This window comes from Ochrobactrum sp. BTU2, from assembly GCF_024539785.1.
Taxonomy (GTDB): Bacteria; Pseudomonadota; Alphaproteobacteria; order Rhizobiales; family Rhizobiaceae; genus Brucella; species Brucella anthropi.
On sequence record NZ_JAHWRG010000005.1, the window covers coordinates 229,343 to 460,028 of the forward strand.

Sequence of the window (230,686 nt, forward strand, 5' to 3'; positions counted from 1 at the left end):
ACTGCCGAAGAATACCGGCTCGATATGGCCAATGGTCGCCTTGATGCCGTCAACGACGACAGTGTAACGCTGAGCGAATGGCTGAAGACGCCGGATGGTGCCTGCTGCAAGATGGTCGGCACTTATCCGTCCGACGACAACATCCATGGTGTTGGCGTCGGCGTTGCCTTGAAGAAGGGCCGCCCTGAACTGGTCGAAAAGTTCAACAATGCCATCAAGGCGATCCGCGCGAACGGCAAGTACAAGGAAGTCAACGACAAGTACTTTGATTTCGACGCTTACGGCGCTGAAAACTGATCGCGCAGAACCAATGGGTCGTTCGGCATACTGAATTTTGCAACACCGCCCAATTTGGGCGGTGTTGCTGTGTCAGAAGGGCTACTCGCGCACGCGCAATAGCTAATCCATATAATTACGAGGCATTTGTTGGCGTTGAGAAATTCTCCGCCAGCAAGGACAATGTTGATCTTCCGGCGCAAGGGAGGTCAAAATGTATCAAATATTGTGCCTGACGATTTCAGGCTTCGTACTTGTTGCAATTTATTCATTTTACGACCGGGAAAAGCCCGGACTATCCTATTCCGCGTCAAACGGTTGTATCTGCGATAAGAAGCGCGAACCGGTCTCAGCATGTCTGGATGTTTGCCAGCCTGCGAACTGAAGATTGCCAGAACACTGAAATCAGGAGTCCAAATGCGACCTGAAAATCTCGTCATTCGCGCAGTAGAAGCTACGGATGCTGAAGGTCTCACCCGCCTGCAGAACATGCCGGGATTTCGGTTCGGCACTTTACGCACGCCGTTCCAGCGCCTTGAGACCACGAAGAAATGGCTGGATTCGCTCGGACCGGAATCGACGGTGATTGTTGCGACGATCAATGAGGAGATCGTCGCAAACGCTGGCTTGCTGCGGCGCACCGGAAGACGGAGCCATACCGCAGGCATTATAATGGGAATAGACGACCAGTATGTCGGCAAGGGGATAGGCACGGCACTTATGACCGAGCTGATCGAGATCGCCGATAACTGGCTCGGTCTGAAGCGGCTTGAACTGACCGTTTATGTCGACAATGTCGCCGCGATCCATCTCTATGAGAAGTTCGGTTTCGTCCCGGAGGGCATTCACGTGAAGGATGCTTTCCGAGCCGGAGAGTTTGTCGATTCACTTGCAATGGCCAGGCTCAATTTCTGATGCATTGCGCCAAAAATTGAGCGCCGAATGTTGTCTCCATTGGGTTGACTGACGAGTATCCGCATGGCCGCTGAACGAGAGTTACCCTTCGTCAACAACTGAGTGCGAAACAAACGTTGCATTTTCGCCACAATGCGTTGCATAGATGCAACGCTATTGGGTAACATGGTTAACATGAGCACGGCGAATCTGACGACGGACATGAACGGCGAGAAACAATCATCGCAAGGCGGCGAGGGGCGCAGGCTTCTGGCGCTGCCGGGTATCATCACTGTTGTTTCAGCGCTGATTACGGCATCGATATCCTTCGCCATTCTGATTGGCATCACCCCGATCACGCCTGACCGGACGGTAACGCTGGCATTGGTCATCATCAATGTCGCGTTGATTCTGTTCCTCATTCTGCTGATTTGCCGCGAAGTCTATCGCATCGTCATGGCCCGCCGGCTTGGAAAGGCCGCTTCGCGCCTGCATGTCCGCATCGTCGCGCTGTTTTCGTTGATTGCGGCGGTTCCTGCCATCGTGGTGGCCATCGTTGCTTCCGTAACGCTCAATCTGGGTCTTGATCGCTGGTTCGATACCAATACCCGCGACATTGTCAGTTCATCGCAGAGCCTGACCACCGCCTATATCCGCGAAACTGCGCTTAACCTGCAAAGCACGTCCTATTCGATGCTGCAGGATCTCGATGCGCAGCGCACCATCTACAGTCTTGATCGTGGTGGCTTCGTCCAGTTGATGACGTTGCAGACGCGCGGTCGCGGTCTGCTCGGTGCGTTCCTGGTGCGTGAAAATGGTGAAGTGGTCGTCAAAAGCGATACCGGCGTCGAAGATCGCTTGCCGCCGCCGACTGAAGATGCACTGAAGACGGCACCGGACGGCAAGCCGGTTATCATCCCGCCGGGAAACAGTAATTTCGTCGGCGCAATTATCAAGATGCGCGAAATACCGGACGTCTATCTCTATACGGTTCGCGCCGTGGATTCGCAGATTCTCGACGCCATGCGCCTGATGGAAGCCAACACCCAGCGCTATCAGGAAATGGATGCGAACCGCATTCCAACGCAGATCGCGTTCGCGCTGCTCTATTTCGGTCTGACGCTGATCGTTCTGCTTTCGGCGATCTGGACCGGTATTGCTGTTGCTGACCGGCTGGTGCGCCCGATCCGTCTGCTGATCGGTGCGTCGGACGACGTGGCGGCTGGTAACCTCGATATCTCGGTTCCGGTGCGCGCTTCGGACGGTGATGTCGGCGCATTGTCCGGCACTTTCAACAACATGGTCGCGGAACTTAAGAGCCAGCGTAACGAGTTGATTTCCGCCAAGGACCAGATCGATGAGCGCCGTCGCTTCTCTGAAGCCGTGCTTTCCGGTGTGACGGCAGGCGTCATCGGCATCGAAACAGATGGCTGTATCTCCATTCTGAACCGTTCCGCAGAGCATATGTTCGGTGTCACATCGGATGATGCTGTTGGCAAAAGCCTTACCAGCATTGCGCCAGAGATTGGGCAGGCTTTCGAAGTCGCCCGTTCAACGGGACGTGCCGTACACCGCGAGCAGGTCAGCATGACCCGCGGCGGCGTGGCGCGCACGTTCAACGTGCAGGTGACCGTCGAGGATACGGAGTCCGAAGATCATTCTTATGTCGTGACCGTGGACGACATCACCGATCTGGTGCAGGCACAGCGTTCGTCGGCCTGGGCGGATGTCGCCCGCCGCATTGCGCATGAGATCAAGAATCCGCTCACGCCAATCCAGCTGTCCGCCGAACGCATTCGCCGCCGATACGGCAAGGTGATCACCGAAGATCGCGAGGTTTTCGACCAGTGCACGGATACGATCATCCGTCAGGTGGGCGATATCGGGCGCATGGTCGATGAATTCTCCGCCTTTGCCCGCATGCCGAAGCCGGAAATGCGGCTTATGGACATGCGCGAGGCATTGCGCGAAGCCTCCTTCCTGATCGAAGTCAGCCGCAGCGATATTCGTTTCCAGAACGATTTCGGGGCGGAAAAACTGGTCGGTTCCTTCGACAGCCGCCTGATCGGGCAGGCGTTCGGCAATGTCATCAAGAATGCCAGCGAAGCTATTGACGGACTTCCAAAGGAAGATCGCGCCAAGGAAGGCGAAGGCGGGCATATCCTCATCCGTTCCTATCAGGCGGACGGGCAACTGGTTGTCGATGTCATCGACAATGGCAAAGGCTTGCCAGGCGACGATCGCCAGAAACTGCTCGAACCTTATATGACGACGCGCGAGAAGGGCACCGGCCTTGGTCTCGCGATTGTCCGCAAGATCGTCGAGGATCATGGCGGGCATCTGGAATTGCATGACGCGCCTTCGGATTTCCACGGAGGCCGAGGCGCGATGATACGCATGGTCTTCCCGCAAGCGCCTGCCAGCGAGGCTGGCGTGAATGCGGGACCTGCCGGCGAGGCTGGCACCAATGCGGAAAATGACCAAAAGAACATAGCTGGACAGGTGATTTGATATGGCTGCCGATATTCTTGTAGTTGATGACGAAGCGGATATCCGGGAACTTGTTGCAGGCATCCTGAGCGATGAAGGCCATGAAACCCGCACGGCTTTCGATGCGGACAGCGCGCTCGCAGCGATCAACGATCGCGTTCCCCGGCTGGTTTTCCTGGATATCTGGCTGCAGGGCAGCCGTCTGGATGGTCTGGCGCTGCTCGATGAAATCAAGAAGCAGCACCCCGAACTGCCGGTGGTGATGATTTCCGGTCACGGCAACATCGAAACGGCGGTGTCTGCCATCCGGCGCGGCGCTTACGATTTCATCGAAAAGCCGTTCAAGGCTGATCGTCTGATCCTCGTTGCGGAACGGGCGCTTGAAACCTCGAAGCTGAAGCGCGAAGTCTCGAACTTGCGCAAACGTACCGGCGACCATCTGGAATTGATCGGTGCATCACTGGCGTTGAACCAGCTGCGCCAGACCATTGAACGCGTGGCGCCAACCAACAGCCGCATCATGATCACTGGCCCGTCGGGTGCGGGCAAGGAACTTGCCGCGCGTGCCATCCATGCGCAGTCGAGCCGCGCCAGCGGTCCGTTCGTGACCGTTAATGCCGCGACCATCACGCCAGAGCGGATGGAGATCGAGCTTTTCGGTACTGAGATGGACGGCGGCGAACGCAAGGTCGGCGCTCTGGAAGAAGCCCATGGCGGTATTCTCTATCTCGATGAAGTTGCGGATATGCCGCGCGAGACGCAAAACAAGATACTGCGTGTGCTTGTCGACCAGCAGTTTGAGCGCGTTGGCGGCACCAAGCGTGTGAAGGTGGATGTGCGCATCATCTCCTCGACGGCACAGAACCTCGAAGGCATGATTGCGGAAGGCACGTTCCGCGAAGACCTGTTCCACCGTCTGTCGGTTGTCCCTGTGCAGGTGCCGCCGCTTGCATCCCGGCGCGAGGATATTCCGTCTCTGGTCGATTACTTCATGAAGCAGATTGCCGAACAGGCTGGCATCAAGCCGCGCAAGATCGGGCCGGACGCGATGGCGGTTCTGCAGGCGCATAGCTGGCCGGGCAATCTTCGCCAACTGCGCAACAATGTCGAACGCCTGATGATTCTGGCACGTGGCGACGATCCAGAAGAGCCAGTGACAGCCGATCTTTTGCCGGCTGAAATCGGCGACACCCTGCCACGCGCACCAACGGAATCCGACCAGCACATCATGGCGCTTCCGTTGCGCGAGGCGCGCGAGCGTTTCGAGAAGGAATATCTGATCGCCCAGATCAACCGGTTCGGCGGCAATATTTCGCGCACGGCGGAGTTCGTTGGCATGGAGCGTTCGGCGCTGCATCGCAAACTGAAGTCTCTGGGCGTATAAGCATTTAGAGCGCTCCAGCCAAAGAGGAGAGGCTGGAGCCGCTCTAGATATCTGTTTTGTTGCATTATCCTACGCAAAACCGCTTCGCACTTTTGCTGGAAATGCTCTCATTGTCTCGGACGGAGCAGTCATGCGGGTAATCGTTTGCGGAGCAGGGCAAGTCGGATACGGCATCGCCGAGCGGCTTGCCGCCGAAGAGAACGATGTCTCTGTCATCGATACATCCGCACGCCATGTCGAGATCGTGCGCGACACACTTGATGTGCGGGGATTTGTCGGTCACGGATCGCAGCCCGATGTGCTTGCAGCTGCTGGCGCCGACGAAGCGGATATGATCATTGCCGTCACATTGTCCGACGAGGTCAATATGGTGGCCTGTCAGGTGGCGCACTCGGTCTTCAACGTGCCGACCAAGATTGCCCGCATCCGTGCGCAGTCCTATCTCAAGGCCGAGTATCAGGACCTGTTCCTGCGCGAAAACCTGCCAATCGATGTTATCATTTCGCCTGAACTGGAAGTGGGCGAGGTGGTTCTGCGACGCATCGCGTTGCAGGGCGCGACAGACGTGTTGCGCTTCGCGGACGACAAGATCATCGGTCTCGCGATCGAATGTCTTGATGAATGTCCGGTCATCAATACGCCGCTGAAACAGCTGACTGATCTGTTTCCCGATCTTGCAGCGACTGTCGTTGGCGTGGTGCGCAATGATAGCTTGTTTATCCCGCGCTCATCCGACGAGCTGAATGCGGGCGATCTGGCCTATGTCGTGACAACGCGCGAGCAGGTTCGCCGCACGCTTGCCTTGTTCGGGCACGAGAAACCGGAAGCCAGCCGCATCGTTATTGCAGGCGGCGGCAATATTGGTCTCTACGTGGCCAAGGCCATCGAGGACCGCAAGTGGAATACGCGCGTCAAGATGATCGAGAGCGAGCATGATCGTGCGTTCGCGATTGCCGATCAGCTGAAGCGCACCATGGTTCTGCATGGCAGCGCGCTGGACCAGAATCTCCTGCAGGAAGCCGATATTCAGGATGCCGACCTGATGGTGGCACTGACCAATCAGGATCAAGTCAATATTCTGTCGAGCATCATGGCCAAACGTCTGGGCTGCAAGTCCAACATGGCCCTGCTTAATACGGTCGCCTATCAGGATTTTACCCACATGGTGGGGATCGATGCCTACATCAATCCGAAGGCGGTCACGATCTCGAAAATCCTGCAGCATGTGCGCCGGGGCCGTATTCGCGCGGTCTATAGTGTTTATCGCGACATGGCCGAACTGATCGAAGCCGAGGCGCTGGAAACGTCATCGCTCGTCGGTGCGCCGCTGCGCGATCTCGACTTACCGGAAGGCTTGCGAATCGGGGCAATCTATCGCGACGGGCAGGTGATCCGCCCCAATGGCGATGTGCGGATCAAGCCCAAGGATCGTGTCGTCATTTTCGCAACCTCTGACGCCGTAAAGCATGTGGAGCAGATGTTCCGCGTAAGTCTGGAGTTCTTCTGACGCATTGGGGCATCAAACTCCTGTCGGGTTGGAACGCTCGTTTCGCTCCGGCCCGGAAGTTTTTGGATCGCACGATAGATTTCACGCAGCCACTGCTTGAATCTCTATAAAATGAAGAGCTTGTCGTGGCCGATTGAGATAACGAAACCATCTCGCCTGACGGAATTTGCCGGGCGACTAATGAAATTGACGGTTGCGCAAAGATTCCCATCCTGTTAACCGAAGCTAAATAGCGAAGCAGTTGTCTTTCCACAGCAATTGCAGTCGAGCCCCGGTTTTGCACGCTCCGGTGCTTGATTTATGTGCATGCGCGTGTTCGTTTAACACATCGCGAGCTGGCTGCTGATCGATTAAAGGAATAAAAACAATGGCTGAACGATCGCAAAATCTACAAGACCTTTTTCTGAATTCTGTACGTAAGCAGAAAATTTCCCTGACGATTTTTCTTATCAATGGCGTGAAACTGACCGGCATTGTAACGTCGTTTGATAATTTCTGCGTGCTTTTGCGCCGTGACGGTCATTCGCAGCTTGTCTACAAGCATGCGATTTCGACGATCATGCCAAGCCAGCCTGTGCAGATGTTCGAAGGCGAAGAAGCCTGACGCTTTGCGAATTCCACTGGAGCGCGATGACTTAGAGCTTTTCCTGTTTTGATTGAATCATTGGAAATGCTCTATAATTTTTTTACGCATGTCTTTGTCCCGAAACCGGTTCCCACTTTCGGGAGACATGCTCCAAGTCGTTTCGTTCCAGTTTTGTTTCTGCTGATGATAACCGGACACGCTCTGCCTGTCCGGTTCGTCATGTTTAAACAATCCGGGGCGTCTTTCATTTGAAACAGCTTTAGCGGCGACTTATCTGCATTGGCAGATAGTGCATTAACCTGATTTTCTCAGCCAAATGCATCCACAATAGGTTCCGCGTCCCGGAGTGAATATATTTGTCCAAGTTCAAGGATAAAAAGCCGACATCTGCCGATGCAGACAAGGCTTTCGAGCTTTCAGAACCTGAGCCCACAAGGGCAGCCGTCATCGTTCCCGTCCTGCCGGAGCGATATAATACGGGCACGTCGGCGGAAGATGGGGCTCGCCCCGAATTTCAGCGCTCGAACGAGGCGCGCCTGGAGGAAGCCGTCGGGCTTGCCAGGGCAATCAATCTCGACATCGAACATGCCGAAATTGCGATTGTCGCCAATCCACGGCCTGCGACCTTGCTTGGCGCGGGAAAGGTGGAATCCATCGCCGAAACCGTCAAGGAAAAGGCTATCGGGCTGGTCATCGTCGATCACGCACTGACACCGGTACAGCAGCGCAATCTCGAAAAGGAATGGAACGTCAAGGTCATCGACCGCACCGGGCTCATTCTCGAAATTTTCGGTGAACGCGCACGCACCAAGGAAGGTGCCTTGCAGGTCGAGCTGGCGCATCTGAATTATCAGAAGGGCCGTCTGGTCAGAAGCTGGACCCACCTTGAGCGTCAGCGCGGTGGTGGCGGCTTCCTCGGTGGTCCGGGTGAAACCCAGATCGAAGCCGACCGTCGTTTGCTGCAGGACAAGATTCTGAAGATCAAGCGCGAGCTTGAAACGGTGGTGCGCACCCGCACACTGCATCGTCAGAAGCGGCGCAAGGTGCCGCATCCGATCGTGGCACTTGTCGGTTATACCAACGCCGGAAAATCTACGCTTTTCAACCGCATGACGGGTGCGGAAGTGTTGGCCGAAGACATGCTCTTCGCCACGCTCGATCCGACATTGCGACGCATTCGCCTTCCGCATGGTGAAACGGTTATCCTGTCGGATACGGTCGGGTTCATTTCGAACCTGCCGCACCATCTCGTCGCTGCCTTCCGCGCCACCCTTGAAGAAGTGGTGGAGGCGGATCTGATCCTGCATGTCCGCGACATTTCCGATCCGGACAATGCCGCGCAGGCGGAAGACGTGGAAAGCATTCTTTCTGGGCTGGGCATCGAGCCGCAGGACCGCAAGCGTGTCGTCGAAATCTGGAACAAGATCGACAACCTTGACGAAAGCGGGCGCGAAGCCGCCCTGCGTCTGGCCGCCGCCGGTAGTGAGGAGGGGCGCCCGATCCCTCTTTCAGCCATTACCGGTGAAGGTGTTGACAGGTTGCTTTCACTTATCGAAACCCGGATAGCGGGCTCGCTCGGCCCGGTCGATGTTGTGCTGTCACCATTCGAGCTCCATCTTCTCGACTGGATTTACCAGCATGGCAGCAGCGTCGAACGCGAGAATCTGGAAGATGGCTCCGTTCGCATCAAGGCGCGACTGACCGAAGTGGCCCGCAAAACGCTGGACGAGAAGCGCGGCATTCGCCCCGAAAAGCCGGAGTCGGATTGGGAGTGAGGCAGGTAGTGCTACGCCACTTGCGGAACAGGGGCGCAACGCCCTATGTATGGAACACTTACGATTCAGAACCATTCACTTCGCCATAAATATATCCAGAGGCCCATAATGAGAGATCCGATCGAAACCGTCATGAACCTCGTCCCGATGGTGGTTGAGCAGACCAACCGTGGCGAACGGGCCTATGATATTTTCTCGCGCCTTCTCAAGGAGCGCATCATCTTCGTGAACGGACCGGTTGAAGACGGAATGTCGATGCTGGTTTGCGCACAGCTTCTCTTTCTCGAGGCAGAAAACCCGAAGAAAGAGATCAACATGTACATCAATTCGCCCGGCGGTGTCGTAACCTCCGGCATGGCGATCTATGACACGATGCAGTTCATCCGTCCGCCGGTTTCCACGCTTTGCATGGGCCAGGCTGCTTCGATGGGCTCGCTGCTCCTGACCGCCGGTGCGACCGGCCAGCGTTATGCGCTGCCGAATGCCCGTATCATGGTTCACCAGCCATCGGGCGGTTTCCAGGGACAGGCCTCGGACATCGAACGTCATGCGCAGGACATCATCAAGATGAAGCGCCGCCTGAACGAGATCTACGTCAAGCACACGGGCCGCGATTACGAGACGATCGAACGCACGCTCGACCGCGACCATTTCATGACCGCGCAGGAAGCGCTCGAATTCGGCCTTATCGACAAGGTGGTTGAATCGCGCGACGTGGGCGCGGACGAATCGAAGTAAGAGCCGGAATCTCCGGCTCGCACCCGTTTTTAGCGCCCTTTGCCACAAAAGGGGCCCAATTCTTGCAACTACGTGATGGTTAACGCGCCACGTTAAGCATCTGTTGGGGTTCGGGGCGCTAAACTTGGTCAGATTATGCCGAATCTTTGCCGGGAACTTATTTTTCATTTGTTCGACGGTGCAGCTTCTGCAAAAGTCGCCAAATGGCTCCTTCGGTCGGGGAGCCATACGGTGACAGGAATCCTGAGACTACAGGCCCTACATGACAGGCAGCGCGTATCTGCTGCCGTTGTGACCGGCGGGAGGCGCGTTTCTCCTCCAGCACTGGGTCCGAACCGGAAGAAACGATCGATATGAACGCCCAAGGTTCATTTCGGTCAATTGAAAGGAAACTGCGATGAGCAAAGTCAGCAACAGCGGCGGCGATTCCAAGAATACGCTTTATTGCTCGTTCTGCGGCAAAAGCCAGCATGAAGTGCGCAAGCTGATTGCAGGCCCGACCGTTTTCATCTGCGACGAGTGCGTCGAACTCTGCATGGACATCATCCGCGAGGAAAACAAATCCTCGATGGTGAAGTCGCGCGAGGGCGTGCCTACGCCGCAGGAAATCATGGCCGTCCTTGACGATTACGTCATCGGCCAGAAGGATGCCAAGCGCGTTCTGTCGGTTGCGGTACACAATCATTACAAGCGTCTCGCCCATCAGTCCAAGAGCAGCGATATCGAGCTTGCGAAGTCGAACATTCTTCTCGTCGGTCCGACGGGTTGCGGCAAGACCTATCTTGCCCAGACGCTCGCACGCATCATCGATGTGCCATTCACCATGGCCGATGCGACGACACTGACGGAAGCAGGTTATGTCGGTGAAGATGTCGAGAACATCATCCTGAAGCTGCTTCAGGCCGCCGATTACAACGTAGAACGCGCACAGCGCGGCATCGTCTATATCGACGAAGTCGACAAGATCAGCCGCAAGTCGGATAACCCGTCCATCACGCGCGACGTGTCGGGCGAGGGCGTCCAGCAGGCGCTTCTGAAGATCATGGAAGGCACCGTCGCTTCCGTGCCACCGCAGGGTGGCCGCAAGCATCCGCAGCAGGAATTCCTGCAGGTGGACACGACGAACATCCTCTTCATCTGCGGCGGCGCATTTGCCGGTCTCGACAAGATCATCTCCGCACGCGGCGAGAAGACGTCCATCGGCTTCGGCGCCACCGTTCGTTCGGTCGATGAGCGCCGCATCGGTGATGTCTTCAGGGAGCTGGAGCCGGAAGATCTTCTGAAGTTCGGCCTCATTCCGGAATTCGTCGGTCGTCTGCCGGTGATCGCGACGCTCGAAGACCTCGATGTCGATGCTCTGGTGCAGATCCTGACCGAGCCGAAGAATGCGCTCGTGAAGCAGTATCAGCGCCTGTTCGACATGGAAAGTGTCGAGCTGAGCTTCCACGACGACGCCCTGCGAGCCATTGCCAACAAGGCGGTCGAGCGCAAGACGGGTGCACGCGGTCTGCGTTCGATCATGGAAAAGATCCTGCTCGACACGATGTTCGAGCTTCCGACGCTGGAAGGCGTGCAGGAAGTGGTCATTTCCGGCGATGTGGTGGATGGCAGCGCCCGTCCGCTCTATATCTATGCCGAGCGCCAGGATGAAAAGGGTAATGTTTCCGCTTAAGCGGGGGCACCTAATCCACAAAAAGGCCGCGCAAGCGGCCTTTTTCATGTGCAAACTTGCGCCGGGCTGATCCTGTCACTATTGCAGGCGCAGCAATCGGGGTACAGCCTAAGCTAGATATTGTACTTAATGACGGTACAGCGCAGGATAGATGACGATTCTATGAAAGCCGTCCCGATCGAGGCTATTGAATTGCCGGGTTCGGCTCTCCAAGTATGGAACGAAGCACATTCGTGACCTGCCTCATGATGAAAGGGGGCGCGGACGTGGCAGTCAGGTTGAAAGACCTGAGAAAGGACTTGAGTTATGACGGGTACTGAACAGAAGACCCCATTGGGTGGTTCTGAAGCGGGCGGTTCGGACGGGCTCTATGCCGTTTTGCCGTTGCGTGACATCGTCGTTTTCCCGCATATGATCGTTCCGCTTTTTGTCGGCCGCGAAAAGTCCATTCGCGCGCTGGAGGAAGTGATGGGCGTGGACAAGCAGATTCTGCTTGCCACCCAGAAAAACGCTGCCGATGACGATCCGGCACCGGACGCGATTTATGAAGTCGGCACGATTGCCAACGTATTGCAGCTCCTGAAGCTGCCGGACGGCACCGTCAAGGTGCTGGTCGAAGGCACGGCGCGCGCCAAGGTTTCCAAGTTTACCGACCGCGAAGATTATCACGAGGCCTATGCTGCGGCTTTGCCGGAGCCTGAAGAAGATGCCGTCGAGATCGAGGCGCTTGCCCGCTCGGTGGTTTCCGATTTCGAAAATTACGTCAAGCTGAACAAGAAGATTTCGCCGGAAGTGGTTGGCGCTGCCAGCCAGATCGACGACTATTCGAAGCTTGCCGATACGGTTGCCTCGCATCTCGCGATCAAGATTCCCGAGAAGCAGGAAATGCTGTCGATCCTCTCGGTGCGCGAGCGCCTTGAGAAGGCACTTTCCTTCATGGAAGCCGAAATTTCGGTTCTCCAGGTTGAGAAGCGTATCCGCAGCCGCGTCAAGCGCCAGATGGAGAAGACGCAGCGCGAATACTATCTCAACGAGCAGATGAAGGCGATCCAGAAGGAGCTTGGCGATGGCGAGGACGGTCGCGATGAAGCGGCTGAACTCGAAGAGCGCATCAACAAGACCAAGCTCTCCAAGGAAGCCCGCGAAAAGGCCCAGGCTGAGCTGAAGAAGCTGCGCAGCATGAGCCCGATGTCTGCCGAAGCAACGGTCGTCCGCAACTATCTCGACTGGCTGCTGTCCATTCCGTGGGGCAAGAAGTCGAAGATCAAGCAGGACCTGAACTTTGCCGAAGGCGTACTTGGCGACGATCACTTTGGTCTTGAAAAGGTCAAGGAGCGCATTGTCGAGTATCTCGCGGTGCAGGCTCGCTCGACCAAGATCAAGGGCCCGATCCTCTGCCTCGTCGGACCTCCCGGCGTCGGCAAGACCTCGCTTGCACGTTCGATTGCCAAGGCTACCGGCCGTGAATATGTCCGTATGTCGCTCGGCGGCGTGCGTGACGAGGCTGAAATCCGCGGTCACCGCCGTACCTATATCGGTTCGATGCCCGGCAAGGTCATCCAGTCGATGAAGAAAGCGAAGAAGTCCAACCCGCTCTTCCTGCTCGATGAAATCGACAAGATGGGCCAGGATTTCCGCGGCGATCCGTCATCGGCCATGCTTGAGGTGCTGGATCCGGAACAGAACTCGACCTTCATGGATCACTACCTTGAGGTGGAATATGATCTGTCGAACGTCATGTTCGTGACGACGGCAAATACGCTGAACATCCCCGGTCCATTGCTGGATCGTATGGAAGTCATCCGTATCGCCGGCTACACCGAGGATGAAAAGCTCGAGATCGCCAAGCGGCACCTGTTGCCGAAGGCAATCAAGGATCATGCCCTGCAGCCGAAGGAGTTTTCGGTCACGGACGATGCGCTGCGCAATGTTATCCGCCTCTACACGCGGGAAGCAGGTGTGCGTAGCCTCGAACGCGAATTGATGACTCTGGCACGTAAGGCCGTGACCGAAATCCTGAAGTCGAAGAAGAAGTCGGTGAAAGTCACCGAAAAGAACCTCTCCGACTATCTGGGTGTCGAGCGGTTCCGCTTCGGTCAGATCGACGGCGAAGATCAGGTTGGCGTTGTGACAGGTCTTGCCTGGACGGAAGTTGGCGGTGAATTGCTGACCATCGAAGGTGTCATGATGCCCGGTAAGGGCCGCATGACCGTCACGGGTAACCTCCGCGACGTGATGAAGGAATCGATCTCCGCAGCGGCTTCCTATGTCCGCTCGCGTGCCATCGATTTCGGCATCGAACCTCCGTTGTTCGACAAGCGCGACATCCACGTGCACGTGCCGGAGGGTGCTACGCCGAAGGACGGTCCGTCCGCCGGTATCGCCATGGTCACGGCGATCGTATCCGTGCTGACCGGCATTCCGGTTCGCAAGGACATCGCAATGACGGGTGAGGTCACCCTGCGCGGTCGTGTCCTGCCAATCGGCGGCCTGAAGGAAAAGCTCCTCGCAGCTCTGCGCGGCGGCATCAAGAAGGTTCTGATCCCGGAAGAAAACGCCAAGGATCTGGCGGATATTCCGGACAATGTGAAGAACAGTCTTGAGATCGTTCCGGTGTCTCGCGTGGGTGAAGTCCTCAAGCATGCTCTGGTTCGCGAACCTGAGCCGATTGAATGGACCGAGCCGGCAACCCCGGCGACCGTGCCTTCGGTCGAGGAAGAAGCAGGGGCCACGACCGCTCATTAAGGCATTTCCGGCAAACGTGCGAAGCGGTTTGCTTACAGGTAATGCACCGAAATGAACGTCCAGCGGGCGATTCTGTTTCAGTCAGATTGCCCTGCTGGAAGGCGTCTATCAGGACCAACAATTGAAATGCCGGGCAATTTGCCCGGCATTTCTGTGTTTAACCCCGGTTTTCCGGGGTTTTTTCACGTTGACAGGCTTGGTTTGTGAAACGATTTGAATAAACTCCGACCAATCCGGTCACGTTATCCGTTCCGGTAGATAAAGAAAGGAAATGCCAATGAACAAGAACGAATTGGTTGCCGCAGTTGCGGAAAAGGGCGGTTTGACGAAGGCTGATGCCGGTACTGCAGTTGACGCCGTACTCGCCGCTGTTACCGGCGCCCTGAAGGCTGGTGAAGAAGTCCGTCTGCCTGGCTTCGGCGTTTTCTCCGTTTCGCATCGCGCTGCCTCGACCGGCCGTAACCCATCGACCGGCAAGGAAGTTGCTATTCCGGCTCGCAATGTGCCGAAGTTCTCGGCTGGCAAGGGCCTGAAGGACGCCGTAAACGGCTAATCATGATCTGGAGAGTGAAAGCTCTTCGAACGGATCGTGACGTTAAATTTCCAGCCATTGCGGCATGATCGCGAATGGCTGTCGAGAAGGCCCGGCATTGCCGGGCTTTTTTCGTAAATGTAGTAAGCGTGAATGAGTGCTTGCAACCGGATGTGGGCTTCTAAGAACCAAAAATATCCGTCAGGATTCTGGCCAGTGCGAAAACGGCTGCCAATGGTAGCAGCCAGTCGAAAAATATATCCGGGTTTTTCATGAGTAAAAGAATGCTCGGCTGATGTTACGAGATTGTACCGCCAAATGACACCATTTGGCGGCTCAATGGACTAGCGGACGATCTTCAGCAGGGAAGTGCGCTTCCCGAAGATCATATCGGTGCACAATGCCCCTTTACGGGAAAGTCTGTAGGTAGCAGCAGGTCGCGTATCGCAAATGGACTTCACAAAACGCAGTGCTGATACGCGATCTGTGAAAAGTCCCCCGACAAGTCCCAGCCGGTCATAGACGACCCAGCGCCGTGCGGCTTCCTTGTCGACGATGAAGCGCGGCATTGGAACGGCGGCGTTTCTCTGGTTTTTTGTGGTCATAGTGAGTGCTCCATCCAGAGACGCAACCGCATTCACTGTGTAAGTTGCATGATGAGGAACGTCACCAGAACGCCGGCTCCAATCACTGTCATCAAGCGGAGCAGTATGCTGATGTCCTGGCGCAATTCTTGCTCGGTAATGGCTGAACTGATGTTCCGGGACCCTGCATGCGTACGCTTTGCTTTGCTCAGGTGTAAAAACAGGCCCAATTTTCCGTACATGATTGAAACCTCACTCCTGATGGTTGCACGAATGTTTCAATTGCTGGGGCGCTGGGCTGGCGGTGTTTCAGCGCGCCGCCAGTGTGATGGAAAGTACCGCTTGCTGATGCTGCGCTATGAGCGCCGAGGGTGTTTCTTCCACATGGTCAATGGCCGCACAGGCCCGGCGAATGGCGCTGGCGGTTTCTTCGCTGACGCCAACCAACGGCAGCCGTACATCCGGCGAGAGACCACGCCGATGGTGCAAGGCGTACTTCACCGGAACGGGATTGGTATCCTGTTCCATAGCAGTCAGAAGAGGCTTCAATTTGAAGCCGAGCGTTCTGGCAGCGCAGGCATCGGCTCGCTTACAGGCTTCGTAAAGTTCGACAGTGGTTGCTGGAAGCACATTCGATATGACTGAAATCATTCCGTCTCCCCCCTCAAGATTGAAGGAAACGGCGGTCGCGTCATGTCCTGATAGTTGTATCAGCCGATCGTCTATACGACGAACGATGCGTTTGGGCCGGTCGAGTTCACCAGTCGCGTCCTTGATACCAATGACGGTCGGGAGTTCACTCAGCCGTTCGATAGTTTCCAGAGAAAGATCAACGCCGGTTCGCTTCGGGACATTATAAAGGATGATTGGTATCTGGACATTGCGAGCCACGGCTTCGAAGTGGCGATACAAGCCTTCCTGAGACGGGCAGTTATAGTATGGCGTCACAATCAGGGCGGCGTCAGCACCGCAGGCAGCTGCAGCGCTCGTCAATGCAATTGTCGATAGAGTATCGTTGGTGCCTGTTCCTGCAACAACGGGTACACGCCCTGCAGAGACGTCAACACAGGCTTTGATGAGGCTGATCTTTTCCGCCGTATTGAGAGTTGGGGCCTCTCCGGTCGTGCCACAGGGAGAAAGAGCATGGATGCCTTCTCCAATCTGCCACTCCACCAACTCTGCGAAAGCCTTGTGCGCCACTTCTCCGTTTTCAAATGGGGTAACAAGAGCGGTTGTTACTCCGCGCAATCTGGTTCTGAGTTCGTCATAAGCCATTGTTCTGGATCTCCGTTACCCGAACCTTCGACCGCAAACGAACCTCGCATATGTCGCAGAAGCCATTCAGAACGCAGTCTTGCCGGGCGTGAACAAGCTATGAGTCCCGGCGTATAAATTCGAGATCGGGAACAGACCCGGAGTATTAGAAAGTCGTATATTACCTCAGAACATGATGTGACCGCGCTGGCCGTTATAAAGCGACTAACGCTTTTATTCTCAGGTCCTTGCCCGCTCAGACAGAGGAGTATCCGCAAAAAAGCCGGGCACTGGGCCCGGCTTCCGATAACTCTCTTTGCCTGCCGCTTATTCGGCAGCCTCTGAACTGCGCTTGGGGCGGCGTTCCAGCAGTTCCTTGAGGAAGTGGCCGGTGTAGGAGCGTTTCTCCTGCACGATGTCTTCCGGACGGCCCACGGCAACAATCTCGCCGCCGCCATCGCCACCTTCCGGTCCAAGGTCGATGACCCAGTCGGCAGTCTTGATGACTTCGAGATTATGCTCGATCACAACGACTGTGTTGCCCTGTTCCACCAGCTCGTGCAGCACTTCAAGCAGCTTGGCCACATCGTGGAAGTGCAGGCCGGTTGTCGGTTCGTCCAGAATATAGAGCGTGCGGCCCGTCGCGCGGCGCGACAGTTCCTTGGCAAGCTTTACGCGCTGCGCTTCACCACCCGAAAGCGTCGTCGCCTGCTGGCCGACCTTAATATAGCCGAGACCCACCTTGACGAGCGTTTCCATCTTGTCGCGAACGGCAGGCACGGCGGAGAAAAACTCCGCACCTTCCTCGACTGTCATATCCAGCACATCGGCGATGGACTTGCCCTTGAACAGGACTTCCAGCGTTTCGCGGTTGTAGCGTTTGCCGTGACAGACATCACAAGTCACATAGACATCCGGCAGGAAGTGCATCTCGATCTTGATGACGCCGTCGCCCTGACAGGCCTCGCAGCGTCCGCCCTTCACATTGAACGAGAAGCGCCCCGCCTGATAACCGCGCGCCTTGGCTTCCGGCAGACCCGCAAACCAGTCGCGGATCGGCGTGAAGGCGCCGGTATAGGTTGCCGGGTTGGAACGAGGCGTACGACCAATCGGCGACTGGTCGATATCGATCACCTTGTCGAGGAATTCCAGCCCCTCGATGCGGTCATGCTCCGCCGGATGCTCACGTGAACCCATGATGCGGCGCGAAGCGGCCTTGAACAGGGTTTCAATCAGGAAGGTGGATTTGCCGCCGCCTGAAACGCCAGTGACGGCGGTGAAGGTTCCAAGCGGAATATCCGCCGAGACATTTTTCAGATTGTTGCCACGCGCGCCGACGACCTTGATGCGCTTGGACTTTGAAATCTTGCGGCGTTCCGCCGGAACGGCAACTTCCATCGCGCCTGACAGATATTTGCCGGTCAGCGAGTTCGCATTGGACATCACGTCCTGCGGCGACCCTTGAGCGATGATCTTGCCGCCATGGACACCTGCCGCAGGGCCGATATCGACCACATAGTCGGCGGTCAGGATCGCATCTTCGTCATGTTCGACCACGATGACCGTGTTGCCGAGATCGCGCAGATGGCGCAGCGTGTCGAGGAGACGCGCATTATCACGCTGATGCAGGCCGATGGATGGTTCATCCAGCACGTAAAGCACGCCGGTCAGGCCGGAACCGATCTGCGAGGCAAGACGGATACGCTGGCTTTCACCGCCCGACAGCGTGCCGGAATTGCGCGCCAGCGTCAGATAGTCGAGGCCGACATCATTGAGGAACTGCAGGCGCTCCCGGATTTCCTTGAGGATGCGGGCGGCAATCTCGCGCTGCTTGTCGTTAAAGCTGCTATCAATGTCGCGGAACCAGGCGTCGGCCTTGCGGATCGACATTTCCGTGATCTCGCCAACATGCTTCATGCCAACCTTGACCGCAAGCGCTTCCGGCTTCAGGCGGTAGCCGTTACAGGAAGGGCAGGGGGTCGAGGCCATGAAGCGCTCGATATCTTCGCGCGACCAGGCGGAATCGGTCTCTTTCCAACGGCGTTCCAGATTGGGGATCACGCCCTCAAAAGGCTTCGTCGTCTGGTAGGAACGCAGGCCGTCATCATACTGGAAGGTGATTTCCTTGCCCTTGGTGCCATAGAGAATGGCCTGCTGGGCTTCTTCCGAAAGATCAACCCAGCGCGCACCGATCTTGAAGCCATAGGCTTTGCCAAGCGCTTCCAGCGTCTGATTGTAATAGGGCGACGAAGACCGCGCCCATGGGGCAATCGCGCCGTCCTTCAACACTGCCGTTTCGTCGGGAACGATCAGGTTCGGATCAATGGCCTGCTGCGTGCCGAGACCATCACAGGTCGGGCAGGCGCCGAACGGGTTGTTGAATGAGAACAGGCGCGGTTCGATTTCTGGGATGGTGAAACCGGAAACCGGGCAGGCAAACTTTTCCGAAAACAGAATGCGCTCATGCGTTTCGTTGGCCGACTTGTTGGCAGCACCACCTTCAGCCGTTTCTTCAGGCGGCAGCGGCTTGTCAGCAAACTCGGCGACGGCCAGACCTTCAGCAAGCTTGAGGCATGTTTCAAGACTGTCGGCGAGGCGGGTCGACAGGTCAGGGCGCACCACGACACGGTCCACCACAACATCGATGTCGTGCTTGTATTTCTTGTCCAGCGCCGGAACGTCGGCGATTTCATAGAAGGTGCCGTCCACCTTGACGCGCTGAAAGCCCTTCTTCTGAAGCTCTGCCAGCTCCTTCTTGTACTCGCCCTTGCGGCCACGAACGATGGGCGCGAGGATATAAAGGCGCGTGCCTTCTTCCAGCGCCATGACCCGATCAACCATCTGGCTAACGGTCTGGCTCTCAATGGGAAGGCCGGTCGCAGGCGAATAGGGCACACCCACGCGCGCAAAGAGCAGGCGCATATAGTCGTAGATTTCGGTGACGGTGCCGACCGTCGAACGCGGATTGCGGCTCGTCGTCTTCTGCTCGATGGAAATGGCAGGAGAGAGGCCGTCGATCTGGTCGACATCCGGCTTTTGCATCATTTCGAGGAACTGGCGCGCATAGGCCGAAAGACTTTCGACATAACGGCGCTGGCCTTCCGCATAGATCGTATCAAAGGCAAGCGAGGATTTGCCCGAGCCGGAAAGCCCCGTCATCACGATCAGCTTGTCGCGAGGCAGATCGAGATCGACATTTTTCAGATTGTGTTCGCGCGCGCCACGTATGGAAATGAATTTCTGATCGCTCATTCCGCGTCCTGCCTGCTCATGATGCCATGGATAACGGGCGCCGAATGGTAAAACACGTCGCGCCGGTGTCTAATATGGGGTGAAACCCTCCAATAAGAAGGGGGCTCCGGTCATTCATCGGTGCACTCTTATCATTAGAACAAATATCGAACAACCAGCCTTCTGATAGGCGATACGAAATGTGAACGCAAGAGCGTTGACTGTCACTCCTGACAGGAGCAGACTACCCTTACTCGCTGATAGCGGAGAGGTGCCGCGGTGGGATGACACGGCATCGGCAAGAGGTCCGCAGGAGGCGGGGAGACCCAGTAGGGAGGTTAAGGAGCATGAGTCCACCTGACTACAGTGCCTAGCTTTCACAGAGATGAAAGCACAATCCGTTTCGGTTGCGGCAGCATCTTTTCGCAAGGAATGATGCCTCGTTGATCGAAAGTGTGATTGCCGACAATTTGAATTTGCGCGGAATGCAAATGGCCGTGCGCCTTTGTGATCCGAAAAGACCTGCCGACGAATTAATGTCGACACATGAGCATTGCTCAAACCCCAAGCCCTGCGCGCCAAAGATACAGTGAGCGGCAGGGCTTTTCCTTGGAAGCTGATCCCGTTTGCCAAGCGCAGGCAGCTATTGCTTTATGAAGGTTGTCGGCAAGGCTGTTTTGAAATTAAGGCAGATGCAGTTTCAGCCCCTGAAATGAGGCAAACTGCATTATCAGCGCGATAAACGGTGCAAAAACCCACTGAAATTTATGGCGAACGCAAGGCTTTTTAATGTCGGAAGGTTGCATTTTGAACAAAACAAGAACATAAACTCTGTGGACATTGAAGAATTCACCGGCCCGGATTGAGCACGCTTTGAGCCAGTCCTGTAAGGTGAACATATGAGTTTCTGGTGATGGCGCATTGTTGCGCCTGATCTTTCATTTGAAAAGTGCCTCTTGTCCGCGCGAAGCAGTGCGGAAAGAGTGTGCATGCAAGACCCGGAGTAATTTTCGATGGCTGGTAGCGTCAATAAAGTCATTCTGGTCGGCAATCTTGGTGCCGATCCGGAAATTCGTCGTCTGAATTCCGGCGACGTGGTTGCCAATCTGCGCATTGCAACGTCGGAAAGCTGGCGCGATCGCCAGAGCGGCGAACGCAAGGACCGCACCGAATGGCACAGCGTTGTCATCTTCAATGAGAACCTCGCCAAGGTTGCGGAACAATATCTGAAGAAGGGTGCCAAGGTTTACATCGAAGGCGCGCTCCAGACCCGCAAGTGGCAGGATCAGAACGGCAATGACCGTTATTCGACGGAAGTCGTGCTGCAGAAGTTCCGTGGTGAACTGCAGATGCTCGATAGCCGTGGTGAAGGCGGCGGTGAAGGCCGTTCGTTCGGCGGCGGTGGCGGCAACCGTAACCAGATGTCTGACTATTCCGGTGGCGGCGGTGATTTCGGCTCGTCCGGCCCATCCAATCAGGGTGGCGGCAGCGGTGGCTTCTCGCGCGATCTGGACGACGAAATTCCGTTCTGAGAACGGATATAATCCAGTTTATAAGTTAAATTTGATAAGGCGCTGTTTTACAGCGCCTTTTCTATTGGATCATACTTCCAATTCTCTAGGAAGCATGATGTCTGATTGCAAGTTCGTCAGCGCGACTTGCCCTCAGATGTAATCTGCTCACCGTCCTCTTTGGTGAATGATGCGACGGGGTTTTCCAGAAGCGGCAGAACCAGCTCAGAGGGACGGCAAAGCCTGGTGCCGCGCGGCGTTTCGACGATGGGCCGGTTGATCAGAATCGGATGAGCCATCATGAAATCGATCAGCTCGTCATCAGTCCATTTCGGATCGGACAGCCCGAGTTCGGCATAGGGTGTACCTTTCTCGCGCAATAGTTCGCGTGGTGTCATGTTCATTGCCGCCAGCAGACCGAGCAGACGTTCCCGCGTGGGTGGATTCTGCACATATTCGATGATGACGGGCTCTTTGCCACTGGCACGGATCATTGCCAGTGTATTACGCGAGGTGCCGCATTTTGGATTATGAAAAATGGTCACGGTCATTGGAAATTTCCTGTCTGGATTGAGCGCGTTCATAACAGCTTCGAGAGCAGTTCAGTGCCAGCACGATTCAGTTCATGTCATTCATCTGCGGGTCACCGGGATACGTGTCGATAGAAAACTCCATATTATCCGCTGAAAACCGTGTCAGCGAATACTGGATCGGCACTCCATCGGTATTCACATTGATCGCCTTGGCCGTCAGTACAATGGCGCCGGGCGAAAGCTTCAAATGTTTCAGATCATCCGAATCCGCATGGCGGGCGGATATGATTGTCGATTTACGGAAGTAGTCGGCAACTCCTGCTTTTCGGAAAGCCACGGTGACGGAACCGCTTTCCGCATAATCCTCGGCAATTTCCGGAAATTGTTCGGCACTGATCCAGAGTGTTGCGCGCGACACGGGGCGTCCGTCGGCGCTGTGCAAGGTTTCCAGCCGCAGGACAGGTGAACCAGGCTCGATCTCAAGAGCTTCGGCTATATCCGGGGAGGCAGGCGCTGTGCCGGAAGCGAGCAGCGCGCCTTTCATGTCCCGCACTTGCGAAGCCAGTGATTGCGAAATGCGGGTGCGACGTCCGATCTGATAGGTGAGGCGCTTTGCATTGGCAACGAAGGTGCCGCGCCCTTGCTCGGCACGCAGCACGCCTTCCTGCGTCAGCGCGGCAATGGCGCTGCGCACCGTATGGCGATTGACTCCAAACCTGTCGGCAAGTTCCATCTCGGCGGGCATACGCGCACCCGACTGAAGCCTTCCGGCTCTGATCTCGCCGCGTATCTCGTCGGCAATCTGCCGCCAGATGGCCACGCCGCTGTTTCTCTCAATTCGTCTGGTCTTTGTCATCAACTGTCATCGTCCTGTCATTGGCAGGGTGTATTCATTCTGGTATTGTATAGTTGTCTATATAACTAGACAATTTGAGAGATCAAGTCAACGGGAGTGCATCCCGAAAAACATGAAACGGTTTTCGGACAAGATGCGCCTCAAAACAAACTCCAGAGCATTGATCTGATGCAATCAGGTCAAAGCGCGCTCTGGAACTAACAGGGCAGGGAAGCTCATGTACGGTACGGAGCAAAGTGCGAAGGGAGGCGGAGCCGGTTCCGCCACTGAAAGCGGAACAGTGCCGGATGCAGTGCCAGATTCAGTTCAAGCCGCACGGCAGGCAAGCATGGCAGTTCTTGCGCGTGCAAGCGGCGAAGAGCTGCATGCCTTCTGGCAGGCATGGTCCAACAAGCCGGAATTTGAAGTTCTGCGCGGACCGGAAACCGGTCTCGTAATGCTGCGTGGCCGCATTGGTGGCGGCGGTGCATCCTTCAATGTCGGCGAGGCAACGGTGACGCGCGCTACGGTGCGGCTCTCCGACGGTTCTGTCGGTCACTCTTATGCGCTCGGTCGCGATCAGGAAAAGGCGCGGCTTGCCGCTGTCTTCGATGCATTGTGGCTCGATGAAGGCCATCGCGATGCCGTGGAGGCACAAGTGCTGAATGTCTTGCGCAAACGGTTGAACGATGCCGATGCCAAGCTGCGCGGCGAAGCCGCCGCTACCAAGGTCGATTTCTTCACAATGGTCCGGGGAGACAATTGATGCTTCCTTTTTCTCTCGAAAACAGCACTTCCTCCGCGTTTGAGGGTGGCTTTGCCGATCCGGTGACGGATGCGCAGTCAGCTTTTCATGCCGTCATGCACGCCATGGCTAATCCCGGTCGCATTTATCCATTGGCTCGCACAGCCACACCACCGCAGCCGCTGACGCCTGAACTGGGCGTTATTGCAGCAACCTTGCTCGATCACGATGCAACTGTCTGGTGCGATGCAGCGATAGCAGCTGATGAAAGCGCAACCGCCTGGCTTACTTTCCACACGGGTGCGCCGCGTGTCGAAAGTGCGGATGCCGCGCAATTCGCTCTAGCCAGCAATGTTTCGCTGCTGCCGTCTCTGGCAGGGTTTTCGCAGGGCGACGCCGAATTTCCCGACTGTTCGACAACCGTCGTTCTCGCTGTTGCGTCACTGACAAGCGGACAGGGCTTTGTGCTGAAAGGCCCCGGTATCGATGGCGAACGTGCACTTCATGTCGAAGGTCTGCCGCAGGATTTCATCCAGCAATGGCGTGAGAACGGCGCACAATACCCGCTCGGCGTTGATCTTGTTCTGGTCAGCGACGGCGCTGTTGCAGCGCTTCCCCGCACAACTCGCGTTTCCGCTCTGGAGGGCTGAAAATGTATGTTGCCGTAAAGGGTGGCGAAACGGCCATCCATAATGCACACCGTCTTCTCGATGATCGTCGTCGCGGCGACCGTTCGGTTCCGGCACTGCGTCTCGATCAGATTGCCGAACAGCTGGCGCTGGCGGTTGATCGCGTCATGGCCGAAGGTTCGCTCTATGATCGCGAACTGGCGGCACTTGCTGTGCGCCAGTCGCGCGGCGATCTGATCGAAGCGATCTTTCTGGTCCGCGCCTACCGCACCACCTTGCCGCGCTTTGGCTATTCGCGGCCGATGGAAACCGCTGAAATGCTGATCGAACGCCGCATTTCTGCGACCTACAAGGATTTACCGGGTGGTCAGTTGCTCGGACCGACCTTTGATTACACGCATCGTCTGCTCGACCCAGATCTGGCCGGTGATGTTGCCGTTCCGGAACCCGAAATGCGGGAAGCCGTGAAGGAAGAGACGCCGCGTGTAACCGATATTCTTGGCGCGGTCGGCATGATTGAGGATGATGGTTCCCTGCCGGAAGGTCACGAACCGGGCGACCTGACCCGCGAACCGTGGACATTCCCGATGGAGCGCGATCTGCGCCTTCAGGCATTGGCACGCGGTGATGAAGGTTTCCTGCTGGCGCTCGGCTATTCCACCCAGCGCGGCTATGGCAATAACCATCCTTTCGTCGGCGAAATCCGCATTGGCGAAGTGGATGTCGAGTTCGACGTGCCCGAACTTGGTTTTGCCGTCTCGCTCGGTCGCGTGCAGCTGACCGAATGCCAGATGGTCAATCAGTTCAAGGGATCGGCCAAGCAGCCGCCGCAATTCACGCGCGGTTACGGTCTGGTGTTCGGCCAGAGCGAACGCAAGGCCATGTCCATGTCGCTCTGCGACCGTGCACTGCGCGTGCGGGAATTCGATGCGGATGTGACGGCACCTGCCGAGGACGAGGAATTCGTCATCTCGCATTCCGACAATGTGCAGGCGACGGGTTTCGTCGAGCATCTGAAACTGCCGCATTACGTGGATTTCCAGGCAGAACTCGACCTCATTCGCCGCATGCGTGCGGAATATGACCAAGCGCACAATGAGACTGAAGGCGTAACGAAGGAGGCCGCAGAATGAGCGATCTGGCCAATTATAACTTCGCCTATCTGGACGAACAGACCAAGCGGATGATCCGCCGCGCCATCCTGAAGGCCATCGCAATACCGGGCTATCAGGTGCCTTTTGCCAGCCGTGAAATGCCGATGCCTTATGGCTGGGGCACCGGCGGCGTGCAGGTGACGGCTGCAATTCTGGGGCCGGATGATGTGCTGAAGGTCATCGATCAGGGTGCCGATGACACGACCAATGCCGTTTCCATCCGCGCCTTCTTCCAGAAGACTGCCGATGTCGCTGTAACAACCCATACGGGCGAGGCGACCATCATCCAGACCCGGCACCGTATCCCGGAATATCCGCTGACCGAGGGGCAGGTGATTGTCTATCAGGTGCCGATCCCGGAACCGCTGCGTTTTCTGGAGCCACGCGAAACCGAAACCCGCAAGATGCACGCGCTCGCCGAATATGGCCTCATGCATGTGAAGCTTTACGAGGACATTGCGCGTCACGGTCATATCGCCAAGACCTACGATTATCCGGTAATGATCGAAGGCCGCTATGTGATGGCACCTTCGCCGACGCCGAAATTCGACAATCCGAAAATGCATATGTCTCCGGCATTGCAGCTGTTCGGCGCAGGTCGCGAAAAGCGCATTTATGCCGTCCCGCCCTATACGCAGGTGGTCAGCCTCGATTTCGAGGATCATCCGTTCGAAGTGCAGAAGTTCAAGGAACCCTGTGCGCTGTGCGGCGCGAAGGGCGTCTATCTGGATGAGGTCGTGCTCGATGATCGCGGCGGCTCGATGTTCGTCTGCTCCGACACTGATTTTTGCGAAGACCGTCAGGCCAACGGCCATTTCGGTCATCTGGCTGCAAACAAGGAGGCTGCGGCCAAGGAGACCGTAAAATGAACAGCGAACCCCTGCTGAGAGTAAACAGCCTGTCGAAGTTTTACGGCAATCGCCGTGGCTGTGCAGACATTTCCTTCAATCTGTGGCCAGGCGAAGTGCTGGCCATCGTCGGCGAATCCGGTTCGGGCAAGACGACGCTCCTGAACAGTCTGGCAACCCGCCTCGAGCCGACTTCCGGCACCGTCGAATACCGGATGCGTGACGGTGAATTCCGCGATCTCTACAAGATTGGCGAGGCGGAACGCCGTTTCCTGATGCGGACCGACTGGGGTTTTGTGCACCAGAACCCTGCAGACGGATTGCGCATGACGGTTTCAGCTGGCGCCAATGTGGGCGAACGCCTGATGGCAGTCGGAGAACGCCATTACGGTAATATCCGCTCGACGGCCACCGAATGGCTGGGACGTGTCGAAATAGCCTCCGACCGTATCGACGATCAGCCGCGCGCCTTCTCTGGCGGCATGCGCCAGCGCTTGCAGATTGCCCGCAATCTGGTGACCGCTCCGCGACTTGTTTTCATGGATGAACCGACCGGCGGTCTCGACGTGTCCGTGCAGGCACGTCTTCTCGACCTGTTGCGCGGCCTCGTCAGCGATCTTGGTCTGTCGGTGATCATCGTTACTCACGATCTTGCCGTAGCCCGGCTTCTGTCCCATCGCATCATGGTCATGAAAGACGGCCATATTGTCGAACAGGGCCTGACCGACCGCGTTCTGGATGACCCGCAAGCGCCTTATACGCAGCTGCTCGTGTCGTCTATTCTACAGGTTTAGTAAATTAAAACAGATGTTTGCAGCGTGTTGTTCGTAAATTAGCGAAACTTCATGCGTGAGGTGAGAAATGACACAAGTTAGAACATCCTCTCCGCTGGCGGTGTCGGGTCTGGCGAAGACGTTCACGATGCACTTGCAAGGTGGCATTCAGTTGCCAGTCGTAAGTAACGTGGACTTCAATCTGGAAGCAGGCGAATGCGCCGTGCTTGGCGGACCTTCCGGTGCCGGTAAAAGCTCCATTCTCAAGATGGTCTATGGCAATTACGCTGTGAATGCAGGTTCGATCCTCATTCGTCACGAAGACCGTATGGTGGATCTGGCAACAGCCGATCCGCGCGAAGTGCTGGCGGTGCGGCGCGATACGATTGGCTATGTCAGCCAGTTTCTGCGCACACTGCCGCGCGTCGCGGCAATCGATGTGGTTGCCGAGCCTCTGGTTGCGCGTGGCGTCGATCGCGAAGTTGCGCTGAACCGCGCTCGCGAGCTTCTGTCACAGCTCAACCTGCCAGAAAGGCTTTGGGCCTTGCCGCCTGCAACCTTCTCCGGCGGCGAACAGCAGCGCGTGAACATCGCGCGCGGTTTCATCACGGATCATCCGGTACTGCTGCTCGATGAGCCGACCGCCTCGCTTGATGCCAAGAACCGTGCGGTCGTGGTTGATCTCATTAAGACCAAGAAGGAGCAGGGCGTCGCCATGCTAGGCATCTTCCACGATGAAGATGTGCGTACGGAGGTTGCGGACCGGATTATCGACGTGACAGCTTTCTCTCCGAGGGCCGCCGCATGACCAAGCTATCGGTAGAACCGCTGGTGCATAAAACCGCCATCGTCAGCGGTTGCACACTCGGTCGCTACACAGAGATAGGCGAGCGCAGCCGCGTTTCGGAAACTATGCTCGATGACTATTCCTATCTCGGCGTCGATTGCGAAATATGGTGCGCGGAAATTGGCAAGTTTTCCAATATCGCCAGCCATGTGCGTATCAACGCCACCAACCATCCGACATGGCGCCCGACGCTGCATCATTTCACCTACCGTGCCGGTGATTACTGGCCGGAGGAAAAGGATGAGACGGAGTTTTTCGAGTGGCGTCGTGGCAATGCGGTGAAAATCGGTCACGACACATGGCTCGGCCATGGCTCCACCATCTTGCCGGGTGTGACGGTTGGCAATGGTGCGGTTGTTGGGGCCGGAGCAGTGGTGAGCAAGGACGTGGCACCCTATACGATCGTGGGTGGTGTGCCTGCGCGTCTCATTCGCGAACGTTTCGATGCTGCGACCGGCAATCGTCTGGATCGGCTGGCCTGGTGGGACTGGAGCCATGATCGTCTGCGTGAAGCGCTCGATGATTTCCGCGCGCTCGATATCGAAGCTTTCCTCTCAAAATATGAAACGGCCGCCAACACAAATGCGGTCATGAAAGAGCTATCCAATGGCTAATGAAATCGTTCTGAAAAATGCGCAGATCGTGCTCGCTGACGAGATTGTTTCCGGTTCTATCCTGATCCGTGACGGCAAAATTGCAGCCATCAATCAGGGCTATGCCAATGGCGGCGATGACATGGATGGCGATTATGTCATTCCGGGCCTCATCGAATTGCACACCGACCAGCTGGAAAGCCATTACGCGCCGCGTCCGAAAGTGCGCTGGAATGTCGACGCTGCGGTTCAGGCCCATGATGCGCAGGTAGCAGCATCGGGCATCACGACGGTTTTCGATGCGATGCGTGTCGGCTCCGACTATGACCGCGACTTCGTTGGTAAGGATATGCGGATGCTTGCGGATGCCATTGAAAGCGGTGTTCGCGAAAATCGCCTGCGTGCAGACCACTTTTTGCATCTGCGCTGCGAAGTATCTTCGGCAGATTGTCTCGAAACGTTCGAGCTTTTTGCGGGCGATGACCGCGTCAAACTCGCTTCGCTGATGGATCATGCGCCGGGACAGCGTCAATTCGTTGATCTTGAGACCTATCGCACTTATTACATGCGCAAGATGAAGCTCACGGATGAGGAGTTCCGGGTGCATTGTGAGAAGCGTATGGCGGATTCGGACGCCTATTCGGCCAATCATCGCCGCGCCATTGCCGAAATGGCTGCGACACGTGGCATCGTTCTGGCCAGCCATGACGATGCGACCAGTGCGCATGTCGATGAATCGCTCGACCATGGCGTGCGGATTGCCGAGTTTCCGACCACGATGGAAGCGGCCAATGCTTCGAAAGGTGCGGGCCTCTCGATCCTGATGGGCGCGCCGAACATCGTTCGCGGTGGCTCGCATTCCGGCAATATCGCCGCGCGTGATCTCGTGGACAATGGCAGCCTCGACATCCTGTCTTCGGACTATATTCCGTTCAGCCTCATTCAGTCGGCTTTCGGCCTTGCTTCGGGTGAACGTCCGATTGCGCTGCCACAGGCTGTCCGCCTCGTGACCAAGAATCCTGCCGACGCCATGGCCATGGATGATCGCGGCGAAATCGCCATCGGCAAGCGCGCCGATCTCGTTCGCGTGCGCCCGAAAGGTGCAATCCCGGTTGTCCGTACGGTCTGGCGCGAAGGCGAACGGGTGCTTTGATGCAGATGCAATCCGATATGCCGAAAGGCTGTTTCGTCGCCGTCGTCGGCCCCAGCGGGGCCGGCAAGGATACGATCATGGATGCAGCGCGTGTGGCTCTTGCGGGCGACACGCGTTTTCATTTTGTGCGCCGCATCATCACCCGCCCGCAAATGCCGGGCACGGAAGATCATGACAGTCTGGATGAAGCATCTTTTGCAACAGCTGCAGGCGAGGGAGCCTTCGCTCTGCACTGGCAGGCGCATGGCCTGAGCTATGGATTGCCAAAATCACTGGAGGATGAAATCGCCGACGGTACGGTGGTGATCGCCAACGTTTCACGGCGAGTGCTTGGCGATATTCGCAGGCTCTACAAATCACGTTCTGTGGTCGTGATAACAGCCCGACCGGACGTTCTGGCAGAACGGCTTGCGTCGCGTGGTCGTGAAAGCCGGGAAGAAATCACCGCGCGACTTGCGCGTGAAGTGAGCTTCGATGACGATGCCGGAGATGTTGTCACAATAGACAATTCAGGTGATGTCAATGCATCCACAGAGACCTTCCTTCATCATTTGAAGGAAATAACTGTTAAAACAATTGCTTAGGTGAAATCTCTATAGCGGCGTGTAAATTTACACAAACGTCATTATGCTTTCATTGCAGTGTCATGGAAGCAATTCAAAGTGAGCATGAATGGAGACGAATTCATGCTTCAACTGAACAACATAACGCGCCGCTATAATGACAAGGTGGCGGTTTCGGGCGTGGACCTCGAAATCGAGCCGGGCACGTTTGTGGGAATTATCGGGCGCTCGGGCGCGGGAAAGTCGACGCTTCTGCGTATGATCAATCGCCTTGTCGAGCCGTCCGAGGGAACAATTCACTGGGATGGTCGTGATGTTACGGGCCTTAAAGGCTCGGGATTGCGTGACTGGCGCGCGCAATGTGCGATGATTTTCCAGCATTTCAATCTGGTTGATCGTCTGGATGTTCTGACCAATGTTCTGATGGGGCGTCTCAATTATGTTTCGACGCCCAAGTCGCTCCTGCGTATCTGGAGCGACGAAGAACGCCTGATCGCGCTTTCCGCTCTGCAGCAGTTCGATATTGCGCATCTTGCGGCGCACCGCGCCGATGAACTTTCGGGTGGCCAGCAGCAGCGCGTGGCGATTGCCCGCGCGCTCGTGCAGCAGCCACGCATTATTCTTGCCGATGAGCCTATTGCGTCGCTCGATCCGCGCAATACCCGCAGCGTCATGGACGCCCTGCGCCGCATCAATCGCGAATATGGCATTACGGTCCTCTGCAATCTGCACTCGCTCGATATTGCGCGCAGCTATTGCGACCGCCTCGTCGGCATGTCTGCTGGCAAGATCGTATTCCGTGGCACACCGTCGATGCTGACAGATATGGCATCACGTGACCTTTACGGCATGGAAGCCGCTGACGTCATCGACGCCGATGAACAGGCTGAAACAATGCCAATGCCAGTTCCGCAGTCGGCTGAAGCCGTTCTGCGCCAGCTTTCCGCCTGAGCGCATAAAGCTCCGGAAAAAACACGCTCCAAACTCAGGATTAACAGGAGATACCTATGCTTAACCGTAGAAACTTTCTGGCGGCGGCTGCGCTTACCGCAACGCTGACCATGCCAATGATGGCCTCCACCGCTCAGGCTGCTGACTGGAGCAAGGATTATCCGGAAATCGTTCTGGGCGTTATCCCGGCTGAAAACGCCTCGACCACTTCCGACCGTTATGCACCTCTGGCTGCATATCTCGGCAAGGAACTTGGCACCAAGGTCACGCTGCGCGTCGCCAACGACTACGCCGCCGTCATCGAAGGCCAGCGCGCCGGTAACATCCAGATCGCATTCTATGGCCCGGCTTCTTATGCCCGCGCCGTCATGACCGGCGTTGAAACCACTCCGCTCGTCAACCAGCGTCATGACACCGGCGTCAACGGCTACTACTCTGTCGTTTATGTTCGCGCCGACAGCCCCTACCAGAAAATGGATGACCTGAAGGGCAAGACCATTGCTCTCGTTGATCCGAACTCCACGTCGGGCAACAATGCTCCGCGCTTCTTCCTCAACCGCGAAGGCTATAGCGTCGATACGTTCTTCGGTAAGAACTTCTTTGCTGGCAGCCATGAAAATGCAGTTCTTGCTCTTGCGCAGGGCACCGCTGACGCCGCTGCCAACTCCTGGAACTCGGAAAACGATTCCAACCTGACCCGTATGGTCAGCCGCGGCGTTCTGAAAGACGCCAACGGCAAGGCAATGACGAAGGACGATTTCCGCGTCATCTTCAAGTCGGACTTCCTTCCAGAAGGCCCGTTCGCCGTTCTCAGCACGCTGCCAGACCAGTTGAAGGCAGACATCAAGCAGGCTTTCCTCGACATGCCAACCAAGGACAAGGCTGGCTTTGACGCCCTTTCCGACGGCAAGGATCAGGAATTCGTAGCCACCGAAGCTAAGGATTTCGAACCAATCATCGAGATGCTCAAGTTCAACGACAAGGCTCGCAAGTCTTAATCCGCAGAACAATTGAAGTGCCCGGAACCTAACCCGTTCCGGGCATTTTTTAGAGCATGATCCCGAAAAGTGGGAACCGGTTTTCGGACAAGATCATGCTTGATTAAAGGAATCTCGCATGACGGTATCCTCACTCGACGGCAACGGTGCAAAAGGCCTGCTTGCCGATTATCGCAGAGAAGTCGGCAAACGGCGTCTCTACGGTATCGCGCTGCTCCTCGCGCTTGTCGTTGTCGCCATTGCTGCCTCCGTCGTTGCCGATGTTCGGCCGGGCACACTGGTCGAAAATCTCTTTCGCTTTACAAGCTATCTCGGTCGCATTCTGCCGGATCTGACCATCGCCAATTTCTGGGGCGACCTCGCTGCCTGGTACTGGAACCTCGGCGGCTGGCTCAAGATGCTGTTTGAGACGCTGTTGATCGCCTATCTGGCGACATTGATCGGTGCAGTCGTCGCTTTCGCCGCTTCCTTCGCAGCATCATCCAACATGGCTCCCAATTCGACGGTTCGCTTCATCGTTCGTCGCGGGCTGGAATTGTTGCGTACGGTTCCAGAAATCGTCTTCGCGCTGCTGTTCGTTATCGCCTTCGGTCTTGGGCCGATGGCCGGTGTGCTGGCACTGATGCTTCATACGACAGGAGCACTGGGCAAGCTGTTCTCCGAAGTCGTCGAGAATATCGATATGCGCCCGGTAGAAGGTATTCGCGCATCGGGCGGCTCCGGCTTGCAGGTCATTCGCTTTGCCGTGCTGCCGCAAGTGGCCGCAAATTTTGCTTCCTATGGCCTGCTGCGCTTTGAAATCAACGTGCGCGGCGCTTCCGTCATGGGTTTTGTGGGGGCAGGCGGCATCGGGCAGGAACTGCTTACCTCGATCCGCCAGTTCTATTACAGCGATGTCAGCGCCATTCTGCTTCTGATCATCGTGACGATCGTCGTGATCGATCTTGTCACCCAGCGCGTGCGTCACGCACTGCTTGGCCGTATTGGTTGAGGAGAGAATTATGACCGACATTGCACAAAGTCTCTCCCGCGAAGCGCATGCGCACGAAAAGGAACTCAGAGCCGAATATGCCGATCTGTTCGGCAATGGGCGCACATGGCGCAATCTGGCGATTTTAACCGTAGCGCTTATCGCTTCGGTCTGGTTCGCCTTCTACTGGCTCGATTTTTCGCTGCTGCGCATTCTAAACGGCCTCGGTCGCCTCGGCGATTTCGCCTTGATGATGATGCCGCCATCATCCGGCGGTCGTTTCAGCCTTTATCTCTGGTCGATGATGGAAACGCTGGCAATCGCCTATCTCGGCACATTGCTGGCAGCGATCCTCGCTTTTCCATTCGGTTTTCTGGCGGCGAAGAACATCATTCCGAATGTCTTCCTGCATTTCGGCATCCGCCGCTTCCTCGATACCATTCGCGGCGTCGATACGCTGATCTGGGCGCTGATCTGGGTGTCGGTTGTGGGGCTTGGGCCGTTTGCCGGTATCCTCGCCATCGCCTGCTCGGATTTCGGCGCATTCGGCAAGCTGTTCTCGGAAGCCATTGAAGGGGCCGACAAGAAGCCGGTCGAAGGCGTGGTCTCGTCGGGTGGCGGCAAGCTGCACGGTTATCGCTTCGGCGTGCTGCCACAGGTTTTGCCACTGATCGGCAGTCAGGTGCTTTACTTCTTCGAGTCAAACACCCGTTCGGCAACGATCATCGGTATTGTTGGGGCAGGTGGCATCGGCGCGCATCTGGCGGAACAGATCAAGGTTCTGAACCTTCAGGACGTTTCCTTCCTGATCATCATGATCCTGATCGCTGTTGCCGTGATCGACTGGTTCTCGTCCAAGCTGCGTCACGCCATGATTGGCAAGAAGGCACAGAAATCGGCTTAACCGGTGATGAGTGTCTTGATGCCATCTGCAACGAACTGAACGGCAAGCGCTGCCAGAATGACGCCGAGAAGGCGGGTCAGGATGGAACGACCGGTTTCGCCCAGAAACCGGTCGACGCGCTCGGCCAGCAGCAGCACGAGATAGGTAATCAGCAGGCAGACGAAGATGACGCCAAGAAGGGCCAAACGCGGCCCGACGCCATGGAATGAGTCCGAGGTCAGCACGATTGCCGAAATTGCGCCCGGACCGGCAATCAGCGGAATGGCAAGCGGGAAAGCGGCAATATTGCGGATATGGTCCTTGGTGATGGCAACCTCGGCGCTCTTTTCCTTGCGCTCTGTCCGCTTCTCGAAAATCATCTCAAATGCGATCCAGAACAGCAACAGGCCACCGGCAACGCGGAACGCACCGATGGTAATGCCGAACATGCCGAGTATCTGCGCGCCCGCAATGGCAAAGAGCGCCATCACGATAAAACCGATGATGGAGGCGCGAAGCGCCACCTGTCCGCGGTGGTGCCGCTCCATGCCCGGCGTGAGCGCCAGAAACAATGGCGCCAGTCCGGGCGGATCGATTGTAACAAGCAGGGTGACGAACGCGCTGAAAACCGTATCGTAGAACCCCATACTGCACGCGCCCTTCTTGTTGGTATGTTATGCTCAATCGGATACATGGATTGTAGACGATCGACGGCACATGGTCGACGCAAAGCGCCCGTCCGGGCAACATCGTTGCTCAATCTTTATGTGAATATCTTTTAAGTCATTGAATTGACAGACGGAAATAGCCCGCCGAAACGGTCGTGAAATTGGCGTTTTTTGCTGGTTTCCGTTATAAAGTGACTTTATCGATTCTGTTGAGAAAGAAATCTGAATAGTGTCAGATCAAACGCCTCCACCCGGTTCCGACGATATGAATGGTGGCCCAAACGGCGGCCCTAGCGGTATCGAACCGATTTCCATTATCGAGGAGATGCAGCGCTCCTATCTCGATTACGCGATGAGCGTTATCGTGAGCCGTGCGCTGCCCGATGTGCGCGACGGCCTGAAGCCCGTGCATCGCCGCATTCTCCACGCCATGAACGAGATGAACCTCGCCTATAACCGCCCGTACCGTAAGTCGGCGGGTGTGGTCGGTGAGGTCATGGGTAAGTATCACCCGCATGGCGACGCTTCTATTTATGACGCTCTCGTGCGTATGGCGCAGGATTTCTCCATGCGCGATCCGCTTGTCGACGGGCAGGGCAATTTCGGCTCCATCGACGGCGATCCGCCGGCAGCGATGCGTTACACCGAATGCCGTCTGGAAAAGCTTACCGAATCCATCCTGTCGGACATCGACAAGGACACGGTCGACTTCCAGGACAATTATGACGGCCGCGAGCAGGAACCTGTGGTTATGCCTGCACGCTTCCCGAACCTGCTCGTCAACGGTTCGGGCGGTATCGCTGTCGGCATGGCGACCAACATTCCGCCACACAATCTCGGTGAAGTCATTGATGGCTGCGTAGCGCTCATCGAGAATCCGGCCATTCAGTTGGAAGAAATGATTGAGATCATCCCTGGTCCGGATTTCCCGACCGGTGGCATCATCCTCGGACGCGCAGGCATCAATTCCGCCTACACGACCGGGCGCGGTTCTGTGATCATGCGCGGGCGGGCCACCATTGAGCCGATGCGCGGTGACCGCGAAGCCATTATCATCACCGAGATCCCGTATCAGGTGAACAAGGCTTCGATGATCGAGAAAATGGCCGAACTGGTGCGCGACAAGCGCATCGAAGGCATTTCCGATCTGCGTGACGAATCCGACCGCGAAGGCTATCGCGTTGTGGTCGAACTCAAGCGCGACGCCGTTGCCGATGTCGTTCTGAACCAGCTCTATCGCTACACGCCGCTGCAAACCTCGTTCGGTTGCAACATGGTGGCGCTGAACGGCGGCAAGCCGGAACAGCTCAATCTGCTCGACATGCTGCGCGCTTTTGTTGCCTTCCGCGAGGAAGTCGTGACGCGCCGCACCAAGTTCCTGCTCAACAAGGCGCGCGACCGCGCGCATGTGTTGGTCGGCCTTGCAATTGCGGTCGCCAATATCGATGAGGTGATTGCACTCATCCGTCGTGCGCCCGATCCAACGACGGCCCGCGAGCAGTTGATGGAACGTCGCTGGCCTGCAGTCGATGTGGCTCCGCTGATCCGTCTCATCGACGATCCGCGCCATCGTATCAATGAAGACGACACCTATAACCTCTCCGAAGAACAGGCTCGTGCCATTCTCGACCTGCGTTTGCAGCGCCTGACCGCGCTCGGTCGCGACGAAGTGGCAGACGAACTGAACAAGATCGGCGAGGAAATCCGCGATTATCTCGACATTCTCTCGTCGCGCCTGCGCGTGATGACGATCGTCAAGGATGAGATGATTGCGGTTCGTGACGAGTTCGCCACGCCACGCCGCACCGAAATCGGTTTCGGTGGCGCCGAAATGGATGACGAAGACCTGATCGCCCGTGAGGATATGGTCGTCACCGTCAGCCATGCAGGCTATATCAAGCGCGTTCCGCTAACGACCTATCGTGCGCAGCGCCGCGGCGGCAAGGGCCGTTCCGGCATGGCGACTAAGGATGAGGATTTCGTAACACGTCTGTTTGTTGCCAATACGCATACGCCGGTTCTGTTCTTCTCCTCGCGTGGCATTGTCTACAAGGAGAAGGTCTGGCGTCTGCCTGTCGGTACACCGCAGTCGCGCGGCAAGGCGCTCATCAACATGCTGCCATTGCAGCAGGGCGAGCGCATCACCACAATCATGCCGTTGCCGGAGGATGAAGAATCCTGGGCAAATCTCGACGTCATGTTCTCGACCACGCGCGGTACGGTTCGCCGTAACAAGTTGTCCGACTTCGTTCAGGTCAACCGCAACGGCAAGATCGCGATGAAGTTGGAAGACGAGGGCGATGAAATCCTCTCCGTCGATACCTGTACGGAATTCGACGATGTGCTTCTGACCTGTGCCGGTGGCCAGTGCATTCGATTCCCGGTTACCGATGTGCGCGTCTTTGCAGGCCGCAACTCGATCGGCGTGCGCGGCATCAATCTGGCCGATGGCGACAAGGTCATCTCCATGGCGATCCTGCATCACGTCGATGCCGATGCATCAACCCGTTCCGCCTATCTCAAGCGTTCGATTGCCGAGCGCCGGGCGCAGGGTGCGGACGACGCAGACGACATCGTGGTTGTCGGCGAGGACGTCGGAACCGATGCGGAACTGACCGAAGAGCTCTATCAGGAGCTGAAGGCCCGCGAAGAAACCGTGCTGACTGTCAGCGAATACGGTTACGGCAAACGTTCCTCGTCCTACGAGTTCCGCGTTTCAGGCCGTGGCGGCAAGGGCATCCGCGCTACCGACACGTCGAAGACCGACGAAATCGGCAAGCTCGTTGCCCTGTTCCCGGTCGAGGCGAGCGACCAGATTCTGCTTGTTTCCGATGGCGGACAGCTCATTCGCGTACCGGTTGACGGTATCCGTATTGCCGGACGTTCCACCAAGGGCGTCACGATCTTCAACACGGCGGATGGCGAAAAGGTCGTCTCGGTCGAACGCATATCCGAAGCGGATAGCGATGAAGAAAACGGCAGTGAGGGCGAGGCAGCCTCTGAAGGCGAAGCACCAATCGCGGACACCGAAGAATAATAGAGAAGCCCGGGGTAGAGCATTTTCGAGCCAAAAGTGTGAAACAGTTTTGCATCGGATAATGCGACAAACCAACGGACCCGGGCTTTTTATATAGATCAATGAAAAAGGCCGATGGCGGGAACCATCGGCCTTTTTCAGATGCCAAGACTGGAGGAATTGGCGATCACAGAAACTCTTTCACAGCAAGCTCCAACGCTATTGCGTGAACTCGGCTGCTAATACTCAGCGCGAACGCATGTTGCGCAAGCTATTGATGTCAAATGTCACCTGACGCACGCGCTGACGCTTGGACTCGTTCTCTTCGAGAAGCAGTATGATTGCCGATGCAGCCATCGCGACCATCATGGATAATGCCAGAAGAAAGATCATCATCGTGTTATCCTTTCGACATACATACGCTTCAGAAGCGAAAAGGTTGCACCAAACTTGCACCTATCTTGGTAAATCGGTTGTGAACTTGTCGTGAAATTGCTGTTCATATCGCATTCATCTGGTTTCTTGGTTTCTGTTTTCTTATCGCAGTGGTTCTTGTTGAAAATCCCGTCAGAAAAGGCTAGCTGGAAGAAATGACGATCGCGATTTATGCGGGCTCCTTCGACCCGGTGACAAACGGCCATATGGATGTCCTCAAAGGTGCCTTGCGCCTTGCCGACGAGGTTATTGTCGCGATCGGCGTTCATCCCGGCAAAAAACCTCTCTTCACCTTCGAGGAACGCGTGGCGCTCATCGGTGAAAGCTCCAAGGCCATATTGGGCAAGGATGCAGGCCGGGTATCGGTCATTTCCTTCGACGGGCTGGTTATCGATGCAGCGCGCAAACATGCCGCACAATTGATGGTGCGTGGTTTGCGCGATGGCACCGATCTCGACTATGAAATGCAGATGGCGGGCATGAACGGCACTATGGCGCCGGAATTGCAGACCGTATTCCTGCCGGCAGACCCGGCAGTACGCACAATTACCGCCACATTGGTCCGCCAGATTGCCTCCATGGGCGGCGATATAAAGCCCTTCGTTCCTGCGGCTGTTGCTGCCGCCTTGAACACCAAATTCAAATCCTGACTGCAGGGAGTTTTTCGATCATGTCTTTCATCCGTTCGGCGCTTGCCGCTGTTGCCTTTATCGCGCTGTCGCAAGGGGCGGTCCAGACGGCTTCCGCCGCCAATGCCGAAAACACCGTCGTTCTCAAGCTGAAGGACGGCGACGTTGCCATCCAGCTTCGTCCCGACCTCGCGCCGAAGCATGTCGCCCAGATTGAAAAGCTGGTCGGGGAAGGCGCTTATAACGGCGTTGCCTTCCACCGCGTCATTCCGGGCTTCATGGCCCAGACCGGCGATGTAAAGTTCGGTAACGTGGACAAGGGTTTCGATGCTTCGCGCGTCGGCACCGGCGGTTCCGACTATCCCGATATTCCGGCAGAGTTCTCAAAAGAACCCTTCGTGCGCGGCACGGTCGGCATGGCCCGCAGCCAGAACCCGAATTCGGCCAATTCGCAATTCTTCATCATGTTTGCGGACGGCGCATTCCTCAACGGCCAGTACACTGTGGTCGGCAAGGTTGTCAGCGGCATGGATATCGTCGACAAGATAAAGAAGGGTAGCGAAGCCGATAATGGCGCCGTGGAAAACCCCGATAAGATCATCAAGGCCACGCTTCAGGCCGATAAAAAGTAAAATACGATAAGAAGTAAATACAAGGAGAGGCCCAATGGCTTACAAAGACCCTGAAAACACGCTCGTTCTGGAAACCACCAAGGGCAACGTCGTTCTTGAACTCTATCCAGACCTCGCGCCGGATCATGTTGCGCGCGTCAAGGAACTGGCTCGCGAAGGCGCTTATGACGGCGTTGTGTTCCACCGCGTAATCGACGGATTCATGGCACAGACCGGCGACGTGAAGTTCGGCAAGACCGGCGGCGCGCATTTCAATGGCTCGCGTGCGGGCATGGGCGGTTCGGACAAGCCAGACCTGAAGGCTGAATTCTCCAACACGCCGCACAAGCGTGGCACTGCTTCGATGGCCCGTTCGGCCAACCCGAATTCGGCCAATTCGCAGTTCTTCATCTGCTTTGCCGACGCTCCGTGGCTCGACCGCCAGTACAGCGTCTGGGGCCAGGTCATTGAAGGCATGGACAATGTCGACAAGATCAAGCGCGGTGAGCCTGTTGCCGATCCGGACACGATCGTGACGGCGCGCATCGCTGCCGACATCTGATCCTGCCGATTTCATTGAGAAATTACGGCTCCGGTTCATACCGGGGCCGTAATTTGTTTACCGCATTTCCGAACGCAAAACCGCTTCGCACTTTTGCTGGAAATGCTTTAGAGGTTCATAATGCGTGTTGATCTTTTCGATTTCGATTTGCCGGAAGAGAGCATTGCTCTGCGTCCAGCCGAACCACGTGACCACGCCAGACTGTTGCGTGTCCGTCCCGGCCAGCCATTCGAAGATCGACAGGTGTTCGAGCTGCCCGATCTATTGCAACCCGGCGATGCGCTTGTTTTCAATGATACCAAGGTGATACCCGCGCAGCTTGAAGGCATGCGCGAGCGCGATGGCAATATTTCGCAGGTCAGCGCCACGTTGCATATGCGCACCGGTCCGGATCGCTGGAAAGCGTTTCTGCGTCCGGGCAAGCGCGTAAAGGAGGGCGACCGCATCCGTTTCGGCCATTCCGGTTCAAGCTGCTTCCTTGGTACACTTGATGCCACCGTGGCGGAAAAGGGCGATGCGGGCGAAGCGCTTCTCGTGTTCGACCTTTCCGGCGCCATGCTGGATGAGGCCATCGCATCGGTCGGGCATATTCCACTGCCACCCTATATCGCGTCGAAGCGCGCCGAAGACGAGCGCGACCGCAAGGACTATCAGACGGTCTATGCCCGCGAAGAGGGCGCTGTTGCCGCTCCCACTGCCGGATTGCATTTCACGCCCGATCTTCTGGAAAAGATCAAGGCCAAAGGCGTTGAAGAACATTTCGTAACGCTGCATGTGGGGGCGGGAACGTTCTTGCCGGTCAAGGCCGACGATACGACCGACCACAAGATGCATTCTGAAATCGGTTATGTGTCGCAGCGGACCGCCGATGCGCTCAATGCTGTGCACGAGCGGGGCGGCAAGATCATCTGCGTTGGTACGACGTCGCTGCGCCTGATCGAAAGTGCTGCGGGCGAAGATGGCATCATCCGTCCGTGGGCCGGTGCGACCGATATCTTCATCACGCCGGGCTACAAGTTCCGTGCAGTCGATCTGCTGATGACCAACTTCCATCTGCCGCGCTCGACGCTGTTCATGCTGGTATCGGCCTTCAGCGGCTTTGAGACGATGCACGCCGCCTATGAACACGCCATCAGCAATGGCTATCGCTTTTATTCCTATGGTGACGCCAGCTTGCTTGAGCGGGCCGACAAAGCTAAAGACACCGCATGACTCTGGAAAATCTAAAGACAAGCGAAAACTTCGAATTCAAAGTGCTGGCAACCGACGGCGCTGCTCGTCAGGGCGAGATTTCCATGCCGCGCGGCGTGGTGCGCACGCCTGCCTTCATGCCGGTCGGTACGGCTGGCACGGTCAAGGCCATGTATATGGACCAGGTGAAAGAACTTGGCGCCGATATCATCCTTGGCAATACCTATCACCTGATGCTGCGGCCGGGTGCCGAGCGCGTGGCGCGGTTGGGTGGCCTGCATGAGTTCGGCGGCTGGAAAGGCCCGATCCTGACCGATTCCGGTGGTTTTCAGGTCATGTCGCTCGCGCAATTGCGCAAGCTCGACGAGAAAGGCGTGACATTCCGCTCGCATATCGATGGCAAGCCTTATGAAATGACGCCGGAGCGATCCATCGAGATTCAGGGGCTGCTGGATAGCGATATCCAGATGCAGCTCGATGAATGCGTGGCGCTGCCTTCACCGGAAAAGAACACCGAGCGCGCAATGGAATTGTCGCTGCGCTGGGCCGAACGCTGCAAGGTCGCTTTCGGCATTCAGCCGGGCAAAGCGATGTTCGGCATCGTGCAGGGCGGCGATGTAGCGCGTCTGCGTGAGAAATCGGCGGAAGCGCTGAAGGCCATGGATCTCAAGGGCTATTCGGTCGGTGGACTTGCGGTCGGCGAGCCGCAGCAGGTCATGCTCGACATGCTGGAAGTGGTCTGCCCGATCCTGCCATCGGAAAAGCCCCGCTACCTGATGGGTGTCGGCACGCCGGACGATATTCTGAAGTCGGTGGCGCGCGGGATCGACATGTTCGATTGCGTGATGCCGACGCGCGCAGGCCGTCACGGCCTCGCATTTACGCGCTTTGGCAAAGTGAACCTGCGTAATGCGCGCCATGCAGACGATCATCGCCCGCTCGATCCGGAATCAGATTGTCCGGCATCGCGCGACTATAGCCGCGCCTATCTGCACCATCTGGTAAAATCCGGTGAAGCGCTCGGCGCCATGCTCCTGACCTGGAATAACCTGGCCTATTATCAGTATCTGATGAAGGGCATCCGCGCATCGATTGCCGACGGGCGTTTTGGCGATTTTTCCGCCGAAACTTCGGAAGGATGGGCGAGGGGTGATATTCCCGCGCTCTGATTCGAAACTTGCTAAAATTAAGGGCGCCCGGCGCCCTTTTTCTTTATAGCTGTCAGTTTTCTGTCAGCATGTTTTCCAAACGGACGAGAACGGCGCGCTGTTCCTCATCGTTCAGAATTTCACATTCCATCAGTTTGGAGCATTCGAGACCCGCGACGGCCAGGTAGACAATCAGCGCGGTATCGGAATCGGTCGTGTCCTTGATCATGCGGTCGAGAAATGCCCTGTGATATCGGCGAACCGGCACCATGAAACCGGGATCTTCGGCAAGCGCGGCAAGGACACCACAAGCCGGTGGCTCATCATCGGCCTGAACCCGGTAAACATCGAGAAAAGCCCGTGCCACGCGGTTTTTATCGCCTTTCTGGAGTGTTTCCTGAACCTCCATGGCGTGTTCGTGCTCTTTCATATATTCTTCGACCACCGCTTCGAGCAGTTTGGCCTTTGTCGGAAAAGAATAAAGTAATCCGCCTTTTGAAAGGCCCGCACGGGCTGCTACAGCATCGAGAGACAGGTGAGCGGGTCCGATCTCACGGGCAAGCTCAGTAGCAGCGCGCAAAATACGCTCGCGCGACGAGACCTTCTTTTTTGTTAGCAATTTACTGGTGTCTCCTGACAGTTCGTATGTTGACAATACCGTCCAGACGGTACAGTTATTCGCCACTTTCATTCAAGTAAAATACGCGCGACCTTTGCGTGACTGCGAAAGAAGGCGCCGCGGCCAATCCCCCAACCCTGATCGATCAGGGAGCCATCTGGAGTGCATCCGCAATGATCAAGCGCCTTATTCTGGCAATAATATTCCTCGTGATCGTCGTTGGAGGCCTCGTTGGCTTTAACCTGTTCCGATCACAGGCCATCAAAGACTTTTTCGCCAACATGCAGCAGCCCGCCCAGACGGTTTCGACCGTGACAGTGGAGCCGGGCGTATGGAAGCCTGGTGTGGAAGCCATCGGCACGGCCAATGCGCTCAATGGCGTCGATCTGACCGTACAGCTTGACGGCCTCGTGCAGAAGATCAACTTCAAGGCCAATCAGGAAGTCAAGGAAGGCGACCTGCTGCTTCAGCTGGAAGACAGCATTCAGAAGGCGGACCTCGCAGCCGCCGAAGCTGAAGCCGTTCTTGCACAGCAGAACCTGAAACGCGCCGATACGCTGCGCACGCGCGGTGTCGGTGCTGTATCAAATGTCGATACGACTGCATCGGTCGCCAATGCCGCCGGTGCGGTGGTGGAAAAGATGCGTGCAACGCTGGCGCAGAAGTCGGTCAAGGCCCCGTTCTCAGGCGTTATCGGCATTTCCAAGGTCGATCTCGGCCAGTATCTGACGCCCGGCACGGTCATTGCCACGCTGCAGAACACCGACGTGATGCGCATCGACTTCACTGTCCCGGAACAGTCGCTTGCCTCCATCAAGCTTGGACAAACCGTCAAGGTCGGTTCGACTGCGGAAGCACTCAACTTCACCGGCACTATTATCGGTATCGATCCGAAGATCGACCCGACGACCCGTCTCGTTTCGGTGCGCGCGGAAGTACAGAATCCGGATCATGAACTGACACCGGGTCAGTTTGTGCAGGTTCGCGTCGAGTTGCCGGAAGAAGACAATGTCATTGCCCTGCCACAGACCACGATCATCTCCAGCCTGTACGGCGACTATGTCTATGCGGTTCGTCCGGAACAGAAGCAGGAAGGCGCGAAGGCTGCCGAAGGCGACAACACCGCCAAGGCTCCTGCTGCCGATGCCAAGCCGGAAGATGGCGAGAAGCAGGTCGCACAGCAGGTCTTCATCAAGCTTGGACGCCGCTATTCCGGCATTGTCGAAGTGACGAGCGGCCTCAAGGCTGGAGACATCATCATCACGGCAGGCCAGAACCGGCTCTCGCCCGGCGTACCGGTGAACATCGACAACACCGTCAATCCGATTCCGGCCGGCCAGCCGGCTGACAAGCAATAGGCGATCCCGATGAGCTTTTCCGATATTTTCATCCGGCGACCCGTGCTTGCCACGGTAGTTGCCCTCATGATCATTCTGTTGGGCCTTCAGGGTATCGCGCAGCTGACGGTGCGCGAATATCCGAAGGTCGATGAAACCGTTATCACGGTCACAACAAACTATGCCGGCGCGAGTGCCGATCTCATTCAGGGTTTCATCACCGCGCCGATCGCCGAAGCGGTCGCTACGACTGAAAACATCGACTATGTGACGTCTTCGAGCCGTCCGTCGTCGAGCACGGTGACCGTGCAGATGAAGCTCGGTGCAAACCCGGATGCGGCGCTGACGGAAGTAATCGCCAAGGTCAATCAGGTTCGCGGCGACCTGCCGGACGAATCCGACGATCCCGTCATCGTCAAAGGAACGGGTCAGAACTTCGCTACCATGTATCTGGCAGCGCAGAACCCGAATATGACGAGCGAACAGATCACGGAATATCTGGAACGCGTTATCCAGCCGCGCATGTCCACCATTCAGGGTGTTGCAAAGGCTGAAATTCTGGGCGGTCAGGTCTATTCGATGCGTGTCTGGCTCGACCCGATCCAGCTTGCGGCACGTCAGATCACGGCACCGGAAGTTCTGGCGGCAATCAACGCTTCCAACTTCCTGTCGGCACCCGGCACGACCAAGAACGAATATGTGTCGTCATCGATCACATTGAAGTCGACCTTGCAGACACCGGAAGCCTTTGGCGCCATGCCGATCAAGGCTTCGGGTGACGACGTCGTTCGTCTGCGTGATGTTGCGCGGGTCGAACTGGCTGCGAAAAGTACGGACACCATCGTTTCGTTCAACGGCTCGGCTGGTACCTTCCTCGGCGTCTTCCCGACACCGGCGGCAAACCCCATCGACATGGCCGCTGCCGTCCGCAAGGAACTGCCATCTATCCAGGCGTCGCTGCCGGAAGGCATGTCGCTTGTTCTCGTCTATGACGCGACCGAGCAGATCAGCTCTTCGATCAAGGAAGTCTTCACGACCATCGGCGAAGCCGTGGCCATCGTCATTCTGGTCATCATTGTCTTCCTCGGGTCGTTCCGCTCGGTGCTGATTCCGATTGTCACGATCCCAATCTCGTTGATCGGCGTGTGCTTTTTCCTTTATGCGCTCGGCTTCTCGATCAACCTGTTGTCACTGCTCGCGATGGTTCTCGCCATCGGCCTTGTGGTCGACGATGCCATCGTGGTTCTGGAGAACATACACCGGCATATCGAAGAGGGCCTCCGGCCCATGGACGCTGCCTTCAAGGGCATGAAGGAAATCACCGGCTCGATCATCGCCATGACGATCACGCTGGCGGCGGTGTTCGCACCACTCGGCTTCACGGGCGGTCTGACGGGTGCCCTGTTCCGCGAATTCGCCTTCACGCTGGCTGGCGCCGTTATCATTTCGGGCGTTGCCGCCTTGACGGTTTCGCCAATGATGTGCGCGCGTATGCTCAAGCATGGCGACCAGACCCGGTTCCAGAAGTTCATCGACCGGACCTTCTCGCGTTTCGAAAAATGGTATCACCGTCGTGTCTCCAACTCGCTCAACTATCGCGGCATTACGCTCGCAATTGTCGTAGCGCTGATGGGATTGACGGGATTCCTTTTCATGAACACGTCGAGCGAACTGGCACCGGAAGAAGATTCCGGCGCGCTGTTCTCGATGTTCCAGGCTCCGCAATATGCAACCTCGGCCTATACCAATCTCTATGCCGAACAGATCGACGAACTGACCAAGGATCTTCCCGAACTGAAGACCCGCTTCCAGATCGTCGGCATGGACGGTGGCACGACATCCGGTATCGCGCTGTGGGTTTTGAAGGACTGGAACGAGCGTACCCGTTCGCAGAAGCAGATTCAGGAAGACCTGACCGCACGTATTTCCAAGGTCGCAGGTGTTGAAGCTTTCATCTTCGCGCCTCCGTCCCTGCCGGGAACGGGTGGCGGCCTGCCGATCTCGATTGCTATCCAATCGACTGGCCCAGCCGATCAGGTTTTCGCACTGGCTGAGGAAATCAAGAACGAAGCACAGGCTTCCGGCCAGTATATCATCGTGCAGAACTCGCTTTCCTTCAACGCACCGCAGGTCACGATCACCATCGATCGCGACCGCGCAGCAACGCTGGGTGTGCAGATCAGCGATATCGGTTCGACACTGGGTCTCCTGACCGGTGGCGCATCGGTGGCGAAGTTCGACCGCGATTCGAACAGCTATGACATCATCACGCAGGTGCCCGATGCATACCGTTCGAACCCGGAAAAGCTCGGCGACTTCTATGTGCGCAGTGTTTCCGGCTCGATGATTCCGCTGTCGTCGGTCATCACGATCAGCCAGAACGCATCGCCTGCAGCAATCGAGCAGTTCAACCAGCTGAATTCGGCCACGATTTCAGCTCTGCCGCTGCCTGGCGTTACAACCGGGCAGGGCCTGCAAACTCTGGTCGATCTGGCCAAATCCAAGATGCCGGAAGGCTTCTTCCTGGATTATTCCGGTCAGTCGCGTCTGGAAGTGGAGCAGGGCAACACGATCCTGATCGCCTTCGGCCTCGCCGTCATCGTGATCTATCTCGTGCTTGCGGCGCAGTTCGAAAGCTTCCGCGATCCGTTCATCATCATGATGTCGGTTCCGCTGTCGATCTTCGGTGCCATCGTGCCGCTGAACATCGGTCTCGGCACTCTCAACATCTACACGCAGGTCGGTCTCATCACCCTTGTCGGGCTGATTACCAAGCACGGTATTCTGATGGTGGAATTCGCCAACCAGCAACGCCGTCTGCATGGTCTTTCACGCCGGGATGCGATCATCGTCGCGGCTGAAACCCGCCTGCGTCCGATCCTGATGACCACTGCCGCCATGGCGCTTGGCGTTGTACCGCTCATCATCGCGACCGGTGCCGGTGCAGCCGCACGTTACTCGATGGGTCTGGTGATCTTCACTGGTATCGTGATCGGCACGATCTTCACGTTGTTCGTGGTGCCGATGTTCTACACCTTCATCGCCAAGAAGGATGTTGAAGGCGAATATGTTGCGTCATCGGATGAAGGCGGCGAACCGGCTCCAGCGCAACATCACTGAAACTTGCGTTGAACCAATGACAAAGGGCGGCCTAGAAATAGGTCGCCCTTTTGATTTTTGCTAACGTTGCAAACGCTGCGTTCCAACCCATATGAGCCAGTATGATACCCTTATCCGTTCTCGATCTTTCGCCCGTTCCCGAAGGTAGCGATGCAGCACAATCGCTGCATAATACGCTGGAGCTTGCGCAACATGCCGAACGGCTCGGCTTTCACCGTTACTGGCTTGCCGAACACCACAATATGCCGGGCATCGCCAGTGCCGCCACATCTGTGGTCATCGGTTACGTCGCCAACGGCACCTCAACCATTCGCGTCGGTGCTGGCGGCGTCATGCTGCCCAACCACGCACCTCTGGTGATTGCAGAACAGTTCGGCACGCTGGCTTCCCTGTTTCCCGGGCGTATCGATCTCGGTCTTGGGCGCGCTCCGGGCACTGACCAGATCACCGCTCATGCGCTTCGTCGTAATCTCGACAGTGACGCCAATGCGTTTCCGCAGGATGTGGTCGAGTTGCTCAACTATTTCAAACCTGCCGAACCGGGTCAGCGCGTGCGCGCAGTGCCGGGCGAGGGGTTGAATGTGCCTGTCTGGATTCTCGGTTCCAGCCTGTTCGGCGCGCAGCTTGCTGCGATGCTGGGGCTGCCTTACGCATTTGCCTCGCACTTCGCGCCTGCCGAAATGGAGCGCGCCATCGCTCTATATCGCGAGCGGTTCGAGCCATCGGAATATATGCAGAAGCCTTATGTGATGCTGGGCCTAAACGTGATCGCAGCCGACACGGACGAAGAGGCGAACCATCTTTTCACGTCGCAACTGCAGGCTTTCGTCAACCTGCGCAGCGGTCGCCCCGGCAAGCTTCCTGCACCGGTCGAAGGCTATGCGGAGCGGCTTGATCCGGCAGCGCAGGCGCTTGTTCGCCAGATGCTGTCATGCCGTGTAGTCGGTGGACCGGACACGGTAGCGAAAGGCATCAAGGCCTTTGCAGAAAGCACCGGTGCCGATGAACTGATGTTGACCGGCATGATACATGATCACAAGAAGCGTCTGCATTCATACGAGATCGCCAGCCGTTCAATCGGCCAATCAATCGCCTGAGCGGCTGTTTTCGCTTTTGACTTCCGCCAACAGCCAATCCCGGAAAGCCGACACCGCCGGAGTGCTCGAACGAGCCTTCGGCGTCACAAAATAATAGCTGCTCGGGCTTTTGACCGTATGCGGACAGGCAACCACAAGCTGGCCACTATCGATTTCGGCGCGAATGAGGAACAGCGGCATCAGCGCAACGCCAAGGCCTGCAATGCAAGCCTGCGAGACGTTCGAAAACTGTTCAAAGCGCATTCCCGGTGAAACCGGAGCCGCGATATCGAGGCTCTTGAACCAGTGGTCCCATGCACCGGGGCGTGAAGCCATATTGAACAGGGGAAGCGGCAACAGATCGGCAGGCGCATGAACCGGATTCTGCTGTAGAAATGCAGGGCTGCACACAGGCGCAACCGTTTCATCCATCAGGAAGACACTATCGGCGTTGGGCCAGTCCGGCTGGCCAATATGGATCGCTGCATCCAATCCTTCGCGATCAAAATCGAACTGCCCGATACGCGTCGCAAAATTGAGGATGATATCGGGATACTTTGCCACGAAACGCGGTATGCGCGGGATCAGCCAGCGTGTGCCGAATGTCGGCAGAAAAGCGAGATTGAGCGTGGTGCCACGCATATGCGACATGACTTGCAGCGAAGCGGCACGGATGGATGCCAGCGCTGGCCCCACCGCCTTCAGATAGACGCGCCCGGCATCGGATAGAACCACATTGCGGCTGGTGCGGTCGAAAAGCGCTGTTCCAAGCTGCTCTTCGAGTGTTGCAATCTGTCGGCTCACCGCGCCTTGCGTCAGCGACAGTTCCTCGGCTGCAGCCGAAAAGCTTTCATGCCGCGCAACCGCATCAAAGGCGGCAAGCGCACTGGTGGAGGGGAGCAAGCGGCGTGATATCGAAGTCATGATCCATTACTAAATGGAATAGATCGATGAGTAAACGTCGATTGCACCAGACCTCGGCACAGTTCATATTTCCTGTAAATTTTCATTGAGGAGAATACACTGATGTCACGTGCGGCTTTTAGCTGGGAAGACCCGTTTCTGCTGGATGACCAGCTGACCGAAGACGAGCGCATGATCCGCGACTCGGCCAAGGCTTTTGCGACGGACGTTCTGCTGCCCCGCGTTGAAAACGCCTATCTGGATGAGACGACCGATCCGGAACTGTTCCGTCTGATGGGGCAGGCTGGTCTTCTGGGCGTGACGCTTCCTGAAGAATATGGCGCAGCCAATGCAGGCTATGTTGCCTACGGCCTGGTGGCGCGTGAAGTCGAGCGTGTCGATTCCGGTTATCGTTCGATGATGAGCGTGCAGTCGTCGCTCGTGATGTATCCGATCTATGCCTATGGCTCGGACAAACAGCGCAAGAAATATCTTCCGGGCCTCGTCTCCGGCGAACTGATCGGCTGCTTCGGCCTGACCGAGCCCGATGCAGGTTCCGATCCGGCAGGCATGAAAACCCGCGCCGAGAAGATCGATGGCGGTTATCGCCTGAGCGGCTCCAAGATGTGGATTTCGAACTCACCGATTGCCGATGTGTTCGTCGTCTGGGCGAAATCGGCTGCACATGACAACGCCATTCGAGGCTTCATCCTCGAAAAGGGTATGAAGGGCCTTTCCGCACCGAAGATCGGCGGCAAGCTTTCGCTGCGCGCATCGATCACCGGTGAAATCGTCATGGATGGCGTCGAAGTTTCGGAAGATGCGCTTCTGCCGAATGTCTCCGGTCTGAAGGGCCCGTTCGGCTGCCTCAATCGCGCCCGCTACGGTATTTCCTGGGGTGTGCTGGGGGCTGCAGAAGATTGCTGGTTCCGTGCCCGTCAGTATGGCCTCGATCGCAAGCAGTTCGACAAGCCGCTCGCCGGCACGCAGCTTTACCAGAAGAAACTGGCCGATATGCAGACCGAAATTGCTCTTGGCCTTCAGGCAAGCTTGCGCGTCGGTCGTCTGTTCGACGACGGCAGGATGGCCCCGGAAATGATCTCCATCGTGAAGCGCAACAATTGCGGCAAGGCGCTCGATATTGCCCGTCAGGCCCGCGATATGCACGGCGGTAATGGTATCCAGATCGAATACCACGTCATGCGCCATGCGCAGAATCTGGAAACAGTGAACACCTATGAAGGCACGCATGACGTTCATGCGCTGATCCTGGGCCGCGCCCAGACCGGCATTCAGGCATTCTTCTGATCGCTGTATTGCCAAGCCTTTCATTCGGGCCCGTTCGCAGTTCGCGGGCGGGCCTCTTTATTTTTGTACGGGATTGCTGAAAATGCAGAACACGCCGCTTGACGGTCTCAAGGTGGTAGAACTGGCGCGCATTCTTGCCGGACCATGGGTAGGGCAGACGCTCTCCGATCTCGGTGCCGATGTCATCAAGGTGGAAAGCCCTGAAGGTGACGATACGCGCAAATGGGGGCCGCCATTCATCGATGTGGAAGGCGAAAGGTCCGCCGCCTATTTCCATGCTTGCAATCGCGGCAAGCGTTCGATCACTGCAGATTTCCGCACTGATGAAGGTAGGGAACTGGTACGCCAGCTCGTGGCTGACGCCGATGTTGTCATCGAGAACTTCAAGCTGGGTGGATTGGATAAGTACAGCCTCGACTATGAGAGCCTTAAAGCCATCAATCCACGCCTGATCTATTGCTCGATCACCGGTTTCGGCCATACCGGCCCATACGCCGAGCGTGCAGGCTATGATTTCATGATCCAGGGCATGGGCGGCATCATGGATCTGACTGGCGAACCTGACGGTGAGCCGCAGAAAATTGGCGTGGCTTTCGCCGACATTTTCACCGGGCTTTACAGCGTGATTGCGATCCAGTCCGCACTCATTATGCGCGAGCGCACCGGCATCGGCCAGCATATCGATATGGCGCTATTCGACTGTATGTCAGCGGTTTTGGCCAATCAGGCGATGAATTTTCTGGCGTCCGGTGTTTCACCAAAGCGCATGGGCAATGCCCATCCGAATATTGCGCCCTATCAGACGCTGCCTGTTTCCGACGGCTATTTCATCATCGCCTGCGGCAATGACGGACAGTTCGGAAAACTGACCTCATTGCTTGGCATCGGTGACATCGCAGCCGACGAGCGTTTCGTCAGCAATTCGGCGCGTGTGGCCAACCGGGCGGCTCTCACGGCACTTCTGGAAGACAAGACTCGGGCATGGAAGCGCGACGATCTTCTGGCTGAGCTTGCCAGAATTGGCGTGCCTGCCGGTCCGATCAACACGGTTGCCGATGTATTCGCAGACCCGCAATTCGAGGCGAGGGCGATGAAGATCGACCCGCAAGGCGTTCCCGGTCTGCGGACGCCTATTCGCTTCTCCGATGCCGAATTAAAGCTCGACAAGCGTTCGCCGAAGCTGGGAGAACACAGCAACATCATTCTTTCGGAAACCGGCAAAAGCTGAACGAGAATAGTGTCATCAACCAGACGCGCTCTTCATCGAAGGGCGCGTTTTTGTTTGTAATGCATCGATGAAAAGTGAAAGTCTCTAATCAAGAAACAACTTTAACCCCTTGCGGGGAAGGCATTTTAAATTGTTCTTGAGAGAAGATGGTGCGGTCGAGAAGACTTTAAAAGTCGCTTCACCGCCTGCAAATGGTGGGTTTAAGTGTCCCACGGAAAACATGGCCGGGATGCGATAGATTTTCCTTGCACCCGGCGTGTTTTCCACGCTTATTTGCGCCTGTGGATAACGCCTCGCAGTTAGGTCGCCTTCTTTTCTTCGCTCGACCGCCTATGGGAGCCAACCGATGATTATGCCTGGCAATTCTCGACAAGTTATCGTGGATGCTTGTTGCTATTTTCGCCTGCACCGCACATTGCCGCGAGCAAGGTGGTTAATGACCTAGACGATGCCGGATACCGCATCGTCGAACACCACGAGATAGATGGGATAATCCGCAGGCTGATCGAACTGGTGGAAGAAGACGACAAGCTCATACCCGGGGGGACGCATCCTGCCGTCATCAAGGCTAAGGCCATCCTTGAAATTCTTAATACGTAAGAAGGAAAGTGGATGGAGTAGGCCTAAAATCGCAAAAATGCCCGGCCACCTTTCGGCAGTGGGGCACCTCTTCGGTAGGAATAATCGTTATCAGATTTTCATACGGGCAGGGCGCCGCAATGCCGCAAGGCAGGCGCAGATTAGATGAGCCGGATTACAAGCACTGTATATAAATACCGGTGCACATACAGTGAATATTGTTATTTAAGTTCGATATACGTTTGGTTGATTTTCACGTGTTTATAATTCAATCCGTCGCGATGCCTGCGCGATTGTCGACAGGCGGTGTGCAACCAGTATTCTGCTGATGTGGAGCGATGATACGGCTACATTGATACGTCGTTCGTTGGCTTCGTCCAAAGCGCTCGTCGCCTCATCCAGAAACAGGATCGATGGCCGTCGATAAAGCGCGCGCGCCAGAAACAAACGCTGTTTCTGTCCGCCTGACAGTGAACTGCCCATATCACCAATAAGGGAATCGTATCGCATCGGCATGGCCATGATTTCGTCCCTCATTGCGACCAACCGGGCGCATTCTTCGATCCATGCTTGATCCGCGTGCGGATCAAAACACGAGATGTTTTCGGCGATTGTACCAGCGAACAGTTGATCGTCCTGCAACACGGTTGCGATCTGCCGACGATAATCCACCAAGCCCATCTGGCTGATATCCGTGTCGCCGAACAGAACCTTGCCTTCGCCAGGCTCGATCAGGCCCGCCATGATTTTCAATAATGTGGTTTTTCCGCAGCCAGATGGACCCGTTATGGCAAGACATTCACCCGGTTCGATCGTCAGGCTGATGCCATTGAGAACCTTCGGCAGCCCTTCGCCATAGCTGTAATGCACGTTTTCAACCCGCACAGGCAACGAGTGCTCTGTCTGTATCGGCATCGGCAGCACCATTGCCTGCATAGGTGCGGCTTCTTGCGAGGTCAGCGCAATATCGGCGATGCGCTCGGTATGAAGCGTGAGCATCTTTAGACTGATTGCCAGATCAATCAGAGCGCCGACACGACCAACAAGCTGGTCCTTGTAGGCAAGGAAGGCGATCAGCATACCCACTGTCATCGCACCGTCCATCACCGAGCGAGTACCAAGAATGAGCATGATGATGCCATCGGCAGCCGCCAGAAACGTGCCCAGAACACCAAACAGCATCTCGAGCTTTTTGATCCGGAGATCCGAATTGATTGCATTGACCAGCAAAGTGAGCCATGCACCCCGGCGGCGGTCGTGCAAATCCATGGTTTTGATGCTCGCGATACCCCGGATCGTTTCGATGAAATGGCTATCTTCTTTCGCACCCTGAATGATCGCAGCCTCATTCGCAGCGCGATATGGATGATAGGCAGCAACACGAAGAGCCAAGTGGAGCAAAAGGGCGATGAGTGCGACCGCTGTCAGCCAGCCGCCGTAAAGTACCATCATGATGAAAGCTCCGATGGTCATGATCCCATCGAGTACGGCGCTCACCAGATCGGTGGTCAATGCCGACTGGATGCGTCCGAGCGAGCCGAACCGCGAAACCACGTCGCCGACATGGCGCTTCTCAAAATACGAAAGCGGAAGGCGCAGCAGGTGGTCAAACAGCGCCGTCGTCCATTGCGGGTTCAGGTTTGTTCCCATGATCAGCACGGCCCACGAACGGGCCAGCCCAAAAACCAGCTGCAGGACAACCAGAACCCCAAGGCCAATTGCAACAAGCGTCAGAAGATCGCGATCTGATGCCACGATGACTTCGTCGAAGATAATCTGCGAACCAATTGGCGAGAGAAGCGCTATCGCTTCCAGGCACAATGACAAGGCAAATATCTGAAACAGCGCGCGCTTCAATCCGGTGATGCGCCGGAACAGATCAGTCAGCCGTATCCGCTCTTTTTCCGTCTTGCGCTCAAACCCTTCGGCTGGCCACAGTTCAAGTGCCACGCCTGTAAAGCAATCGGATAGTTCTTTGAGAGAAATAAGACGCCGACCACGGGCTGGATCATGAATGTACACTCCCTTCGCGGTGACCTTTTCCAGCACCACATAATGGCGTAGTTCCCAGTGCAGGATGCATGGGACTTGAAGCCTGGGAAGATCATCAATCTCTACGCGGACGGGCCGGGAAGCAATGAAAAGGCTGCTGGCGATACGGGAAATATCGAGAAGCGACAGTCCTTTTAATGATACAGAAAACCGCCGCCGCAATGTGCCGAGGTCTATAGCATGGCCATAGTAACCTGCCACCATCGCAAGACACGCAAGCCCGCATTCTGCAACCTCGGTTTGCAGGATGACCGGTAATTGTCGCTTCAGCGACAGGGAATAATTCAGACCGTTCTTCATTTGGGATTTTTGACAGCCTGATCAATGGCCCGTCCCCGCAGACTGTAAAGCGGTTCGAGCAGCCATTGATAAAGCGGACGGGTGTCGAGCAGGAGATCGGCCTCGACACCCATACCCGCCCTCAAAGGCTCGGCTTTTCCATAGGCCATAACGTTCGGTTGGTCGGGCTGGACTGTGATGCGGTACTGTGCCTGTGTTGGTTGGGGTTGCGCCGCCAGCGCGTCCGCATTCGTTTCGGTTGGCTGGAGGGTTACGCGAGAAACTTTCGTGATCGAGCCACCATATTGACCGAACTTTTGATAAGGAAAGGCCGTATAACGCAACAGAACCCGCGCTCCTTCACGGATGAAACCGATGGCCTTGCTGTCAGCGAGCAGATGCACTTCCATTGCCTCACCGGTAGGCAGGATTGACACGAGAGGTAAACCAGCCGCAACCAATTGGCCAGAATGAACAAGCACGGCTGCGATGGTACCATTGGCAGGAGCCGCGATAACAATCGCCCGGCGTGCTTCTGCCTGCGCCAGTTGTTCTCTCAGCGTAGCAATCCGCTGACGCATTTCACCGAGGGCGATAGCCGCCGACGCATCGTACCCCTCCAATCGTGAGCCTAAATCTACAGCCGTACCTTCAAGTTGAACCCGTTGCCTACGCAGTGCTTCCAGCTCCTGTCTGTTCTGCATATAGTTTTGCTCGGCGCTCTCAAAGCTGCGCTCCAAGGTGATGCCGCTGTCAACGAGCCTGCGATATTTGTCGGCACGGGGCTGAAGCACAGCGATATATTCCTCGGTCTGTTTTATCTGCGCGTCGACACGCTCGATCTCGAGTTTCACCGCACCCCTGCGTTCAGCCAATGCCCGCTTTTCAATTTCATCCAATCGTACCCGTTGCCTGATCGCCTCAGCGATCTCATCAATGCGGCTCTGCAGCTGGTCCTTGACTACGCTTTCCGTCTCGCCAAGATTGGTCGTTGTGTCGGTTCCCAAGAGAAATAGCGGATCACCAGCCTCAACGGTTGCAGCATCAGTGGCTTGGGCCTGCAGCAAGCGTCCCGCCTGCGGCGCAAAAACATGAAGAACGCCCGCACTTGGGACGACAGCGCCATGAACCCGGACCCGGCGGGTGTATTCGCCGAGTACCAGAACAGCCACGATAAGCGATATGATTGTTAACCCGATCACGGTAGCAAGCTGAACTGAAATCGGCTGGATCAATCGTGGGTTACCGAGCCATGCATCACGCTGCGCAACAACGGCTTGTTTGCGAAACAGAGGGATCGCGGTTTGATTCATTAAATATAGACTTTTGCAATAAGATTTCAGACGTCAACCGTCGCTAAAAGTGAAAATTTCTCAGCACTTCACAATCATCAATACATTCATTTTTGATGTAACAGGCTATAATCCGCCGCCAACAAAATCAGTTGCATTGCGGTACACTGCTTAGATTCGGCGATAGCCTAATAAATGTCCTCGCCGACATGCTAAAAAACCACATACACTACAATTATTTCTTTCTGCGCAATACAAAAAGTATATTTACCCATATAAAATCAAATAATAACAATATGCTGACGAAAACAATAGCCGCCGCCGCCCAATTTAGTTCTAAGATAAAATCGACTACAATGGTTGCTATGGCGAAGCCTATGAAAAACCTTAAATATTCCTTCCAGTCATTATTAAAGTTATTTTTATAATCCAGCATAAAATCAATGTAGTTTTTAAAAGCGGAGAGCATAATTATTATGTCCTTGTTTGACTATCAATGAACCCGCTGGCGTCATTCACCACATTGTACAGTTCTATCTGCCGTGCGATATTCAACCGAGCTAAAGTGTGCATCATGACCTAAAGCACCCAATTGGACTTCAGGTCATGAGACTTAGTTAATTATGGCCACCCCACCGTCCCCTAGCTGCAGCCCGTCCTCGGGCGTTTTGAGCATCATGCAGCGCCTTATCTATAGCAGCATTAGCTCCGGCTACATATCCCTTCTCGACGGAGTTTCCAATCACATAGCCCGCGAACTTTCCCACACCACCGGCCACTGTCTTCGCTACAGCAACGCCCGGAGCAAGTGCGCCTCCAGCTAGGGAGCCTACTAGCCCTCCAACTAAACCACCCACTCGAGCGCCCCATCCGCTATTTTGGGCATGGCCGTCCGAAGTGCGATTACTGCCGCCTGACTTGCCACTTGAAGAGCCAGATCGACCACTTGAGCCATCATGATCTGCGGAATCCAAACGTCCACCGCCCGATACTGCAGCCATCTCTTCTACAGTCAGAATACGCATTAAATATCCTACTAATTTAACACGAGGTACGGTAGCAAAGTCATTATTAGCTAGTAATTACAATTTATAGCTAGCTACCATTTTCCAGAATGGCCATCGAACGCATTCATATGCCGTAACGCTTGGCACAACTGCGCCGTGAACACGGACCCGACGGGTGTATTCGCCGAATGCCAGAACAATCCCAATAAGTGCCACGACCGTTACCCCAATCACAGTGGCAAGCTGAACCGAGATCGGCTGGATTAAACGCGGACTACCGAGCCATGCATCGCGCCGCGCGACAACCGCTTCGTTGCGAAACAGAGGGGTGGTGCTTTGATCCATAAAGTAAGGACTTTTGCAATAAGATTTCAGAAATCAACGTTTTTTCTAATCTGATTAATATAGTAATATGTGCTTCCAATGAATATATACACAGAAATAAATACTAAAAAAATCAATATAATATCGTAAACACTGATAATCGGAGACCATGAAAATATAGCAAACCAGCACGACAAAAACACAGAGTCTATAAATACGCGCCATATATATATGATATTTATCATCGATAATAAAAAAAATATTTCTTGTTTCCGTCCTATTCGTATAGATTCCCCAAAAAAGAACACTTGCCGCCAATTTCAATAAGATTATCTGGGTCGATTCATCCTGATTAAGGAGTATAGTTACGCAAATGAGAGCCAAAATATATAAAACATCTTTATTTAACATGACTCTCATCGCGCTACCTGTGCTTTATAATGCATTTTATAGAAATTGGTTAATCCGAACTATTACTCTATTCGGGATTATTGACCTCCGCCGCGACTGCCTCCGTCGGCGCGGCTATCACGACCACCACCACTGCGTCCCCCTTTGTTGCTAGGACTTGGAGAAGTCCACCCTCCTTGCAACCCACCCGTAACTGCGCGCCCCCAGCGCACCCAGTCCAACCCCAAGCACCCCTCCGGCCGCCCCACCGATTGCACCGCCAACTGCTCCTGATACAACACTACCACTCACACCGACCGAATTCGCGCCATAAACATCTTTTCCGAGATAGGAATCCATGGCGGCGTTCCGGCCATCGTTGCGTCTACCGCCGCGGGTTTGTGGGCCGCGTGACGGTCCGAAGTCAGTATTTCTGCCGTAACCGGCATCACTTTTACCGGGAGAATCAAGTCCGCCGCCGCCGCCCGATACTGCTGCCATCTCTTCTAAATTCAGAATACGCATTAAATATCCTCCTAATTTAACAAGAGGTACGGTAGCAAAGTCATTATTAGCCCGTAATGACAATATATAGCTAGTTACCATTGTCCAGAATGCCAACTGCGCCAGTTGTTCTTTCAGCATAGCAACCTTGTATCGCGTTGCGCGACTACGGCTGCGGCATTCCATTTCAACATTTTTTCTTAAACAAATCTTGATATCGAGGATCGCTCTGTATTCGCAGTGCCGATAGCACCAAATAATCATAATGTGCATGGATGTAACTGAGATAAGTACCTAGTCTACCATCGATAATAGCTGGATCGTTGGCGTAAATGGTCTTCAAAAGCATGATGTCATAAAGACACATATTTGGCACGTTGAGTTCGAAACGGGCGGCCATTTGCTCGGCAGTTAGGATGGTATTTGTTCCAGCCAGTTCAGGCAACTCGCGTTCTTCTATGATAGAGACGGGTCCAGTTGTGACGAACCTATCAGGAGCTACGAGAACTACTTGTAAAAGCTCTTGCTGGATAACATTTCGAGCGATGCTGTCATCTACGGACTTTGTTTCAACATCTAATGCCTCATTGACGGCGACATACGCACGCGGTTCCTTGCCCTTTTCATAAAAGACATGCCCGAAGCCAAAATTATCGTATATGAAATGAAATTCTGGCAGACCGCTTCGTTTCAAGATAAACGAAACATCCCCAACGATAGTCGATAGCGTATTCTTGTCAGACTGATGATAGAAAACGTAAAGGAGCGTATCGCGCGCGCAATCTATAGTGCGCTTGACGTAATGAAGTCTCGGATTGATCCAAGTCTCCTCAGACAATAATTCAAAGAAAAGTGTGGTCCATTTCTCGGTCCTCTCCATCCGATCTCCATATACGCAAACCGGAAACTTGGATGGCATTCTGTTAAGCGGGTAATCATTCCCTTTTCCGGGGGCGAGTGTTTCTTTAAAGAATTCCACAAATCGGCTTTCGTCTCGTTCAACACCGAATACTGCCGCGATGCATATTGCAAAAGCCAAAGCGACCGCCGAAGCGGTCACCAGTTTCAGTTGTAGATTTATTGATCTAAGATTCATTTCGTGACCAGATCACTATCTATTAGGACTTAATGTCCGCCACCTCGGCTTCCACCATCTGCCCGACTGTCACGGCCAGAGTATCCTCCGCTATTACCTCCGCGACCACCATACGGATCATGACAAGAGCCACAGTTCAATTTACCACTGACATTAATGCCACTCGTACCAATATTGACACCAATTTCCGATGAAATTTGACCTGCAATATGACCAAAGGTGCTTGCCCAGCTATCCTTCGTACCATCGCGATTACGCTTATCTGCCCTGTTAACTCTGTCTCCATCTGACCCAGGACCATTAGTGGAGTTTCCACGCGAACTACCGGTCGCCCCACTACGACCGCCATAACCGGCATCACTTTTACCCGGTGAATCTAAGCCGCCACCGCCCGATACTGCAGCCATCTCTTCCAATGTCAGAATACGCATAATTTCCTCCTAATACCTTCAATTACGCGCAAACGTTAGCAAGCATACATTTATTGCAAAACAGCAATTAACTGCCTGCCTTTTCGAGGGTTTGCATCGCTGGGTTTAAACGCAAAAAAGACCCCACAGCCGGAGCTGCGGGGCGCACTACAAGAAAATGCTCAGGCATCGAAACTTCGCTACGGAGGAGCGTGGGAAGCACGGCAGGCATATGCGGCCGTATCGGTCATCGCCCTGGGCACGAGTTGAATTACAAGTTCCTCGCGGGTCATGCTTACGTCCTCGATCAATCGAAACACAGGACGGTGCACGAGGAATGCGAGGAAAGCGATGAGCACTATCCATCCAAAGACCTTGTCGCCAATGCGTGAAGATTCCGCAGGTGTGGTCATTTTCCACCTCTTAATGCGCGAACGAAATCAAGCAGCGTGTTGCCGTCGATGTTCGCAGTGAAACGCGTGAGGGCATAACTCATCATCGCGAAAAGACCGGCCACACCATTTCGGTATGTTCCCGGTTCGAGCTGCATGAAATCGATAAACGGATCGGCCAGAACAGTTGCGCAGAACAGACCGGCCGCAACGCGGGTCATTGCAACAACGAATGAGTGGCGCTCAGACGACAAGACTGAGACGATCAATCCCCCGGCAGTTGCCAAGATGAAACCCATTTGCTCTTTAAAAAATTCGCCTATTATTCCCGCGCCTTTCGCACACCTTCGTCAAGCCGTTCCCATTCTGTTGCCAGCACATCGAGCCCCGTGGAAGGCGCGGCCTTATCGAGATAATCGAGGATTGCCTTTTGCCGGGCGGTCGGCGTCGGGGCAGGGCATACCAGCCCCATCGCCAATTCAGTTTGCGGTCCCGATACGGTCACGCAGCCTGCGAGCGACATCAGAAGCACCGCCCCTATCGACCATGTCGTTCTCATGTTGCTCATCAGCCTTATCCTGCAGCTGCTTTGAAATTTCGCCAATGGCTTCAGCGCGGCCGAGATCCTTCAGACTGCGCTCATAGCGCCAATCTTTGATCAGGTCTCGGATCAACGAGACCAACATCACAGCCAACGCCGATAGAAGTGTTTCAAGCACTCCCGCCTCCAGCCTTTGGAGCCTCTTCGTACGGCGCTTACTCGCCGACGACGGGGTAAACGGTCAACCGAAGCCGATGCAGAAAGCATCTGAGGTTGCCAAACCGAAATCGATCAGCTGGTTGGTGTCCAGCTACCTTGAATATCTCGAAGCGCGTGTCGTTGCTGGAACTTCTAGCGGCAAGACTTTGAAAAAGAAACGCAACTTGCTCAATCGCCTGATTGAAAACCCCGATCGCGTTATGCTCATCCCGCAGGAAAAGCTAATCGAGATGCAGGATAAGATGGGCTCGACGCCAGCCCAAGCCGACGCCTTTATCGAAGCCGTCGGCGTTATGTATGATTGGGCGAAGAAGCGGAATCTCGTAAGCAGCAATCCCGCCAAGGGCATCGATAAGGTTTACATCAAGGGAGATGGCGCCATACCGTGGAAGGCCGACGACGTCAAAAAGTTCTTCGCCAAGCATAAGCCCGGGAGCAAAGCGCACGTTGCCATGTCCGTCCTGCTATGGACTGGATGCCGTATTGAAGATCTCGCCGTGCTCGGCCGAAAGAATGAATGCGTCATAGAGGGCATTGAGGCAGTTCGCTGGCAGCCGAGCAAGAAGGGATCGTCTGAGGTTTCCGTCCCACTTCTACCCGCCCTGAAGACGGCAACCTGCACGCCGACGGTTCAGGGCGGCACATACGTTCTCGGTCGCGGGGGCAAACCATTCGCAAGCGGGGATAGTATGTCCGCGATGTTTAAGCGATGGTGCAAGGATGCTGATCTACCGCTTCTGTCGGCTCATGGTGTTCGCAAGGGACTGGCGGAATTGTTGGCTGAACAGGGTTGCAGCCAATACGAGATCATGGCGATTCTTGGCCATTCCGAAGCAAAAACTTCAGAGGTTTATACCCGGAGAGTCGAGCGCTGGAAGCTGGCTCTTGGCGCCGTGGAACGAGTAAATGTGTCCCACGCATGGTCTTAATGTAGGACACCTCAAAAACTAAGGCACTGATATTCTTGGAGAAAAACACTGCTAAACAGTGGTAAATGGTGCGGTCGAGAAGACTCGAACTTCCACGGGTTGCCCCACAGCGACCTCAACGCTGCGCGTCTACCAATTCCGCCACGACCGCCCGTGGTAGGAGCCGAACTCCGTCGGCGAGTGGGCATTTAGCAAATCACTTTGGGGTGCACAAGCCCCATCTGCATCTTCCGGCAATCTTTTTGAAAAAGAATGTGAAAAAGCCGGCGCCCAATCATTGAAAACATCATTGAAACCCTGAATTTCCGGGCTTTTTCAAAGGCTTCCACAAACTTAAAAAAAATCCGAAAAACGTCACCGAACGAGAGTGTAGCGGTGGAACAAAGGGCTGCTAGGGGCAACAAGAGCGAATCCGACGAATCCGATTCATTCGGATTCGCCTCAATCGCCAAAAAATTACCCGGCGATGCCCTGCAAGCGCTTGATATCCTCAAGACGCTTCAGCGTTTCCGTATATCCGGCGTCGATTGCCTCGGATGCGCGATGGAAATCGGCAAGCCCGATCTGTCCCACAATCGGCATAAGCGTGACATCCGGTGGATCGCCCGCCATGCGGGCTCGCGAGATGCGGTCCTGAATAATGTTGAAAGCTTCCATCATCACGCCCGTAATGCCAAGGCGCGCTTCCTTCTCACCATGAATTGCCTCAGCCAGACCTTCCTGGCGTGATTGCGCATGTTTGATGACTGCAGCGCGACCATACTGGTCGTAATGCAAGTTGACTGCCAGAACGAGGCGCTGCTCGTAAGCGCGGCACACGGATACGGGAACTGGATTGACCAATGCGCCATCGACCAGAACACGCTCCTGCCAGCGTACGGGCTCGAAAACACCGGGCAGGGCATAGGAAGCACGCATAGCATCAATAAGCGGGCCAGATGACAGCCAGATTTCGTGACCGGTGCGTAATTCGGTGCAGATCGCGACGAAGGGACGGTCCAGTTCCTCGATGCGCAGCCCGTCCAGATGCTCGCGCAGGCGACCATCGAGTTTCATTCCGCCGAACAGCCCGCTGCCGCGAAAGGTGATGTCGAGAAGATTGAACATGCGTCGCCGTGTGAGGCTGCGGGCGAAATCTTCCAGTTCATCGAGCTTTCCGGCCAGATAACAGCCACCGACAAGCGCGCCGATGGAAGTTCCGGCAATCATCTCGATATCGATATTGGCTTCGTCCAGCGCGCGCAGAACGCCGATATGCGCCCAGCCACGTGCAGCTCCGCCGCCCAGCGCCAAGGCTATCCGGCGCGGCTCACGCTTGATTTCAGGTTTTTCAACGATTTCTTCTGTCGGCGGTGCAAGGTCGTTATTCGCAGCCTTCCGCCTCTGCCCCCATGCAAGCATCACGATGGATACCTCTTCGTCTCGATTTGGAGCATTTCCGACAAAAGACTCAAGCGGTTTGCGTCAGGAAATGCCCAGACAAATGGCTAAAACGATTCCGACAACTCCGTTTGAATGGAACCGCTTCAGATTAGCGAAACATAGTATCCAAAGAATAAATGCTGCGAATTGATGGCGCGACTCATATTCGCGCCATCACATCCTTTTGACCAAGATTAATGCTCGTGATCGCAAGCGCCTTCAATAGCCAGCGATATATCGCCGTTCTCGGCAACAACCTGCCGATAGAAGCAGGAGCGGCGGCCTGTATGGCAGGTCGGCCCGTCACCGGCGACGCGCACTTTCAGCCAAAGCGCATCCTGGTCGCAATCCGTGCGCAACTCGACAACGCTTTGCAGATTGCCCGACGTCTCGCCCTTCTTCCAGAGCTTGCCGCGCGAACGAGACCAGTAATGCGCAATTCCCGTTTCGAGGGTGAGACGCAGCGCTTCCTCATTCATATGGGCGACCATCAGTAACTCGCCGTCACGCGCATCGGTTACAACGGCTGTGATGAGACCCGATGCATCGAAGCGCGGCATGAATGCCGCACCTTCCTCGATGGCCTTCTTGTCAGAAGGCTGGACAGGAAAGAAGCTCATAGTCTGCGCTTATCTGCGGGTCAGGGTCATGAAGCGAACCTGTTCCTCCGCATTCACCTGCATTTCGCCGGTAAAAGTGGTGGTGATGGTCGTCGAACCCTGCTTGCGGATGCCGCGCATGGCCATGCACATGTGCTCGGCCTCGATCATGACGGCGACGCCACGCGGCTTCAAAATGCGCTGGATGCTATCGGCGATTTGTGCGGTGATGCTTTCCTGTGTCTGCAGGCGGCGCGCGAAAATATCCACGACGCGGGCAATCTTGGAAAGGCCAACCACCTTGTGATCAGGCAGATAGGCGACGTGCGCCTTGCCAATGATCGGCACCATATGGTGCTCGCAATGCGAATGGAACGAAATGTCCTTCACGAGGACAAGATCGTTATAGCCACCGACTTCCTCGAACACCGTGCCGAGAACTTCTTCCGGGCTTTCCGTATAGCCTGCGAACAATTCCTTATAGGCCTTGGCAACGCGCTTCGGCGTTTCCAGAAGACCTTCACGCTCCGGGTCGTCTCCGGCCCAAAGCAAAAGCGTGCGTACGGCTGCTTCTGCATCGGCCTGCGTCGGCTTGCCATGCAAAAGAGTTACATCTGCCTGCTTGTTCGGCAGGCCGGATTCGTCATCTTCTTTGAGGATGCGAGCGTCCATCAGTATTCTCCAGTAGTCTCCTTCAAGGAGGAGACGAGTTAAACGGACAATACAACGATGCGCTTTGCGAGCGGGCGATGTATTGATCCGGCGCTTGAGGCCACCGGACAGGTTTTCGTGCGACTGCCCCCGGGTCTGTGCTAATGTTACCCATAGCGCAGACGCTACCTGCCTATTATATAGACATTAAATTGCAACTTCAAACCGCAGTCGGACGACAAAATTATGTTTTTCTCCGGCACTGCGGAAGGTTCGCCTCCATGATCGATGATATTTATAACAAACGTATTCTGGAATTCGCTGGAAACATGGAGCGTCTGGGACGCCTTCCTGAGCCCGATGCCGTTGCCAAAGTGCATTCCAAACTGTGCGGATCGACTGTTACCGTCTACCTGAAAATGGCTGACGGCATTGTGACGGATTTCGCACATGAGGTGAAAGCCTGCGCACTTGGGCAGGCTTCTTCGTCCGTGATGGCGCGCAATATCATCGGCGCTTCCGCAGAGGAACTGAAAGCCGTCCGCGATGAAATGTACAAGATGCTGAAGGAAGAAGGTCCGGCGCCGGAAGGGCGTTTTGCCGACCTGAAATATTTCGAACCTGTCCGCGAATACAGGGCTCGCCACGCCTCCACGCTGCTTACATTCGATGCGGTTGTCGATTGCATCCGGCAAATCGAGGAAAAGGCCAAAGCTGCCTGATGTGCTCTTGCGGCAAGAATCGCGCAGGCGAGGGCGCACCAAAGCGCTATAGCCGGAATTTTACAGATCCGTGGCGCAAGACACCCGGAAGAGTAATCGGCACTTCGTTCGTGCGCTTTTATCAGGTGACATTGTCGTCTCTCATCGGCAATTCCTGCCGCCATCTGCCGACCTGTTCCGAATATGCCTATGAAGCCATTGCTCGCCACGGCCTGTGGAGCGGCGGATGGATGGGGCTTTTTCGCGTCATGCGTTGCGGGCCGTTCGGAACCCACGGTTTCGATCCGGTGCCGCGTGCACTCTCCAGTGATCTCAAATGGTATCTGCCCTGGCGGTATTGGCGCTGCTCGGCATCTTAGAGCGCGATGCGCTTTATCAAAGCCGTCTCCCGGTTTCCCCGAATTACCCCCAGCTGTGAATTCTGACAGTTTTTTGTTAGCTGATTATAATTCATTAAGGATATCAACGTTTCATTGAGAATTGGAATTTAAGGCAGTGCTGTGGTCTTTTTCGGGCCGCAATTTGCCTGCATGTCCCCCCGGCGTCCCTATTCCTGTGAGCTGTTATGCTGAAATCATCGTCCCGTCTTTCACGTCTCATTGCATCCTTAGCGCTCGGTGCGAGTGTGCTTTGTACGTCTGCGGCGATGGCGAATACGTCTTGGGTTGTGTTCGACGCCGATAGCGGGCGAATCCTTGGTCAGGACGATGCGAATGTGCAGCGCGCACCAGCTTCACTGGCCAAGATGATGACGCTCTATCTCGCCTTTGAAGGTCTCAAGACCGGCAGGCTGCATTGGGACGATGCAATGCCTGTGTCGAAAAATGCGGCTGCAAAGGTTCGCATGAAGCTCTGGCTGAAGCCGGGTGAGACGATTACCGTCCGTGACGCTATCAACGGCATGATTATTGTCTCGGCCAATGATGCGGCGACGGTCATGGGCGAATATATCGCCGGATCGGAAGCGGCTTTTGGCCGGTTGATGACGCAGCGTGCGCGCCAGATCGGCATGAAGAGCACTTTCTTCGTCAATCCGTCGGGACTGACCGCGAAGTCAACCCAGCTGACCACAGCGCGTGATATGGCCGTGCTTGGCATGTCGCTCCGCCGTGACTTTCCGGAACAATATGAGCTGTTCTCGCAGCGCTCCTTCACTTTCCGCGACCGTGTTCGCAACGGCCACAACAATCTGATGTATCGCTATCAGGGCGTCGATGGCATCAAGACCGGCTATACGGATGTATCCGGCTACAACCTCGTTTCCTCAGCCGTCATCAACGACAAGCACCTTGTCGGTGTCGTACTGGGGGCAGGATCGGCGCGGCAGCGCGACGACCAGATGGCGAAACTGCTCACCCGGTTCGGCACGGAAGGCACTGAGGCCACGGGGCAGCTCGTTGCAATGGCAAAGCCGCAGCCTGTCGCCAAACAGGCAGCTCCGGCCCAGCCGAAAGCAGACGCAGTAGCAGACCTGATCGACGATTCCCGTATCGAGCAGGGCGACGGTGGCTTCCTGATCGCCTCAGCCGCTGGAGCATCGGCCTGGACGATTCAGCTCGGCGCTCCACCGACACTTTCCGGTGCCAAGGAGCTGCTGGCCAAATATCGTCCGGCGGTCGACAAAGTCGCACCGGGCCTGAAAGCTGAAATTTCGCCTGCAGAAAAGCGCCGCAAGGTCTATCGTGCGCGTTTTTCCGGTTTCAAGGACTCTGCATCCGCCGAAAAAGCATGCTCGCAGTTGAAGCAGCAGAAGATCGACTGCCTCCCGATTCGGAACTGATTTCATTTCAATTGCACAGATGAGCGCGACCTGACGCTGTCAGTCTGTCGCGCTTTACTGGCTGGGCAAAAAAGACTAGAACCCAACCTTCATTTTCATACGCATGAACCCACCCGCAATCGTTGGCGGGACTGGATAAGGATGATCAGAATGTCGAATACCGTTTCCATGCAATTTCCCGATGGCTCTGTGCGTGAATACGATGCGTCGATGACCGGCGCGGGCCTCGCGGAATCGATTTCCAAATCTCTCGCCAAAAAAGCTGTTGCCTATGCCGTCGATGGCACCGTGCGCGATCTTTCCGATCCTCTCGGCGCTTCCGGCAAGATTGAGATTCTGACCCGCGAAGACCCGCGCGCGCTCGAACTCATTCGTCACGATACGGCGCACGTACTGGCAGAAGCCGTGCAGGAGCTTTTTCCGGGCACGCAGGTTACCATTGGCCCCGTGATCGAGAACGGCTTCTACTACGACTTTGCGCGTAATGAACCGTTCACGCCCGACGATCTTCCGGTGATCGAAAAGAAGATGCGCGAGATCATTCAGCGCAACAAGCCTTTCACCAAGGAAGTCTGGTCGCGTGAAAAAGCCAAGCAGGTTTTTGCCGACAAGGGCGAGAACTACAAGGTCGAGCTGGTGGAAGCCATTCCTGCCGGACAGGACCTCAAGATTTATTATCAGGGCGACTGGTTCGACCTCTGCCGTGGCCCGCACATGGCTTCAACCGGCCAGATCGGCAATTCCTTCAAGCTCATGAAGGTTGCCGGGGCTTACTGGCGCGGTGATTCCAACAATCCGATGCTGACCCGCATCTACGGCACGGCTTTCGCCAACGACAACGATCTTCAAGCCTATCTCCATATGCTTGAAGAAGCCGAAAAGCGCGATCATCGCCGCCTTGGCCGTGAAATGGACCTGTTCCATTTCCAGGAAGAGGGACCGGGCGTTGTGTTCTGGCACGCCAAGGGCTGGAAGATGTTCCAGAATCTGGTGAGTTATATGCGTCGCCGCCTCGACAGCCATGGCTATCAGGAAGTGAACGCGCCGCAGGTGCTCGACAAGTCGCTTTGGGAAACTTCGGGCCACTGGGGCTGGTATCGCGACAACATGTTCAAGGTAACCGTTGCCGGTGACGAAACCGATGACGATCGGGTCTTTGCGCTGAAGCCGATGAACTGTCCCGGCCATGTCATGATCTTCAAGCATGGCCTCAAGTCCTATCGCGACCTGCCGATCAAGCTTGCGGAATTCGGTAATGTGCACCGCTACGAGCCGTCAGGCGCGTTGCATGGCCTGATGCGCGTGCGCGGCTTTACGCAGGACGATGCGCACATCTTCTGCACGGAAGAGCAGATGGCTGCCGAATGCCTGCGCATCAATGACCTGATCCTGTCGGTCTACAAGGATTTCGGTTTCGAAGAGATCACCATCAAGCTGTCGACCCGTCCTGAAAAGCGCGTAGGCTCGGATGAGCTCTGGGATCGTGCCGAAAGCGTGATGATGTCGGTGCTGGAAAAGATCCAGCAGCAGTCTAACAACATCAAGACCGGCATTTTGCCGGGCGAGGGTGCGTTCTACGGTCCTAAGTTCGAATATACGCTGAAGGACGCCATCGGTCGTGAATGGCAGTGCGGCACGACGCAGGTGGACTTCAACCTGCCGGAACGCTTCGGCGCCTTCTATATCGACAAGGATTCTGAAAAGCGCCAGCCGGTGATGATCCACCGCGCGATCTGCGGCTCGATGGAACGCTTCCTCGGCATCCTGATCGAGAACTTCGCCGGTCACATGCCGTTGTGGTTTGCTCCGGTGCAGGTTGTCGTCGCCACGATCACCTCGGATGCCGACGAATATGCGGCGCAGGCTGCGGCAAAGCTGAAAGCCGCCGGACTGCAGGTCTCGACCGATCTGCGCAACGAGAAGATCAACTACAAGGTTCGTGAGCATTCCTTGCAGAAGGTTCCGGTGATCCTCGTCTGCGGCAAGCGCGAAGCCGAAGAAAACACGGTCAATATGCGCCGTCTCGGTTCGCGCGATCAGGAATCCATGACGCTCGATGAAGCCATCGCACGGCTGGTGGAAGAGGCGACCCCGCCCGATCTGCTCCGCCTCAAGAATGGTGGCTAACAAAAAAAAGGCCGCGCAATGCGCGGCCTTTTGCTTTTGAAGATAGTTTGAACTCAATCCATGCTGTCTTGAACAGACTCGGATTCGCCATTGGCGACGACTTCGACTTCCTCGTTCTTGCCGGATGAAACCTTGAAGTCTCGCTGGTAGATGCGGTCCTTGTTCTTGGCGACGGCAACATAATCGCCTTCGATAAGGACCATCGACGAATAAGCGCCAGCGCTTTCGCGTACCACGTCGCCGGAAGCGTTCAGAATTGACCATGACGTATCGGCAAGCGCTTCGCCGCCGCGCTCGCGCACAAGCTTCAACGTCACTTCCGCGGCCCGATGCTGAACGGTCGCTTCCGTCAGTTTTCCGGCTTCCACGCGAATATCGGCCCGAATGGTAGCATTGGCCGTGCCATAGTTGGAAACAACATGATAAGTGCCGCTGTTGAGGCGAATGATCGCGTTCGGCTTGACGTCGGGCACGATCAGCGACCGATCATTATTGTCTTCGTCCGCATAGATCGAGAAACGCAGGAGATCGTCATTAATCTTGCCGCCATCCGGCAGAATCGCACTGAGCTTCATCCCGCCTGCATCGAGCATCATCACTTCATGACGGGTCGCGTTGCCCACCGTGATCCGCTTGGTAGCACCGGCGCGCCCATAGGCGACATGCACCAGATAGCTGCCCTCGGGCAGATTGAAAACAGCGCTGCCGCCCTTTGCACTTGCGATCAACGGCAGTTGACCATCCGCTCCGACATCCGGCGAGAACACGCGCCATACAAGCCCCGCCGGAATGTCACCGCCACCTTCACTCAACCGCGCCTTGAGATCGAGTTCACGCGTCTGGACGAGCGGATTGTTCTCCGGGCTGGATGGGGCGGCATAAGTGTTCAGTGTCGGAAGATCGAGCGCTGGCTGCGGCAAGTCTGGCAGGCCAGTCGTGGTGGTCTGCAACTGTGGAATATTTGTCTGCGGATCTAGGCTCTGAGCCAACGATGGCATTGCACTGACGGCAAACGCGAACGCCGTAAAAAACGATCCTCCGCGCAGGGCAATTTTTCTCTTTGGGTAAAACAGGTTCAAGCGATCCGACATGTTGTATTTTTGAGCCCATGCGGGTGGCGAATTCAAGGCCAAATCGCTTCCGGCACCCGCATTTTTCCAACTTCTGTTGATTAATCGTTTCCGGAATTTTGACTTTACAGTGCGGATGCAAAGGGCGAGAAGAAGCAGCCCCGAATAAGTGGAGCAATATAAGCAGCATTTTAGTGACGAGGTTATCCGTGGCCCATCCGATCTTCGATTTTCTGGCACAGCGCAGTTCCACCCCGATTTCGGCAATTTCCGGACCAGCACCCGAGGGCGAGGAACTGGCAGCATTGCTGAAAGTTGCCGCACGCGTGCCTGACCACGGACGCCTGACACCCTGGCGTTTCATCCTTTACCGTGGCGATGCACGTCTCAAGGTCGGCGAGTATCTGGCCCAACGTGCCGAAGAAATTGAAGGTCCGATGCCGGAAGGACGCAAGGAAAAAGAGCTTACGCGTTTCTCGCGTGCGCCCCTTGTTGTCGGCGTGGTGTCGTCGCCTGTCGCGCATGAGCGCATTCCGGAATGGGAGCAATTCCTTTCGGCTGGCGCTGTCGCAATGAACCTTTGCACGGCTGCGAACGCGCTTGGTTATGCCAGCAACTGGATTACAAACTGGTATTCGGACGACGCTTCCGCCCGCGCTTTTCTGGGACTGGCACCCAATGAACGTGTTGCCGGGTTTGTTCATATCGGAACGGCGGCAAACAAGATGCCGGAACGCCCGAGAGCCGACATGGACAAGATCGTTACCGAATATTCCGGCCCATGGACGCAAGCTTAGAACTGACTTCAACAAGACTTTCTAATCAGCGGATAAACATATGTTTTATGAACCGAGGGAAGGGCACCCGCTGCCCCATAATCCGTTCAAGGCAATCGTTGCACCACGCCCCATAGGCTGGATCGGAACGAAATCGAAGGGGGGCGCTGTCAACCTCGCGCCTTACTCCTTCTTCAACGCGATCTGCGACACGCCGCCTATGGTCATGTTCTCATCGAGTGGTGTGAAGGACAGCGTTTCATTCATCGAAGAAACCGGCGAGTTCACCGCAAATCTGGTGAGCGATCATTTGAGAACCCAGATGAATGCATCATCTGTCGACGCGCCTCGCGGTATCAGCGAGTTCGAATATGCCGGACTGACCCAGACGTCGAGCAGGCTTATCGCAGCCCCGCGCGTCAAGGAGGCCTATGCAGCGCTTGAATGTGTCGCGGTGGAAATCAAACGATTGCAGGACAAAGAGGGCAGGCCGACCGACAATTACATGGTGATCGGCGAGGTTGTCGGCGTGCATATCGATGAACAGGTCCTGACCAACGGTCTCATTGATATCGCGAAAGCCAGACCTGTCAGCAGGCTTGGCTATATGGATTTTGCCACGACGGAAAGCGTCTACCAGATGTTCCGTCCAAAATGGGAAGATGAGAAATAGACCGATTGCACATTCCAGCAAAAGTGTGAAACGGTTTTGCGTCCGGAAATGCGTAAAAACAAATAGTTAGAGGCCTTTTTTCTTGGCTTCGCCCCAGATTGCTTCCATTTCATCGAGAGTAGCGGCGTCAAGGTTGCTTCCGGTTTCACCGAGCGTTTTTTCGATGAAATGGAACCGCCGCTTGAACTTCTCATTGGCTGCGACGAGCGCGGTTTCCGCATCGATCTCAAGATGGCGGCCCAAATTGACCATGGCAAACAGCAGGTCACCATATTCCTCTTCGATATCCGCGCGCTCCTTCGCCGCCATAGCTTCCTTCAGCTCTGCGGTTTCCTCGGCGATCTTGTCGAGGATCGGTGCTGCCTCAGACCAGTCGAAGCCGACTTTCGCGGCTTTCTGCTGGAGTTTCAAAGCACGAAGCAGGGCAGGGAAGGCGTGTGGAATATCGTCCAAAAAGCCGCTCTTCTCGGCCGTTTCAAGTCCGAGTTTCTCACGCCGTTCGGCCCGCTCGGCTTTTTCCTCAGCCTTGATGCGATTCCATGAGCCCTTGGCCATGCCTGCATTTCTGGCTTCAGCGTCACCGAAAACATGCGGATGTCGCCTGATCATCTTGTGCGTGATAGCTTCGACAACATCGCCAAATGCAAAGCTGCCCTGTTCTTCGGCCATGCGCGAATGGAACACCACTTGCAACAACAAATCGCCAAGTTCTTCGCGCAGATCGTCCATATCATTGCGCTCTATGGCATCGAGGACTTCATAAGTTTCCTCAAGCGTGTAGGGCATGATGGATTCGAAACTCTGCTCCACATCCCACGGACAGCCGGTTTCAGGATCACGGAGCGCTGCCATGATTTCCAGAAGGCGATCGATATTGCGGGATGGTTTCATCATCGCTCCGTCAAACTTGGCTGATCTATTGCAACCATTCAAGAGAATCGCACCGGATGGCTTGAAGTCTGTTACTGATTTTGCATAGTCAGCCGGGGATCGCACATCGGGGCGGCATGTTCAACAAGCGGATACATAAACGATGACAATTCTTGTGACTGGCGGCGCTGGTTATATCGGCTCGCACACCTGTGTTCAGCTCATCGAGGCAGGCCACGATGTCGTTGTGGTCGACAATTTTGACAACAGCCACCCGGAAGCCCTGCATCGCATCGAAAAGATTACCGGGCGCACGCCGCGCCGGGAAGCAGGTGATATTCGAGATCGCGCTTTTTTGGAACAAGTGATCCGGCATCACAAATGCACTGCCGTCATTCACTTTGCCGGTCTGAAGGCCGTCGGTGAATCGAGCGAAAAGCCGATGCTCTATTATGATTGCAATGTGGTGGGCACGCTCCGCCTGTTGCAGGCCATGGAAGCAACCGGCGTCAAGACACTGGTTTTCAGCTCATCAGCCACGGTCTATGGCGATCCGCAGAAATTGCCAATCACGGAAGACCAGCCGCTATCAGCAACGAATCCCTATGGTCGGACCAAGCTCGTCATCGAAGACATGCTTCGCGATATTTATAACGGCGACAACAGCTGGAAGATCGCCATCCTGCGTTATTTCAACCCGGTTGGCGCACATGAGAGCGGCCTGATCGGCGAAGATCCAAAGGGCATTCCGAATAATCTGATGCCGATCATCGCGCAGGTCGCGACCGGTCGTCGCGAAAAACTGAATGTCTGGGGCAATGATTATTCAACGCCCGATGGCACCGGCGTTCGCGACTACATTCACGTAGTGGATCTGGCCGCCGGCCACTTGAAGGCACTCAAGAAGCTGGATGAGCCGCAGTGTTTCGAGGTGAATCTCGGCACGGGGCAGGGCTATAGCGTTCTGGACGTCGTGAAGGCCTTCGAGCATGTTTCGAACCGCGAGATCAAATACGAGATTGCACCACGTCGTCCAGGCGACGTTGCTGAATGTTACGCTGATCCAACCTTTGCCCGCGATTTCCTCGGCTGGTCCGCAGAGAAGAACCTCCGCGAAATGTGCCAGGATATGTGGCACTGGCAGTCGAAGAACCCCAACGGTTACGAATGAATCAGCTTGGATTTTAAATTGGAAGCCACATCTCAAAAGTGTGAGCTATCGCGCCATATCGGGAGGATTGAAACTCCTCCCGAGAGGTTTATGAACGAATGTGAATTTTGAATGAAGCGGGCGTCGCGCTCCGCGATGCCTGCAAGATTGGACGATATGATGCGCTTCCTGCCTGACAAATTCACCAGCATGCTGATCGTGACCATTCTGCTTGCGTCCGTGCTCCCCGTGCACGGTGATTTTGCAGACTGGTTTGCGCTGGCGACGAAATTTGCTGTCGGGCTTCTGTTCTTTCTGCATGGTGCGAGGCTCTCGCGTGAGGCCGTCGTTGCAGGCATAACGCACTGGAGGCTGCATCTGGCAGTCCTGTCATCGACGTTCATCCTGTTTCCGATCCTCGGTCTGGCGGCAGGCTGGACCATTCCCGGCTTGTCGCAATCAGCCTTCTACACAGGTATCCTCTTTCTTTGCGTTCTGCCTTCAACGGTCCAGTCGTCCATAGCCTTCACCTCAATTGCGGGCGGCAATGTTTCAGCGGCAATCGTATCAGCATCTGCGTCGAACATTTTCGGCATGTTTCTCACGCCCTTGCTGGTCGGCTTGTTGTTCGCAGTCAAAGGCGGTGGTGGAATATCGGTCGATGCGCTCGAATCCATTCTGTTGCAGTTGCTCGCACCCTTCGTGCTCGGACAAATTCTGCAGCCATGGATCGGCAGTTTCATGCGGCGGCACAGCAAAGCACTCGGCTTTGTTGACCGAGGCTCGATCCTGATGGTCGTTTATCTGGCTTTCAGCGAGGCTGTGGTTGAAGGTCTTTGGCGTACCGTTTCGTGGCACGATCTCGGCATGATGGTGGGCGTCAACATCGTTCTGCTGGTCGTTGTGCTGCTGGCCACCTGGTACGGCAGCAAGTTGCTCGGTTTCAATCGTCCCGACCGCATCACGATCATGTTCTGCGGATCAAAGAAGAGCCTCGCCAGCGGAGCTCCAATGGCAAGTGCGATTTTCGCCGGTGCGAATGTCGGCAGCATCGTTCTGCCCTTGATGCTCTTTCACCAGATCCAGCTTATGGCCTGTGCTGTGATTGCACGAAAGCTGGCGGATCATAAAGGACAAGACGAGCGCGTCACAGCAGCTGCCGAGTAGGGAACCATCTGATTGCAGCGACCCCGCTTGCGAGATTTTCCAGATAAGCGTAGGAAGCGGGAAGGGATACTCTTGCTCTACGCGCTCGAATGTCCACCAAAGTAAGAAATTGCCGATTTTACAAACACTTACATACCGCATCTAACAGATGCCAAGAACAGAAGAAGGGCCGATCTTTATGGCTGAGAATGACAACCCAGCTTTTGATCAGGAAGCGCTTGCAGAAGCCTATGAGCGGGCGCTTGCACTGGAAAAAGCTGGCGATTTCGATGCCGCTGCTAAGGCCTATGAAGATGTGCTGCGGATCGATCCTGATGACCATGGCGGCGCAGCCGTGCGGCTTGCAAGCATGGGACGCGGCGCGGTACCTCTAAAGGCTCCGGATGCCTATGTATCGACACTCTTCGATCAACATGCCGAAATGTTCGACACGATCCTTGTTGACCAGCTCGGTTATGACGTTCCGCTGCAGCTGCGGGAAATGCTCCTCGACATGAACGACGAGTTTTTCGCTGAACGCATGCTCGATCTGGGCTGCGGCACTGGCTTGTCAGCTGATGCGCTCGATGACATGGCCGGACATAAGACCGGCGTCGATATCTCGGAGAACATGATCGAAGTCGCTTACGAGAAAGGCGACTATCAGGTGCTATTCGTCGGCGAAGCCGTTCGCTTTCTCGAAACCACGAGCGAACAGGATTGGGATCTGATCGTCGCTACCGATGTTTTGCCATATATGGGCGAACTCGACAAATTCTTCACGGGCGTTGCCTCGCATCTGTCATCAGGCGGACATTTCGGCTTCTCCAGCGAGACGCTGGACGATACAAGGCTTGCCGGGCGTGCATTCATGGTCGGAGACTATCAGCGCTTTGCACACGCACAAACCTATGTGCGTGCAATGCTCGACAACCACGGAATGGATTGTGTGCGTTGCGAAGATATCGTCGTGCGCAGCGAACAAGGAGCGCCAGTTCCAGGCCATCTCTATATAGCTCGGCGTCGCTAGTACTCTGGGCTGATATTCAGGGTTCACATCTAAGTCTCGAAGGAGCTCAGATGTCGACAGCGCCGCAAGCGGTTGTCGCGATGTTTCAAGACAGATGGATATGGGTTGGTTCCATAACCTATCTTATGTGATCGATGTACGTCACTAAACACTAGCCGTTTGTATCCTGCCCTTCATGCCGATTGTACGCGCAGCAGCCTGCTTTGCATCGTTGATTTCAATCATTTCGAAGAATCGCGTGACGTGAGAAACACGACCAGTATCACAGCAATCTGTCTTGGCATCTAAGACCAAAGCATGCGTGTACTGTCGGTCCATATAGGCTATTACCCGGGCGGCGCCGTATTTCGCAGATGGTCGGTAGCAGCATCTTGCTTTCGAGACAGCGAGCGCCATTTCCGGCTCAGGTCCGGATGGGAAGGAAGGTCGATTTAAAGATGTTGGAAGCACGTATTCGAAACACTTCGCTTCGAGACAAGATCATTACCGCTGAACAGGCTGCGAGCCTTATCCAGGACGGTATGGTCGTCGGCATGAGTGGATTTACCCGCGCTGGCGACGCCAAGGCTGTACCCGTTGCCATGGCTGCCCGTGCTGCGACAGATCCCTTCAAGATCACGCTGATTACTGGCGCTTCCCTCGGCCACGACGTCGACAAGATTCTTACAGAAGCACACGTGCTTTCGCGGCGCATGCCGTTTCAGGTCGACAGAACCCTGCGTGCCGCGATCAATCGCGGCGAAGTGATGTTCATCGACCAGCATCTTTCCGAAACTGTAGAGCAATTGCGCTCAAACCAGATCGGTCCTATCGACTACGCCGTGGTCGAGGCTCTTGCCATCACCGAGAGCGGCGGAATCATTCCCACGACATCGATCGGCAATTCGGCAAGTTTTGCCATTCTGGCCGATAAGGTCATCGTTGAAGTGAACCTTAATCAGCCTATGGCGCTTGAAGGTCTGCACGACATCTATATTCCAACGAAGCGCCCTTCCCGCGACCCTATACCGGTCACGGCGTGCGACAGCCGCGTCGGCCTGCCCTATATCCCGATCCCACCGGAAAAGATCGCAGGCATCGTCATCACGCAGGAAAATGACAGCGCCTCGACCGTGGAACCGGCCGACGGTGAAACAATAGCCATTGCGGGCCATCTGATTGAATTTCTGATGCAGGAAGTCGCTGCCGGACGTCTTGATCTGACGCTCAATCCGCTTCAGGCTGGCATCGGCACCATTGCAAATGCCGTATTGAACGGTTTTGCCGATAGCCCGTTCCACAATCTGCGCATGTATAGCGAAGTGCTGCAGGACAGCACCTTCGACCTGTTCGATGCCGGAAAGCTCGACTTTGCATCAGGATCATCGATCACGCTCAGCCCCGCCTGTGGAGAGCGTGTCTTCAACAATATCGACCGTTACCGCGACAAGCTTATTCTGCGCCCGCAGGAAATCAGCAACCACCCGGAAGTCATCCGTCGTCTCGGCATTATCGGTATCAATACCGCGCTCGAATTCGACATTTATGGCAATGTGAATTCCACGCATGTCGACGGCACACATATGATGAACGGGATTGGCGGTTCAGGCGACTTTGCCCGTAACGCCTTCATCTCGATCTTCGTGACCAAATCCGAAGCCAAGAACGGCGCGATATCGTCCGTCGTTCCGATGGTCACGCATGTCGACCACACCGAGCACGACGTGGACATTCTGGTAACGGAACAGGGCCTTGCCGATCTGCGCGGCCTCGCCCCTCGTGAGCGGGCCCGTGTCATCATCGACAACTGTGCGCACCCGGATTATCGCCCACAACTCAACGATTATTTCGACCGCGCTTGCGCACGTGGCGGGCATACACCTCATCTAATTGAAGAGGCTTTCAGCTGGCATCAGCGCCGCCGCGAGACGGGCAGCATGCGTAGCTGAGTATCTGAAAAATCTTGCACTGTTCGGTGCCAGCTTGATTTAAGTTATTGCTTACAAAGCGGAACCTTCTTTTCCTTGGAACGTTAACCGGCACATCGTTTTTGGATTGGAGACGATGTGCCGCTAGCAAGAGCCCTGCTCTTTCTTTCGGTTTGAACGGGCTCAATCGGCGGCGTCGAGGAACGGTCGTCGGTTAGGCAACGCAACCCCAAGTTCCGGGAAGGATCAGACCGCCTATGTCCATCCTCATCAGCCTTCTGATAACAATTCTTGTTATCTTCCTCGTACTTTATCTCATCAACATGCTGCCTCTGGATGCCAAGGTCAAACAGATCGCTCAAGTTATCGTGATCATTATTGGCATCATTTCGCTTCTGAAATATTTGGCGGTCTTCTGATTCAAGCCATCAGCAGTCATAATGCCGGCGAAATCCCGGCCAAAATCCCGGAGTGTCAGGCCGCTCCGGGATTCGTTACAATGCCTTACCCAGTGTATTTCCTGACTTATATTAGCCACTTACGATTTATGTCTCGTTGAGACGGTTCTTTTAAACATAGTTGTGCTTAATTACATTTCCTCGTAACATATATTCGCTATGCTACCTGTGATTGTGTCAATAATGGCACTCATAGACAAAAAATTGCAAGAAGCGCATGGTGGTATCTTTCCCCTCTCCGGCGTTCCTTTTATAAGGCCCACAAAATAAATGCCCGTTCTTAATAGGGATCAGGCGCGGGTCGTAGATCATCCTCACTCAGGGTTGGGAGCGCGAGGAAATGAAGAAGACTGCTCTACTAAAAGCAGCCTTGATAACGTTGTCTGTCGTGTTGTTCTCTCTCGGGGCAACCTCGATAGTGGCGTTTACTTCTGGCGTCACGCCTGGCATCGTCGCGCTTGGCCTCAGCGCGGGCATTCCCGCAGCCACGGCCTTCCCTTCCCTTGCCTATATTTTTCATCAACATAGCAAGTTGCAAGACGCATATCTCCAGCTTGAAAAAGCGCATGTCGAACTGCAGGCACGGTCACGGATTGACCACATGACTGGTCTTCTCAATCGTGAAGCGTTGTTCGAAGCCATGAAGATTAGCCGCTCCCGCATCGAAACCGGCACCTTGCTCGTTATCGATGCCGACCATTTCAAGGCGATCAACGATACGTTTGGCCACGGCGTCGGCGACCGCGCATTGAAGCTGATCGCATTCGCGCTTCAGAATGTGACGCGAAAAGGCGATCTCGTCGGCCGTATCGGTGGGGAAGAATTCTGCGTTTTTCTGCCGGGCGCCAGTGGAGAGACCGGTATGCGGGTTGCACAGCGCATACGCGCAGAAGTAGAAAATACGCCGTTTCACACAACGGAGTATCAGGTCTATCCGTTGACGATCAGTATCGGTGTTGCCTCTGCGCCGAAAAATGAGACGAACTCGCAGGTACTCAGCCGCGCTGATCGCTGCCTCTATATTGCGAAGCAGCGCGGACGCAATTGCGTGGTTTTCGACGAAGAAAGTGGGCGCCTTGCCAGCGCATCTGTCGTTTCTATCGTAAGTGCTCGGGAAGTGGCGCGCGGATAGCGCCGCGCTTCATTCCCAGGGTTCTATTACCTCTTCGGACCAACCGACCGGCACGAATCCCATTTTCTGATAGAGTTGCAGAGCTCGTGGGCTGTCGAGCGTATTGGTATGGATCGTCACCTTTTCCGGTCCATGCGCCCAGGCTGCGGAAATGGCCTCACTCAGGAAAAACTTTCCGAGACCCCGCCCCTGAAAATCATCGATGAGACCGAAATAGACAATCTCGGCAGCCTCCGGCAAAGCGGTCAAGTCGAGTTCGACAAATCCGGCGGGACAGCCTTCTGCATAGAGAACGTGGATTTCAGTCGTATCTGCATGAATTACGGCTGCAACTTCCGCGTCCGTCTGAACACGGCGCATCATCCAGTGATGCTTACGCCCGATCTGTTCATAGAGATAGCGGTAGTAATGGACCGGCATGGCACCCGCGCGCATCATAGCGAGGCGGATACCAGACGGCACCGGCACCTGAACTGCCTGACGGGCAGACATTTCCAGGTGGGTGATGCGGGCGGTCAGTTTTCCGGTCATGCTTATTCAGCTTCACCGGTGACAACTGGTGTATCCTGCCGGCTTCCCCATTCACTCCAGGAACCGTCGTATAGACGATTATCCTTGTGACCGACCGACGCCAATGCAAGCATGATGACCGCTGCGGTCACGCCAGAGCCACAGCTCGTAACGACCGGTTGTGAGAGATCAACACCGGCCTCGTCGAAAATCTTACGCAGGCTTGCAAGGTCCTTTAGCTCACCGTTTTCAGACAAAGTGCCAACGGGAACGTTGCGTGCACCGGGCATATGGCCGGAGCGCATGCCTGCCCGTGGCTCGGCATCGCGTCCGGTGAAGCGTCCGGCTGCGCGTGCATCGGCGATCTGCGAGCGTCGCTCGTCCACAATTTCGCGCATCTGCACGAAATCGACTACAGCGGCCTCGTCGAATGATGGCGTGAACAGCGTTGGCGCAATCTTTGTGGCTTCTTCGGTCACCGGATAACCAGCCTTTTTCCAGCCGTCGAAGCCGCCATCAAGTACATAGACATTCTTCACACCCATCACGCGGAACATCCACCAGACGCGCGGTGCGGAAAACATGCCGACTCCGTCATAGACAACAACTGTCTCATCAGCCGTAATTCCCATGGCACCAACATGCTGCGCAAAAAGCTCTGGCGACGGCAGGGTGTGCGGCAGACCGGATTCCTTGTCAGCAATCTTGTCCTGATCGAAGAACACAGCGCCTGGAATATGTGCAGCGTTGTATTCTTCCTGCCCGTTGCGTCCAGCAGCCGGGAGATACCAGGAGGCATCGACAATCGCGATGCCCGGCTTGCCGAGCCGTTCTTTCAACCAGTCCCGTGAAACGACGAAGGCGCTTTTCTCTACCATGGGTAAACACTCCTCAAGCATATTTCGTAAAACCGGGAAACATGCAGAAAACAATGGGTTCAGGCTTCTGGCAAGGGGCCAAAGCGAATGCGGAACCGGCGGTTTTCCTTGCCCTTTTTCTCGATCTTGCCGATGTGGATTTCACCCACTTCCTGCGTTTCGGAAACGTGCGTACCACCGCAAGGTTGCGAATCCACCACGCCGTTTTCACCGATAAGAACAAGGCGTATGCGACCGAGCCCCACCGGAGGACGCACATTCTTCGACTTTACGATATCCGGATTTGCAAGGAATTCTTCATCGCTGATCCAGCGAATGGCAACCGCGTCATTGGCATTCACCCGCTCCATGAGCCTTTCGGTCACGAATTCCTTGGTGTAGCTCGGATCGGGAAGATCGAAATCAACGCGACTTTCATCCTCGCCCACCGCAGCGCCGGTAATCGAAAACGGGCAGACAACGGAAAGCAGGTGGCAGGCCGTATGCATCCGCATCAGCTTGTAGCGACGCGGCCAGTCAAGATGCAGGACCAGCTTTTCACCGACAGTGGGCGAAGCCTGTCCTTCTGCCGGAACATGAATGATTTCGTTCTTGTTTTCGCCCGTAACGGTTGCCGAAATCTCGATACGAGAACCATCCGCGCGCTCGAGAAAGCCGATATCCCCCGGTTGGCCGCCGGAGGTCGCATAGAAGTTTGTCTGGTCGAGAATAATCCCGCCCGTCTCGGTAATGGCGAGTACCGTGCCCTCCGCCGTTGAAAGATAGGAATCTTCGCGGAAAAGCGCTTCGGTCTCGTATGCCATGATTATCCCTCGAACGGTATGTCTATCTCGGTCTTCCTCTCCAGCCATCCCGGCACTGGCAGGTTCTTGCCACGCAGGAAAGCAGGATTGAACAGCTTGGACTGGTAACGATTACCATAGTCGCAAAGCACCGTCACAATTGTGTGGCCCGGCCCGAGATCTTTTGCAAGCCGGATTGCGCCTGCAATATTGATACCCGAAGAACCACCGAGGCAAAGTCCCTCATTTTCCACGAGATCGAAAACGATATCGAGCGCCTCCGCGTCGGAGAGGCGATAAGAGAAATCGGGGGTGAACCCCTCAAGATTGGCGGTGACACGCCCCTGCCCGATGCCTTCGGTGATCGAGTCGCCTTCGGCTTTCAGCTCGCCTGTCGTATAGAAGGAATGGAGTGCAGCTCCATATGGATCGGCAAGTGCGATCTTGATATCGGCATTGTGGTCCTTCAGACCGAATGCGGTGCCGACAAGCGTTCCACCCGATCCAACAGCGGCGACAAACCCGTCCACCTTGCCGTCAGTATCCCGCCAGATTTCCTGCGCCGTTGTTTCGATATGGGCCTGCCGGTTGATCGGATTATCGAATTGATTGGCCCAGACCGCGCCGTTCGGCTCGCTTCTGGCAAGTTGTTCGGCCAATCGTCCCGACAGACGCACATAATTGTTCGGGTTGCGATAGGGGGCAGCTGGAACTTCAATCAGTTCGGCGCCAAGCAGGCGCAGCGCGTCCTTCTTTTCCTGGCTTTGCGTTTCGGGAATAACGATAACTGTCCGATAGCCAAGCGCTTTCGCGACCATCGTGAGGCCGATGCCGGTATTGCCGGCCGTACCTTCAACGATGACACCACCGGGTTTCAGAAGCCCGCGCTTTTCGGCATCGCGAATAATATAGAGCGCTGCGCGGTCCTTCACCGACTGTCCGGGATTGAGAAACTCGGCCTTGCCATAAATTGCGCAGCCGGTCAGTTCGGAAGCCTTTTTCAAATGGATCAATGGCGTATTGCCGATTGCGTCGAGCACCGATTGGAACATGGCTTCCGTCCTTCCTGTTTTGAAGAGGAAATTATGAGGAACGGCCCTGCCCTTCAAGCAAGCATGGAATATTTTTCCAAGCCATTACGCAAATTGAAACCCATCCTACGCTCATAAATAGAAAAGCCGCCCGAAATGGGCGGCTTTTTGAAAAAATATTCAAGGCAAGCTTACGCTGCGCGCTGTCCGCCATTGCCGTTGGCATTGCGGCGCTTGCGGCGGAGCGGACGCTTCGCTTTCGGAGCGGCTTCACCTGCTGCGTGACCGCCTGTACGATGGTCGCCTGACTTCGGGGCTGCACGACGCGGCTTCTGCGCCGTTCCGCCCTTGCGATGCTGGGTCTTCTGTGGGCGTTCGCCCGGAGCCGCTGCGCGCGGTGCCGGAGCAGGTGCAAGCTCCACAGGTGCATCCTTGATCGGAAGCTTGTTACGCGTCACACGCTCAACCGCTCTCAGCTTGGATTCTTCCGCTGCCGGATCATAGAGCGTGATCGATGCGCCGCTAGCGCCATTACGGCCGGTACGGCCAATACGGTGCACATAGGTTTCCGGCTCGTCAGGCAGATCGTAGTTCACGACGTGGCTGATACCCGGCACGTCGATGCCGCGTGCAGCAATGTCGGTTGCGATCAGAATCCGCAGCGATCCATCACGGAATCCGTTCAGCGCGCGCTGACGTGCATTCTGCGACTTGTTGCCGTGGATGGCAGCGACTTCATAGCCATCGCGTTCCAGATGACGGACGACTGCATCGGCACCATGTTTCGTACGGGTGAAGACGATGACCGAACGCATAGCCTTGTCACCCAGCAGCGCGGAAAGAAGACGGCGCTTCTCCTTGGTGTGCACAGGATGCACAACCTGCGTGATTTCAGCAGCCGTCGTTCCCTGCGGAGCGACTTCCACACGAACCGGATCACGCAGCAAGCTTCCTGCCAGCGACGCGATTTCCTTCGGCATGGTGGCCGAAAACAGCGCGGTCTGACGATCGGAATGCGTCGCTTTTGCAATGCGCTTCACATCGTTGATGAAGCCCATGTCCAGCATACGGTCCGCTTCGTCGAGGACGAGCCAACGCGTCTGCGAAAGGTCTACCAGACCGTCACGCATCAGATCGGTCAAACGACCAGGCGTGGCGATCAGAACGTCGATGCCCGGTGCGATGCGCTTGATCTGGGACAGCTTGGAAACGCCGCCCAACACAAGCGCTGTCGAGATATGCGCGTGTTTGGAAACATTGCGGATCGTCTGTTCAATTTGCACGGCGAGTTCACGCGTTGGTGCCAGGATCAGCGCGCGTGCAGTTTTTGGACGGCGCTTGTCGCCAAGGCCGATGATCTTCTGCAGGATCGGCAGGCTGAAAGCTGCGGTCTTGCCGGAGCCCGTCTGCGCGATACCAAGAATATCGCGGCCTTCAAGCTGGTGTGGAATCGCCTGCAACTGGATCGGCTTCGGCTCGGTCATGCCAGCGGCTTCGACGCCCTTGAGCAAAATGCCGGTAACGCCGAGAGCGGCAAAGCCGCCCGTAATTTCTTTTGTCAATTCAATCTCTTTCGGCGGCACCATGATGTCATGGTCCGCATACAAATGCCGGTCAAGCGCAACTTGCCGAACTCTATCTGTTCAATGATAACGACGGGACGCCGAAGCTTGTAAACTCCAGGCGACTTGCGCTGCCGTGCCCGAACATTTTCTCGGGTCTCCCCGCTTCCGGACCATTCCGGGAGACAGAGGCGAGACGCAACAAGTCCAATGCCGGGAAAGCCGACGAACACGTCGGCCCATGCGCCTGACGCGGCATATGGGGTGTTTTCGTCCAAAAAGCAACTGATTTCGCTTAAGGCACCGAAATCAGATGATGAAATCAGCGAGCACCTGATTGTCCGTTATGTCCTGATAGGCCCAACCGGCTTCTGCGAATTTCTTTTCCAGAAGCTTGAAGTTCGCTGCGTTCTTCGTTTCGATGCCGATCAGAACTGAACCGAAATTACGCGCAGATTTCTTCAGATATTCGAAACGCGCAATATCATCTTCAGGTCCCAGAAGATCAAGAAACGAGCGAAGCGCGCCCGGCCTTTGCGGGAAGCGGAAGATGAAATATTTCTTCAAACCTTCGAAGCGCAGTGCACGCTCACGAACATCCGGCAGGCGTTCGAAATCGAAATTGCCGCCCGAAACAACAATGACGATGCGCTTACCTTTGAGGTCGCTCTTCTTGAAATCCTTCAGCGCATCAATGCCGAGCGCGCCCGCTGGTTCAAGCACAACGCCCTCAATATTAAGCATTTCGATGATTGTTGCGCAAAGCCGGTTTTCCGGAACAGTTATAACAGTTTTCGGATCGAACCCTTTGAGAAGTTTGAAATTTTCTTTTCCTATCTCGGCAACAGCTGCACCATCGACGAAATTGTCGACATGCGTAAGTTTGATACGCTTGCCTGCTTCAAGGCTCCCTTTCAGGCTCGCTGCGCCCTGTGGCTCGATAAAGCGGAAACTCGTCTTCCAGCCCAGATCTGAAACATATTGCGTAACGCCGCCGGACAATCCGCCGCCACCGACAGGCAGCAGAATAAAGTCGGGCTTCTTTCCCTCCGGCAACTGCCGCTCGATCTCAAGCGCTACCGTCGCCTGCCCCTCAACGATACCGGGATGATCGAAAGGCGGCACCATCACGCCTTTCTGGCTTGCGGCAAACTCCTGCGACGCGGCATAGCAAACGTCGAAAATATCGCCCACCAGCTTAATTTCAATGAATTCGCCGCCAAAAGCGCGGGTCTTGTCGATTTTCTGCTGCGGCGTCGTAACCGGCATGAAAACGACACCCTTGCGGCCAAAATGGCGGCAGACGAATGCAAAGCCCTGCGCATGATTGCCTGCGGAAGCGCAAACGAACACCGCATTCTTGTCGGTCGTTTCGACCGCCTTGGAGATGAAGTTGAAAGCGCCACGAATCTTGTAGGATCGGACCGGTGTGAGATCTTCGCGCTTGAGCCAAATTTCCGCACCGTACTTCCGTGAAAGGTAATCGTTGAGCTGCAGCGGCGTTTCAGGAAACAGCGCGCGCATTGCCTTTTCGGCCTCGGATACGGATTTGACGAAGGCGGTCATTATTCGACTTTCTGCATTTCCTGCTGGATTTCCGCCCATGGCTACATGGGTTTGACAATGCAGACAAGGTTGAAGCTCGTCAGGTCGCCAAATCAACGATTTAGAGTAAGCATATATTCGGCAATACTAACTGTTGATGTTAACAGGCTTTGTGGCTTGAATTCGTGACACAAATCATGACATAGACGTGGGTAATTGCTGCGGTCGTGGCGAAATTGGTATACGCAACGGACTTAAAATCCGTCGTCTTTTAGACTTGCGGGTTCAAGTCCCGCCGACCGCACCACCTCCTCCTTTTGCGCTCAGTTTTCCCATATCCGCTCCAGGCAACCTCGCCTTGACAATTTGCTGCCCTATCCTCCAGTTTTCCCCTACTCGAAACAGATGCAGACGGAACAATGGAAGAGCAAGCCACACAGTTGATCGCAAATACAAACGCATTCGTTCTCCAGATGTACGACCTTCTCATACGATATTCAGTCTCCACACTCGGTGCGCTGATTATCCTTTGCGTCGGCTGGATACTGGCCGGAATCCTTCAAAAATGGACCATACAGTCGCTGTCGAAAATTCGCGGCTTCGACCAGACTCTGGTCGGATTCTTCGGCGCTGTCGTCCGCTACAGCATACTCGTCATTATTCTGGTCATGGTTCTCGGGCAGTTTGGCGTCCAGACCGCGTCCATTCTCGCAGCGCTAGGCGCCATTGGCCTTGCTATCGGCCTCGCCCTTCAAGGTACGTTGCAGAACATCGCAGCAGGCATCATGATTCTGGTCCTCAGGCCATTTCGCGTTGGTGAATATATCAGTGCAGGCACCGTCGTCGGCACCGTGCAAGACGTCGGCTTGTTTGCGACGGAGCTCAAAACCATTGATGGCCTTTACGTGCTGGCACCCAATTCCTCTCTTTGGAATACGCCCGTCACCAATTACAGCCGCATGAAAACCCGCATGCACGAGTTCAAGGTGGGGATTGGCTACGAAGACAATATCGATCAGGCCTTCGCGATCATAAAGAAGATTGTCGAAGATCAGAAAGGTGTTCTCTCAACACCCGCACCGGCCTATTTCGTATCGCAACTGGGCGACAGTGCAGTCGTTCTCAGCGCCAACTACTGGATAAACAGCGCCGATTATGCGCAGGTGTCGCGCCACACAATCAAAACGGTGAAGATCGAATTTGACAAAGCCGGGATCAACATCCCTTATCCGCAAATGACTTATCATGTTATTGAAAAAGATAATAAAACAGAAACAGTTAACTGATCTTTCTAAACTATTTTTTCAGAGAAGCCGCAGATTGAATCTGCGGCTTTTCAATAGCTGCTACTCCACTCAACTGTTCAGCTTGGCGGTGATTTCGGCAACACGCTTGCCCTGAAACCGCGCCCCGTCCAGTTCCTGTTCCGAAGGCTGGCGCGAACCGTCGCCATCTGCAGTTGTCGTCATCCCATAGGGAGCACCGCCGCGCACCACATCATTTCCCATCTGCCCCTGATAGGCATAGGAAAGCGGGACGATAATCATGCCCTGATGCTGCATCTGCCACTGTGTGGAAATCAACGCCAGTTCCGCGCCACCATGCTGCGTGGCTGTGGAAACCATCACCGACCCGACCTTGTTAATGAGGGCACCCTTTGCCCAGAGACCGCCGGTCTGGTCGAGGAAATTCTTCATTTGAGCCGCCATCATGCCATAGCGGGTAGCGGTGCCGATGATGATGGCGTCGTAATCCGCGAGTTCAGCCGGCGTGGCAATCGGCGCATCCTGATCGATCTTATAGTGCGAGGCTTTCGCGACATCCGGCGGAACCAGTTCCGGCACCCGTTTGATCGTGACCTCCGCGCCGCCTTCGCGCGCACCTTCAGCCGCCGCCTTGGCCATTTTCTCCATGTGACCATAGGCCGAATAATACAGCACCAGCACTTTAACCATGTGACGTCTCCATATCCCGATTTGTGAGGTCCCAACCTCGACAGGTTCAATTAGGGGAGCCGCCTTCTTTGGAAAGGCGCAACTTCTCGCACACGAATAAAATGCTGCAATAAAGCAGTTGCAGCCTTGTCCTGCTGGCGCTTAACTGATGCCAGAAAATGGAGTCTGGATATGACCAACAATCCGCAGCAAGCCGTCAAGGCAGCCATGCTGGCAATTGGCGACGAGCTTCTCTCAGGCCGCACCAAGGACAAGAATATCGGACATCTCGCCGATGTCCTGACAGCGGCGGGCATTGATCTCAAGGAAGTACGGATTGTTCCGGACGAAGAAATCGCCATCGTCGCCGCTTTGAATGCACTGCGACCGCATTATGACTATGTTTTCACGTCCGGTGGCATTGGCCCTACCCATGACGACATCACCGCCGATGCGGTTTCTGCGGCCTTTGGCGTGCCTTGTATCTATGACGAAAAAGCCATGAAACTGCTTGGCGACAATTATGCAAAGCGCGGGCTGGAATTCACCGACTCGCGTAAGCGCATGGCACGTATGCCGCAAGGTTCTGAGCATATAGCGAACCCGATCTCCGCCGCACCCGGCTTTCATATCGGCAATGTCTATGTGATGGCAGGCGTGCCTTCCGTGTTTCAGGCAATGCTTGACAATGTACTGCCCACACTGAAGACCGGCCGCAAGCTTCTGTCCAGATCGGTGCTTTGTCCTTTTGGCGAAGGCGTGATTGGCGCGCCCCTGACGGAAATCCAGAAAGAAAACCCCGACACAATCATCGGTTCCTATCCGAAATTCGAGAATGGGCGCTTCAGCACGGAACTTGTCGTCCGCGGGAGCGATCCTCAAAAAATCGATACGGCAATTGATGCAATCGAAAAAATGATCTCGTCGCTCGAAACAAAAGGTGCCGCTTAATCCTTTGCAACCTTTTGCCCGCGCAACTCGTTGCACTATATGCTAAAATAGAAACACAGCCGGAAGGAGTTCGGTCATGTCCTACAAGACGGTGGTTGCCTATTCTCGCAGTGAATCCGAGTTGAAGCGGGTTGTGTCCGCCGTTGGACTTCTAAAGCAGAAGGTGCCCGATATTCACGTCATCGGGCTTTATTCAATCCCTTCGCCCATCGTCTATGCCGACCCGAACGGCTTCATCGATCCGGGAATGTTCGAACTGCATGACAAGCAGCACAAGGAACTTTCCGAAAGACTGAAACATCTCTTCGAGGAAGAGATGCGCCGTCAGGGCACCAACTATGAATATCGCATCACGCGATCCGAAACCGGCACCGCTGCTGATGGCGTGCTGACTGCTTGTCTTGGAGCCGAATTGCTGATCGCCGGGCAACCCGACCCCGACGATCCGGCCACCAACGACGAAACCGCCGATACGATTGTTTTCAATTCCAGCTGCCCTGTTCTGCTGGTTCCCTATGCACCGGTGCTGCAGATGGTTTCGCTCGACCGGATCGTCGTCGCCTTTAACGGCAAGCGGGAAGCGGCCCGGGCCGCTTTCGACGCCCTGCCCTTGATGAAACATGCCGACAGAACGGAAATCGTTTGGGTCGATCCACCGGAAATTGAAGGCGAGGATCAGGCTTTGGCGAGCCACGATATTGCGGAATCACTGTCCCGGCACGGGATTGATGTGACGACCACAGCACTGGCATCCAACGGACGTTATGCGCAGGATGCGTTGAGGGAACATATCATCGCTGAACGCGCTGATCTTTTCGTGATGGGCGCTTACAGTCATTCCCGGTTGCGTGAACTGGTCTTTGGCGGAGTGACGCGCTCCATGCTGAACGAGCTGCCCATTCTCACGCTTTTCTCGCGTTAGAAGACACGATTGAAGCCAGTTTGATCCGGCAATTGGCCAACAACTGGCTGACAACTAGCCTGTGATGACACGACACGCTTGCAAGAACACCATTTTTGCGGTTATCAGCATCACCCGGCGCTGACTGTGCCGGGTGGAGAGCCTTTTCCTCTCTTGCCGCCCGCCTGAAAGGGCGCAGACGAAGAAAAGCCGCAGATCCTGACAGTTACAGCGCTTGGCAATCCGTCATAGCGCATTTTTGGTTTTTAAAGGTCCGGAGAACGAGCTCCGGATCGTTCCACGGAGCGTTTCGATGTCCTTGCCAGATAAAGCCTTCCCAGTTTCATGGGATCAGTTCCACCGTGATGCCCGCGCCCTCGCCTGGCGGATTGCCGGTATGAATCGCGATTGGCACGCAATTGTTGCCATCACGCGTGGCGGTCTGGTCCCTGCAGCCATTGTCTGCCGCGAACTCGGCATTCGTCTCATCGAAACCGTCTGTATTGCCTCCTATCACGACTACACGTCGCAAGGCGACATGCAGATCCTCAAGGGTGTGAGCGAAACACTTCTGGAAAATGGCGGCGAAGGCGTCATTGTCGTAGACGACCTGACCGACACCGGCAAAACCGCAGCCATCGTGCGGGAAATGATGCCGAAGGCCCATTTTGCGACTGTTTACGCCAAGCCGAAAGGCCGTCCGCTGATCGATACCTTCGTAACGGAAGTGTCTCAGGACACCTGGATCTATTTCCCTTGGGATATGGGCTTCACCTATCAGGAACCGATCGCAGGCGACAAGCGCGGCTGAAGCCCGACAGACTTGAAGCCATAAATCCATCGAATGCACTTCCGATAAAACTGGCGGATTCACATCCGCCAGATCAAAACGCTGCGAAACGAAAACAAACGAACGCGATTGCGGTGATATTTCCGCCGCAATCGCACCTTATGGAAAGCGCATCGAAATAACGCCGATTAGAGGCAGATAGCGTTTTCAAAGCCGCCATCTCCTGCCGAAATTTTAGTAATACCTTTAAAATAAAAGCTTTTTTGAATATTTTCAAAGGTCAGCTGCCTAACTAATCAGTTGTTATTTTGGCGAATCGGATCATGCTATAGATAAAAAGGGGATTTTCGCGGTGAAGTCGCAGGCCAAACAACTGATTGCAACCGAAAAGCGTATTTTGACGCCTTCCGGTCGTTTGCAGCAGGTTGCGGCGCTTGTCTATCGTCGCGACATGGGCACCCTCAAGGTTCTCGTCATTACGAGCCGCGGTACAGGCCGCTGGATCATCCCCAAAGGCTGGCCGCAAGTTGGTCGCACTCTGGCAGATACTGCTCTTCGTGAAGCTTATGAAGAAGCAGGCATTCGTGGTGAGGTCTCACCAGTACCAATCGGTAGTTTCTGCTACTGCAAGACCGATCTGCCACCTGAACGCATAAACCAGTTCACGGCGGCGGTATTCGCGGTGCAGTTCACCGGGCAGGAGAAAGACTGGCCTGAGCGGGATCAGCGCATCTGCGAATGGGTGTCGCCGCAGGAAGCGGCCAATCGCGTCGAAGAGACCGAACTGAAGCAGTTACTGAACCATTTTGGTGATTCGGGAATTGCCGCTGCTGCGGAGTAAGCAGCCCGCAAGCCGTCTTCAATGCAACATTCCCCCGGATTACGATCCTTTTGCAGGGATTTTCTCTTTCGACAGTCGACGCTGCCGTGCTTGTTCCTCTAACTGCTAATAATAGCGGCTATCCAGGCTCCCCAAATCACATAGCCGGCTTGGTTCGCAAAAGTGTCGCTTCTCCCCGTTATCCACATTTGCCCCAAGCTGTTACGCACAATATCTAGATGCTGGAGCGTTACAACAAACCATTGCTTGACGCTCGAAGCCGAGTCGTTTTTTATGATACTATCGTTGCGTAAGTAGCGTGATCGGGCGTTGTAATCTGCCGGTCCTTTTTTCGGTCAAGTTGAGTATCGAACGAGCGTTGCGCTTTGAAAGTGCGGTTTTCGCTCGGTGCTTTCTTGCGCCCAAATTCTGGGTTCGCCCTTCTCTGGAGAAGCAGATGCAACATCAATCAGAAACAGCGTTAACACTAGATTTAGTATTTGCGCTCATGCTTCTTACAAGATAAGGTATTTTCGTTCCGCCGATTTTTGATCGCGATCACGCTAGCAAGGTTGCAATTAAGCTCCCCTGAGGCGTTTTTTCGTGGGCTTTGATGAGGTGGAAGCGGATTTCCGGGAGTTTTCTCCCCAACAAGACGCTCCTCCCCGCAGAAGAGCTGTTTTGACAGAGACGCGATACAGACAGGCCGTGGCTGAAAACCGTCACTAGAGCTACTATATATAGAACGTTTGGATGGGACAGATGAAGATCGAACGCCGTTTCACGAAAGAGAATCAGTCGGCCTATGCGGACATCGCGTTCCGGACTGCGACCAGCGAGATCAAGAATCCCGATGGATCCATCGTATTCCGTCTTGAGAACATCAATGTGCCCGCGCAGTTCAGCCAGGTCGCCGCGGACATTCTTGCACAGAAGTACTTCCGCAAGGCTGGCGTTCCCGCACAGCTGAAGAAGATCGAGGAGAACGACGTTCCCTCATGGCTGTGGCGCTCGGTCGCTGACGAGGACGCGCTTGCCAAGCTGCCTGAAAATGATCGCTACGGCTCCGAAATGGACGCCTGCCAGGTTTTCGACCGTCTCGCCGGCACTTGGACCTATTGGGGCTGGAAGGGTGGCTATTTCGCCTCTGAGGAAGATGCCCTCGCCTTCCGCGACGAGCTTGCCTATATGCTCGCGACCCAACGTGTGGCTCCAAACAGCCCGCAATGGTTCAACACCGGCCTGCATTGGGCCTATGGCATCGACGGTCCCGGCCAGGGCCATTTCTATGTCGACTGGCAGACCGGCAAACTGACCAAGTCCAAGTCGGCCTATGAACATCCGCAGCCGCATGCCTGCTTCATTCAGTCCGTTGGCGACGATCTCGTCAATGAAGGCGGCATCATGGATCTGTGGGTCCGTGAAGCACGCCTGTTCAAGTATGGCTCCGGCACGGGCTCCAACTTCAGCTATCTGCGCGGCGAAGGTGAAAAACTTTCCGGTGGTGGCAAATCCTCCGGTCTGATGAGCTTCCTGAAGATCGGCGACCGCGCCGCAGGTGCGATCAAGTCGGGCGGCACGACCCGCCGCGCCGCCAAGATGGTCGTCGTCGACATCGATCATCCGGATATCGAGGAATATATCGACTGGAAGGTCAAGGAAGAGCAGAAGGTTGCTTCGCTCGTCACCGGTTCCAAGATCGTCAAGCAGCATCTGACCGCCATCATGAAGGCTTGTGTCAACTGCGAAGCGGACAATGATGATTGCTTCGATCCGGCGAAGAACCCTGCCCTGAAGCGCGAAATCAAGGCCGCAAAGAAGAACCAGGTTCCGGAAAACTACGTCAAGCGCGTGATCCAGTTCGCGCGTCAGGGCTACACCGACATTCAGTTCAAGACCTACGATACAGACTGGGATTCGGAAGCCTATCTGACTGTTTCGGGCCAGAACTCCAACAATTCCGTTTCGCTGAAGGACGAATTCCTGCGCGCTGTCGAAAACGACGGCGACTGGAACCTGACAGCTCGTCGCGACGGTCGCGTCATGAAGACGCTGAAGGCGCGCGATTTGTGGGAAAAGATCGGTTACGCCGCCTGGGCGTCCGCTGATCCGGGCCTGCACTACAACACGACCATGAACGATTGGCACACCTGCCCGACCGCCGGTCCGATCCGCGCTTCCAATCCGTGCTCGGAATACATGTTCCTTGACGACACGGCTTGCAATCTGGCGTCGATCAACCTGCTCACCTATCGCAACAAGGATGGTTCATTCGATATTGCAGCTTACGAGCACACGGCACGCCTGTGGACCATCGTTCTCGAAATCTCGGTGATGATGGCGCAGTTCCCGTCGAAGGAAATCGCCCGTCTTTCTTATGAATACCGCACGCTCGGCCTCGGCTATGCCAATATTGGCGGCCTGCTGATGACCTCCGGCATTCCTTATGACTCGGACGAAGGCCGCGCGATCTGCGGCGCGCTGACGGCGATCATGACCGGTGTAGCCTATGCCACCTCCGCTGAAATGGCAAAGGAACTCGGGACCTTCCCAAGCTACGAGCCAAACGCCGAGCATATGTTGCGCGTCATTCGCAACCACCGCCTCGCTGCCCATGGTGAAACCGAAGGCTATGAAGGCCTTGCCGTCAACCCGGTGGCGCTGATTGCCGAGGATTGCCCGGATCAGGATATGATTACCCATGCACGTGCTGCCTGGGACAAGGCGCTGGAACTTGGCGAAAAGCATGGCTACCGCAATGCACAGTCCACCGTCATCGCGCCTACCGGCACGATCGGCCTCGTCATGGACTGCGACACGACCGGTATCGAGCCAGATTTTGCGCTGGTGAAGTTCAAGAAGCTCGCTGGTGGCGGTTACTTCAAGATCATCAACCGCGCCGTACCGGAAGCACTCCGCACGCTCGGCTATTCGGAAAGCCAGATCGCTGAAATCGAAGCCTATGCTGTCGGTCACGGCAACATCAATCAGGCTCCGGGCATCAACCCGTCTTCTTTGAAGTCCAAGGGCTTCACCGACGAGAAGATCGAAGCCCTGAATGCTGCTCTCAAAAGCGCATTCGACATCAAGTTCGCTTTCAACAAGTGGACGCTGGGCGAAGACTTCTGCAAGGACGTGCTAAAGCTCACCGATGAACAGCTCAACGATTTCTCGTTCGAGATGCTCCCGGCGCTGGGTTTCGCCAAGAAGGACATCGAAGCTGCCAACATCCATGTTTGCGGCGCAATGACCCTCGAAGGGGCGCCGTTCCTCAAGGAAGAGCACTACGCCGTGTTCGATTGCGCCAATCCTTGTGGCAAGATCGGCAAGCGTTATCTCTCGGTGGATAGCCACATTCGCATGATGGCAGCCGCACAGCCGTTCATTTCGGGTGCGATCTCCAAGACGATCAACATGCCGAATGACGCAACCGTCGAGGACTGCAAGAACGCCTATATGCTGTCCTGGAAGCTGGCGCTCAAGGCCAATGCGCTTTATCGCGACGGCTCCAAGCTTTCGCAGCCGCTCAACGCCGCCCTCATCTCGGATGATGAGGACGAAGACGATGCAGTCGAGGCACTGATCGAAGCCCCTGCTGCAGCCCGCGCCGTTCAGGTAACCGAACGTATCGTCGAAAAGGTTGTCGAAAAGATCGTGCATGAGCGCGAAAAGCTGCCGAACCGTCGTCAGGGTTATACGCAGAAGGCAGTCGTTGGCGGTCACAAGGTCTATCTGCGCACCGGCGAGTTCGGTAATGGACGCCTCGGTGAAATCTTCATCGATATGCACAAGGAAGGTGCTGCTTTCCGTGCAATGATGAACAACTTCGCCATCGCCGTATCGCTCGGCTTGCAGTACGGCGTACCGCTCGAGGAATATGTGGAAGCCTTCACTTTCACGAAATTCGAACCGGCAGGCATGGTCATCGGCAACGATGCCATCAAGACCGCAACGTCGATCATCGACTATGTCTTCCGTGAGCTGGCAGTGTCCTATCTCGGACGCAATGACCTCGCCCATGTCGACACAAGCGACTTCGGTAATACGGCGCTTGGCAAGGGTATCAAGGAAGGTAAGACCAATCTGGTCTCGACCGGTTGGACGCGTGGTTACAAGCCCACTCTGGTGACCAACTCGACTAACGAAGCCAAGGGATCGACAAATTCTGTGCCGCAGGCTTCCAACGTCACAACCTTGAAGTCGACCACGCCGACGGGCAATCGCCCCGCAACAATCGGTCTGGTGACGGATGGTGCGACCGCCTTCAAGCGGGAGTTGGAAGAGCAACCTGCTCCGGCACAGCAGCAGGAAAGCACATCGGCAACAGCAACCGAACTTTTCTCGGATAAGGCTGCAGCAGACGCTGCTTCTGCCCGCGCGGAAAGTGCGAATGCCGCCAAGAAGCTGGAAGCTGACCGCCGCATCAAGTCGATGATGCAGGGCTATACCGGCGACAGCTGCACCGAATGCCAGAACTTTACCATGGTTCGCAACGGAACGTGCCTCAAGTGCGACACTTGCGGTGCAACGAGTGGCTGCAGCTAAGTAAAATTCGTAGTATACGAAAATAAAAAAGCCCGCTTTATGCGGGCTTTTCTTTTCTTAAAGTATTTTAAAGGAACAATTATATATAATAATAGTTCTATGATGAAATACTGAAATTCAACAAATTTCGGAACGAACCGACTATTTCCACGTTCAGTCTAAGCAACCGAACGTATAAAGGAGATAGTTATGTTCAGGACTACACTTCTGACGACGACGTGTGCATTGCTGATTAGCGGCGCTGCTTATGCTCAGACAACTGCACCAACGCCAGCACCTGCCGAGCCACCGGCTGCGGCAGAGGAAATGCCGGTTTCGTCCAAGGACATGTTTGGCAATCCCACATCGGGTGAGACCGACAAGGTCGGCTTTCTGGAACCGAAAGAGGGCCAGCTTCTCGTCACCTCTTTCATCGGACAGAACGTCTATGAAAGTGATGCTGCTGACGCCCAGACTGTCGGCAAGCTGAATGATCTTATCGCCAGCCCCGAAGGTGAGATTGAAGCTGCGGTGATCGGCGTGGGTGGTTTTCTTGGAATCGGCGAGAAGGACGTAGCTGTAAGCCCGGATCAACTGCAGCTTGCAACCCGCAGTGACGGCAAAAAATGGCTGGTCATAAAGGCGACCAAACAGCAGTTGACCGATGCGCCGGCATTCGATCGCTCGAAGCTTTTTGTGGACGGTGTAGCCGATCCATCAGCAGCAAACGAGACCAACGCCCCGACGACTGATGCCCCAGCAAGCGATACAGCTCCGGCATCACCACCTCCAGCCCAATGATACGGTCTCGATGAGCAATACGACAAGTCTACCCCCCGGCCTTATGGCCGGGGTTTTGATGCAAATAACCATTACTCGCGGTTGAAATATTCATATGGCCGCCTTAATTCCTGGTAGAACATGATACAAGCATCGCAACACGGCCCCCAATTTTCACCAGGTTAATCTCAGGAAAGTCTATTGTCCGAATTTTTTATTGCTCATCCCTGGGCGGAAACCCTTGTGGCGCTTGGAGGATTATTTCTTTCAGCTTTCATTGCAAACTTTCTAATCAAGGCGATTTTGCTCAAACTACTCGAACGTCTTGTCCAGAAAACCTCTTTCGGACAAGACGAAGAGCTTAAAAGACACAGTGTCATCAGCCGTCTTGCCAATATCGTTCCGGCGTTGATTATTTCATCCGGGATCATGGCGGTGCCGGGCCTGCCCGAAGGCGTGATCACCGTTATTCGGAATGTAGCGATAGCTTTCATCATTCTGACGCTGGCTTTGGCGGTCAATTCAGTCTTTGGGCTGATCGATACGCTCTATCATCGCCGTCCCGAAGCCAGATACCGCCCCATAAAGGGCTACATTCAGGTGGCCAAACTTGCTGTCTACATCGTGGCGGCAGTCCTTGTCATTGCGACACTGCTGGACAAGTCGCCGGTTATCCTTCTTTCCGGTGTCGGTGCTATGGCCGCGGTGCTAATCCTTGTCTTTCAGGACACATTGCTTTCTCTGGTCGCCAGTATGCAGATCGCCTCGTCCAACATGGTTCGTGTCGGCGACTGGATTGAAATGAAGAATCTCGACGCCAATGGCGATGTCACGGAAATCGCGCTCTATACCGTCAAGGTCCAGAATTTCGACAAGACGATCACCACCATTCCGATCCGCAAGCTCATCACCGAGCCGATGAAGAACTATCGCGGCATGCAGGAATCCGGCGGGCGCCGCATCAAGCGCGCGCTTTATATCGATCAAAACACCATTCGTTTTCTGTCGGATGACGAGCGAGCCAGACTTGGCACAGTTGATTGGCTGGCGGATTATCTGCCCAAGAAGGCCAAGGAAATCGCCGAATGGAACCAGAAGCTTGGCGACCGCGCCAACAATCCGGTCAACAGGCGTCAGTTCACCAATGTCGGTACGTTTCGGGCCTATGTAGACAATTATCTGCGCAATCACCCCGGCATACACAAAGGCATGACATTGCTGGTGCGCCAGATGGACCCTACTCCCGAAGGACTGCCGCTGGAAATCTACTGCTTTACGAACACGACCGTCTGGGCGTCATTCGAACAGATTCAATCAGATATTTTCGATCACCTTTACGCGGTGTTGCCGGAATTCGGCCTCAGCGCCTTCCAGAATCCGAGCGGTAACGATTTTCGCAAACTGACAATCAATGCGCCTGTCGAGCAGCCTCAATCACCTTGGCGTTCAAACGTTGAACATTATAGCGTGCCCGAGACGGTGTCAGGCCAAGACGGACGACAGCAAGATGCATTGAAGGAACGATCATGACGCTTTGCCCGTCATGGCCCGACATCCAGAATGCATCTTCCGGAATGCCATCCTCACCTGCCTTCACACCGCTAATCTGCAGCCAGACCTGAGCGGAACCATAGCGCCCTTCGGACTCGGGCCTGGGTTTGCGCATAAATGAAATATAGTCCGCAGGCAGGATCGGCTTTCCGTACAGGTTTCCACCATCCGCGAGAAACGCGCCCAACCGAGCCCAATCACGGGCGGTAGCGTACATATAGGAAGAACCGGCAAAGACGCCTGACGCATCCGTCTCCAAAATGACGCTGTTCATGCCAAGCGGACCGAATAGGGCAAGCCGCGGATAAGCCAGCGCCTCCTCGCGGCTGTTAAAACTATCCATGAAAAGCTCTGACAGAATATTCGCCGTTCCACTGGAATAATTGAATTTCGTCCCTGACGCCGCCTCCAGCGGCAAAGACGCAGCAAACCCGGCCATATCCGGCTCCAGATAAAGCATGCGCGTGACATCCGTTACTGTGCCGTAGTCCTCATCGAAGCGGAGACCGCTATTCATCGCCATCAGATTTGCGAGAGAAATCTTTGCCCGCTCATCGTTCTTCCATTCCGGTAAAAGGGCTGTGCTTTCCAAACTCATGCGCCCTTCAGCAATGCGCATGCCGATCAGTGTCGCGATGACGGACTTGGTCATGGACCAGCCCAGTAAAGGCGTATCCGCATTAAAACCCGAACCGTAATTCTCGGCAATCAGCTTGCCGTCGCGGACGACCGCAATCGCGCGCATTCCCGGCCCGGCCAGAACCTGATCCTCAATCACAGCCTGCACCGCTGGATCGGTCTCAATTCGGATCGGTTCTGCGGGCACCTGCGGGCCGGTCGGAATTTCAACGCGCAAATCATCTTTCTGGATATTCGCGCATCCCAGCGCTGGGCGATAGATTGCGGTACTTGGTGCAAAGAAGCCGAAAATCCGCACCGTCACACTGTTATTATTCTTGTCGAGGGCGGCATTCAGAAACCGCAGCAGCGGGTTTCCCGGTGCCTGAACATCGTCTGCAAGGACGGCATCAGCATCCCGACCGGCAATGAAAACATTTGAACAGACAATCTTGGCAGCATAGCCGGTGCCGACACGCAACAGCTCAGGCGGTCGAACCGCCAGCCAGAGAATTGCTCCCAGCACGATGACGAGCAGAAGACGACCGACAAACTTCAGAATACGCTTCATGCTGCCCCTCGCAAATAGTCGTTACGTCAATCATACCAAGCCGAGATAACTTGCCAACTCCCGCGCGGCGACACCACCTGCCCTGTTTGCACCGATGGTCGAGGCAGATGGGCCATAACCAACAAGATGAATACGGGGATCGGCGGCCACCTGTGTTGCAAGGCGTCCAGTCATGAGAATACCGGCTTCTGCATTGCGCAATTGCAGCGGGGCAAGATGGTCAAGCGAACTGCGAAATCCTGTGCACCACAAAATAACATCAAAGGATTGTTCACTTCCATCGTCCCACCGAACACCTGTTTCCGTGATTTCGCTGAACATGGACAAACGGTTGAGCACACCGCGAGCGCGTGCCGCTTCAATGGCCGGCGTCAACGGCAGCCCCGTTACTGAAACGACCGATCCAGGTGGCAAGCCCCGGCGTACCCTTTCCTCAACCAAAGCCACGGCAGCACGGCCCAACTCCGGTGTAAACGGACCTTCCCGGAAAGCAGGTTCTTTGCGCGTGACCCATACGGTTTCCGTCACACGCGATATCTCGTCCAGAAGCTGCACAGCCGAGATACCCGCGCCGACGACAAGAACACGTTTGCCCTTGAAGGCGTCAGCTGTCTGATAATCCCGCGTGTGAAGTTGCTGGCCTTTGAAAAGCTCCGCACCCGGATAGGGTGGGATATAAGGAGACTCCCATGTGCCGGTCGCGTTGATGATCCCGCGTGCCGAATAGTTGCCCCGATCTGTCTCCACACGAAGCCGTTCGCCACGATCGCAAACGACTTTCACGGCCACAGGACGGTGCACCGGAAGATCGAAGGCTTCCTCATAGGCGCGGTAATATTGTGGGACGGCAACCGATGCACGCACCTCGCCATTGGTCGTTTCGACAATATCCTCGAACTTCATGCCTGGGAGATCGTGAATGGCGTTGGCAGTCTGGAGAGTTAGCGAAGGCCAGCGGAATTGCCAGGCTCCGCCCGGCCCTGCGGCCTTGTCCAGAACCACGAATTGCCGTTCGCCTGCGAGACCAAGCTTATTCAGATGATAGGCCGACGAGAGTCCCGCCTGCCCGGCTCCAATAACCACAATGTCGACCTTGCGGGCGACTTTCACGTGGCCATTATCGGCTGGCTGCTGATCGACGGACTGTATATCTGACATGATGCGCTATAGGCTTCCGAAATATGATTTGTGTCCGTAGATAGGGATCGAACGGCGGCGTCGAAAGCCCACCTATCCTACCATCGCAGCCGAGCGCAGTCTTTTATTGCGCCCCTCCCAAACACTCACGACCAGCATGATAACCGTCGTCAATATGCCCATTTCCAATAGATCGGCCATATAGCCGACAGGGATCGCTGCCAGTAGAGCCAAAACACCAAAGGCGTGTGACGTGGGAATAACGCCATAGACAACCTTCTTGTAGATGGCGCTGCCAATCAGATAGATCGCCGGTCCTGCGACAAGAACAAGAACGTAAGCAGTCTTCAACGGATCATGCGGATGGGCCATGACAAGATCGTTTCCAACTGCCGTTGCGATAATCCCGGCCACCAGAATGGCGTGAACATAGTGGAAATATGCGCCAATCCGTCCAGGATCAGTGGAGTGGGTGATCGTATCTGTCGCATCCTTGCTGGAGGTGCCAAAGTAGAGCCACCACATGGCAAGCGTCCCGAGAAAAGTGGCCAGCAGCGCCGACATGAGGGCCAAATTCCAGACTTCAGCATTTGCAAGGGTTGCCCCGGTAGCCAAAACCGTTTCGCCAAGTGCCACGATTACGAACAACTGGCAACGCTCCGCCAGATGTCCGCCTTCAATGGTCCAATCACTGGTGTGAGAGCGTCCGAGACCCGGTAGCGCAAAGCCGAACATCGGCGATAAATATTCGCAAAGCACAGCAATAAGCCACAACACCATACGGGCTTCATGCTCGACGAAACAACCGGCTATCCAGAAGACAGCGGAAATAGTGAGCCAACCGAGCATACGCCTGTAATTGGCGGCAAGTGGATGGTCCTGCCCCAGAACAAACACGATATAGGCTGTTTTGCCGACCTGAATCGCCACATAGGCCAGAGCAAATATCCAGCCTTTGTCAGCGAAAGCACCGGGGATGGACGATGCCATCACCAAACCGAGCAGCATGACGCAGAACAAAAGGCTGCGTATCTGCGGCGTTTCCGGGTTGAACCAGTTTGTCACCCAGCAGGTATATTGCCAGCCGAGCCATACTGCGAACCAGAGGATCAGCGTTTCGACAACACCGGTGAGCGTCAGATTATGCAGAAGTTCATGACTGAGCTGCGTAACCGCGAAAACATAGACCAGATCGAAGAACAATTCCTCGAATGTCACCCGAGCATGGTGCCCGTCTCTTTGTCTCAAAAGCGGATGTGAAGCGACGGCAGAAGCTGAATTCATGCGAATGTACCTTCCCCTCAGACGGCAAGCATTCAATGCCACTGTCCGGCAGCTTAGCCCGCAGTCGATCAGCCGTATATCCGAATGTGCTGATTTCCACTTAAAGAAGTCAGTGTCGTCTTATTTCCCGCCGAACGTGTTACCTGCTTCGAGCCATGCATCGATACCGTCCGCCGCCGCGCGGCCCATCGCGAAACAGGCAGTCAGGAGATAGCCGCCAGTTGGAGCCTCCCAGTCGATCATTTCTCCGACAACGAAAATGCCGGGTAGCTTCGGCAGCATGTAGTTCTTGTCGATTTCATGCCAACGAATACCGCCTGCCGACGAAATCGCTTCATCCAGCGGGCGCGGGCGGAGCAGTGGAATGGAAATAGCCTTGATCGTGGCGGCCAGCGCTTCCGGACTTCTGTCGCGGGTGAACTCGGTCACCAGAGCAGCTTTTACACCCGTCAGACCTGCAGCCTTGCGCAACAGATTGCCAAAGCTCAGCTTTGTATCCTGCCGGGCAATATCACTTTCCAGTCGCTCCGTAGTTCGTCCGGGAACAAGATCGAGCGTCAGAAACGCCTTCCCGTTTTCTTGCAAGCTATCGCGCAGAGCTGCGGAATGCGCATAGATGAGACTACCCTCAACCCCACCGCGTGTAATGACAAACTCGCCCTGTGTCGCGCCTGCATGGGAAGTTGCGATAACAGACTTCACCGGTTCACCGGCGAAGCGTTCAGCAAAGAAGTCGCTCCAGGCAACGTCAAAACCGCAATTTGCGGGTTGAAACGGCGCTATATCGATTGACCTTCGCTGAAACTCATTGATCCAGAGGCCGTTGGAACCGAGCTTCGGCCAGCTTCCGCCACCAAAAGCAAAGAGCGCAGCATCGCATGTAATCGTCTGAACACCGTCGGGGTTCTCGATCTTGAGACTATTGCCCTCGAAGCCAATCCAGCGATGTCGGGTGAGAATGCGAACGCCCTGATCTTCCAGACGTTTTCCCCAAGCCCGCAAAAGCGGAGACGCTTTCATCGCTTTGGGAAAGACACGACCGGATGAGCCGACAAATGTCTCGGCACCCAATTCATCCGCCCAGGCACGTAATTCGGTCGGGCCGAAAGCCGTCAAGGCTGGCAATATACGGTCAATGCTTGAGCCGAAGCGTTTCGCGAAAGTTGCAAAATCTTCCGAATGCGTAATGTTCAGCCCTGACTTTCCGGCAAGCAGGAACTTGCGGCCAACTGTCGGCATCTGCTCGTAGACCGTCACGCGATAGCCTCGCGCTGACAGTCTTTCGGCGGCCATCAGACCAGATGGCCCGCCTCCGAGAATGGCAATATTGCCTTCAGGCATCACGGTATCAGCCTCGCCGAAGTATTAATCCTGCTTCTCCAGCATTTCCTTAACTGTGGTCGCCAACTGCTTGAGTGAGAATGGCTTTGGCAGGAATCCGAACTTGGCATCAGCTGGAAGATTGCGTGCAAAGGCATCCTCCGCGTAACCCGACACGAAGATGAATTTGATATCAGGATACGTCTTGCGAAGCTCACGCAGCAGTGTCGGACCATCCATTTCCGGCATGACGACATCCGATACGACGATATCCACCTCGCCGCCAAGCTCTGCCATGACTTCAAGCGCTTCGACACCGGAAGCCGCTTCGTGGACTGTATAACCGCGTGACTGGAGTGCGCGTACGCCGCCCATACGGACCGCGTCTTCGTCTTCCACCAGGAGAACGGTCGCGGAACCGGAAAGATCGATTGCTTTCTCGACCTTCTTTTCCTTCACGACAACCGGAGCATCGTCGGCGCGTTTTTCCTCGATGAGGCGTGGCAGGAAGATCTTAAACGTCGTGCCTTTTCCAACCTCGGAATCACAATAGATGAAGCCACCGGTCTGTTTGATGATCCCGTAGACCATCGACAGCCCAAGACCCGTACCCTTGCCCACTTCCTTCGTCGTGAAGAACGGCTCGAAAATCTTTTCGAGCACATCCGCAGGAATGCCCGTCCCGGTGTCTTCCACTTCGAAGACCACATAGTCCGCTTCCGGAAGATCGCGATAATGCAGCTTTGCGACTTCCTGCGTCGACACGTTACGGGTACGCAACGTGATTTCGCCGCCGTCCGGCATGGCATCACGTGCATTGACCGCGAGATTGACGGCAACCTGTTCGAACTGTCCGAGATCGGCCTTGACCGGCCAGAGATCACGTCCATGATCGATCTTCAGCTCTATATCCTTGCCGACAAGGCGAGCCAGAAGCATACGCAGATCTGCAAGAACGTCGGTCAGGTCGAGCACTTCCGGACGAAGCGTCTGACGGCGCGAGAAGGCCAACAACTGGCGCACGAGCGAGGCCGCGCGATTGGCGTTCTGCTTGATGTTCATAATGTCCGGGAACGACGGATCGGATGCGCGATGGTTGGTCAGCAGCAGGTCCGACGACATGATGATCGCCGTCAGAACGTTGTTGAAGTCGTGCGCAATACCACCTGCAAGCTGGCCGACAGCCTGCATCTTCTGGCTCTGCGCCATCTGGTTTTCGAGGGCTTTCTGCTCGGTTGTTTCGACAGCCGAGATAATCGCCGCTTCTTCGGCACGCTCGCCGCCCAGATCAGTGACAGGGCTCATATAAAAGCGGATGTGCCGCTCTTCGTTGCCCGGCAACACCGTATCAACAGGCGAAATGCTTGCCTGTCCTGCAAAGGCTGCGGCAAGCGCTCTGTTGAAGGTCTCGCGATCGCGTTCATGCACGACGATTTCAAGCTTCGCATTGCCGTCAATCGCATCACGATCGACAACAGGAGCGAAAATATCGAGGAAGCGCGCATTGGTGCGCAGTATATGTCCGGCAGAATCAACCGCAGCGATGGCCATCGGAGCCGAGTTGAAGAAACGCGTGAAGCGCACTTCTGCGGAGCGCAGCGCCATTGATGAATCCTCGCCCTCCGCACGATCCAGAACGATGGTACGGCTCGTACCGCGCGTTCCATCACGCGCAGCCTGGACACGGTGATAGAAGCGAACGGCGAGGCTCTGTCCGTTCCGCTTGATGAGATCAAGATCGATGACGGTGTTGCGGCTTGTGCCCGGCTCGGCTTTCACCGCCTTGATGAGCGCCATTCCGCTGCCTGCCACTATATCGTTGAGTGTCAACGATCCCGGTGTGAACTGGGTCAGATCGACACCAAGCCACTCTGCAAGCGTCGCATTGAGGTAGATGATCCGGCCGGAAGGGTCGGCAGAAAAGAACCCAGCTGGCGCGTGATCGAGGTGATTGATCGCTTCCTGCAGCTCTTGAAAGAATCGCTCCTGCTCCGCACGCTCGTCAGAAATATCGGCAATCTGCCACGCGACGAACGGGCTTTTGAATTCGTGTCCGGCTTCAACGGGACGCGCCTTGATGCGATACCAGACAGGCGCCAGCGAGCCATGCCCTTCACGGGAAAGGCCGCCGGAAAGACGCACTTCCTCCTGTGCCGACAGACCATCGCGAACGGCATTCGTCAGACGGTATATGGCATCGGATGCCGCGGGTTCTGCCGTCAATACATTATCGAGCGAACGGACTCCTTCGGCATTCGCAACACCAGTCATGACGGCATAAGCCTGATTGGCATAAACGATCTGGCCGCGCGCGTCGGAAATGACAGTCCCTTCCGGCTGCGAATCCATGAAGGAATGAGCGAGGTCCTGTTCACCGTTCTTCTGGCTGAATTGAATGAGACCCGTTGCTGCGCCGAAAAGGTAGAATACGCCGACCATCGACAGAATGCCCATAAGAACGAGGGCGAATCCATCTCCAAGCTGGTCGCGGAACACAAAATAGGCGATTGCGGCGACCGTAAGCAGAATACCGACGATCAGCAGGCGAAGAGCTCCGCTGCGATTGCGCTTGGGCATTACGAGCGGTTTCGGGTAAGCGTTGTCCGTCTGTCGCGACATCAAGCCTGCTGCCCTTTCATGTTGCGTGGCCGAGCACCAACAGGCATCCGGGTGCCCCGGGTGCCATGCATTTTTTCGATCAGCCAAGACGTCATTTCAATCATCCGCATATCCGATTTTCTCGAATGCACTTTTCCGCACAGTTCAGCTCTCACGTGGGAACGCGCAGCCAATATGTCAGGGTATATCCGATTCGCAGAATGCTTTAATCGGCGAGCAGTACAAGCATTGCTGCACTGAAACGGTGCAAATTGGACTTTTTTGCACCGTTTTGCCTGGGGATCATATATTTCTCGCATTTCCAAGAAACATTCCCAAGGCTTAGAAATTCAACTACTGTACCAATCATGTGATGATGCGGAGTGCCGGGGGAAGCGCAGTCTCCATTCGTCGCAGGTTTTTCGTTTATTGTATAAGAGGGTATCCGCATGAAGGAATGGCTCAGCGGCATCGTTGGAGAGAGTGCGGCTAATATTGTTGGCTTCATCCTAATATTTGCGATCATTCTTGGCGGAATTTTCGTTGTTCTCAGTATCATTCGCCGTTTCAGCGGAGGTACTTTCGTTTCCAACGGGCGTACGCGACAGCCGCGCCTTTCGGTGATGGACGCAGCAGCAGTCGACAGCCGACGCAAGCTCGTGCTCATTCGCCGCGACGACGTGGAACATCTCCTGCTCATCGGTGGGCCAACCGATGTTGTGGTGGAACAGAATATTGTCATGGAATCGCGGGCTCATGCGCGTGTGCAAGCTTCACGCATCGAGCCTGAACATATCGAACGCTTCAAGCAGCACGAAGCAACCCTGACCAATGACAAGGCGGAGCGCCCTGCTCTCTCACTGCAAACACCGCAGGCCGAAGAGAAGGACGAAGCGATCCAGATCACCTCCGCAATCGAAGCACCGGTCTACCGCAAGCCTGAGCCAGCACGAGAAGAGCCGGTCCAGCAGGCTGCTGCACCTGTTCGCGTGCCGCCGCAGGCGCCGACAGCACCAATCCCGCCGCGACCACCTGTCGAGCAGAAATCCGCTCAACCACCCCAACCACGGCCTCAACCGCGCCCGGCGCCGAACTATCCGCCGCAGCCACGCACCGTATTGCCGCCCCGCCCCGCGCAAGCACAGCCGCAGTCAACACGTGCACATCCGGCCTATCCATTGAGCCAGGTTTCGCGCGGCGTTCTGAGTTCAACCTCGTCCGGTGCGACCGCCACTGCAGCCGGTGTTGCCGCCGCCGCATCGGTTGCTTCAGCAAATCTTGGCAGCATCGTCCCCGAGCGTGAAACAACGGTTGCGGATAAGTCTCCTTCGGTCGATGTAACCGGACCTACAGTCTCTTCGACTGCAGCTCCGGCATTCAGCGCCTCTTCGGAACCGGAGCGCGTCGAGCCGGAAATCGTGGTTGCCGAGTCAAAGCCTGTAGAAACAGAAGCCGTAGCAGTAGAAACGCCGAGCGATAACCTGGCCGATCTCGGCGGTGCGTTGCACGAAGCAATCGCTGCAGACGTCAATTCGGAGAGCGCCGCCAGCGCTGACGCCAAGGACGCGATCTCATTCGATACCGAATTCTTCGAAAATGAGCTTCTAAGCTCACTTGATATTTCCGCAACGGACGACGTTGTCGAAGACAAGGCGAAGGATGATATCGAAGATGAAATGGAAAAGCTTCTCGGTGAATTGACCAAGGATGAAATTCGCAGAAGCTGAGCTTCCGGCCAAAACTTGTCTCGATACAAAGAAAATAGGCTGCGGAAACCGCAGCCTATAAATTTTTCAAACCGTCTCGAAGCTTAGTCGTCGCGATAGACTTTCTCACGACGCTCATGGCGCTCCTGCGCTTCGATAGATAGCGTAGCGATTGGACGCGCATCAAGCCGCTTCAAGCTGATAGGTTCTCCCGTTTCCTCGCAGAAGCCGTATGTTCCTTCATCAATGCGGCTCAATGCTGCGTCGATTTTGGAGATCAATTTGCGCTGTCTGTCGCGAGCACGTAGCTCAATTGCCCGATCCGTTTCGGAGGATGCCCTGTCCGCCAGGTCCGGGTGGTTTGCATTTTCCTGCTGTAGCGCCTCAAGCGTTTCACGCGCTTCTCGCAGAATATCATTCTTCCACGCGACCAGTTTCGCGCGGAAGTAAGACTTCTGCCGCTCATTCATGAACGGCTCGTCTTCAGTGGGCCTATAGTCAAGGTCAATCAATTCACTCATTCTGAATTACCCCACATCTAGGAGACGCGAGCGGTTATATAGTTCCATAGCAACAAGGACACAACATCAAACAACCGTATCCCACTACTTTTTAGTGCATCAATTTTGTATGATTTTGCATCAAAATTATGCAATTCAAAACTGCACGCAAAAAATTGCTCTTTGGACTTTCAGAATAACTTCAATCAATTGCCAATAAAGTGGGTATATTTTCCAGTCACTGTCACCATCAACCTATGGAAGCATAATCAGCCTAATAATTAGGCATGTGGCACCTGTAAATAATGCTGACAGACATCAAAAAATCGGGAGAATGGACCACCGGAGCGCTCAATTGCGCTCGAAATATGGTCGAAAATGCTCACAAAACACAGCTTGGAACGTTACAGATGAGTCGTTTGCTTCTCCTTAGACATGCTAAAGCCGTGTGGGCGAAACCTGGAATGAAGGATTTTGACCGCCCTCTTGATCAGGAAGGCAAAGCTTCGCTCGACCGGCTTGCAAGGACGATGAAGTCAATCGATCTGTATCCTGATCGGGTGGTTCTTTCCGGTTCGTGTAGAACGCGAGAAACCGCGTTCGGCATTATTGAACGTCTGGGTATCGAGGTCGAAACCATCATCGACGATACGATCTATAGCGGCGGCGCGGCTGACTACATGCAAGCCATACGTGAACATGGCGATGTGCCGACGCTGTTGCTCGTGGGACACAATCCCAGCATAGAGGATCTGGCGCTGGCCTTATGTGGCGATGGCAACAAGGATGGCCTCTTGAAGCTCCGTGCAGGTTTTCCCACTGCCGCACTGGCAAATATTACATTTCCTGCTTCACTGGGCGAACTCGAACGTGGAGCAGGCTATCTCGAAAGCTTCATACTACCCCAGTAGATTTTCCGTAAGTGCACCAACATTCCTTGCCAAGACCGCTGACGCAACCCTATCTATACCGCTGACAGATCATTGAATTCGGCGAGGATTAATTGGCTAAGCTGACAAGTATTGGCGACGAAGCGAAGATCGCACTGGATACGCTGGCAGATCGTGCGACCGGGCTTTTGTCTCCATCATTGCGGCTCGGTGTGACTGGTTTGTCGCGTGCCGGAAAAACGGTCTTCATCACGGCTCTCGTTCACAACATGCTGCATGGCGGCAGGCTTCCGATGTTCGAGGCCTATAAATCGGGCCGCATTTCACGTGCGCTGCTCGAACCGCAGCCCGATGATGCAGTCCCCCGCTTTCAATATGAAGAGCATCTGTCGGCTTTGATCGATGAGCGTATCTGGCCGGACTCCACGCGCGCCATCTCGCAATTGCGCCTGACAATCGAATATGAATCCGCTTCTGCCTGGGGGCGCTGGCTGTCACCGGGCAAGCTTTCGGTCGATATTGTGGATTATCCCGGAGAATGGCTGCTGGATCTGCCTTTGCTGGGCAAATCCTATGCGGAGTTCAGCGCGGATTCCTTTGCTCTGGCCCATGAACCGACGCACAAGGATCTGGCTCAGGATTGGATCATCGAAGCTTCACTCGTCACCCCTTCCGAAAAGGCAGACGAACTGACTGCCCAGCGTCTGGCCAAGAGTTTTACGGCTTATTTGCGTGCAGGCAAAGCGGATGAGCGTGCATTATCGACCTTGCCGCCAGGGCGTTTCCTGATGCCGGGCGATCTCGAGGGTTCACCGGCACTGACATTTGCCCCGCTTCCCGACCTGAAACCGGACGATCTGAAGGCCGGTTCTCTGGGCGCAATGATGGAGCGGCGCTACGAAGCCTATAAAACCTATGTCATCAAGCCCTTCTTTCGCGAACATATTGCGCGGCTCGACCGGCAAATTGTGCTTATCGACGCCATGCAGGCAATGAATGCTGGTGGCGCGGTCGTTGCCGACCTCGAACGTGCACTCACCGATATCCTGTCCTGCTTCCGACCGGGACGCTCTAACCTGCTAACCGGGCTGATCCAGCGACGGATCGGCCGGATTCTCGTGGCTGCAACGAAGGCCGACCATCTGCATCATGAAAGTCATGACCGTCTGCAAGCCATCGTGCGCCGTCTCGTGGAGCGGGCTATAGAGCGCGCCGATTTTTCCGGCGCAGATATTGATGTCCTCGCAATGGCTGCCGTGCGCGCCACGCGCGAGGCAACCGTTACACAAGGTAAGGAAACTCTGCCCGTCATCGTCGGCACACCATTGAAGGGTGAAAAAATCGATGGTGAAGTGTTCGATGGTGAAACCGAAACAGCTATATTTCCCGGCGACTTACCGAAGAATCCCAATGCGATATTTGAAAAATCCTTTGCGCAGGATGACCCAGCCATTCGTTTCGTCCGTTTCCGGCCGCCCCGGCTTGAACGTACTGCCGAAGGCATCACGTTGTCCCTGCCCCACATAAGGCTGGATCGTGCCTTGCAGTTTCTGATTGGGGATCGTCTCGCATGACAGAGAAGACACCACGCAAACCAGCTTCCTTTACGGTAAGCCAGTCCTCTAACCGCCCCGAAGCAGCGGATGAAGCACCACGTCGCCCTCGTGCAGTGCGAGACCTTGATGTTGTTGTTGCCCAACCAGATGTTTTTGCATTGAGCGAAGAAGAGGCAGCAGAGCTGGAAATCCTCGATCCGTCGTTTGAAGCGCCCGAACGCAAGGGCTGGTCGCTCAGCAGAATACTTTTCGGTGCACTCGGTATCCTTGTTTCATTCGCCATCGGCATCTGGACCGAAGACCTTATCCGAGCGCTATTTTCCCGCGCGGATTGGCTGGGCTGGACGGCTCTTGGTGTTGCGATAATTGCGCTTGCCGCCTTTATCGCCATCGTCGTTCGTGAACTGGTCGCATTACGCCGCCTCGCGTCCGTGCAGCACCTTCGCAAGGACGCCGCAGATGCAGCAGAACGCGACGATATGGCCGCGGCCAGAAAGGCAGTGGACGCCTTGCGCTCAATTGCGGCGGGCTTGCCGGAGACGGCACGCGGACGACAGCTTCTGGACGGTCTGACAGACGATATCATTGACGGCCGAAACCTGATCCAGCTTGCCGAAACAGAAATCCTTCGCCCTCTCGACCGTGAAGCACGCACACTTATTCTGAATGCTTCAAAGCGGGTTTCGATTGTCACGGCAATCAGCCCGCGTGCGCTGGTCGATATCGGTTACGTCATTTTTGAATCAGCTCGGCTGATCCGCCGACTGTCACAACTTTACGGTGGTCGTCCTGGCACGCTGGGCTTTCTGAAACTTGCCCGCCGGGTCATTGCCCATCTGGCCGTGACAGGAACGCTGGCCATGGGGGACAGCGTGATCCAGCAGCTCGTCGGCCATGGTCTTGCGTCCCGGTTATCGGCCAAGCTCGGTGAAGGCGTCGTCAACGGACTCATGACGGCGCGCATCGGGATTGCCGCCATGGATGTGGTGCGTCCGTTTCCATTCAATGCGGAAAAACGCCCCGGCATCGGCGACTTTATCGGCGATCTCGTGAAGATCAACGGCGAACGACCGGATAAAAAGCATCCCGGAAAATAGCGGTTTATTTCCGAAGCATTAACCATTCGCGACGATTATGGATAGATAGAAATCTGCGCCAGAATCGAGCGACCAGGTGTATCGGCACACTCCCCTGAACCGTGCCCTTCTCTGTCAATCGGCTTATGGCAACGTCGGCAAATCCGACGGTTTGCGAGGCGCGGCCAGCTTTTGGTCGTGACATGCTGGAAAACAACGATTAGGAATGACGTCCGATCAAGGTCGTGAATCCGGGACAGAGCTGAATATGAAGAATTGCATCGCCGCCTGCCTGACGCTGCTGCCCGTGTCATTTTCCGCTGCGCCGGTTCTGGCCGCTGACAAGGACAAACAGTTCTTTCAAACGATCGAAGGCCAATGGTCAGGCCCGGGTGAAATCGTCGCCGGGAAATACAAAGGCACGAAGTTCGTGTGCAATCTCGCCGGGTCGACCCCGGATGAAGATATTGGCATGACACTCGACGGCACCTGCCGCGTCGGTGTCTTTTCGCAGCCGATGAAGGCCACCGTCACGCGTGTCGGATCCGCTTATTCCGGCAAATTCAATGATGGCGCAGCGGGCAAAGGCCTTGATGTCACGTCGGGTTCCGTCAGTGGAAACAAGGTTGTTTTCGGCCTGAACCGCAAGCAGCTCAATGGTGCGATGCTGGCACGTGTCTCCGATCCGAACACGATGAACGTGACGGTTTCGGTGCGGGTCGACAAAGAACTGGTTCCGGTCATCGGCATGAGCCTGAAGCGCGTCGATAATATCGCTGTCGGCAGTATCGCCAAGAACTGACCGGAACGCTATTCACGCCACCAGCCCGCATCCGTGCGGGCTTTTTCTATTCCGGATCGCTCTATCCCGGCATTCCAGTCCGCAACGGCCTTGCCTGCAATTTCGAGAGACGATGCAATATCGTTCAGGGGCACGAGGACGAAAGCCCGCTCGTGCATACGCGGATGCGGAAGCTCGAGAGCAGCATCCGTCATGACGACAGCCTCTCCCGCATCATCCTGCATTGCCAGTATGTCGATATCGATGATGCGCGGGCCCCATCTTTCAAGCCTGACACGCTTCAAAGAACGCTCCACATCAAGGCAGGTCGCAATCAACTCCAATGGCTGCAACGACGTTTCTATCTCTGCACAGGCATTGTGAAACCACGCCTGATCCGTCTTCCCCCATGGCGGCGTGCGATAGACTGCCGAAACCGCAACGACATCCGTGTCGGCTCGTTCGTCCAATATACGCAACGCCTTGCCCATCGAAGCGACAGGATCATCGATGTTTCCGCCAAGCCCCAGCCAGGCGCGATAATGTCTGCCTGTAGTCACTGCGGATAAACCACCGTCACTTCAACATGGTCCAATACGCCCGGAACAGGTGCATTCGGCTTGCGGACGGTAATTTCTGCGCGCTTTACCTGCGGAAACCGGGCGGTCATTGCCTTGGCCACGTCGAGAGCCAGCGTTTCGATCAGATAGCGCTGACGACCGGTGATAATGTCTTCAATAACCGCAAAAGCGATACCGTAATGCACAGTACCATCGATATCGTCGTTCTCCAGCGCATTACCCGGATCGACATCGAGAATAGCATCGACGTAAAAACGCTGACCGAGCTTGTGCTCTTCATCGAAAACGCCGTGGTGCGCGAAAAACGCGCAGTTCATCATTCGGATCGTGTACACGGCTTTACTTTCTATTTTCACTGCGTCTGGATTGCAGGATATCATCTGCAACGGCAAGTGCATCTCTATTAAAAGCGACATTGTGAACACGGAAGATGTCGGCACCTGCCAAACGCAGTGCGACAGACGTTGCCGCAGTTCCTATGTCGCGGTCGAGCGGATTGTCCCTGCCCGTCATGCCGCCGATAAAGCGTTTGCGCGACGTGCCGACGAGCAACGGAAATCCGAATTTCTGCAATTCGCCTGCTCTCGCCAGCAGCGCAATATCCTCATCCTTGTTCTTGCCGAAACCAAAACCGGGATCGAGTACGATGCGGGTTTCTTCAATGCCTGCCTTTTTCGCTATGTCCAGTGAAGCATTCAGGAACGAGAACTGGTCCTCGATGACATCAGCAAGAACGGGTCGATCCCTGCTGGTATGCATGATGACCAGCCCTGCGCCGCTCCTTTTGGCGACATGAGCGATTTCTGGTTCTCGTTGTAGTCCCCAGACATCATTGACGATATGTGCCCCGGCATTGACTGCCGCCTGCGCTGTTGCTGCGCGGTAAGTGTCGATGGAGATGATGCAATCGTATTTTTTCACCAATGCTTCGATGACCGGGACAACGCGCGCGATTTCCGTTTCGGAATCGATCGCAGCAGCTCCGGGCCGGGTCGATTCTCCGCCAACATCAATGATCGTCGCTCCATCAGCGAGCATCTGACCGGCCACTTCGACGGCCCTTTCCAGCTCATTGTGGTGGCCGCCATCGGAAAATGAGTCTGGCGTGACATTCAATATGCCCATGATCACGGACTTTTCCCCCAGACGAAGGCTTCTTCCATGAGCAACGTGCCATTCTTTCGTCATAGCGAAATGTTCCTGTGTCATTTCCTTGGGCTGTTTACTTGGGGCATTTCATTGCGGCGAGGTTGCAACCAACCTCGCCTGAAGTCATTTTGTGAAGGGCGTTATAGTTCTCTTGACGATTGCATGCCATGCTCGCGGCAATAAAAAGCGAATTTCTTACTGGTTTTAGAAAGAGGTGCCAGGACATGAATTTGAGGAAAAAGGTTCTGGCTCTCAGTGCAGTTCTTGCCATCGTAGCTCCCCAGGCGGAAGCCGCCGCGATCTTTCGCGAATTCAGCTACTATACCGTGAGCGGCAAAACGGCAGCGGACCTCGACAAGGCTCTTTCCCGCAATGGACCCTTCCTCAAGAAGACTGGTCAGCATCATCCCGGTGCCGCTGAAATCCGTTTCGATGCGAAGGTACGTTATGGTCGCGCGCCCGGGAAAGCCTGCAAGGTGCAGGACGTCTATGTAAACGTTCACGCAAAGGTCTCCCTGCCCCGCTGGAAACAGCGCCGCAAGGCCACGCCGGAACTGGCGCTGATCTGGGATACTCTGTTGCAGGATATTCGCCGCCACGAAGAGAGCCACATCGTCATTGCCCGCAGCTTTGCAAGCCAGATGGAACGGGAAATACGCGGACTGCGCACCCGCACGGATTGCTCTGTGCTTCGCGCTGACATCGACAAAGTGACTGCACGCCTTATGGAAGCGCACGATAAGGAGCAACAACGGTTTGACCGGGTTGAGACGATCAATTTCGAAAACCGCTTTGCGCGCTTGCTGACTTATCGCATGGAGCGCGCCCAGCAGGCTTCCAAATAACAGTAGTGCCGAACTATCTCAATTCGCGGCGTATAGCCTGCGTCATCAATGCTGCTTCATGGAACCCTGACAGGATGAGTTTCAGCTTGCCCGGATAGTGGCAAGCATCGCCGATAGCGTAGATCTTCGGACTTGAAGTTCTGAAGGTCTCGGGACTAACAGCCAGCATGTTGCCCGTCTTGATTAAGGAAACTTCGGCCAGAGGGTCGGGACGGATAACCTGTCCATCGAGACCGAAAGCACCAAGACCAGATGCAATCACCGCTGTCCGTGCTTCAAGCTTGTCGCCATTGCTAGTGTCAACAGCCACGCCGTCATCATCGACCGCGATTCTGACCGCGATCTTGTTGAAATGAAAAACAGGATTATATGGCGCGATCTGCTTGAGAAGCCTTTCGACAAGCTCCTCACCCATGATTTCAGGAAACCCGGGCACGTCGTAAATCGGCTTGTCGGCATAGAGTGCCGTACATTGACCGCCGGGCCGATCACTGGCATCGATGAGATGGCACCTGAAACCGAACAGCCCCAGCTGAAAAACGGAAAAGAGTGCAACAGGCCCGCAGCCGATAATGACAATATCATTCTGCGGTTCGGCGCCCATCACATCACCATCTCTTTTAAAACTTAATTCTGGCGTTCGGGCACCTGCACGACAAGGCCGTCAATATCGTCAGAAACCCGGATCTGACACGAGAGGCGTGAAGTAGGACGAACTTCATAAGCGAAGTCCAGCATGTCCTCTTCCATCGCGTCAGGCCCGCCGACAGTGTCCGTCCAGTCTTCATCAACATAGACATGGCAGGTTGCGCAGGCGCAGGCACCGCCACATTCCGCATCAATGCCCGGAATGCCATTGCGAATGGCAGCTTCCATCACGCTTGACCCGTTGTCGGCTTCGACTTCGGTCCGTGTCGCGCCATCAGCTGATACGAATACGATCTTCGTCATTTTTATTCCTTGAAACACGCAAGTTTCGCGCGATCTTCATCCTGAGCGCCCGTCACTGCCTTGGCAGGGAAACGCAAATAAACTCGGAATGGCAGATACGGCGTTCTGCAATTAGTTTCAACCTTGACCGCGCCCGCGCCTACAACTGCGCCAATATGCCGTGCATCGACGACGAGTTTCACTACCTGATAAACCCGACAGTTGCGCCCAAAATCCAAAAACTCTTCCTTGCCGTCTGCGGAAACTGCATCATATGATGTGAATTGAGGGACGGTTAGGAATGACGGACAGAATCCAGCGCTCCAGTGGATGCAATCATGAAATGAAATTCATTCATCCGGACACTCTATACGGGTATTTTTGTTAATAAACTCGTAGAGCTTTCCTGGATGAAGGATACGGTCCGGATCGATTTCCACAACTTGCTGGTAAATGCGGAAAGCCCGGAAATGTCGAATTTTCATGAATTGAGCCGATTTCCGTTAACCTTGTATTTAAAGTTTTAGGTATCGGCAGAAGAGGCCTATTTCCTTAACAAGCCCGAGCCGATACGATGCAAAATGGCGGAGAAAGTTTTGTAACGGCCTTTTTATGGTCCGGCCGTCGCAGTAATGAGTACGAGGTAGGCAAACAATGGCTTCCAAATCCAAGGCACAGAAGCTCGACCTTGAGGTTGAAAAGGCGCTGGAACAGGCACTCGATATCGATTTCGGTGATGATCTTGATATCGACATGGACTTGAGTGCGTTCGATGAAGGCTTCTCCGTCGATGATCTGGAAGAACAGATTTCGCGCGCGGCTGAAGAACTTGTTGCTGAGCAGAAGACCAAGACGGTAGAGCCCGTTGCCGTTTCCCCTGTGGAAACTGCTGCAAAAGTGGCCACCATCACCACTGCCTCGGTGATTGCAACGCCTGCAGCGCCGCCGGTCCCGCCGGTTGTGAAAGCTGCCGGACCAGTTTCGCAAGGTACGGCCAACGTTCAGCACAAGCCGGCCAACACTTCGAAGGTCGCAACGCCAGCGCCCGAACCTGTTGTCAGCAAGCCTGTTTCCGCTGCACCTGTTGCAACCGCTGCACCTGTTGCATCCCCTACCTTCACGCCGGCCAATGACGATTCCCGAAGTGAAAAAGCGATTATCGCCGCTCCACGCCGTGCGACGGAAAATTCCTCTAAGCTTTTCTGGACGACAACTGCAATCAGCGTGCTCTGGGCCGCTGGCGGCGTCGCCCTGAGCAAAGCCATCAATCCTGATGTCTTTTCGACCCTGCAAGCCACCAAGGACTTCTTCACCTCGCCCGCCGGCCTCGGCGTCGTTGCGGGTGTAGCATTGCCGGTAGCCATGTTCTGGGGCTTCGCGCAACTCGTAAAGCGCGCGCAGGAAATGCATACGGCAGCACGCAGCATGTCGGAAGCTGCAATGCGCCTGCTCCAGCCGGAAGCCGTATCCGGTGATCGCGTTTCTACCCTCGGACAGGCAGTACGCCGCGAAGTCGCCGCCATGAACGAAGGCATCGAACGCACCTTGGCTCGTGCCGTCGAGCTGGAAACGCTCGTTCAGTCCGAAGTCAATCAGCTTGAGCGTGCTTATAGCGACAATGAAGTTCGCATTCGTTCGCTCGTCAGCGATCTGGGCAACGAGCGTGAAGCTGTTGTCAGCCATGCCGAACGGGTACGTTCATCGATCTCCGGTGCGCATGAGCAGCTTAAGGAAGAACTTTCCAGCGCGTCCAACATCATCCGCGACAATGTACTGTCTGCCTCGCAGCAGCTGAGCACCCTGCTCGGCGAATCCGGTGAACGCCTGATCGGCAGCATCAATGAAAGCGGCGGCGCCATTGCCGAAGCCATTGAAACCCGCACCGGTGACATCGGTTCCCGCATCACGACTTCGGGCGAAGCTTTTGCAAACCTGCTCGATACCCGCATTGCAACGCTTGATGAACAGTCGCGCACTGTATCGGACCGCCTGACGGAAGCTCTGGACGAACGCACAACCGGTATTGCCAATCTGCTTGGCGGTGCAACGCAATCCATGGTCAGCGAATTCGACACCCGTCTTGCAAACCTCGAAAGCACCCTTTCCGAGCGTGGCCGGTCGCTTCTGTCCGAATTCGAAGCCCGTGCGCATGCTCTCGACAGCAGCACTGAGAAGCTCAATGCAGCTCTCGAAACCCGTTCGCGCCAGATCAACGAAAACCTCATCGCTCGTACTCGTGAAATCGCAGAGACCTTCTCCAGCGGTCGCACGTCTCTGAGCACGATGATCGACGAAACCAAGACAAAGATCGGCGAAGATCTGACATCTATCGGCGAAAGCGTCGGCAATATTCTTGGCGAAAAGGCCGATGCCTTTGCAGGCAAGCTTGCCGAAAGCCGTGATGTTCTGGCTGCTTCGCTGGAAGGCGAAACGGAACGCGTTTCCTCCGTCATCCGCGGTCATGCCGATACGCTTGCTGCACGCACGAGCGATATCGAGAATGCCGTTAACGTCAGCGCATCTGCCCTCAACACCGTTGCCGATAGTCATGCGGCAATTCTGGAAGAGCGGACCAACGCACTGCGCGAGACAATAGCAAGCCATTCCGCACTGCTTGATGCAAGCTTTGCAGACCACGCTCGTTCGCTGGAAGAGCGCGCCACCACGCTTCATGGTGTCATTGCGGGCAATCAAGCCATGCTTGCTCAACTGATGGATGAGCGTGCCGCCGCAATGCGCGATAACTTCAACGAAAACCGTGAGGTTCTCGCTCGCACTTTCGATGAGCGCGTAAATTCGCTACAGGCGCTCATCACTGATAATCAGAACACGCTCGCACGCATTCTCGATGAACGTGCAAGCAGCATGACTGATTCCATTGGTGCCGGTCGCGATGCATTTGTTGCCGCCTTGGGCGAACATGTTCGTCAGGTCGAAGAGCGCACGAGCGGCCTTCATAACGTCCTGAACGATCACAACAATGCCCTCTCAGGCATTCTGGACGGTCACGAGCGCACAATTGAAACGCGTGCTGCCGAAATCCGCTCGACCCTGAGTGAGAGCACGACATCGCTGAGCCAGACGCTGCAGGATCACAGCGATATCCTGGAGCAGCGCACGACCAACCTTCACAATGCAATTGCCGACAGCAGTTCGACCATCAGCCGCGCATTTGAAGGCCAGACCGGCATTATCGAAGAACGCACACAGACGATGGAAAAGGCACTCACCATCGGCGTCGACAATGTCCGCCGTGCACTCGAACAGAGCGCTGGCATCGTTGCTGGCACGCTGCGCGAGAAGATCGGTGAAGCCGCGAGCACGCTTTCGGCTGAAGCAGCCAAGGCTGGTGAAGCTCTGGATGGCTTCGGCGAAGCATTCAGCGCTCGCCTGATCGATAATCTGTCTGGCACGGAAGCACGTCTCGGCGACCGCGCCGACGCGATTGCCGGTCGTCTTGGTGAGATCGAAAGCCGCCTCACCGGCGAGCTTGGCTCAATCGAAGCCCGCATCGCCAACACGGCAAGCAGAACCAGCGAAACGCTTGCTGGTCACAGCGAAGCCTTCGCTGCAAGCGTCGCCGACAACCTTGCTGGCACCGAAACGCGCCTCAATGAACGCGCCAGCGCTATTGCCAGCGGTCTTGAAGCAATCGAAAGCCGCCTCACCGGCGAACTTAGCTCGATTGAAGCGCGGATTGCCGATACGGCTTCCAAGACGAGTGAAACGCTTGCAGGCCATAGCGAGTCCTTCTCGGCCAGCGTTGCCGACAATCTCGCTGGCACCGAAACGCGCCTCGCTGAGCGTGCTGACGCGATTGCAACCCGTCTCGGTGATATCGGCTCGCGCATCACGATGGAACTCGGTTCCGTCGAGGCTCGTATTGCACAGGTAACCGACACGACTGCGGTGACGCTGGAAGAACGTACTCGTGAGCTCAATGCCGTTCTCGCTGCCCGTTCGCAGGAAATCACCAAGATCCTCAACGATACGGCAGAACCGCTTGTACAGCGGCTTGCTGATAGCGGTCGTGGACTGGCGCAGCAGCTTGAAGAAGCAACCCATGCCGCAACAGACAGGCTTCGTTCGGAAAACGCCGCTCTGGTCAATGCGCTTGCAAGCCGCACAGCGGAAACGATTGCCGCTGTTCAGCAGGCCAAGACCGGTCTTTCCGACAATGTCAGCGAACTGATCGATCGTCTTGCAGCCTCCAACGGCGAACTGGGCAAGTTGATCGACACTGCAACGCGCAATCTCACCGATATCGATGGTCGCCTTGTCGACACGACCTCGAGCTTCGTTGAAAACACCAACCGTGCAGCGCAGATGTTCCAGGCCTCCACTGGCCTGATTGACGGCAATATCGGTACGCTGCGCGCTATCTCCGACAGCACGCTGTCGCAGATCGCAGACATCGCCGACCGCTTCGAAGAGCACGGAAAGGTTCTCTCTTCGGCTTCCGACATGATCAACACGGCGCAGAACGGCCTTGTCAGCACGCTTGAAGATCGTCATCAGGCGCTCGACAAACTGGCATCCGGTCTCGTCGAGAAGTCGGAAGGCGTGGAAAAGCTGATGCAGTCCTTCGAAGGGCTGGTGACCTCCGCATTCCAGCGCGCCGAAGGCCAGACCCGTTCGTCTGCCGAGAAGATGCGGGAAAGCGTTTCGGAAATCGTTGAACAGGCAGCACAGAAGTTCTCTGCAGCAACCGACGATATTCGCCGCACTGCAAGCGAAATTCGCAACGAGCTCAACACGACCCGTGGCGAACTGAAGCGTGGCGTTCTCGACATGCCTGCCGAGGCCAAGGAAACAACGACCGCTATGCGCAAAGCCGTGAGCGAGCAGATCAATGCGCTCAAGGAACTGGCCGAAATCGTCAATAAGTCCGGTCGTCTGGTAGATGTCGGCGAAAGCCGTGCTGATCGCCCGGTTTCGCGTCCGGCACCGGCAGCAGCTCGTCCAGCCCCTGTTCAGGCACCAGTGGTACAGGCAGATGTTGCAATTCGCCAGCGCGCCTACGAAGCGCCGAAGGCTCAGCCTGCACCGGCAGCCGCACAGGCAGAAAAGCCGCGTGGATGGGTGTCTGATCTCCTGGCCCGTGCTTCCCGCGAGGAAGAAGAAGCCGCGCAGCCGAAAGTACAGCCGGTCGCAACGCCTCGTTCACCAAGCCATGTCGTTGAATCGCTGAACTCGCTTTCGGTGGACATTGCCCGCGCTATCGACCACGAAGCTTCGGTGGAGCTTTGGGACCGTTATCGTCGCGGTGAACGAAACGTCTTTACTCGCCGTCTCTACACGCTGAAGGGTCAGCAGACTTTTGATGATATCAAGCGCAAGTATCAGACGGATGGTGAATTCCGCCGCGCCGTCGACCGCTACATGGACGACTTCCAGCGTCTGCTTGAAGATGTAGCCCGCAACGACCGTGACAACATGGTGACGCGGACTTACCTCACCTCGGACACTGGCAAGGTCTACACCATGCTTGCCCACGCAAGCGGTCGCCTTCGCTAAGACCAGAACTAAAAGGAAACGCGGCCTTCGGGCCGCGTTTTTGTTTGTCTGGCTCGGATTAAACCGGCTGGTTCCGTTCAATAAAAAAGGTCGGCGCAACACGCCGACCTTTTTTATTGTTCCACCTTGCCTCGGTTGGAGTGCATCTCGAAAAGTGTGAAACGGTTTTCAGACAATATGTGCTTTAAAAAAACGGTTAGAGCGCTGTCACTGTCCAGCTAACAATCTCACTAGCAGTCCGTTCAAAAGCCGCGTCGAGTGCCTTCACATAGGCCGCATTCGTCGCACCGCTTACCGGAATGGCCGTACGGAACACGCGGGTGGCCCGAACCTCGCCATTCTTGTCATTCATCAGTTTGACAGCCAGTTCGACCACTGCGAGCTTAGGCGATGCATAGGCCTGAATGCCGAACATGCGCAGATCGGTCAGAATCTGATAGTTGATTGCCAGCCCGTCTCCTGGGCGGCCAATCCCGCCGAACACACCTGTATTCTCATAGGCCTGCACCAGACGTGATTGCACAATGTTCGTCAGCCTGTCGCCCCATTGAGCACCCTTCAGATATTCGATGGAACCGGGCGCTGAGCTGACAACGATATTCTCGCTATCGAGCGCCTTAAGGGCTGTTGGCGTCGGAACAAGCAACTGCGTGTTCTTGCGGCTTGGCGAAGAAACACCCGGCTGCGGTGCAGACAGATTGAACGTGTCGAGCGGCGTTGTCGTCCCGCAGCCAGCAAGAAGTATGCTGAGCAGAACACATATTGAAGTTGTACGACAAAGAGTGCGACGTGATTTCATGTCAACAAGGCTAGCTTTGGAAATCAATGACGCGTCCTCCCGTCATACTGAGGTACATTCCCTTTACCGCCAAAGATAAGGCGCTGAGGGTTACGCTCGAGATCGGTAATTGCCTGTTCTATCCGCTGAATGGAGCGGCGGCTATCCACCACGACGGATTGCACATCACGCAATCCCTGTCCCGAAAAACGCTGGAGATTGTCCGCAATCGGCCCCATCCGCTTGTCGAGATTGTCGGATGTCTGGCGGATGGATTCCAGCGTTGCCTTAGCCTGTGCAACAACCCCATCCTTGTCGTCGCTCGACAGGAGCTTGTCCGTTTTCGCCAGAATGGCGTCAACACGCACAGAAGCAGCGTTCAAGCGAGCCATCATATCCTTGGCGTCAGTGACGATCTGGTTGATGTTTCCGGTGTTCTCACCAAGTTCCTGAATAATGTTGGCGTTCTGTGCCAGTGCATCGGTGAAAGTCTTCGTGTTGTTGATTGTATCCGTCAGCGGTCCACGAGCATCCTTTACGAAGCCCTCCAACTGACCAAGCACGGCATTGGCTCGTGCAGCAATATCCTGTGCGGTAGCAAGAAGATTGTTGATTGAGGACGGATCGGCATCAATACGCGCAACCGAATCTACGTTTGCAGCCTCGGTCAGAAGATTGGGCTCATCAAGACGACCGCCCTTCAGTTCAATATAAGCCTGCCCGGTCAGCCCCTGAAAACCAAGAGTTGCTGCAGTTGAGCGGGTAATAGGTGTCGTCGCGTTGACGCGGGTTTTAACGATCACCATTTCTGGATTGGTTTCATCGAGTTTAAGTGCGCGAACATCACCAACCTTGATACCGTTGAACAGAACCTGACTACCAAGCGACAACCCCGTAACAGAACCCGGGATACGAACATCGAGCTCCTGAGAATCGCGTGCTTCCCCAAAACGGGCGATCCAGAACACAAACGCGAAAGCCAACAGGCTGACGATCAGCGTAAAGACACCCACCAGAACATAATTGGCTTTAGTTTCCATATCTTATCCAGTCTGCAAGCGGCTGCCGGGCCGCCGTCTCGTTGGCGCCGATGGATCAATCTGGCGCGCGCGCTTGCCCCGAAAATAGGATTTAACCCACGGATCGTCTACCGTTAGCATGTCTTCAATGGTGCCGCTGACGAGCACCTTCTTGTTTCCAAGAACAGCGATCCGGTCGCAAATTGCAAAAAGACTATCGAGATCATGAGTGACCATATAAACGGTCAGACCCATCGTATCGCGTAGATTGGCAATCAGGTCATCGAACTCCGCAGCACCGATGGGATCCAGGCCCGATGTCGGTTCATCAAGAAACAGAATGCCCGGATCCAGAGCCAACGCACGCGCAAGCGCGGCACGCTTGATCATGCCGCCGGAAAGTTCGGACGGAAATTTTTCTGCCGTGTCAGGCTTCAAGCCGACAAGGTCGATTTTCAGTCGCGCCAGCTCGTCCATCAGCTTCGGTGACAGATCAAGATACTCGCGCATCGGAACCTGAATGTTCTCAAGAACATTCAGTGCAGAAAACAACGCACCGTGCTGGAACAAGACGCCCATACGCATGTCGATGGACATTTTTTCCATCTCATTCAGCTGATCGATGTTGCGACCGAGAATCTCGATTTCACCCGACTGTTTCTTGTTGAGACCGAGAATGGTCCGCATCAGCACTGATTTTCCCGCCCCCGAAGGACCGATGAAGCCCAGAACCTCACCCTGGTAAATCTCAAGCGACAGCTTGTCGAGCACCGTCTGACGCCCGAACGAAACCGTCACGTCGCGCACCGAGATCATCGGCGCGGTCGTCTGGCGATTGTCTTCGTCCTGCGGTTGCGACTGGTGGTCGATGCCGTTCTCCATAATCATTCTTTAACCGAGCTCGGCTTCGGACTGAACCGTTGAACACGATTGAGGGGTCAATTTTCTGTGCAACTGTGTCTCAAAGAACCCATTAAAAACAAAGAACATAAGCAGTTTCTAAAAATTAATGGCCGCATAGAACATCGCGAACAAACCATCCACGACAATAACCACAAAAATTGCCTTCACAACGGAAGCAGTAACACGACGACCAAGTGATTCTGCACTGCCTCCGACCTTCATACCTTCTACCGAGGCGAGAATCCCGATGATCATGGCCATAAACGGTGCCTTGATAAGACCGGCGAAATAAGTATTAAGCGCCACCGCATCATGCAGGCGGCTGATGAAAGCATCGGGCGAAATATTGGAGTAGAACCAAGCGACCCCGCCTGCCCCGATCAATGCAGCCAGGTCGGAAATGATGGTGAGCAATGGCAGGACTACGACCAGCGCAACGAGACGGGGAAAAACCAGAACGCCGACCGGATTGAGGCCGATAACCGTCAGAGCATCCGTCTCCTCGCGCATTTTCATGGAGCCGATTTCAGCTGTGATCGCACTGCCTGAACGACCGGCGATCATGATAGCTGTCAGAAGCACCCCGAGTTCACGCAGCACCAGAATGCCAACCAGATCTACGACAAAGATTTCTGCACCGAAATAGCGCAACTGAAATGCGCCCTGCTGGGCGATGATCGCACCAACGATCGTCGACATCAGGATGATAATGGGAATCGCACCGACGCCCATGCGGTCCATCTGCGTAATGATGGCAGCGATTGGAATACCGCTTCCTCGACCGTATTTCAGCTGGGCCCCGCGGATGGTGGCGCCCAGGATATGCATCGCCATCTTGAAGTCGTTACCCATAGAGATAACGCCACCGCCAAGCGCGGCCAGAAACGAGATAAAAAAGAACGGCTTCTTCTGACGTGGAATATCCAGAGTACGTTCGACAGCCTGCCCCACTTCCTCCATCAGAGGGAGCCAGGATTGACGCACGCCTTCAAGCTGCGCGTCGGCACTCTTTGCAACGAGCCGCTGCCGCAAGCGTTCAATCAGCCAGGCACCTGCCGTATCGAGACCGGATACGCCAGAAACATCGATTATCGTTGCTTTGTGCTCGTCCGTTTTCTCAAGACTGCGCATCTTGTCATCGACAAGATTGACGCTCTGCGAGACCCAGCGACCGCTCAACCTGATATGGCGCGCACCGTCCTGCTCCGTCAGATCAATCTTCGGCGCAGGATTATTGGTGGCTCTTGCTTTGTCGGCAGTGTCGGTCAACATGGCCTACCTCATATACGAGTCGTTGAACGACCGAAATACTGCGTCCCAGAGGGCATCTCTATGCACAATACCTTGAATATCATTGTCGAACGCTATCCCATCGCCGGAAAATTCACAATCTCCAGAGGCTCCAAGACGGAAGCCGCTGTCGTTGTGTGTGTGATTGGCAACGGTCTCAATCAAGGGCGCGGCGAATGCGTTCCTTATGCGCGTTATGGCGAAAGCATCGAGAGCGTGAGTGCCCAGATTGAAGCCACCCGTACAGCTATCGAAAGTGGTGCCACACGACAGGATATCCAGACTTTGATGCCAGCCGGCGCTGCCCGCAATGCGGTCGATTGTGCCTTATGGGATCTCGAGGCAAAGGCATCGGGCAGAAGCGTCGCCGATATGCTCGGTACGCCAATCCGACCACTTGAAACCGCAATCACCGTTTCGCTCGGCACACCCGCCGAAATGGCAGAGTCGACAGCGAAGGTCGCTCACTATCCTCTCATCAAGGTCAAAATGGGTGGTGAAAACGATATCGAGAAGATACAAGCGGTCACGAATGCGGCTCCCAACAGTCGCATCATTATCGATGCGAACGAAGGCTGGACGGCGGACAATATTGCCGAGAACATGCGTGCAGCAGCCGACGCAGGCGTCGTTCTTATCGAACAGCCCTTACCAGCGGATAACGATCATATTCTCAGTGAAATTGAACGGCCTGTCATTATCTGTGCCGATGAAAGCGTTCATACGTCGGTCGGACTTGAGGAACTGGCCAAGCGCTACGACGCGGTGAACATCAAGCTCGACAAAGCAGGTGGACTGACTGAAGGTCTCATCATGCGAGACAAGGCAATCAACTACGGTCTTCAGATCATGGTCGGCTGTATGGTCGGCACATCGCTCGGCATGGCGCCAGCTGTTCTGCTCGCCCAGAAAGCCAATGTGGTTGACCTTGATGGCCCGCTACTCCTCGCCCATGATCGTGACCCAGGCTTGCGCTATGATGGGGCTCTGGTTTACCCGCCGGAAGCCGCCGTTTGGGGCTGACTTGCACGTTGATAACTCTCGCTCGCGGTTCCGCTTATCGGAGCGAGAGCATCTTCGAAAATGTCCGCACAAGCGTCCCAGGTGAACTGCCTGAGCACCTGTGCGGGCTCAAACGGCTCCATTTGCAGGGCTGACAGACACGCCTTCCCAAGATCTTCGGAGAGAACGCCTGCCCCGGTTGCCCCCACGACATCCCGTGATCCGGGAACGGGATAGGCCGCCACCGGCAAGCCGGAGGCAATCGCTTCCAGCAAGACGAGACCAAACGTATCTGTCCGGCTTGGGAAGACAAACACGTCGGCTGCGGCATAGGTGTTTGCCAGCGTTTCACCTTCCTGCTTCCCGACAAACACAACCTCCGGGAAACGCGCACGCAGATCGTTGAGGGAAGGACCATCCCCGACGATCAACTTTGTGCCGGGAAGATCAAGCTCCAGAAACGCTGGCAGGTTCTTTTCCGTGGCGACGCGTCCCACACAAATGAACACCGGACGTGGCAAGTCCTTGACCACTTCCGGCCGAGGATAAAACAGATTGCGATCGACACCGCGCGTCCAGAGGTCCAGCCGCGTAAAACCTCGCCCCTTGAGATCATCCACAATAGATTGGGTCGGTACCAGCGTATGCTGGGCCGCATTATGGAAACGTCGCAGGAAAGCATAGGTCCATTGTGGCGGGACAGGAAAGCGTTCCGCAAGATATTCGGGAAACCGCGTGTGAAAGCTTGTCGTGAAGGACCAGCCCATTTTCAGGCAGGCGCGCCGTGCCATAAACCCGAGTGGACCCTCGGTTGCAATGTGCACATAGTCCGGTCGCATGACCTTCAGACGTCGTCTAAACGCACCTGGCGTCGTCAAGGCGAGCCGGATTTCCGGATAGGTCGGACAGGGGACCGACCGATAATCCAGCGGAGATATGACGGTGACGTCGTATCCGCGCTCAATCATCAGATCACGACATTTGGTCAGCGTGCGCACGACGCCGTTGACTTGAGGATGCCAGGCGTCGGTAACGATGACAATTTTCTTCATCAGCGGAAGGTCGCCAGTTCGCGGACGGGAAGTGGGAGCTGGATTACCCTATCCTCGTCACGCTCTTCACTGTCGGAATTGACAATACCTGTCGTCGGGCGGCGATCACGGCGTTCCGTCCATTCGATGAGCTCCATACGGCCATCGAAATGTTCAATCACGGCCGTGCAGCTTTCCACCCAATCGCCCGTATTGATGTATTCCACGCCATTCATGCTCTCGATCGTGGCGTGATGAATATGGCCGCAGATCACACCATCAACCCCGATACGCTGCGCTTCTTCCGAAACCACGCTCTCGAACTGACCAATGAAATTGACCGCCTTTTTGACGCGAAACTTCGCCCAGGCTGAAAATGACCAGTAGCGCAGACCGAAAAGCGAGCGAACCCGGCTCATAACCGTATTTATCCAGATCGCTGTGTCATATGCCCAATCGCCCAGATAGGCGATAAAGCGGGCATTGCGTACAACCACATCGAACTGATCACCATGGATTACCAGAAACTTGCGTCCGTCTGCCGTCTCATGGATCGCGCGGTTCATCACTTCGATACCGCCAAAATGCGTTCCCTGGAAATTTCGCAGGAACTCATCGTGATTACCGGCAATGTAGATGATGTTGGCACCCTTGCGACTCTTGCGGAGCAGCTTCTGGACCACATCATTGTGCTCTTGCGGCCAATGCCAATTGCGCCGCAGGCGCCACCCATCGACAATATCGCCGACAAGATAGATCGTCTCGGCTTCATGATAGCGAAGAAAATCCAGAAGCAGTTCCGCCTGTGCGGCCTTGGAACCGAGATGCACATCCGAGATAAAGAGGGTTCGGAGTTTTCTGGGCTGCGGAGCGTCGGTGCTCATATGGTTGTCCCCTTCAATGGCAACCTGATCTGAGCGCAGAAAACCCGATTCATGTCACAGACATATGACGGTCGGCTTTGAGGCGCGGAAGGTGGCGTCCGCGCCTCCTGTTCTGTCCACTTTAGGCGACAAGTCCCACAGTTGGGCCGACATATCGCGACTGCGGACGAATGAGCTTGTTTGCCGCCACCTGTTCACGACAATGCGCTATCCAGCCCATGGTTCGCCCCATAGCGAAAACGCAAGTGAAAGCCTCACGCGGAAACCCCAGCTGTTCCAACAACAAAGCAGTATAAAACTCGACATTGGTTTCGAGGGAGCGGTCCGGCTTGTGGCGCCTTAGAACTGCGATAGCGGCTTTCTCAACGGCCTCGGCCAATTCAACGCGGTGTTTTCCACGCCCTTGTTCTAGGGCTTCGATGTGCTTCAATGCACCTTTCAAGGCATCGGCGCGAGGATCGCGTACACGATAGACCCTGTGACCGAACCCCATCAGTCTGTCTCCATCCGCAACAGCGGATTCAAGCCAACGCTCCGCGTTGTCGGGTCTACCGATTGCATCCAGCATATCGAGGACCGGGCCGGGTGCACCGCCATGCAGCGGTCCTTTCAATGCGCTGATTGCGGCAAGCAGCGATGAGGTCAATCCGGCTCGTGTAGATGCCACGACACGCGCAGCAAAAGTCGATGCGTTCAATCCGTGGTCTGAAACCGTTATAAGATAAGTGTTCAGCCCAGCGACCTCTGCTTCATCCGGCATTCCCGCATTCATCATACGAAGGATGTCAGCGCTATGGGGAAGCGTCGGATCAGGATGTATGGGACGGCGCCCCTTCTGGCCCCTCAGAATGGCCGTCGTAAAGACTGCCGGTGCCGCCATCAGATGCAAGGCTGCGGTCAGATCATCGTCGTCAGGGATGCGTGCCATCAATGCGCGAAGCGCTTCGATGGGAGACATTTCCATCAATGTATCGTCAAGCGCATCCGTATGATGAAATACCTGTACGCGCGCTTCACCGAGCGCTTTCTGAAGTTCCTCCCCTTTGGGAAGATCATTGAAAAAGCCGCCCCACAGAAGTTCTATTCCATCTTCGACGCTGCTATGCGGGACCAGATCGTCCAGCGACCGACCGCGAATAACCAGCCTGCCTGCAAGCCCATCGACGTCAGACAACACGGTTTCAGCAGCAATCACATCTTCAAGTCCGCTATTCATAATTATTCTCCTTGTTTGCCTTTCGACATTGAATCCAAGTATAGTTGACGTCAATCTTGACGAAATAGATCAATGTAGGGGGCAATAATGGACTGGCTAACTGCGGAGGAAGCCCTTGCTGTTCTCCAGACAAAGCCGCAGACTCTCTATGCAAATGTGAGCCGTGGCCGCATCCGTTCCAAGCCATTGCCGGATGATCCGAGACGCAGCCTCTATCGGTCGGAGGATGTCCATCGTCTGGCTGGCAAGCGTCCCGGTCGCAAGAGAGATAGCGTGGTTGCCGCCGACACCATTCGTTGGGGCCTGCCGATCATGCGCTCGGGCATTTCGACCATCCTGGATGGCCGCTTGCTCTATCGTGGCTGCGACGCTGCTGAGCTGTCCGAAACAGCAACGCTGGAGGAAGTGGCTGCACTGCTGTGGCAGATGGATTTCGACGGTATCATCAGAAGTGACAACGAATCGACCTTGAACATTCGTCAGACCGAGACTGCGCCTCTGGAACGGCTGTTTACTGTCCTTGGTGTTCGCGCTGCGAATGATCTACCCAGTTCGGGGCGTTCAACATCAATCCTGCAGCAAGAGGCTTTTGGTCTGCTGCAACTGTTTCACAATACCGTTCTTGGCGTTTCCGCATCGAATATGCCGATGCATGAACGCATTGCTCAGGCTTGGCAAAAGCCGCAGGCAAGTGATGTGATCCGGCGCATTCTTGTGCTTCTGGCCGACCACGAACTCAATGCATCGGCATTCGCTACACGCGTTGCGGCGTCTACAGGTACACCGCTTTCCGCTGCGGTTCTCGCCGGATTATCAACATTGATTGGCCCGCGACATGGACGAGCGGCCACAGCGGCGGCGGCTATTATTACGCAAACCCGGCAAATAGGAGCAGAAGCAGCGATCAAGGGCCAGCTCAGACAAGGAACACAGTTTCACTTTTTCGGCCACCCGCTTTACCGCGAAACAGGTGATATTCGCGCCACCGCACTATTGGAACATCTGGAATTGCCTCCCCCCTATAGCGATCTGGAACAAAGTGCCGCGAACATTCTCGGAGAAAAGCCAAACGTCGACTTCGCCCTCGCCGCCGTTACAGAAATCTATGATCTGCCGCTCGACGCACCGCTATTTCTGTTTGCGCTCGCACGCATCGTGGGATGGCTCGCCCATGCACTGGAACAGGCTGATAGCGGATCGCTCATACGCCCGAGGGCAGAATTCATGCCGCCGCTTGAATAGCGCTTCACCAAATATTGTTCGCAATGAACGCATATTCTGCCGGTAAAAGGTGGACATATGCGCCCGTGAACCAGAATCCGGTTGATCGGACTGCTCGCTTGGTGGCATGTCTCTAAAACTTGAACAAGATGTGAGGATCGAGCCGTGGACTTGGGCCTGAAAGGTCGAAAAGCAATTGTGTGTGCTTCCAGCAAGGGACTCGGACGGGCATGCGCGGAGGCGCTCGCCGAAGCCGGTTGCGATCTGGTTCTCAATGGACGCAACGAAGAAACTCTCGCCACAACCGCGGAAGCAATTCGCAAAACATTTGGCGTGAAAGTCGATACTGTCGTTGCCGACGTGTCCACCGCTGAAGGGCAAGCCAAACTGCTTGCCGCCTGCCCTGCACCGGACATTCTCGTGAATAATAACGGCGGTCCAGCCTTCAAGGATTTCCGCCTGCTCGACCGCGACGCGATCCTGCAGGGTGTGACACAGAATATGGTCACCCCCATAGAATTGATCAAAGCTGTTATCGACGGAATGGTCGAGCGCCGTTTCGGCCGTATCGTCAATATCACATCGACGTCGGTTTACGCCCCCATTCCCGGGCTTGATCTCTCATCTGGCGCCCGCGCCGGTCTGACTGCATTTCTGGCTGGCGTCGCCCGCACGGTTGCAGCCTCCAATGTGACGATCAATAACATCCTTCCCGGCGCCTTTGACACGGATCGCCTTCGCAATGGCTTTGCATTCTCAGCCCAGAAGAACGGCACGACAGCGGATGCGGAAGCTGCAAAGCGAGCATCAGCAATTCCTGCCGGGAGAATCGGTCAGCCAAAGGAATTTGGTCAGGCCTGTGCCTTCCTATGTTCGGAACATTCCGGGTTCATTACCGGGCAGAATCTCGTTATCGATGGCGGCGCCTATCAGAGTGCGTTTTAACAGCATCAAATAATAGATCTGCAAAATTGGAAAAACTCATTCTCGAAAACGGGCCTACTGAGATTTGAGCCGATAGACTAAGAACAATGACGGCCCAGAGTGCGGAAGTCGTGTACGGAAACTGTATGCGGACACCGCACCCTCCACGTGCAAACGAGCTTTTGCCCTGCACGAAAGATTTTGGAAAGCGATGCGACCATGACCAAGAAAACACCTTCCACTTCCCGTTCGGATTTCGATGAAGCAGCTCTGTTCTTCCACCGTTATCCGAAGCCCGGAAAGCTGGAAATTCAGGCGACAAAGCCACTTGGCAACCAACGAGATCTGGCGTTAGCTTATTCTCCCGGCGTAGCCGCTCCCTGCCTCGCAATCCACGAAGACCCGGCAACTGCCGCCGAATACACCGCTCGCGGCAATCTCGTTGCCGTCGTGTCAAACGGCACTGCTGTTCTCGGCCTCGGTAACATTGGTGCGCTTGCTTCCAAACCGGTCATGGAAGGTAAAGCCGTCCTTTTCAAAAAATTTGCCGACATCGACGTATTCGACATTGAAATCGACGCGCACGAAATCGGTCGCATCGTTGATGTTGTTGCCGCTTTGGAGCCAACTTTCGGCGGCATCAACCTTGAAGACATCAAGGCACCGGAGTGCTTCGAAGTTGAAGAACAGCTTCGCGCGAAAATGAACATTCCGGTTTTCCACGACGACCAGCACGGCACAGCGATCATCGTTGCTTCGGCGGTGTTGAACGGTTTGGAACTTGCCGGCAAGAAAATCGGGGACGCCAAGATCGTTACATCGGGCGCTGGCGCTGCGGCCCTTGCCTGCCTCAATCTTCTCGTCAATCTCGGCGCGAAACGCGAAAACATCTGGGTCTGTGATCTCGAAGGCGTTGTCTACGAAGGCCGTAACACGCTGATGGATCGTTGGAAGGAAGTTTACGCCCAGAAGACTGACGCGCGCGTTCTGGCCGATGTCATCGGTGGTGCTGACGTCTTCCTCGGCCTGTCGGCTGCTGGCGTGCTGAAGCCTGAACTTCTGAAACAGATGGCCGAAAAGCCACTCATCATGGCCCTTGCCAATCCGAAGCCGGAAATCATGCCGGAAGAGGCTCGTGCGGCCCGCGCCGACGCCATGATCTGCACCGGACGTTCGGATTATCCAAACCAGGTCAACAACGTTCTCTGCTTCCCCTATATCTTCCGCGGCGCACTCGATGTCGGTGCGACTGCAATTAACGAAGAAATGAAGCTGGCGGCTGTCCGCGCAATTGCCGCTCTTGCCCGCGAAGAGCCTTCGGATGTCGCTGCACGCGCTTATTCCGGCGACACACCCACTTTCGGACCAGACTACATCATTCCATCGCCATTCGATCAGCGCCTGATTCTGCGTATCGCCCCGGCAGTGGCCAAAGCGGCCATGGAAACAGGCGTGGCGACACGCCCGATCGAAGACATGGAAGCCTATCTCGATCGTCTGAACCGCTTCGTCTTCCGCTCCGGCCTCATCATGAAGCCAGTCTTTGCTGCCGCCCGCGCGCAGGAAAAACCAAAGCGCGTCATTTATGCAGATGGTGAAGATGAACGCGTGCTCCGCGCTGCTCAGGTAGTCATTGAAGAGCGTATCGCAGCTCCGATTCTCGTCGGACGCCCGCAGGTTATCGAAACACGCTTGCGCCGCTACGGCCTCAAGATTCGTCCGGGAACGGATTTCGAACTCATCAATCCGGAAGACGATCCGCGCTATCGCGACTATGTAGACCTTTATCTGTCCTACACCGGCAGGCAGGGCGTCACACCGGAAGCTGCACGCACCATCGTCCGCACGAACTCGACCGCAATTGCCGCTCTCGCGGTTATGCGCGACGAAGCAGACGCCATGATCTGCGGTCTTGAAGGTCGCTTCGAACGCCACCTCCGTGTCGTACGGCAGATTATCGGCAAGGTTCCCGGTATCCGAGACTATTCCGCCTTGAGCCTGCTCATCTCGCAGCGTGGCGCCCTCTTCCTCACAGACACTTATGTCAACGTCGAACCGGGCGCGAACGAGATCGCCGAAATGGCAATTCTTGCTGCAAAGGAAATCAGCCGCTTCGGTATTGAGCCAAAGGCTGCTCTCGTATCGCATTCGAATTTCGGATCGAAAGAATCAGCCAGCGCCGAAAAGATGCGTGAAGCAGCGGCAATTCTTGCCGAGAAGGCACCTGAGCTGGAATCCGATGGCGAAATGCACGGCGACTCCGCTCTCTCGCAGGCTCTGCGCGATCGTGTGTTCCCGAATTCGCGCCTGAAGGGCGAAGCCAATCTTCTTGTTTTCCCCAACCTTGACGCTGCAAACATCACGCTGAACGTAGTCAAAATGGTTATAGATGCGCTGCACGTGGGTCCAATCCTGCTCGGCGCGGCACGTCCGGCACATATTCTGACGCCATCCGTCACCTCGCGTGGCGTCGTCAATATGACAGCACTGGCGGTCGTTGAAGCCTTGCAAAAATCAGGAGAGACTCTTCGCAAGAAGAAGTAATTTAACAATAACTAAGTTAGATAATTATAACATAAACTCAAATAACGGCGAGTATATTTAAATATACTCGCCGTTAGTATTTAATTTACTATATTTTTTAAACATGATATCGCCAGCATCGTTATCGAGGTTATCATGTTTTTTATTTCAATTAATTCTAATAGATCACTGACTTACTCAGTAGTTTTGATATTCTCGGGAATATTGGCTGGCTGTACAACTATACGCCCTCCAGAATTATGCACGCCTGCCGAGCAAATACAGCTTAAGAAGCAACTTCGCGTCACCCAGTCACTCCTTGATCGCAAGGAAGCAGAGCTTTCTCAGATGAGAAAGACCTCGGCTCAGAATCGTTGCGTCGGGAGCCTGTTTACACCTGCTGTCAAATCCGCACAGTGCACGAAATTGCTGACCAGAACAGATCATCTGGTAAGCGAAACACAGACTTTGCGCGAACGCGTCAATGAGCTGAATATGGCGCTTGCCGGACGTCCGTCTGCGTCCAAACATATCAAATCGTGCAAGGCCTCCTGGGTGGTGTCCCCTAAGAAACCTCAGTCGAAAACTGTCCACGTACCACAGCGGAAGTCCAGGGGCATCGCCAAGCCGAGCGCCGAGATGGCCAACTCAATTGCATTGCCTGCCTATGAAACTCCCGCTCCTGTCGAAACAGAGAAAGTGGATTACACGTCATCTGCAACGGTGGAGACCTCGAATACGACACCGGCCTATGTTGCACCTGTCGCAACGACACCGCCTGTGGAACGCCCCTATACGGCAAACGCAAAAGTCAGGGTCGTCGGGTCAGGGTTCTTTCCGGACCAATCAACACCAGCAAGTCAGCCAACTCCGGCCCATGCGCCTGCCCCGTAAGCGCCAGGCGCAAGGGCATGAAAAGGTTCTTGCCCTTGCGCCCAGTTGCAGCCTTCACTGCTTCGGTCCAGACTTTCCATGTCTGATGATCCCAGGGAGCTGGTGGCAGAAGGGCAAAAGCCTCTTCCAAGAAAACGCGATCCTCTTCTGACGGGTCCGGCGTTTCTGGCAGATCACCGTCAACGATGGACCACCAATGCACCGCATCCTTGAAGCGGTCGAGATTTCCTCGCACTGCCCGCCAAAAGGGCTCAGCCTTCTCGCCGCAAATGCCCATGGCAGCCAGACGTAGCTGGGCTTCTGAAAACGGCATCTCGTGCAGCAGGGCCCGATTGAGCGTGTCCAGTTCCGCAGGATCGAACTTTGCCGATGACTTCGATATGGATGCCAGATCGAAACGTTCGGCGAGACTTTCCATATTGGGTGCCGCCGAAACATTTTCCGAGGTGCCGATCAAAATCGCCAACGAGGCCACTGCCATCGGCTCGAACCCGGCGTCGCGCAGCGATCCGACAGACAGTGCGCCGGTTCGCTTTGAAAGCCCCTCGCCCGAAATTGTCGTCAGTAGATTGTGGTGCCCAAAAACCGGAGCCTTGGCCCCCAGTGCCTCGAAAATAGCAATCTGCACACCGGTGTTGGTTACGTGGTCGTCACCGCGAATGATGTGCGTGACACCGAGATCAATATCATCCACCACCGACGGCAAGGTATAAAGATAAGTGCCGTCTTCACGCACCAGCACAGGATCGGACATAGAGGCCAGATCGACGGTCTGCGGGCCCCGAACAAGGTCATCCCAATGAACCTCCGTGCGCTGCGTATCAAACGGATCAGCTTCGAAATTCGGCAGCAGGAAACGCCAGTGTGGCTTGCGTCCTTCAGCTTCAAACGCAGCTTTCTCATCGTCAGTGAGTTTTAAACCTTCGCGGCCATATACCGGCGGCAGACGACGTGCGAGGCGCAGTTTGCGGCGACGCTCCAATTCATCAGCCGTTTCATAGCAAGCATAAAGCAAACCAGCCTGTTTGAGCTTCTCTACTGCCTTGCCATAAACATCAAAACGCTTCGACTGATATTCGACGCGATCAGGTTTGACACCGAGCCAGTCAAGATCGACTGCGATTGCCTGCGCGTATTCTTCCCGGGAGCGCTCAACATCAGTGTCGTCATAGCGCAGAATGAACTTGCCGCCATTCTTCTGTGCGAAAAGCCAGTTTGAAAGCGCTGTGCGTGTATTACCAATATGGATATAGCCCGTCGGCGACGGAGCAAAACGAACAGTTACGGTCATCTTATTGTCTTTCAGCGGTCGCGGAAGCGGTTCGTTATAGGGTAGCGGCGATCGCGTCCAAAATTCTTCTTGGTAATTTTAACACCGGGCGCCGATTGTCGGCGCTTGTATTCAGCCAGATAGAGCAAATGTTCGATCCGTTGAACGGTTTCGAGCGGATGCCCGCGCTCAGCAATCTCGGTGTTGCTCATTTCGTTTTCGACAAGGCATTCAAGAATATCGTCCAGAACCGGATAAGGCGGCAGACTATCCTGATCCGTCTGGTTTTCACGCAGTTCAGCAGACGGCGCCTTGGAGATGATGTTGTGCGGGATCACTTCACCCGATGGGCCAAGCGCACCGTTCGGAACATGACTGTTGCGCCATTCCGACATCGCATAGACCTGCATCTTGTAGACGTCTTTGATCGGATTGAACCCGCCATTCATGTCGCCATAAAGCGTCGCATAGCCCACCGACATTTCAGACTTGTTGCCGGTGGTGACAACCATCGAACCGAACTTGTTTGAAACAGCCATCAGAATGGTGCCGCGTGCGCGGCTTTGCAGGTTTTCTTCGGTAACGCCGCTCTCGGTGCCTTCGAACAGCGGATGCAGCGCTTCAAGAAAGCCTTCAACTGGCGCAGAGATCGGAACAATATCGTACCGAACACCGAGCGCTTTTGCACAATCGGCCGCGTCTTTCAGAGATTCATCAGATGTATAGCGGTAAGGGAGCATGATGCAGCGCACCCGATCCTTACCCAATGCATCGACGCCGAGAGCCGCGCAGATTGCCGAATCGATGCCGCCCGAAAGCCCGAGCACCACATCCTTGAAACCGTTCTTGTTCACATAATCCCGCAAGCCCAGCATGCAGGCGGAATAATCAGCTTCAAGCCCTTCAGGAAGAATAGCCTTTTCGCCTTCTTCACAGCGCCAGCCGTCATTCTCTCTGCGCCAAACGGTCAGCGTGATCTGCTCCTCAAACTGAGGCAATTGCAGACAGAGCGACCGGTCAGTGTTGAATGCAAACGATCCACCATCGAAAACCAGTTCATCCTGTCCGCCAACCTGATTGGCATAGACCATCGGTAACTCGGTTTCGATCACCTGCTTCAGGACAACCTGATGGCGCCGGTCCATCTTCGCACGGTGATAAGGCGAACCATTCGGTACGAGCAAAATCTCTGCGCCACTCTCAGCCAGCGTTTCCGCCACACCGAGTTCGCCCCAAATGTCTTCACAGATTGGAATCCCGATGCGAACACCACGGAAATTGACTGGCCCCGGCATTGGGCCTGCCTGAAATACGCGCTTCTCGTCAAACTCGCCATAGTTGGGCAGATCGACCTTGAACCGTTCGGCAATGATCTCGCCGCCATCCAGAACCGCGATAGAGTTGTGCAGACCACTTTCACGGCTAAGCGGCGTGCCGATAATGACGCCTGGTCCGCCGTCGGCAGTGTCGCTCGCCAGCGCACGAACAGCCTTTTCACACGCAGCAAGAAAAGATGGTTTCAGAACCAGATCTTCCGGCGGATAACCAGAGATGAACAATTCTGTAAACAAAATGAGATCGGCCTTCATCCTGGCCGCCTCAGCGCGTGCCGCGCGTGCCTTGGTCAGATTTCCGGCGATATCGCCCATGATGGGATTAAGCTGCGCAACGGCAATACGGAGCATGGCAAGATTCTCATGAGAGGCAAACATGCCCAAGCTTTAGCGCGCTTGGGCAAGCAAATGCAACGGATGCGATCAACAGAGCACTCTGTTTGTCAGGCCAAATAGGTATTGGCGAGGATATAACCCCAGATCGCGACGACGAACACAATGGAAATCAGAACAGCAAGAGAACCGCAGTCCTTTGCAATCTGAATTTCCTTATGAAAATCCCGCGAGACGGCATCACACGTTGCCTCGATACCAGTGTTCAACACTTCCACGAGGATGAGAAACAGGATCGAGCCAGTCATGAAGAGGAAAGCGAGCCATGTCGGCGCAAGGAAAAAAGCCACCGGCAGAGACAGAAGAAACAGCACAAGCTCCTGTTGGACGGCCTTTTCATGTCCTGCGAGGTACTTCAGTGCTCGCATGGAATTAAGAAAGGCCAGGAAAATGCGCTGCATCATTACCCTCAATCAAATTGGTTACAGCTTGGCCCGAAAATCAGAGCCAATTTTCTGAAAGCATAAAGCGTCCTTTATGCATCCATTCAGACACATGCCGCTCCAAGGCAATCAATAGGTGAGTTTCCCCGAAATGCAACAGGGCGGAGATCGAAACCTCCGCCCTGCAAGCTCTAGAATGTTGGAAACAGGTCAGGCACTCGCAACCTGCTTGTCCGCACCTGCATCGCGCTCCTTCTTGAGGAGTTCGGCCAGCAAAAACGCGAGTTCCAGCGCCTGATCGGCGTTGAGACGTGGATCGCAGTGCGTGTGATAACGATCGTGCAGATCTTCTGCCGAGATCGCACGCGCGCCGCCCGTGCATTCCGTCACATTCTTGCCGGTCATTTCGACATGGATACCTCCCGGATGCGATCCTTCAGCGCGATGGATCGCGAAGAAGGACTCCACTTCCTTGAGGATACGGTCGAACGGACGCGTCTTGTAGCCACCGGCGGTGATCGTATTGCCGTGCATAGGATCGCATGACCATACGACCTTGCGACCTTCCTTCTCGACAGCACGGATAAGCTGCGGCAGATGATCACCAACCTTGTCGTAGCCAAAGCGCGCAATCAACGTCAGACGCCCTGCTTCGTTTTCCGGATTCAGAAGATCGATAAGGCGGATGAGATCATCCGGCTGCAGCGACGGCCCACACTTGAGACCGAGCGGATTCTTGATTCCACGGCAGTATTCGATATGCGCATGGTCAGCCTGACGTGTGCGATCACCGATCCAGATCATGTGGCCGGACGTGCCGTACCAGTCGCCGGACGTCGAGTCCACACGAGTCAGCGCTTCTTCAAAGCCAAGAAGCAGCGCTTCATGGCTGGTGTAGAAATCGGTTTCACGCAGCGAATGATTGCTGTCAGCCGTGATCCCGATTGCACGCATGAAGTTCATGGTCTCGGAAATACGCTGCGCCAAAGCTGCATAGCGCTCTGCCTGCGGGCTCTTGCCGACAAAGCCGAGCATCCACTGGTGAACGTTCTCCAGATTAGCGTAACCGCCCTGAGCGAATGCCCGCAGCAGGTTAAGCGTAGCCGCCGACTGGCGATATGCCATGTCCTGACGCTGCGGATCGGGAATGCGCGATGCCGCGTCGAACTCGATACCGTTGATGATGTCACCACGGTAGGACGGCAGTTCCACACCATTCAGCGTTTCCATGTCCGATGAACGTGGTTTGGCAAACTGACCGGCGATACGACCGACCTTCACGACGGGCTTCGACGCACCGAATGTGAGGACAACGGCCATCTGAAGAAAGACGCGGAAAAAGTCGCGGATGTTATCCGCGCCATGTTCAGCAAAACTTTCAGCACAATCGCCGCCCTGGAGCAGAAATGCCTTGCCTTCCGCCACTTCAGCCAGTTGCTGCTTGAGCTTGCGTGCTTCACCTGCAAAAACCAGCGGCGGATAGGTGCGAAGACGAGCCTCAACGTCGTTCAGAGCCTGTGCGTCCGGATAAAACGGCACTTGCTTGATCGGTTTGTTTCTCCAGGAATGCGGGGTCCAGTTCTTCGTCATTTGAGCACCTGTTTGCTTCTATCCGCTCGATTTCTCTCGGATTATATCCTCCTTACACGAATGCCGGAATCCTTTAACGGACAGCTCGCATCTGACAAAGATGACAGTCTGCCCCGGAAAACCGGCCTGCGTGGTCGCGCTGATATAATGCAGGCCGAGACTTTATGCCAGCAATAATCGTTAACCGGAGAAACCGGTCGCGAAAGAGTTAGCCGTCAACTTTCTCACCATTCACGACGCGATAGGTCGGCTTGTACATAGTGACCAGTTCTTCGGCCGCTGTCGGATGAACCGCCATCGTGCGATCGAAGTCATCCTTGGTCGCACCAGCCTTGAGGGAAATACCCAGAAGCTGAGCCATTTCACCGGCATCTGGCCCCATGATATGGGCCCCGACCACTCTGCGGCTCGCGGCATCAACGATGAGCTTCATCAGCATTTTCTCATTGCGGCCGGAAAGCGTGTTCTTCATAGGGCGGAACAGCGCTCGGTAAACATCAAGTTCCGGATACTTCTTCGCAGCCTCATCTTCCGGCAAACCGACCGTGCCAATTTCTGGCTGAGAGAACACCGCCGTCGCAATCAATTCATGGTCGGGCTTCGTCGGATTGTCCTTGAACGCCGTTTCGAGAAAGCACATGGCTTCGTGAATTGCCACTGGTGTCAGCTGGACGCGGTTCGTAACATCGCCCACGGCCCAGATATTCGCGACATTGGTACGCGAATAATCATCGACCGGAATCGCGCCAAGCTCATCCATCTTGACGCCAACTCTCTCCAGCCCAAGACCCGTCGTGTTGGCCTTGCGCCCGATCGCCATCATTGCCTGACCGACTTCCAATGTATCGCCATTGTTCAACGCGATTTTCAGATTACCGTCGGACTGCTTCTCGATTCTCTCGAAAACCGCTTCGCAAATGATACGGATACCTTTTGCTTCCATGGTTTCATGCAAAAGATGGCGCAAGTCCGGGTCGAAACGGGAGAGGATTTCCTTGCCTCGATACACGAGTGTCGTTTCGACGCCAAGGCCGTGGAATATGTTCGCGAACTCAACAGCGATATATCCGCCACCCGCAATGGCAATCGCTTTCGGCAGCTCAGCGAGATGAAACGCTTCGTTGGAGCTGATGCAATATTCATGTCCGTGCATGGATTCGGGCATGCTCGGATGACCGCCGGTCGCAATCAATATCTGGTCTGCGGTAACGCGACGACCGTCTGCCTTCAGCTCAACAGTATGTTCATCGATCAATTCGGCGCGGCTGGCAAAAATTTCGACATCGGAATTCTGGAGGCCCTTGGTGTAGAGCCCTTCAAGCCGGGCAATTTCTTTGTCCTTGGCATCGATCAGCTTTTTCCAGTCAAACGTCGATGTGCCGACATCCCAACCATAGCCGGCTGCATCCTCGAAATGCTCAGGAAACTGCGAAGCATAGACGAAGAGTTTCTTCGGTACGCAGCCGCGAATAACGCAGGTTCCGCCCATGCGATATTCTTCTGCAAGACCGACCTTTTTGCCCATGGCCCCAGCGAGACGCGCTGCCCGAACACCGCCAGAACCGCCGCCGATAACAAAAAGATCATAGTCGAAGCCGGTCATGGGATTCTCCAATAAACATTAGGTTGGCTGTTATGTAAGCAAAAGAAAAAGCCCGGCCAAGGGACCGGGCTTTCAAATTCCTCGTTACCGCAAAAATTACTGCTGCGCAGGCTGTGCCGGAGCTGCAGCAGCGCCAGCCTGTGCCGCCAGAACCTCAGCTACGCCGGTCGCCAGATCACGGGCGATGCCATTCTGCCAGATATTTGCTGCTTTCACGACTTCACGCGTCACAATCGGGCCTTCGGACAGAAGCTTCTTGCCTGCAGGCGACGTATAGAATGCTGCTATGGCTTTGAGTTCGTCTTCGGAAAACGCTTTTGCATAGGCGCGAGCGGATTCGGTTTCGAGATCCGCACGGCGGGAAGCAAGAGCGAGAGCCTTGTCATCGACAGTCTTCGTGATCAGGGCTTCCAGATTCGGATCCTTCTGGATCAGTTCACCCTTGAGGGAGCGCGCTGCGTTCGGCAGAATTTCGTCGAACTGCTCAGTAGCACTAATCGCAGAAATAGCAGCACGGGCAGCTTCCAGATGAGCTTCAGTGATTTCCTGTGCCGAAGCTGCATGAATGCCCGACATCAGTACGAGCGCGGAAAACGGTGCAATCAGACGGCGAAAGCCAGTTGCCGGGATCATAAGGTCAGTACTCCGTTCAATCAGTTCAAGACCGGTTCATGGTGCGGATGCCGTCGTTGCCGGCAACCACTGCCGCACGCGCCAGTCCGATGAAAAGTCCGTGCTCGACAACGCCTGGAATTGCGAAGAGAGCGTCAGATAGTGTCTTTGGATCGGGAATGCGGCCAAAAGATGCATCCACGATATAATGCCCACCATCTGTTACGAAGGGTGAGCCATCTTTTAAACGCAGTGCCAGCGGGCCTGCAAGACCACACTTCGCAGCTGCTTCTTCAATCGCGCGCATGGTAGCACCAAGACCGAAGCGATTGACTTCCACAGGCAGCGGAAAACGCCCGAGTGTTTCGACGACCTTCGAACTGTCGGCAATAACGATCATTGCGTCAGATGCCGCAGCCACGATCTTTTCACGAAGAAGCGCTCCACCGCCGCCCTTGATGAGCGAAAGGTTGGTATCGACTTCATCGGCACCATCCACGGTAAGATCAAGATGAGGCGTTTCATCGAGCGTCGTAAGCGGAACCCCGAGTTCCTTGCAAAGTTTTGCGGTGCGTTCGGAAGTAGGCACTCCAATGATCTTGAAGCCGTTGCTTACCTTGTCGGCAAGCAGGCGCACGAATTCCTCGGCCGTCGAACCAGTACCAATCCCCAGACGCATTCCGTCCTTGACGTGCGTGAGCGCTTCTGCGGCGGCTGCGATTTTCAGCTTGCGAGCTTCGTCCATACTTGAATTCCCGATATTCCCCTGCGGATTCTCATTGTGGTCCGGCTCGCCTCTAGCATGCGGACGCGGCACAACAAAGCGCCTATTCGAACTATGACGCAGAATTTCGGTTTTTAGAGCGCATCCCGATCGCGAGGTTGAGCCGAAGTCGACAATCAGATAGGACTTCCTTATTCCCCATTTCACACACGAGAAGCTAATGTCTGCTGCCAACCCCAAGCCCATCATCGTTTTCGATCTCGACGGAACCCTTGTCGACACAGCACCAGACCTTCTCGACAGTCTCAATCACTGCCTCGCTATATCGGGCCTGAAAACAGCGGATCGTGAATCGTTACGCAGATTCGTAGGGCAAGGCGGGCGCGTCATGATCGAGCGTGCTTTCGCCGCGCAGAAGAAACAGGCCGACGAAGCACAGCTTGACAATCTCGTGGAAGAATTCCGCGAACATTATGCCGATCACATGCCGGGACATTCAACCTTTTTCCCAGGCGTTCTGGAAGCAATGGACCGCTTCTCAGCAAGCGGTTATGAGCTCGCAGTTTGCACGAACAAATTCGAGGCTTTGTCGGTAAAACTCCTGACTTCCATGGGTGAAGCCGAGCGATTTGCTGCAATCTGCGGAGCCGATACATTTGCTTATCGCAAGCCTGATCCGCGCCATCTCACCGAGACCATCGTACGGGCTGGTGGCAATCGTGAACGGGCAATCATGGTCGGGGATAGCCGAACAGACATCGACACCGCAAAAGCTGCTGGCATCCCCGTTGTTGCCGTCGACTTTGGGTATACCGATCTTCCCGTACAGCATTACGATCCAAGCCGTGTGATTTCGCATTTTGACGAGTTCACCCTCGAAATGGCCGAACAGCTCATCGATGCGGTCACCGATCCCGTATAAAGGGAGAATGGTAAATGATTACGCAGCGTTTTCTTATATTTTGCTTTGCTTTCTTAGCCACGGTATCAACAGCGTCTGCGAACGACGGATCGCCGGGACTACCCGGCGTTCAGGCTCAAAAACCCATTGTGACCGCCCCGCCGCCTGCTCCCGAACCGGAACAGGCACCAAGCGGTAACTGGAAAAATTTTCGTGTCGGTAATACTGACGTTTCGGTCTCTGGAAGCATCACGATTGATGTCGGCACCAAGAACAGCCGGACGTCCGGTCGTTAATTGCGAGAGGATCGCACCAATGCCGACAGGGCAGCAGGTATCTGAGCAGGCAAATCTTCCGCAATAAGTCCATGGCCAAAGCGTCGCGCGGCGTCCGCATGCATCCACACGGAAGCACACGCCGCTGCAAATGCGGGCATCCTTTGAGCAAGCAGGCCGCACACAATTCCCGTCAAGACATCGCCTGATCCTGCAGTGGCGAGCAGCGGGGTTCCATTGGCATTGACCACTGCCAGACCACCCGGTTCTGCGATCACGGTATCGGGACCTTTATATATAAGGACTGCGTTAGCACGCCTTGCAGCCTCGCGAGCCTTTTCGATCTTTGATGTCGAACTCTTTGCTATATCTGGAAAAAGCCGCCGGAACTCTCCCTCATGTGGTGTAAGCACAAGAGCAGTCTTTATGCCCTGTCGCTTATCGAAAAGCTCAGCTGGATTCTGCTCAAAGGCCGTAATCCCGTCGGCATCAAGAACCAAACCATGAAAGCCCGCTGATTCGTCACTTGCTAGAAACAGGGCATATTCACGCGCCAAAACGGGATTTCCATAACCCGGACCAAGGACAGCTGATGCGACCTTACGTTCGGCAAAAAACTGTCGAATATCCCTCAAACCACGGGTCTCACGGACCATGATACTGGTCAGATGCGTGGCATTGACCGTCATAGCATCGGGCGGAGACAGAAGCGTTACCGCACCCGCCCCACTACGGGCCGCAGCGAGGGCTGATAAGCGTGCGGCACCTGTAGAATGAACGCCGCCGGAAAACACGGCTGCATGGCCGCGACTATACTTATGAGCCTCAATGCCAGATACTGGCAGGGCGCTTGCCCAAAGGTCTGGAGCATTCTCGAATGCATGCGGTTCGATCGCAGTAAGTATGTGATCCGGAATGCCTATATCCGCCACATGGAGAACACCGCAATGCGCCCTTCCCGGTTGTAGCAAATGGCCGGGTTTCTTGCGAAAGAACGTAACTGTTGCTCGTGCACGGATCGCCGTTCCGAGGATATGACCGCTTTCACCGGATATGCCGCTAGGTAAATCAACCGCCACAACCGGCACATCAGAAGTGTTCACAGCATCAATCGCGATGGCTTCGGCTCCGTGAACATCGCGAGCGAGGCCAGCGCCGAATAATGCATCGATTACGCCGCCGAAACTCGCAACCGAAAATTCACCGAAGTTCGAGACAGGCCCCTTGTAGAACAACGACGCACGCATGGCATCGGAGCCTTTCCTCGGGGGAGCGGATGCGAAGCACACGACTTCCAAACCCGCTTCCAGGAGAAACTGCGCCGCGATGTAGCCGTCGCCACCATTGTTGCCAGGCCCGCAAAGAACAGCAACTGGAGCATTGCGAGGAAACATCCGCTGTGCAACCTCTGCGACGGCCCGGCCTGCAGCAAGCATCAGTGAGAAACCATCCTTGATACCGGTCTCGATCGTCTGGCGATCCGCTTCTGCCATTTCCTGCGGGGTCAGCAACTCGTACATCGCGTACCTTCTCAATACGGGGTCTCATTGTGATTAAATACGCGGCACCGGACTTTATGCAAGCTTGCCCTCTTTTGATGCATAATGACTAATTTTTAGACAGATAAACCGGAATGATAGTGCCTATTTCATACCCGTCATGAGAGTCCCGCTTGCACAAGCGTCATGAATAGTGCCACTCTGCCTGCGGATGAACGAAATCGAAGAAGTTTTTTATACAGACTTCAAACTGGCACACTTCATGCTTCTCTATTGGTGAAACGGGCACAATGTCCATTTCCGTAGAAGAGCGGAGACCATTCTCTGATGAAAAAGATCGAAGCCATCATTAAGCCCTTCAAGCTGGATGAAGTGAAGGAAGCCCTTCAGGAAGTCGGCTTACAGGGGATCACTGTCATCGAAGCCAAGGGCTTCGGACGACAGAAAGGTCATACCGAGCTTTACCGCGGCGCCGAATATGTCGTCGACTTTCTTCCCAAGGTGAAAGTTGAAGTCATCGTCGCAGACGAAACCGTGGACAGCGCCATCGAAGCCATCCGCAAGGCTGCCCAGACGGGACGCATCGGGGACGGCAAGATTTTCGTCTCCAACATCGAAGAAGTTATCCGTATCCGCACCGGTGAATCCGGCGTGGATGCAATCTGATAATACCTGCGTACAATCCATCGTCGTGCAAACAGGGAATTAAAATGACGACTGCCAACGATATTCTCAAACAAATCAAAGACAACGACATCAAGTTCGTCGACCTTCGCTTCACCGACCCGAAGGGCAAACTGCAGCATGTTACGATGGATATCGGCCTCGTCGACGAAGAAATGTTTGTCGACGGCGTGATGTTCGACGGCTCTTCCATCGCCGGTTGGAAAGCCATCAATGAATCCGACATGGTTCTGATGCCGGATCCGACGACGGCCCATATCGACCCGTTCTTCGCTCAATCCACACTGGTCATCCTTTGTGACATTCTTGACCCGATCTCGGGTGAAGCCTATGGCCGCGATCCGCGCACGACCGCAAAGAAGGCGGAAGCCTACATGAAGTCGCTCGGCATCGGCGACACGGTCTATGTCGGTCCGGAAGCTGAATTCTTCGTCTTCGACGACGTGAAGTACAAGGCTGACCCGTACAATACCGGTTTCAAGCTCGACTCGACCGAACTGCCGTCAAACGACGATACTGAATATGAAACGGGCAATCTCGGCCACCGTCCGCGCGTCAAGGGCGGCTATTTCCCGGTACCGCCGATCGACAGCGCGCAGGACATGCGCTCGGAAATGCTAACCGTCCTCACCGAAATGGGTGTCACGGTTGAAAAGCATCATCATGAGGTTGCTTCCGCACAGCACGAACTCGGCGTGAAATTCGACACGCTGGTCCGCAACGCCGACAAGATGCAGATCTACAAGTATGTCGTGCATCAGGTTGCCAATGCCTATGGCAAGACCGCAACCTTCATGCCGAAGCCGATCTTCGGTGACAACGGTTCGGGCATGCACGTCCACTTCTCGATCTGGAAAGAAGGCAAGCCAACCTTCGCTGGTAACGAATATGCCGGCCTGTCGGAAAATTGCCTTTACTTCATCGGTGGCGTTATCAAGCACGCCAAGGCCGTGAATGCCTTCACCAACCCGTCGACCAACTCTTACAAGCGTCTGGTTCCGGGTTACGAAGCCCCGGTTCTGCTTGCCTACTCGGCTCGCAACCGTTCGGCTTCCTGCCGTATTCCATTCGGCAATTCGCCGAAGTCCAAGCGTCTGGAAGTTCGTTTCCCTGATCCGGCGGCAAACCCGTATCTGTGCTTTGCTGCCCTGCTCATGGCTGGTCTTGACGGCATCAAGAACAAGATTCATCCGGGTCAGGCCATGGACAAGGATCTTTACGATCTGCCTGCCAAAGAACTGAAGAAGATTCCGACCGTCTGCGGTTCACTGCGTGAAGCACTGCAGTCACTCGATAAGGATCGTGAATTCCTCAAGGCTGGCGGCGTGTTCGATGACGATCAGATTGACAGCTTCATCGAACTCAAGATGGCCGAAGTGATGCGTTACGAAACGACGCCGCATCCGGTCGAGTACGACATGTACTACTCGGTTTAAGAAAGCTGCGCGGGCGTTAATCCGTTCGCGCCATTTCTTTTGCTCTTACCGAGGGGAACGACGCGCAACACTTGATGATTGCGCGCGCAAAAGAAACCCCGGCAATGCCGGGGTTTCTTTATTAGATCAATGCGATAATTCTAATATTTAAAGTGCTTTGAGCACACGAGCCGCCATCATCATTTCAATTTCGCGGTTTTTTCGCCGCTCTATGGCTTCCGCGTCCGAACCCCAATGCTCGATAGTCCAGTCCTCATCAATATGAGCCAGATTCCAGCCTTGCTCTGCTGTTATTTCATCCTTTGCGATAGCAAGTGCAATAATCGCTGAGCCGGTCAGCGTCGTCATTGTATGCAGTGATGCCAGCGCGATTGGGTCTTTGAAACCAGCCAGATGAACACCGAATGCCGCGATGGCTTCCCGAGGCTGTTCAATGTGCATCACACCTTCAGCAAGTGAAAAACGTGCGCCAAGGCCTTCCATCCAGTCGATCAGCGGATCCCATTGCTCGGTCTGCCGAGAAACGAGTTCCTGCGGACTATCGGCGCGATAGCAAAGCATATCCGTGCCTGCGAAACGCAAAATGTCCTCGAAAACTGCCTGCGGATCCTGCGCAATCCCATCAATCGCCGTGTTGACGAGACGGGTCGCAGGCATTTTCCCCGGGTCGATAACCTTTTCCTGAGCGGTGAATTCGTCCGCTACGATCTGGGCCGCCGCCTTGGTCGGCAACAGCAGCAGATTGCGAGCCGGCGTCTTGACAGGGCGACCATCCAAATGGACGGTGAAACCGCCTTCAACTTCCGCCACTTCTGCCTTTTCGTAGAAGCGTTTAGGCAGTTGCGCCAGCATCTGCTTTTGTGCCCGCACGATCGGGTTTTCGTCCGAAAGCTGCTTTCCTGCCTCAAGATCACTCAAAATATCACGCATAGATTTGTCCAGTTCTGTGTCGCTGACTTGGTGGAAGGCTCAACAACTAGAGAACCTGTTCGTCCATACCTTGCAGCAATGCATGGAGTTCAGATGGCGCTTCCAGAATGTGATGGGCGCCAGATTCAATCAGTCCCTGCCGGTTATGATACCCCCAGGAGACGCCCACCGCCATAGCCGCCGCCGCGCGTGCCATCTGCATATCATAAACAGCATCGCCGATAACAATTGTCTGGCTGGGTTCTATCCCCATTTCCGCGCAGGATTCAAGCACCATGGCCGGGTGTGGTTTCGACGGGCAATCGTCAGCAGTACGCGTCACCACGAAATGATGCCCGATGCCATGACGTTCGAAAACAGAGCGGACGCCGCGCTGGGATTTTCCGGTCACTATGCCAAGCAGAAGATCGTCCCTCGCCCCGAGCTCCGTCAGAAGCGGCAGAATTCCATCGTAGAGCGGCTCCGTGAAATCGGGCGCCTGTCGCAACATCACAAAGTTTTCCTTGTAGCGTTGCGTCAACCAATGCACCTGCTCATCCGGCTCGCGATCCAGAATCTTAGCAATAGCCAGATGCAGCGACAGGCCGATGATCGAATGCGTTTCCTCGATTGCGGGAGGTTCCAGACCGGCATCTGCAAAGCTCGTAGCCATGCATCTGTGAATGAAGTCACCGCTGTCGACCAGCGTACCGTCGCAATCGAAAAGGACCAGTTTCATCGGGCGTTGGTGACCTTTGCCGGCTTGTTGATAATCATCAGTCCGCAACCAATCAGCGCAAGAGCCGCGAATATTTTCCAGCTCAGGGGCTCATTCAGGATCAGACCGCTCAATAACACGCCGAAAGCGGGCGTGAGAAAGGCGAAATTAGAAAGTTTCGATGCCGGATAACGGCGCACCATCCAGAACCAGAGCGGATAGGTGAAAGCCACCACGAATATCGCCTGAAAGAGAAACGCCGATATGGACAAGGCATCCGGGCTACGAAGCAATGGGCCGCTCAACGCGATGAATGGCAGCGGCACCAGTGTCGCGACCACCAGCTGGTAGAGAAGCGTCTTTTCTGGAGCCGTATGGGCAAGCCGGGTTCGCTTGATAACCAGCGTGGTAAGTCCCCACAGCACACCTGACACGAGCGCAAGCATATCGCCATAGATGGCGTGCGGCCCCGGTCGGCTGACATGATCGGAGAAGACCAGAAACACACCCAGAAAGGCGATACACATGCCAACGAAGGCCCGGACAGACATCCGCTCGCCGAGAAGGAAATGACTGCCAATAGCGACCCAGAACGGCATGACGTTCATCATGAGTGTGACACGCCCAACGCTCGTCAGCTCCATCGCCAGAAAAATCAGAACGAATTCGCTTCCGAACAACAGCCCGGCGGCAATTCCGGCCCAGAGCGTGCCATCACGCTTGAAAAGCGGAATACGGCGCCAGTAACACCAGAGAAAAACGCACAGGCCACCGAGCGCAGCACGCCCCGCCGCCATCAGCATGGGATTGAACCCTCGATTGCCGATCTTGATGGCAACCTGATTGAGCCCCCAGCTGAACATGATGAACATGACCAGCATGATGGCCAGCCCATCGAACGAAACTCGCCCCTCGGACGATCCCCCCGCTCCGCCTGACATTTTTAATCTTCCGCACTTTCCTCATCAAAGCCGAGCAGGTTCCACGACTGAACCATATGCGGCGGCAGTGGCGCGGTCACATCGATAGTACCGCCCGACGGATTTGGAATACGAATACGGCGCGCATGAAGATGCAGACGTTTTTGTATACCGCCCGGAAACTCCCAATTCTGGTCAGCTTCAAAGTACTTTGGATCACCGATGATAGGATGACCGATATAAGCCGCATGCACACGCAGCTGATGGGTTCTACCGGTATAAGGCTCCATCTCCAGCCAGGTCAGATTGTTCCCTGCCTTCTCGATGATGCGGTAATACGAGACAGCGTGATCGGAATCCGGCTCGCCATGCTGGCAAACACGCATCTTGTCACCATCCGGTGTCTGTTCCCTGACCAGCCAGGTTGAAATCTTGTCCTCGCGCTTGCGTGGAACGCCTTTGACCAAAGCCCAATAGGTCTTTTTAGTGTCGCGTTCACGGAAGGCGGTGGTCAACGCCTGCGCTGCGCCCCGCGTACGAGCAACGACAAGCACGCCCGATGTGTCACGGTCGATACGATGCACAAGACGCGGTTTTTCGCCCTTCTTGTTGCGCCATGCCTCCAGCATTCCATCAACATGACGCGATACGCCTGAACCGCCCTGCACGGCGAGACCTGCAGGCTTGTTGAAAACGTACACTTTCGGGTCTTCATAGAGAAGCATCTGCGAAAGCACGTCGCCGTCCTGCTGGCTGCGGATTGTCCGCGCCGTGACCGGGCCGACGGCCTTTTCATCGACGCCAAGAGGTGGAATACGAACAGTCTGTCCGGCCTGAATACGCGTATCTGCCTTGGCCCTTGAGCCGTCGATACGAACTTGCCCCGACCGCAGAAGCTTCTGCAGATGGCCGAAACCCAACCCCGGATAATGGACCTTGAACCAGCGGTCGAGCCGCATGCCCGCCTCGCCTGTATCCACAATCTTCTGTTCAACGCCTGCCATGGAGAAACCCGATCAACTCTTGCTATTGCGGTGCGTACGCGCGCGCCGGTCATTAAGTCCTGTCAATAGACGCGAGTTCCGACGATTGCTAGGCGGAATTCCTGAAAACTGCAATTTGGCTGCTTTAGCCGAAACTGGTCCAGCAATCCCTAAAGAATTCCATTTCGACTACTGAATCTTCACACTCGGTTACACACGTTCTTAATTTATGGTCGATCTTGACACCCAATCGCCACTTCTTGTCGCCATCAGATATTGATAGAACAAAGGGGCTATACCATTTAGTCCCGTGAAATAGAACGAGCGGGAGTGCGAAAGTGTCATTGCTCAAAATCTACTGGCGAGCCATGGAATACCTTGCGGTCGAAAAGACTGCAACGATTACCATGTGTGTCGCCAGCGTGCTGGTTGCCCTGGTCACACTTGCCGAACCTATTCTGTTCGGTCGGGTCATTCAGGCTATCTCCGATAAGGGCGATATTTTCTCGCCTCTTGCGATGTGGGCTGCGCTTGGCGGCTTCAACATTGTTGCTGCAGTCTTCGTGGCGCGCGGAGCCGACCGCCTCGCACACCGCCGTCGTCTGGGCGTGATGATCGATTCTTATGAGCGTCTCATCACTATGCCGCTTTCGTGGCACCAGAAGCGCGGTACATCCAACGCACTCCACACGCTGATCCGCGCAACAGATTCGCTTTTCACGCTCTGGCTCGAATTCATGCGCCAGCATTTGACGACCGTGGTTGCTCTGGCGACGCTCATTCCGGTTGCAATGAGCATGGATATGCGCATGTCGCTGGTGCTCATCGTGCTCGGTGTCATCTATGTGATGATTGGCCAGCTTGTCATGCGCAAGACCAAGGATGGTCAGACCGCTGTCGAAAAGCATCACCACAAGCTGTTCGAACATGTGAGCGATACGATCAGCAACGTCTCGGTTGTGCAGAGCTATAACCGCATTGCGTCGGAAACCCAATCTCTGCGTGATTATGCCAAGAACCTGGAGAAGGTACAGTTTCCTGTTCTCAATTGGTGGGCGCTGGCCAGCGGCCTGAACCGCATGGCATCAACCTTCTCAATGGTGGTGGTTCTCGTTCTCGGCGCTTACTTCGTTACCAAGGGCCAGATGCGCGTCGGCGATGTAATTGCCTTTATCGGCTTTGCACAGCTGATGATCGGTCGTCTCGACCAGATCAGCGCCTTCATCAACCAGACCGTTACGGCACGCGCCAAGCTTGAAGAGTTCTTTCAGATGGAAGATGCCACGGCTGATCGTCAGGAGCCCCAGAGCGTGTCGGACCTGAACGACGTCAAGGGCGACATCATATTCGACAATGTAACCTTCGAGTTTCCGAACTCCGGCCAGGGCGTCTATGATGTATCGTTTGAAATCAAGCCAGGACAGACGGTGGCCATCGTCGGCCCAACCGGTGCAGGCAAGACGACGCTCATCAATCTGTTGCAGCGCGTTTTTGATCCGGCAGCCGGCCGCATCACGATCGACGGAACAGATACGCGTACCGTCAGCCGTCGTTCGCTGCGTCATGCCATCGCAACTGTCTTTCAGGATGCAGGCCTGTTCAATCGATCGGTCGAGGAGAATATTCGTGTGGGTCGAGAAAGTGCCACGCATGAGGAAGTGCATGCTGCAGCACGTGCCGCAGCAGCCCACGACTTCATTCTGGCCAAGAGCGATGGCTACGATACGGTTGTCGGTGAACGCGGCTCACAGCTTTCGGGCGGTGAACGTCAGCGCCTAGCGATTGCGCGCGCAATCCTGAAGGATTCGCCGATCCTCGTTCTGGACGAAGCCACCAGTGCGCTTGACGTTGAAACCGAAGAGAAGGTGAAGCAGGCGGTTGACGATCTCAGCCACAACCGCACGACCTTCATCATTGCTCACCGTCTTTCGACAGTCCGCTCCGCCGATCTGGTCCTTTTCATGGACAAGGGCCACCTGGTCGAAAGCGGCAGCTTCGATGAACTGGCCGCACGCGGCGGTCGCTTCACCGACCTTCTTCGTGCTGGCGGCCTCATGCTGGAGGACAAAGCGCCCAAAGCTGTCGAGGGTAGCAATGTGATGCCGTTTCCGTCCAAGGGCGCAGTAGGCTAAAACATAGAGCTTTCAAATGAAAAGCCCGCGATGATCTCATCGCGGGCTTTTTTCTTCATGGCCTAAAATCTAAAACGGTACCTCGAAGCGGAGCCCATCATATCCCGGTTCGACATTACCCGGTGTCTCACGCATGACTGTCTCGTAATCGAGTGGAACGTGCATATGCGTGAGAATGGCGCGCTTGGGCGCCAGCTTCTCGATCCATTCCAGCGCTTCACCAAGCGAGAAATGGCTTGGATGTGGGCGATATTGCAGCGCATCTATGATAAGCACGTCGGCCCCGCCCAAATGCTTAAGGCTTTGCTCAGGGAAAGCGCTCACATCAGTGCAATAAACAACAGATCCGATACGAAAGCCGAGCGATTCAATATCGCCGTGCACCTGACTAAACGGCTCGAAGCGGATTGGGCCACCCGCTCCCGATATGGAAAACGGCGTCTCCGGAGCAATGTCGTGCATGCTGAGGATCGGCGGGTAGCTCGATCCGGCAGGTGTTTCGAAACAATAACCAAATGCCTCGAAGAGCCGGTTCCGCGTCAATCGATTGGCATAGACATCCATGAGACGACGATTTTCAACGACATATGTGCGAAGATCGTCGACACCGTGAATATGGTCAGCATGCGGATGTGTATAAACAGCCGCATCGAGGCTGTGTGCGCCTGCATCAATCATCTGAGCACGGAAATCCGGCCCGGTATCGATCACAACTGTCGTGCTGTTACCTGTATCGTCAAATCGCTCGACCAATAGCGATGCGCGACGACGTTTGTTTCTCGGATTATGGGGATCGCAACTGCCCCAATCGCCATTGATACGCGGCACGCCGGGCGACGAACCACAGCCCAGAACCGTGAAACGCAGGCAATTTTTTGGGGGAGTCACGCTCAATCTTCCCCCTTACAGTGCCAGTGTAGGCCGAGGCATCTTGGAAAACAGCCTGAACACGTTGTCGCTCGTGATACGCGCGACTTCGTCATTGCTCACGCCAATCGTCTCAGCCAGCACGGCCGCTGTATGCTGCACGAAAGACGGTTCGTTGCGCTTGCCGCGATGCGGCAACGGAGCAAGGAACGGCGCATCCGTTTCCACCAGCAGGCGGTCACGCGGAACGATGGTCGCTATTTCGCGAATCTCCGGTGAGTTCTTGAAAGTCAGAATCCCTGAGAAAGAAACATAACCGCCGAGCGCGATGCCCTTTTCAGCCAGAGCACGACCGGAAGAGAAACAGTGCAGGATAAACGGAAAAGCGCCCTTCTCCGTCTCACGCTCCAGTATCTCGGCCATATCCTCATCCGCACTGCGGGCATGAATGACTAACGGCAACTGAGTCCGACGCGCCGCCTCAATGTGTACGAGGAAACCTTGGCGCTGCGCTTCCGGTGGGGCATAGTCGTAGTGATAATCGAGACCCGCCTCGCCTATGGCGACAACCTTCGGATGTTCCGAGAGACGCACGAGATCATCAGCCGTAATGTCGAGTTCTTCATGCGCGTTGTTCGGGTGGGTACCGACCGAGCAATAAACGGAGTCATAGGTTTCCGCGATCGCGCGGATCGTATCGAATTTCTTGACCCGTGTGGAAATCGTCACCATGCGCCTAACTCTGGCATCCAGAGCGCGCTGAACGATATCATCGCGCTCCGGTTCAAAGTCGGCAAAGTCGAGGTGACAATGACTGTCGACAAGCATCATCGAACTCAGTTCTGTTCTTCTGTTTCCACATAGCGCGGAAATACCGGCTGCGGGGCTGGCAGATCGGCACCCCCGACAAGCTGGCTTGCCGTAACGTCAGAGAACTGACGCTTGTCGGCAGGAATTGCCAGTATGTCGAGAAGCTTTTCTGCCGACTGCGGAATGAACGGCTGCACCATGATGCCAACGCGCCGGATCACTTCGGCTGTCACATAAAGGACAGTACCCATGCGCGCCGGATCGGTCTTGCGCAGCGCCCAAGGTTCCTGCCCCGCAAAATAACGATTGGCTTCCGCGACAACGGCGAAGATCGCGCCGAGCGCCAGATGCAGCGCTTGGTCGTCCATAGCTTTACGCGCCGTTTCCAGCGCCGCATCGGCCTGATCGAGAATTGCTTTATCCGCGTCGGAGAATTCACCCGGAACCGGAACCTTACCTTCGCAATTCTTGGCGATCATCGACAGCGAACGCTGCGCCAGATTACCGAGATCATTGGCCAGATCGGCATTGGTGCGGTTGACGATGGCGTCATGACTGTAGCTGCCATCCTGACCGAATGGTACTTCACGCATCAGGAAATAGCGCAGCTGATCGAGCCCATAACGTTCAACGAGACCGAAGGGATCGATCACATTGCCGAGGGACTTCGACATTTTCTCGCCACGGTTGAACAGGAAGCCATGTGCGAAAACCCGCTTCGGCAGCGGAATACCAGCCGACATCAGGAATGCGGGCCAATAGACGGCGTGAAAGCGCGAGATATCCTTGCCGATGATATGTGCATCGGCAGGCCAATAACCCCACTTTTCATCCGAAGTATCAGGATAGCCAAGAGCAGTAATGTAATTGGTCAGGGCATCGACCCAGACATACATGACGTGTTTCTCGTCACCCGGCACCGGAATGCCCCAATCGAATGTCGTACGCGAAATCGACAGGTCCTTCAGACCCGACTTGACGAAGCTCACAATCTCGTTGCGGCGCTCCGCAGGCATGATGAAGCCCGGATTCTTCTCGTAAAGATCGAGCAATTTGTCCTGATAGGCTGAGAGACGGAAGAAATAGCTTTCTTCCTCAACCCATTCGACAGGAGTCCCTTGCGGACCGTAGCGCACACCATCCTCGCGGACTTCCGTTTCCTCTTCGCCGTAATAGGCTTCGTCACGCACGGAATACCAGCCGGCATATCCACCCTTGTAGATATCGCCATTGCCAGCCATCGCTTTCCAGATAGCCTGACTCGCCTTGTAATGGCGCTCTTCCGAGGTGCGAATATAGTCGTCATTCGAGCTGTTCAGCACATCCGCCATCTGGCGGAACGCAGCCGTATTGCGATCTGCGAGCTCGCGCGGCGTAATGCCTTCCTTGCGCGCGCTCTGCAACATCTTGATGCCGTGTTCGTCCGTACCGGTCAGAAAGAAAACATCCTTGCCGTTCAGGCGCTGAAAACGCGCCATTGCATCGGTCGCGATCAACTCATACGCGTGGCCGATGTGCGGCTTTCCGTTCGGATAAGCAATCGCGGTGGTGATGTAATATTTTTCGCGGCTCATTATGGACCCGGTCTTTCGAAGTTTGAAAGCGCGCCTGAATGATTAGCAGACACACGAGGAGAAAATTATCAGCGGTGACATAACGCATGTCAGCGGCCATGTCACGCAAGCGGAGGCTGACCGGAACGAAAAGCGCGATGCGTTTTTTCCAAAAGGATTACCACAGCTTGCCGGCGGTCGAGATTGTAGGTTTCAGCATCCACGGTCTCGCGTACGAGATCGCTCCAGAAACGCGACCAGCGATCTGCATCACGCAGTTGCCCTGCCTCCGCACGACGACGAGCTTCGATTGCAACCTGCCCAAGCAGATGATCACGGAACAGCTCATATTGAACCTCCGACTCACGACCATTCAATATGCCGCCGAGCGCCTGCGCTTTCGGCAAATCGAAATTTTGTCCTTCGAGAAGGGAATCGACAGTGTCGGAGATTTCGATACCGCCATTCGCTACCAGCAGAAGTGCCTTACGCACACTGCCTTCCGATCGCTGGAGCAGTGTTTGCGTTACAGCATCAGCCTGCATTCCGACACCGGGACCGACATGTGCCAAGGCATCCGTCAACCCAGCATCGTCAAGTGGCTTGAAGCCGATGCTCTGGCAACGCGACCGGATTGTCGGGAGCAAGCGTCCCGCCGAATGGGAAATCAGGATAAAGAGCGCCCGTGCAGGAGGCTCTTCCAGGGTTTTCAGGAGTGCATTGGCGGCATTGCGATTCATATCATCGGCAGGGTCGACAATAACGATGCGCCAAGCGTGGTCTGATGCCGTTCTGGTCAGAAAATGTGTAACCCGGCGGATTTCCTCCACAGGAATACCCGTTTTGAATTTCCCGGTCTTCTGATCGAATGGGCGATTGATATGCAGGACAGCGGGATGCATCCCGCCTGCAATCTGTCGCCAGAGCGGCCTTGCAAAATCCGGAGCAGCAATATGCTCCGGCGCTTCGCTATTGTCGCCATGCGCCAGCATATGGCCAGCCAGGTGAAAAGCGAGCGTTGCCTTGCCGATCCCCTGCGCACCTTCAAAGAGCAGCGCATGATGCATACGCCCCTCGCGATAGGCTTGCGCCAAAAAGTCACTAATCTCCCGGTGCCCGGCAACATAATCACTTGCAGAAGGCTCTGGCACACCCTCAATGGAATCGTGCGCTTTAGGGACGTCGAGTTCCTCAATCACAACAACCCCATTTCCTTCAAAGCACTATCAACCTCTTTTGCGACATCACTTGCAATCTGGTCTTGCAGGCGATCAGCGTCGATCACCTTGCAGCGTTCAGGTTCCGCCTCGGCGATTGCGAGAAAGGCTTGCCGTCGTGCCTCGTGCACAGCAATATCTTCCTTCTCGAACCGGTCCGCCGTCTCGCTGCCGCGCCGTTTTCCAGCACGAGACAAACCCTTCTCTGCGGGAATATCAAGGATGATCGTCATGTCAGGCATGACGCCATCGATCGCAATGCGCTCCACAGCCGCCATATAGGTTCTGTCGAGATTGCCGGTAACACCTTGATACGCACGACTTGAGTCGATGAAACGGTCACAGAGAACCACCCGCCCCTCATTCAGCGCCGGGCGGATAAGCTGGTTCACATGGTCTGCTCTTGCAGCACCGAACAGCAGGGCCTCCATCGCTGCGCCGTAGTTCTCCGCATTGCCGCTCAATATGACATGGCGAATTGCTTCCGCACCAGGAGAACCACCCGGTTCTCGCGTGATGACCGGATCGAAGCCGTTTGCCCGCAAATGCTTGGCCAGCAAAGCAATTTGCGTTGATTTGCCCGCTCCTTCGCCGCCTTCGAATGTGATGAACAATCCCGACAAACCAGCTTCCAAATGTTTGAATCGATATCCGAATGGACTTCTATCAAAGTTATTATCGGCCTTTGGCTATCAGGTCGAGCCTGGAATACGCGTAGCGCAGGTTAAAGATATTTCCGCAGCCAGCCAGTGGAAAGCTCCATTGCTGCACCCAATGCGCGCTTTGAAAGGCTCCCCTCTTCAACAGATTGCGCTGTAAAAACAGGAACATCGCGAAGAATACTACCATTAAGCTCCAGCCGAAGAACGCCGACCTGCTGGTTGTCGGCAACAGGTGCATCGAGTGGACCCTTATAGACAATACGCGCTTTCAGCTTGTTGCGACCGTCCTTGGGCAACAACAGCTCGACGCGATCCTTGACCTTCAACGGCACGTGCGTGAGCGCACCACCGAAAACTTGCGCCTCACCCACGATTTCATCCGCCGGATAAAGCTGCACATCATCAAATTCCGTCATCCCCCATTGCAGGAGACGCTTTGCTTCTTCTTCACGCTCCTTGATGCTGGCAAGGCCGCTCATCGCCAGATAAAGCCTGCGACCGTTCTGTTCCGCCGACCCGACCAGCGCAAAGCCCGATGCTTCCGTAAAGCCTGTCCCCATGCCGTCAGCCCCGACATCAAGCCGCAACAACGGATTGCGGTTGCGCTGCATGATGTTGTTCCAGGTGAAGGCCGGCTGAGCATAGTACTTATAGTATTCAGGATGGGCGGTTCGTATGTGCCGCGCCAATCTGACCAAATCCTGCAGCGAGACTACTTGTCCTTCAGCAGGCAACCCCGTGGAATTTACGAACTTGGAGCCGATCAAGCCTAGCTCCTTCGCACGGTCATTCATGCGGTCTGCGAAAGCCTGCTCGCTGCCTGCCAGTCCTTCTGCCAGTACGATAGCTCCATCATTCGCCGACTGAACAATCATTCCTTGCAAAAGATCAGCGACGGTCGGCGCCGACTTGATACGCGCGAACATCGTTGATGTCCCCGAGGGGGCACCTCCGGTTCTCCATGCATTTTCACTGACTGTGTATGGTGTACCGAGTGTCGTGGCACCCTGTTCGAGCGCTTCGAATACCACTTCCGCAGTCATCAGCTTGGCAAGAGACGCAGGAGGAATCGGAACATTGGCATTCTTGGAGAGAAGCACAGTTCCGCTCCGGTCATCGATGAGCAAGACCTGCGGAGCTTTTGTAACGAATGCAGCTTCGACAGGTGCCGCCAAGCTAGCAACCGGCACGGCAACAGCCAGCGAAACGCCGACAGTGACGGCACGAGCAAACACCAGTGTTTTTGAAATCAGCCCCATGCAAATCCCGTTACGTGAGCAATGTGATAGAGCTTACGCAACGAATCCGACCAAAATCAATATGCCAGTGTTTATCACCGTATCGTGAGCGATCAATCGAGACGCACCACAAACGCATTTTCTGCGCCGACCTTCCAGGCCGCACGCAGCAGAGCATCATTTCCACCCTTCTCGGCCACGGCTGTCAACTCGTACAACTCACTGGTTTCGGTCGGAATCTTCGTGAGCGTAAATCTGATTGAGCCTGGCAATGAAGCCTGAACCTGCCTGGCCTCTTCAAGCGTCTTGAATGTGCCAATCTCAACATATTCGCCGTGTTCCTCGGCTTCACGACGCTTCCAGGCGCTTGAGATCGCATCCTTGGTCAGGATGCTGCCATAGGCGCGCTCTTCGGCATAGGCTGTTGCTGCAAGCCGGTCAGACGCATAGCCCGCGAGACCGCTGACACCGGCAGCATTAGCCACTCCAAAGCTTGAGCCGGGGCGCTGCGACGGTACCGGTACATTTGCCGGTAACATTGGAGCTGCTCCACCCGACGGATCGCTATAAGCAGGATCGACAGCAAAAGGTGAGTTTTCAGGTATCGGCGCGGATACTGGAACCGCGTCCATTACAGGCATCGGAACGCGTGACTTCGGTGAGGTCGGCGTCGGCCCGTTCATTGCCATCATGACGCCAGTTGCAGGCTGGCCAATCGCATCACCACCGGCCGGACGGTACGACGCCATCAGAAATGCATCATCATTGCCGTTCAACGGAGCCCTTCCGACATATTCGACCTTCACATTCGCCGTACCGTGATGCTGGTAGTCGAGCATTTCGGCCGCTTTCTGGGAAAGATCGATCACGCGGTCATATTCGTATGGACCACGGTCATTGACACGCACGATCACCGAACTGCCATTGGCGAGATTGGTCACGCGGGCATAGCTCGGCAACGGCATCGTTGGATGCGCAGCGGTCAAATGTGTCATGTCGTAGACTTCACCATTGGCAGTCAGACGACCGTGAAAAGCTTCACCATACCAGGAGGCATGGCCGACCTTGACGTATTTCTTGTCTTCCTTGGGATAATACCAGCGACCTTTGACCTTGTAGGGCTGACCGGTCTGATCGCGCCCGCCACCACGTGGTAGAGGCTTTCCTTTCGAAAAGGCTACGCGTGGGCTGGCTTTCACACCATATTTGGATTCGGCGAAATATTCCTTCGAGCGCTTTGTCTTCGATTTCGGCTGCGGTGCCGATGCACAACCCGCCAAGGCAACAGCAATGGCCATAAACGAAAAGATAACGACAGAACTGCGCTTATCGCGCAGCTTCACTGCCTTGCCGTTGACCGAATGTTTCAGCCCTCGTTTCGAATCCATACGCCACACGCCCGTTACTCAACAACACAACCGGAAACGCTGGTTGCGCCTTTTAGAATTTAGTGATGTCACCGATTCATTGACGGATCATTAAAGCTTTTGGAATTCCGCGTATTTTGAGTCGCATTGAACGGCACGGGCTCTACGCGGACGCGCCATGAATGTCCTGAATTGTGGAACAATCGCTCCTTCGAAACGTTGAATTTTCAACAGGAAGGAGAACAAAAATGTTGAGAGCAATGATCCTTTGGCTGATGGGGGTTCCACTCGTTGTCGTGCTGCTTATCTGGTATTTTTTCTTTTAAATGTGGAACGTTCAGACCCTTCAATCGTTATTCATACGGCTCTTATGACCTCCGAGCCAGTCACCTAACGTCATGGATTAGGCCCGCTCCAACAAGGCGGGTCTTTTTTTGCGTGATCAACATCACGGCCTCAATTTTGAATCTGGCATGTAAACATTGATTGCTTTGCGCAGCAGACGAAAATGGGCAGGTGTCCAGGTTGACAGTTCACCATCTGTGTTTACGGCACGCGGCTTCTTGGTACGCACAATAACTTCGGTCGTCGGAAAAGCCCGCACATCATCCCATTTGGAATGGGTGCCACGACGCAGGCTTGGAAGCAGGCGCAAAAGTTTCCACCAGTGATCGACTTCCAGACTATAGAAATCCAGCTTACCGTCATCCACTGTCGCATCCTTTTCGACAGCCATACCGCCGCCGTAGAATTTTCCATTCCCGACAGAAACCTGCAACGTACGGATTTTTTCCGTCATTCCGTCATGCTCCAGATAGACTGTGAAAAGCTCGGAGCGCATGAGGATGCGCGCTGCGACAATCGCATAACCGAGCTTCCCCCATTTCTTCTTCGCCGCGGAACTCAGTTGCTGCGCCAATTCAGCGCTGAAACCGATACTTGCGACATTGAAATAAAGGTGACCGTTCACCTCACCGAGATCGATGGGCTGCACCTCGTAGGATGCAAGGCGACGCGCTGCCTCAACTGGATCGGCAGGAATGCCAATGGTTCGGGCAAAATCGTTTGCGGTTCCCAGCGGAAGGATTGCAAGCGGCAATCCGGTTTCCATCAATCCTTTAGCCGCAGCGTTCAGCGAACCGTCGCCACCACCGACAATAACCAGATCGCAATCTCTTTCACGAAGGATCACATCTGAAATTGTTTCATCGTCCTGCGGATTTCGTTCTATGAGCTGGAGGCCACCGCGTTCCAATGCTGCACGAATATCCGCGCCGTATCCCCTGCCATTCCGGGCATGTGGGTTTACGATAAGTAGTGCTCGACGCTTTGTGGTCTTACCCATGGACTTCCTGTCATCTGCAACAGCCTGCGAATCTGGCTGCATGGTTGGGAGCGTTACCTGCAGATGGCCTCTCAATCCTGGATATCAATGGAACGGTTCATGAAAAATTTGTCACGGTACTGTAGTGTTTCGTGAGGTCATGAGACCGCATGTAGTGACAAGGCCGACCTGTCGACAAAACAGTTTGACGAGACCAGAAAGAGAACATAGCTTGGCAAAACCAACTGTAAAACTTTCTAAAGCGGCCTCGTCGAATTTGTCGCTAATCGACTGAAATACATTACAGTTTGCGGGTATGATGTAATGGTAGCCTGTCAGCTTCCCAAGCTGAACGCGCGGGTTCGATTCCCGCTACCCGCTCCAACACAATCGCTCGCACAAGTGTCAGAGACTAGCGAACATTTTCTCCGGTTTTTGGATCGACCTTCACCTCCACCTTGGCGCCAGCCTTGGTGACATATTCGATCTCGTAATAACCACGATCATTCCAGTCGACTTCATCAATGAAAGCAGTATCCGCATTCTGTTCGATTTTCGCGATTATTTCCGAAAGTTTGGTGCCTTCCGGTGGCGGAGCGGCATAGGCCGCAGCAACAGACAGACCGAGAAACAAAGTCGTAACAGCAAGACGCATGGTTATCTCCTTTAGCTATCCTAAAAGAGTAGGACTTCAGGCGTCTTCTTCAAGGCTAATGAGCATTACTTTATGATGGGGCTTATCGAACCGGTGAAGGTTTGATCTATCATCGCAGAGAGTTTAGGCTCTGCTCCAGACAAGATGACGACGATCGCTAGCATCAATATCAAAGGCGCAGCAAGAATGCCGCTCCTTACAGCCGGTTCGAGAATGCGCCGGGTTTTCTTGCTTCGCGTGGATTGCTGATCTCTCATGCAACTAACAGTAGTCGAGCAGACTTAATTGCCTATTAAATAATGTAGTTAATGCGTTATTAGCGCCCAACTACCGCTTAGTTTCCCTTGTTGCCGCGATATATATTGACCCCGAGCTCACGAATTTTCTTGCGCAGCGTGTTCCGATTTAATCCCAGAAGGTCTGCCGCCTTGATTTGATTTCCACGTGTTGCCGTAAGACAGGCAAGGATCAAGGGATATTCCAGTTCCGCCAGAACCCGATGGTAGAGACCTGGAGGCGGCAAATCGGCACCGAATGACGCGAAGTAACGCTGCATATTCTGCTCGACAGCCTGCGATATGGAAATGTTCTCCATATCGCCACCACCGGCAGGAACGATATCCGGCTTGGCCAGTTCAGACTTCAATTCGGTTTCGATGATCTCCGGCGATATTTCCTCTTGCGGATAAAGCGCCGCAAGTCTTCGCACGAGATTTTCCAGCTCACGCACATTTCCAGGCCATGGGTACCGGCGCATCATTTCCAGGCCAGCAGTGCTGATACGTTTTTCGGGCAGACCTTCTTCGGCAGCCCGCTTGAAAAAATGGCGCACGAGATCGGCCACATCCTCGCTGCGCTCGCGAAGCGGCGGCAAGCGCAGAGGCACGACGTTCAGCCGATAATAAAGGTCTTCGCGGAAAAGTCCTTGTGCAATCAACTGCCGCAAATCCTTGTTGGTTGCTGCAACGATGCGCACATCGGTCTTGATCGGCGTGCGTCCGCCGACTGTCATATATTCGCCCTGTTGCAGCACACGCAAAAGTCGGGTTTGTGCTTCCATCGGCATATCGCCGATTTCGTCGAGAAACAGTGTTCCACCATTCGCCTGCTCGAAGCGACCGCTCGAGCGGTTTTGTGCGCCGGTAAAAGCGCCCTTCTCGTGCCCGAACAACTCAGACTCGATCAGGTCGCGTGGGATTGCCGCCATATTGATCGCAACAAACGGTCCTTTTCGACGGCGTCCATATTCGTGCAGGGCGCTCGCAACCAGTTCCTTGCCCGTACCGGATTCACCCGTAACCATCACGGTCAAATCCGTCTGCATCATGCGCGCCAGCACACGGTATATTTCCTGCATCGCAGGCGAACGGCCCACCAGCGGCATGTTATCTGCCTGCTCATCCGATAGAGCGGCAATGGGCTTGTGTTTTGGTTCAGACAGCGCACGACCGACGATATTAATGAGTTCCGTCAAATCGAATGGCTTCGGCAGATATTCGTAGGCTCCCGCCTCGGATGCCCTAATTGCCGTCATGAATGTGTTCTGCGCGCTCATCACCACAACCGGCAGGTCGGGACGCATCTTCTTGATGCGCGGCAGAAGATCAAAGGCATTCTCGTCCGGCATATTGACGTCGGTTATGACAAGGTCACCGTCACCTGCCGCCACCCATCGCCAGAGCGAGGCAGCATTGGAAGTCACGCGCACATCGTAACCTGCTCGCGACAATGCCTGGTTCAGCACGGTCCGAATGGCTGCATCGTCATCCGCCACCAATATGGTTCCCGTCGGACGTCCTGCGATCATGCGTTGTCTCCAGTATTTCCAGCTGCCAGTTCAGTATTTTTCCATGCGGGCATCAGAACGCGGAAAGTCGTGCGCGTAGGATGGCTGTCACATTCGATAATACCGCCATGATCACCAATGATCTTCGCAACGAGTGCCAGTCCCAGCCCCGAACCATTGGTCTTCGTGGTCACGAAGGGATCGAACAAATGCGGCAGCATATCCTGCGGCACACCGGGTCCGTTATCGTGTACACAGAATTCGAGAGGCAGGGCCACCCTATCCCGCGCGCCCGGCACCTGCAGACGAATACCTGGACGATAAGCCGTGGACAGGACAATCTCGCCGCCCTCACGATCGCCTATGGCTTCCGAGGCATTCTTCAGGAGATTGAGAAAGATCTGCACGAGCTGGTCACGATTGGCGAAAACCGGCGGGAGAGAAGGATCATAATCTTCCACAAAGCGGATCTTCCGTGCGAACCCGTTCTTCGCAATCGCCTTCACATGATCCAGAACCGCGTGAATGTTGACCGCAGAGCGCTCGATGGGGCGCTCGTCCGAGAAAACTTCCATGCGGTCAACCAGTGAAACAATCCGATCCGTTTCGTCGGTAATGAGGCGCGCAAGCGCTCGATCTTCATCGCTGACAACCTGCTCCAGCAATTGTGCCGCACCGCGGATACCGGATAAAGGGTTTTTGATTTCATGGGCCAGCATTGAGGCAAGCCCGGTCACGGACCGCGCAGCACCTCGATGCGTCATCTGGCGGTCTATCTTTTCAGCCATCGTCTTTTCCTTGAAGAGGATGACCACAGCTCCCGGCAGCTCCGCTACAGGCGCTACGTAAACATCAACGATGCGCTCTGCCCCAAGACGCGGCGACGAGACATCGACGCGATATTCGTTCACCGGCATCTGACTGGTGCGAACCTGATCGACGAGTGCCAGAAGTGGGCTGCCAAAGGGCAGAAAGGATTCCAGCCGGTTGCGCGCCAGAATGGACGAACCGGAACGAAAGAACTGTTCCGCGTCCAGATTGGCATAGGCGATATAATTCTCGGCGCTAACCATGATAACCGGTTGGCTGATCGCATCGAGTACAACTGACGGAATACCGTTCGTTTCGATTCTCTCGCGCATCAGGCAACCTCTTTGAGCGCGGTTTCAGGAACTTCGCGCATGAATATACGACGCAAGGCATCGATGACGGCTTTTCGATCGGTCAGGGTCATGACTTCTGCTTTCTCGATTGGCGTACATGCAGCGCCAGCAAGACGATCAAGATACCAGCCGAGATGTTTGCGCGAATGACGGATGCCCGTCGTACTTCCATAATGCTCGAGCATATCTTCGTAGTGCTTTATAATATAATCAAGAATTTCACTTCGTGACTGTGGGGCAAGATCGCTTCCAGCAATTGCACCAGCCAGCCACGGTTGTCCATAAGAGGCACGCCCGACCATCACGGCATCCGCTCCAGAACGGCGTAAAATTTCCTCCGCATCAGGTCGACACGCCACGTCTCCGTTGGCAATCAGAGGAATCCTGACTGCATCCCGGACGGCGTGAATTGCATTCCAGTCCGCTTTACCTTCATAGAACTGACAACGCGTGCGCCCATGGACCGTCACCATGGCGATACCGGCGCCTTCAGCGCGCCTTGCAAGTTCAGGTGCGTTGATACTTTTCTCGTCCCATCCCAGCCGCATCTTGAGTGTGACCGGAACGCGGACCGCGTTAACTGTGGCCTCGACGAGGGTCATTGCGTGATCGAGATCGCGCATCAGCGCAGACCCCGAATAACCGCCCGTCACTTTCTTGGCCGGACACCCCATATTGATATCGATGATATCAGCGCCTTCACCTTCGGCGATCCTGGCCGCCTCGCCCATCCAGTGTGCTTCTCGTCCCGCGAGCTGCACGACATGCGTTCCAAGCCCCTCGCCTGAGAGGCGCAGAAGGCTTTCCTTGTGACGGTTACAGAGTTCGGCGCTGGCGACCATTTCAGACACGACCATGCCAGCGCCAGCCTCTGCGGCACGCCTGCGGAACGGAAGGTCCGAAACGCCGGACATCGGCGCGAGGAAAACGCGATTGGCAAGGGCCACACCGCCAATGGTCAAAGGTTGATCGAGAAAACTCACCAATAAATGCCTATTTGATGTGCATAGTGCAATTAGCACATACATTAATCAGTCTCAATTTTCAACGCAAGGAAAAGCGCGCGCAAAATCACGATAAATCAATTGCCGTCTGGCATTTATCTGCACAAGGCATTATTCGGCTTGAAAAGGCAAATTTGAACAGATGCAACCTTTGGCAGAGGCGACAACCATTTCAAAGATAGCAGCAGTCATTGTGGCAGCTGGCCGCGGAGAGCGAGCCGGGCAGAGCATCGAAGGGCCGAAACAATACCGGCGCATCGGTGGCGAAGCCGTACTTGCCCGCACTTTGCGCGCTTTTATCGACTGCCCGCTGGTTGATAGCATCGTTGTCGTCATTCATCCTGACGACCATGTGCTTTACGAACGCGCCCTCCAGGAAAACTGCGACACCATTCTCGTCGTGAATGGCGGCGCTACCCGGCAGGAATCAACGCGCCTTGGTCTCCTCGCATTGCGAGATTATGCACCGCAATATGTCATGATCCATGATGGTGTGAGACCGTTTGTCAGTCAGGATTTACTGAAGCGTATCGTCGAAAATCTCGCGCCTGATGAAGGCGTTCTACCGGCTCTGGCAGTTTCGGACACTCTGAAACAGTCAGCCACAGACGGAACAGTAAAAACGACGGTGCCTCGCGTTGGTCTTTTTGCTGCACAGACCCCCCAAGCATTTCCCTATACGCCAATCCTTGATGCACATGAAAAGGCCTTCGCGATCAGTCGCTCTGATTTCACGGATGATGCTGCCATTGCCGAATGGCAAAGTATCGCTGTCCGCATCATCGAAGGATCGGCGGACAATACAAAGCTTACCTGGGCAAAGGATATCGAAATGGCTGACAAACGCCTGCGGCAAGACCACGTCTCGTTTCCCGACATTCGTACTGGCAATGGCTATGACGTCCATTCCTTTGAACCCGGCGATCATGTGACGCTGTGCGGTGTGAAAATTCCCCACGAAGCGAAACTCAATGGCCACTCGGACGCCGATGTTGGACTTCATGCACTGACCGACGCCCTGCTTGCGACGCGAGGAGCGGGCGATATCGGCACGCATTTCCCGCCTTCCGACCCACAATGGAAAGGCGCTGCTTCCCGCATCTTTATCGAACATGCTGCCAATATCGTACGTGAAGCTGGCGGTCGTATCGCCAATGTCGACGTGACCTTTATCAGCGAAGCACCGAAGATCGGCCCACATCGTGCAGCAATGACGGAAGCTCTTTGCGACATGCTGGGAATTGCCGCCGATCGCGTTTCCATCAAAGCGACGACCAATGAAAAGCTGGGCTTCGTCGGACGCCGTGAAGGTATCGCTGCCATTGCAACGGCAACCGTCATCTATCCCGGCGAGGTTCCCGAATGAGCGCGCTCATCGCAGAAGACAAAGCTATTGCCGTACTGGAAGCCTGCCGCAAGGCCGGTGTAATGATCGCGATGGCCGAGTCTTGCACAGGCGGGCTAATAGCTGGATGTCTGACCGACATCGCCGGTTCGTCCGATGTCGTGGATCGCGGCTTCGTTACTTATTCCAACGAAGCGAAAGCCGAAATGATCGGTGTTCCGATGGAATTGATCAATCGCGTTGGCGCTGTCTCGAAAGAAGTGGCGCTTTCCATGGCTGAAGGGGCACTTTCTCGCTCCCGCGCCGGTGTAACGGTGGCGGTTACGGGCGTTGCGGGGCCAGGTGGCGGTTCCGATGAAAAACCTGTCGGTCTCGTGCACATCGCATCGGCACGAAAAGGCCACCCGCCCCTTCATCGCGAATACCATTTCGGTCCAAAAACCAGAGCCGAAATCCGCCACGCGACGGTTCTCGCCGCACTGGACCTCGTTCTCAAAAACCTTCGATAGTCTGAAGCATATACTTTTATTCGTCGTGCCCTATCCTTGTCTTTGATCAGACAAGGAGAACATGGCGATGCGTTTCGATGGTAAGGTGGCAATCGTTACAGGTGGGGCAAGTGGCATCGGCGAAGCGACTGTTCGGGCTTTTGTTAGCGAGGGAGCGAATGTCGTTATCGCGGATTATTCGGAGCATGGCCAGCAACTGGCCAACGAGCTTGCAGGCGGCACCGAACGGGCAATATTCGTCAAAACCGATGTAACCGATACGAAAGCCGTGCAGGCGTTGATTGCAAAAACCGTCGAAACTTATGGTCGCCTCGACATCATGTTCGCCAATGCAGGCATCGCCGCAGATGGCCCGATAGACGAGCTGGATGAAACTGCATGGCAGAAAACCATCGATATCAACCTTACCGGTGTCTATCTTTGCGATAAATACGCGATTGACCAGATGCGCTCACAGGGCGGCGGAGTGATCGTGAATTGCGGCTCCATTCACAGTCATGTCGGGAAATCCGGCGTCACCGCCTATGCGGCTGCAAAGGGCGGCGTAAAACTTCTGACGCAGACACTTGCCATTGATTACGGTGCGCAGAACATCCGGGTGAACGCGGTTTGTCCCGGCTATATCGATACGCCGCTTCTCAAGGATATACCCGACGACAAGAAACAGGCTCTAGTAGCCCTGCATCCTATAGGTCGTCTCGGTCGCGCCGAAGAAGTAGCCAGCGTCGTGCTTTTTCTGGCAAGCGACGAATCTTCCTTCGTCACGGGAGCATCCATACTGGTCGATGGCGGCTATACGGCGCAGTAAAAGCACATCCTGAAAAGTGTGAAACGGTTTTCAGATAAGATGTGCGTGAAAAGAAGAAAATGAGGGCCCCGGAAAACCAGGGCTTTTCTCAGGTTAATCCGTATATCTGATCGGCCCGCTTCTCAAACGCTTCGGAAAATTTTTTGAAAGCGAGATCGAACATCGTTCCCATGAGAAGACCGAGGGTACGGCTCTTGAACTCATAATCGATGAAAAATTCGACATCGCACTCACTTCCGTCTCCTACCGGCTTGAAGGTCCAGCGGTTGTCGAGATAGCGAAACGGCCCGTCGAGATATTTTACATCAATGACGTTTTCCTCGGGCTTCAGCAGCACCTGACTGGTGAATGTCTCACGGATAAGCTTGTAACCAACTGTCATGTCGGCAATGAGAAGAGCCTTACCGTCACGCTCCTTGCGGGAGCGAACAGACAAGGCCTCGCACATTGGCAGAAACTGCGGATATTTCTCGACATCCGCAACGAGACCGAACATTTGCTCTGCCCGGTGATGTACCCGCCTGACGGTCGTAAACTGCGGCATTTCCTGTCTTAGGCCCGTGCAGAGATCTGCGCCTCACGCGCGGCTCTCAGCTTCGCGAAATCGTCGCCAGCGTGATGCGATGAACGCGTCAGCGGACTGGATGCAACCAGCAGGAAGCCCTTCGTCCGACCAATCGTCTCGAACGACTTGAATTCGTCGGGTGTCACGAAGCGAATGACAGGATGATGCTTGCGGGTCGGCTGGAGATATTGGCCGATGGTCATAAAATCCACATCAGCCGAACGCAGATCATCCATCAACTGAAGGATTTCATTCCGCTCCTCGCCAAGACCGACCATGATACCGGATTTGGTGAAAATGGTTGGGTCCAGTTCCTTGACGCGCTGCAGCAGGCGGATCGAATGGAAATAACGAGCGCCAGGACGAACCTTCAGATAACGCGACGGCACAGTTTCCAGATTGTGGTTGAACACGTCCGGGCGAGCCCTGACCACGACTTCGAGAGCACCTTCCTTGCGCAGGAAATCCGGCGTCAGGATTTCAATCGTGGTAGCAGGAGTAGCTTCGCGGATCGCCTGAATGACCTCAGCAAAATGCTGCGCACCACCATCGGCAAGATCGTCGCGATCCACCGATGTTATAACCACATGCGTCAGACCCATCTGCTTGACGGCCTTGGCAACATTCTCGGGTTCGTTCGGATCGAGCGCAGTCGGGATACCGGTCGAGACGTTACAGAAAGCACAGGCACGCGTGCAGATCTCGCCCATGATCATGAAGGTCGCGTGCTTCTTTTCCCAGCACTCGCCGATGTTCGGGCAACCTGCCTCTTCGCAAACCGTAACCAGCTTGTTTGAGCGAACGATATCGCGCGTTTCGCTGTAGCCGCGTGAGACAGGAGCCTTGACACGAATCCACTCGGGCTTCTTCAGGACAACATTGTCCGGACGATGCGCCTTCTCGGGATGCCGCTCACGCTTGCCTTGGTTCACCAGATCGAGAACTGTAACCATGCTTTTTCCTGCCTATCCGAAGCATTTTCATGAATGGACCTGAAATGCTCCCAAATTCGGTTCGGTCCTAATCCCTGCCTTCAACCCTGTCAACTTGAGCGATTTGCTACTCATCGCCGCGCCGCCAGTCCAAGAGCCCGGAAAACTAATGCCCATATCAGGCCAAATACCAAGCCTGCAGCGCCGAGCGCCAATGTGAGTACCCAGACCCCATACCAACCGGTTATGGCCATTCCGTTGACCGATATGGTGTTGCCGCCAAGAACACTCAAGGTGCCGGCTGCAAACCCCAGCACCAATCCTCCAACAGTACACCATTTAATGATCGGCCAGGCGGCACGCCGCCATGGCCCTCCGTTCTCGATCAGCGGAATGAGCGTCCCTCCGTATTATGCGTTCAGCACACGACCATACGCATCCAGAACGCTTTCCTTCATCATCTCGGAAAGGGTCGGGTGCGGGAAGACCGAATGCATCAGCTCTTCCTCAGTCGTTTCAAGGTTCATGGCGATCACGAAACCCTGGATGAGTTCAGTCACTTCCGCACCGACCATATGAGCACCAAGCAGCTGTCCCGTCTTCTTGTCGAAGATGGTCTTAACCAGTCCCTGATCTTCACCGAGCGCAATCGCCTTGCCATTTGCAGCAAACGAATAGCGACCAACGCGGATATCGTAGCCCTTTTCCTTGGCCTTTGCTTCGGTCAGACCAACGGAAGCGACCTGCGGGTTACAGTAGGTGCAGCCCGGAATCATGTTCTTTTCGAGCGGATGAACATTCGGAAGGCCTGCAATCTTCTCGATGCAGATAACGCCTTCATGCTCGGCCTTGTGTGCTAGCATTGGCGGACCGGCAACATCGCCGATAGCATAGATGCCAGCAACGTTGGTCTTGCCATATCCATCAATGACGACGCATCCACGGTCTGTTTTCACAACGAGTGCTTCAAGGCCAAGATTTTCGATATTACCCTGAACGCCAACTGCCGAGATCATACGGTCCACGGTCAACGACTGCGTCTTGCCGTCCTTGGTCTCGATATGGGCGGTCACATTATTTGCACCCTTCTCGACCTTGGTAACCTTGGCATCGGTAATGATCCTCAGGCCACGCTTTTCAAGCTGTTTGCGCGCGAGTGCGGAAATCTCCGCATCTTCAACCGGCATGATCTGCGGCATCAATTCCACGACCGTCACGTCAACGCCCATGTCATTGTAGAAAGAGGCAAACTCGATACCAATCGCACCCGACCCCATAACCAGCATAGACTTCGGCAGTTCCTGCGGAACCATTGCTTCGAAATAGGTCCAGATCAGCTTGCCATCCGGCTCAATGCCCGGCAAAGAGCGCGGACGTGCGCCAGTGGCGACGATAACGTGCTTCGCCTTGTAGGTGCCCTCGCCCAGAACGCCCTTCGGAACAGGGTTCTGCGGTTGCATCGGCTGCTTTGACGACTTGCCGACCGAAATCTCAACCGGATTGTTGCCCGAAGCAGCCTTTACAAGCTTTGCCTCGCCCCAGATCACGTCGATCTTGTTCTTCTTCATCAGGAAGCCGACGCCGCCATTAAGACGTGCGGACACACCGCGCGACCGCTGTACCACAGCCGTCACATCAGGTATGATCGTTCCTTCCAGCTTCAGGCCGTAATCCTTGGCGTGTTCGCCAAAATGCAGGATTTCAGCCGAGCGCAAAAGCGCCTTGGTCGGAATACAGCCCCAGTTGAGGCAAATGCCACCCAGATGTTCACGCTCAACGATAGCCGTCTTCAGGCCAAGCTGCGCAGCGCGGATTGCGGTAACATAGCCACCCGGGCCCGAGCCGATAACAATAACGTCGTAAATGTCGGCCATATTGTCCTGCCTTTGCTCAGTTCACTTCTCGGGTGAGCAGCACCCAGTCGTGTCTTTTGTCCTGCCCAATGCGTTCTATCGCTTCGAGCCGCTCAATTTCCTTGAAACCATGGGCGCCGTAAAGGGAAAGCGCCACATCGTTGTGGCTTTCGGTTATCAGGCTGATTGCCGGATTACCGTTCCGGTACGCCAGGTCGATCTCGTTTGCGACGAGTGCACGGCCAATACCTTTGCCGCGAAACTCCCGATAAACGCCAACACTATCTATAAAACGGTTGCCAATGACCTTGCGCTGCATCGCGATCAGCTGATCCGTAACCGGATGTTTTTCAGGCAGATCGTTGATACTTTCGTCCACAGTGAAGCCGATGGAAAGCCCGGCAATATCGCCGGCCCATTCGGCTATCGTCACGCTCTGCCAGCCTTCGCTCCCGTCAGCGCGCATATATTGCCGACCGCGTTCCATGGCCGTTTCGGTTCGCCCGTCAAGAACGGCCCCGTACCAGAGCCATGACGCAAAACCGTGCGAAGAGATATCGACAAGAATGGCGATCTCTGCGGCTTCACGGCGTTCAGCCGGGCGTAGGTTCGGTTGTCCAGCCATTCAAAAACCTCAGGCGTCGAGTTCAGCAGAACGCGACGCCCTTGAAGTTGATCAATCAGACCAGCATACCCATCGGGTTTTCGATGTGACGCTTGAAGGCCTGTGCAAGTTCAGCAGCCAACGCGCCGTCGACGGCACGATGATCGGTTGAAAGGGTTACAGACATAACGGTCGCAACCTTGATTTCACCGTTCTTGACCACTGCACGCTGTTCACCTGCGCCGATTGCGAAAATGGTCGCATGCGGCGGATTGATGATCGCGGCAAAGTCCTTCACGCCAAACATGCCAAGGTTGGACACGGAGGTCGAACCGCCCTGATATTCTTCAGGCTTCAGCTTGCGATCACGCGCACGCTTGGCAAGGTCCTTCATCTCATTGGAGATAGCGGACAGCGTCTTCGAGTCCGACTGACGCACGATTGGAGTAATCAGACCGCCCGGAATGGAGACTGCAACGCCGACATCAGCACGCTTGTGCTTGACCATACCGCCTTCAGTCCAAGAGACATTGGCTTCAGGAATGTCACGCAGTGCAAGAGCAACAGCCTTGATCACCAGATCGTTGACAGAAAGCTTGTAGGCCGGAACCTCACCCTTTTCAGTCTTGATCATCGGTGCGGCTGCATTGATCTGCGAACGCAGAGCCAGAAGTGCATCCAGTTCGCAATCAATCGTCAGATAGAAATGCGGAACAGTCTGCTTCGATTCCACCAGACGGCGGGCAATGGTTTTGCGCATACCATCGTGAGGAACAATCTCGTAAGTGCCTTCCTCAAAGAGCTTGAGAACGGCTTCATCCGACATCGGCTTCGGTGCGGCAGCAGAGGCAGCTTCCGCCTTCGGCGCAGCAGCCTTGGCACCACCGGAAGCCAGAGCAGCTTCCACATCGCGCTGAACGACACGGCCGTGCGGACCGGTACCCTTCACAGCGGCGATATCGACACCGGATTCCTTGGCGATACGGCGTGCAAGCGGCGACGCAAACACGCGGTCACCCTTATTCGCAGCAGCGGGCTGCTCTGCCTTGGCTGGTGCAGGCACCGCTGCAGGAGCTGCAGCTGGCTTCGGCTCTTCCTTGGGAGCCTCGACCTTTGCTTCTGTGTTCGGAGCCGAAGCCGCGCCCTTTGCGGCAGCCGCCACGTCCTCGCCTTCTTCGGCGAGGATAGCGATCAGCGCATTGACCTTGACGCCTTCGGAGCCAGCGGGAACCACGAGCTTGGCAATCGTGCCCTCGTCCACAGCTTCCACTTCCATCGTGGCCTTGTCGGTCTCGATTTCAGCAATAACATCGCCAGGAGCGATCTTGTCGCCTTCCTTGACCAGCCATTTCGACAGGTTGCCTTCTTCCATCGTCGGAGAAAGCGCTGGCATGGTGATATTGATCGGCATGTCCAGACCCTTTCGTTACGCGGTATAGGTAACGGCTTTCACCGCTTCGACCACTTCGGCGACAGTCGGCAGCGCCAGCTTTTCCAGATTTGCCGCATAAGGCATCGGAACATCCTTACCAGCAATGGTCAGGATCGGCGCATCGAGATAATCGAAAGCCTGCTGCATGACGCGGGTGGCGATTTCCGTACCAACGGACGACTGCGGGAAACCTTCTTCCACAGTCACCAGTCGGCCAGTCTTCTTGACTGATTCGACGACAGTCGGAATATCCATCGGGCGGATCGTGCGCAGATCGATGATTTCAACATCAATACCCTGCTGGGCCAGCTCTTCAGCCGCCTTGACGGCGTAGGTCATGCCGATACCGAACGAAACAATGGTGGCGTCTTTGCCCTGCTTGTGAATGCGGGCCTTGCCAATCGGCAGCACGAAATCGTCAAGCTTCGGCACATCGAAATGATGACCGTACAGGATTTCGTTTTCGAGGAAGATCACCGGATTCGGATCGCGAATGGCAGCCTTCAGCAAGCCCTTGGCGTCGGCTGCCGTGTACGGCATGACGACCTTGAGACCCGGAATGTGGCTGTACCAGGCCGCATAGCACTGCGAGTGCTGGGCAGCAACGCGTGCAGCAGCACCGGATGGGCCACGGAAGACCATCGGAGCGCCCATCTGTCCACCGGACATATAAAGCGTCTTGGCAGCAGAGTTCACGATCTGGTCGATTGCCTGCATGGCAAAGTTAAAGGTCATGAATTCAACGATCGGACGCAGACCCGCAAAAGCCGCGCCAACACCTACACCGGCAAAACCATGTTCGGTGATCGGAGTATCGACAACACGCTTGGAACCGAATTCGTCGAGAAGTCCCTGCGTTACCTTGTAAGCGCCCTGATATTCGGCGACTTCTTCGCCCATCACGAAAACATTCGGATCACGGCGCATTTCTTCGGCCATAGCATCACGAAGCGCTTCACGAACTGTCGTGGAAACCATTTCGGTGCCAGCCGGGATGTCCGGGTCGGACGCGACTTCGAGTGCTGGAGCCTTTGGAGCAGCCGGAACAGAATCAGCCTTCTTCTCTTCGGCTTTTGGCTCTTCCTTGGCTTCGCTCGATGGTGCCTCGGCTTTGGCCGCCGGAGCAGAACCGATGTCGGAAGCGCTTTCACCGTCACCGAGAAGCACGGCAATCGGCGTATTGACCTTCACGCCTTCGGTGCCTTCATCGACAAGAATTTTGCCGATCGTGCCTTCATCGACAGCTTCGACTTCCATCGTCGCCTTGTCGGTTTCAATTTCGGCGATCACATCGCCGGACGTAACCTTGTCGCCTTCTTTCTTCAGCCATTTGGAGAGCTTGCCCTCTTCCATGGTTGGGGAAAGTGCGGGCATGAGAATTTCTACGGGCATGACAACACCTTCCTGGAATTAGAGCAGAATATCCGTGTAGAGCTCGGATGCATCCGGCTCCGGATCGTTTTGAGCGAAATCAGCAGAATCAGCGACAATGTCGCGGACATCCTTGTCGATTTCCTTCAGCTCTTCCTCGGTTGCCCAACCCTTGTCGATCAGACGCTGCTTGACCTGTTCGATCGGATCATGCTCGGAGCGCATCTTCTGCACTTCTTCCTTCGAACGATACTTTGCCGGATCCGACATGGAGTGACCGCGGTAACGGTAGGTCTGCATGTCGAGAATGATCGGCCCCTTGCCGGAACGCGTCCATTCCACGGCCAGATCGGCAGCAGCCTTGACCGCACGAACGTCCATGCCATCTACCTGGATACCCGGAATATTGAAAGAGAGACCGCGCTTCGAGAAGTCCGTTTCTGCGGACGAGCGCGAAACCGATGTGCCCATGGCGTAGCGGTTGTTCTCGATGATGTAGACTACCGGCAGCTTCCATAGCGATGCCATGTTGAAGCTTTCGTAGACCTGACCCTGATTGGAAGCGCCATCGCCGAAATAGGTCAGCGTTACATTGTCGTTGTCGCGATAGCGATTCGCGAATGCAAGGCCTGTGCCGAGCGAAACCTGCGCACCGACGATACCATGACCGCCGTAGAAGTTCTTCTCTTTGGAGAACATGTGCATGGAGCCGCCCTTGCCCTTGGAAAGGCCGCTGCGACGTCCGGTCAGTTCAGCCATCACGCCGCGCGCGCTCATGCCAGCTGCAAGCATATGACCATGATCGCGATAGGCGGTGATTACCTGATCACCTTCCTTCAGCGCCATCTGCATGCCGACCACCACGGCCTCCTGGCCGATATAAAGGTGGCAGAAGCCTCCAATGAAGCCCATGCCATAAAGCTGGCCGGCTTTTTCTTCGAAACGCCGGATCAACAGCATTTCGCGATAAGCGTCCAGCTCCTGCTTCTTGTCGAAGTTCACAGGTGCAGGTGCCTTGGGTGCAGTCACAGAAGACGCCTGCGTTTTGCTAGCAGGCGACTTTTTAGCCCTCGGTGCCATATCTCGCTCCCTAAATTGTCGTTCTATTGTGACGTTATACGGGCATATCACAAGATACAATATGCGCCCAGAGCATAGCTGCTATGTCGCCAAGCCCTTAAAAACATATCACAAAAAGACAATTAACCGGATTTCAGTTAATTTGAACGGTCTTCCCTGGAGGTGATAATTGTCACTTCATCGGGATGGGAGAGATTAAGCGCTCTGCGTGCCTGCTCGTCAAGCATATCCTTCTCAATGGAACCGTCGCGCAAAAGCGTGACTCGTTTTTCGAGCGCGTTGCGATCTGCCGTCACCTGTTCAAGCTGCTTGGCCAGAAGACTTTTCTGCTCTTCCAGCTGGATACGGGAGTAGAGACCATATTCGCCGTGATAGGCGTGAAAGCCGAAGTAACTCAGAAATGCAGCCGTCAGAATGGGCAACACAAAACGCCCACGGATCGATTTACGCTTCTGCTTGGTCCACATTTCGGCTTCCTTCCCGGATATTCGGTGCCACTACGAATCCTGCGAAGGGCATCAATCCGAATTCCACCATCAAGCATTATTTTGCTTAACAGAGATTTACCAAGAACCGATGTCAGGAACAGTCGGGACTAGTTTTCGCAACAGCTGGAAGAAGTGAACCTCGCGCAAACCATTCAAACCCGTCAGGAATCGAGAACGGCTCACCATAAAGACGAGCCGCTCATTCAGATTGTTAAAATGTTTGACAGGATCAAACGTCTACAATTGTGGAAAACCCGCCCATGATCATGCGCTTGCCGTCGAATGGCATCTGGTCACCCATCGCCTTCATACGCGGATCACTCATCATTTTGCTATTTGCAGCGTCGCGCGTTGCCTTGTCGGGATATTCGAACCAGGAGAAAACAACCTCCTCGTCGGCCTCAGCCTTAACCGCACGTCGAAAATCGGTGACCTTGCCATCCGGCACATCATCCCCCCATGCTTCGACCATACGCGTCACGCCAAACTCCTTGAATAATACAGCAGCTTCGGCGGCATGCTTGCGATAGAGTTCCTTGTTCGCCTTGGGGACGGCGACAACAAATCCTTCGATATAAGCCATTTTCTCTCTCCCGTTGTTAACTCCCCCACGGCTTCATCATCTGAATTCCAAGCCGCTGCCTCATCTGCTCAAACACCAATGTAATAACATTGATATCAATATAATTGCATTCGGTCAAATGCCGAGCATTGGAAGTCATATAGGGCGAAAACGAAAAAAGGCGGACCGAAGCCCGCCTTTATCAGTCTCAGAGAAAAATCAGAGGAACTTCAGTGCGTTGCGACCTGCATAGCGGGCCTGCTTGCCAAGTTCTTCCTCGATACGGATAAGCTGATTGTACTTGGCCGTACGGTCCGAACGGGCCAGCGAGCCAGTCTTGATCTGACCACAGTTGGTAGCAACCGCGAGATCGGCAATCGTCGAATCCTCGGTTTCACCCGAACGATGCGACATGACGGCAGTATAGCCAGCCTTATGAGCTGTTTCGACCGCGTCGAGCGTTTCAGACAGCGATCCGATCTGGTTGACCTTGACGAGAATCGAGTTGGCAACGCCCATACGAATACCGTCACGGAGACGAGCGGAATTGGTGACGAACAGGTCGTCACCAACGAGTTGGCACTTGTCGCCAATAAGATCGGTGAGGTACTTCCAACCTTCCCAGTCGTCTTCAGCCATACCATCTTCGATAGTGACGATAGGATAGTCGCTGGCGAGCTTGGCGAGATACTTGGCCTGAGCCTTTGGATCGCGCGTCTTGCGCTCGCCTTCATAGACGTAATTACCGTCCTTGAAGAATTCGGTCGCAGCGCAGTCGAGGCCAAGAGCAATATCTTCACCCGGCTTGAAACCGGCCTTTTCGATCGATTCCATAATGAAGTCGAGCGCAGCCTGGGCATTCTTCAGATTAGGAGCAAAGCCGCCTTCATCGCCAACATTGGTGTTGTGACCGGCATCCTTCAGACGCTTTTTGAGGGTATGGAAAACTTCCGAGCCATAACGAACAGCTTCACGAACGGACGAAGCCCCCACCGGCAGAATCATGAATTCCTGGAAATCAATCGGATTGTCAGCATGTGCACCGCCATTGATGATATTCATCATGGGGACCGGCAGAACATGGGCATTTGCGCCACCAACGTAGCGGTAAAGTGGGAGACCCGTTGCCTGAGCCGCAGCCTTGGCAACTGCAAGCGAAACACCCAGAATTGCGTTGGCACCGATGTTGCCCTTGTTGGCCGAGCCGTCAAGCTCGATCATCGTCTGGTCGATAAGCAGCTGGCTTTCCGCATCCATGCCCGCAATAGCGTCAAAAATCTTGCCATTGACAGCTTCGACGGCCTTTTCCACACCCTTGCCGAGATAGCGGCTGCCACCGTCACGCAATTCTACAGCTTCATGCGCGCCAGTCGATGCGCCAGACGGAACCGCAGCACGTCCGAAAGAGCCGTCTTCAAGCACAACGTCCACTTCGACGGTCGGGTTGCCGCGGCTGTCGAGGATTTCGCGGCCGACGATGTCGATGATTGCAGTCATAGGAACCAGTCCTTCCCTATAGATTGCCCCGCCAGATGTGCGAGGCGCTTAACAAATCCGATGCGGCCATTTCTTAGCGCATAATCCTAAAACTTTGCAGACATTTCAGAAAAGATTATGCACCAGGCCAATTTTTAAGCCCTAACCGCAAAAAAGCGGCGAGAATGGCTTAGCGAAACAAAAGGCGGAGGAAAATCCCCCGCCTTTTTAAATTCTCCGAGAACTGTTTAAAGCCCTTTCGCGATACGATCGAAAGCCATCAGCTTTTCGAGGAGCGCGGGCATTTTATCCACCGGCACCATATTCGGACCATCGGATGGGGCATTGTCCGGATCCTGATGCGTTTCGATGAAGAGCCCGGCAACGCCAACGGCTACAGCTGCGCGTGCCAGTGTCTCAACGAATTCGCGCTGACCACCCGACGAACCACCGTGCCCGCCCGGTTGCTGTACTGAGTGAGTCGCATCGAACACAACCGGTGAACCAAGGCCTGCCATGATCGGCAAGGAACGCATATCGGAAACGAGCGTATTATAGCCAAACGAAACACCGCGTTCGGTCGCCAGCACATTCGGATTGCCACTTTCCGTAATCTTGGAAAGAACATTCTTCATGTCCCACGGCGCCAGAAACTGGCCCTTCTTGACATTCACGACACGTCCCGTCTTTGCGGCAGCAATCAGCAGATCGGTCTGGCGGCAGAGAAATGCCGGGATTTGCAGGACATCGACCACGGGAGCAACTGCGGCGCACTGCTCTTCAGTGTGGATGTCCGTCAGCACCGGAAAGCCGAACTCCTTCTTGAGATCGGCAAAAACTTCCATTGCCTTTTCGAGGCCGATTCCACGCTCAGCCTTCAAGGATGTGCGATTGGCCTTGTCGAAGCTGGACTTGTAGACAAGATCGATGCCGAGCTTATCGGTCATCTCCTTGAGACGGCCCGCCATATCGAAGGCGTGTTCACGCGTTTCCATCTGGCACGGGCCCGCTATCAGGGCAAACGGCGCACTGTTTGAAAAAGTAACGTTTCCGATTTTTACGGATGAATTGGCAGTCGCCATGACGTGAACCTCGATATTGAGTGCCTTGCAGGCACCTTATCTGGCGTAAAGGTGGGTCGAAAACAAGACCACGGCCTGAAAGCAGAAATGAAAACGCGCCCCGAAAGGCGCGTTAGATTTTCAGACCAGACGGCTCTGCTCGATTGCCGCTTCAATGAAGGAAGCAAACAGCGGATGCGGTTCGAACGGTCGAGACTTCAGTTCAGGATGGTACTGAACGCCGATGAACCAAGGGTGGTCAGGATATTCGACTGTTTCCGGCAGAACACCATCCGGTGACATGCCTGCGAAGTTCAGCCCGGCAGATTCCAGACGTTCCTTGTAGTCGATATTGACTTCATAGCGATGACGATGGCGCTCGGAAATATCGGTCGATCCGTAGATTTCCGCAATCTTTGAGCCCGACTTCAACGCCGCTTCATATGCACCAAGGCGCATTGTACCGCCAAGATCACCAGCCGAAGCGCGCTTCTCGAGCATATTGCCCTTCAGCCACTCGGTCATGAGACCAACAACCGGCTCCTTGGTCGGACCGAACTCGGTCGAAGATGCGTTTTCGATACCAACGAGATTACGTGCTGCTTCAATGCAAGCCATTTGCATGCCAAAGCAGATACCGAAGTAAGGAACCTTGCGTTCACGAGCGAACTTCGCTGCAAGAATCTTGCCTTCCGCGCCACGTTCGCCGAAACCGCCCGGCACCAGAATGCCATGAACCTTTTCCAGATATGGGGCCGGATCTTCGCTTTCGAAGACTTCAGCCTCGATCCAGTCGAGATTGACTTTTACCTTGTTGGCAAGACCACCATGATAGAGCGCTTCGATCAGCGACTTATAGGCATCTTTAAGGCCAGTATATTTGCCGACGATGGCGATGGTCACTTCGCCTTCTGGATTGTGGAGGCGGTTGGAGACCTCTTCCCAGCGGTCCATACGGGGCTTCGGAGCCGGATCGATACCGAATGCCGACAGAACTTCCGAATCAAGGCCTTCCTTATGGTAGGCAATCGGCACATCGTAGATCGTTGCTACGTCGAGCGCCTGAATGACCGCGCTTTCGCGGACATTACAGAACAACGACAGCTTGCGACGTTCTGATTCCGGAATCTCGCGATCGGCGCGGACCAGAAGGATATCTGGAGCAATACCGATAGAGCGCAGCTCCTTGACCGAATGCTGGGTCGGCTTGGTCTTCAGTTCACCAGCTGCCGGAATATACGGCATCAAGGTCAGATGGATATAAACTGCCGTTCCGCGCGGCAGTTCATTGCCAAGCTGACGGATCGCTTCGAGGAACGGCATGGCTTCGATGTCGCCAACCGTGCCGCCGATTTCGCAAAGAACGAAATCATAGTCTTCGTTGCCTTCAAGGACGAAGTTCTTGATCTCGTCGGTCACATGCGGAATGACCTGAACCGTCGCACCGAGATAATCGCCGCGGCGTTCCTTTTCGATGATATTCCGATAAATGCGGCCGGTGGTGATGTTGTCCTGCTGGTTGGCAGGACGACCGGTGAACCGCTCGTAATGGCCCAGATCAAGGTCGGTTTCGGCACCATCGTCAGTGACGAACACCTCACCATGCTGGTAAGGCGACATCGTGCCGGGATCGACATTCAGATAAGGGTCGAGTTTACGGATACGCACGCGGTAACCACGTGCCTGAAGGAGTGCAGCCAGTGCTGCGGCAGCTATGCCTTTTCCAAGGGAAGAAACCACGCCGCCAGTGATGAATACATATCGCGCCATGGGCTTATCTCGTTAGACTTTCTTGATTGATTCCGCCACCAAAAAATGCACCCCGGCAGTGTTTTTTCACCGAAGCAAGGCGGTAATCGTCGTTGCACAAAGAAAAACCGGAGCCAGAAACCCCGGAGCGAATACGTCTGTACTCTCTAGCGCCTCTATTCACATAAAGCCATGTCGAAGCTCGAAATCCACAGCTTCCACCTGTCAGAATAGCCATTGGCACAAAAGAAAAGGCCGAGCCCATAAGCCCGGCCACATTCACATAGTCATTTACAGATCAGAGAACAACCACTTCGGTACCCAGACCGACGCGCTCATAAAGATCCATCACATCCTCATTGATCATGCGGAAGCAGCCGTTGGAAGCCGAGCTACCGATAGTCCATGGCTGTACCGTGCCATGAATGCGGATGTAGGTGTCCTTGTTGCCCTGAAACAAGTACAGAGCGCGCGAACCAAGTGGGTTGCCTGGACCACCATCCATACCGTTCTTGAAGCGACCATAGTGAGCCGGATCACGCTCGATCATTTCCTTGGTCGGAATCCAGCGCGGCCACTCCCGCTTCGCGTTGATTGTTCCAGTGCCCTTGAATTCCAATCCCTGCTTGCCGACAGCGATGCCATAACGGCGAGCAGTCGTCGACGTTTCAACAAGGTAAAGGAAACGCTGCTTCGGGTCGATCACGATGGTGCCAGGCTTATAGCCGGTAAAAGCCACTTCCTGCGCCCGGAACTTCGGATCGATGTTGTACTTATTGGCCTTAACTGCATTGCCGCTCTTGGAAGCCTTTTTCTTCTTCGGCTTTTCAGGATTGGCCTTGGCATCGCTTGAGAGAGCAACTTGCTGAACAGACGCAGCAGCTTCATTGAGCTGCGCTTCAGCGCTTACCGGCGAAGTTGCAAATGCAGGAGCGGTCGCTCCGATGCAGAGAGTTGCAATACCTGCCATCAAAATACGGCGTGAAAACATGTTCGGTTCCCGAAAATTCAAGCACAAGGGAAAAATGTCTGCCGCATTAATTGCGACCAGACTTTCGCTTTCCTTACTGCAAAGCGATCCGGTTCTCAATTCGCTGCCATCGTTCTGCAATGCGATTCGCGGCAGCGTATTGCCTAGCTGCAACACTTTGCAGTCTCATGATTAACAAAAAGAAAACCGGCCACAAGGGCCGGTTTCGCATTCTGTTCACTTTGCTCGGCCTTTTACTGCGAGCTAGGAACCGGGTTGGCCGGGGTTTCCGGAACAACCGGAGCCTGCGGCTGGGTAGCGTCGGGCTGTGTTGCCGGCGCTGTAGCACCTGGAGCTGCAGGTGCAGTCTGATTGGCGTCAGGACGCGAAGACTCGCCACCCAGCTGATTGAGGATACCGCCGCCATTGCCGCCTGCCGGAGCTGACTGACTGCCGGTTGCCGCCGGGATACGGTTGAGAATGTCGGTCGGCTTTTCGCCGTAGCGTGCCATGATGCCGAGAATAAGCGAGGTCGCGAAGAAACCGATCGCGAGAATGGCTGTCGTGCGGGTCAGTGCGTTGGCTGCGCCGCGAGCCGTCATGAACCCCGAACCGCCGCCAATGCCAAGGCCACCGCCTTCAGAACGCTGGATAAGCACAACGCCGACAAGCGCCAGCACGATCAACAAATGAATGACAATGATTACGGTCTGCATGGGTTACGGTCTTTATATCCCTAAAACTAGAGCGGCTCTTTACACGCTATTGTCCGATAATCCAAGCCCCGAGACCAAGATAGACAGACGTGATGTGCCGGTTACAAATTACGATAGGTTTCGCATATGGCGAGAAAATCGTTCGCCTTCAAGCTCGCACCACCAACAAGCGCACCATCAACATCCGCGACGCCGAGCAATTCCAATGCGTTTGAAGGCTTGACCGAACCGCCATAGAGCAGCCGAAGATGTGCGCCTTTCGTGCCGAAACGTTCAATTAGCTGCTCACGCATGAAAGCATGAGCGGCACGCACGTCCTGCACTGTTGGCGTCAACCCTGTACCGATTGCCCAAACCGGTTCGTAAGCAATGATCGTATTCGCGGCATTGACGCCATCCGGCAAAGAGCCAGCAAGCTGCTTGCCGATTACATCCAGAGTACGCTCCGCCTTGCGCTCATCGGCAGTTTCGCCGACGCAAACGATTGCAATCAATCCGGCAGCCCATGCGGCCTCGGTCTTGGCGCGAACAGTGTCATTGCTTTCATGATGGTCGGTCCGGCGTTCGGAATGACCGATTATGACATGCGTAGCGCCCGCTTCCTTAAGCATTTCTGCAGAGACATCGCCTGTATGCGCGCCAGACACTTTATGGTGAGCATCCTGACCGCCGAGACCAACAGTCTCGCCTTCGAGCGTTTCCGCCGCGCGGGAAAGAAGCGTCGCAGGTACACAAATGACGGCGTCAAGCTTGCGGCCGAGATCGGAGCTCAGGCCGGCAGCAATCGCACGCAATTCGGTCAGGGACTCTCCCGTGCCATTCATCTTCCAGTTGCCAGCAACCAGCGGACGGATTCCCGGAGTCATTTCATTCTCCTCGCCTGTTCAAAACAGTAGACGCGGTCACCTCTTGAAAGCGGACCAGCGCCAAAATTTGCCACTGACTAAGCGTATTCGTGCCGCAATGCAAATGTTCTTGAGTGCCTACATGCAATGAGATCTTGCATATAGGGCTGGCTTGAGGTTATCCCCTGACTGGCTCTATCTATGAAAGCCGAGCTTAGATTTATACTTGAAGGGTTTCCAATGCTCGACAGCCTGCGTTCTGCCGCTCAATCCTGGGTCGCCAAACTTCTGCTTGGCCTGCTTGTACTGAGCTTTGCGATCTGGGGCATCTCCGATGTCTTTCGCGGCGGCCTGTCAGGCAATGCCGCTTTGACGGCTGGCGGTTCCGAAGTGAGCGCCACTGATTATCGTTTCGCCTATGAACAGCAGATGATGCGTTTGTCTCAACAGTTTCGCCAGCGTCTGACGCGCGAACAGGCAAAAACGCTCGGTGTCGAAAATCAGGTACTCGCCCAGCTCGCAGCCGGTGTGGTTCTGGATGAAGGTGCGCGCAACATGCAGCTCGGCCTTTCCAAGGACGGAATTGCTCGACTGACCGGTGAAGATCCGGCTTTCCATGACGCAAGCGGCAACTTCAATCGCGCGCAGTTCGATGCAGTGCTTCGTCAATCTGGCATTCGTGCACAGGATTATCTCGACAACCGCGCGAAAGTGGCTCGCCGCCAGCAGATCGTGGAAGCTGCAACGGACGGCATCAAACTTCCGAATACAGCGTTGAAGGCGCTGGCTCTATATCAAGGTGAAACCCGCAGCGTTGACTATGTGACCATTCAGGCTGAAAAGGCCGATGCTGTCCCTGCCCCGTCCGAAGATGCGCTCAAGACCTATTTTGACGCACACAAGGACGAGTATAAGGCACCGGAGTACCGGAAAATAACCTATGTGAAGCTGGAGCCGGCTGATATTGCAGATCCGTCTGCCGTCACGCAGGACGAAATCAACGAATACTATGAAAAGAACAAGGACCGCTTCAGCACGATCGAAAAGCGTACTATCGAGCAGTTGAGCTTTGCCGATGATGCCGCAGCTGAAGCTGCCCAGCAGAAAATTGCCGCTGGAACAAGCTTCATCGATATCGGCAAGGAACAGGGCAAAACAGAAGACGACCTGAAGCTTGGCACGTTTGAGAAATCCGCCATTCCTGATCAGGCCGTTGCCGACGCAGCTTTTGCACTGGCAGAGAATGGCGTGAGCCCGGTGGTGAAGGGTGGCTTTGGTCCGGTTATCCTGCGCGTGACGCAGATCGAACCGGCTCATGTGAAACAACAAGCCGAAGTTGAAGGCGAAATTCGCACCACGCTTGCCAACAATATCGCAGCAAGCAGCATCAGCGGCATTCATGACTCTTATGAGCAGGACCGTTCCGACGGCGCATCCATGGCTGATGTGGCAAAGAAGCTAAGCCTCAAGTCCGTCACAGTGGAAGCCGTCGACGCCGAGGGCAACGATCCTTCTGGTAATCCTGTGCAGCTGCCAAACTCCGAAGCGCTGCTTTCCGCTGCCTTCCAGGCCGACCAGGGTTTTGACAACGACGCCCTGACCATGGGCAATGTCGGCTATCTCTGGTATCAGGTTGACGGTGTAACTCCGGCACGCGACCGTACGCTCGACGAAGTCAAGGACAAGGTTGCAGCGGCATGGAAGGGCGAAGAAGCAGTCAAGCGCCTCAACCAGCGCGTAGACGAGTTGCAGAAACGCCTCGACGGCGGCGCGACACTCGACGCAATCGCTACAGAGCTGGGCGTCGAAAAGCAGACAAAGCGTGGTATTGTCCGCACGACCAACGATGCCGATATCGGAACCGCAGCGGCGGCGCAGATCTTCCGGGGAGCGAATGGTTTCACCGGTAGCGCTGCTGCACCTTCGGACGATGCCCAGATTCTGTTCAAGGTTGTTGAAGTGACCGAACCTGCCGGAGCTGGCCCGGAAGCTATTCCGGAACAGCAGCAGAAATATCTGGCGACATCGCTCTCGGATGATGTTCTCGAACAGCTCGTCGGCGAATTGCAGAAGCAGTATCCTGTTAAGATAAACCAGACCGTCATCAACAACGCTCTGGCGTTTTAAGGACGGTGGGCATCCAAAATGGCTGATCTAAAACCCTATATCGCGAAAGCTGCATCAGGCGAACCGCTTTCGCTTGAGGATTCCAGAGCCGCCTTCGATATCATGATGTCAGGACAGGCAACGCCGTCGCAGATCGGCGGACTGTTGATGGCGTTGCGCGTACGCGGTGAAACAGTACCGGAAATCGCCGGTGCCGTTGCCTCCATGCGCTCGCGTATGCTGGGAGTTTCCGCTCCCGACAATGCCATTGATATTGTTGGCACTGGTGGCGATCAGTCGGGTTCATACAATGTCTCCAGCTGCTCGGCGTTTGTTGTTGCTGGAGCTGGCGTTCCTGTAGCAAAACATGGCAACCGCGCCCTCTCCTCCCGCTCTGGTGCAGCCGATGCACTCGCGGCGCTCGGCATCAATATCGAGGCCGACGCGAGCATCATCGGTCGCAGCATCACAGAAGCTGGCCTCGGCTTCATGTTTGCACCGATGCACCATTCCGCCATGCGCCATGTCGGCCCCTCGCGCGTAGAACTCGGCACCCGCACCATCTTCAATCTGCTTGGCCCCCTCTCCAATCCGGCCAGTGTCAAGCGTCAGCTTGTGGGGGTATTCGCACCACAATGGCTTGTGCCGCTGGCTGAAGTGCTCAAGGAACTGGGTTCCGAAGCGGCCTGGGTTGTCTACGGCGACGGCCTCGACGAGATGACTACCGCGGGAACGACACAAGTTGCCGCCCTCGAAAACGGTCGGATTCGTACCTTTGAAATTACGCCGGAAGAAGTTGGATTGCGTCGTTGCGATCCGGCCGAACTGAAAGGTGGCGAGGCTTCGGTAAACGCCAAAGCTCTGCTGGGCGTGCTTGAAGGCGAGAAAAACGCCTATCGAGACATCGTCCTGCTCAATTCAGGCGCGGCGCTTGTGATTGCTGGCAACGCGAAGGACCTGAAAGAAGGCATCGCACTCGCGGCACAATCCATCGACAGCGGCGCAGCACTTGATGTTTTGCAGAAGGTGATTGCCGTTTCCAACGACAAAGCCGCCTGACGGAAAGGATTTAAGTCATGTCCACCGACATTCTGCGCAAGATCGAGGCTTACAAGCGCGAAGAAATCGCTACTGCAAAAGCCGAGCGTACCGTCGCTGATTTGAAGGCACGCGCACAGGATCAGGAAGCGCCGCGTGGCTTTTTCAAAGCGCTGGAGGCAAAACGCGCCGCCGGTGAATTCGCGCTGATTGCTGAAATCAAGAAGGCAAGCCCATCGAAGGGCTTGATCCGTCCTGATTTCGATCCGCCTGCACTTGCAAAAGCCTATGAAGCTGGTGGCGCTGCATGTCTTTCAGTGCTGACTGACACACCTTCCTTTCAGGGAGCGCCGGAATTTCTGACGGCAGCTCGCAACGCTTGCAGTCTCCCGGCTCTGCGCAAGGATTTTCTGTTCGATACCTATCAGGTACACGAAGCCCGCAGCTGGGGCGCAGATTGCATTCTGATCATTCTTGCAAGCGTCGACGATGATCTTGCAAAGGCGTTGGAAGAAACCGCGTTCGAGCTTGGCATGGATGCACTCATCGAGGTGCATGACGAAGCCGAGATGGAACGCGCACTAAAGCTTTCGTCGCGTCTGCTCGGCGTCAACAATCGCAATTTGCGTACATTTGAGGTCGATCTGGCCGTTTCGGAACGGCTGTCGAAGATGGCGCCAGCCGATCGCGTTCTGGTCGGTGAAAGCGGCATATTCACACACGAAGATTGCCTGCGTCTGAAAAAGTCTGGAATCGGGACATTCCTCATCGGAGAGAGCCTCATGCGGCAGGCCGATGTTGCAGCGGCTACCCGTGAACTGCTGACTGGCAAGGCCTGACTGATGATGTCCAAACTCACCCATATCGACCAGACCGGCGCTGCCAATATGGTGGATGTTGGTGCCAAGGACGAGACTGAACGACAGGCTGTGGCCGAAGGGTCGGTCAGAATGAATCTGGAAACGCTGGCGCTCATTCTGGAAGGCAACGCCGCTAAGGGTGACGTCATTGGCGCTGCGCGTCTGGCTGGCATCATGGCGGCTAAAAAGACCGCCGATCTGATTCCCCTCTGCCATCCACTGATGTTGACCAAAGTAGCCGTCGAAATCGAGCCGGATCAGACATTGCCCGGTTTGCGCGTTCGTGCGCTGGCCAAGCTCAAGGGGCGCACCGGCGTGGAAATGGAAGCCCTCACCGCCGTTTCTGTTACATGTCTTACGATCTATGACATGGCCAAAGCCGTCGACAAACATATGGAGATCGGCGGTATCCGCGTTACCGAAAAGGGCGGCGGCAAATCAGGTGACTGGAAAGCATAAACCGCTAGACTTTGCTCTGGATCAACTCATCTGGACAGATTCTGTGGTCTAGACGGGTCAACAATTCAGTTCGAGAGGAAACGCCATGTCCCTTCTCCCGGTCGATGAAGCACTGGCCCGCATCCTGAAATCCGCAGAACCGCACGGTAAAGAGCAGGTCGCTTTGTCAGATGCAGGTGGGCGCGTGGTTGCAACACCTGTTTTGGCACATTTTCTGCAGCCGCCGTTCGACGGATCGGCCATGGACGGTTACGCCCTGATCGCGCCAGACAACATCTCTTATCCCGTCGAGTTCGACATCATCGGCGAATCGGCAGCGGGCAATCGCTTCGAAGGTGAACCGGGAATTGGTCAGGCGGTCCGGATTTTCACCGGCGCGCCACTGCCCAAAGGCACGGATACGATCGTTATTCAGGAACACACTGAGCGCTCGGATAACCGGCTAACCGTTCACGAAGGCATAGAACCGGGACGACATATACGCCGCGCAGGCCTCGATTTTTCACCCGATAACATCGTCATTCCGAGCGGGCGGGCGCTGGATGCTGCGGCCCTGTCGCTGGCAGCGGCCAGTGGCAATGCGAGAATCGACGTCTTTCAAAAGCCCAAAATAGCAATCATTGCGACCGGCGATGAGCTGGTTCCGCCGGGGGAAACACCCGGAAAAGACCAGATTGTTGCATCGAACAGCGTTGGAATCGCCGAGATAGTAAGGCGAGCCGGCGGAGCGCCACATGATAAAGGGATCATTCCGGATGATCCTGCCAAAATCGAACGGGCAATAGCAGACAGCCTGCAAAGCGGCATCGACATTCTGGTAACGATCGGTGGCGCTTCCGTCGGTGACCGGGATTTTGTGCATGGAGCACTGCAGAAACAGGGCGTCAATCTCGACTTCTGGAAGATCGCCATGCGGCCCGGCAAGCCCCTGATGTATGGGCGCATCGAAGTGAACGGCAAGATCGTGCATGTCATCGGCCTACCGGGCAATCCCGTTTCGAGCTTGGTATGCAGCCTCGTTTTTCTCCGTCCGCTCGTCGCCAAGCTTGCCGGAACGAACCTCGATGCCGATATCCGACCTGCAAAGCTGGGCACTGACCTGCCTGCGAATGACCACCGCCGCGATTATATCCGGGCCACAATCGAATCAAACCCTGACGGAACGCTGACCGCAAAGCCGTTTCCGGTCCAAGATTCGTCCATGCTTTCAGCTCTCGTCGGTTCAAAAGCGCTTCTCATCAGGGATGAAAACGCTCTTGCTGCCACTGTTGGCGATGATTGTCGCGTTCTCATGCTATAGATCGAGCGCAATTCTCGCCCTCACTAAAGCTTGAGAAAACAGACCTAAGTCATAATAAAATATATGTTATTCGAAGCAGCATCTGACATGCCGTGCCCGTGATGGTCTTGCCCTGAAATATTCCGTTCAATCTCACCCTGAGCGTTAATGGTTTTAAAACCATTGCAGAACAAGACTGGAACATATAGTGTTCGTTCTGGTTTTGTTTTTCTCGATTCTTGGCCGGGAGGGTGTCGCGCATGTTAACCCGTAAACAGCACGAGCTTCTGCTGTTCATTCATGAACGTCTAAAAGAAACGGGCATTCCCCCGTCTTTCGATGAAATGAAGGAAGCGCTCGATCTGGCTTCAAAATCGGGTATCCATCGTCTGATCACCGCCCTTGAGGAGCGTGGATTTATTCGCCGTCTGCCGAACAGGGCGCGTGCGCTTGAGGTGTTACGTCTGCCGGATTCCATCGCTCCGGGCCTCAACGCACAAAAGAAGTTCGCTCCCAGCGTTATCGAAGGCAGCTTGGGCAAAACACCTCCGCCACCGGCACGCCCCGCTCCCGTGGCTACCAATGACGACACGTCTGGAACTGTATCCGTACCGGTCATGGGGCGAATTGCTGCGGGTGTACCGATTTCAGCAATCCAGAATCAAACACACTCCCTCAGCCTTCCGCCCGAAATGATCGGTGCGGGCGAGCATTACGCGCTTGAGGTCAGAGGTGATTCAATGATCGACGCCGGCATTTTTGATGGTGACACCGTCATCATTAAACGCGGTGATTCCGCAAACCCTGGCGAAATCGTGGTGGCACTTGTCGATGACGAGGAAGCGACTTTGAAGCGCTTTCGCCGCAAGGGTGCATCCATCGCTTTGGAAGCCGCAAACCCGGCATACGAAACCAGAATATTTGGCCCGGATCGCGTTCGTGTGCAGGGCAAGCTTGTGGGCCTGATCCGCCGCTACTAGATCGTAGTGTAGCCGGCTTTGGAGATAAGCTCCGAGTTCAAACAATGGGGCGGTTCCAGTTAAGAACAGAAACGTGGAACCATTCTTTATTTAGTTGCAGCGCGTTGGTTCATCGCTAACACCTGATGAACAAACTCCGGCATTTTGAGCGGAGTGGGATTTTGGTTTGTACTCGCGCTCGGACAAGCCACGTGCTGGACGCGAATGGATGCGGTGCAAATGCCAAGGACGACTTGGCGCATCAATTGCATAGGTAATTCGGTCCTCCGGCTGCAATTCAGATGTTTGCTGGCTCATCTCGGGCTTTGCGACGTCGTAGGTGTCGCCCGATATAGCCTTGAGAGATCGATTTTTATCTGGCCTTTCTCCGAGCCTGATCTCGACGGCTCCCTTTAGCGCCAGTTCCTGTTTGCTGATACTCAGGATAGTGGAACGTCCGCACGCCGGATCTTTGCCGGAAACGGCGAGAATAACCACATCGCCGATGTTGCAGGCTATTTCCAGCATCGCGACATCTGCGGTGTAGGCTAGTGTACGACCATCACGCAGACTGATCGTGCAAAGTCCATCTTCGCATTCGAACCCGTCCCCATCAGTTCGCTTTTTGTTTTTGCCGGATGGCGGCGCGATGAACTCTTCCACCAGATAAGCGGTTTTCCAATTGTCGATTGTGAACTGTGACTGTCGGCTTCGATTGACTGCGAACTTCCCGTCTGCGAGCCGAACACCCACCAGTTTGGCATCTTCCGAGATCACGATGTCAGGAAAAGGCTCCCTGACGAAAGCAGCAAACCCCAGAACGATTAAGGGCAGCGCCAACGCCTTCAATCTGGTCGACAGAACAACAACCAGAACGAGCGCAATGGCCCAGAGAACGATAGTGAGTGCGGGCATGGCTCCAGGATTGCCATCTGGTGACCACTTTGCAACAAAGGCAGCAATGTGCCTGACTGCAAAAACACCCCAGCCCATTATCTGCAAAGGTACCCAGTCCAGTTGCAATGGCATCAGCACAAGACCAAAGACGGCAAACGGCATCACGAGAAGAGCTATTACAGGCTCAGCGAGGACATTTCCTACCAAGCCGAGTGGCGCTGTATTGTTGAAGTGATAAGCTGCAAAAATCCCGCTCGCCAGTCCGGCGATGAGCGAAGTAGCCGCCGCCGCTGTGATCGGCTTCAGGATTTTTCCAGCGAAGCTATAAGCGGTCTTCCCACGTTTTTCCGTGCCAACCTGCCTGATCGCGTAGCGCTCGCTCCACCAAGCATAACCGGCAATCAACGCAGCCGTAGCCGAAAAAGACATTTGAAAACTCGGTCCCAGTATCTCATGCGGCGAAATTGCAATCATAGCGATGGCCGCAATCGCCAGATTACGCATGCTGATGGCCGCTCGGTCTACCAGCAAAGCTCCGAGCATGACTGCAATCATCACGTAGCTTCGTTGTGCAGCGACATCCGCACCTGACATGGCAAGATAGAAGGTACAGCTCAACAGGGAGAGAAAGGCCGCATATTTCTTCACCGGATGCCGCACACTGAAAGCCGGAAATAGCGCGAAGACGGATCGCAACGTCAGCATGACAACGCCAGCGGCAAGCGCCATATGCAAGCCCGAGATCGACAGAATATGTGCGAGCCCCGCCTTGCGCAGGTCTTCATTTGTCCGCTCGCTGATCCCTGCACGCGTACCTGCCACAAGCGCCGAAGCAACACTGCCGTCCTCGCCACCGATCACTTCCTCGATTCGTTCAGACACCCGCACGCGCAACATGGCGATCCACTGGGAGATTTCCGCAGTCAGTTCGTCTGGCTGAGAAACCGTCGCCACTTTGGGTGTTCCGAGAAAGAAACCATTGGCACCGATACCATTGAAATAGGCATGAAACGAGAAATCGTAGTTACCCGGGCGAACCGGACCCGACGGAATACGCAATCGCACGAAACCTGCCAGTCCGCCGCCAATGCTCGTTGACGCCGGTATGTCCCGCGCATTGACACGAATGCGTTTCGGTGGAAAACGGAGTTTTGGACGCTCTGTCTGGAGCACATCAAGTGTTATCCGCCAGCTGCCATTGTCCTGATATTCAAGAGCGACAACCCGACCCGTTACACGTGTTGCCACGTCAGAGCCCAGCATCGGCGTGGCACGACGTTCCGTTTCCCATTTGCCGACCACAAACCCCGCCAGCAGAGCGATTGCCAATGTCACGCCTTGGGCAGCGGCGAATTGCTTGCGCGTCGCAATTCGCAAGATAGTGGCGATACCGAGCATGGACAAAAGCGGTAACCATGCCGGTTCGAATGAGAGCGTGAAATAGATGATTGCGCCAACACCGGCAAAAACCGGCAGCAGAAGAAAAAATACACCGCGTCCCGCTTCAGTTTCGACCGCAGCATTGAACTGTCGCGCTGTGACCGACGGTATAGACAGAAGTCGTTCACGCAAGCTCGGCGCAGGAGGCTTGACCGGCAGTGGATTTACCGGAATCTCGACATCATTTGGAGGCCAGACCTCTGGCAACAAAGCGCGCACGAAGCCGTCGGGCATGCTTTTCACAAGCGCCCGTTCGTTTATATCGCTCGCTTCCCTGATGCCTGTCATGCCCCCGCCTGACCGCAAAAGTTGGCCCAACCGCCGGAATACCCCGAAAGAACGACGGCACATTCGCGCGAAAGGGATGCGAGGCCCTTGCGCACATTGCTGCCTATGCTACATGAACCGCAGCCGAAATCGAGTGGGTTCGCATAACGAACCCCGATTACCTGCCGGGCATTCTCGCGCAGGCATTGGAATTCAAGTTCGCGCCTGTGTCTCCGGCATTTGCCGCTGCTCTAAAAAGGCGCACGACATAGTGGAGCTATCATGTCGAAACCGGTCGTTACCCGTTTTGCCCCCTCGCCCACGGGGTATCTGCACATTGGTGGTGCGCGCACTGCCTTGTTCAACTGGCTTTATGCCAAGCACAGCGGTGGCAAGATGCTGCTGCGCATCGAAGACACCGACCGGGAACGTTCCACCGACGCCGCGACGGCTGCCATTCTTGATGGCTTGACCTGGCTTGGTCTGGACTGGGACGGCGATGCCATCTCTCAGTTCGAGCGCGCACCTCGCCATCGCGAAGTAGCAGAAGAACTCGTCGCTCTCGGCAAGGCATATTATTGCTATGCAACACCAGAAGAACTGGCCGAAATGCGCGAGAAAGCACGCGAAGAAGGCCGTCCGCCGCGCTATGACGGTCGCTGGCGTGATCGCGATCCGTCAGAAGCGCCTGCAGGCGTAAAGCCGGTCATCCGGATCAAGGCACCGCAGGAAGGTGAAACTCTCGTGCAGGATGCAGTGCAGGGCGATGTGCGTTTCCCGAACAAAGACCTGGACGATTTCATCATTCTGCGTTCCGATGGTACGCCGACTTACATGCATGCAGTCGTTGTCGATGATCACGATATGGGCGTGACCCATATCATACGCGGCGACGATCATCTGACCAATGCTGCGCGGCAGACAGTCATCTATGATGCAATGGGTTGGGACGTGCCGCAAATGTCGCATATCCCGCTCATTCATGGTGCGGACGGTGCAAAACTCTCCAAGCGTCATGGCGCTTTGGGTGTGGATGCCTACCGTGCGATGGGTTATCTGCCTGCTGCTCTGCGCAATTATCTTGTACGTCTCGGCTGGAGCCACGGCGACGACGAAATCATGTCGACCGAACAGATGATCGAATGGTTCGATGTGAAGGATATCAACAAGGGTGCAGCTCGCTTCGATTTTCAGAAGCTTGAGGCAATCAATGGCGTCTATATGCGCGCCAGTGACGATAAGGCGCTTTATGATGCGCTTATCGCTGTTCTGCCGGAAATCGAGGGTGGCAAGGAAATTGCCGACGCTCTCGACGACAAGCGAAGCACACAATTGCTTGCCGCTATGCCGGGCCTGAAGGACCGCGCCAAAACTTTGGTGGAACTGGCTGATAGTTCGAAATTCATCTTTGCTGCCCGCCCGCTTGATCTTGACGAAAAGGCAGCTTCTCTCCTGAACGACGAAGGCCGGGCCGTGCTCAAATCCGTACTCCCGGATCTGGAAGCAGCTGGCGAATGGACCGTTGAATCTCTTGACGGCGTCGTAAGGACTCACGCAGAAAAAACCGGCCTGAAACTGGGCAAGATCGCACAGCCATTACGTGCATCTCTGACCGGTCGCGCCACCTCTCCGGGTGTGTTCGACGTGCTTTTCGTCCTTGGACGTGAAGAGTCTCTCGGACGTATTCGCGATCAAATCGGTTAAGGTGGGAACATTCACGCTGACGTGACAAAACCGGCGTAAATAGTTCAAATTACGCATTGCATCGCGAACCGTTTGGGATAGTTTGACGGGCAAAATCGTTAGGATAATGCGCTAAACGCTGATGGTCCCCATAGGGGCAGGGACCATTCCAAGAGATAAAAGACAAATTATAACGACGATTACAATTCTGCCGTCGTGCGGGCGGCAAAGTGGACATGAAAGGAAACACGATGTCAGATAGGACAGCCAGCTTTACACTAGAAGGCAAAACATTCGACCTGCCTGTACGACAAGGCACTGTCGGACCAGACGTCGTCGATATCGGTCCACTTTACAAAAACTCGCAGATGTTCACGTACGATCCCGGTTTCACGTCCACGGCATCGTGCGAATCCAAGATCACTTACATCGATGGCGATGAAGGCACCTTGCTCTATCGTGGTTACCCGATCGATCAGCTTGCCGAACACGGTGATTTTCTGGAAACCTGCTATCTGCTTCTCTACGGCGAATTGCCTACCGCGACGCAGAAGTCTGACTTCGACTACCGTGTGACACGCCACACGATGATTCACGAACAGATGACGAAGTTCTTTACGGGCTTCCGTCGTGACGCTCATCCCATGGCAGTCATGGTTGGCTGCGTTGGTGCAATGTCGGCTTTCTATCATGACTCGACCGACATCACCGACCCGCATCAGCGTATGGTCGCGTCGATCCGTCTGATCGCCAAGGTTCCAACGCTTGCCGCCATGGCCTACAAGTACCATATCGGGCAGCCGTTCATGTACCCGAAGAACGACCTCGATTTTGCGTCGAACTTCCTGCACATGTGCTTTGGCGTTCCATGCGAGGATTACAAGGTCAATCCGGTTCTGGCTCGTGCAATGGACCGCATCTTCATTCTCCACGCAGATCATGAGCAGAATGCCTCGACCTCGACCGTGCGCCTTGCCGGTTCTTCTGGAGCCAATCCGTTTGCATGTATCGCTGCCGGCGTTGCCTGCCTCTGGGGCCCTGCCCACGGCGGCGCAAATGAAGCTGCGCTCAACATGCTGGCTGAAATCGGTTCTGTGGACCGCATTCCAGAATTCATCGCCCGTGCAAAGGACAAGAACGATCCGTTCCGTCTGATGGGCTTCGGTCACCGCGTCTACAAGAACTACGATCCACGCGCCAAGATCATGCAGAAGACCTGCCATGAAGTTCTGGGCGAATTGGGTATCAAGGACGATCCGTTGCTCGACGTTGCAATGGAACTGGAAAAGATCGCCCTGACGGACGAATACTTCATTGAGAAGAAGCTTTATCCAAACATCGACTTCTACTCCGGCATCACGCTGAAGGCTCTCGGCTTCCCGACCGAAATGTTCACGGTTCTCTTTGCTCTCGCCCGCACCGTCGGCTGGGTCGCACAGTGGAAGGAAATGATCGAAGATCCGCAGCAGAAGATCGGCCGTCCGCGCCAGCTCTATACCGGCGCTCCCGAGCGGGATTACGTGCCGCTCGCAAAGCGTAAGTAAGTATCAGACTATAATAAAAACCCCGGTTGCCAAAACAACCGGGGTTTTTCGTATTCAATCTACAGTCAAAATCAGCTCTTGGAATTGCCTGCCAGTTCCAGAATGACGCGCGCCCCGATCTCGCCGGAGGGTTGCTCCGTCGCCATGATCAACGCAACTTTATCAAATCCGTCCAGCTGCGCCTGACGTGCCGATCCAGGCCGCATCAACCGTTCAAGGTTGCGTGCAAGCATTCCCGGACGGACAAACTCATTAAAATACTCAGGAACGACCGGCTCGTCGGCGATGATATTTGGCAAGGCAGCGCTCCAGATCGTGATCTTGGGCATCAGAAACTTGCGTGCGAACCAGTCCGCCTTATAGGAAAGCACGCTTGGAATGCGCGATAGAGCCAGCTCCAGCGAAACCGTCCCTGAAGCGGCAAGCGCCGCATCGGCTTTAGAAAAAGCTTTCCACTTTTCCTCATCACCCAGCACAATAAGCGGTTTGACAGCCCAGTCCTTTGAAAGATCGCGAACCATTTCCTCAATGCGTGGCAGTGTCGGCAGAACGACGTCAAGCTTGTCGACCCGGGCAGCTAATTCACCAACAGCCTGCCCGAACGGTTCCATGAGCATCTGGATTTCAGTCCGACGAGACCCCGGCAGAACGAGCAATGTTTTTCGGGACTCAACAGTCCGTCGCGCTTCCAGAGTTTTTTGTTCAGCCCGTGCCCGCAGTATCGGTTCATAACTAGAAAGGCGATGTCCGACATAAGTGGCACTCGGCCCGCTTAACCGCTGCATGACCTCCACCTCAAATGGAAGAATAGTCAACACATGGTCGAAATAGGCTTTCATCGCCCGTGCGCGTTGCGACCGCCAGGCCCACACGCTTGGTGCGATATACTTCACGATGGGAATCGATGGATTTGCAGCCCTGATCTTCTTGGCAACGCGATGTGTAAACTCCGGACTGTCAATCAGAAGTACGCAATCCGGTTTCTCAGCGATGATGCTTCTAGCGGTCTGGCCAATACGTCGCATTAGACCCGGTAAGTTCTTCAGAATTGCGCCCAGCCCCATAAGCGCAATCTCGTGCGGATCAAAAAAAGACTTCATTCCCCGGGCTGCAAGGTGATCACCACCGACACCGATGATATCAACCAACTGGTCTGTCTGGCTCCGCAACGCATCAATAAGGTCGGCACCTAGAAGATCACCGGATTCTTCACCGGCCACTATTGCTATTTTCAATGGCCGGCTGGTGGTGTTCACTTCTTGATATCCTTTTTCTCGCGACTGACCGTCTCTATGAAAAGGCCTTCTGCATTGGCCGCCGCGATGGTTTCACCGAAGCCTAGAATGAATGTCCTGCCTGCCTCAACAGCTATTCCTGATAATCCCGCTTTTACGGCATTATCAATCGTAGAAATTCCGATAGTCGGAAGGTCTGCTCTTTCGTCCTGTCGCGGCTTCGCCATCTTGACGAGAACACCGCCACGCCGAGGTATGCGGCCAGCTGCACGTAACTCGCGCACACGCTCTATCATTTGATCTGTGCCTTCCGCCCCTTCGAGCGCAACGACACGTCCGCCAACCGCAACAGCACCCTGCCCGACATCCAGATCACCCAGACGAAGCGCAGATTCCATTGCAAGTTCAAGATTATGACGTTCTCGCGCGTCCGGTGCATTTCGCGTCAAAATTTGAGCTGGCGATGGGGAAAGTAAATTCGGAACAACATCGTGAGCCCCGACAACTTTGAAACCGAAGGACTCCAGCAGACCGATAAATGCACGTAAAAGAGCATCATCGCCTTGTCCCAGCGCACGTAAAACGTAAGGCACTGCGCGCAGAGTAGGCCAGTCAAACTTCAGATCACTGACATGGGGCCTGCTTGTCACGCCACCAGCGAGGACAACGCGATCCACACCGGCAGCCTTCATGGACCGCACGAGCTTTGCAAACTCTACGATGGAGATTTCCTGATGCTCGTACTTGTAGAGTACCGGATCAGCCTCCCCTCGCAACGGTACGAGGAATGGCTTCTTCTCCGCAGCCTCAAGGGCCTCCGCCACACTGATCGGCAGCAGGCCATTACCGGCGATAATTGCAACGCGTCCCGCATCATCTGCAAGACGCGGTATTTGCTCAATCTTCGCCGCTGTCATGCCCGGCCCCACCATGGACCGCATCGAGCGGAGGTGTACAGTAGGCACGTTTGGTATCGACATTGATGAAGTCGATCATGTCAATCACAGCCGGAGAATCCGGTATCGCAGTCAGAACGTCCTTTGCACGATCCCGAATGGGCTTTGTGCGATCAAACAGCATCCGAACTGCATGACGGAGATTATGAATCTCTTTGCGTTCCATACCGGAACGCTTCATGCCGACGATGTTCAATCCACCGAGATGAGCGTGCACGCCAATCGCCATGCCGTACGGGATAAGATCGCTTACAACCGCAGCCATGCCGCCAACGAAAGCGTGATGCCCAACGCGCACAAACTGATGAATAGCGGCACCACCACCCAGAATAGCGTGATGTCCGATTGTCGTGTGGCCACCAATCATCACATTGTTGGAGAAGGTGACGTAGTCGCCAATGTCACAATCATGTGCCACATGCGCGTAAGCCAGGAACGAACAGTTGTCGCCAACCGAAGTGTAACCACGTGCGCTGTCTGACCCCTTGTGCATGGTCACGCCTTCGCGGATCAGGCAATTTGCGCCAATGTTCAGCTTCGTTGGGCCGCCCTTATGCTTGTTGTTCTGCGGGTCGCAACCCAGAACAGCGTGCGGATAAACCTTTCCACCTGTGCCAAGTGTCGTTGCACCAGTCACCACTACATGACTCATCAATTCCGAATTGTCGCCTATGACGGCGCCAGACTGAATGTGACAGAAGGGGCCGACAGACACACCCTGCCCCAGTTCCACACCCTGCTCAACAAGAGCGGTGGGGTGAATAAATGTTTCTTTCATTGATATGCTCACTGGCTTTCTTCAGCTGTACTGATCATGGCAGCGACTTCAGCTTCCGCAACCTTTACACCATCGACTTCGGCAATGCATTCGTATTTCGAGATATTTGCGCGTTGCTTGATCTTCTTTACGTGAAGCAAAAGTCGATCTCCCGGTATGACCGGGCGACGGAATTTGGCATTATCTATAGTCATGAAATAGACCACGCCAGGGCGCCCGGTTTTGCGCTGAAGCAGAGAAATAGCGCCCGCCGTCTGTGCCATGGCTTCGACAATCAATACGCCCGGCATAATCGGCTTTTCAGGGAAATGTCCGGTGAAATGCGGCTCGTTGATCGTCACATTCTTGATGCCGGTTGCGGAGACGTCGCCGTCAATGTCAACAATCCGGTCGATCAGCAAAAATGGATAGCGATGCGGCAGCACTGCCAGAAGATCCTGGATATCTGCTGCTTCCAGCTTGGTCTGATTTGCATCACTCATCAGAGGATTGCTCCTTTCTCGATTGCCCGATGCTACGTATGTTCGCGATATCTCGGAACCACTGCTTGATAGGCCGAGCGGGAATACCGCCCCAGCGCTCGCCATCGGGTATGTCATTCATAACGCCGCTCGCTGCGGCAATCTGCACGCGCGAACCGATAATCAAATGGTCGGCAAGTCCCACACGACCACCCAGCATCGTCTGGTCACCGATGACACAGCTGCCGGAAATGCCGCAATGAGCCGCAACAATACAAAAACGGCCGATCCGCACATTATGGGCGATCTGTACGAGGTTATCGATCTTCGTACCTTCGCCAATGACGGTATCGTTCAACGAACCACGGTCGATCGTCGTATTAGCGCCAATCTCGACATTATCCTGAATGATGACTCTGCCAAGCTGGGGAACCTTCTCCAAGCCGGCGGGACCTGGGACGTAGCCGAAACCGTCCTGCCCAATCCGCACACCTGGATGAAGAGACACTTGATTGCCGATGAAAGCACACTGAACGGTTACACCGGGGGCAATATAGCTGTTGCGACCTATCTGGCTGCCTTCACCGATAACCGCTGTAGAAGCGATCAGCGTACCGCTGCCGACACTTACGTCCTTGCCGATAACTGCGCCGGCCTCGATGGTCGCACCATCCTCAATATGTGCTGTCGGATGAATAATTGCCGCTGAAGAAACACCAGTTTCTCCGAACCAGCTGACCGGTTTGACGGATGCCGGAAACAGCATTCGACCAACGGATGCAAAGTCCCGTTGCGGATTGCGGGTAACCAGTGCAGCTATGTGCGACGGCACGCTATCCACCACAGCCTCGCTACATAGAACGCCAGCAGCATTAATCGATGAGAGACCGTCAGCATTCTTCTTGCCTTCGACGAAAACAAGAGAACCCTCAATAGCATCTTTAAGAGAAGAAAGACGCGCAACAGAACGCGGTGCAAGCTTCGGGTCACGAAGTCTTGCACCGGTAAAATCTGCGATATCGCCAATCGTGAGTTTACGCGAAGGCGCGAAAAAAACAGGATCTGCCATCAAAACACTTTCTTCCCCGGGGTTGTTATACCCCGGGAAAAGGCAAATCTATTAGAACTTGGTCGAAACACCGAAGTTGAAGTTCTGAACCTTGTCGGTATCAGCCTTCGCGATCGGGAACGCATAGTCAAAACGCAGAGGACCGAACGGCGAAGCCCACATCAAGCTTATACCTGCTGAAGCGCGAAGCTTCTTGTCGTCGCCATAGATTGGCGAACCGCCCTGCGAGGAGTCATTACCATAAAGCGTTGCGGCATCAGCAAACAAGGCGCCACGGATACCCAAGCTTTCAGGAACGAGCGGCATCGGGAACTGAACTTCAGCCGTACCGTTGATATAGGTCGTTCCGCCCATCCAGTAGCGTTTGCCGTTCGCGGCATCCTGATATGGACCGATACCATTGAACTTGAAGCCGCGGATGATGTCCGAATTGTTCTTGAACAGATCAAAGATGCGGACGCCATCATCACCGAATTCATGGATATAACCACCGCCAATGCCCAGCATACCGACGATATCGGCTTCCTGAGAAAGCGTCTTGTAGTAGTTACCCTTGAACGTGGTCTTGATGTACTTGGCATCGCCGCCAAGACCTGCGAACTCCTGTGTGAACTTGCCATAAAGACCGTCATGCGGATTCTTCATGTCGTCGATGGAGTTGTAGGTCAGCGAATAGCTGATCGACGAACGCAGCCACGGACTATGCTCAGCAGCCTCTAGCAAGGCAGGCGCATAGTAGTTGTCAGCGTCCGCACGGAACAGGTCATACTTTTCCTGAACGAGGTTATACGCGAGACCTGCCGAGAAATTGTCCGTGATCGGAAGACCGAAGCGGATCGTACCACCGGTCTGCTCGACATCGTAATCATCGTTTACGCGATACGTACGACGGAATACATCGAAACCAGCCGAGAGACGATATCCGAGGAAATATGGCTCCGTAAACGACAGGCCATAATTGCGCATATCATCCTGACCGGCACCGGCGCTGATACGGATGTACTGGCCGCGTCCGAGGAAGTTACGCTCGGTAATAGCAGCTTCTACCTGCGCACCCGGCGATTCGCCGCCTGTCGTGTAACCGCCACCGATCGAGAATTCGCCGGTCGACTTTTCAACAACATCAACGACAAGAATAACCTGATCCGGCTCTGAGCCCGGCGCCGTCGAGATATTGACCGTCTGGAAGAAGTCCAGCGCTTCAAGACGACGCTTCGCACGCTGCACCATGACCTGATTGAAAGCATCACCTTCGTTCATGTCGAATTCGCGACGAATCACGAAGTCACGCGTCTTGTCGTTACCGCGAATTTCAATGCGCTGAATGTAAGCGCGCGGACCTTCGTCAACGCTATAGACGACCGAAATCGTATGATTCTCGAAGTCACGATCGCCACGCGGTTCAACCTTGGCGAAAGCATAACCGCTACCGGCAACATTTTCGGTAACTGCGAGAACCGAATCTTCGATTTCCTTGGCGCTGTAAGGCTTACCTGAACGAGTCTTGACCAGATGATCCAGAGCCTGCCCGTCAACGCCATCAACGTTGCTCTCGACGCTTACATTGCCGAATGTATAGCGCTGACCTTCATCAACCGTGATGGTGATCGTGTATTCGTTTGTCGACGGATCAAGGACTGCATTCGATGAAATAACGCGGAAATCCGCATAGCCGCGATTGTAATAGAAACGACGGAGCGTTTCCTCGTCAGCCTGAAGACGCCCTTCGTCATATACGTCATTACGCGTCAGCCATGAAAGCGGGTTCGAACGCTTGGTCGAGATCACATCGCGCAAACGACGAGAGCCGAATGCCTGATTGCCAACGAAATCGACATTTGCGATTTTCGTGCGCGAACCTTCGTTGATTTCATAAACGACGTTCACACGCCCCTGACCAAGATCAACAGTACGTGCATTCACGGTCGCATCGCTGCGCCCGATATGTGCATAGGCTCCCTTGATGGCCTCAACGTCAGCCTCCATGGTCGCTGCGTCGTAAGGCGAACGCGGCTTGAGCTGAACAGCACGAGTAAGATCAGGATCCTTGATCTTCTTGTTGCCCTGGAAAAGGACGTTGTTGACGACGGAACGCTCAGAAACATTCACGACGAGCGTGCTGCCGGACTGATTGATGCGAACATCCGAGAACAGACCCATCGCGAACAGACGCTTCACCGCAGCATCAATATCAGCGCTGGTGAAGGCCTTGCCCGGACGAATGTCGATATTGTCACGGATGGACTGTGCGTCGACGCGTGTATTTCCGCGTACCTCGATACGGCTAACGACAGCAGCCTCGGCAACATTGACCGAAGCCAGCGAGAGTGCAGCAGTACCCGAAGCCACAAGAGCCACTGACATGGCGAGCGCAGAAGCGGCGCCAAAGAATTTAGAACTTGCCGTCATAGGCTTTCCGAACCTTCGTTTCTTTCTGTCCCCGGGGCGATTAACCCAGAAAAGCACGTACAGATACAACCGTCATACCCGGTTTTTCCATACAAGCAAGCGTCACGGTTAAATTCTGTTTACTTAAGCAACCAGCGTGGCATCCGCGCCACGCGATTTGAGCGTTATGGTAAACAAATCGCTTAGCTTTTCGAGCAGTCACTCCCAATTTTCACTTCTGTTTAACACCTTCCCCGATCCTCGCCAGAGAAGATGCGCATCATAGCGGTTAGCTGACTGGAACCCTCCAGCCTGCACCGATCCCCAAGATCACCACCTGAGCCAGCCGGAGAGTCATCTAGCAGGCAAACAGGTCGTTGAAAAGTACGAACCCCATGAATCCCATAACAAGTAGGAACCCAACACGATAGAAAATTTCCTGCGCCGCAACAGATACCGGGCTACCCTTTATGGCCTCCACCGCATAGAAAACCAGATGGCCGCCATCCAATGGAGGCAATGGAAACAGGTTCAAAAGCCCGATACCAACCGACAACATTGCCATTAGCTGGATGAGCCAGTCAAAACCCTGACTCGCAGCCTTACCAGCCATATTGGCGATTTTCACCGGACCACCGAGCTGACATTTGTCCTCACGCCCAACCGCAAAACGCTGAAAGAACTCTCCTGTCCGGCTGATAATGTAGCCCGTTTCCATGACAGCTTGTCCCACTGATTCGAGGGGGCCATATTCAATCCGGCGGAAATTACCGACAGCTTCAGTGGTTTCCACGCCGATGGCGCCAAGCTTGATCTTGTTTCCAAGCGGATCCGTACGCTCGACGATTGCCGGAACGGCCTGCAAATCCACCATCTTGCCATCACGCTCGACAGTGAAGTTCAGCTTGTCCCCGGCCCGTCCGGATACGATGCGCTGCACATCGGAAAAAGTTGTGATCTTTTCGCCCTCAACGCTGATAAAGCGATCCCCGGCTTCAAACCCTGCTTCAGCAGCAGGACTGCCAGGCTGGACGCCAGCTATGAGCGGATCGGAAATCTGACGCCCATAGAGCGCGAAGAAGACACTGAAGATAACGATCGTCAGAATGATATTGAAAGCAGGACCAGCAAAGACGGTCGCCGCCCGCTTCCACACAGGCTGGGTATGGAATGCCCTTCGCTGCTCATCTGCGCTCAGGCTTGCATTATCGACGTCAACTGGAGAGCTCGTGGCGCTCTCGTCACCGATGAATTTGACATAGCCACCAAGCGGAATGGCAGAAATCTTCCACCGCGTGCCGTGCTTGTCCGTGAAACCGATCAGCTCAGGTCCGAAGCCGATAGAAAATGCCTGTGAGCCAATGCCGCACCAGCGCGCAACCAGATAGTGGCCCATTTCATGGACAAAGACCACAACGGTCAAAACAAAGAGGAATGGAATGATGGTCCCGACAAGCAGACTTTCGCCACCCAGAAAAAAGGCCAACGCCTCCTGCAAATCACTACTCCTTACACAACGCTAGTGGGCTTCCGAAGAACCGAATGCGTTTTGAGCAATCCCACAAACTCATCCGTCGCACCCTTAGAAACTGAAGAATATAGCGGACGGCACGTCTGGTTCTGCAAAAATTGCACCAAACAGGTACAAAAGTGCGGCAGCAGCGACAAGCCCGTCCACGCGATCCAGAACACCGCCATGCCCCGGCAAAAGACGGCCAGAGTCCTTTGCGCCGAACTGGCGCTTCACCCATGATTCTGCAAGGTCGCCAATCTGCGAAACGACAGACAGCAGCAATGCGAGTAGCGGTACCAGCCAGCTTCCGGGAGCAGCCACCAGTGAGGCAACCAGAATGCCACCGGCTACCGCAGCCGCGGCGCCACCGATGGCGCCTGACCATGTCTTGTTCGGTGAAAAGCGCGGTGCCAGTTTCGGCCCGCCCAGTGCCCGGCCATTGAAGTAGGCCGCGATATCTGTGGACCAGACAACTGCGAAAAGGAAAACAATCGCAGTAAAGCCAAAGGGCTCATCGCCGCGCAGGAGTGAAAGCGAAACGGCGGAGAAACCTGCATAGAAAAGCCCCGCCGCTGGCCAGCCGCGCCCTGTCCGCCATTGCGTGGCCAGAAGAATGAGGGTGCCCACCAACAGAACGCCAATCGTCAGCAAAGCGCTCCGGTCCATAACAAGCAGAACGCTTGTGAGCACCAGCCCTGCCCAGCCGAACACACGTGAGAACACTGTCTGCTTCGGTGCGGTCAGGCTCGTCCACTCGTGGAACATGGCCAATCCGATTGCAATCGAAAACAGTGTGAAACCCAAACCGCCGACCCACGTCAGCCACAAGGCGGCTGCACCGAGGACAATGGCAGTAATGATGCGGGTTTGCAGATTGGACATTGAGACCTTTCGACGGACTGGCTTACGCCATATTAGAGCATTTTCAGTCGTCCCAACTCTCGGGAACCACCTTAGACTGCCGCCCCCTTGGTCGAAGGGCATGCGATTTCTTCTTCACGGTCTTCCAGTCCGGCGCGCACTTCAACGCCGCCAAACCGACGCTCGCGCTGGCGAAAAGCCTCATAGGCTGCATCAAGATCAGACGCGCGGAAATCAGGCCAATGAATGGGCAGGAATAGAAACTCGGAATACGCCGCTTGCCAGAGCAGGAAATTCGACAGGCGCATTTCCCCGCTCGTACGGATGATAAGATCGGGATCGGGTATCCCGGCTGTATCGAGATTTGCGGAAACCAGTTCACTGGAAATGGAAGCAGGATCAAGCAGTCCGGCAGCGACATCACGCGCCAGACTTCGAACGGCACGGACGATCTCGTCGCGGGAACCGTAATTGAAAGCTATGATCAGGTTGAGGCCTGTATTGCGACGCGTAAGCGTTTCCGCTTCGACTAATAGCGCACGTATATCGGCGGCAAGTTCCTCGCGCTCGCCGATAATACTGACACGCACATTATTGCGGTGCAGCTCAGCAAGATCGCGTCGGATGAAAATCTTCAGCAACCCCAGAAGATCGTTCACCTCGCCGCTGGGGCGGGACCAGTTCTCTGAAGAGAACGCAAACAATGTAAGGTAGCCGAGACCACGATCCCCGGCCGCCCGCACAATCTCACGAAGAGCTTCCACGCCTGCCCGGTGCCCGGCGCTGCGCGGCAAATTGCGCGCCTTCGCCCAACGGCCATTGCCATCCATGATAATGGCGATGTGGCGCGGATCGGACATGGCGAAGCTCTCCCTCAATGAAAACCATGCAGGTACTAGACCTGCATGATCTCCCCTTCTTTCACTGCAACGACCTTATCCATCTCAGCGATGGTTTCGTCCGTCAGCTTCTGCACTTTTTCAGACAGAACGCGGCCATCATCCTGACTGATGAGGCTGTCCTTCTCCAGCTTTTTCAGCGTGTCCATACCGTCACGACGAACATGACGGGCAGCGATACGACCCTGCTCAGCATACTGGTGCGCGATCTTGACCAGTTCCTTGCGGCGCTGTTCGTTCAATTCCGGCAGCGGAATGCGCAGCGTCGTGCCATCGGTGATGGGATTGAGACCGAGGCCGGAATCGCGAATTGCGCGTTCCACAGCGCCCACCATGCTCTTGTCCCAGACGGAAACCGAAAGCATACGCGATTCGGGAACAGTGATATTGGCAACCTGATTGATCGGCATGGTCGAGCCATAGGCCTCTATCACGATCGGCTCCAGCAAGCTTGCTGAAGCGCGGCCCGTGCGCAGACCGTTAAGGTCGTGCTTCAAAGAATTGATAGCGCCTTCCATGCGGCGTTTCAGGTCGTTGATGTCGAAAGCATCACTCATGCATTTTCTCCTTCGATACGCAGCAAAGGTCGATCAATTATCGGAAACGATCGTGCAGCGTCCCTTGCCTTGCAGAATTTCGGCCAAGCCGCCGTTTTCATGGATGGAATAGACTATTATCGGAATGTTGTTCTCACGCGCAAGGGCAACAGCAGCTGTATCCATGACTGCAAGCCCGCGATCGAGAACTTCTTTGTGGGTCAAACTGTCAAAACGCGTCGCGTTCGGATCCTTCTTCGGGTCGGCAGAATAGATTCCGTCAACCTGCGTGCCCTTCAAAAGCGCATCCGCTTCAATTTCCGCAGCACGAAGAGCTGCTGCCGAATCCGTCGTGAAGAAAGGATTTCCGGTGCCACCAGCAAAGATCACGACCTTGCCCTCATCCATGTAAGCCGTAGCCTGTCTCTGCGAGAAGCTCTCACAGATTTCAGGCATGGCTATGGCCGAGAGCACGACAGAATCGACGCCAATCTTGTGCAGGGAAGTACGCAGCGCCAGCGAATTGATGACCGTGGCCAACATGCCCATGTGATCGCCTGTGACGCGGTCTCCGCCCTTGGAGGCCACAGCGACACCGCGAAAAATATTGCCACCGCCGATCACGACGCCAACTTCAACACCAAGCGACCGTGCCTGCTTGATGTCGTTTGCAATACGGTCTGCAACGGAAACATCGATGCCAAAGCCCTGACTGCCCATCAATGCCTCGCCCGAGGCTTTCAAAAGGACGCGTTTGTAGGCGGGCTTACCGGACATTGGATGCTCTCCGCAGATTGTGATCAAGTGGTTGTGTTCGGGTTCCGATACACGAAGGGCACCGCGTTGTCACGCGATGCCCTTCATAATCAAAAGCCTTTTCAGGCAATCAGCGCATTCCGAAAAGTGGAAACCGGTTTTCGGAACAAAATGCGCTGAAAAAACGGAGCCACTTAGCCCTTGGCAGCAGCAGCTACTTCAGCAGCAAAGTCGGTTTCTTCCTTCTCGATGCCTTCGCCGAGAGCAACACGGACAAAGCCGGTGATCTTGGCCGGTGCACCGATGGTCTTTTCAGCTTCCTTGAGGGCAGCTGCAACCGTCAGGTCAGGATTGATGACGAAAGCCTGCGAAAGAAGAACAACTTCTTCGTAGAACTTGCGCATACGGCCTTCGATCATCTTTTCGATGATGTTGTCCGGCTTGCCGGATTCACGGGCCTGCTCGATGAAAATCGCCTTTTCGCGCTCGGCAGCAGCCGGGTCAACGTCCTCGGCAGTGAGAGCCAGCGGGTTGATTGCAGCAACGTGCATGGCAACCTGACGACCAAATGCGTTTGCAGCTTCTGCATCGCCAGCGGTTTCGATTGCTACGAGAACGCCGAGCTTGCCGAGGCCATCAGCAACGCCGTTGTGAATGTAGGTCGCGACAACGCCCTGCGGGACGGTCAGCGCAGCCGAACGGCGGAAGCCAATGTTTTCACCGATGGTGGCAACAGCGTCCTTTGCCGTTTCGGTAACGGTCTTGCCGTCAACGTTGGCGTTGGCCACAGCTTCGGTCGAACCGTCGGTCGACAGAGCAGCCTGGGCAATCTTGCGGACCAGATCTTGGAAAGCATCGTTGCGGGCAACGAAGTCGGTCTCGGAATTGACTTCAACCACAACAGCCTTGTTGCCGGAAGCTGCAACGCCAACCAGACCTTCGGCCGCCGTACGGCCAGCCTTCTTGTCAGCCTTTGCAATACCCTTGGCACGCAGCCAGTCAACGGCAGCTTCGATATCGCCATTGGTTTCAGCAAGTGCTGTCTTGCAGTCCATCATGCCGGCGCCGGTGAGGTCGCGGAGTTCTTTGACGAGAGATGCGGAAATGCTCATGATATCGCCTTTCATGAAAGCGAAGGCACACCGGGTGGGTGTGCCAACTTTTAACCGGCGCTTGGTTTCTGGATCGCGATCACCCTGAGCATTGCACTTCAGGAATCACAATCCCGCGCCGGGATGAAACGAGATTATCCACCCGCCCTATCGCAGATATGACGGATGGATGAAATCATACGCTGATTAAGCGCCTTCAGCCGGAGCTTCGAGGGCTGGCTCAACCGGAGCTTCAGCCTGCGCACCGACGTCGATGCCCATTGCGCCCTGCTGACGGGCAATACCGTCGAGAGCAGCGCGAGCAATCAGATCACAATAAAGAGCGATAGCGCGTGCAGCGTCGTCGTTACCCGGAATCGGGTAGTCGATCTGGTCTGGATCGCAGTTCGAGTCGATCACTGCGACAACCGGGATACCAAGACGCTTGGCTTCCTGAATAGCAATCGCTTCCTTGTTGGTGTCGATGATGAACATCAGGTCCGGAACTGAACCCATGTCCTTGATACCACCGAGGGCGCGGTCGAGCTTTTCACGCTCACGCTCAAGGTTCAGGCGTTCCTTCTTGGTGAAGCCCTGAGCTTCGCCAGCCAGGAGTTCGTCGAGCTTGCGCAGACGCTGGATCGAGTTGGAGATCGTCTTCCAGTTGGTCATCATGCCGCCGAGCCAGCGTGCATTGACGTAATACTGTGCCGAACGGTTGGCAGCATCGGCGATGATGTCCGAAGCCTGACGCTTCGTGCCGACGAACAGAACGCGACCGCCGCGAGCAACCGTGTCCGAAACGATCTTCAGCGCATTGTGCAGCAGAGGAACGGTCTGGGACAGATCGAGAATGTGGATGTTGTTACGGTCACCATAGATGTATGGTGCCATTTTCGGGTTCCAGCGATGGGTCTGGTGGCCGAAGTGAACACCAGCTTCCAGAAGCTGGCGCATGCTGAAATCAGGCAATGCCATCTTTATTTTCCTTTTCCGGTTTAACCTCCACGGGCTGAGGCGATTTCTCGCCACCGGAGGTTTTTGCCGGATTTCTCCCGACAAAAGCCCAATCCCGTGTGTGGAATAGGCGCGCTGTTAACTGATCACGCCGTAAATTGCAAGTCGTCTACACAATATAGCATTGAACAGGCGAACAAACACGCCAATCGGCGTGCTTATTTGCAGGTCGCGGTCTGTTTTGCCGCGTCATAGACATCAAGCTTCACAAGCTTCCCGCGCATGGAGAAATCTCCATAGTCCATAGTGAGGTCGCGGGTGATGCCATTGCGATAGAGCTTGAAATTAATGCGGTAGATCGGCAGGCCGTCCTGCTTTTCCTTGTCATCGAAATAGGCAATCGTCACCGGCCAGACCTGATCCTTGGAAAATTTACCCATGACCTTGGTCTCGTCATCCGGCAGAGACTGCTCCTTGCCGACGACAACGGTGGTAGCAACCACCCGGTCGGCATCTTCGGACGCGTCGAAAAGCGACGTCTGGTAAAATTTCTGCCCGGCTTCCGCCTTGCCGATCAGCTCTTCCATATGTCCGGTCGGAAATTGCGTTCCCTTGAGGTCAAGCTTGTTTTCCTTCGGCTTGTTCAGTTCAACGACTGTCTTGCCGCCCTCGAGTTTCGCGTCACCACGCACTTCCTTGACCAGTTCCTTGTCCACGAAGGTCTTGTTGACGAAACGGAAATTCTTTCCGTCTGCACCTTCGAAAGTCGTCGTCTGCTGGTCGGTCACACGCTGCGGCTGTTCTTCCATATCGATCCGAGTCACGAAACGGAAATTGGTGGTGTAGCCTTCACACGCAGATCCGTTGAACTCGTAGACCATGCGACCGGTCAAACCGCTGATCCCCGATTTTTCGTCGGCGCGATCCAGGGTCAGATCATAGACTGCGCGATGTGGAACCAACGTTACCGTCGAGGCCGCATGAGCGACGCCAGCGAATCCGGCCCATACACAAGCAGCCGTCCCACTCGCCGCAACCGCACTCTTGAAAAAACGCATACATGAATCTCCCGATGAGTTGACGAGCATGATAAAAAAACTCGTGGCGGAAGCGAGGCAAAAAACGCACCCTTCCCAAAAGCTTCACCGATTCTGCCTATAGGTAGATCGCGAAGTACCTTTGCAAGCAAGGATTAATACAATGACCGACACGATCGACAGCCGCCTCAAAAATCTGGGTATATCCATCCCAGAGGCCGCAGCACCCGCCGCAAACTACGTTCCTTTTGCACAAAGCGGTTCTTTGCTTCTCACATCTGGCCAGCTTCCGCTGGAAGGCGGCAAGCTTGTGCACACGGGGCAGATTGGTGATGAGCTGACGGTTGCGCACGGACAAGCTGCTGCACGCGCCTGTGCTGTCAACATCCTTGCCCAGGCAAAGGCTGCTCTTGGTGACCTTGGCCGCATCAAGCGGATTGTGAAGATTACTGCCTTCGTGGCTTCCACGCCTGATTTCGTGGAACAGCACCTTGTGGCCAATGGCGCCTCCGATCTCCTCGTGGCGGTTCTCGGCGACGCTGGCAAACATGCCCGCTCGGCTGTTGGTGTTGCGAGCCTACCCCTCAATGCACCTGTTGAAATAGAAGCGATCATCGAGGTTGCCTGACATGACTTCCATCGACTGGATCAAGAAGCGTCCTGTTGCTCATCGCGGATTGCACGATCTCAATAAAGAGCGCTGGGAAAACACTCTTTCAGCGTTCGAGGCAGCAGTAAAGGCGGGTTTCGCTATCGAATGCGATGTGCATCTCACAATTGACGGCGGCGTTGTGGTCTTTCATGACGATGAACTGAAACGTCTCGCCGGTCGCGAAGGCTACATCAGCGATCTGACACTGAAGGAAGCCACCGCACTGAAGATTGGCGGCACCGCCGATCATGTGCCGACGCTTCGTCAAATGCTTGATCTGGTCGATGGTCGCGTTCCCCTCGTTATCGAGCTGAAGGGTATCGAAGGTAAAGATGACGGTCTGGTTGCCACCGTTGCCAAAGAACTGGCATCCTATAAGGGCGAAGCCGCGATCATGTCTTTCGATCACCACCTGATCCGCCGTTTTGCGGCAGATGCACCGGGAATTCCTGGCGGTCTGACAGCCGAAGGTACACGCAGGGAGGACTTCGAAAGACATTTCTCCATGCTGGCGCATGGCATCTCCTTCGTCTCCTATAATGTGCATCACCTGCCCAACCCGTTCGTCACCTTTGTTCGCGAGAAGTTACAAATGCCGGTGATCAGCTGGACAGTGCGGGATCGGGAAATGCAGAAACATAGCGATCTCAATGTCGACCAGATCACGTTCGAAGGCTTTGATCCACGCGCCCTCGTAGCTTGACGACAACACGCCGAACACCGCAAAATATGTGCGATAACGGCAAAGGAATAGCGGTGAACGACGAAGATCCGCAGAATGAGCAAAGCTTCGTTCTCCGTGTCGTTGAGAATATCAGCGAGTTCACGGCAGACGAATGGAACAGTCTTGTCGGAGCATCCCGGCAGGACGCGCATTACAATCCCTTCATTACCCGCAACTTCCTGCTGGCTCTGGAAGAATCAGGCTCGGTTTCACGAAAAACGGGCTGGCTTCCGCGCCATTTACGTCTTGAAGATGATCAGGGCCACCTCATCGGAGCCGTGCCGAACTATCTCAAGGGGCATAGTCAGGGAGAATATGTCTTCGACCATGGATGGGCTGATGCTTTCGAGCGCACCGGTGGTCGATACTATCCAAAATTTCAGGCCGCAGTGCCTTTCACACCGGCCACCGGTCCGCGCCTCCTCAATCACATCGCCTATGAAAGCGAAACCGTTCGACTGGCGCTGGCTGGCGGACTGCGGGAACTGGCTGATCAATCCGGCGTCTCATCAGCGCATGTCACATTTGCACTGCCAGATGAGATCACCGCGCTCGAGCGCGCAGGATTTCTTCATCGCACGGATCAACAGTTTCATTTTAAAAACAATGGCTTTAAAAGCTACGATGATTTTCTGAATGAGCTGGTATCTCGGAAACGCAAGGCGTTAAAGAAAGAACGACGTGAAGCCTTGTCGGATGGTATCGAAATCGACTGGTTGACCGGCAGCGACCTCACGGAATCCGTCTGGGACGACTTCTTCGCGTTTTATACGGATACCGGTAGCCGCAAATGGGGACGGCCCTATCTGAACAGGCAGTTCTTTTCGCGGATCGGCGAAACCATGGCGGGAGACATTCTGCTCGTCATGGCCAAACGCAACGGACATTACATTGCCGGTGCGATCAACTTCATCGGTGGTGATACACTTTTCGGCCGTCATTGGGGCTGCATCGAAGATCACCCATACCTGCATTTCGAGGTTTGCTATCATCAGGCAATCGATTTTGCGATTGATCGAAAGCTGAGCGTCGTGGAAGCCGGAGCACAGGGCGAGCACAAAATTGCCCGCGGTTATGTGCCGGTAACCACCCATTCAGCGCATTACATTGTTCATGAAGGCTTTCGGAAAGCCGTACGCGACTATCTCGATCATGAACGTCGCGAAGTCGAACAGATTCAGGACGCCCTGGAAGAACACTCGCCATTCAGGGATGCGCTCTGACTGCTTGTTTTGACGCGCATCTCATCCGAAAGCCGCTTCACACCTTTCGGGATGCGCTCGCTCTATCCACCTTGCCTAACGCGACTTGATACGGTCTGATCCTGTCAAACATTTTCGCATTGGAGAGAATCGCATGTCCGCCACCTATGACGACAACAATATCTTCGCCAAAATTCTGCGCGGCGAAATCCCGTCCACCCGTGTTTACGAAACCGATGACGTCGTTGCTTTCATGGATGTGATGCCGCAAGGCACGGGCCACACGCTGGTTGTGCCAAAGACTGCTTCCCGCAATCTGCTCGATGCCAAGCCGGAAACCCTCGCGAATGTTGTTCAAGTGGTGCAGAAAATCGCGCAGGCCGTGAAGAGGGCATTCAATGCCGATGGCGTAACCGTCATGCAGTTCAACGAACCGGCATCCGGCCAGACCGTCTATCATCTGCACTTTCATGTGATCCCGCGCTTTGAAGGCGTGGCGCTCAAGCCCCATACCGGACAGATGGAAGACGCAGCAGTTCTTTCCGCAAACGCTGAAAAGATTCGTGCAGCGCTCTGATAAGACTCACACTTTCAAAGTGTAAGCAGGCCGATTACCAGCAGGATTTCCGCAACGAGCACACCGACGAGCAATCGCTTACCGGTAATGAGAAAGGCGGCAAATCCTGCCGCGGCAGAACCAGCGCGGAGCCAGAGCGGCGAATTGGCCAGTTCTCCATTAGGATAGAGAATAAGCTGCGCGATAACGCCTGCAACCAGCGCAGTCGCGACGCAGCGCACGAAAACGAGAGCTTCTGAATCCTCCCGCACGCGCCCACCAACCAGCACCCCCATCAGCCGAAACAGATAGGTTGGAAGCGCTCCAGCCAGGAGGATAAACAGAAACGGCCACCACCAGGTCGAAAAGCTGTCCCAGTTCATTCAGTTGCCCCCACCGATACGCGGCGCATCCGGTGAAAACCGAACGCTATCAGCCCACCGAGAACACCCGTGATCAGCAGGTCATATCCAGGAGCCAGATGATGAAATATGGGGAACAGAACGATCCCGGAAATCATTGCGACCTGCCCTGCCCTTTCTCTGGCTGAACGCCAGAGCGACGTCAGAAAATACATCGGCGTCAGCATGAAAAGTGCCGCGAAAACAATTGGCGGAAAAGACGTCGATAACGAATAGACGATAGCAACGACAATCGCATTGGTTCCCACCAGAACCATACCGATCCCCGCAAAATAGCTCGTCCGCATATCACGCGGGATCTTGCGCAGCTCCTCCATGGCCATGACCCAGGCGGTGACGGCAACGAAATGACACAGAGCAGCGAGCGTCAGTTTTCGCGTTTTAGGTCCCTGCAGCTCGGGAAGCAGCGCGACCACCATCGGCATCAAACGCACGGACGAAAGTCCCACCGCAAGAGCCGCGGTAGGCAAAGCCACACCTGCACTGATCGCTCCGATCAGAACGACCTTTGCCGGAAGCGCCCAGATGGTCAGCGTCATAAAGACGGCTTGAACAACGGTGATGCCGCTTTCAATTGCCAGTCCCGCAAAACCGATAAACGAACTCATCAACAATAGAGCAGGAATACTGCAAATGCGTGTGCAGCCGCGCAAGAACCATCGCAGGTGACGATGGTCTTCTGAATTTTGCTCAGGATAATCGGAATGAATCGGTGGCATAGAGTCACGTTAGAGCAAGGTCCGAGCAAGTTGCACCCGGTTTTTACCGCTCAGATCGGAAAACCTCAGTTTTCCTTCACACCAGCCTCATCCTCAAAACAAAACGGCCCTCAGAGAGGGCCGTTCCGCTTGCTTGTTACTTCTTACGTGGCACTTTCGGCACCGACGATTTGGCCGCCGAGGACTTCGCGGAAGATTTCGGCGCCGGTTCGTCCTTGCCCGCCAGCACCTTCTCCTTCTCTGCCTTCTTCGGCGCAGCCTTCTTGCGTTGCAGCTGCTTCTTCTCAGCCGGAATATCCTTCTTCGGACTTACCGGCTTATCAGCCACGCTTTCCAGCGAAAGATCGGTCTTACCGTCCGGTTTCGTCACGACATCCACCCGGACCGTGCCACCATGCTTGAGTTTCCCGAAGAGCACCTCATCAGCCAATGGCTTCTTGATGTGTTCCTGGATAACCCGGGCAAGCGGACGTGCACCCATGCGCTCGTCGTAACCCTTGTCAGCAAGCCAGGCGATTGCGCCTTCGGTCAGTTCGAAGGTCACGCCGCGCTCAGCAAGCTGAGCTTCAAGCTGAAGCACAAACTTCTGCACAACCTGATGAATGACGGGAACCGGCAACGGACCGAACGGAATGATCGCATCCAGTCGGTTACGGAACTCAGGCGTGAACAAGCGGTTGATCGCTTCCATGTCATCGCCTTCGCGACGCGTGGAACCGAAGCCGATTGCTGCCTTCGCCATATCCGACGCACCGGCATTGGTGGTCATGATCAGGATCACATTGCGGAAGTCGATCTTCTTGCCGTTGTGATCGGTCAGCGAGCCATGATCCATTACCTGCAACAAGATGTTGAACAGATCGGGGTGTGCCTTCTCGATCTCATCAAGCAGCAGCACGCAATGCGGATGTTGATCGACGCCATCGGTCAGGAGTCCGCCCTGATCGAAGCCAACATAGCCGGGAGGCGCACCGATGAGCCGTGATACGGTGTGACGCTCCATATATTCCGACATATCGAAACGCAGGAGTTCCACGCCCAACGAACTTGCCAGCTGTTTGGCGACTTCCGTCTTGCCGACGCCGGTCGGGCCGGAGAACAGGTACGAGCCGATTGGCTTGTCCGGTTCGCGCAATCCCGCACGGGCGAGCTTGATCGACGCTGACAGCGCTTCGATGGCCAGATCCTGACCGTAAACGACACGCTTCAGTTCAGCATCCAGATGCGAGAGAACCTGCTCATCATCCTTCGATACCGACTTCGGCGGAATACGGGCCATCGTTGCGATTGTCGCTTCGATTTCCTTCACGCCGATGGTCTTCTTGCGCTTGTTCTCAGGCAATAGCATCTGGCTGGCACCTGTTTCGTCAATCACATCAATTGCCTTGTCTGGCAATTTGCGATCCGAAATATAACGCGCAGAAAGTTCCACTGCCGTCTTGATGGCATCGACCGTGTACTTGACCTTATGGAAATCCTCGAAATAGGGCTTCAGCCCCTTCATGATTTCAATCGCATCCGGGATCGAAGGCTCATTGACATCTATCTTCTGGAAGCGACGCACCAAGGCACGGTCTTTCTCGAAGAACTGACGATATTCCTTATAGGTCGTCGATCCGATGCAGCGGATAGCACCCGATGAAAGCGCCGGTTTCAACAGGTTCGATGCATCCATCGCGCCGCCCGAAGTGGCGCCAGCCCCGATGACTGTATGAATCTCGTCGATGAACAGAACCGCACCCGGATACTCTTCGAGCTCCTTGACGACCTGCTTCAGACGCTCTTCGAAGTCACCGCGATAGCGGGTGCCAGCCAGAAGTGTGCCCATGTCGAGCGAGAATATCGTCGCATCGGCAAGCGCTTCAGGCACCTGTCCTTCAACGATCCGCTTGGCAAGACCTTCGGCAATCGCAGTCTTGCCGACGCCGGGATCACCCACATAAAGCGGGTTGTTCTTCGAACGACGGCAGAGCACCTGAATGGTGCGGCTGATTTCGCTGTCACGACCGATCAGCGGATCGATACGCCCGGCCTTGGCCTTCTCATTCAGATTGACGCAATAGGCAGACAGGGCGTCCTGCTTCTTCTTGGCGCTTTCTTCCTGTTCTGTGCTAGTGCGTTCTTCATTTGCGCTCTCTGCGCCGCGCGGCGGGCGAGTTTCGCTGTTCTGCGGGCGCTTGGAGATGCCATGCGAAATATAGTTCACGGCATCATAACGTGTCATCTGCTGCTCCTGGAGGAAATAGGCAGCATGACTTTCCCGTTCCGCAAAAATGGCAACCAGCACGTTGGCACCGGTTACTTCCTCACGGTTCGAGGACTGTACATGAATGACCGCGCGCTGAATGACGCGCTGGAAAGCGGCAGTTGGCTTGGAATCTTCGTCATAACCCGTGACGAGATTATCAAGTTCGCGATCAATATAGTCGGTAACGATACGTTTGAGATGCTCAAGGTCGACGCTGCAGGCACGCATCACTGCGCCCGCATCCTGATCGTCGATCAAGGCAAGCAAAAGATGTTCGAGCGTCGCATATTCGTGATGCCGCTCGTTTGCAATTGTGAGGGCTTGATGCAGGGCCCTTTCAAGGCTTGGGGAGAACGATGGCATATGACCTCACTTTTTCTCCATCACGCATTGCAGCGGATGCTGGTTTTGGCGGGCGAAATCCATGACCTGGCTAACTTTGGTTTCGGCGACTTCGTATGTAAATACGCCGCACTCGCCGACCCCGTGATTGTGAACATGCAGCATGATGCGCGTGGCATCATCCTGGTTCTTCTGGAAAAACCGCTGCAGGACATGAACGACGAACTCCATGGGTGTGTAGTCGTCATTGAGGAGCAGGACACGATAGAGGCTGGGCTTCTTGGTTTTCGGCTGTGTACGCGTAACTACAACGGTGCCGTTTTCCGGACCATTTCCGCCGTCAGTCTTGCTTTGCATGACTATATCGAGATGCCTCATGAAACCTATTACCCGGATGCCCATCTGCCTGACCCAACTTGCCCTATTATGTAGGTCGTCATGTGGTGATTTTAAGCCCTTCATTGGCACTTGCAACCGGGACTTATTGCAATAACGAGGCTTGACACAGTTATATGGCGTCGTCCGAACGATAGGTCATGACAAAACAGCTCTATGTAAAATAGCCGGAGCACTTCGCTGCCAAATAATATAGGTACTAATAATTGAACCTAATAAACTCGACCCTATAAAAAGCGGAACACAAATTGCGGTTTCACGAATACGAAAAAAGTACTAATTTTCTCACATAATCAAAACATTAATGAATGCATTAGGGCTACTAACAGAACATACTTTTTAAAACCCGCTCATTTCTAGAGGCTGCCTCTCCCCTTCCACCCAAACAAGGCAGCAGCAAAACTAAACTCGCGCAAGCGGTTTTTTTGTGTTGTGACACCACTGCCTTCCCCTGATACGAACAGCGCATTTCATTGACACATCTGCGTGAACGTTCTTAACGCATCGGGTCTGAACGGACTGTCAGCGTTACGGCTTCCTCAAAATTTTTCCGAAATTTATGAACAACACGGTTACCATAAACGGATTGGTAACGCTGATGGCAGTAGGATCACCGAATTAGACGCTGTGTGCCTTTTGTGTCGCAGTTCAAAAAATCCGGGATACAGGTAGGTCATCATCGTGCGTACCGCATTTAGTAAAGTCGCATATGCCTTGAAAAGAGCGGCGCAAGCCACCCTTCTTCTTGCAGTTGTAACGGGGTGTTCGACAGCTTCGACAACGATACCGGCGATAGCGGCTAGCGATAGATATGCAGCGATCGTGATCGATGCGAACACCGGCAAAACGCTGTTTGCCTCGAATGCGGATGCACAGCGCTATCCAGCTTCCCTCACCAAAATGATGACTCTGTATATGCTTTTCGAGGCAATGCAGGCAGGGCGCATGAACAAGGACACGCGTATCCCGGTGTCCGCCTATGCAGCCGCACGTCCGCCCACTAAAATCGGCTTCCGTTCGGGGCAAAGCATTCGTGCTGAAGATGCAGCGCTGGCCATGATCACAAAGTCAGCCAACGACGTGGCAACTGCCGTCGGCGAATATATCGGCGGCTCCGAAGAGCGGTTTGCGCAGATGATGACAGCAAAGGCTCGTCGTCTTGGCATGCGTAACACGACCTTCCGTAACGCATCGGGTCTGCCGAACATGGCGCAGCATACGACTGCACGCGACATGGCGATCCTCAGCATCGCACTTCGCCAGCATTTCCCGAACGAATTCTCCTATTTCTCCCGCCGCAGCTTCGTTTTCCGCGGACAGACCATCAACGGTCACAACCGTTTGCTCGGTCGCGTTGAGGGCGTGGACGGCATCAAGACCGGCTACACCAATGCATCCGGTTACAATCTGGCTTCTTCAGTCAGCCTGGATGGCCGCAGGCTCGTAGCGGTGGTCATGGGCGGCAATACCGGTGCTAGCCGCGACGCCCATATGACTCAGCTCATCCGCAAATATCTTCCTATGGCAACGCGTAGCCGTAACGCTGCACCGCTCGTCGCCATGCGCAACGATGCACCGCAGGTCGTTGCTTCGATCGATCTTCCCAAGGCCAAGAATGCCCCTGTTCCTGTAACCCGTCAGGTTGCAGCCGTGGACGACATCATCAACAACGAAAGCGGTGAAGGCGATAGCGACCAGCCTCAGGTTCTGGCACTTGCAGCACCGACCGCGCGTCCTGCTGCGCTGGCCGCACAGGCTGCGATCCGCCCCACACCAAAGGCCGCCGTCCCGTCTGCACAGGCTCAGGAAGTCGATCCGGTCACCACGGCATCCGCCCCTGCTGCCGGTGGCTGGGCAATCCAGATCGGCTCCCTCCCGAGCGAAGGTCAGGCGCGGGACATGCTTGCCAAGGCTTCTGCCACAGCAGGTGGCACGCTGCGTGCGGCGTCGCCCTATACCGAGACCTTCAACAAGGGTAGCGCAACTTTCTACCGCGCGCGCTTTGTTGGCTTCTCCTCCAAGCAGGCTGCTTGGGATGCCTGCGCCTCGCTGAAGAAGAAAAACTTCGGCTGCTATGCAGTCGCGAACTAATCGATTGCGAGGGGTTCTGCCCCCTCGTTGCCAGCTTCAAACCCGAATTTGTAGTGCGTAGAGGGTTTCGAGATGTCAAATATGAGAGAAACTTTCGGCCAGCCGCCGTTCAAAACGGCCGACTGGACACAGGATGAAGGCAAGACTTCAGCCTTCGGTGCATTGTTCTCGGTGCAAGGCCTCAAGCAGGCTGCCCTGCGAATTGCCGATGTAAGGCGAGGCACCGGCTTTCAGACCAAAGATCTGGTCGGGCTGCTCGTCTGTCATGCAGCACGTAACAAGCGGTTGGTTCAACCACGGGCTTCCATGCGGATGACCCTACCGGTGAATTTCGACCGAGTTTCTGTGCGCCTGACGATAGAAAACTGAATGAACACCAGATGAAATGAAAAAGGGCCTGCCGGTTAACCGGCAGGCCCTTTTTCATGAGTGTATCAATCTTCAAAGCAATCCCAGAGCCGCCAGCTCCTGGCGCAATTCTGCCGGCAAGGCAGCCCTGCCCGCTTTACCCGCGGCTTCATCACGCGGGACTTCATTTTCAACCAGATAGCGCCAACCCTGAAAAGCGCGGCGTGGCTGCCACTCGGTCGGAATGACCTTGGGTTCGAGAACAAGGTGACAGCGATTGATACCCTGCTCATCTGTAAATGGACGAACATCCAGCAGGCGCTGACGGCATTGGACGCTGCCCTTGATAACCCAGTAGAGCGAGCCACCTTCCAGCAGCTCATCGATCCGTTTCGGAACCATTCTCGTTGTGTGAAACTGTTCCGGCACCAAACCGGCCGCACGCTGTTCAGCGAGACGGAAATCGATCCAAGCCGCGAGATCTTCGATACTGTCGCAGCCGACACAAAGTTTGACGAGATTGAGAGCCATAGGGGTGATTTAGCCAAGACGAATGCGCGCTTCAAGCCTGAAGCATCGCATTCCGCCCAGAATTGCGAATCAACAGGCGACCACGTTGACGGCGAGACCGCCCTGACTGGTTTCCTTGTAACGCTCGCTCATATCGTGACCGGTCTGGCGCATTGTCTCGATACAAGCGTCGAGAGGTACAAAATGCTTGCCGTCGCCCTTTACAGCAAGTGACGCTGCGGTCACCGCCTTCACCGCACCAAGCGCATTACGTTCAATGCACGGCACCTGCACAAGCCCGGCAACCGGGTCGCAGGTCATGCCAAGATGGTGCTCGAGCGCAATTTCAGCAGCATTTTCAATTTGCTCAGGCGATCCGCCAAGCACAGCGGCAAGACCCGCTGCCGCCATTGCCGATGCTGATCCTACTTCGCCCTGACAACCAACTTCCGCGCCAGAAATCGATGCGTTGTGCTTGATGACACCGCCGATCGCGGCAGACGTCAGGAGAAAATCGCGAATGCCTTTCTCATCGGCATCATCATGAAAATGCAAGTAATAGCGCAGAACCGCCGGTACAACGCCTGCAGCACCATTTGTCGGTGCGGTGACTACCCGGCCGCCGGACGCGTTTTCTTCATTGACCGCCATCGCGTAAACCGAAAGCCAGTCATTTGCCAGAAGCGGGTTGCTGCGATTGTTGCGCCAGTCATCCTGAAGCTTATCATGAAGCTGTCGCGCACGACGACGGACATTCAGGCCGCCCGGCATGACACCGTCCCGGCTCAGTCCACGCTCGATACAGCCACGCATGGCCCCCCAAATACGATCGAGACCATTATCCAGATCACCGCGTGCCATATGCTTTTCTTCATTGGCCCGCTTCATTTCGGCGATCGACAGCCCGCTGTCATGGGCCATCTCAAGCATCTCAGCGGCACTACGGAATGGAAACGGCACATCAGCCTTGTCGTCCTGCTTTGCACCGCTGCGCTGAACGCGGCTCAGCTCTTCTTCCGTCACGACAAAACCGCCACCGATGGAAAAGTATGCCCGACGCAAGAGAAGATTGTCATCGGCATCGAATGCTGAGAAAGCCATGCCGTTGGCGTGCCCCGGCAAAGGAGTCTTCCGATCCAGTACGAGATCGACCTTCGGATCGAAATGATAGGCCGGATGCCCATCGGGTTTCACCTTCTTCTCGGCGAACACCTTCTCAACTTCAACGTCCATAATGTCGGGATCAATCGTATCCGGCAGATGACCGCAGAGCCCCAGAATGACGGCACGATCCGTCGCATGCCCGACGCCGGTATAAGCAAGAGAGCCGTGCAGGCTCGCTTTCAACCGGTGGATTTTCGAATGCGCAGGCCGTGGCCAGTTTCCGCCTATAATTTCATTGAGAAACATGCGCGCAGCCGTCATCGGGCCCATCGTATGCGAACTGGAAGGCCCAATGCCAATCTTGTAAAGATCGAAAACCGACAGAAACATTCCACACCTTCTGCAGCCGTCATAAGGCTGATTGATTCCTGATCGCAGCGTCGCCCGCGATTTGCCTGATCGTCCATTCTAGACAAAAATCGGCAAAAAGTCGCTAACGCAGAAACCGCGTATCTCTATCAGATAGTGTAGGAAAGGATCAACGCAAACGGAATGCTGAAATGCGGCATCAAATTTCCGGAATACGTAACGCCGCCTGACTTCTAGAGCATTTCCTGTTTTGTTTGATTCATTGGAAATGCTCTATCCGTTTGTTTTCACGCATGTCTTTATCCCGAAACCGGTTCCCACTTTCGGGAGACATGCTCTAGACGGAGAACAGATAGGCCATGAGGATGACAGCAGCGAGACCAACGACTGCCCAGAGCGTAACGCCCCAGCAGGATTTTTGAACGGTTTCGTCCATGGAGATTTTGGCAACCTTGTTGTGCAACTCTTTTACACAGCGTCCTTCACAACGCTGTTACCAATCATATAGCTTCGTGAACAACGGAACGCAACGGCGAAAAGCGACTGAATTGTGGCGATGAATTTTCAGGATTGAACATACGCTTCATGAAAGCTTTCTTTATCAATCAGTTACCGATAGATAACCTTAACAAAAGCTTTAAAGTGACGGCAGAAATGCGGCATCAGAGTTGAGGTAGAAGCATATCTGTCTTGCCCGCCAACCAGTAAGCGGCAAGTCCTACCCACTCACGCATAGCCACGCTAAACCGCGAAAGCGCTTCATTCGGGGATTCGAGATAAAGGGCAAAACGCTCGCTGGCGCGCGTCTTGTAGTCTACCGGCCAGGCGACAACATCGAAATCCGCCTTGCGAAAGCAGCCAACGGATCGCGGCATATGATATGCGGAAGTCACCAGAAGCCACGTTTCGCCGGGTTTGGGCTGGGCCAGTTCTTTCGAGAAAATTGCATTCTCAACCGTGTTCCGAGACTTGTTTTCATAGATGTAACGTTCGCCGGAAAAGCCAAGATCTACCAGCATCTGCCGCGTGCTATCTGCCTCTTTGGCGGCTTCTTCGAAAAAGGCTCCATCCCCTCCGGAAACAATAACCCTGGCGTCTGGATATAATCTCGCCAGCCGCATCGCTTCGAAAATGCGGTCGGCCGCGCTATTCAACTCGAAACCTTTGCGCCCGGCATTAATGTCGCCATTCATATAGCCGCCAAGAACAACGATCCCATCCACATGTTGTGGCATTGCATCCGGCTTCGCGAAACGATCCTCCAGCGGGGCAAGCAGAACAGAACCCAGTGTGGTGAAAGCCGCAAAAAACAGAATGGCGATAGACAACCCCAGCACACTCATACTGAGCCGTCGAGAACCTCGCCACATGGCCAGAAAAGCAATCAGGACAAGAACGAGAATTATCGTAACAGGTTGGAAAAACAGCCAGAAAATCTTCGACAGACTAAAAAACAATCAAGCTCTCCAATATCCAGCCCTCTGTCCGTGCCCATGCCAGCACGAATCCGTGTGCGACCGCATACTATAGTGTTGCAAAAGCCTGTGTTAGAGATTTGCCGGGAATCGAAAAACGCCGGATAGCGCTATCCAGCCGGAAGGAACCATGTCTAACATCACGCCCCAGGATATTGCACCTTCGTCCCGGATTCGTCTCGGTCGCATCGATATTGCGCGTGGGATCGCGCTGATCGCCATGGCGATCTACCACTTTGGCTGGGATCTTGAGTTTTTCGGCTATATGGCACCTGCCACAACTGCCCATGGGGGCTGGAAGCTTTTCGCCCGCTGTATTGCTTCAAGCTTCCTGTTTCTGGTCGGCTTCAGCCTCGTTCTGGCGCATGGCAACGGGATTCGCTGGAAATCAATGGCGAAACGTCTGGCACAGATCGTTGTCGCTGCGGCCGCGATTTCAGCAGTCACATGGTATATGTCGCCGGACAGTTTCATCTTCTTCGGCATCCTTCACCAGATCGCTCTGGCAAGTGTGCTCGGTCTTATTTTCCTGCGGCTGCCCGCCATTGCAACATTGATCATTGCAGCGTTGGTCATCAGCGCCCCGCTTTACGCAAGCGCCGATATTTTCAACAATCCCGCGCTCAGCTGGGTCGGCCTTTCGACCGTAGCGCCGCGTTCGAACGATTATGTGCCGCTGTTTCCTTGGTTCGGAGCTGTCCTTATTGGCATGGCGGCGGCGCGCATGTTTCAGCGTTTTGGTTGGCTTCAGCTCTTGGCTGGCGGGATCAAACCCCAGTTTCTTGAAAAGCCGCTGACATTCATCGGCAGGCATAGTCTGGCTTTTTATCTCATTCATCAGCCAGTTCTGATCGCGCTAGTTTATGTCTTCTCGCAACTGATGCCTCCGGCACAGCCAACACCGCGAGAAGCGTTTACGCAATCCTGTGTGGCTGCATGCCTGCAAAACGGAAGCGAACAGCTATGCCAGCAGTTCTGCGGCTGCGTCGTGACGGAACTGGATAAAGCGAAACTGTTCGATGATGTCTTCAGCGGCAAGATCGATCAGGAGAACAACAGCACGGTCCAGGATATTGCACAAATGTGCTCACCGGTGCCCGATACCCAGTAAAACAGATCAGGTATTGACGCCCAGTTCGGCAAGACGCTCGATGCAGGATTCCTCGATCTGGTCGAGTTCGCCGAGTGTCTCCTCAATGTCGCGTCGCTTCTGGCGAAGATCGGCGCGTTTTTCCTCAACGCGCTTCATGAGCAGCTTCAGCTGCCCCGTCTCGCCGGGCGGCTCACGATACATCTGGATGATTTCGTGGATTTCGGCGATCGAAAAACCAAGCCGCTTGCCACGCAGAATCTGCTTCAGAAGATGACGGTCGGCGGGACGGAACAGTCGTGTGCGGCCACGTCTCACAGGAGCGATCAGGCCTTCATCTTCGTAGAAGCGCAAAGTACGGGTTGAAATACCGAACTCGCGCGTCAACTCTGTGATCGTATAATATTCGCGCACCACAACATTCCTGCCTTATATCAAGCGGACCAGCCTCTAAACCGAATTGAGTTCAGAGGCTAAGTTGTGCTCCCCCATTTACGTAAAAGTCAACATTAAACCGATGCGAACTAAAATACATTTAGCTACAATTTGGCCGAAAACCGGAATAATCAATTTCACCTACCGCCAGAAACGGTGAAGGCTTTTCCAAAGGATATTCAGCTGAAACCCCTTAATTTCCGCTGATTTCCCATGGATTGCGACTTGCCATCATATTGCCGCTCATGCGTTATGAACTTGCGGAAACCAGTTACAAATGGCGATTCATGCGGCGCTCTATAAAATTTACCTTGATCGGACTTGTCGTCATCGCCGTGATAGGCGCAGCCCCATTTGCCGTCGAACCAATTGTCGTGAAGATCGGAGAAGGTTCGATTCGTCAGCTCGCCAGAGACGGTAATTTCTGTCAGACAGAGCAATGCGACGAAGGCATGAATTACGCGCTTGGTTTTCTCGAAACCAATTATGCGCTGTCGCCTCACGACATTAAATGGTGTATGGGCGTCGATGTCATTTCCCATTATGAGTTGCCATTCGGTAACGCATTGAAAAAGTCAATAACCGACCGAATGTACCAACGTTGTGGCGATCCGAAGCAAGATGAACCACCCGGCGATCATACGGATGAATAAAGGCGCTCTTCATGAAGCGATTTTTGCGCATTGGCGCCTGGATGATACTTCTGGCCATCCTTGCAGTTACGATCAGCCCGATTAAATTCCGCCCCGTGACAGGTGAGCCCGTCGATCTAGAGCGGTTTGCGGCTTTCTTTCTGGTCGGAGCCTTGTTCGCCCTCGCCTATCCTCGCCACTGGATGGGTGTTCTTCTGCTGACAGTCGGCTGCGCCGCACTTTTCGAACTGATGCAACGTTTGGCACCTGGGCGTCACGGCGAGTTCATAGACTTTGTTTTCAAGGCGGCCGGAGCCATATTTGGCATTGCTGTTGGCTATGGCCTCAGCCTTATGCGCCCTTTCCGGCAAGAAGGCTGATCAGGCAGCGGGAATAGCCTTCAGTCTGTCGCCTGCCGTTTCACGCATGAATTCCAGATGGATCGAACGTAGCAATGCGGCCAGATCGTCATTGGCAGCAGCAAATCGGCCGCCCCCGACAGCCTCGCACATGAGTGCTGATATTTCCGCAGCGCCCATACGCTTTCGCCCGGCAGCAACCGCCCGCCAGGCCTCGATGGCAACAATCAAGGGCGCATGCGTGGCATCGCTCAATCCGGAAGAGCGAAGAAGCGCAGCAAGGGCAGCAGGACGTCCGCCCGAAATAATCGCACAAATCCGCCTATCATCGAGATCGGAAAGCGCGCCCAGCAAGCTGGCGAAGAAATCTATACGGCCTCCGGCAACGGCACGGATAACAAAACTGGTCGTGATTTCACCGCGCAGACGCAGATGTTCGACCAGCGCCGGGAGTTCTTCTTGTGAACAGTTTTCCGCCAGTTGCATTGAGGCACGAGCGGTCGCATCGCCTACAACCTTATCAGCGCGGCGTTGACCCAGAAGCAATTTCACCAGTGGAAGAGATTGGAGAACCTCTCCGACTTTCACTGCGAGTAGATGACGGCATTCAGCCGGAAGATGCGGATGGGCCAGCAAGGCTTCCCGTACGACAGCATCATGTCCGCAGCGCTCGCTGATGCGCCGAAACGAAACGGGGGCGATACGGGCGCAGCTGTTGAAGAGCATTTCAGCAACAGCTTCATTATTCCCGACTTCGGCGATTGCCGCCGCGACTGCGAATGAAACATGCGAGCGCGCGGCAATCAAAACCTGCATCGATGGAGCGCTATAGGCGACACGATCAATCAGATCAGCGTCGCTAAGAAGCTTTGAGCGTGCAAGGATATATCCCGCCACCTCCGGTTGATCGGCTGCAAGCGCCGTTACGATATGCAAAGGCGAATGCACGCTGGTCGAAAGCACATCTGCAATAGCCATGCGAACTTTCGGGGAAGGATCATCAAGCAAAAGCGTCAATGCGGCTTCTGCATGTGCACGAGCATGATCAGACTGAAGCTGGTCAATACATTGCCGGGCCAACTGAGCAGCACGGACAACGCGCGCAGCTACCGGCTCGCAGCCACCGACAAACGTATCTTTTTCGATATACATTCTGGCCCCGCTCCAGATCGTTCTTGTATTCGAAAATGATAAATTAAAATGGTTTACGAGCGGTTTACCATGTTTGTTAACCGCATTGTCGCAGCATGGAACCGAACGCGTTTTCACTCGTTTTATCGTCATCAATTCAACGGAGACTTCAAATGGCCGACGAAAAGATCACGAACGAAATCCAGCAGGCTCTCGAAAAGCAGATTGCCGATATGCGCACTGAACTGAAGCGCCTTTCAAAGTCGCTGGCGTCACATTCTGGCGAGCTGAGAGAACGCGCGGAGGACGTCATGGATGATGCGTCCGGTCGTTTCCGTCATGCCGCGCAGGCCGTGCGTGAACGCGGTCAGGTCGTTGCCGAAACGGTTCGCGAAAACCCAGGCACAGCCACAACCCTTTTCGGAACTGCCGGAATTATCGGCATTCTCATCGGTGTTGCCATCGGGTGCGCCATTTCTGATCGCCGCTGAACAGCAAGAACAGCCTGATACTTGTGCCCGCGCTCAATGCGCGGGCTTTTGTTTGCGCTCTTTACGAGACGGTTGTGGTCTGCTAGCTCCCGGTCATTGGCAGTTTGCCACCGGTCGCAGCCTACCCGGTCAAAACAAGGATGAGCGCAATCAAGCGCTGCAAGACTGCGACGTGGCTTGAAACAAAGGCACGCAAATGTCTGAAAAGACAATATATTCCGATCTCAAGCAGCTCGGCTCCAACGCTTCGATCCCACAAAATCCGGAAGATGCCATCCTTGAAAGGGTCGCAAATCCGCAAGCGGGAACGCCTTACTGTGTGCGCTTCACCGCACCTGAATTCACCTCGCTATGCCCAATGACGGGACAGCCGGATTTTGCACATCTGGTCATCGACTATGTTCCCGGCCAGTGGCTGGTGGAAAGCAAATCTCTGAAACTGTTCCTGTTTTCCTTCCGCAATCATGGTGCATTTCACGAGGATTGCACGGTAACCATCGGCAAGCGCCTCGTCGAGCTGCTGGAGCCGGAATGGCTCAGGATCGGCGGCTACTGGTATCCACGTGGCGGTATTCCCATAGACGTTTTCTTTCAGACCGGAGCGGCGCCGCAGAACGTCTGGATACCGGAACAAGGCGTGCCTAACTATCGTGGTAGAGGCTAGAGCATTTCCAGCAAAAGTGCGAAGCAGTTTTGCGTAGGATAATGCGAGAAAACAAAGAGAGCGAGCGGTTCCAGTGAACCCGTTTTAACTGGAACCGCTCTAGTTGATCGGAGTCGCTGTTGCGACTGAAGATCACGATCCCTATTATAGAAGCAGACCACATGGCCCCTGAAAGGACCCCCATGAAAAACTTCGCTATTCTGATTTCTCTGGCCGTTCTTGCCGGATGCGGGGGAGCTGGTAAGGCGGCCATGGATACAGGCAAGAGTTTTGATCGATTCGCCTGCATGTCGCGCAATTTCAAGGGCGAACCGCCCTGCCCGCAGCCGGAAGCTACAAACCAGAAGGCACAGTAAAACCAGAAAGGAGGCCTGTCATGGCTATCGAACCCAAGGACGTTCTCGATTTCTGGTTCTCGCCGAAGATGCGAGAGAACTGGTTCAGCAAAAGTGATGAGATCGACGCGGAAATTCGTGAGAAATTTCTGACGGCTTACGAAGATGCGCGCGCCGACAAGCTTGAAGACTGGAAACAGCAGCCAGAAAGCGCGCTTGCGCTCACCATTCTGTTCGACCAGTTTCCGCGCAATATGTTCCGTGGTTCACCGCGTTCTTTTGAAAGTGACGGGCTGGCCCGCGATGTGGCGGCACAGGCGCTCGACCACGATTTCGACCGCAAACTATCGCCCGAACAACGCCAATTCTTCTATCTGCCATTCATGCATAGTGAGCATCTGAGCGACCAGAAGCGCTGCGTTGATCTTTATGAAAGGCTCGGCGACGAGTTCTCACTCGGTTTCGCCCGCCAGCATCACGATATCATCGAACGCTTTGGACGCTTTCCCCATCGCAACAAGGTGCTTGGTCGCGATACCACCCACGAGGAAACCGAGTTCCTCAAGGAACATACAGGCTTCTGAAATTCAGAGCGCATCCTGAAAAGTG

At 55.0% G+C, this 230,686-nt stretch carries 206 protein-coding genes, 3 tRNA genes and 3 pseudogenes (1 of these 212 only partly in view); 100 read left to right on the plus strand and 112 right to left on the minus strand.

Annotation, left to right across the window (positions count from 1 at the left end; genetic code table 11):
* The 12 genes and pseudogenes from KWJ32_RS16960 to KWJ32_RS17015 all read left to right on the plus strand — a co-directional run.
* Nucleotides 1-297: the end of an ABC transporter substrate-binding protein gene (locus KWJ32_RS16960; protein ID WP_010660151.1), read on the plus strand. 510 nt of this gene lie to the left of the window's left edge; 297 of the gene's 807 nt are visible here — the last part of the coding sequence; the start codon falls outside the window, past its left edge; its stop codon occupies nt 295-297.
* Between the two features lie 396 nt (nt 298-693).
* Nucleotides 694-1,191 carry a GNAT family N-acetyltransferase gene (locus KWJ32_RS16965; RefSeq protein WP_012092095.1) on the plus strand — a complete coding sequence of 166 codons (498 nt, stop codon included), beginning with the start codon at nt 694-696 and terminating at the stop codon, nt 1,189-1,191.
* Nucleotides 1,192-1,323: 132 nt separating this feature from the next.
* Nucleotides 1,324-3,582, plus strand: a pseudogene (locus KWJ32_RS16970) (PAS domain-containing sensor histidine kinase); the annotation flags it as partial.
* A gap of 100 nt (nt 3,583-3,682) precedes the next feature.
* A complete protein-coding gene (locus KWJ32_RS16975) occupies nt 3,683-5,044 on the plus strand; it encodes a sigma-54 dependent transcriptional regulator (protein WP_010660147.1) in 1,362 nt (453 codons plus the stop codon).
* 130 nt (nt 5,045-5,174) lie between these two features.
* The gene (gene trkA / locus KWJ32_RS16980; RefSeq protein ID WP_010660146.1) at nt 5,175-6,551 is read left to right on the plus strand and encodes a Trk system potassium transporter TrkA; all 1,377 of its coding nucleotides are present in this window, start codon (nt 5,175-5,177) and stop codon (nt 6,549-6,551) included.
* 149 nt (nt 6,552-6,700) lie between these two features.
* Nucleotides 6,701-6,913 (plus strand): annotated as a pseudogene (locus KWJ32_RS16985) (hypothetical protein).
* 5 nt (nt 6,914-6,918) lie between these two features.
* A complete protein-coding gene (gene hfq, locus KWJ32_RS16990; protein WP_002964239.1) occupies nt 6,919-7,155 on the plus strand; it encodes an RNA chaperone Hfq in 237 nt (78 codons plus the stop codon).
* A 338-nt stretch (nt 7,156-7,493) separates the two neighbouring features.
* On the plus strand, nt 7,494-8,912 hold the full coding sequence (hflX, locus tag KWJ32_RS16995; protein WP_012092092.1) for a GTPase HflX: 1,419 nt from the start codon (nt 7,494-7,496) through the stop codon (nt 8,910-8,912).
* Nucleotides 8,913-9,020: 108 nt separating this feature from the next.
* A complete protein-coding gene (clpP, locus tag KWJ32_RS17000; protein ID WP_010660144.1) occupies nt 9,021-9,650 on the plus strand; it encodes an ATP-dependent Clp endopeptidase proteolytic subunit ClpP in 630 nt (209 codons plus the stop codon).
* 397 nt (nt 9,651-10,047) lie between these two features.
* The gene (clpX, locus tag KWJ32_RS17005; protein ID WP_010660143.1) at nt 10,048-11,322 is read left to right on the plus strand and encodes an ATP-dependent Clp protease ATP-binding subunit ClpX; all 1,275 of its coding nucleotides are present in this window, start codon (nt 10,048-10,050) and stop codon (nt 11,320-11,322) included.
* 306 nt (nt 11,323-11,628) lie between these two features.
* Nucleotides 11,629-14,067, plus strand: a complete 2,439-nt coding sequence (gene lon, locus KWJ32_RS17010) for an endopeptidase La (RefSeq protein WP_151609913.1) — start codon at nt 11,629-11,631, stop codon at nt 14,065-14,067.
* A gap of 277 nt (nt 14,068-14,344) precedes the next feature.
* Entirely contained in the window at nt 14,345-14,620 is a 276-nt protein-coding gene (locus tag KWJ32_RS17015; RefSeq protein WP_006470422.1) for an HU family DNA-binding protein, read from the plus strand.
* 323 nt (nt 14,621-14,943) lie between these two features.
* Here the strand turns inward: KWJ32_RS17015 and KWJ32_RS17020 are convergent, their stop codons facing one another.
* The 3 genes from KWJ32_RS17020 to uvrA all read right to left on the minus strand — a co-directional run bounded on the left by KWJ32_RS17020 (nt 14,944) and on the right by uvrA (nt 19,689).
* A complete protein-coding gene (locus tag KWJ32_RS17020; RefSeq protein ID WP_151609915.1) occupies nt 14,944-15,204 on the minus strand; it encodes a hypothetical protein in 261 nt (86 codons plus the stop codon).
* A 288-nt stretch (nt 15,205-15,492) separates the two neighbouring features.
* Nucleotides 15,493-16,458, minus strand: a complete 966-nt coding sequence (dapA, locus tag KWJ32_RS17025) for a 4-hydroxy-tetrahydrodipicolinate synthase (RefSeq protein WP_012092088.1) — start codon at nt 16,456-16,458, stop codon at nt 15,493-15,495.
* Nucleotides 16,459-16,764: 306 nt separating this feature from the next.
* The gene (gene uvrA, locus KWJ32_RS17030; RefSeq protein ID WP_010660138.1) at nt 16,765-19,689 is read right to left on the minus strand and encodes an excinuclease ABC subunit UvrA; all 2,925 of its coding nucleotides are present in this window, start codon (nt 19,687-19,689) and stop codon (nt 16,765-16,767) included.
* A gap of 992 nt (nt 19,690-20,681) precedes the next feature.
* Between uvrA and ssb the strand changes: the two genes are divergently transcribed.
* Complete coding sequence (ssb, locus tag KWJ32_RS17035) at nt 20,682-21,200, plus strand: single-stranded DNA-binding protein (protein ID WP_012092087.1); 519 nt, start codon at nt 20,682-20,684, stop codon at nt 21,198-21,200.
* Nucleotides 21,201-21,316: 116 nt separating this feature from the next.
* Here the strand turns inward: ssb and arsC are convergent, their stop codons facing one another.
* Nucleotides 21,317-21,730 (minus strand): arsenate reductase (glutaredoxin), encoded by a 414-nt coding sequence (arsC, locus tag KWJ32_RS17040; protein WP_012092086.1) that lies wholly within the window; start codon nt 21,728-21,730, stop codon nt 21,317-21,319.
* A 67-nt stretch (nt 21,731-21,797) separates the two neighbouring features.
* On the minus strand, nt 21,798-22,571 hold the full coding sequence (gene phnF / locus KWJ32_RS17045; protein ID WP_115179273.1) for a phosphonate metabolism transcriptional regulator PhnF: 774 nt from the start codon (nt 22,569-22,571) through the stop codon (nt 21,798-21,800).
* Nucleotides 22,572-22,785: 214 nt separating this feature from the next.
* Between phnF and phnG the strand changes: the two genes are divergently transcribed.
* From phnG to phnE (KWJ32_RS17110), 13 genes are all read left to right on the plus strand, one after another.
* Nucleotides 22,786-23,313: a phosphonate C-P lyase system protein PhnG gene (gene phnG / locus KWJ32_RS17050; RefSeq protein ID WP_012092084.1), complete on the plus strand. Its 528-nt coding sequence runs from the start codon at nt 22,786-22,788 to the stop codon at nt 23,311-23,313.
* Complete coding sequence (gene phnH / locus KWJ32_RS17055) at nt 23,313-23,942, plus strand: phosphonate C-P lyase system protein PhnH (RefSeq protein ID WP_012092083.1); 630 nt, start codon at nt 23,313-23,315, stop codon at nt 23,940-23,942. Before phnG ends, phnH begins: the two co-directional genes overlap by 1 nt.
* Nucleotides 23,943-23,944: 2 nt before the next feature.
* On the plus strand, nt 23,945-25,054 hold the full coding sequence (locus KWJ32_RS17060) for a carbon-phosphorus lyase complex subunit PhnI (protein ID WP_010660131.1): 1,110 nt from the start codon (nt 23,945-23,947) through the stop codon (nt 25,052-25,054).
* The gene (locus KWJ32_RS17065) at nt 25,051-25,944 is read left to right on the plus strand and encodes an alpha-D-ribose 1-methylphosphonate 5-phosphate C-P-lyase PhnJ (protein WP_012092082.1); all 894 of its coding nucleotides are present in this window, start codon (nt 25,051-25,053) and stop codon (nt 25,942-25,944) included. The genes KWJ32_RS17060 and KWJ32_RS17065 overlap by 4 nt, the downstream gene beginning before the upstream one ends.
* Entirely contained in the window at nt 25,941-26,717 is a 777-nt protein-coding gene (phnK, locus tag KWJ32_RS17070) for a phosphonate C-P lyase system protein PhnK (protein WP_010660129.1), read from the plus strand. Before KWJ32_RS17065 ends, phnK begins: the two co-directional genes overlap by 4 nt.
* A 67-nt stretch (nt 26,718-26,784) precedes the next feature.
* Nucleotides 26,785-27,504 (plus strand): phosphonate C-P lyase system protein PhnL, encoded by a 720-nt coding sequence (phnL, locus tag KWJ32_RS17075; protein ID WP_012092081.1) that lies wholly within the window; start codon nt 26,785-26,787, stop codon nt 27,502-27,504.
* Nucleotides 27,501-28,157: a DapH/DapD/GlmU-related protein gene (locus tag KWJ32_RS17080; protein ID WP_012092080.1), complete on the plus strand. Its 657-nt coding sequence runs from the start codon at nt 27,501-27,503 to the stop codon at nt 28,155-28,157. Before phnL ends, KWJ32_RS17080 begins: the two co-directional genes overlap by 4 nt.
* Nucleotides 28,150-29,289, plus strand: coding sequence for an alpha-D-ribose 1-methylphosphonate 5-triphosphate diphosphatase (locus KWJ32_RS17085; RefSeq protein ID WP_012092079.1), 1,140 nt, complete (start codon nt 28,150-28,152; stop codon nt 29,287-29,289). The genes KWJ32_RS17080 and KWJ32_RS17085 overlap by 8 nt, the downstream gene beginning before the upstream one ends.
* Nucleotides 29,290-29,294: 5 nt before the next feature.
* Complete coding sequence (gene phnN / locus KWJ32_RS17090) at nt 29,295-29,873, plus strand: phosphonate metabolism protein/1,5-bisphosphokinase (PRPP-forming) PhnN (RefSeq protein WP_036586893.1); 579 nt, start codon at nt 29,295-29,297, stop codon at nt 29,871-29,873.
* 102 nt (nt 29,874-29,975) lie between these two features.
* Complete coding sequence (gene phnC / locus KWJ32_RS17095; protein ID WP_012092077.1) at nt 29,976-30,803, plus strand: phosphonate ABC transporter ATP-binding protein; 828 nt, start codon at nt 29,976-29,978, stop codon at nt 30,801-30,803.
* Nucleotides 30,804-30,859: 56 nt separating this feature from the next.
* On the plus strand, nt 30,860-31,801 hold the full coding sequence (gene phnD, locus KWJ32_RS17100) for a phosphonate ABC transporter substrate-binding protein (protein WP_012092076.1): 942 nt from the start codon (nt 30,860-30,862) through the stop codon (nt 31,799-31,801).
* Between the two features lie 118 nt (nt 31,802-31,919).
* Complete coding sequence (gene phnE / locus KWJ32_RS17105) at nt 31,920-32,792, plus strand: phosphonate ABC transporter, permease protein PhnE (RefSeq protein ID WP_012092075.1); 873 nt, start codon at nt 31,920-31,922, stop codon at nt 32,790-32,792.
* A gap of 10 nt (nt 32,793-32,802) precedes the next feature.
* Nucleotides 32,803-33,675: a phosphonate ABC transporter, permease protein PhnE gene (phnE, locus tag KWJ32_RS17110; protein WP_012092074.1), complete on the plus strand. Its 873-nt coding sequence runs from the start codon at nt 32,803-32,805 to the stop codon at nt 33,673-33,675.
* Here the strand turns inward: phnE (KWJ32_RS17110) and KWJ32_RS17115 are convergent.
* A complete protein-coding gene (locus KWJ32_RS17115) occupies nt 33,672-34,301 on the minus strand; it encodes a MarC family protein (RefSeq protein WP_012092073.1) in 630 nt (209 codons plus the stop codon). The genes phnE (KWJ32_RS17110) and KWJ32_RS17115 overlap by 4 nt on opposite strands.
* A 286-nt stretch (nt 34,302-34,587) precedes the next feature.
* On the opposite strand from KWJ32_RS17115, the gene gyrA reads away from it, so the two are divergent.
* The gene (gene gyrA / locus KWJ32_RS17120; RefSeq protein ID WP_012092072.1) at nt 34,588-37,359 is read left to right on the plus strand and encodes a DNA gyrase subunit A; all 2,772 of its coding nucleotides are present in this window, start codon (nt 34,588-34,590) and stop codon (nt 37,357-37,359) included.
* 225 nt (nt 37,360-37,584) lie between these two features.
* Here the strand turns inward: gyrA and KWJ32_RS17125 are convergent, their stop codons facing one another.
* The gene (locus KWJ32_RS17125) at nt 37,585-37,734 is read right to left on the minus strand and encodes a hypothetical protein (protein ID WP_010660118.1); all 150 of its coding nucleotides are present in this window, start codon (nt 37,732-37,734) and stop codon (nt 37,585-37,587) included.
* 194 nt (nt 37,735-37,928) lie between these two features.
* Between KWJ32_RS17125 and coaD the strand changes: the two genes are divergently transcribed.
* The 5 genes from coaD to tgt all read left to right on the plus strand — a co-directional run bounded on the left by coaD (nt 37,929) and on the right by tgt (nt 41,935).
* Nucleotides 37,929-38,423 carry a pantetheine-phosphate adenylyltransferase gene (coaD, locus tag KWJ32_RS17130; RefSeq protein WP_012092071.1) on the plus strand — a complete coding sequence of 165 codons (495 nt, stop codon included), beginning with the start codon at nt 37,929-37,931 and terminating at the stop codon, nt 38,421-38,423.
* Between the two features lie 20 nt (nt 38,424-38,443).
* Nucleotides 38,444-39,034: a peptidylprolyl isomerase gene (locus KWJ32_RS17135; RefSeq protein WP_012092070.1), complete on the plus strand. Its 591-nt coding sequence runs from the start codon at nt 38,444-38,446 to the stop codon at nt 39,032-39,034.
* Nucleotides 39,035-39,068: 34 nt separating this feature from the next.
* Nucleotides 39,069-39,575 (plus strand): peptidylprolyl isomerase, encoded by a 507-nt coding sequence (locus KWJ32_RS17140; protein ID WP_012092069.1) that lies wholly within the window; start codon nt 39,069-39,071, stop codon nt 39,573-39,575.
* A gap of 120 nt (nt 39,576-39,695) precedes the next feature.
* Nucleotides 39,696-40,787 (plus strand): tRNA preQ1(34) S-adenosylmethionine ribosyltransferase-isomerase QueA, encoded by a 1,092-nt coding sequence (gene queA / locus KWJ32_RS17145; RefSeq protein ID WP_012092068.1) that lies wholly within the window; start codon nt 39,696-39,698, stop codon nt 40,785-40,787.
* The gene (tgt, locus tag KWJ32_RS17150; protein WP_012092067.1) at nt 40,784-41,935 is read left to right on the plus strand and encodes a tRNA guanosine(34) transglycosylase Tgt; all 1,152 of its coding nucleotides are present in this window, start codon (nt 40,784-40,786) and stop codon (nt 41,933-41,935) included. The genes queA and tgt overlap by 4 nt, the downstream gene beginning before the upstream one ends.
* Before the next feature lie 52 nt (nt 41,936-41,987).
* Here tgt and KWJ32_RS17155 read toward each other — a convergent pair whose 3' ends face one another.
* Nucleotides 41,988-42,533: a TetR/AcrR family transcriptional regulator gene (locus KWJ32_RS17155; protein ID WP_040129306.1), complete on the minus strand. Its 546-nt coding sequence runs from the start codon at nt 42,531-42,533 to the stop codon at nt 41,988-41,990.
* Between the two features lie 173 nt (nt 42,534-42,706).
* Here KWJ32_RS17155 and KWJ32_RS17160 point away from each other — a divergent pair, with 173 nt between their 5' ends.
* From KWJ32_RS17160 to KWJ32_RS17170, 3 genes are all read left to right on the plus strand, one after another.
* Entirely contained in the window at nt 42,707-43,891 is a 1,185-nt protein-coding gene (locus KWJ32_RS17160; RefSeq protein ID WP_012092065.1) for an efflux RND transporter periplasmic adaptor subunit, read from the plus strand.
* A 9-nt stretch (nt 43,892-43,900) separates the two neighbouring features.
* The gene (locus KWJ32_RS17165; RefSeq protein WP_010660110.1) at nt 43,901-46,990 is read left to right on the plus strand and encodes an efflux RND transporter permease subunit; all 3,090 of its coding nucleotides are present in this window, start codon (nt 43,901-43,903) and stop codon (nt 46,988-46,990) included.
* A 101-nt stretch (nt 46,991-47,091) separates the two neighbouring features.
* Nucleotides 47,092-48,087: an LLM class flavin-dependent oxidoreductase gene (locus KWJ32_RS17170; RefSeq protein WP_029924843.1), complete on the plus strand. Its 996-nt coding sequence runs from the start codon at nt 47,092-47,094 to the stop codon at nt 48,085-48,087.
* Here the strand turns inward: KWJ32_RS17170 and KWJ32_RS17175 are convergent.
* Nucleotides 48,076-48,990, minus strand: a complete 915-nt coding sequence (locus KWJ32_RS17175) for a LysR family transcriptional regulator (RefSeq protein ID WP_010660108.1) — start codon at nt 48,988-48,990, stop codon at nt 48,076-48,078. The two genes, KWJ32_RS17170 and KWJ32_RS17175, sit on opposite strands and share 12 nt — an antisense overlap.
* A 102-nt stretch (nt 48,991-49,092) precedes the next feature.
* Here KWJ32_RS17175 and KWJ32_RS17180 point away from each other — a divergent pair, with 102 nt between their 5' ends.
* Both KWJ32_RS17180 and KWJ32_RS17185 read left to right on the plus strand, forming a co-directional pair.
* Nucleotides 49,093-50,277 (plus strand): acyl-CoA dehydrogenase, encoded by a 1,185-nt coding sequence (locus KWJ32_RS17180; protein ID WP_192799836.1) that lies wholly within the window; start codon nt 49,093-49,095, stop codon nt 50,275-50,277.
* An 82-nt stretch (nt 50,278-50,359) separates the two neighbouring features.
* Nucleotides 50,360-51,505: a CaiB/BaiF CoA-transferase family protein gene (locus KWJ32_RS17185; RefSeq protein ID WP_151609921.1), complete on the plus strand. Its 1,146-nt coding sequence runs from the start codon at nt 50,360-50,362 to the stop codon at nt 51,503-51,505.
* 840 nt (nt 51,506-52,345) lie between these two features.
* On the opposite strand, the gene KWJ32_RS17190 is transcribed toward KWJ32_RS17185, so the two are convergent.
* The 8 genes from KWJ32_RS17190 to KWJ32_RS17225 all read right to left on the minus strand — a co-directional run bounded on the left by KWJ32_RS17190 (nt 52,346) and on the right by KWJ32_RS17225 (nt 60,398).
* Nucleotides 52,346-54,436, minus strand: a complete 2,091-nt coding sequence (locus KWJ32_RS17190; RefSeq protein WP_151609923.1) for a peptidase domain-containing ABC transporter — start codon at nt 54,434-54,436, stop codon at nt 52,346-52,348.
* Entirely contained in the window at nt 54,433-55,728 is a 1,296-nt protein-coding gene (locus tag KWJ32_RS17195) for an HlyD family efflux transporter periplasmic adaptor subunit (protein ID WP_012092059.1), read from the minus strand. The genes KWJ32_RS17190 and KWJ32_RS17195 overlap by 4 nt, the downstream gene beginning before the upstream one ends.
* A gap of 1,871 nt (nt 55,729-57,599) precedes the next feature.
* Nucleotides 57,600-58,073 carry a hypothetical protein gene (locus KWJ32_RS17200; protein WP_144243795.1) on the minus strand — a complete coding sequence of 158 codons (474 nt, stop codon included), beginning with the start codon at nt 58,071-58,073 and terminating at the stop codon, nt 57,600-57,602.
* Between the two features lie 46 nt (nt 58,074-58,119).
* Nucleotides 58,120-59,028 (minus strand): hypothetical protein, encoded by a 909-nt coding sequence (locus KWJ32_RS17205; RefSeq protein WP_012092057.1) that lies wholly within the window; start codon nt 59,026-59,028, stop codon nt 58,120-58,122.
* A 29-nt stretch (nt 59,029-59,057) separates the two neighbouring features.
* Entirely contained in the window at nt 59,058-59,459 is a 402-nt protein-coding gene (locus KWJ32_RS17210; RefSeq protein WP_144243794.1) for a hypothetical protein, read from the minus strand.
* 179 nt (nt 59,460-59,638) lie between these two features.
* Nucleotides 59,639-59,851, minus strand: coding sequence for a hypothetical protein (locus tag KWJ32_RS17215; protein WP_192799837.1), 213 nt, complete (start codon nt 59,849-59,851; stop codon nt 59,639-59,641).
* On the minus strand, nt 59,848-60,129 hold the full coding sequence (locus KWJ32_RS17220) for a hypothetical protein (RefSeq protein WP_151609926.1): 282 nt from the start codon (nt 60,127-60,129) through the stop codon (nt 59,848-59,850). Before KWJ32_RS17220 ends, KWJ32_RS17215 begins: the two co-directional genes overlap by 4 nt.
* A 23-nt stretch (nt 60,130-60,152) precedes the next feature.
* Nucleotides 60,153-60,398 (minus strand): hypothetical protein, encoded by a 246-nt coding sequence (locus tag KWJ32_RS17225; protein ID WP_125334246.1) that lies wholly within the window; start codon nt 60,396-60,398, stop codon nt 60,153-60,155.
* A 227-nt stretch (nt 60,399-60,625) separates the two neighbouring features.
* Between KWJ32_RS17225 and KWJ32_RS17230 the strand changes: the two genes are divergently transcribed.
* Complete coding sequence (locus KWJ32_RS17230) at nt 60,626-61,519, plus strand: tyrosine-type recombinase/integrase (protein WP_125334245.1); 894 nt, start codon at nt 60,626-60,628, stop codon at nt 61,517-61,519.
* Nucleotides 61,520-61,585: 66 nt separating this feature from the next.
* Here KWJ32_RS17230 and KWJ32_RS17235 read toward each other — a convergent pair.
* From KWJ32_RS17235 to folE, 4 genes are all read right to left on the minus strand, one after another.
* A tRNA-Leu gene (locus KWJ32_RS17235) sits at nt 61,586-61,670 on the minus strand.
* Nucleotides 61,671-61,975: 305 nt separating this feature from the next.
* A complete protein-coding gene (locus tag KWJ32_RS17240; RefSeq protein WP_010660105.1) occupies nt 61,976-62,923 on the minus strand; it encodes a patatin family protein in 948 nt (315 codons plus the stop codon).
* A 212-nt stretch (nt 62,924-63,135) separates the two neighbouring features.
* Nucleotides 63,136-63,561 carry a phosphoribosyl-AMP cyclohydrolase gene (gene hisI / locus KWJ32_RS17245; RefSeq protein ID WP_010660104.1) on the minus strand — a complete coding sequence of 142 codons (426 nt, stop codon included), beginning with the start codon at nt 63,559-63,561 and terminating at the stop codon, nt 63,136-63,138.
* A 9-nt stretch (nt 63,562-63,570) separates the two neighbouring features.
* The gene (folE, locus tag KWJ32_RS17250; protein ID WP_006466810.1) at nt 63,571-64,212 is read right to left on the minus strand and encodes a GTP cyclohydrolase I FolE; all 642 of its coding nucleotides are present in this window, start codon (nt 64,210-64,212) and stop codon (nt 63,571-63,573) included.
* A gap of 260 nt (nt 64,213-64,472) precedes the next feature.
* Between folE and KWJ32_RS17255 the strand changes: the two genes are divergently transcribed.
* From KWJ32_RS17255 to thrS, 4 genes are all read left to right on the plus strand, one after another.
* Nucleotides 64,473-64,913, plus strand: a complete 441-nt coding sequence (locus KWJ32_RS17255; RefSeq protein ID WP_010660103.1) for an iron-sulfur cluster assembly scaffold protein — start codon at nt 64,473-64,475, stop codon at nt 64,911-64,913.
* Nucleotides 64,913-65,272 (plus strand): membrane protein insertion efficiency factor YidD, encoded by a 360-nt coding sequence (gene yidD, locus KWJ32_RS17260; RefSeq protein ID WP_151609927.1) that lies wholly within the window; start codon nt 64,913-64,915, stop codon nt 65,270-65,272. The genes KWJ32_RS17255 and yidD overlap by 1 nt, the downstream gene beginning before the upstream one ends.
* A 206-nt stretch (nt 65,273-65,478) precedes the next feature.
* The gene (locus KWJ32_RS17265) at nt 65,479-66,693 is read left to right on the plus strand and encodes a D-alanyl-D-alanine carboxypeptidase (RefSeq protein WP_012092050.1); all 1,215 of its coding nucleotides are present in this window, start codon (nt 65,479-65,481) and stop codon (nt 66,691-66,693) included.
* Between the two features lie 150 nt (nt 66,694-66,843).
* Nucleotides 66,844-68,820, plus strand: a complete 1,977-nt coding sequence (gene thrS / locus KWJ32_RS17270; RefSeq protein WP_029924832.1) for a threonine--tRNA ligase — start codon at nt 66,844-66,846, stop codon at nt 68,818-68,820.
* Between the two features lie 53 nt (nt 68,821-68,873).
* Here thrS and KWJ32_RS17275 read toward each other — a convergent pair whose 3' ends face one another.
* On the minus strand, nt 68,874-69,911 hold the full coding sequence (locus KWJ32_RS17275) for a hypothetical protein (protein ID WP_010660099.1): 1,038 nt from the start codon (nt 69,909-69,911) through the stop codon (nt 68,874-68,876).
* Between the two features lie 188 nt (nt 69,912-70,099).
* Here KWJ32_RS17275 and KWJ32_RS17280 point away from each other — a divergent pair, with 188 nt between their 5' ends.
* Together KWJ32_RS17280 and KWJ32_RS17285 are read left to right on the plus strand one after the other, a co-directional pair.
* The gene (locus KWJ32_RS17280; RefSeq protein WP_012092048.1) at nt 70,100-70,687 is read left to right on the plus strand and encodes a nitroreductase family protein; all 588 of its coding nucleotides are present in this window, start codon (nt 70,100-70,102) and stop codon (nt 70,685-70,687) included.
* 40 nt (nt 70,688-70,727) lie between these two features.
* On the plus strand, nt 70,728-71,339 hold the full coding sequence (locus KWJ32_RS17285) for a flavin reductase family protein (protein WP_012092047.1): 612 nt from the start codon (nt 70,728-70,730) through the stop codon (nt 71,337-71,339).
* A 66-nt stretch (nt 71,340-71,405) separates the two neighbouring features.
* On the opposite strand, the gene mazG is transcribed toward KWJ32_RS17285, so the two are convergent.
* Entirely contained in the window at nt 71,406-72,230 is an 825-nt protein-coding gene (gene mazG, locus KWJ32_RS17290) for a nucleoside triphosphate pyrophosphohydrolase (RefSeq protein WP_012092046.1), read from the minus strand.
* Nucleotides 72,231-72,372: 142 nt separating this feature from the next.
* Between mazG and galE the strand changes: the two genes are divergently transcribed.
* The 6 genes from galE (at nt 72,373) to KWJ32_RS17320 (ending at nt 79,032) form a co-directional block, all read left to right on the plus strand.
* Nucleotides 72,373-73,380 (plus strand): UDP-glucose 4-epimerase GalE, encoded by a 1,008-nt coding sequence (gene galE / locus KWJ32_RS17295; RefSeq protein ID WP_010660095.1) that lies wholly within the window; start codon nt 72,373-72,375, stop codon nt 73,378-73,380.
* Between the two features lie 159 nt (nt 73,381-73,539).
* On the plus strand, nt 73,540-74,526 hold the full coding sequence (locus KWJ32_RS17300; protein ID WP_036563726.1) for a bile acid:sodium symporter family protein: 987 nt from the start codon (nt 73,540-73,542) through the stop codon (nt 74,524-74,526).
* 178 nt (nt 74,527-74,704) lie between these two features.
* Nucleotides 74,705-75,535: a class I SAM-dependent methyltransferase gene (locus KWJ32_RS17305; protein ID WP_125334243.1), complete on the plus strand. Its 831-nt coding sequence runs from the start codon at nt 74,705-74,707 to the stop codon at nt 75,533-75,535.
* Between the two features lie 437 nt (nt 75,536-75,972).
* Entirely contained in the window at nt 75,973-77,463 is a 1,491-nt protein-coding gene (locus KWJ32_RS17310; protein ID WP_040129276.1) for an acetyl-CoA hydrolase/transferase family protein, read from the plus strand.
* Between the two features lie 236 nt (nt 77,464-77,699).
* Complete coding sequence (locus tag KWJ32_RS17315; protein WP_010660091.1) at nt 77,700-77,861, plus strand: Thivi_2564 family membrane protein; 162 nt, start codon at nt 77,700-77,702, stop codon at nt 77,859-77,861.
* Between the two features lie 379 nt (nt 77,862-78,240).
* On the plus strand, nt 78,241-79,032 hold the full coding sequence (locus tag KWJ32_RS17320) for a GGDEF domain-containing protein (RefSeq protein WP_012092042.1): 792 nt from the start codon (nt 78,241-78,243) through the stop codon (nt 79,030-79,032).
* 9 nt (nt 79,033-79,041) lie between these two features.
* On the opposite strand, the gene KWJ32_RS17325 is transcribed toward KWJ32_RS17320, so the two are convergent.
* From KWJ32_RS17325 to ilvA, 6 genes are all read right to left on the minus strand, one after another.
* Nucleotides 79,042-79,563 carry a GNAT family N-acetyltransferase gene (locus tag KWJ32_RS17325; RefSeq protein ID WP_010660089.1) on the minus strand — a complete coding sequence of 174 codons (522 nt, stop codon included), beginning with the start codon at nt 79,561-79,563 and terminating at the stop codon, nt 79,042-79,044.
* A gap of 2 nt (nt 79,564-79,565) precedes the next feature.
* Entirely contained in the window at nt 79,566-80,420 is an 855-nt protein-coding gene (gene sseA, locus KWJ32_RS17330) for a 3-mercaptopyruvate sulfurtransferase (protein WP_012092041.1), read from the minus strand.
* A 59-nt stretch (nt 80,421-80,479) separates the two neighbouring features.
* Nucleotides 80,480-81,223, minus strand: coding sequence for an alanyl-tRNA editing protein (locus tag KWJ32_RS17335; protein WP_012092040.1), 744 nt, complete (start codon nt 81,221-81,223; stop codon nt 80,480-80,482).
* A 2-nt stretch (nt 81,224-81,225) separates the two neighbouring features.
* A complete protein-coding gene (locus KWJ32_RS17340; RefSeq protein ID WP_125300246.1) occupies nt 81,226-82,254 on the minus strand; it encodes a cysteine synthase A in 1,029 nt (342 codons plus the stop codon).
* 170 nt (nt 82,255-82,424) lie between these two features.
* Entirely contained in the window at nt 82,425-83,819 is a 1,395-nt protein-coding gene (locus tag KWJ32_RS17345; RefSeq protein WP_346016084.1) for a DEAD/DEAH box helicase, read from the minus strand.
* A gap of 285 nt (nt 83,820-84,104) precedes the next feature.
* Complete coding sequence (ilvA, locus tag KWJ32_RS17350; RefSeq protein WP_029376102.1) at nt 84,105-85,364, minus strand: threonine ammonia-lyase IlvA; 1,260 nt, start codon at nt 85,362-85,364, stop codon at nt 84,105-84,107.
* Between the two features lie 197 nt (nt 85,365-85,561).
* Between ilvA and KWJ32_RS17355 the strand changes: the two genes are divergently transcribed.
* Both KWJ32_RS17355 and KWJ32_RS17360 read left to right on the plus strand, forming a co-directional pair.
* A tRNA-Leu gene (locus tag KWJ32_RS17355) sits at nt 85,562-85,647 on the plus strand.
* A gap of 112 nt (nt 85,648-85,759) precedes the next feature.
* Nucleotides 85,760-86,626, plus strand: coding sequence for a mechanosensitive ion channel domain-containing protein (locus KWJ32_RS17360; RefSeq protein ID WP_012092036.1), 867 nt, complete (start codon nt 85,760-85,762; stop codon nt 86,624-86,626).
* Nucleotides 86,627-86,695: 69 nt separating this feature from the next.
* On the opposite strand, the gene wrbA is transcribed toward KWJ32_RS17360, so the two are convergent.
* Nucleotides 86,696-87,295: an NAD(P)H:quinone oxidoreductase type IV gene (gene wrbA, locus KWJ32_RS17365; RefSeq protein ID WP_010660082.1), complete on the minus strand. Its 600-nt coding sequence runs from the start codon at nt 87,293-87,295 to the stop codon at nt 86,696-86,698.
* 171 nt (nt 87,296-87,466) lie between these two features.
* Between wrbA and KWJ32_RS17370 the strand changes: the two genes are divergently transcribed.
* The 7 genes and pseudogenes from KWJ32_RS17370 to KWJ32_RS17400 form a co-directional block, all read left to right on the plus strand.
* Entirely contained in the window at nt 87,467-88,225 is a 759-nt protein-coding gene (locus KWJ32_RS17370; RefSeq protein ID WP_012092035.1) for a competence/damage-inducible protein A, read from the plus strand.
* 76 nt (nt 88,226-88,301) lie between these two features.
* On the plus strand, nt 88,302-89,147 hold the full coding sequence (locus KWJ32_RS17375; RefSeq protein WP_125300244.1) for a universal stress protein: 846 nt from the start codon (nt 88,302-88,304) through the stop codon (nt 89,145-89,147).
* A 292-nt stretch (nt 89,148-89,439) separates the two neighbouring features.
* Nucleotides 89,440-89,937 carry a xanthine phosphoribosyltransferase gene (gene gpt / locus KWJ32_RS17380; protein ID WP_012092033.1) on the plus strand — a complete coding sequence of 166 codons (498 nt, stop codon included), beginning with the start codon at nt 89,440-89,442 and terminating at the stop codon, nt 89,935-89,937.
* A 331-nt stretch (nt 89,938-90,268) separates the two neighbouring features.
* The gene (locus KWJ32_RS17385; RefSeq protein WP_012092032.1) at nt 90,269-90,757 is read left to right on the plus strand and encodes an NUDIX hydrolase; all 489 of its coding nucleotides are present in this window, start codon (nt 90,269-90,271) and stop codon (nt 90,755-90,757) included.
* A gap of 741 nt (nt 90,758-91,498) precedes the next feature.
* Entirely contained in the window at nt 91,499-95,281 is a 3,783-nt protein-coding gene (locus KWJ32_RS17390; protein WP_040130132.1) for a vitamin B12-dependent ribonucleotide reductase, read from the plus strand.
* 189 nt (nt 95,282-95,470) lie between these two features.
* Entirely contained in the window at nt 95,471-96,061 is a 591-nt protein-coding gene (locus KWJ32_RS17395; protein WP_151609929.1) for a PRC-barrel domain-containing protein, read from the plus strand.
* Nucleotides 96,062-96,241: 180 nt separating this feature from the next.
* Nucleotides 96,242-97,438 (plus strand): annotated as a pseudogene (locus KWJ32_RS17400) (mechanosensitive ion channel family protein); the annotation flags it as partial.
* A gap of 10 nt (nt 97,439-97,448) precedes the next feature.
* Here KWJ32_RS17400 and KWJ32_RS17405 read toward each other — a convergent pair.
* The 5 genes from KWJ32_RS17405 to KWJ32_RS17425 all read right to left on the minus strand — a co-directional run bounded on the left by KWJ32_RS17405 (nt 97,449) and on the right by KWJ32_RS17425 (nt 105,140).
* On the minus strand, nt 97,449-98,780 hold the full coding sequence (locus KWJ32_RS17405; RefSeq protein WP_012092028.1) for a serine hydrolase: 1,332 nt from the start codon (nt 98,778-98,780) through the stop codon (nt 97,449-97,451).
* A gap of 30 nt (nt 98,781-98,810) precedes the next feature.
* The gene (locus KWJ32_RS17410) at nt 98,811-99,938 is read right to left on the minus strand and encodes an NAD(P)-binding domain-containing protein (RefSeq protein WP_012092027.1); all 1,128 of its coding nucleotides are present in this window, start codon (nt 99,936-99,938) and stop codon (nt 98,811-98,813) included.
* Between the two features lie 72 nt (nt 99,939-100,010).
* Nucleotides 100,011-101,201: a low temperature requirement protein A gene (locus KWJ32_RS17415; protein ID WP_012092026.1), complete on the minus strand. Its 1,191-nt coding sequence runs from the start codon at nt 101,199-101,201 to the stop codon at nt 100,011-100,013.
* Nucleotides 101,202-101,321: 120 nt separating this feature from the next.
* Nucleotides 101,322-102,542 carry a TIGR03862 family flavoprotein gene (locus KWJ32_RS17420; RefSeq protein ID WP_012092025.1) on the minus strand — a complete coding sequence of 407 codons (1,221 nt, stop codon included), beginning with the start codon at nt 102,540-102,542 and terminating at the stop codon, nt 101,322-101,324.
* A gap of 24 nt (nt 102,543-102,566) precedes the next feature.
* The gene (locus KWJ32_RS17425) at nt 102,567-105,140 is read right to left on the minus strand and encodes a PAS domain-containing sensor histidine kinase (RefSeq protein ID WP_012092024.1); all 2,574 of its coding nucleotides are present in this window, start codon (nt 105,138-105,140) and stop codon (nt 102,567-102,569) included.
* 428 nt (nt 105,141-105,568) lie between these two features.
* Here KWJ32_RS17425 and KWJ32_RS17430 point away from each other — a divergent pair, with 428 nt between their 5' ends.
* The gene (locus KWJ32_RS17430; protein ID WP_012092023.1) at nt 105,569-106,846 is read left to right on the plus strand and encodes a flagellar biosynthetic protein FliO; all 1,278 of its coding nucleotides are present in this window, start codon (nt 105,569-105,571) and stop codon (nt 106,844-106,846) included.
* 83 nt (nt 106,847-106,929) lie between these two features.
* On the opposite strand, the gene dksA is transcribed toward KWJ32_RS17430, so the two are convergent.
* Nucleotides 106,930-107,346, minus strand: coding sequence for an RNA polymerase-binding protein DksA (gene dksA / locus KWJ32_RS17435; protein ID WP_010660068.1), 417 nt, complete (start codon nt 107,344-107,346; stop codon nt 106,930-106,932).
* A gap of 389 nt (nt 107,347-107,735) precedes the next feature.
* Here dksA and KWJ32_RS17440 point away from each other — a divergent pair, with 389 nt between their 5' ends.
* The 4 genes from KWJ32_RS17440 to KWJ32_RS17455 all read left to right on the plus strand — a co-directional run bounded on the left by KWJ32_RS17440 (nt 107,736) and on the right by KWJ32_RS17455 (nt 111,649).
* Nucleotides 107,736-108,236: a histidine phosphatase family protein gene (locus tag KWJ32_RS17440; RefSeq protein ID WP_040130128.1), complete on the plus strand. Its 501-nt coding sequence runs from the start codon at nt 107,736-107,738 to the stop codon at nt 108,234-108,236.
* A 92-nt stretch (nt 108,237-108,328) separates the two neighbouring features.
* Nucleotides 108,329-109,789 carry a YcjX family protein gene (locus tag KWJ32_RS17445; RefSeq protein WP_012092021.1) on the plus strand — a complete coding sequence of 487 codons (1,461 nt, stop codon included), beginning with the start codon at nt 108,329-108,331 and terminating at the stop codon, nt 109,787-109,789.
* A complete protein-coding gene (locus KWJ32_RS17450) occupies nt 109,786-110,868 on the plus strand; it encodes a TIGR01620 family protein (RefSeq protein WP_029924775.1) in 1,083 nt (360 codons plus the stop codon). Before KWJ32_RS17445 ends, KWJ32_RS17450 begins: the two co-directional genes overlap by 4 nt.
* Nucleotides 110,869-111,115: 247 nt before the next feature.
* Nucleotides 111,116-111,649: a hypothetical protein gene (locus tag KWJ32_RS17455; protein WP_012092019.1), complete on the plus strand. Its 534-nt coding sequence runs from the start codon at nt 111,116-111,118 to the stop codon at nt 111,647-111,649.
* An 8-nt stretch (nt 111,650-111,657) separates the two neighbouring features.
* Here the strand turns inward: KWJ32_RS17455 and folK are convergent, their stop codons facing one another.
* The 3 genes from folK to folP all read right to left on the minus strand — a co-directional run bounded on the left by folK (nt 111,658) and on the right by folP (nt 113,397).
* Nucleotides 111,658-112,119 (minus strand): 2-amino-4-hydroxy-6-hydroxymethyldihydropteridine diphosphokinase, encoded by a 462-nt coding sequence (gene folK, locus KWJ32_RS17460; protein WP_231771486.1) that lies wholly within the window; start codon nt 112,117-112,119, stop codon nt 111,658-111,660.
* A gap of 65 nt (nt 112,120-112,184) precedes the next feature.
* Complete coding sequence (folB, locus tag KWJ32_RS17465; protein WP_010660062.1) at nt 112,185-112,544, minus strand: dihydroneopterin aldolase; 360 nt, start codon at nt 112,542-112,544, stop codon at nt 112,185-112,187.
* 4 nt (nt 112,545-112,548) lie between these two features.
* On the minus strand, nt 112,549-113,397 hold the full coding sequence (gene folP / locus KWJ32_RS17470) for a dihydropteroate synthase (protein WP_012092017.1): 849 nt from the start codon (nt 113,395-113,397) through the stop codon (nt 112,549-112,551).
* Between the two features lie 185 nt (nt 113,398-113,582).
* Here folP and KWJ32_RS17475 point away from each other — a divergent pair, with 185 nt between their 5' ends.
* Nucleotides 113,583-114,203, plus strand: a complete 621-nt coding sequence (locus tag KWJ32_RS17475) for a DUF922 domain-containing protein (RefSeq protein WP_012092016.1) — start codon at nt 113,583-113,585, stop codon at nt 114,201-114,203.
* A gap of 13 nt (nt 114,204-114,216) precedes the next feature.
* On the opposite strand, the gene KWJ32_RS17480 is transcribed toward KWJ32_RS17475, so the two are convergent.
* Nucleotides 114,217-114,807: a thioredoxin reductase gene (locus tag KWJ32_RS17480; RefSeq protein ID WP_012092015.1), complete on the minus strand. Its 591-nt coding sequence runs from the start codon at nt 114,805-114,807 to the stop codon at nt 114,217-114,219.
* Nucleotides 114,808-114,830: 23 nt separating this feature from the next.
* Nucleotides 114,831-115,154, minus strand: a complete 324-nt coding sequence (locus KWJ32_RS17485; protein ID WP_010660058.1) for a 2Fe-2S iron-sulfur cluster-binding protein — start codon at nt 115,152-115,154, stop codon at nt 114,831-114,833.
* Nucleotides 115,155-115,787: 633 nt separating this feature from the next.
* On the opposite strand from KWJ32_RS17485, the gene KWJ32_RS17490 reads away from it, so the two are divergent.
* A complete protein-coding gene (locus KWJ32_RS17490; protein ID WP_040129272.1) occupies nt 115,788-120,650 on the plus strand; it encodes a kinesin in 4,863 nt (1,620 codons plus the stop codon).
* A 196-nt stretch (nt 120,651-120,846) separates the two neighbouring features.
* Here the strand turns inward: KWJ32_RS17490 and KWJ32_RS17495 are convergent, their stop codons facing one another.
* The 4 genes from KWJ32_RS17495 to KWJ32_RS17510 form a co-directional block, all read right to left on the minus strand.
* Nucleotides 120,847-121,476 (minus strand): ABC-type transport auxiliary lipoprotein family protein, encoded by a 630-nt coding sequence (locus KWJ32_RS17495; protein WP_012092013.1) that lies wholly within the window; start codon nt 121,474-121,476, stop codon nt 120,847-120,849.
* Entirely contained in the window at nt 121,473-122,468 is a 996-nt protein-coding gene (locus KWJ32_RS17500; RefSeq protein WP_012092012.1) for an MlaD family protein, read from the minus strand. Before KWJ32_RS17500 ends, KWJ32_RS17495 begins: the two co-directional genes overlap by 4 nt.
* Before the next feature lie 3 nt (nt 122,469-122,471).
* Nucleotides 122,472-123,335, minus strand: coding sequence for an ABC transporter ATP-binding protein (locus tag KWJ32_RS17505; protein ID WP_012092011.1), 864 nt, complete (start codon nt 123,333-123,335; stop codon nt 122,472-122,474).
* 111 nt (nt 123,336-123,446) lie between these two features.
* Nucleotides 123,447-124,622: an ABC transporter permease gene (locus KWJ32_RS17510; protein WP_151609931.1), complete on the minus strand. Its 1,176-nt coding sequence runs from the start codon at nt 124,620-124,622 to the stop codon at nt 123,447-123,449.
* A 60-nt stretch (nt 124,623-124,682) separates the two neighbouring features.
* Between KWJ32_RS17510 and dgcA the strand changes: the two genes are divergently transcribed.
* The gene (gene dgcA, locus KWJ32_RS17515) at nt 124,683-125,663 is read left to right on the plus strand and encodes an N-acetyl-D-Glu racemase DgcA (RefSeq protein ID WP_151609933.1); all 981 of its coding nucleotides are present in this window, start codon (nt 124,683-124,685) and stop codon (nt 125,661-125,663) included.
* On the opposite strand, the gene KWJ32_RS17520 is transcribed toward dgcA, so the two are convergent.
* The 3 genes from KWJ32_RS17520 to KWJ32_RS17530 form a co-directional block, all read right to left on the minus strand.
* Nucleotides 125,633-126,694, minus strand: coding sequence for a glycosyltransferase family 1 protein (locus KWJ32_RS17520; RefSeq protein ID WP_151609934.1), 1,062 nt, complete (start codon nt 126,692-126,694; stop codon nt 125,633-125,635). The genes dgcA and KWJ32_RS17520 overlap by 31 nt on opposite strands.
* Entirely contained in the window at nt 126,694-127,557 is an 864-nt protein-coding gene (locus KWJ32_RS17525) for a UDP-2,3-diacylglucosamine diphosphatase (protein WP_010660050.1), read from the minus strand. Before KWJ32_RS17525 ends, KWJ32_RS17520 begins: the two co-directional genes overlap by 1 nt.
* A gap of 121 nt (nt 127,558-127,678) precedes the next feature.
* The gene (locus tag KWJ32_RS17530) at nt 127,679-128,773 is read right to left on the minus strand and encodes a citrate synthase/methylcitrate synthase (RefSeq protein WP_012092007.1); all 1,095 of its coding nucleotides are present in this window, start codon (nt 128,771-128,773) and stop codon (nt 127,679-127,681) included.
* Between the two features lie 87 nt (nt 128,774-128,860).
* On the opposite strand from KWJ32_RS17530, the gene KWJ32_RS17535 reads away from it, so the two are divergent.
* From KWJ32_RS17535 to KWJ32_RS17545, 3 genes are all read left to right on the plus strand, one after another.
* Complete coding sequence (locus tag KWJ32_RS17535) at nt 128,861-130,015, plus strand: citrate synthase (RefSeq protein ID WP_012092006.1); 1,155 nt, start codon at nt 128,861-128,863, stop codon at nt 130,013-130,015.
* 144 nt (nt 130,016-130,159) lie between these two features.
* Nucleotides 130,160-130,939 (plus strand): SDR family oxidoreductase, encoded by a 780-nt coding sequence (locus KWJ32_RS17540; RefSeq protein ID WP_012092005.1) that lies wholly within the window; start codon nt 130,160-130,162, stop codon nt 130,937-130,939.
* A gap of 198 nt (nt 130,940-131,137) precedes the next feature.
* On the plus strand, nt 131,138-133,462 hold the full coding sequence (locus tag KWJ32_RS17545) for an NADP-dependent malic enzyme (RefSeq protein WP_012092004.1): 2,325 nt from the start codon (nt 131,138-131,140) through the stop codon (nt 133,460-133,462).
* 790 nt (nt 133,463-134,252) lie between these two features.
* On the opposite strand, the gene gltX (KWJ32_RS17550) is transcribed toward KWJ32_RS17545, so the two are convergent.
* From gltX (KWJ32_RS17550) to rpiA, 7 genes are all read right to left on the minus strand, one after another.
* Nucleotides 134,253-135,626 (minus strand): glutamate--tRNA ligase, encoded by a 1,374-nt coding sequence (gene gltX, locus KWJ32_RS17550; RefSeq protein WP_012092002.1) that lies wholly within the window; start codon nt 135,624-135,626, stop codon nt 134,253-134,255.
* An 11-nt stretch (nt 135,627-135,637) separates the two neighbouring features.
* A complete protein-coding gene (locus tag KWJ32_RS17555; RefSeq protein WP_012092001.1) occupies nt 135,638-137,317 on the minus strand; it encodes an NAD+ synthase in 1,680 nt (559 codons plus the stop codon).
* 65 nt (nt 137,318-137,382) lie between these two features.
* Nucleotides 137,383-137,733 (minus strand): diacylglycerol kinase, encoded by a 351-nt coding sequence (locus tag KWJ32_RS17560; RefSeq protein WP_010660042.1) that lies wholly within the window; start codon nt 137,731-137,733, stop codon nt 137,383-137,385.
* A gap of 192 nt (nt 137,734-137,925) precedes the next feature.
* A complete protein-coding gene (locus KWJ32_RS17565; protein WP_010660041.1) occupies nt 137,926-139,305 on the minus strand; it encodes a 3-deoxy-7-phosphoheptulonate synthase class II in 1,380 nt (459 codons plus the stop codon).
* 208 nt (nt 139,306-139,513) lie between these two features.
* Complete coding sequence (gor, locus tag KWJ32_RS17570) at nt 139,514-140,908, minus strand: glutathione-disulfide reductase (protein ID WP_151609936.1); 1,395 nt, start codon at nt 140,906-140,908, stop codon at nt 139,514-139,516.
* 96 nt (nt 140,909-141,004) lie between these two features.
* Nucleotides 141,005-141,541: a DUF2059 domain-containing protein gene (locus KWJ32_RS17575; protein ID WP_010660039.1), complete on the minus strand. Its 537-nt coding sequence runs from the start codon at nt 141,539-141,541 to the stop codon at nt 141,005-141,007.
* Nucleotides 141,542-141,566: 25 nt separating this feature from the next.
* Complete coding sequence (gene rpiA / locus KWJ32_RS17580; RefSeq protein WP_012091999.1) at nt 141,567-142,265, minus strand: ribose-5-phosphate isomerase RpiA; 699 nt, start codon at nt 142,263-142,265, stop codon at nt 141,567-141,569.
* Nucleotides 142,266-142,464: 199 nt separating this feature from the next.
* On the opposite strand from rpiA, the gene KWJ32_RS17585 reads away from it, so the two are divergent.
* Entirely contained in the window at nt 142,465-143,166 is a 702-nt protein-coding gene (locus KWJ32_RS17585; RefSeq protein WP_012091998.1) for an HAD family hydrolase, read from the plus strand.
* Nucleotides 143,167-143,180: 14 nt separating this feature from the next.
* The gene (locus KWJ32_RS17590) at nt 143,181-143,441 is read left to right on the plus strand and encodes a hypothetical protein (RefSeq protein ID WP_012091997.1); all 261 of its coding nucleotides are present in this window, start codon (nt 143,181-143,183) and stop codon (nt 143,439-143,441) included.
* Here KWJ32_RS17590 and KWJ32_RS17595 read toward each other — a convergent pair.
* Nucleotides 143,438-144,940: a bifunctional ADP-dependent NAD(P)H-hydrate dehydratase/NAD(P)H-hydrate epimerase gene (locus KWJ32_RS17595; protein WP_012091996.1), complete on the minus strand. Its 1,503-nt coding sequence runs from the start codon at nt 144,938-144,940 to the stop codon at nt 143,438-143,440. The genes KWJ32_RS17590 and KWJ32_RS17595 overlap by 4 nt on opposite strands.
* Nucleotides 144,941-145,246: 306 nt before the next feature.
* On the opposite strand from KWJ32_RS17595, the gene KWJ32_RS17600 reads away from it, so the two are divergent.
* Nucleotides 145,247-145,585 carry a P-II family nitrogen regulator gene (locus KWJ32_RS17600; RefSeq protein ID WP_002964122.1) on the plus strand — a complete coding sequence of 113 codons (339 nt, stop codon included), beginning with the start codon at nt 145,247-145,249 and terminating at the stop codon, nt 145,583-145,585.
* A 44-nt stretch (nt 145,586-145,629) separates the two neighbouring features.
* Nucleotides 145,630-147,039, plus strand: a complete 1,410-nt coding sequence (glnA, locus tag KWJ32_RS17605) for a type I glutamate--ammonia ligase (protein ID WP_010660034.1) — start codon at nt 145,630-145,632, stop codon at nt 147,037-147,039.
* 147 nt (nt 147,040-147,186) lie between these two features.
* Here glnA and KWJ32_RS17610 read toward each other — a convergent pair whose 3' ends face one another.
* The 4 genes from KWJ32_RS17610 to KWJ32_RS17625 are packed head-to-tail and all read right to left on the minus strand — an operon-like array spanning nt 147,187 to nt 150,590.
* Complete coding sequence (locus KWJ32_RS17610) at nt 147,187-147,969, minus strand: ATP12 family chaperone protein (RefSeq protein WP_012091995.1); 783 nt, start codon at nt 147,967-147,969, stop codon at nt 147,187-147,189.
* A 46-nt stretch (nt 147,970-148,015) separates the two neighbouring features.
* The gene (locus KWJ32_RS17615) at nt 148,016-148,687 is read right to left on the minus strand and encodes an HAD-IA family hydrolase (protein WP_012091994.1); all 672 of its coding nucleotides are present in this window, start codon (nt 148,685-148,687) and stop codon (nt 148,016-148,018) included.
* On the minus strand, nt 148,684-149,607 hold the full coding sequence (locus tag KWJ32_RS17620; RefSeq protein ID WP_012091993.1) for a DMT family transporter: 924 nt from the start codon (nt 149,605-149,607) through the stop codon (nt 148,684-148,686). The genes KWJ32_RS17615 and KWJ32_RS17620 overlap by 4 nt, the downstream gene beginning before the upstream one ends.
* Before the next feature lie 2 nt (nt 149,608-149,609).
* Entirely contained in the window at nt 149,610-150,590 is a 981-nt protein-coding gene (locus KWJ32_RS17625; RefSeq protein ID WP_010660030.1) for an RluA family pseudouridine synthase, read from the minus strand.
* Nucleotides 150,591-150,907: 317 nt separating this feature from the next.
* Between KWJ32_RS17625 and KWJ32_RS17630 the strand changes: the two genes are divergently transcribed.
* Nucleotides 150,908-152,701: a glucan ABC transporter ATP-binding protein/ permease gene (locus KWJ32_RS17630; RefSeq protein ID WP_010660029.1), complete on the plus strand. Its 1,794-nt coding sequence runs from the start codon at nt 150,908-150,910 to the stop codon at nt 152,699-152,701.
* A 69-nt stretch (nt 152,702-152,770) separates the two neighbouring features.
* Here KWJ32_RS17630 and KWJ32_RS17635 read toward each other — a convergent pair whose 3' ends face one another.
* The 8 genes from KWJ32_RS17635 to KWJ32_RS17670 all read right to left on the minus strand — a co-directional run bounded on the left by KWJ32_RS17635 (nt 152,771) and on the right by KWJ32_RS17670 (nt 161,760).
* Nucleotides 152,771-153,589, minus strand: coding sequence for an MBL fold metallo-hydrolase (locus tag KWJ32_RS17635; RefSeq protein WP_012091991.1), 819 nt, complete (start codon nt 153,587-153,589; stop codon nt 152,771-152,773).
* A 15-nt stretch (nt 153,590-153,604) separates the two neighbouring features.
* On the minus strand, nt 153,605-154,396 hold the full coding sequence (locus KWJ32_RS17640; protein ID WP_040130126.1) for a TatD family hydrolase: 792 nt from the start codon (nt 154,394-154,396) through the stop codon (nt 153,605-153,607).
* An 8-nt stretch (nt 154,397-154,404) separates the two neighbouring features.
* Complete coding sequence (gene metG / locus KWJ32_RS17645; protein ID WP_012091989.1) at nt 154,405-155,952, minus strand: methionine--tRNA ligase; 1,548 nt, start codon at nt 155,950-155,952, stop codon at nt 154,405-154,407.
* 101 nt (nt 155,953-156,053) lie between these two features.
* Nucleotides 156,054-157,130, minus strand: coding sequence for a DNA polymerase III subunit delta' (locus tag KWJ32_RS17650; RefSeq protein ID WP_012091988.1), 1,077 nt, complete (start codon nt 157,128-157,130; stop codon nt 156,054-156,056).
* The gene (gene tmk, locus KWJ32_RS17655) at nt 157,127-157,771 is read right to left on the minus strand and encodes a dTMP kinase (protein ID WP_151609938.1); all 645 of its coding nucleotides are present in this window, start codon (nt 157,769-157,771) and stop codon (nt 157,127-157,129) included. Before tmk ends, KWJ32_RS17650 begins: the two co-directional genes overlap by 4 nt.
* 101 nt (nt 157,772-157,872) lie before the next feature.
* Complete coding sequence (locus tag KWJ32_RS17660) at nt 157,873-159,069, minus strand: D-alanyl-D-alanine carboxypeptidase family protein (RefSeq protein WP_151609940.1); 1,197 nt, start codon at nt 159,067-159,069, stop codon at nt 157,873-157,875.
* A 92-nt stretch (nt 159,070-159,161) separates the two neighbouring features.
* Entirely contained in the window at nt 159,162-160,436 is a 1,275-nt protein-coding gene (locus KWJ32_RS17665) for a septal ring lytic transglycosylase RlpA family protein (protein ID WP_151609942.1), read from the minus strand.
* A 427-nt stretch (nt 160,437-160,863) separates the two neighbouring features.
* Nucleotides 160,864-161,760 (minus strand): lipid kinase, encoded by an 897-nt coding sequence (locus KWJ32_RS17670; protein ID WP_029376096.1) that lies wholly within the window; start codon nt 161,758-161,760, stop codon nt 160,864-160,866.
* A gap of 289 nt (nt 161,761-162,049) precedes the next feature.
* Between KWJ32_RS17670 and KWJ32_RS17675 the strand changes: the two genes are divergently transcribed.
* Nucleotides 162,050-162,123, plus strand: a tRNA-Gly gene (locus KWJ32_RS17675).
* Nucleotides 162,124-162,151: 28 nt separating this feature from the next.
* On the opposite strand, the gene KWJ32_RS17680 is transcribed toward KWJ32_RS17675, so the two are convergent.
* The 4 genes from KWJ32_RS17680 to dusB all read right to left on the minus strand — a co-directional run bounded on the left by KWJ32_RS17680 (nt 162,152) and on the right by dusB (nt 166,326).
* On the minus strand, nt 162,152-162,394 hold the full coding sequence (locus KWJ32_RS17680; RefSeq protein WP_029924719.1) for a PepSY domain-containing protein: 243 nt from the start codon (nt 162,392-162,394) through the stop codon (nt 162,152-162,154).
* A gap of 334 nt (nt 162,395-162,728) precedes the next feature.
* On the minus strand, nt 162,729-164,201 hold the full coding sequence (gene ntrC, locus KWJ32_RS17685; protein WP_012091982.1) for a nitrogen regulation protein NR(I): 1,473 nt from the start codon (nt 164,199-164,201) through the stop codon (nt 162,729-162,731).
* On the minus strand, nt 164,198-165,322 hold the full coding sequence (locus tag KWJ32_RS17690; protein WP_012091981.1) for a nitrogen regulation protein NR(II): 1,125 nt from the start codon (nt 165,320-165,322) through the stop codon (nt 164,198-164,200). Before KWJ32_RS17690 ends, ntrC begins: the two co-directional genes overlap by 4 nt.
* Complete coding sequence (gene dusB, locus KWJ32_RS17695) at nt 165,322-166,326, minus strand: tRNA dihydrouridine synthase DusB (RefSeq protein WP_172488792.1); 1,005 nt, start codon at nt 166,324-166,326, stop codon at nt 165,322-165,324. The genes KWJ32_RS17690 and dusB overlap by 1 nt, the downstream gene beginning before the upstream one ends.
* 163 nt (nt 166,327-166,489) lie before the next feature.
* On the opposite strand from dusB, the gene KWJ32_RS17700 reads away from it, so the two are divergent.
* From KWJ32_RS17700 to KWJ32_RS17710, 3 genes are all read left to right on the plus strand, one after another.
* Nucleotides 166,490-167,713: a bifunctional 2-C-methyl-D-erythritol 4-phosphate cytidylyltransferase/2-C-methyl-D-erythritol 2,4-cyclodiphosphate synthase gene (locus KWJ32_RS17700; protein WP_012091979.1), complete on the plus strand. Its 1,224-nt coding sequence runs from the start codon at nt 166,490-166,492 to the stop codon at nt 167,711-167,713.
* Nucleotides 167,710-168,201, plus strand: coding sequence for a CinA family protein (locus tag KWJ32_RS17705; protein ID WP_012091978.1), 492 nt, complete (start codon nt 167,710-167,712; stop codon nt 168,199-168,201). Before KWJ32_RS17700 ends, KWJ32_RS17705 begins: the two co-directional genes overlap by 4 nt.
* A gap of 67 nt (nt 168,202-168,268) precedes the next feature.
* Nucleotides 168,269-169,009: a glucose 1-dehydrogenase gene (locus tag KWJ32_RS17710; RefSeq protein WP_012091977.1), complete on the plus strand. Its 741-nt coding sequence runs from the start codon at nt 168,269-168,271 to the stop codon at nt 169,007-169,009.
* A gap of 88 nt (nt 169,010-169,097) precedes the next feature.
* On the opposite strand, the gene KWJ32_RS17715 is transcribed toward KWJ32_RS17710, so the two are convergent.
* The 16 genes from KWJ32_RS17715 to tpiA all read right to left on the minus strand — a co-directional run bounded on the left by KWJ32_RS17715 (nt 169,098) and on the right by tpiA (nt 184,734).
* Nucleotides 169,098-169,553: a type II toxin-antitoxin system RatA family toxin gene (locus tag KWJ32_RS17715; protein ID WP_010660013.1), complete on the minus strand. Its 456-nt coding sequence runs from the start codon at nt 169,551-169,553 to the stop codon at nt 169,098-169,100.
* Nucleotides 169,554-169,561: 8 nt separating this feature from the next.
* Nucleotides 169,562-170,527 (minus strand): lipoyl synthase, encoded by a 966-nt coding sequence (lipA, locus tag KWJ32_RS17720; RefSeq protein WP_012091976.1) that lies wholly within the window; start codon nt 170,525-170,527, stop codon nt 169,562-169,564.
* A 110-nt stretch (nt 170,528-170,637) separates the two neighbouring features.
* Nucleotides 170,638-170,823, minus strand: a complete 186-nt coding sequence (locus KWJ32_RS17725) for a hypothetical protein (RefSeq protein ID WP_012091975.1) — start codon at nt 170,821-170,823, stop codon at nt 170,638-170,640.
* Nucleotides 170,824-170,916: 93 nt separating this feature from the next.
* On the minus strand, nt 170,917-172,380 hold the full coding sequence (lpdA, locus tag KWJ32_RS17730; RefSeq protein ID WP_151609944.1) for a dihydrolipoyl dehydrogenase: 1,464 nt from the start codon (nt 172,378-172,380) through the stop codon (nt 170,917-170,919).
* Between the two features lie 16 nt (nt 172,381-172,396).
* Complete coding sequence (locus tag KWJ32_RS17735) at nt 172,397-172,984, minus strand: GNAT family N-acetyltransferase (protein WP_012091973.1); 588 nt, start codon at nt 172,982-172,984, stop codon at nt 172,397-172,399.
* Nucleotides 172,985-173,039: 55 nt separating this feature from the next.
* Nucleotides 173,040-174,374 (minus strand): pyruvate dehydrogenase complex dihydrolipoamide acetyltransferase, encoded by a 1,335-nt coding sequence (locus KWJ32_RS17740; RefSeq protein ID WP_012091972.1) that lies wholly within the window; start codon nt 174,372-174,374, stop codon nt 173,040-173,042.
* 15 nt (nt 174,375-174,389) lie between these two features.
* Nucleotides 174,390-175,787, minus strand: coding sequence for a pyruvate dehydrogenase complex E1 component subunit beta (locus KWJ32_RS17745; RefSeq protein ID WP_012091971.1), 1,398 nt, complete (start codon nt 175,785-175,787; stop codon nt 174,390-174,392).
* A gap of 18 nt (nt 175,788-175,805) precedes the next feature.
* Nucleotides 175,806-176,846, minus strand: coding sequence for a pyruvate dehydrogenase (acetyl-transferring) E1 component subunit alpha (gene pdhA, locus KWJ32_RS17750; RefSeq protein WP_012091970.1), 1,041 nt, complete (start codon nt 176,844-176,846; stop codon nt 175,806-175,808).
* 137 nt (nt 176,847-176,983) lie between these two features.
* On the minus strand, nt 176,984-177,313 hold the full coding sequence (locus KWJ32_RS17755) for a septum formation initiator family protein (RefSeq protein ID WP_010660005.1): 330 nt from the start codon (nt 177,311-177,313) through the stop codon (nt 176,984-176,986).
* 250 nt (nt 177,314-177,563) lie between these two features.
* The gene (locus KWJ32_RS17760) at nt 177,564-177,917 is read right to left on the minus strand and encodes a DUF1428 family protein (RefSeq protein WP_010660004.1); all 354 of its coding nucleotides are present in this window, start codon (nt 177,915-177,917) and stop codon (nt 177,564-177,566) included.
* Between the two features lie 198 nt (nt 177,918-178,115).
* The gene (eno, locus tag KWJ32_RS17765; RefSeq protein ID WP_012091969.1) at nt 178,116-179,393 is read right to left on the minus strand and encodes a phosphopyruvate hydratase; all 1,278 of its coding nucleotides are present in this window, start codon (nt 179,391-179,393) and stop codon (nt 178,116-178,118) included.
* 227 nt (nt 179,394-179,620) lie between these two features.
* Nucleotides 179,621-180,454: a 3-deoxy-8-phosphooctulonate synthase gene (gene kdsA / locus KWJ32_RS17770; protein WP_012091968.1), complete on the minus strand. Its 834-nt coding sequence runs from the start codon at nt 180,452-180,454 to the stop codon at nt 179,621-179,623.
* 120 nt (nt 180,455-180,574) lie between these two features.
* On the minus strand, nt 180,575-182,203 hold the full coding sequence (locus KWJ32_RS17775; RefSeq protein WP_010660001.1) for a CTP synthase: 1,629 nt from the start codon (nt 182,201-182,203) through the stop codon (nt 180,575-180,577).
* A 277-nt stretch (nt 182,204-182,480) separates the two neighbouring features.
* Nucleotides 182,481-183,173 carry a L,D-transpeptidase gene (locus KWJ32_RS17780; protein WP_010660000.1) on the minus strand — a complete coding sequence of 231 codons (693 nt, stop codon included), beginning with the start codon at nt 183,171-183,173 and terminating at the stop codon, nt 182,481-182,483.
* Between the two features lie 233 nt (nt 183,174-183,406).
* Nucleotides 183,407-183,868 carry a preprotein translocase subunit SecG gene (gene secG / locus KWJ32_RS17785; protein ID WP_010659999.1) on the minus strand — a complete coding sequence of 154 codons (462 nt, stop codon included), beginning with the start codon at nt 183,866-183,868 and terminating at the stop codon, nt 183,407-183,409.
* Nucleotides 183,869-183,969: 101 nt separating this feature from the next.
* Complete coding sequence (tpiA, locus tag KWJ32_RS17790; RefSeq protein WP_012091967.1) at nt 183,970-184,734, minus strand: triose-phosphate isomerase; 765 nt, start codon at nt 184,732-184,734, stop codon at nt 183,970-183,972.
* 219 nt (nt 184,735-184,953) lie between these two features.
* Between tpiA and KWJ32_RS17795 the strand changes: the two genes are divergently transcribed.
* From KWJ32_RS17795 to lexA, 6 genes are all read left to right on the plus strand, one after another.
* Nucleotides 184,954-186,840, plus strand: coding sequence for a peptidyl-prolyl cis-trans isomerase (locus KWJ32_RS17795; RefSeq protein ID WP_151609946.1), 1,887 nt, complete (start codon nt 184,954-184,956; stop codon nt 186,838-186,840).
* Between the two features lie 18 nt (nt 186,841-186,858).
* Nucleotides 186,859-187,878 carry an anthranilate phosphoribosyltransferase gene (gene trpD / locus KWJ32_RS17800; protein WP_125334222.1) on the plus strand — a complete coding sequence of 340 codons (1,020 nt, stop codon included), beginning with the start codon at nt 186,859-186,861 and terminating at the stop codon, nt 187,876-187,878.
* A gap of 17 nt (nt 187,879-187,895) precedes the next feature.
* Nucleotides 187,896-188,696, plus strand: coding sequence for an indole-3-glycerol phosphate synthase TrpC (trpC, locus tag KWJ32_RS17805; protein ID WP_151609948.1), 801 nt, complete (start codon nt 187,896-187,898; stop codon nt 188,694-188,696).
* 3 nt (nt 188,697-188,699) lie between these two features.
* The gene (gene moaC, locus KWJ32_RS17810; protein WP_012091963.1) at nt 188,700-189,176 is read left to right on the plus strand and encodes a cyclic pyranopterin monophosphate synthase MoaC; all 477 of its coding nucleotides are present in this window, start codon (nt 188,700-188,702) and stop codon (nt 189,174-189,176) included.
* Between the two features lie 85 nt (nt 189,177-189,261).
* Entirely contained in the window at nt 189,262-190,476 is a 1,215-nt protein-coding gene (glp, locus tag KWJ32_RS17815; protein WP_151609949.1) for a gephyrin-like molybdotransferase Glp, read from the plus strand.
* Between the two features lie 239 nt (nt 190,477-190,715).
* The gene (gene lexA / locus KWJ32_RS17820; RefSeq protein WP_010659992.1) at nt 190,716-191,435 is read left to right on the plus strand and encodes a transcriptional repressor LexA; all 720 of its coding nucleotides are present in this window, start codon (nt 190,716-190,718) and stop codon (nt 191,433-191,435) included.
* 90 nt (nt 191,436-191,525) lie between these two features.
* On the opposite strand, the gene KWJ32_RS17825 is transcribed toward lexA, so the two are convergent.
* Nucleotides 191,526-194,039 (minus strand): ComEC/Rec2 family competence protein, encoded by a 2,514-nt coding sequence (locus KWJ32_RS17825; RefSeq protein ID WP_151609951.1) that lies wholly within the window; start codon nt 194,037-194,039, stop codon nt 191,526-191,528.
* Nucleotides 194,040-194,300: 261 nt separating this feature from the next.
* On the opposite strand from KWJ32_RS17825, the gene gltX (KWJ32_RS17830) reads away from it, so the two are divergent.
* Both gltX (KWJ32_RS17830) and gltA read left to right on the plus strand, forming a co-directional pair.
* Nucleotides 194,301-195,722 (plus strand): glutamate--tRNA ligase, encoded by a 1,422-nt coding sequence (gene gltX / locus KWJ32_RS17830; protein WP_012091960.1) that lies wholly within the window; start codon nt 194,301-194,303, stop codon nt 195,720-195,722.
* A gap of 230 nt (nt 195,723-195,952) precedes the next feature.
* On the plus strand, nt 195,953-197,245 hold the full coding sequence (gltA, locus tag KWJ32_RS17835; protein ID WP_010659989.1) for a citrate synthase: 1,293 nt from the start codon (nt 195,953-195,955) through the stop codon (nt 197,243-197,245).
* 71 nt (nt 197,246-197,316) lie between these two features.
* Here gltA and lpxB read toward each other — a convergent pair whose 3' ends face one another.
* From lpxB to eipB, 14 genes are all read right to left on the minus strand, one after another.
* The gene (gene lpxB / locus KWJ32_RS17840) at nt 197,317-198,501 is read right to left on the minus strand and encodes a lipid-A-disaccharide synthase (protein ID WP_012091959.1); all 1,185 of its coding nucleotides are present in this window, start codon (nt 198,499-198,501) and stop codon (nt 197,317-197,319) included.
* Nucleotides 198,498-199,397, minus strand: a complete 900-nt coding sequence (locus tag KWJ32_RS17845) for an LpxI family protein (protein ID WP_012091958.1) — start codon at nt 199,395-199,397, stop codon at nt 198,498-198,500. Before KWJ32_RS17845 ends, lpxB begins: the two co-directional genes overlap by 4 nt.
* Nucleotides 199,378-200,214 (minus strand): acyl-ACP--UDP-N-acetylglucosamine O-acyltransferase, encoded by an 837-nt coding sequence (gene lpxA / locus KWJ32_RS17850; RefSeq protein WP_012091957.1) that lies wholly within the window; start codon nt 200,212-200,214, stop codon nt 199,378-199,380. The genes KWJ32_RS17845 and lpxA overlap by 20 nt, the downstream gene beginning before the upstream one ends.
* A gap of 8 nt (nt 200,215-200,222) precedes the next feature.
* Entirely contained in the window at nt 200,223-200,696 is a 474-nt protein-coding gene (gene fabZ, locus KWJ32_RS17855; protein ID WP_010659985.1) for a 3-hydroxyacyl-ACP dehydratase FabZ, read from the minus strand.
* Nucleotides 200,689-201,744, minus strand: a complete 1,056-nt coding sequence (gene lpxD / locus KWJ32_RS17860; protein WP_040129256.1) for a UDP-3-O-(3-hydroxymyristoyl)glucosamine N-acyltransferase — start codon at nt 201,742-201,744, stop codon at nt 200,689-200,691. The genes fabZ and lpxD overlap by 8 nt, the downstream gene beginning before the upstream one ends.
* A 51-nt stretch (nt 201,745-201,795) precedes the next feature.
* Nucleotides 201,796-204,153 (minus strand): outer membrane protein assembly factor BamA, encoded by a 2,358-nt coding sequence (gene bamA / locus KWJ32_RS17865; RefSeq protein ID WP_010659983.1) that lies wholly within the window; start codon nt 204,151-204,153, stop codon nt 201,796-201,798.
* A 337-nt stretch (nt 204,154-204,490) separates the two neighbouring features.
* On the minus strand, nt 204,491-205,630 hold the full coding sequence (gene rseP, locus KWJ32_RS17870; RefSeq protein WP_012091955.1) for an RIP metalloprotease RseP: 1,140 nt from the start codon (nt 205,628-205,630) through the stop codon (nt 204,491-204,493).
* Between the two features lie 84 nt (nt 205,631-205,714).
* The gene (locus KWJ32_RS17875; protein WP_012091954.1) at nt 205,715-206,527 is read right to left on the minus strand and encodes a phosphatidate cytidylyltransferase; all 813 of its coding nucleotides are present in this window, start codon (nt 206,525-206,527) and stop codon (nt 205,715-205,717) included.
* Between the two features lie 71 nt (nt 206,528-206,598).
* Nucleotides 206,599-207,366 carry an isoprenyl transferase gene (locus KWJ32_RS17880; protein WP_010659980.1) on the minus strand — a complete coding sequence of 256 codons (768 nt, stop codon included), beginning with the start codon at nt 207,364-207,366 and terminating at the stop codon, nt 206,599-206,601.
* A 35-nt stretch (nt 207,367-207,401) separates the two neighbouring features.
* Entirely contained in the window at nt 207,402-207,962 is a 561-nt protein-coding gene (gene frr, locus KWJ32_RS17885; RefSeq protein ID WP_010659979.1) for a ribosome recycling factor, read from the minus strand.
* 33 nt (nt 207,963-207,995) lie between these two features.
* Nucleotides 207,996-208,718, minus strand: a complete 723-nt coding sequence (gene pyrH / locus KWJ32_RS17890) for a UMP kinase (RefSeq protein ID WP_010659978.1) — start codon at nt 208,716-208,718, stop codon at nt 207,996-207,998.
* A 173-nt stretch (nt 208,719-208,891) separates the two neighbouring features.
* Nucleotides 208,892-209,809, minus strand: a complete 918-nt coding sequence (tsf, locus tag KWJ32_RS17895; RefSeq protein ID WP_036578226.1) for a translation elongation factor Ts — start codon at nt 209,807-209,809, stop codon at nt 208,892-208,894.
* 186 nt (nt 209,810-209,995) lie between these two features.
* Nucleotides 209,996-210,766: a 30S ribosomal protein S2 gene (gene rpsB / locus KWJ32_RS17900; RefSeq protein ID WP_010659976.1), complete on the minus strand. Its 771-nt coding sequence runs from the start codon at nt 210,764-210,766 to the stop codon at nt 209,996-209,998.
* Nucleotides 210,767-210,963: 197 nt separating this feature from the next.
* Entirely contained in the window at nt 210,964-211,803 is an 840-nt protein-coding gene (eipB, locus tag KWJ32_RS17905; protein ID WP_010659975.1) for a cell envelope integrity protein EipB, read from the minus strand.
* Between the two features lie 142 nt (nt 211,804-211,945).
* Between eipB and KWJ32_RS17910 the strand changes: the two genes are divergently transcribed.
* The 4 genes from KWJ32_RS17910 (at nt 211,946) to KWJ32_RS17925 (ending at nt 214,937) form a co-directional block, all read left to right on the plus strand.
* The gene (locus KWJ32_RS17910) at nt 211,946-212,410 is read left to right on the plus strand and encodes a RidA family protein (RefSeq protein WP_006471616.1); all 465 of its coding nucleotides are present in this window, start codon (nt 211,946-211,948) and stop codon (nt 212,408-212,410) included.
* Between the two features lies 1 nt (nt 212,411).
* Nucleotides 212,412-213,137, plus strand: a complete 726-nt coding sequence (locus tag KWJ32_RS17915) for a glycerophosphodiester phosphodiesterase (RefSeq protein WP_012091952.1) — start codon at nt 212,412-212,414, stop codon at nt 213,135-213,137.
* 53 nt (nt 213,138-213,190) lie between these two features.
* On the plus strand, nt 213,191-214,381 hold the full coding sequence (locus KWJ32_RS17920) for a GNAT family N-acetyltransferase (protein WP_040130120.1): 1,191 nt from the start codon (nt 213,191-213,193) through the stop codon (nt 214,379-214,381).
* 133 nt (nt 214,382-214,514) lie between these two features.
* On the plus strand, nt 214,515-214,937 hold the full coding sequence (locus tag KWJ32_RS17925; RefSeq protein WP_012091950.1) for an HIT family protein: 423 nt from the start codon (nt 214,515-214,517) through the stop codon (nt 214,935-214,937).
* 14 nt (nt 214,938-214,951) lie between these two features.
* Here KWJ32_RS17925 and KWJ32_RS17930 read toward each other — a convergent pair whose 3' ends face one another.
* The 4 genes from KWJ32_RS17930 to clpS all read right to left on the minus strand — a co-directional run bounded on the left by KWJ32_RS17930 (nt 214,952) and on the right by clpS (nt 219,025).
* The gene (locus KWJ32_RS17930) at nt 214,952-215,299 is read right to left on the minus strand and encodes an AzlD domain-containing protein (protein WP_012091949.1); all 348 of its coding nucleotides are present in this window, start codon (nt 215,297-215,299) and stop codon (nt 214,952-214,954) included.
* Nucleotides 215,296-215,946, minus strand: a complete 651-nt coding sequence (locus KWJ32_RS17935) for an AzlC family ABC transporter permease (RefSeq protein WP_115179274.1) — start codon at nt 215,944-215,946, stop codon at nt 215,296-215,298. Before KWJ32_RS17935 ends, KWJ32_RS17930 begins: the two co-directional genes overlap by 4 nt.
* A 247-nt stretch (nt 215,947-216,193) precedes the next feature.
* Nucleotides 216,194-218,668 carry an ATP-dependent Clp protease ATP-binding subunit ClpA gene (clpA, locus tag KWJ32_RS17940; RefSeq protein ID WP_012091947.1) on the minus strand — a complete coding sequence of 825 codons (2,475 nt, stop codon included), beginning with the start codon at nt 218,666-218,668 and terminating at the stop codon, nt 216,194-216,196.
* 6 nt (nt 218,669-218,674) lie between these two features.
* The gene (gene clpS, locus KWJ32_RS17945; RefSeq protein WP_174977436.1) at nt 218,675-219,025 is read right to left on the minus strand and encodes an ATP-dependent Clp protease adapter ClpS; all 351 of its coding nucleotides are present in this window, start codon (nt 219,023-219,025) and stop codon (nt 218,675-218,677) included.
* Between the two features lie 699 nt (nt 219,026-219,724).
* On the opposite strand from clpS, the gene KWJ32_RS17950 reads away from it, so the two are divergent.
* Together KWJ32_RS17950 and KWJ32_RS17955 are read left to right on the plus strand one after the other, a co-directional pair.
* Nucleotides 219,725-221,134, plus strand: coding sequence for a D-alanyl-D-alanine carboxypeptidase family protein (locus KWJ32_RS17950; RefSeq protein ID WP_012091945.1), 1,410 nt, complete (start codon nt 219,725-219,727; stop codon nt 221,132-221,134).
* Between the two features lie 72 nt (nt 221,135-221,206).
* Nucleotides 221,207-221,503, plus strand: a complete 297-nt coding sequence (locus tag KWJ32_RS17955; RefSeq protein WP_012091944.1) for a hypothetical protein — start codon at nt 221,207-221,209, stop codon at nt 221,501-221,503.
* A 72-nt stretch (nt 221,504-221,575) separates the two neighbouring features.
* Here KWJ32_RS17955 and KWJ32_RS17960 read toward each other — a convergent pair whose 3' ends face one another.
* The 3 genes from KWJ32_RS17960 to KWJ32_RS17970 form a co-directional block, all read right to left on the minus strand.
* Nucleotides 221,576-222,013 carry a DUF1489 family protein gene (locus KWJ32_RS17960; protein WP_012091943.1) on the minus strand — a complete coding sequence of 146 codons (438 nt, stop codon included), beginning with the start codon at nt 222,011-222,013 and terminating at the stop codon, nt 221,576-221,578.
* Between the two features lie 69 nt (nt 222,014-222,082).
* Nucleotides 222,083-223,486 (minus strand): L-serine ammonia-lyase, encoded by a 1,404-nt coding sequence (locus tag KWJ32_RS17965; RefSeq protein WP_151609955.1) that lies wholly within the window; start codon nt 223,484-223,486, stop codon nt 222,083-222,085.
* A gap of 641 nt (nt 223,487-224,127) precedes the next feature.
* Nucleotides 224,128-224,922: a YdcF family protein gene (locus KWJ32_RS17970; RefSeq protein ID WP_125334212.1), complete on the minus strand. Its 795-nt coding sequence runs from the start codon at nt 224,920-224,922 to the stop codon at nt 224,128-224,130.
* A gap of 148 nt (nt 224,923-225,070) precedes the next feature.
* Here KWJ32_RS17970 and KWJ32_RS17975 point away from each other — a divergent pair, with 148 nt between their 5' ends.
* Nucleotides 225,071-226,051, plus strand: a complete 981-nt coding sequence (locus KWJ32_RS17975) for a DUF1624 domain-containing protein (protein WP_125334211.1) — start codon at nt 225,071-225,073, stop codon at nt 226,049-226,051.
* Nucleotides 226,052-226,057: 6 nt separating this feature from the next.
* Here the strand turns inward: KWJ32_RS17975 and KWJ32_RS17980 are convergent, their stop codons facing one another.
* Entirely contained in the window at nt 226,058-226,444 is a 387-nt protein-coding gene (locus KWJ32_RS17980) for a MerR family DNA-binding transcriptional regulator (RefSeq protein ID WP_010659960.1), read from the minus strand.
* A gap of 308 nt (nt 226,445-226,752) precedes the next feature.
* Between KWJ32_RS17980 and KWJ32_RS17985 the strand changes: the two genes are divergently transcribed.
* On the plus strand, nt 226,753-227,118 hold the full coding sequence (locus tag KWJ32_RS17985; RefSeq protein WP_071630227.1) for a hypothetical protein: 366 nt from the start codon (nt 226,753-226,755) through the stop codon (nt 227,116-227,118).
* Nucleotides 227,119-227,129: 11 nt separating this feature from the next.
* Complete coding sequence (locus KWJ32_RS17990) at nt 227,130-227,477, plus strand: VanZ family protein (protein WP_010659958.1); 348 nt, start codon at nt 227,130-227,132, stop codon at nt 227,475-227,477.
* Here KWJ32_RS17990 and KWJ32_RS17995 read toward each other — a convergent pair whose 3' ends face one another.
* Entirely contained in the window at nt 227,478-228,608 is a 1,131-nt protein-coding gene (locus KWJ32_RS17995) for a DUF2336 domain-containing protein (protein ID WP_125334210.1), read from the minus strand.
* 152 nt (nt 228,609-228,760) lie between these two features.
* Between KWJ32_RS17995 and KWJ32_RS18000 the strand changes: the two genes are divergently transcribed.
* The 4 genes from KWJ32_RS18000 to KWJ32_RS18015 all read left to right on the plus strand — a co-directional run bounded on the left by KWJ32_RS18000 (nt 228,761) and on the right by KWJ32_RS18015 (nt 230,661).
* Nucleotides 228,761-229,078 carry a hypothetical protein gene (locus KWJ32_RS18000; protein WP_012091935.1) on the plus strand — a complete coding sequence of 106 codons (318 nt, stop codon included), beginning with the start codon at nt 228,761-228,763 and terminating at the stop codon, nt 229,076-229,078.
* Between the two features lie 196 nt (nt 229,079-229,274).
* Nucleotides 229,275-229,742, plus strand: coding sequence for a preQ(1) synthase (gene queF / locus KWJ32_RS18005; RefSeq protein WP_012091934.1), 468 nt, complete (start codon nt 229,275-229,277; stop codon nt 229,740-229,742).
* Between the two features lie 182 nt (nt 229,743-229,924).
* Nucleotides 229,925-230,098 (plus strand): hypothetical protein, encoded by a 174-nt coding sequence (locus tag KWJ32_RS18010; protein WP_010659953.1) that lies wholly within the window; start codon nt 229,925-229,927, stop codon nt 230,096-230,098.
* Nucleotides 230,099-230,118: 20 nt separating this feature from the next.
* A complete protein-coding gene (locus KWJ32_RS18015) occupies nt 230,119-230,661 on the plus strand; it encodes a DUF924 family protein (RefSeq protein ID WP_125300193.1) in 543 nt (180 codons plus the stop codon).
* Nucleotides 230,662-230,686: the final 25 nt, after the last annotated feature.

Excerpts from the sequence above, each read along its gene's own strand:
- KWJ32_RS16965 (WP_012092095.1), top strand. The coding sequence starts at position 694 with ATGCGACCTGAAAATCTCGTCATTCGCGCAGTAGAAGCTACGGATGCT.
- KWJ32_RS16975 (WP_010660147.1), top strand. The coding sequence starts at position 3,683 with ATGGCTGCCGATATTCTTGTAGTTGATGACGAAGCGGATATCCGGGAA.
- trkA (WP_010660146.1), top strand. The coding sequence starts at position 5,175 with ATGCGGGTAATCGTTTGCGGAGCAGGGCAAGTCGGATACGGCATCGCC.
- hfq (WP_002964239.1), top strand. The coding sequence starts at position 6,919 with ATGGCTGAACGATCGCAAAATCTACAAGACCTTTTTCTGAATTCTGTA.
- clpP (WP_010660144.1), top strand. The coding sequence starts at position 9,021 with ATGAGAGATCCGATCGAAACCGTCATGAACCTCGTCCCGATGGTGGTT.
- clpX (WP_010660143.1), top strand. The coding sequence starts at position 10,048 with ATGAGCAAAGTCAGCAACAGCGGCGGCGATTCCAAGAATACGCTTTAT.
- lon (WP_151609913.1), top strand. The coding sequence starts at position 11,629 with ATGACGGGTACTGAACAGAAGACCCCATTGGGTGGTTCTGAAGCGGGC.
- KWJ32_RS17015 (WP_006470422.1), top strand. The coding sequence starts at position 14,345 with ATGAACAAGAACGAATTGGTTGCCGCAGTTGCGGAAAAGGGCGGTTTG.
- KWJ32_RS17020 (WP_151609915.1), bottom strand. The coding sequence starts at position 15,204 with ATGACCACAAAAAACCAGAGAAACGCCGCCGTTCCAATGCCGCGCTTC.
- dapA (WP_012092088.1), bottom strand. The coding sequence starts at position 16,458 with ATGGCTTATGACGAACTCAGAACCAGATTGCGCGGAGTAACAACCGCT.
- uvrA (WP_010660138.1), bottom strand. The coding sequence starts at position 19,689 with ATGAGCGATCAGAAATTCATTTCCATACGTGGCGCGCGCGAACACAAT.
- ssb (WP_012092087.1), top strand. The coding sequence starts at position 20,682 with ATGGCTGGTAGCGTCAATAAAGTCATTCTGGTCGGCAATCTTGGTGCC.
- arsC (WP_012092086.1), bottom strand. The coding sequence starts at position 21,730 with ATGACCGTGACCATTTTTCATAATCCAAAATGCGGCACCTCGCGTAAT.
- phnG (WP_012092084.1), top strand. The coding sequence starts at position 22,786 with ATGTACGGTACGGAGCAAAGTGCGAAGGGAGGCGGAGCCGGTTCCGCC.
- phnH (WP_012092083.1), top strand. The coding sequence starts at position 23,313 with ATGCTTCCTTTTTCTCTCGAAAACAGCACTTCCTCCGCGTTTGAGGGT.
- KWJ32_RS17060 (WP_010660131.1), top strand. The coding sequence starts at position 23,945 with ATGTATGTTGCCGTAAAGGGTGGCGAAACGGCCATCCATAATGCACAC.
- KWJ32_RS17065 (WP_012092082.1), top strand. The coding sequence starts at position 25,051 with ATGAGCGATCTGGCCAATTATAACTTCGCCTATCTGGACGAACAGACC.
- phnK (WP_010660129.1), top strand. The coding sequence starts at position 25,941 with ATGAACAGCGAACCCCTGCTGAGAGTAAACAGCCTGTCGAAGTTTTAC.
- phnL (WP_012092081.1), top strand. The coding sequence starts at position 26,785 with ATGACACAAGTTAGAACATCCTCTCCGCTGGCGGTGTCGGGTCTGGCG.
- KWJ32_RS17080 (WP_012092080.1), top strand. The coding sequence starts at position 27,501 with ATGACCAAGCTATCGGTAGAACCGCTGGTGCATAAAACCGCCATCGTC.
- KWJ32_RS17085 (WP_012092079.1), top strand. The coding sequence starts at position 28,150 with ATGGCTAATGAAATCGTTCTGAAAAATGCGCAGATCGTGCTCGCTGAC.
- phnN (WP_036586893.1), top strand. The coding sequence starts at position 29,295 with ATGCAATCCGATATGCCGAAAGGCTGTTTCGTCGCCGTCGTCGGCCCC.
- phnC (WP_012092077.1), top strand. The coding sequence starts at position 29,976 with ATGCTTCAACTGAACAACATAACGCGCCGCTATAATGACAAGGTGGCG.
- phnD (WP_012092076.1), top strand. The coding sequence starts at position 30,860 with ATGCTTAACCGTAGAAACTTTCTGGCGGCGGCTGCGCTTACCGCAACG.
- phnE (WP_012092075.1), top strand. The coding sequence starts at position 31,920 with ATGACGGTATCCTCACTCGACGGCAACGGTGCAAAAGGCCTGCTTGCC.
- phnE (WP_012092074.1), top strand. The coding sequence starts at position 32,803 with ATGACCGACATTGCACAAAGTCTCTCCCGCGAAGCGCATGCGCACGAA.
- KWJ32_RS17115 (WP_012092073.1), bottom strand. The coding sequence starts at position 34,301 with ATGGGGTTCTACGATACGGTTTTCAGCGCGTTCGTCACCCTGCTTGTT.
- gyrA (WP_012092072.1), top strand. The coding sequence starts at position 34,588 with ATGAATGGTGGCCCAAACGGCGGCCCTAGCGGTATCGAACCGATTTCC.
- KWJ32_RS17125 (WP_010660118.1), bottom strand. The coding sequence starts at position 37,734 with ATGATGATCTTTCTTCTGGCATTATCCATGATGGTCGCGATGGCTGCA.
- coaD (WP_012092071.1), top strand. The coding sequence starts at position 37,929 with ATGACGATCGCGATTTATGCGGGCTCCTTCGACCCGGTGACAAACGGC.
- KWJ32_RS17135 (WP_012092070.1), top strand. The coding sequence starts at position 38,444 with ATGTCTTTCATCCGTTCGGCGCTTGCCGCTGTTGCCTTTATCGCGCTG.
- KWJ32_RS17140 (WP_012092069.1), top strand. The coding sequence starts at position 39,069 with ATGGCTTACAAAGACCCTGAAAACACGCTCGTTCTGGAAACCACCAAG.
- queA (WP_012092068.1), top strand. The coding sequence starts at position 39,696 with ATGCGTGTTGATCTTTTCGATTTCGATTTGCCGGAAGAGAGCATTGCT.
- tgt (WP_012092067.1), top strand. The coding sequence starts at position 40,784 with ATGACTCTGGAAAATCTAAAGACAAGCGAAAACTTCGAATTCAAAGTG.
- KWJ32_RS17160 (WP_012092065.1), top strand. The coding sequence starts at position 42,707 with ATGATCAAGCGCCTTATTCTGGCAATAATATTCCTCGTGATCGTCGTT.
- KWJ32_RS17165 (WP_010660110.1), top strand. The coding sequence starts at position 43,901 with ATGAGCTTTTCCGATATTTTCATCCGGCGACCCGTGCTTGCCACGGTA.
- KWJ32_RS17170 (WP_029924843.1), top strand. The coding sequence starts at position 47,092 with ATGATACCCTTATCCGTTCTCGATCTTTCGCCCGTTCCCGAAGGTAGC.
- KWJ32_RS17175 (WP_010660108.1), bottom strand. The coding sequence starts at position 48,990 with ATGACTTCGATATCACGCCGCTTGCTCCCCTCCACCAGTGCGCTTGCC.
- KWJ32_RS17180 (WP_192799836.1), top strand. The coding sequence starts at position 49,093 with ATGTCACGTGCGGCTTTTAGCTGGGAAGACCCGTTTCTGCTGGATGAC.
- KWJ32_RS17185 (WP_151609921.1), top strand. The coding sequence starts at position 50,360 with ATGCAGAACACGCCGCTTGACGGTCTCAAGGTGGTAGAACTGGCGCGC.
- KWJ32_RS17190 (WP_151609923.1), bottom strand. The coding sequence starts at position 54,436 with ATGAAGAACGGTCTGAATTATTCCCTGTCGCTGAAGCGACAATTACCG.
- KWJ32_RS17195 (WP_012092059.1), bottom strand. The coding sequence starts at position 55,728 with ATGAATCAAACCGCGATCCCTCTGTTTCGCAAACAAGCCGTTGTTGCG.
- KWJ32_RS17200 (WP_144243795.1), bottom strand. The coding sequence starts at position 58,073 with ATGCTGAAAGAACAACTGGCGCAGTTGGCATTCTGGACAATGGTAACT.
- KWJ32_RS17205 (WP_012092057.1), bottom strand. The coding sequence starts at position 59,028 with ATGAATCTTAGATCAATAAATCTACAACTGAAACTGGTGACCGCTTCG.
- KWJ32_RS17210 (WP_144243794.1), bottom strand. The coding sequence starts at position 59,459 with ATGCGTATTCTGACATTGGAAGAGATGGCTGCAGTATCGGGCGGTGGC.
- KWJ32_RS17215 (WP_192799837.1), bottom strand. The coding sequence starts at position 59,851 with ATGACCACACCTGCGGAATCTTCACGCATTGGCGACAAGGTCTTTGGA.
- KWJ32_RS17220 (WP_151609926.1), bottom strand. The coding sequence starts at position 60,129 with ATGGGTTTCATCTTGGCAACTGCCGGGGGATTGATCGTCTCAGTCTTG.
- KWJ32_RS17225 (WP_125334246.1), bottom strand. The coding sequence starts at position 60,398 with ATGAGCAACATGAGAACGACATGGTCGATAGGGGCGGTGCTTCTGATG.
- KWJ32_RS17230 (WP_125334245.1), top strand. The coding sequence starts at position 60,626 with ATGCAGAAAGCATCTGAGGTTGCCAAACCGAAATCGATCAGCTGGTTG.
- hisI (WP_010660104.1), bottom strand. The coding sequence starts at position 63,561 with ATGAGCTTCTTTCCTGTCCAGCCTTCTGACAAGAAGGCCATCGAGGAA.
- folE (WP_006466810.1), bottom strand. The coding sequence starts at position 64,212 with ATGGACGCTCGCATCCTCAAAGAAGATGACGAATCCGGCCTGCCGAAC.
- KWJ32_RS17255 (WP_010660103.1), top strand. The coding sequence starts at position 64,473 with ATGATCGATGATATTTATAACAAACGTATTCTGGAATTCGCTGGAAAC.
- yidD (WP_151609927.1), top strand. The coding sequence starts at position 64,913 with ATGTGCTCTTGCGGCAAGAATCGCGCAGGCGAGGGCGCACCAAAGCGC.
- KWJ32_RS17265 (WP_012092050.1), top strand. The coding sequence starts at position 65,479 with ATGCTGAAATCATCGTCCCGTCTTTCACGTCTCATTGCATCCTTAGCG.
- thrS (WP_029924832.1), top strand. The coding sequence starts at position 66,844 with ATGTCGAATACCGTTTCCATGCAATTTCCCGATGGCTCTGTGCGTGAA.
- KWJ32_RS17275 (WP_010660099.1), bottom strand. The coding sequence starts at position 69,911 with ATGTCGGATCGCTTGAACCTGTTTTACCCAAAGAGAAAAATTGCCCTG.
- KWJ32_RS17285 (WP_012092047.1), top strand. The coding sequence starts at position 70,728 with ATGTTTTATGAACCGAGGGAAGGGCACCCGCTGCCCCATAATCCGTTC.
- mazG (WP_012092046.1), bottom strand. The coding sequence starts at position 72,230 with ATGAAACCATCCCGCAATATCGATCGCCTTCTGGAAATCATGGCAGCG.
- galE (WP_010660095.1), top strand. The coding sequence starts at position 72,373 with ATGACAATTCTTGTGACTGGCGGCGCTGGTTATATCGGCTCGCACACC.
- KWJ32_RS17300 (WP_036563726.1), top strand. The coding sequence starts at position 73,540 with ATGCGCTTCCTGCCTGACAAATTCACCAGCATGCTGATCGTGACCATT.
- KWJ32_RS17305 (WP_125334243.1), top strand. The coding sequence starts at position 74,705 with ATGGCTGAGAATGACAACCCAGCTTTTGATCAGGAAGCGCTTGCAGAA.
- KWJ32_RS17310 (WP_040129276.1), top strand. The coding sequence starts at position 75,973 with ATGTTGGAAGCACGTATTCGAAACACTTCGCTTCGAGACAAGATCATT.
- KWJ32_RS17315 (WP_010660091.1), top strand. The coding sequence starts at position 77,700 with ATGTCCATCCTCATCAGCCTTCTGATAACAATTCTTGTTATCTTCCTC.
- KWJ32_RS17320 (WP_012092042.1), top strand. The coding sequence starts at position 78,241 with ATGAAGAAGACTGCTCTACTAAAAGCAGCCTTGATAACGTTGTCTGTC.
- KWJ32_RS17325 (WP_010660089.1), bottom strand. The coding sequence starts at position 79,563 with ATGACCGGAAAACTGACCGCCCGCATCACCCACCTGGAAATGTCTGCC.
- sseA (WP_012092041.1), bottom strand. The coding sequence starts at position 80,420 with ATGGTAGAGAAAAGCGCCTTCGTCGTTTCACGGGACTGGTTGAAAGAA.
- KWJ32_RS17335 (WP_012092040.1), bottom strand. The coding sequence starts at position 81,223 with ATGGCATACGAGACCGAAGCGCTTTTCCGCGAAGATTCCTATCTTTCA.
- KWJ32_RS17340 (WP_125300246.1), bottom strand. The coding sequence starts at position 82,254 with ATGTTCCAATCGGTGCTCGACGCAATCGGCAATACGCCATTGATCCAT.
- KWJ32_RS17345 (WP_346016084.1), bottom strand. The coding sequence starts at position 83,819 with ATGGTGCCGCCGAAAGAGATTGAATTGACAAAAGAAATTACGGGCGGC.
- KWJ32_RS17360 (WP_012092036.1), top strand. The coding sequence starts at position 85,760 with ATGGAAGAGCAAGCCACACAGTTGATCGCAAATACAAACGCATTCGTT.
- wrbA (WP_010660082.1), bottom strand. The coding sequence starts at position 87,295 with ATGGTTAAAGTGCTGGTGCTGTATTATTCGGCCTATGGTCACATGGAG.
- KWJ32_RS17370 (WP_012092035.1), top strand. The coding sequence starts at position 87,467 with ATGACCAACAATCCGCAGCAAGCCGTCAAGGCAGCCATGCTGGCAATT.
- KWJ32_RS17375 (WP_125300244.1), top strand. The coding sequence starts at position 88,302 with ATGTCCTACAAGACGGTGGTTGCCTATTCTCGCAGTGAATCCGAGTTG.
- gpt (WP_012092033.1), top strand. The coding sequence starts at position 89,440 with ATGTCCTTGCCAGATAAAGCCTTCCCAGTTTCATGGGATCAGTTCCAC.
- KWJ32_RS17390 (WP_040130132.1), top strand. The coding sequence starts at position 91,499 with ATGAAGATCGAACGCCGTTTCACGAAAGAGAATCAGTCGGCCTATGCG.
- KWJ32_RS17395 (WP_151609929.1), top strand. The coding sequence starts at position 95,471 with ATGTTCAGGACTACACTTCTGACGACGACGTGTGCATTGCTGATTAGC.
- KWJ32_RS17405 (WP_012092028.1), bottom strand. The coding sequence starts at position 98,780 with ATGAAGCGTATTCTGAAGTTTGTCGGTCGTCTTCTGCTCGTCATCGTG.
- KWJ32_RS17410 (WP_012092027.1), bottom strand. The coding sequence starts at position 99,938 with ATGTCAGATATACAGTCCGTCGATCAGCAGCCAGCCGATAATGGCCAC.
- KWJ32_RS17415 (WP_012092026.1), bottom strand. The coding sequence starts at position 101,201 with ATGAATTCAGCTTCTGCCGTCGCTTCACATCCGCTTTTGAGACAAAGA.
- KWJ32_RS17420 (WP_012092025.1), bottom strand. The coding sequence starts at position 102,542 with ATGCCTGAAGGCAATATTGCCATTCTCGGAGGCGGGCCATCTGGTCTG.
- KWJ32_RS17425 (WP_012092024.1), bottom strand. The coding sequence starts at position 105,140 with ATGTCGCGACAGACGGACAACGCTTACCCGAAACCGCTCGTAATGCCC.
- KWJ32_RS17430 (WP_012092023.1), top strand. The coding sequence starts at position 105,569 with ATGAAGGAATGGCTCAGCGGCATCGTTGGAGAGAGTGCGGCTAATATT.
- dksA (WP_010660068.1), bottom strand. The coding sequence starts at position 107,346 with ATGAGTGAATTGATTGACCTTGACTATAGGCCCACTGAAGACGAGCCG.
- KWJ32_RS17440 (WP_040130128.1), top strand. The coding sequence starts at position 107,736 with ATGAGTCGTTTGCTTCTCCTTAGACATGCTAAAGCCGTGTGGGCGAAA.
- KWJ32_RS17450 (WP_029924775.1), top strand. The coding sequence starts at position 109,786 with ATGACAGAGAAGACACCACGCAAACCAGCTTCCTTTACGGTAAGCCAG.
- KWJ32_RS17455 (WP_012092019.1), top strand. The coding sequence starts at position 111,116 with ATGAAGAATTGCATCGCCGCCTGCCTGACGCTGCTGCCCGTGTCATTT.
- folK (WP_231771486.1), bottom strand. The coding sequence starts at position 112,119 with ATGGGCAAGGCGTTGCGTATATTGGACGAACGAGCCGACACGGATGTC.
- folP (WP_012092017.1), bottom strand. The coding sequence starts at position 113,397 with ATGACGAAAGAATGGCACGTTGCTCATGGAAGAAGCCTTCGTCTGGGG.
- KWJ32_RS17475 (WP_012092016.1), top strand. The coding sequence starts at position 113,583 with ATGAATTTGAGGAAAAAGGTTCTGGCTCTCAGTGCAGTTCTTGCCATC.
- KWJ32_RS17480 (WP_012092015.1), bottom strand. The coding sequence starts at position 114,807 with ATGGGCGCCGAACCGCAGAATGATATTGTCATTATCGGCTGCGGGCCT.
- KWJ32_RS17485 (WP_010660058.1), bottom strand. The coding sequence starts at position 115,154 with ATGACGAAGATCGTATTCGTATCAGCTGATGGCGCGACACGGACCGAA.
- KWJ32_RS17490 (WP_040129272.1), top strand. The coding sequence starts at position 115,788 with ATGGCTTCCAAATCCAAGGCACAGAAGCTCGACCTTGAGGTTGAAAAG.
- KWJ32_RS17500 (WP_012092012.1), bottom strand. The coding sequence starts at position 122,468 with ATGGAAACTAAAGCCAATTATGTTCTGGTGGGTGTCTTTACGCTGATC.
- KWJ32_RS17505 (WP_012092011.1), bottom strand. The coding sequence starts at position 123,335 with ATGATTATGGAGAACGGCATCGACCACCAGTCGCAACCGCAGGACGAA.
- KWJ32_RS17510 (WP_151609931.1), bottom strand. The coding sequence starts at position 124,622 with ATGTTGACCGACACTGCCGACAAAGCAAGAGCCACCAATAATCCTGCG.
- dgcA (WP_151609933.1), top strand. The coding sequence starts at position 124,683 with ATGCACAATACCTTGAATATCATTGTCGAACGCTATCCCATCGCCGGA.
- KWJ32_RS17520 (WP_151609934.1), bottom strand. The coding sequence starts at position 126,694 with ATGAAGAAAATTGTCATCGTTACCGACGCCTGGCATCCTCAAGTCAAC.
- KWJ32_RS17525 (WP_010660050.1), bottom strand. The coding sequence starts at position 127,557 with ATGAGCACCGACGCTCCGCAGCCCAGAAAACTCCGAACCCTCTTTATC.
- KWJ32_RS17530 (WP_012092007.1), bottom strand. The coding sequence starts at position 128,773 with ATGAATAGCGGACTTGAAGATGTGATTGCTGCTGAAACCGTGTTGTCT.
- KWJ32_RS17535 (WP_012092006.1), top strand. The coding sequence starts at position 128,861 with ATGGACTGGCTAACTGCGGAGGAAGCCCTTGCTGTTCTCCAGACAAAG.
- KWJ32_RS17545 (WP_012092004.1), top strand. The coding sequence starts at position 131,138 with ATGACCAAGAAAACACCTTCCACTTCCCGTTCGGATTTCGATGAAGCA.
- gltX (WP_012092002.1), bottom strand. The coding sequence starts at position 135,626 with ATGACCGTAACTGTTCGTTTTGCTCCGTCGCCGACGGGCTATATCCAT.
- KWJ32_RS17555 (WP_012092001.1), bottom strand. The coding sequence starts at position 137,317 with ATGTTTGCCTCTCATGAGAATCTTGCCATGCTCCGTATTGCCGTTGCG.
- KWJ32_RS17560 (WP_010660042.1), bottom strand. The coding sequence starts at position 137,733 with ATGCAGCGCATTTTCCTGGCCTTTCTTAATTCCATGCGAGCACTGAAG.
- KWJ32_RS17565 (WP_010660041.1), bottom strand. The coding sequence starts at position 139,305 with ATGACGAAGAACTGGACCCCGCATTCCTGGAGAAACAAACCGATCAAG.
- gor (WP_151609936.1), bottom strand. The coding sequence starts at position 140,908 with ATGACCGGCTTCGACTATGATCTTTTTGTTATCGGCGGCGGTTCTGGC.
- KWJ32_RS17575 (WP_010660039.1), bottom strand. The coding sequence starts at position 141,541 with ATGATCCCGGCAACTGGCTTTCGCCGTCTGATTGCACCGTTTTCCGCG.
- rpiA (WP_012091999.1), bottom strand. The coding sequence starts at position 142,265 with ATGGACGAAGCTCGCAAGCTGAAAATCGCAGCCGCCGCAGAAGCGCTC.
- KWJ32_RS17585 (WP_012091998.1), top strand. The coding sequence starts at position 142,465 with ATGTCTGCTGCCAACCCCAAGCCCATCATCGTTTTCGATCTCGACGGA.
- KWJ32_RS17590 (WP_012091997.1), top strand. The coding sequence starts at position 143,181 with ATGATTACGCAGCGTTTTCTTATATTTTGCTTTGCTTTCTTAGCCACG.
- KWJ32_RS17595 (WP_012091996.1), bottom strand. The coding sequence starts at position 144,940 with ATGTACGAGTTGCTGACCCCGCAGGAAATGGCAGAAGCGGATCGCCAG.
- KWJ32_RS17600 (WP_002964122.1), top strand. The coding sequence starts at position 145,247 with ATGAAAAAGATCGAAGCCATCATTAAGCCCTTCAAGCTGGATGAAGTG.
- glnA (WP_010660034.1), top strand. The coding sequence starts at position 145,630 with ATGACGACTGCCAACGATATTCTCAAACAAATCAAAGACAACGACATC.
- KWJ32_RS17610 (WP_012091995.1), bottom strand. The coding sequence starts at position 147,969 with ATGCGTGATATTTTGAGTGATCTTGAGGCAGGAAAGCAGCTTTCGGAC.
- KWJ32_RS17615 (WP_012091994.1), bottom strand. The coding sequence starts at position 148,687 with ATGAAACTGGTCCTTTTCGATTGCGACGGTACGCTGGTCGACAGCGGT.
- KWJ32_RS17620 (WP_012091993.1), bottom strand. The coding sequence starts at position 149,607 with ATGTCAGGCGGAGCGGGGGGATCGTCCGAGGGGCGAGTTTCGTTCGAT.
- KWJ32_RS17625 (WP_010660030.1), bottom strand. The coding sequence starts at position 150,590 with ATGGCAGGCGTTGAACAGAAGATTGTGGATACAGGCGAGGCGGGCATG.
- KWJ32_RS17640 (WP_040130126.1), bottom strand. The coding sequence starts at position 154,396 with ATGCTTGTCGACAGTCATTGTCACCTCGACTTTGCCGACTTTGAACCG.
- metG (WP_012091989.1), bottom strand. The coding sequence starts at position 155,952 with ATGAGCCGCGAAAAATATTACATCACCACCGCGATTGCTTATCCGAAC.
- KWJ32_RS17660 (WP_151609940.1), bottom strand. The coding sequence starts at position 159,069 with ATGGGGCTGATTTCAAAAACACTGGTGTTTGCTCGTGCCGTCACTGTC.
- KWJ32_RS17665 (WP_151609942.1), bottom strand. The coding sequence starts at position 160,436 with ATGGATTCGAAACGAGGGCTGAAACATTCGGTCAACGGCAAGGCAGTG.
- KWJ32_RS17670 (WP_029376096.1), bottom strand. The coding sequence starts at position 161,760 with ATGGGTAAGACCACAAAGCGTCGAGCACTACTTATCGTAAACCCACAT.
- KWJ32_RS17680 (WP_029924719.1), bottom strand. The coding sequence starts at position 162,394 with ATGCGTCTTGCTGTTACGACTTTGTTTCTCGGTCTGTCTGTTGCTGCG.
- ntrC (WP_012091982.1), bottom strand. The coding sequence starts at position 164,201 with ATGATCGCAGGACGTCCGACGGGAACCATATTGGTGGCGGATGACGAT.
- KWJ32_RS17690 (WP_012091981.1), bottom strand. The coding sequence starts at position 165,322 with ATGCGCGAGAGAATCGAAACGAACGGTATTCCGTCAGTTGTACTCGAT.
- KWJ32_RS17700 (WP_012091979.1), top strand. The coding sequence starts at position 166,490 with ATGCAACCTTTGGCAGAGGCGACAACCATTTCAAAGATAGCAGCAGTC.
- KWJ32_RS17705 (WP_012091978.1), top strand. The coding sequence starts at position 167,710 with ATGAGCGCGCTCATCGCAGAAGACAAAGCTATTGCCGTACTGGAAGCC.
- KWJ32_RS17710 (WP_012091977.1), top strand. The coding sequence starts at position 168,269 with ATGCGTTTCGATGGTAAGGTGGCAATCGTTACAGGTGGGGCAAGTGGC.
- KWJ32_RS17715 (WP_010660013.1), bottom strand. The coding sequence starts at position 169,553 with ATGCCGCAGTTTACGACCGTCAGGCGGGTACATCACCGGGCAGAGCAA.
- lipA (WP_012091976.1), bottom strand. The coding sequence starts at position 170,527 with ATGGTTACAGTTCTCGATCTGGTGAACCAAGGCAAGCGTGAGCGGCAT.
- lpdA (WP_151609944.1), bottom strand. The coding sequence starts at position 172,380 with ATGGCCGACATTTACGACGTTATTGTTATCGGCTCGGGCCCGGGTGGC.
- KWJ32_RS17735 (WP_012091973.1), bottom strand. The coding sequence starts at position 172,984 with ATGGCTGGACAACCGAACCTACGCCCGGCTGAACGCCGTGAAGCCGCA.
- KWJ32_RS17740 (WP_012091972.1), bottom strand. The coding sequence starts at position 174,374 with ATGCCGATCAATATCACCATGCCAGCGCTTTCTCCGACGATGGAAGAA.
- KWJ32_RS17745 (WP_012091971.1), bottom strand. The coding sequence starts at position 175,787 with ATGCCCGTAGAAATTCTCATGCCCGCACTTTCCCCAACCATGGAAGAG.
- pdhA (WP_012091970.1), bottom strand. The coding sequence starts at position 176,846 with ATGGCACCGAGGGCTAAAAAGTCGCCTGCTAGCAAAACGCAGGCGTCT.
- KWJ32_RS17755 (WP_010660005.1), bottom strand. The coding sequence starts at position 177,313 with ATGTGGACCAAGCAGAAGCGTAAATCGATCCGTGGGCGTTTTGTGTTG.
- KWJ32_RS17760 (WP_010660004.1), bottom strand. The coding sequence starts at position 177,917 with ATGGCTTATATCGAAGGATTTGTTGTCGCCGTCCCCAAGGCGAACAAG.
- eno (WP_012091969.1), bottom strand. The coding sequence starts at position 179,393 with ATGACTGCAATCATCGACATCGTCGGCCGCGAAATCCTCGACAGCCGC.
- kdsA (WP_012091968.1), bottom strand. The coding sequence starts at position 180,454 with ATGGCGACTGCCAATTCATCCGTAAAAATCGGAAACGTTACTTTTTCA.
- KWJ32_RS17775 (WP_010660001.1), bottom strand. The coding sequence starts at position 182,203 with ATGGCGCGATATGTATTCATCACTGGCGGCGTGGTTTCTTCCCTTGGA.
- KWJ32_RS17780 (WP_010660000.1), bottom strand. The coding sequence starts at position 183,173 with ATGTTTTCACGCCGTATTTTGATGGCAGGTATTGCAACTCTCTGCATC.
- secG (WP_010659999.1), bottom strand. The coding sequence starts at position 183,868 with ATGCAGACCGTAATCATTGTCATTCATTTGTTGATCGTGCTGGCGCTT.
- tpiA (WP_012091967.1), bottom strand. The coding sequence starts at position 184,734 with ATGACTCCGGGAATCCGTCCGCTGGTTGCTGGCAACTGGAAGATGAAT.
- KWJ32_RS17795 (WP_151609946.1), top strand. The coding sequence starts at position 184,954 with ATGCTCGACAGCCTGCGTTCTGCCGCTCAATCCTGGGTCGCCAAACTT.
- trpD (WP_125334222.1), top strand. The coding sequence starts at position 186,859 with ATGGCTGATCTAAAACCCTATATCGCGAAAGCTGCATCAGGCGAACCG.
- trpC (WP_151609948.1), top strand. The coding sequence starts at position 187,896 with ATGTCCACCGACATTCTGCGCAAGATCGAGGCTTACAAGCGCGAAGAA.
- moaC (WP_012091963.1), top strand. The coding sequence starts at position 188,700 with ATGATGTCCAAACTCACCCATATCGACCAGACCGGCGCTGCCAATATG.
- glp (WP_151609949.1), top strand. The coding sequence starts at position 189,262 with ATGTCCCTTCTCCCGGTCGATGAAGCACTGGCCCGCATCCTGAAATCC.
- lexA (WP_010659992.1), top strand. The coding sequence starts at position 190,716 with ATGTTAACCCGTAAACAGCACGAGCTTCTGCTGTTCATTCATGAACGT.
- KWJ32_RS17825 (WP_151609951.1), bottom strand. The coding sequence starts at position 194,039 with ATGACAGGCATCAGGGAAGCGAGCGATATAAACGAACGGGCGCTTGTG.
- gltX (WP_012091960.1), top strand. The coding sequence starts at position 194,301 with ATGTCGAAACCGGTCGTTACCCGTTTTGCCCCCTCGCCCACGGGGTAT.
- gltA (WP_010659989.1), top strand. The coding sequence starts at position 195,953 with ATGTCAGATAGGACAGCCAGCTTTACACTAGAAGGCAAAACATTCGAC.
- KWJ32_RS17845 (WP_012091958.1), bottom strand. The coding sequence starts at position 199,397 with ATGACAGCGGCGAAGATTGAGCAAATACCGCGTCTTGCAGATGATGCG.
- lpxA (WP_012091957.1), bottom strand. The coding sequence starts at position 200,214 with ATGAAAGAAACATTTATTCACCCCACCGCTCTTGTTGAGCAGGGTGTG.
- fabZ (WP_010659985.1), bottom strand. The coding sequence starts at position 200,696 with ATGAGTGATGCAAATCAGACCAAGCTGGAAGCAGCAGATATCCAGGAT.
- lpxD (WP_040129256.1), bottom strand. The coding sequence starts at position 201,744 with ATGGCAGATCCTGTTTTTTTCGCGCCTTCGCGTAAACTCACGATTGGC.
- bamA (WP_010659983.1), bottom strand. The coding sequence starts at position 204,153 with ATGACGGCAAGTTCTAAATTCTTTGGCGCCGCTTCTGCGCTCGCCATG.
- KWJ32_RS17875 (WP_012091954.1), bottom strand. The coding sequence starts at position 206,527 with ATGTCCAATCTGCAAACCCGCATCATTACTGCCATTGTCCTCGGTGCA.
- KWJ32_RS17880 (WP_010659980.1), bottom strand. The coding sequence starts at position 207,366 with ATGTCCGATCCGCGCCACATCGCCATTATCATGGATGGCAATGGCCGT.
- frr (WP_010659979.1), bottom strand. The coding sequence starts at position 207,962 with ATGAGTGATGCTTTCGACATCAACGACCTGAAACGCCGCATGGAAGGC.
- pyrH (WP_010659978.1), bottom strand. The coding sequence starts at position 208,718 with ATGTCCGGTAAGCCCGCCTACAAACGCGTCCTTTTGAAAGCCTCGGGC.
- tsf (WP_036578226.1), bottom strand. The coding sequence starts at position 209,809 with ATGAGCATTTCCGCATCTCTCGTCAAAGAACTCCGCGACCTCACCGGC.
- rpsB (WP_010659976.1), bottom strand. The coding sequence starts at position 210,766 with ATGGCATTGCCTGATTTCAGCATGCGCCAGCTTCTGGAAGCTGGTGTT.
- eipB (WP_010659975.1), bottom strand. The coding sequence starts at position 211,803 with ATGCGTTTTTTCAAGAGTGCGGTTGCGGCGAGTGGGACGGCTGCTTGT.
- KWJ32_RS17910 (WP_006471616.1), top strand. The coding sequence starts at position 211,946 with ATGACCGACACGATCGACAGCCGCCTCAAAAATCTGGGTATATCCATC.
- KWJ32_RS17915 (WP_012091952.1), top strand. The coding sequence starts at position 212,412 with ATGACTTCCATCGACTGGATCAAGAAGCGTCCTGTTGCTCATCGCGGA.
- KWJ32_RS17925 (WP_012091950.1), top strand. The coding sequence starts at position 214,515 with ATGTCCGCCACCTATGACGACAACAATATCTTCGCCAAAATTCTGCGC.
- KWJ32_RS17930 (WP_012091949.1), bottom strand. The coding sequence starts at position 215,299 with ATGAACTGGGACAGCTTTTCGACCTGGTGGTGGCCGTTTCTGTTTATC.
- KWJ32_RS17935 (WP_115179274.1), bottom strand. The coding sequence starts at position 215,946 with ATGAGTTCGTTTATCGGTTTTGCGGGACTGGCAATTGAAAGCGGCATC.
- clpA (WP_012091947.1), bottom strand. The coding sequence starts at position 218,668 with ATGCCATCGTTCTCCCCAAGCCTTGAAAGGGCCCTGCATCAAGCCCTC.
- clpS (WP_174977436.1), bottom strand. The coding sequence starts at position 219,025 with ATGAGGCATCTCGATATAGTCATGCAAAGCAAGACTGACGGCGGAAAT.
- KWJ32_RS17955 (WP_012091944.1), top strand. The coding sequence starts at position 221,207 with ATGTCAAATATGAGAGAAACTTTCGGCCAGCCGCCGTTCAAAACGGCC.
- KWJ32_RS17960 (WP_012091943.1), bottom strand. The coding sequence starts at position 222,013 with ATGGCTCTCAATCTCGTCAAACTTTGTGTCGGCTGCGACAGTATCGAA.
- KWJ32_RS17965 (WP_151609955.1), bottom strand. The coding sequence starts at position 223,486 with ATGTTTCTGTCGGTTTTCGATCTTTACAAGATTGGCATTGGGCCTTCC.
- KWJ32_RS17975 (WP_125334211.1), top strand. The coding sequence starts at position 225,071 with ATGTCTAACATCACGCCCCAGGATATTGCACCTTCGTCCCGGATTCGT.
- KWJ32_RS17985 (WP_071630227.1), top strand. The coding sequence starts at position 226,753 with ATGCGGCGCTCTATAAAATTTACCTTGATCGGACTTGTCGTCATCGCC.
- KWJ32_RS17990 (WP_010659958.1), top strand. The coding sequence starts at position 227,130 with ATGAAGCGATTTTTGCGCATTGGCGCCTGGATGATACTTCTGGCCATC.
- KWJ32_RS17995 (WP_125334210.1), bottom strand. The coding sequence starts at position 228,608 with ATGTATATCGAAAAAGATACGTTTGTCGGTGGCTGCGAGCCGGTAGCT.
- KWJ32_RS18000 (WP_012091935.1), top strand. The coding sequence starts at position 228,761 with ATGGCCGACGAAAAGATCACGAACGAAATCCAGCAGGCTCTCGAAAAG.
- queF (WP_012091934.1), top strand. The coding sequence starts at position 229,275 with ATGTCTGAAAAGACAATATATTCCGATCTCAAGCAGCTCGGCTCCAAC.
- KWJ32_RS18010 (WP_010659953.1), top strand. The coding sequence starts at position 229,925 with ATGAAAAACTTCGCTATTCTGATTTCTCTGGCCGTTCTTGCCGGATGC.
- KWJ32_RS18015 (WP_125300193.1), top strand. The coding sequence starts at position 230,119 with ATGGCTATCGAACCCAAGGACGTTCTCGATTTCTGGTTCTCGCCGAAG.